Origin of the sequence: Paraburkholderia sp. BR14312, from assembly GCF_040948675.1 — a bacterium.
GTDB classification, from domain to species: domain Bacteria; phylum Pseudomonadota; class Gammaproteobacteria; order Burkholderiales; family Burkholderiaceae; genus Paraburkholderia; species Paraburkholderia nodosa_A.
Genome location: NZ_JBFPKI010000007.1, coordinates 1 through 228,498 on the forward strand (window position 1 = coordinate 1; position 228,498 = coordinate 228,498).

Genomic DNA, 228,498 nt, shown 5'->3' on the forward strand with positions numbered 1-228,498 from the left:
TCACGTGGCCGACGGCCATCGTGCGGCTGCGCTGCATCGACATCAGTTCTTCGCGCTCGGTCTCACTCAGATTCATCTTGCCCATGCACTATTAGATCGGTGCAATTTCAATGGTTCAATGGACTAGTTCACGTTCGTGCTGGTTGGAACCGTCGATCCGGTCCCATTGCACGGCTTACAAGCGACGAAGCCGGCCAAGCCAGGCCATCCGCCAGTTCCGCCACACAAGGCACATTCAGTGCCGGCTTCTGCAAGGCTCTCGGCTTGCTTTAACCTTGCCTGCCATTCGGTTTCGCTGATCTTTGTCACCTGTATTTCCCTCTCTACGTTTCCCTGTGTTAACTAGTCTGCGCTTCGGCGTCGCCCATCAATGCGCGCAAATCGCGCTCAAGCTCCGCCATGGCTGAGGCAACTTCCGTCGAGACGCGCTGCTCGATTTCGATCCACTTTTCGGCCATATTTTGCTGTCGCGATATCACCAAGTTAAACAGGTTTGCGCTACTCACTAGCGACTGCCGAATCTGGTCGATCCGTTCGGATGCGCTCTGCGTGAGGAATATCCTCTGCGGGAGATAGGCAGCCTCGAATGCTTCAAAGGCGTCCGCCACCGCACGAGCGCGATCCTCTTTGCTCGGTCCGCCGGAGAATTCGATGGCCTGAACTAATTGCTGTACAGCCTGATGGAACCGAAGCAATTGTCCGTGTATCGCTGCGATCGCGTCGAAGCGGCGTTGCACCAGCCCCCCGTATTTCGTGCTTTGTATGGCAGCACTGATAGCGAGCGCAGAGCGGAGCTTCTCGAGCTCAACGTCCCCTCGTGCTTTGAGGGTGGCCTTGTGCGATTCAAGCTGAGTGTCAGCCTCGGCTTTCATCTGAACTTTGAGTGTCTCCAGCTTCGCCGCATACTCAGCCTGGATCGCGCTCCGTAGACGCTCGCCGATCCAAGTCCGCGCGAGCCAGACGAGCGCACAGGAAAGAGCTGTACTGACGCCCGCCGACGACAAAATGACAGTTGCGACGTCTACCCAAGATCCCATTTTGCTTTCCGTGATCAATGAACCCGGCGCCATGCGTCATCAATCGCACCGAAAACAATTGGAACAAAATCATGGCCTTCGAACGACACAGGCCGGTCGTCTTTCGGGTAGTCGAGACCAGCAGGCGCAAGAAGCATGTCGAGAATACGCATGCTGTGCTTGCCGGTCGCTGCCACCTCCGCGAGCACTTCCGCCTCAATCTTGTGCAGAAGCGCCCACGTGAGCACGCCCGCGGCGCGGTGACGCTGCACCACCGCCGGCACAACTTCCTGTACCGCCGCATTGGCGGAAAACAGCACATCCATTTTATGTTCCTCGCATTCCCTGATATCGGCTTGAGCCGCGATTACTTGACCAACTGCATTCCTGCGACCTTCGATGCAGTCACATCGAAGGTCGCCGTGTATTCACAGTCGCCCACGTGCCCGGACCGCTCGATCAGGCAATCCGCAAAATCTGCCTTGTCGGACACTGCAAAAGCCCACAGCGCCTTGCGCACCGTATTCCCCCCTTCGACGAGCTTTTCCGCGTCGTCGATTGGCATCACCTAACGGCATCAAATCCGTGCTGTCCCGGCAGCCGGCAACTACCGAAGCGTTGGCCGAACCAAATCTTGTACTAAGGTCTTGCGCTTTCGATAGCTTTCGTTGATTTCGGCGCGAGTCTTGGGCATCCAGTCCACCAGGGTGTTGAAGGCAGGAACAAACATATCAACGAGCAGATTTTCATGCTGGTTACGCACGTTGGGTACATACGCATGTGCATCGCGGTTGCGAATCATCTGAGTCAGGAGAACAAATGCGCCGTACATTAGGTCGGCCTGCGCCTCAAAGCGCTTGGTTTCCGCTGGATTGGTGGACGCGGTCGGCTTGTGCTGATCGATCATCAGCGGCACCCACTTTTGGAGCAGATTTTGAGAGCCCCATAGTCTGCATATTCGGTGGTTTCTAGTTGTTTCGGATCCCCTTTGTACCGGCGCGCCTTACTGCACCACGCCGCCATATCCGAAAACTTTGGCTGCACTGCCATCGGCTTGGTGCCACGAATCTCGATTCCGTTGCCCAGCAAAGCCCCCTTCAGAAGATATTCGGCACCGATTGAAAAAGTCGTCCAGCAAGCCACCCTGCCGAACGCCTTATCGATCTTCAGGCATTCAGCTTCGATTCCGCCCGGCGCGAAAAAGAGGCGCTTCGTACCTCCCCATTTCAGTAATCGAGACCGTGTGACGAACCAGATACCGGCCGTGAACTGAAGCTCGCCGTCAACCACCGCATCGGTTGTAAAGCTCAACATCATTTATTTTCCTTGTCGCAGTGGCGCCAGAAATTGACGAACGAATTCGACGCTCCGGTGCTTCCCATCTACCATCCATGAATAGGTCTTTTTCTCAGGGTCATAAAGCACGTCGATAACGGATCCACCAACCTCCGCAACAGCGCCAGGAATCCTTACTACCTTCCGGTCAGGTTGAATCACCGATACACCACTGCGCGCTGCCGCCTCAAGCGACTCTACTGTAGGGATCGACATTTCACATTGTCCGAGTCATCGCCGCAAGCCCGACAGAACCTTCACCATCTGGTCGGTGCGGCCACGTTCAAGGCTAAAGCCGTTTCTGAGGTACCACCGTACTAGAAACTCTCGACTCGTGCCATCATCGAGCGGGTAGACCTCGAGGCGGAGTTCTGGCAAATTTTTGCGCCTCGCCACCATTTCGGCGTGCACCAGAAGATCTTCGCCGACGCCGCATCGCCTGTGAGCTGGCACCACAAAAATCTCGCGGATCGACGCGCACGGCGGTCAATCGAGGAGGTCAAGAATCAGAAGACCAGCCTCATCGCCTCTGACTCGTGCGAGGAAGAAGTGCGCCCGTCCGCCGTCCGATCGCTTCGCTCGCTCCAGTAACAGGGCACTCGAAAGGTTCCGCCACTCTGGAAGCTCAAGGATTGCAATAGTGGCTGCCACCATGGTTCCCCCTGTGTCTGTCAGCGACCCGGCGTCCGCATTTTTTCGGCCTCGCCAACGATGGCTGTGCAGGCGTACCATGACCTGGTGCAAGGGGCAGCCGGCGCCTGTTGTTTTCCGTGGTCAACTCGCTTGCCCGTGCAGCGCTCGTGCGACGCTCGAGACAAGCTCGCCTAGCGGCGTAGCCCCCAATTGACGGAGCTCAGTCAAGAGGGCCTCAAATTCGCGATAGCTGACTACCGATCGCGCCGCTGTGTTTGCCAATTCATCGATCCGGCTTGCAATCTGCTTGATATGCGATTGCCGTTCGGATGCCTCTTCGCGAGTGAGCATCTTTGGACCGTGCTGGACGAAGACGTGAGAATACGTCCTCACATAGGCTGCAACTGCCCGAAGCGGGCTCTCAGTGTTGCCCCCATAAGCCCGACTGCTTTTCACGTTTTCCATGGTGGTTCAATGTCGCCTGCTAGTATCGCGATCCGTGGTTGAGTGTTGACTTGCGTCATCCTTGGGGATATGCGCGAACACGTTCGCCCATTCTGGCGCTGCCATATCTTCGAACTCTTTGTTTGCCCGCTCTGTCAATTCCTGCCACGCAGCTGTTACCTTAGAGATTGCCTCTTGCGTACAAGGGATCGGACAGTCGTACGTGAGGTAATTGTGTAAAAATTGCAAAGCATCTTTGCGACGATAATATTGGTTGGCCTTCGTCTGCATCTTGAGGCTCGCCGCTATCGCTGCAATGACACCTGGCAGCAAGGCCAGCGCGCCGACAGTTTTACTGCTTGCAAGCTCCAAAACTCCCAGTACGCCACCGAGGAGGCTCACAACAATCGCCGAGCAGAGCAACCCCACATTGAGGGTGTAGTTGCGCTTCGCGAGCGCTCGATAGTGGGCGACTGTAGAAGCGATGTCATCCATGAGCAGTGCCTTTCGCCTCTCAATCTCCACCGAGGTGGCCGACGAACTATTGCTGACGTCTTCCATGGCTTCTCCCGTGCAGTTTTCCTAGCACCTGCCTCAGTACAGAATTTTGATGGCCGCGGTAATTGCGAGGAAGCAAAAAACCCAAAGAACAATCGGACCTGATGCGCCCTTGAATTTGAATCCCAGCCCCTCGAACTCGATTGGTCCGGATGAGCTTTCCAAGAATACTACGATGCAAAGCGAAGCCAATACGGCTGCTGGCAGACCGATCGCAACGGGAAAGTGATCCAGTGCAATCTTGTACAGCGCGGGGTCTCTCATCATCGAAATCGCTGCACCACCGATGAACGTTCCTCCGAACACGACCCCACCCGCCAAGATAAGCCAATGCGCCACCTGACGAATGAACGGCTGTGAACGCTCATGTGAGTTCGATTCGCTCGTGCTGTCCATGGCGTGTTTCCCAGTTCCGCAGCTTCTCAATACCGGAGAAGTGATGGATCAGTAAAAGGCAAAGTTTTCATCCAATAACAGGCTCTGGTCAGTCTGCGCCCTGGAGGTCATTGAATAGTTGCGACCAGCGACCGAGGGTGTTCTCGTCAAACTTTTTAACACCGCCGGCGAGAGCACGCTTTTTTTCCTCGCGAGACACTTCCACTTTCCAGCCATCGGCGAGTGGCACGCCTTGCGCCGCCGCCCAAGCTTCAATTTGAGGTACTACTGGCTTTCCCTCGACGAGCACGTCACTAAATGCAGTCTCCGGGCGTCGCTCCCAACGGTCAATAGCATCGGCGAAGAACGCTGGCGGAAACAGGTCTTCAATCTCCGAGTCTACAAACCCAACATATTTGTCAGTCGTGAAAACGCGGTCCTTAGCCTCCTGATACAGTCCATTCTGCATGTCCTTAGCCATCCGTCGTCCCGCTTCGTCACCATCCAGTAGCATGAAGGGAAGAATTTCATCTCGGCCAGTCAGAATGCTGGCAATGACTTTCGCGTTACGTGCGCCGTGCGAAGGCGGAAACACTAACTCGCGTTTGGGGTTGATCCTGCCTGAGCCAATCAGCAAGCTCTTGATGGTCGCAAGATAGTGCTGGTCGGAAGGACCCTCAACAATGATCGGGCAACATCCGAACAAAAGGCTCTCCGCTACGTTCATGTTAAGTGCCGAATAGATCGCATAAGTCGCACCCGATTTGCGTGGATCGTCATTCCCACGCCGCAAGTCAGATGATGCCTTCGTTGACCCGTCGTCGGCGACATAGACCTTGCGCGCCCGGTCCAGCATGTCAGCGTCGACCAAGAACGGCGAATGAGTTGTATAGATAAGCTGATTAGTCTGCGAAAGCCCCTCGAAAAATGCCGAAAGATCGCGCTGCGCTAACGGATGAAGCGACAAGCCGGGCTCGTCAAGCAGGAGTATGGCATCTCGATGATCTCGGGTGCTTTCAACCAAGAAGACAAGGTAGAAGCTAAGAAACCACTGAAGCCCGCTGCTGCGATCCTCAAGTTCAACCTTTTCGGGGCGTCGCTTGTCACTCACCCAAATACGGAAATGATCGCCGTCTGCTTGGAACTCAAATGTATAGTCACCCTGCTTCCACCAAGCACCAAACTTCTTCGTAAGGTCAGTGCCAGCGGAATTGAGCAGGATCGTACGTTCGCGCTTTTTAGTAGCAATCTGGGAAATTTCACTTTCGCTAGGGGCGCGGTTCGATTGCTCTCTGAAGTCGCGCCCAAGTTCGAGAATTTCCTCCGGCTCGAGCCTCACGAAGCTGAACAACACTCTAAGAGTTCTCGCCTTCGCTGCATCCCTTGCACCGAGGTCAGTTCGCTTTAGATTCTCCACCACATGTGGTAAGTAGATCTCCGAGTCAAGGTTGCCGTAGTTCGAATAGAAGACAAACCGTGGCAGGTTGTTAATGACGAGGTCTTGCACTCCGACGACGTCGACCGGTAACGGAGCCGATAACTTTGCCTCGATATCCGAGAGTGATTCAATCAGACGCAAGTATGGCGGCACAATTGAGCTGGTCGGCGCGGGTGTGTCTGGAAGAACTACGCGAAGCCGACCGATAACCTTCGAAACAGTCGCGACTGATAGCTCAACGATTCCCTCCACCTCCGTCTTCGCTTCTCGCAACGATCCTAGCAGCGCATCCTTAAGTGCGCCCTCTTTGCCAAGCGATACGCTGCTTTCGACTTCAGAAGCGACACGGGAAATCAGATTGACACCCGCCTCTCCCTTTACCGCACGAATCGGCGAGTGCTCAGGAAAATCAATCTTGTAGGAACCGTCAAACGCACGTGACACCTGAACCAGTGCGAGTTCGTGGCGCGCAACGCCAGTCAACTCTTCTAGCTTCGGAGCAATTTCAGAGCAGTCAAATTCCGCCGTGATGAATGCAAATTCTCCCGGACTCTCTCGTATAGCCGCGTAGTTTGCCTTTGGGTAGTCAGACGTGGGTTGGATATCGCCTTCGCGCGCAGGGTTGAGCTTCCACAGAGGCAATAGAAGATTGGTCTTGCCGGACTCGTTCACGCCCACCAAAGCTGTAACCTGTTCTGCGTCGAGCCAGCCACTATCAACCACCGACCTAAAATTGGTCACTTTGAATCGAACAAGCCGCATCCTTACCTCTCTGGTTGGAGCCGAGCGGCGCATTCGCCCGCTGAGCATCGAAAGACTTTCTGGAACAGTAATACCCCGTGCAAACGTATGCCCCCGGAAAGGAGAAGTCGCAAAATACTCCAGTCGACAACCAGTTCCCAGGGCGTAGATCTATGGCTTACGGTCCGCGCCGCGATCAAATCGTGTACCTCGTTCGCCAGTCTGTGCCGCCCCTCAACCGTCCCTTCCCACAGCCCGAGAGCAGGTCGATGGTTGTACGAGCGATCGCTTTGGCCGTGTCAAAAGTGATCGACCGCATCGCTCCCCCCCGCTTTTCCTGACGTTAGTAGCGAATGTTCCGAAGTGCCATCGATTTATATCGCCATTGGGGATGGTCTGGAATGTTTCACTTCTTTTGCCATTTCAAGATTTCGCGTACGTACGACCGCCCCATTTCCGGCATCGTCCGCGCATCCGGAGAGTCACTCGGGAGCAGCCATTTGTCTAGCGTGCGTACGGCAATGCTCAAGCGTGCCGCAAATTCGGCGCGCGTCATACCTAGTCGCTCCATCGCCACGCGCAGGAGATCCTGTTGGGCAAGAGTCGCGAGATCCTCCTTTGGCGTCATCTTTTTTGTTGCCTCGCAGAGTCACTTTGGGATTTATATCCCCATCGGGGATAGGATTCAAGACCTTACCCTATCGTAGTCGGCTATCAGATTACATCCTCACATGCACGACGCATAATCTCCGGAATCGGATCGATGTAGCGCATCGAATCGTCGATCGACTCGTGCCCAAGAAGCAGGCTTACCTCCTCGGCGCTTGCCCCTCGGGCCACGAGCCGTGTTGCAAAGGTCCTTCGGCCCGAGTGGGATGATGCCTGCTTCAGGCCGGCGGATCGGTACAGCTTGGTGACGTAGGCTTGTAGCGAATCTGCTGCCCAGTAATCGACCCGAGAGCCGTTTGCGGCCGTTCGCTTTTTGAGGGTGAGTGCGTAGGGATATCCCTTCCTGCTGAGGATCATGGGAAGCGCGGGATTGAGGCCGCGGAATCGAGTGCGGTCAAGCGTTACACCGTGGCCGTGATCGACGCGATACCTGACTAGCGTTCGAGGGCTTCGAGCAGCGTCCGCCCCGTGAGATAGACGGTACGTTGGCGACAGCCCTTCGTGATCGCTTCGCGAAGTGAACATTCGACGCGCAAACGCCCGTTCGGATACATCACGTCGGAGACAGTCACTTGCGCGATCTCTGAGATGCGCATCCCTACACCGAAGCCGAGCAACAGAATTACAGCATCGCGCTCGGGATAGTGGCTGGTGACCTCGGTGACTCGGAGTAGGTGACGGATCTGCCCGGGCGCCAGTACGGCGGCCCGCTTGATTTTCGAGGACATGCGGCTCTCTGAAAAAGACGGAAATCACGAAAATTCAGAGAGAAAACCCACGTTGGATCTTTTTCTAGCTTAACCCAAGCGGAGACTCCCAACCTCGGAAAATTCATTGCCGCGCCAACCGGCGGACTATTTGCGGAGCGCTCGTGCGGCCAATGATCCAATCGACGCGATCGAACGCTGGCTCACGTATCTTCTTCGATCTTTGGGCTGGACTGTTCGGTAACAAATCGGTAACCAGATGTAACGCTTACGTGTCTCTCTGTGTCGGGAAGATCGACACAATCTCCCTTCGACGCTTTCCACATCACGCTGGCGCCCTAGCGCGTCCGTTGCGGACGAGAAGGTTTTGCGGATAATCGGCTACGGCAAATGCAATCCGGAGTCGTGCAAAATGGACCAGGTAATGCGCATGAAGGAAGTCGTCAAGAAAATCGGCCTATGCCGTGCAACCATTTACGCGATGATCAGTCGGGGAGAATTCCCGCGCCCTATCCGCATCGGTGAGCGCGCGACCGGATGGCGTGAGTCCGAACTGGAAGCTTGGCTTGCCAGGCGGTCAGCGGCGAGAGAGCAGGCTTCGCCCTTTCCCCGAAGTCACTGATCCTGACTTGCGGGAACTACGCCTCGCTCGCTACCAGCATCGTTCCCCTGCACCGGGGAGCGCCGCACCGGCAGACGTAGCACCGCCTGATCTCCTCGTCGACCAGCTCGTCGGTCACTAACTGGTAGTCCAGGAACAGCTCATCGCCAGGCGCGATCGCGACCGACGCATGGATAAACACGCGATGATCGATTTCGATGGCCTCGCAATTTGCATCGCATGAGTGATTGAGCCAACGCGCGCTGTTTCCCCGTTGCCCACCGTCGATCACGCGTCCGTCAGACAGCCCGAAGAAGTAAGTGTGACCAGACACGCCCGACTTCCGGTGTTGCCTGACCGCTGTTTGCCACCCGATCAGATCACCCTTGTATTCGAGAATCCGCTCACCGGGTTCGAGCGCCTGAAGCGCGAATACGCCTCGCCCGTGCACGGGCGAGCGCCGGACGACCACACGTCGGTGCATGACCTGCCTTTCCTCTCTCTCATTGTCGAAGTGAAGTATAGGGGGCCCTTACTGCCTATGTGTATTTCTTGAAGTACTTGGCCATGTTCCATACCGCGAGCAGCATCATCGCCGAGACCGGCCAGAATAGGAGATAGACAGGCAGGCACAGAGGTGCGACAAGCCACACGATGGCCGTCAGCGGTATTACCCCAAATGCAAGCCCGCGCTTTGCATGGTGATAGCGGGTCGCAGATTCGTGGCCGCCCTGCGCCCGCCTGACGTGACGCGCCACCAGTCCATCCGTGAGTGCGATCACGACGGCGAGCACAAACTGCGGGATCGTCATCAGCAACATCGAGACGCGAACGCCGAACAGCTTCATTCCAACCATCGCCACGATCAGCACCTCGCGTGTCGATCCGGTAAATGCGGGCCGCAGCATGGACCCGAGGCCCACAGCCGGTAATGTCCCAGCCTGCCAGGCACGCGCAGAGGCATCGACGCCCGTCCAGCCAAACCAGCTCCAGTACGCGAGATCTGCTGCGCGCCTTGCGAGTTCGCGATCTGATGTCTGTTCCAGGTAATAGCGAAGCAGCGTCTCAATCCCGCCCACGGGATCGTCCCGCCAGAAAAAGTGGGCTGCCGCGATGTCAGTCAGCACCGACAGAAGCGATGCCAGCATTAACCATAGCGTCGCATGGATCGCCAGATCGACGATCCAGAAAAACGACTTCACACCGTCCGCGTTGCCATCCCGGCGCGTCGCGCTCATGCCAGCTCCTCTCAGAATCCCGCACCCTTGCCCTCGACCACCCAGGGTTCGATGGCTGATGGCCGGGGGTGAGTGCCGCCCGGCAGGAAGCTGCCCACCACGCCACCGATAACGTCCGGTGCCACCCCGCCCGCCTCGTCGAACGGCGAGACTGCCTGTACATAGGACGCGTATTTCGCCCGCATATCTGCCACCACTTCATCCAGCCCGGGCAGCATGATTGGATCGTTCTCCTCCAGCAGCGGTAGCCGAACCTTCACGAGTTGGCCGCCCTCAATCAGCGCGAAGGCCTGCCCCTTTGGCAACTGCGTGAGATCGGCGGGCTGCAGCATCGGCACAGGGCGTACCGAAATCTGGTCGTGCGTCTGTGCCGTGAAATGCACCCCCTCCCCGCGTCGCACCGCATCCGTCGCCGACGACGCGAGCGTCAGCGTCTTCACGTCGACCATCGGCAACTGGTCGGTGAGGATCTTCGCGGTCGTCACGTATTTCACACGCAGCATCACGAGCGTGTTGAAGTTGCCGAAGATCTGCTCGGCCTTGGCCCGGGAACCGATCTTCGCTTCCACGTCGGCGCTCGTCTGCGTGTAGGCCGTCACCTGATAACCGGTCCCGCCTGCCTTGTTCACCATCGGCACGAATTCGTCGCCGACCAGTTCGTTAAATTCGTCCGCATGGATCGACACGCGGCGCCTGCCGCCGGCGGTGCTCTGGCCGTAACCATGCCCATACTTGTAGATCCGGCCAGCCGTTGACGTGAGATCCGCAAACATCGCGTTGCCGACCACGCCCGCAACCTCGAAGTCGGACAACGCATCCAGCCCGACGTACACGATCCCGCCGCGGTCCATCACCCGGTTCCAGTCGAATACGGGGCGCGGGTCGTCCGGATCGCTGTAGTCGGGCGACAGCAGTTCCGACGTCCGCCCTGTGGTGAGCTTTTCCAGGAGGGGATAGAGCGATGAGATCAGCTTGTCGAAGTAAGAACGCTCGTTGCTGATCACGGACAGCAGGCCATTGGCGATTGGATCGGTCCAGCCCTGCTGACGGATCAGGTTCGCGACCTGCAGCACTTCCTGGTTGCGCTGCAGGCGCATCGCCTGCTTCGCCTCCTCCTTCTCAAGCGGCTCCAGCCCATCTTCCCAGCCTGCGTGATCGCGATCGAGCCAGAAGCGGAAATACCGCAGCGCCAGGCCGTCGATATTCACCGCATTCTGGTAGATCATCTCGTAGGTCGGACGGATGCCAAGCGCGCTCATCGCGCGGGCCATCACATTCACGAAGCGCCAGACGAAATCGCGGAACGCGGCCGACTGGCCTTCCTTCGGCAGGTTGCCCGCGATGCGGGTCGCGACCTCCGTGATCCGCGAATAGGTGCCGATCGGGCTGTAGCGCGCGGAGCGGTCCGGGTAGCCGAGGTGGAAAAACGTGAACTCGCCCTCGCGACCGCAACGTTTTGCCTCCGCATACATGCGTAGCAGCAGGTCGATGTCGCCCTTCGGATCGAACACGATGACGATATCGCCGCGACGGATGTCCTGGGCGACCAGGACCTCGCACAGCCGGGTCTTGCCGACGCGCGTCGTGCCGAGCACCGCCATGTGACCGACACGCTCGCCGAGGTCAAACCAGACATCGCGCTCCTCCGGCTCGACACCGTGCAGGGCTGGATCGCCGCCAACCGGTGGCAGTGGCGCCACGGGATTCCACCATCCGTACCGCCGCGTGATACGCGCAAGCCGGCCGTCGGGATAGCGCCGCTCGTGATCCCGTGCGTGGTCATAGAGATCGCTTCGGGCGAGCAGTCGCCGGTACTCGGGAAGACGGGCCTGATACAGGCGCTGGGTGTGAATACCGCTCCACCGGAAACCGCGGCCGAGAAATACCTCCCTGCTGGAGCACGGGATGACCGCGGCCGGGATCACGTATTGCGGCAGCCGCCGCAGGTTGCGCTGGAAACGGATCAGCTGCCACGCCTGCCTGGCACGCACCCAGGCGAGGGCGAGTAACCCAAGAGTCGTCACACCGCCGGTCGCTGGGGTGAGCAGAAACAGCGCGGGGTGGGACCAGAGCACGCCCGTTGCGGCAAGCGCGGCCACCGACGACAGCAGTTCAACGGGTCTGCGAAAGCGGTTCTCGACTGGATAGCCCATCGCCTGTCCGCTTCTGCCCGACGCCTACGGCTGCGACGAATGCGGCACGCCGTCGGCGTCCTGAGCCGGCTTCTGCTTCGACTGGATCATCGCGTTCGGCGGCGGAACGGGATTGAAGAACCGCTCGGGCTCGGGCACGAGCATCACGGACAGTTGCCGTCCGCCCGCACCCTTGATCGTGTAATGAAGCAGGTAGGATCGCGCGGCACCGCCCGAATCCGCCGCCACCGGATAGCCCGACTTCTGGAAATCGCGCTGTAGCTGCTTCCACGGCTCGGGTGTTCTGCCGTCCTCAGCCAGCGTCTGCTCGATCGCCCCGGGGTGCGCCTGCGCGAAATCGCGGAAAACTGCGGGTGTCACGAGCAGCATGCCCTCCGGCACGAAGTGCACCCGCGCCATCGACTCGTTGTACGGCAGTGCTCCTGTTGCAATCCCTTCCTGGACCCACGCCATGAAACGCTCGGCATTCGGTCGCGGTTGCCGCCCGCCCTTGCGTGAAGCCACGGACCGGGCCGGCGCCTTCGCTTTCTGCTTCGGGCGCATCGGTGAGGCGACCTGGTCGGGCACAGGCCTGTCTGCGGTATGCGCCTTCCCCTCGCGAACTGCTTCGGCCTGCAACGTCGATGCGCTCTCGACGTCAGGCAGAAAATCTGGCGAGTCGACGCGTGAAGCCGGCAGTGGAGCAGTAGCAGTCGAGACCGGGCTGGGCTCATCGACTGCTGCGCCAGTCAGATCAGGCATGACAAGCAACATGGGCGACGCTGCGTCGATTCCCGCCGTGGGCGCGCCCTCATGAACAGCCGTTGCCTCAGCGGGTCCGGGTTGATCCGGCTCGTCCGCGTCCGGCGAAGCGGACTGGACGTCTACCGTATTGCCAGGCGGCGCCGGTGACGCGTCCCCGACCGGCTGTGACTGCACGTCCATGCCAGCCTCCGCAGCCTCGACCACCCTCACCGCACCGGGCGGGAGCGCACGCGGGTACTGACCTGGATCGGCGTACAGCCGGTCAAGCGGAAAGCGCAGCACCGTAAAGGTCTGCTTCCAGGTTCCCACCGTCACCTCGACGGTCCAGATCGCGCCGCCCTCCGGCGTGGGAACGAGCGCGCCGTACTCCTGCCAGGTGTCGAAGAGCCGGTTGTTGTCAGCCGGGATACCGGCCGCACCAGGCTGCTGCCGTTCGTTTCGGGCCAGCCACGCCCGCACGGCCTCGGCAAGCGTCTTCGCGACGCACCACAGGAATTCGCCGTCGCAGTATCCGGTCGCGCCCGCACGGTTCATCGGCAACTCGCCTTCGGCGAGCAGCCGCCGCAACCCGCCCATCAACCGCTCGATTAACGGAACAGCGCGGGCTGTCGCAAAGCGGGTCCGAGGGCCCGAGAGCAGATTCTGCGCAACCGAGCGCCGGTCCGCCTCCCCAACGATCTTCGCGAGCGCCCCGTCCTTCGCGCCGGCATCGCCGGAGAGATACGCTGCCAGTTCATCGATGACCGGCGGATACTCTGCGAGCCAGGCGAGCGATGCGGAGGGAACGAGGCGCTGGAGCAGCACGATGGATAGCCGCGCATGCTCGGCATAGTCGCGCTGTGCCGGCTCCGGAAAATCCACCCGGTACCACTCGCCACCCTGCCCGTTCATGCTGCCCGCCAGCGGCACCCAGGGCCGCGCAGTCGCGCCAATCACGATTTCAACCTTCAGGTCTGCCAGGGGTTTTCCGACGTCGTGCAGCAGCGCGGCGACCAGCACGGCATAACTGTATCGCGCGCCGTGCTGCATCTGGTCCTCGGGACTGGCGCCGAGTGGCAGCCGGTAGCCTTCGCGGAAATGCAGCGCAGACCGTGCCACCTCGAGCAGATGGATCAGCAGGCCACCGGGCTGTGCATGATGATGGGATTCCGATGCGGGCAATAGCTGCACGAATTCGGCGAGTTGCTGGATCAGCGGCTCGACGTCCCTCCGCTCGCTCTCCGCCGACAGGCCCAGGCTGCTTCCGATACTACGCACTGTGCCCTGCATGCCGGTTCGTACAAGGAGCTCACCGGACGCGAGTACAGGCAGATGCTGCGCAGACGGCTGCGAGCGCCGCAGTGTCGGAGTGGCGGCGGATGCAGCAGGCAACGCTGGCTGGGAGGGCCTCGTGGAGGCCGCTGAAGCGCGTCCCAACCAGGTCAGGGCGGTACTGAGTGCCATTTGGGTTCGCAGACGGTGAGTGCAATCGGCTAGTTCAATCGGCTTACGCGGCGCGCGCAATGCCTCATTCGACTGTCCCCACAGTACGCAGTCGCCCTCACTCCCGGTCCGGAATAACTGCACGGCATGCGGGCGTCGCATGCAGTCATGTCGAACGCGTCGAGACCGGAAGTCGCGGTCAGCCGGGCGGTCCTTTCCCTCGCCTTGTGCGGCGTGCGCCGCGGCGTTTTTCTCCCTTGCCGCAGCAGCCTTTTTTACCCTTCACCCTTTGCGCCTTTCAGCGGGTGAAGCGACTCATCCCAAGCTTCACCCGCGGCCTTTGGATAAGGCCCTTCCCTTTTCGTCGCCCTTTGTTCCCCTTGCCTTTGCAGCCTTCCGCCAACGCCTTTGTATCGCGCTGGACATTCTGTCCTGGCAACGACCTCGCGACTAGGCAGTCCGCAAAAACCTGCCGCCCCGTCCGAACTCACGGGCAGGTATCCGGCCCATCCGCGCGCCATCGCTGCCTACAGTGAACCCGTCGGTCCGCTCCCCCTGGGCCGACGCGCGCTGTTGGCCTGCCGGAATGCTCCCCGCGTCCGGCAGGCTCTTTTTCTGGTTCTCGTGATCATCGGCGCGACGTGGGGATTGGCAACAACGGAGGTCAACGGTGAGGTGCGTGTGGATCGTTCTCGTGGGCGCACTGATATCCGGGCTGGCGTTCAGTTGCCGGGCCGACTGCATCGATGACGCCGCGCGCTTTCATCACGTGAACGTGCAGCTCGTCCGGGCGATTGCCACGGTCGAGTCCGGACAGCACGCGAACGTCGTCCATCTGAATGCTGACGGCAGCACCGATATCGGCCTGATGCAGATCAACAGCCGGTGGCTCGTGACGCTCTCGCGCTTTGGCATCTCGCGTGCCGATCTTCACGACCGCTGCACCAACGCCTATGTCGGCGCATGGATCCTGTCGCAGAACCTTCACCGACTCGGCGTGAACTGGGACGCCGTGGGCGCCTACAACGCCGGGGCGCACGAGAAGCGCATCGCGTACGCGCGCCGCGTGTATCGGGCACTCCACACGGCGGCCTCGCCCCTGCATTCGGCGTCGTCCGATCCCACGGCGGTTCAGCAAGGTGCGCCGGCTTCCGGGCTGATCGCGAAACTGTTCCAGCCTCTCACATGGGGAGGCGATCAATGAGCCGGTTGACGTATGAATACGCGCTTGAGGTACTGAACGACTACCTCGGTCCGCTGCAACCCATGCTCGCGGATCCTGATGTGCAGGAAATCATGGTCAACCGCGCCGACGCGATCTTCGTCGAGCGCAATGGGAGCGTCACATACGTCGCCGGGTGCGAGCTCGACCCCGATGCGCTCGACCGCGCCATCACGATCCTCGCGAACGTCAATGCGAAGGAGCAGACGCCGCTGCTCGACGCGCGCCTGCCTGGCCTGCGCCTCGCTGCCGCCCGTCATCCGGTTGCCGTACACGGCGACATGATGTCGATCAGAAAGCATTCGCGTCGACGTATTGGACTTGCCGACTATGAGCGCAGCGGCGCGTTCGATGTACTTCGGGGTGCGTCGCCGCTCACCGCGCGCCACCGCCATACCGCGCTGCTGGAGCGTCTGGCTGCGGGTGGCGCTGCCCTGCGCGAGTTCTTCGAATGGGTCATGCGCGAGCGCATCAACGTTGCGTTCTCAGGCGGAACCTCTTCCGGCAAGACCACATTACTCAACGCGATGATCGATGCCGTGCCGCAGGAAGATCGCGTCGTCACCATCGAGGACACGGCCGAGCTACAGGTGCATACGCCCAATCACGTCGCGTTCGAGACCAATCTCGGCATTACGATCCGCGACCTCGTGCGCTTCTCGCTGCGGGTACGCCCGGACCGGATCATCGTCGGTGAAGTCCGGGGCGCCGAAGCTTTCGACCTGATGGAAGCGCTGAACACCGGACACCCCGGCTCCATCGTCTCGTTCCATGCCGACTCGTCCGACACCGCGCCCGCCCGGCTGGAATCGCTGATCCGGATGAGCGACGAAGGCCGGCTCCTGTCGATCGACGACCTGCGCCATAAGGTCGCATCCACATTCCGGTTCTTCGTGCATGCCGAACGTCAGGGTGCAATGCGTGGCCCGGTCGAAATCCGCGAAGTGCTCGGCGCGGGGAATGGGCGCTACCAGACCCGTTGTCTCTTCTCCCGTTACGCCTCGCATGAGGAGATGGTCCATGCATGATCAACATCAGCGCACCCGCCTGCTCCGCAGCGCCAGCCGGGTCATCTCCGCATTCCGCCAGCACGGCGCGGATCTGCGCGATGCAGGGCGAACCGTCGTCGTCCGGCACCAGCGGGCGCTGCGCCTGATTTTCACGGCCCTCTGGCTCGGCACGATTCCCGCCATCGCGCATGCCGGCATCTGGAACGGTGGCCTGTGCACCGTCTACCAGGACGTGCTCGATAACGAACTGCTGGAGGTCGTCTCGCTCTCCGCGCTCGTCGGCTCGATCGTGCTGTGGCTGCTCGACGACGGCCGCAGCAACATCAAGACGCATGTGCTGCGCGGCGTGCTCGGCACGCTGGCGATCCTGAACATGCCGCTGCTCTGGGCGCAGGTGTTCAACCATGGTGCAGCATGCACGGGCAGCATCTGAGGCGCTGATATGGAAACGCTTCGTTCCACCGGGCACGACGCATCCGGCGAACCACCCGATCCGCAGGATCCGGCGGACCCGCTTGCGACACGCGTCCGCAAGACCATGCTTGAACCCTTCCTGCTATTCGGGATCGACCGCAAATGGTGCATTGCCGAATGCGCCATCGTCATCACGTTCGCAGCAGGTCTGCGTAACGGCTGGGTGCTGCTCGCGGTACTGGTCACGCATCCGGTGCTATGGCTCGCTGTACGGCGCGACCCTGACCAGATCCGCTGCTATACGAAATACAGCCGTCAGGGCGACTACTACGAGCCCCGCCAGTTGCTGCGCCAGAAGATCAATGCCCGTCCCAAAGGCTTTGCCCGGGGGATGCCGTGCTGAAGCCATCTGTCGCGCGCTCGCCATTACCCCTCTCTCCGTACGATGCGGAATCGCTTGCACAGGTAGCGCTGCGCACCAATGGCGATCGTCGTTCGACCGCCGAGATGGTGCCGTGGCTGTTCCGCTTCAGTGACTCGCTGATCGTCAACAAGGACTCGTCGGTGATGGCGACGTATGAGTTCTCGGGCCCCGATACCGATGCGCTCTCGACCGGCCACGTGCTCGAACTCACGGACAACCTCATCACGTCGCTGCGTGACATCGCCCGGCGGCCCGTGACGATGTGGTGGACGGTGCACCGCCGCCGCAGCGCCCGGTACCTGACTACGCCGATGCCGGACCCGATTTCGCAACGGGTTGACGATGCGCGGCGCGACACGTTCGAGCGTGGCGCGAACTATGCGAACCGTCACTTCGTCACTTTTGCGCTGGCCCCCGAAGTCGGACTCGACCGGTTTGCGGGCAAGGTCACGCACGGCATGACACATGACCGGCTGTCGATCGCGCAGGCGTTGATGCAGGCCGTTCGCGGCACCTTTTCCGACCAGTACCCTTTCGCGTACACAGCTTCGGAACTGGCTGCCGTCGTCGAGACCTTCGAGAATATCCTGTTCGGATTCGTCGCCGGCAATCCGCGACTGGCCTACCGGCGACTCCGCGGTGGCGCGCTGGGAGCATTCATGCACGCGTGCTGCTCGCCGCCCAGCGATCACGTGCACACCGTACCGGTACCGGATATTCCGGCACTGGATCTCGTGATATGCGATACCGAGGTCCGTCCCGGCCACGACTACCTGCACTTCTACTCACACGGACGCCAGCGCTTCGCGATCGCGGCCGGCATCCCGGCGCGGCGTGACTTCTGGCCAGACAGCGTACGACCCACGAGCCTCGACGGCCTGCTGAAGGTGCCCGGGGAGCTGACGGTCAGTCACTGCTTCCGGCTCACCACGCCGACGGCCGCGATGCGCTTCATCGACAGCATCCGCCGCTATCACGAGGGGCGGCGGCTTGACACGCGCTCGCTGCTGGCCGCTACGCTGCGCGGCGGAGACACCTCGGGTGCCCGCCAGAACCAGTCCCGCTCGACTGCCGCGGACGATGCCAACCGGCGTATCGGCAAGGTCGAGATGGCCGAGGAAATGTATGGGTACTACAACCTGTCAGTCCTTTCCTTCTCGCCCGTTTTCGAGACCACGCCGTTCGATGATGACGTCACCGTCGAAACGGCATGGACGCAGGCGGTCGCGACGCACAGGGCCGTCGAGGAAGCGCTGCGCGCGGCGCACTTCACGCCGGTACGCGAAACCCTCCACGCCTTCTCCGCCTTCGCGACGACCATCCCGGGCATGTGGCGCGAATGCGCGCGATGGTCGTTCATCGACACAGCGGCATTGGCACGACTGCTGCCACTGCGCGGCGTGTCGGACGGGCACCGGATCAACGCGCATCTGACGAAAGAGACCGGCACGTTGTGCCCCGCTCTGGCCGCCTTTCCGACCGAGTTCGGCACGCCCTACTGGTTCACTGCGTTCCTCGCCGACGTCGGGCACATGCTGATTTGCGGGCGCACCGGATTTGGCAAGACGATCTTCATGCTGCTGTGCGCGACGCTGTTCCGTAAGTATCCGGGTGCGTGGCTGTACGGGTTCGACAAGGACCTGTCGATGCGGATCCCGACGATACTCCAGGGCGGACGATACCTGCAGTTCGATCATGACGCAGCCGGCGCTTCCGATGACGAACGTGCACAGATGAACCCGCTCGTGCTGCTCGCGGCCCCCCGGCACCGGGAATTCCTCGTCGAATGGATCGTGATGCTCGTCCAGCAGCGCGGCACCTACCGGGTAACGGCGGGAGACCGCCGCGAGCTCGAAACCGCGCTCGCCGCGACGCGCAGCCGCAGCGACCAGCGGCTGTGGCGACTGCGTACGGTCCACGCGTCGCTGCCCGCCGGTCCACTCGCCGACGAACTGGCACTGTGGGTTGGACCAGCCGTCCACGCGCACTATTTCGACAATGTGCACGACAGCTTCGACCATAACTCGAACGCTGGCCGCTGGGTGTCGATGGCGACGGACCGGATTCTCGCCAGTCCGGCCATTGCCCGCCCGTTCCTGTCGTATGTGACCTATCGCATCCAGGATTCGCTCGAGCAACGTCGCGCCTCGGGTGTCATCGGTCCCACGCTCGTGATGCTTCCGGAAATCTGGAACCTGCTGGACGACGATACGTTCGCCGCGCAGATCGGGAACTGGATCGTCACGATGCGCAAGAAGCTCGGCTGCGTGTGGATGGATGCCCAATCGCCCGAGCAGGTCTCGACCTCGAAGATCTGGCCGCAGATCCGCGACAACGTGCTCGTGCGCGTGTTCGTGCCGGTCGAAAATTTCACACCGTCCGCGAAAGCGGCTTGCCAGCGCGATTTCGGCCTGTCCGACGCCCAGATCCGCACCATCCAGCAGCTCGTCGCCAAACGCGACTACTTCGTGACCGAACAGGGCGGTGCGTCACGTCGTATCTCGGTGCCACTGGACCCCACGTCGATCGCCATCCTGCGATCCGAGATGAGCGCCCAGCTCATGTTCGACCGGCACCTGCATTCCGGGCGCCCGGACTGGAAAGATCGCTACATCGAGGAGGCGATGAATCAGTCCAGCGGGAGTGCGATTTCAGCATCGGAACAGGAAGCCCATCATGCGTAAGCCAACGATTCCCGGCGCGGCGCTCGTCGCTGTCCTTTCGATGATGCTGCACGCGGGTGCGGCGCGCGCCGGTGGCGGCCTTGACGGGGGCGCCACCGAAATCACGCAGTTGCTGAACCATGCCGAGCTGGCTTCTTCGGTCGCCCAGCAGGCGCAGATGGTCGAGCAGAACGTCCAGGCGCAGATCACCCGCATTCAGCAGTACGTGACGATGGTCCAGAACCTGAAGCAGGTTCCCACCTCACTGATCGACCAGACCATCGCTCCCTACCGGACGCAGCTTGCGAGCTTCCAGTCGTTGTCCACCGCTATCACGCAACTGCAGCAGGCGGCCACAGCGACGAATGGGCTCTTCGGTCGCAGCCTCTCCGAGATGAACACGACGGGCATGTCGCCCTCACAGTGGCTGTCGGCCTACACGTCGCTCGCCTCGACACGTGGCGGTCTGTATCAGCAACAACTGACACAGGACATGCAGAACCTGGACACGCTCGCGCAGCGTGCGCAGAACCTGCAGCAGATCCAGTCGCAGATTCCCGGTGTCACGGGCAATGTGCAGGGCCTGCAGATGCTCAACCAGCAGTCGAATGTGCTCGCCGGCGAGATGGTCGACCTGCATGCGCTCGTGCAGCGCCAGGTCGCGCAGCAGATGCAGGACAGGATCGCGCAGTCGCAGGCCCAGGGCAATGCGGCACAGCTTGCTGCCGCCCGTGCGGCAGCGCTCGGCCAGACCAACCAGCAGGAGCAGCAGACGACGCAGGGCGCACCCGATTTCGATCTTCTGCAGGACCAGTAGGAGAACCAGGGATGCTGCTTCGCTGGCTGATCCGCCATCTCTGTGCGACGCCCGCCGAGTTGCGCGTGGTGCTGCACGCGCTGCAGCAATACCGTGTGCACAGCCGCGTGCCATTCGAGGAGCGCGATCCGCACTGGTCGTTCGACCGGCGCATCACCCGCAGCGTACGGCTGTCGCTGCTCGTCGGACTGCTGGTTGTGCATATCGAGAGTCCACAGGTTTTTGCGGCAGCCTGGATCGCGCTGCCGCTCGCCCTGCTGCTCGCGTTGCTGCGGCTCGGTGGCGCCCTGCGATAGCGAACCGCTCTCCACGGTGCGAACAGGACACGACCATGAACGACGTCATCTCCGTGCTCAATGCGCTCTTCACTGCGATGCAGGCGAAGGGGACGAGCCTGCAGACGCTCTTCCTGTCGGACGGCATGGATCTGCTCGCTGCGCTCGGCCTCGTCATGGCGACGTGGCATGTGTTCCTGTGGCTGCTCGAAGGCGACTTCCCTAGCTTCTTCGCGAACATGTTCCGGCATCTGATCCGGTGCGCGGTGATTCTCGTGCTGCTCACGGCCTGGTCCAGCACCGTGCACAGCTATTTCGTCGACAACATGCAGACGATGGCGTCGCGTGTGTCCGGTGGCGAGGGCAATCCCGGCGACCTGCTGCGCGCGCTCGTCAATGCCGCTTCGACCATCATGCAGGGTGTGCGCACGGAAGCGGCCCAGGTGTGCGAACAGGTGCCCGACATCACGCCCGATGGCGTGGTGATCCCGAACACCGACCATCAGGTGTGCGGGGCCGCGAATGATGCCGGGGCGAACTCCGCGGGCCTGAACTCCATCTGGACACTGGTCAAAAATCTACCCCTGATCCTGCTCGCGTTTCTGGCAAAAGCGCTCGCGGTCATCGCCATTGCGTTGATGACGATGATCTTCGTGGTGGTCGTGCAGTTCGGCTCGTTCCTGCTCGACATTGCCTTCTGTCTTGGACCGGTGCTGATTCCCTGGTATGTCCTGCCAGCGGGCGAATTTCTTTTCAACGGCTGGCTTCGCTTCACGATTTCCGCAGGACTCTTCAAGGTCGTCGCCTGGCTGATGATGGCGATCGTCAATGGCGGCGTGCTACCTGGCATCGAGAGCCTCGTGCAGCAGGCCGCCGCGCAGAACGGCACGAACAGCGATGCGTACTACGCGACGAACTACCTCGCGATGCTGGCGCTGGCGCTGGTTTGCGGTGTCGGGGCTTTCATGATGTGGCAGGTGCCGGATATCGCACGCGCTCTTGTGTCGGGCAGTGGCGGTGGCGGGTCCGCTGGGTTCGGCAAAGGGTTACTCGGCCGCAACGTTACGCCCAAGCCGTTGAGGTGAATTCAATGACGCTGATGCCTCGAACTTTCCTGAATGACATAGTAGGTTGTCCGCTCATCGTCAAGGCGCCGCTGCCGCTCCATGTCGGCGCGAAGCGACTCCTCTCTCTCCTTCGGTGTGGTGCTGATCCACGCCCAGGCGATGAATGCGATTGCGCCCGCAAGCATCATCGCGACGCCAAAATGCTGTGCGCCGACCTGATACAGGACGAACTCCGCGAACAGCAGGATCGGCAGCACGAAATAAAGCAGGATGATCTTGAGCTTGGCCATGGCTGCACCTTCGCAGCAGGTGAACTGGATCCCAGTGTAGCACCGCGGGCGTGCCCGTGCCGGAGGGACTAGGCGATGGGCAAACGCGTGCAGCCCTCTTCTGGCACCGAGATATCGGGCGCCGATCTCGCGCCACCACCGAATACGGGTGAGGCGGTCTCCGCCTGGTTTGCGGCATTCCAGCGCCCCATCTGGGAAAAGCGGCTCGCGATCAAGGTGGCTGCCGCATTCGCGCTGGTTGCTGCCGGCGAATGTGCCGCGCTGATCGTGCAGAGCATGCACAGCGGCCCCCGCCCCTATTTTGTCGAGCACGACGAGAAAAGCGGCGCAGTGTGGGTTTCGGACCGTTATGCGGAAACCTACTCTGTCACTGCGGCGAACAAGCGTTATTTCCTCGTGAAGTGGGCCTCGCGCGCGTTCACGATCGAGGCGGACAGCCAGGATACCCTCGCCCGTCAGATACCGGCAGCGTTCGGCTGGACGTCGGGTGCCGCTACGCAGGAACTCGAAACGTACATCACCGTAACCGATCCGGTCGCGCAGCGCGTCGTGCAAACGCCGGGGCTCACGCGCGAATTCGTCGAGAACTCGACGTCGTTCTCGCCGGACGGTCAGGTCGCTTACCTGATCTTCACGCTGATCGAGAGCGTCAACGGCAAACCGTCCCGACCCAAACAGATGCTGCTCACGGCCAGCTTCCTGCTCGCGCCCGAAACGCTGAAACCCGGCGAAGAAAAGGACAACCCGATCGGGCTGCGCATCACCCACTTCGGCCTCACGCCCTATGCGGGCGTCAATCCGGGAGCAACGCAATGAATCCCGTCGTTTCCGCCGCGTGCTGCGCGGCATTGTTCACCACAGGCATCTGCTCAGCCGCGGCGCAGGTCGCAGCGTCAGAACCAACGCCCCCTGCACCTCTGCCGGCCAGTGCGGTGACAGCCATCACCTCGCAGCCGACTGTGAATGCGAGGCCCACGCCAGCGCCGCATCTACGAGCCCCGAATCCCTCGACTTCCCGCGCGTCTGCGTCCCGAGCTCATATCAACGGCCCGTACCCTGCACCAGATGATTCGTCGCTGGTGGTCTATGACTTTGATCCGGATTACCGGTATCCGGTCCTCGTGCGCACGAACGAAGAGACCCATCTGGTGTTCGGTCCCGACGAAGAAGTCGTTGGTGTCTACCTGTCCGACACCGGCAAGCGCTGGCTCGAACATACGGCCCTCACGAAGCGCGACGTATTCATCGAGGCGCGCCTGCCCGCACTCGACAATGCAGCGACGGTCATCACGACGCGCCGGCGCTACGAACTGGACCTCCGTTCGTCGGACCATGACGCGGCGTATCAACGCGTCTCCTGGCACTATCTGGATACCGACGCGCAGATGACCGCGGGACAGGTCTCGCCCTTCGGCATCGAATACCCGGGCAACGTTCCAGGCGCCAATTCCGCGGCGCGGGCGGATGGAGGCACACCAGCGGACTCATCCGCCTCAGGCGACGCGCGCGCGGCTGGCCCGCGCATCCCCCTCGATCAAGCAAACTTCGACTATCGGGTCGAAGGTAGCGCACCATTCGCTCCGGTGACCGTGTTCGATGACGGGCGCTTCACGTACCTGCAGTTTCCTCACCATGCCGAGCTGCCTGCGATCCTCGTCATGGATGAAAAAGGCCAGGCCGAGATCGCGAGCTTCATCCCGCTCGGGGACGACTTCTTCGAAGTGCAGCAGATCACGACGTACGGTCTGCTGCTCAGACGCGGCAAGGAGGAAGTCCGGGTCTTCAACGGTCGCGGTCACGGGTGTAGCCTGTTCGGCTGTGACCCGGCCCGCATGAAGAACGTCTACGGGAAGCCGTGACCATGGCCGCTCCCGAAAACAGCGACGCTCCGCTCACGCAGGAACCGGCGAAGCTTACGCGTATTCGCCGCAATCTCGCAAAAACGCTGCTGATTGTCCTGTGCTCGGCGCTGCTCGCAATCGTGCTCGTCCATGCGCTGTCCCATCCCCACGAGACCGCGGCCGAACGGCGCGAGCGTGAACAAATCGAGGCGGACGCCCGGCAGCCCAAGGCTTCGTCCGATGCGATCCGCAAGCGCCTCGAGGACCAGCGCAACCTGGCACTGGCTCGTGCGGGTGACGCAGCATCGGGCGCGAGCGCCCCGCTGGGCGGCACGCCACTCGACGGCATCCCAAAGGGCGCACCCGGAGACGACAGCGGACCACTTCCCCGAAACTACCGGAATGGTGGTGAAGCATCGGGATCGGGCGATGCCGATCGCCTCGCCTTGCAGCGGCAGATCGAAGCCATGCAGAGCCAGTCGCTCGTCGCCTACGAAGACACTGGCAGCGGCACCAGCAACGCGCCCGCCGGCAACGGCTCGCCACTCGATCACATCGCGGACAACCTGTCGCAACACCTGGACCAGCAAACGGCGGCGGGCCACGCCTCTGAGAGCGGCGGCGAATCGCCCCCATCGGGACCGTCCTCCGTGAGCGCATCCAGTGCGACGGATCATCGAAACGCCGACTGGATCCGGCAGCAGGGCGAGGGAAACGACGACAGCGCACCGCTGGTCCCGATTCCTGTCAGTTCGCCGTTCATGGTGATGGGCGGTACACCGATTTCCACCGTGATCCTGCAGGGCGCGAAGAGCGATATGCCCGGTACTTTCCGCGCGATGGTCGATCGCGACATCTACGACAGCATCGACGGAAGCTGCCTGCTGATTCCGAAGGGAACGCGGATCCTGGGTCGCACGAACAACGATGTGGCGATCGGTCAGGACCTGATGCTGATGGCCGCCACGCGGATGATCTTCCGCCACGCCTCGATGCGGCTCGACGGGCTGACCGGCAACGATCCTGACGGTGAAGCGGGTGTCAGCGCGGACGTCAACAACCACTTCTTCAAGATCTTTGGATCGACGTTCCTGATCGCGGGTGTAGCGGCCTGGATCGGTCACAACCAGAGCCAGTCGAACGGCACGACGATCAACATCAACGGCGGCATGTCGACCGATCTGTCGGAGGCAGCGGCGCAATCGCTATCCCAGACCACGCAGACGATCCTTCAACGCAACATGAACATCCAGCCCACGCTGCGGCTGGAGCCGGGTCAGCGCATCACGTTCATCACGCAGCACGACATGCTGCTGCCGCCCGGCACCACTGACGGGAGTTGCCATCGATGAAACCCTTCGCCGCCCTGCTTCCTGCAACCGTGCTGCTCACTGCCTGTCTGCTTCAATCAGCTTGCGCCGAACCACCGACCGCGACGGCACCGGTCTACGATTTTGACTGGCATCTGGGCGGTGACGCCGCAGTCCGGCCCTATCAGGTATTCGACGACGGCCAGCGAATCTACCTGCAGTTTGACGATCCGAAACGCGTGCCCGCCATCTTCGCCGACACCCCGGGAGGCGTCGTGCTTCTCCACTGGCGACCGGACCCGCCCTATGTGGTTGTCGACCGGCTGGATCCCGCTCTTGTCTTCCGCGCTGCTGGCCAGGAAGCACGTGCGGTACGGACAACACCCGGCGGTCCGCCCCGGATGGCACGCTTCGGTCGATAGCCGGGCGCTGGTGGTGAGGCGTCGTCGAGCGTCGGCATCGCGCGCAAGTCCTGTTGGACTCCGGGTTCGAGGCGCCTCGGCTCGATCACAAACGGCGGGTTGATCGGCCAGCGTTTTCGGCGCGAGAGAGGCTGCTCGTGTTCATGCCCCGGGCGGCCGCGCGCCGCAGCGCCTCTTGCTCAATCCGATGGACGCGCGGCGCTCTCCAGTAAGGGTCGTGCTCCCGATGGGCCGACTCCGAAACATCCCGGTAAAAGAAGTCGGCGAAGACGTCGTCTCTCGTGGAGACCAGTGGGGCCTGTTCACCCACTTCGGCCGCGATCTGCGCCGCGCATCGGCCTTCGGTGTCCTTCGCGTCCACGTCGCTGACCAGCGCAAGCAACTCGATGCAGACGTGCGAATGGGCATGGGCCGCGAACATGGACGCCGTGCGCCCTTCGTGATCGCGCTACCTGGGATCGGCGCCGATCGCGAGCATCCACTCCACCAAGGCATCGCTGCCCGTTTATCGCACCATCGCGGCGGCCATCATCAACGGGGTGCGGCCGAAGCCGTCCGCCGTGAGCGGCACGCCGGCGGCCACGAGCCGGCGCCCTCGGCGTCACAACGACGCGCGCAGCGAGTTCGAGTATCGCCAAAAAGCGGCCGGGCTGATGCAACGCCATGGCTAGGGCGAGCTCGTCCCACGCCGCGGGCTCTGTCGCGCACGGGAGCGTGGCCGACACGAAAGGATTGAGCGAATCCAGGCGCCCGACGTAAAGGTCCTTTGCGGCACGCGCCACGCCCGCGCGCCAACCGGTCGAGAAGTGCACGCTGACGCCGGTGGCCAAGTCGATCGCTTCTTTCGCGACCTGCCCGCCGGGTTGCTGGACCATCTCATGGAGGAGTGCGCGCTCATGCGCCCACGTCGAGCCGTCGACGGAGGTCGCGACAAAGCCGGCGACCGGCGGGAAGCACAAGGGCAGCGCGAAGGAAGGCGTGTTGATGATTGGCGGATTGGGGTGGGCGCAAGGCATCGTGGGCCGGCGGACGGATCGACACGGACGGCGTCAAAATCGCCCGACGGCGAGACGGCCCCACGCTATCGCGCGGCGTCGCCGGTGCAATACACGCGCCACCCGCGAGCGACAGTCGGCTGCGGGATGCCGACGGGCGGATGCCGCAGACTCGGCCCGTCGTTCCGCGCGAGCCGCGATACACTGCTCCACTCTGAGACCCCAATCGAGCGCGATGCGCCGACTGAATCGCGCAACTGGATCTGCGCCAAAAGACGACAAGACGCCCCTGACCGCCATGGCCTCCACAGACCCTTTCGAACCCGACGACATCCCTCTGCCTCAGTTCACGGCCGCTCACGTCATCGACCAACAGGTCGAACTCGTATTCAGAGACCTGCTCCATCCCTGGTGGATTCAGCGAAAAATCGAACGGGACTACGGGCTCGACTTCGAGATCGAGTATTCGAGTGAGGGCCGCGTGACGGGCCCGAAGGCTCTGATTCAGGTCAAGGGTCTGCACGCGATTCCCTGGACACAGGACGGGCGAATGACCTATCGGCGGGTCAAGGTTTCGACCGCGCACTACTGGCTCCGCCAAGCCAACGCCGTGATGCTGGTGGTCGTGGACGTCAGCGAGAAAAGCGCGTACTAAGTGCCCGCAAAATCGTATATGCGCGCCCACTATGCGACGCTGTTGGAGGGAAAGCCCATCCCTTTCCACCTCGAGCGGGATCTTCAAGTTCTGGACCGATCCGATCACGCATTCATTTTGGACGTTTCGGCCGAGGAGAATCTCGAACGACGCGATGCTGCGATTGGCGAACTGCTCAACTTCCAAGACACGTTCCATCACTTTCAAGAGCGCAACTATCGGAGAGACCCTCACATGCCGGTCGACGATGCGAATCGGCTCACCGCACTGCGTGATCTCGTTGTGGACTGCCGGCGCCTGTGCAAGGCGCTCGCCCAAACGCTGTTTCTGGGCCATGACTTCTCGTCCCTTGACGATTGGCGGCCAGAAAATGCGGGCAATGTGTCCGAATTCGACCTCACGTTGTGGCTTGGACGAGTGGATCGTGCATTGACGAAAATGGTCAGCTTGGCTCGATATCTCGTCCTTGATCGTGAGCGTGCTTACTGGTCCGCGAAATTGCCTGAAATCGTCGACAAGGTGAAACGCTTGAGCCTGAGAACCCCAGAGTCTTGGACACGCGAGGCGTGGGTGAACGGCGCTTCGCGCCGGTGAGTCGATGAGCGTGCTCCGCCGCGCCTCGACGCCGGCGGAACCGAAGCGAAGGCCAAATGAATCGACGAGTCGAGCAGATGCGCTCCTGCCGAGCTCCGCGTAGAATCGACGCAGCTTCCTCAGATCAACGCCTCGCTCGGCCAATGCGACAACCCACTTCCGCCTGCGCAGCATCCAAAGCGATCGCTCCGACACAAGGGATAGACACGGGCGCGTCGCTCATTCCGGGTGCGCAGCGACTGGCCACAGCACTGGCCGCTCTGCGCCGCGCCGCCAAGATTCAGGGAAGCCGGATCGCCGAGGATCCGCGCCCGTGAGTTCTCCAAGGCCATCACCGACCCATGTCCCCCTGGTGGGCGACGCTGCTCGCCAAGCAATCGCGTCCCTGCGTGGATACGACTACCAGATCTGGCGCTCGGTCGAGGCCTGGATGCGGCTAACCGACGGGCAGACCTTGTATCTCGAATGCGCCGAGGACTTCGACCTGGTTGACGAACGAGGCGCGGAGACCAGCCAAATCAAGAATTCGCCGAAGGACATCTCGGTGGGGTCGTCGGATGTTCGGGAGGCGATCGAGAATTTCTGGCTTCTGCGCGCACGCAATGCGGATCGTTCTGCGCTCTCGATGCGTTTCTTGACGCGCGGGGGCATCCGCTTCGAAAAGTCGAAGCCATTCGGAAAGGAAAAAGGCCTCGAAGTTTGGAGGCGCGCCGCAGCGGGCGACGATGACGCCGCGCTGGCGGTCGGCCGCTTTTTCAAGTCGCCCTTCAAGACGCCCGCGCTCAACGCTTTCCTCGCGACGGCAAGCGGTGCCCAACTGCGTGAGCAGTTGTTAGCGCACATTCATTGGTTCACCGACGAACCCGATACGGATGCTGTTCGGTTGAGCGTCGAACGGCTTGCCGTCCAGTTAGGCGTCGCTCGCGATATCACCGCCACAGCATCCGTTGCGGCGGTGGATGGCCTATTAGCTCGCTGTCGCGAGACGGCTGCCCAACCGACGCCTGCTCTGCGCAGCCTGACGATCGAAGACAAGCTTGTGGCCTTCGAGGCAAAGACCAGCGTGAGCGTCCCCATGACGCACGTTGCGTTGGCGCAGTTCAGCAACGCGCTGTTTTCACCAACCGGTGTCGCGCCCGCAGGCGGCGCCATGACATTCGAGCCCGCAAGTCTCGGAATCGGGCCGCCCCTGCTGCCGGATTCGGCTCTGCCGCGGTCGGCACTCGTCAAAGCCATCGTGCAGTCGTCCCGCGCCGTGTTGATTGTGGGATCTGAAGGCCGGGGGAAAACCACCCTCGCCAACCTTGCGTCCCGAGCTCTGGGCGGAGCCGATTATTGGTTGGATTTGTCATCGCTCGACCGGTCTTCTTTGTCCGCTACGTTGGAGCGACTGCTCGTTCAAATTCGAGGCCTCGCCCCACGGCAGGTCATTGTTCTTGACGACGTCCCGGTCGCGACCGCTATGGACCAAGCGATCTGGACGCGCCTGAACGCAATCGTCGGCGAGTGTTCGGCCCGCGGTCATGCGCTCCTGCTCACCGCCAAGGGTGTTCACCCCGAGGTCGTTGATCCACGGGTGAGGACGGCGTCGATTGCCTTGCATGCCGTGTCCGATTTGTCGCAAGACGAAACTGAGGAGTTTGTGGCGTCGCTCGGATGCCCAGAACCATTGTGCAAGGGTTGGGCCACGATGATCTTGGCGCAAACCGGGGGTGGGCATCCCAAATTGGTTCATCTTCGCGGTCTTGAACTTCGCGACGAGGGTTGGCCGCCTCTCACGGCGTCGGCATTGACCACGCCACCACGAAGTATCGAAGAGGCCAAGCAATACGCGCGACAAGAGGCCGCGAGAACGGTGCCTAAGACCGACCGAGAGTTGCTCTATGCTCTGAGCCTCGCCCTCACCCCACTCGATCGCGACGCCGTGCTCATCGTTGGCTCTGAACTGGCGAATCTCGCCACGCCCGGTGACGCGTTAGATCGCCTTGCTGGCCGGTGGATTGAACGCCAAGGCTCCAGTGGCTACCGCGTGACGGCGCTGTTGGCCGGGCAAGCGGCTTCCGCGTGGCCGCCTGCGAGAGTCGAACAAGCTCACGCCTGTCTTTTCGACGCGATCATCCGCAGGCGCTCGATCAGCGTAGACCAAGCTTTTCCGATGTTCATGCACGCTTTCCAGAGCGCCGACGACCACCGCTTCTCTCACTGTCTGACCGGCCTGGTCATGGAGGACGGCAAGTCGCGCGACATTGTGTATGAACGAATCGCGCCAATTATGTTCGTCGCGCGAGGCAAGGCCGCAGCTGCGGAGTCTCGTTTTAGCGGGAAAAATCTCGTCCTTCTGAAACTGCTGCAATTTCGCGTCGCTCAACATCAAGATCCCAGCCAAGTGGCCGATATCGCGCGCGAGTGGGGCGAAGAAATTGCCCGACTACCGGATGGGCTGATGCGCGATGGCAGCGGGCTACTGAGGGCGTTCGCGATCGCCTCGGCAACCGAGGGCTATTTTCCGGCGTCGATGCTGATTCAGGCGCTCGACGAGCTGGTCCGCGTTGAACACTTGATTCCTCCGGAGGCCCTGCCCCAAGGGCTTCCCGCCGATCTATCCGCGGGCGGCCACGAAGGCGCGGGAGACCTTGTCGCAGCGCTTTTCATGTTCATGCAAGCGCGTTGCGACAGCATCGACTTCCAAGATGAGCTGCTGAGCGCGTTGGAACACGCCGATCCGACGGCACGCAGTCGTATGTTGAAGGCATTCGACATTCCATTTGTCCGCCAGAACCATCTCTTCGCGGATCGGCCATGGCTTGCTGAGGCCAACCGCGACGGACCACGTTGGGATTTCGCTGTGGCGACCTTGCGAAGAATGATCGAGCTCGCCACCGAATGGAATTGTGCGGGCCTTGGCGCTCCCGCCGCTCGTGTGCTCGCGCTCATTTACGATGAGCACCTGGACAACCACGACGAGGCTATCGCTTGCCTTCGTGATGCCGCCATTCGGTTCGGCCAGTCGCCTCTGCTGATCGCGCAGGAGGGGAACGCCCTATTTCAGCGCGAACGCTATAAAGACGCGCTCGAACTCTGGCAGAAATCGCTTGGGCGCCCCAGCGCTCCCATCGAGAACGGCGTCCGAGATCCCTATTCGCTGCGCAAGGCGGGGATTGCTGCCGGCCTCAATGGTGACTATGAGAGCGCGTCCGCATGGTTCCAAGACGCCGGCAACTTGGCCCGCGAAATGAAAATGCCGGCCACGGCGGGCGGTGCCTGGTTCGACGCGGCTTACTGCGCGTTTAAAAACGGCGCGTGGTCCAGGACCGTGGCGTTGGCGTATGCGGGGCTCGACGCTCTGCGGAACGATTTTGACCCGCGCGATGAATTCGCGCTGTTCGCCGCAAAAAAGCTCGGTGGCCACATTTTGTTCTGGATGCTCGGCCAGCTGCGGCCCGACTTCGGCGAAAGCGCAGCCCAGCCGGTGCTCGGTCAGTGCAGCAATCCCGACCGAGACAAGGGGATTGCAGACCTGCCCAGCAACTCGTTCGACGTGTCCGGCGCCATGCTCGCCGAAATCGCCTCCTTGCTCGGCGTGTCCAGCGACAAAACGACCGCCCTGCGCACGCAACTCGAAGCAAGCAAGATTCCGGCTGCTGGATTTCAATATTGGTCGCTCAGGTGCAACGAGGCGGTCACGAGCGGCAGGTTTGAAGAACTCGCCGAGACGCTGATGGGTTTGAGCCGTGCGCATTGGGCCACACTTGCCCAACAGCAAATCGGCGCAAGCGCTCTCGCGCCCTACACCGGCTCGATGGCAGACCTCGACCGGACCGCCACACTAGGCCTCGATGCCGTGCTTGTCGGTGCGCTGTGGCTGCGTGAGCTTGATGGAGGCTCGCCTCAATTGCTCGCCGCGCACTGGGCCGAGACTTTTTCACAGAGCCCGGACGGACGGCACTTGCAAGCGGCGGCTGAGCGCGCCCTCCTCGCGTTCTCGATCGCCGGGTCAAGTGCGAGAGCTGTCTTCTTTGATCGAAATGCAGAGTTCCTGGCCAGGCTTGGCGCCGTGTGCCGACTGCTCACCGTGTCGAGTCGTGAGCCCGGTTTGACGGCGCGCGCTCAGAGCGTCGTGTCGCTATGGCTTTTGAAATCCACAGTGCGGTTGATATTCGACGCGATGCTCACGCCGATCGCTCGACACTTTGCCGCCATGTGGCGCCAACATCTGTCCACGCCTGCTCTGCTGATTTCGCCGCGCATCTCCATATCGTCGCTCCGGGATGCGATAGAGTGCACGGCGACCGCGCCCGAGCAACTGCTCAAACTGTTCGCCGCAGCGGATTTCGCGACCGGCGTCGGCGTCGACAAGGTTGTTCGTGAAGAGCTGCGAAAAGCGGTAACCGCCCATGCGGCGCGTATCCCTCGGTAGCCGACGCAGCGCGCGTGCACTGAGCGGCGGCGCGGTCATCGGGATCGTCAAAGCGGTTCGTAGAGGGTGTCGTCGTTTGCAAGCCTCCGGCTTATCGCTTGCAGAACACCTTGGATCAACGCTTCAAGGATTGGGCTTGAATAACCGTCCGCCCAGCGCTCCGAACGCAACAGCGTGTGCACGTAGTGGCGCAGTTCAAAAAACGACCACGAACCGACCGCGTCTTCAACGCGCACGCCGCGCTCGATGGTAGGGCCGCCGGGCGCGAAGTCTGTGCACACAAACCCGCCCGCGTAAGAACCCTCCACGAACAGTCGGTATTCGGGCAATGCGGTGAATTCCCCGTGTTTTTCCACGGACAGACGCTCGTGGCCTTGCGCTCCGAAATGTTGCAGCGCCGCCCTTTCGAGTGTGTCGATTAGAAGCGCAAGCATCCGCGCCTGAAACTCATTGACCGCGGCCCGTTTGCTCGCCGGCTTCCTGCGGATGGTCTGAGCGGAGATAGATTTTGGGCTTGCGGGCGTCTCTTCAATGGACTCGAACGATGCTTCGCGATCGTTGCTCATGGGGTGCCTTGTGTTTTCCAACAATAAAGTTCGTGCCGCGTCGGGCGCCGTGCTCGCGGGTGTTGGAGTTCAACGTCCACGGACCCGCCATTTGACCGCACCCATGGGCATCCTGTCGACCATTTAACCGAGACGATCGGTGGCTCTGCGCACGTCGCCACCGCAGACGAAAAAAAGCGGTCGACTGGCTGCACCGGCGACCGCTCAACACACGACGAAGATCGGAGTCTTCAGCCGCACCAGGCGCCGTCGATGCCTGATTCTTTGCGCAGCCCTAGCAACCCTCTCGCGCCGCCCCGGTCGACGAGCAGCGCCGGATGAGGCGCGATGGGCGTTCGCTCAGTTCTGGACGCAGTAGTTGCCGTCCGAGTGGTAACCCGAAGGGCAGGAGCCACTCTTGGGCAAGACGTTTTTCGGGTTCGCTGTTGGCCACGCAATAGTTGCCGTCACTGTGCCAACCCGAGGGGCACGAGCCATTTTTCGGGATGACTGGCTTGGCGTTGGCGTTCGGCACGCTCATGTTGCCGTCCGAGTGATAGCCGGACGGACAAGAGCCGTTCTTCGGGATTGGCATGGCCTGCATCGTCATCGGTCGTTTCCTTTATTGTTCGGCGTCAATCGCGACGCCGTGGCGCCTGCATGGGTGTCGGACACGATGAATGCCTGTGCTTCGAGGTGGTGGACAAGTTCATCCGCGAATGGAATGCCAAAAGCGCTGCGGCTGCACCGCCCGCGGTGCCTAGAAGTCGCATAGAGCGCCATCGGGCTTGCGAAGGCAAGCACGCACCATCAACGATTTTGGTTGACGACAATTCCAGCAGAAAGAGTCTTTGTCCAAAAATTTCCCCTGTCCACGTCACGTGGATATGCCTCCTTTTCGGACAAATTTAACCTCATCCAAAATGTCGCGCCGTCCACGTTACGTGTACAATGAAAAAACTTGGACAAACGCGATCTTGCCATGCATCCGGCCGACCACGATCTGCCTCCCCTGCTGGAAGCTGCCGCCACCGCGTTCGGCGATGCGACCGGCGTTCCCGTCCACCTGCGCAAGGCGCCACCCCGATCCGGCGCGGATGCAGTATTGGAGTTCCACGTCGGCGCGCGCCGCTACAAACGCCTCGCGCATGTCAAGCGGACGATCGACCGCTACGGCACCTTGGCCGCTGTCCGCGCACAGGCCGCGCTGGGCGACGATGACAGGCTCCTGCTCGTGACATCGTATCTGTCCCCTAATATGATCAATGCGTGTCGCGACATGCAGGTTGATGCGCTCGACCTTGCCGGCAACGCCAGCCTTCTTCTAGGCGATAGCGTCATTCTCGTGTCTGGGCGCCCGCGCCCGGATAGCAGCCCGCAGGCACGCAGCAAAACCTGGGCTAGATCGACGCTACGCGTCGCGCTCGCCCTGCTCGCGGTCCCCTCACTACTGGAAAAAACCTACCGGGATATCGCACAGGTTGCCGGCGTCAGCCACGGAACGGTCCAGAATGCCATTCACGGCATGCTGGACCGACGCGACCTCATCGAGCAGCCCGGCGGGCACGGTATGCAGTTCACCGACGCAGCCCGGCTCATCGATGAATGGACCATGTTGTACCCGACACTGCTGCGTGGATCCCTTCAGATCGGCCGCTTCCGTACCGACATCCCCGACTGGTGGAAAAGCGTTCCCGAGCTTCCCGACCGGTGCCAGTTCGGTGGAGAGCCAGCAGCAGCCATCCTTACGCAATACCTGAAACCAGCCACATTCACCGTATACTGTGCCAGCGAGGTGCCGAGGGAGTGGATCGCGAAGGCTCGCCTGCGGCCTGATCGCGACGGCAACATTGAATTCCTGAGGTCGCCGATCCAGCTCCAGCCTGCGGCTGGACTTCCGCAAAACATCGCGCCGCCCCTGCTCGTCTACGCTGATCTCGTGGCGAGTGGCGACTCGCGCAATCTCGAAACGGCCCGGTTAGTGCGTGAACAATATCTCCCCGCTTGAGCCTCGCGCCCGTCGCCCTTTTCCGCCCGAAATGGTGGCCCTCTTGCGTGAAGTGGCTGCCACTGCTTCCGAAAAGGGTATCCAGTGGTTTGTCGGTGGGGCGAGCGCACGCGACATCGTGCTGACGCACGTCCACGATATCGACCCGACACGGGCCACGGCAGATGTTGACATCGGCATTTCCATCGAAAGCTGGGCCGGCCATGAAACGCTGAGAACGGCGCTGCTCACGTCGGGCCACTTCGAGCAGCGAGGCACGGCAACCCATCGGTTGCATTACCAGGCCCCTCAGACCGGCGCCAGAACCTGGCTCGATATCGTACCGTTCGGGGGCATCGCAGACGATGGCGGCGAAATCGCCTGGCCGCCCGATCAGGCCGTCCGCATGAACGTCGCCGGCTTCGAACAAGCGCTGCAGGTCGCTGTGCCGGTACGCATGGATGCCGATCTCGTGGTGCCTGTCGCTTCCCTCCCAGCGCAGGCAATGCTCAAGATCATTGCCTGGAAAGATCGTCACGCGGTCGATCGCAAGGACGCAACCGATCTGCTTTTTCTGCTGGCATGGTATGGCGAGGCCGGAAATCTCGAGAGGCTGTATGCCGATGACGCCTTCGACCTGATCGAACGGCATGAACATGATCCCGATATCGGCGGCGCGGCCCTGCTCGGCCGCGACGTGGCAGGTATCGTCACGCCGGACGTGCGCGATCAGATCCTCGCGGTCATTGCGCCGGACGATCCGTCGCCCCTGATACTGACGCACATGATGGCAAGCCGCGCACGGATCTTCGGCGGCGATACGGCTGAACGGATCAGTCAGCTCTTTGACGCGTTTCGCCAGGAATTTGTTGCGTCGGTTCAGCCAGGAAGCGGGACTTGATCGACCCGGGCAGGAAGCCTTCCCCGGGGGTGTCCGACTAACCCGGCACGCCCTGTCCTGCCCGCGCCTGGAGGTCCGTCAACTGAGCAAGCGCATCCCGAGCGCGCTCCACGGGCACAAAAATGTGATCGTGAAATGCGGCAGCAACAACGTTGCAACTGATGCGGGCTCTCGTCAGCGCGTCGGCCACCGCCGCCGTGAGTCCGACAGCCTCCAGGTCGGAATGGACGTTCAGCGTGATCCAGGCTGCCCGGAAAAGAACGGGTAACCCTTCGCGCAGCGCCGTCGGTTCATCGATGATGACAGTCAGCCCCTCGCGCTCACGAAACGTCGCCAGGGGAGCGAGCTGCGACACGTCCCTGTCTGCCTGCACGGACGAAAAAACATAGGCGCCTTCATTCAGCTCTGGCTGCATTGACGCGAGCAGCTGTGCGAGATCCGAGACGGGTTGGCTCACTGCGCTCCCAGTACAAGAAGAGGGTCAATCGGGCAGGTACATCGGCTCGCGGCATCGCGAGCCGTACCCACGTCGAATATCAAAACTATTGCCGCCGACATACAAATTGTCACTCATAGTGCGTGTCATGATAGAGCGTGGCCTCAAACAGGTCAAATACGTACGCTTCGATATCTTTCCGATCGAGATGTCGATGCAGTACGACCCCCTTGCCCTGTTTGGGAAACGCCTGGTCGAGCTTCGCAAGGCGCGCGGCTGGTCACAGGAGCGCCTTGCGCTCGAAAGTGGGCTCGCCCGGTCGTACGTTGGTGGCATCGAACGGGGCCAGCGCAACATCGCCCTCTATAACATCTGCGTGCTGGCTGCCACACTCGGCGTTTCTCCCGCTTCCATGCTCGATTTTGATGAGCTCAAGTGACATGGCGTGATGGGCCTGCTGTGCAATCCCGCCCGCTTTCCACGATCTGAGCGTCGGCATAGCCGTCGACCAGCCAGGTCTTTGCTTGTGAGACATCGTGACGCATCGGGAAATCAAGTTCAATCCTGTCAAATTCATTTGAACCGCGAACAAAAATGAGCCTCTTTCGAAATTTGAGTGGGTGATGCCGGTCGTCGGTAGGGAAAATGAGTGGGTCAATGGCGGACGGGACGTCCGGCGAAGCGAATCATTGACGCGCTCACTTTCCCAATCAAGCTAGAGGGCTTGGGGCTGGCGAAGCCTTGCTGCGCCTGCCCCCGAGCCCGTCCGGCGGCGAGGACTTCCCCGCCTCGGGGCGGGGTTAGGGGTGGGCATTGTCGCCAGAGCGCGGCCTAATGCTCAAAAAATGTGCAGATTCCTACCCACTCCAAATTCAAAAGAGCCCAAAAATGATCGGGCAAACCGCCTTGATTTTTTTGTATCGCCGACTATGATTCGCGATTGAAGTTGCCCGCTGGAGCCCATCCAGCATCCTTCGCAGTACCGTCGCAAGTGCGACACCTTTCGCGGTTCGCTTCGTCCCACTGTCTGGACCACCGCAGGTCTTTTGACCAGAAGCTTCTTTTCTTGCCCGCCTTGGGGAATTGTCATTCCCCGGCACGGGCACTGGCGATTCCCCTTTTTTCGTTCTGGAGAATCGTCATGAATCAGCCTGTCGAACCCCGCAAGTATTTCGATCTTCATCTGCGAGGCCTCGGATATCTGTCGCGCGTGCGCGACGTGACCGCCCGGGGAAATGGTCGCAGCAAGGCCAAACCCTTTCTCGCATGCGCCATCTCCGCGTTTCATGGCGATCCGAACGTCGAGAACGGCGTCGTCTATCTTCCGCTCGACCTGATCGTCTCAGGCGAAAAGGCGAAGGAGGCTGTCCGTGTCGTGATGGACGACGCGAACGATCCGGATGTAAAGGTCCTCGTCTCCTTCCGCGCGGGCGACCACTACATCCGCACCTTCGAGCGTACCGGCAATCGCGCGGGTGAAACCGGCGCTGTCCTCAAGGGGCGTCTGCTCAAGCTCTTCTGGATCAAGGTCGATGGTCAGGAAGTCTACCGTGACGAAGGCGATGACGACGCTGAAGCAGGCGCCGACACTTCCGCGGAGACCATCAACGGGCATGAACCGCTAACGGGCGATCGCGACCAACGCAATACGCCTTCCGCCGAGGAACCGGCCAACGGCCGCGACATCGGAGCCCCAAGCGACGATGCCGCATCGGCTGACCGCACGTCCGACCGCGCCGCCGAACGCACCAACGCGCGTAGCAACCGCTATCCGCCGCTGCGCCGCCATGCGAACGGGAGCGTGCGTCGCCCGTCCTCCAACGCCGAATGATCGGCGCTCTTTGGCCCCGCCTCGTGCGGGGTCTTCCTCTCGCGCATTATCGGACCGCCGGTTTTCCAGGGCGACGCTCCTCGAGCCCGCTCCGGAAAGCCGGTACCGTCCCGCAGATCGTCGACCGGGTCCACGGTGGCCCCACTACGCCGTGCCGTTTGCGCCGGACCGATCGTTCCGGCCCAGACACGCGCCTGGCAGCGGTTAACTGCCAGGCGTTATGCCTCATTCGCCTCACTGCCAGTCAGCGCCGATGAGGACCAATGAGGCATAACGTGTTCACTGCCGACCTGCCAGTTGCAGGTCCGTCTGTCGCCGCGTCAGGCGACACCTTCACAGCCCTCTTCCGGTGCCATTGTCTGCACGGCTGTACCGGCGTCGCCATGATGCCGGGTCCGGAATAGCTCGCTTCCCTGCTCTCAAGTCGTTCGGTTGTTCAACCCTCGCGGGGAATGCGCTTCCCCGCCCGGGCAGCCATCCTCCGCGCCTTTTCCAGAGGATGTCATGAACGAGACCACTGAAACGCACGGCATCGTGGCCACCCTAGTGCCCGAGGACCGTCGGTTGGAAATTCTGCCGCGCTACTTCGGCAAGCACATGATCCGTGCCGAAGTCGCGGTCTACACCGCAATGTCGTCGTTATGCGCGACATACCACGGCGGATTCTGGGACTACGTCGAGCTCTCCAACGACGCCTTTTACATGGCGCCTCGTCTCGAAGGCCCGCTCCCCATTAACTGCGACGGCAACGGATACGATGGCGAAATGAGCAGCGACGCCGCCGGCATCGTGGCCACGCTCTTCGCCCTGAACGCGATGGCGTGGACAACAGAAGACGCCAAGTTCACAGACCTCTATCACAGGCTGCTCGCCTTCGTGCCGTCTCACCCAGAGGCACGCGAGATCTTTGCGGCAATCGATTGATGGGCTGATGGACTGACGCCCAGCCTACTCTTCACGCCTTGCGGAACGCAGCCCGCAGGGCCCGTCTCCGCAACACTCCCGGAGACAACGATGTCAATCTGCACTTCCATCACCCCTTTTCGCCCGGCCATCAGCGGCTTCAATACCAGCATGCGTCACGGGTCACTCGCACGCGCGTACTGCTTCCAGCACGTACCGGCGTCACAGCTTCATGCTACCGAGCAGCCCGATGACGATGACGATCCATCGCAGCAGGTCTTCCAGTGTCGTGACGGGCGCACATTGCGGCGCTATAGCCGCAGAGCATCGACCTTCCCGACGGCCTCTACCTCGGGCTCTTCAACGGACGCGACGATCCCCTCGGGTCCCCGCTCGTTGCAGGATTCGATGGCCCGCTGATCGGCCGGCTGCGTTATTGCCACGCTGTCGAGGCCCGCGACCTCGAGCTCGAATTCCTCGATCCGTTCGAGGGTTATCGGTTCTTCCCTGACATGGAGCGCATCGCCGGACCAGACGGCGAGATGCCCACCGGCAGGACCACAATGCCGATCCAGCTCGCGCTGAACGCGGGCGCGATCGTTTTCGACGGCCGGTACTTCGCCGACTGGACAGTGTTCATCATCAGCCCGGCGCGTCCGGTCATCGGTCGCGACCTTCGTTCACAACGGCGCGTGTGACCAGAGACCTGTCAGCGCATCACCTCATTCTTCGACCTGCACCGGATTAACGGTGCGTTCCCTGCGGGGCATTGAACCCGCTTCGGGAACAATGCCTCGACACACCGTGCGAGGTACACCATGGGTTGGCTCTTTGGTCATGGACAAACGCGTGCGCAACTGATTGCACGCCTCACGCGCAACGACGAGCACGATGGCTGCTCACGCCGCTGCCTGCGCCACTGTTGCAGCGGCAACGTGCTCTGGACGGTTTGGGAAACCGAACGCCCCGGCGAGATGCCGTTGCGTTACATCGGCTGCGATCTGCTCGCATGGGACAAGGGCTGCGCCGGCTGGGGTTACAAGGGCCTCTGCGAGGAAATGGAGCCTTTCTATTACTCGTGCCCGCTCGCGTATCTCGATAGGGTCCCGCCCACTTCCCCTGCATGGCGCGAAAAGGTCCGTGTGTGGCATGCAGCGCGCTCGCGTGTCTTGAGGCCCGGCGACATGCTAACGCTTACAGGGCTGTCGATCACCGAGGCTGTCGTCATCAGCCGGCGTCATCGTACCTGGATCGTCGAAAGTGGCGGCCGGCTGTTTGGCTTTCCGCCCCGGCTCTTTCATCACATCGTCGAGCAACGACGCTCCGGTGAACGTGCCCGGCAACCCGCTTAGCCAGGTTCGTCAACGCCGCATAGGCGCGTGGCCCAGTTGCCGGGGTCATTCCTGAGGTGCCACATCGGTGGCGCTTCAGCCGAGACCCATTCCTCTCGATCTGTTCGGATGTGGATCCGCGCGTCGCAGCTTCACGCGAAAGCTACAGCCGCTTCGGGCGCACTCCTCGGTTACCTGCCCGTCACGCTGGCAGACAGGATCGATCCGTATCTCTTCAACCCAACCGTGGGACGCCATGCCCGCGAGGGTGCGTCCCGCATCACTTTCTGGAGGCATCGTGATCTCTCTTTCCGGCACGCTCGACGTGCGCACCATCAAGGGCAGCAACGGCCCGTTCCAGGTCGGTGAACTGACCACATCCGTCGGCGAGTTCAAGGTCAAGGTGCTCGAGCAGTTCGAGCCCGGCGCCTACACGGGAACGTTCCTCATCGACAAGATCTATCCACACAGCTACGTGTGGTACGGCAAGGTCACCGTCGAAATCCGCGCGAGGCTCGCCGATGCGCAGCTCGACAACGACGAGCCGTTCAGCGAGACGAACCAACCGGCCTCGTCGGCGGAGCCGGATCCGGCCGATGAAGAACGCACAGCCGGTACCACAGCGCTTGCGCGTACCATGAAACGCCACCGACCGCTCCGCAACCCGCAGGCGAATCTGGCGAGCCGTATCTGCCCGATCTGTTCGGCCCCGAACTGGCCGACGCGATGGTAGCGGGCGAGCCGGTCAAGCTCGATCCGACCGTCGATCGCGGCGCGTTCCGTCAGCAGCGCGACCAGCTTCGCGCGTTCGGTTACGCCTTCCAGGCTTCCACCCAGACCTGGCTGAAGGCCTGATTCCTTCCACTCTCGTGTGCCCGGCCTTCGGGCCGGCGACACACCACGCCCCGATGGAGCTCGACATGGCCCTCATCTTTCCTCGTCTTGCCCGAAATTTCATTCGCAACGGGTACTTCCCCACCGATGCGGTCACGCTTGAGCGGATCATTCCGGTCCTCGCGCTGGCCGATTCCGACAGCCCCGTGCGGCTGCTCGATCCCTGCTGCGGTGAAGGCGCCGCGCTGCACGACCTGAAACAGGCACTCGCGCAACAGTGCGCGACGCCCGACGCAATCCGCGCGTTTGGCGTCGAGTATGACCGTGAGCGTGCGTGGCACGCGAAGGACGTGCTGGACACCGCGGCACACACCGACGTCCAGGACATGTTCGTCACGGCACGCAGCATGGGACTGTTGTTCCTGAACCCGCCGTATGGCGACGTCGTATCAGACAAGGCCCAGACTGGCGAGCGTCAGCCCGATCGTCTGGAAAAGCTCTTCTATCTGAAGACGGTCCCGTGGCTCGCGTTTGGTGGCGTGCTCGTGCTGATCGTGCCGTACTACGTGATGGACCGCGAATTCGCCACGATGATCGCCCGTAACTTCACACAGGCCGAAGTGTTTCTCGCGCCCGATCAGACGTTCAAACAGCTTGTCCTCTTCGGCGTCAAGCGTCGGGCCGATGGTGTCGACACGGCACTGGCAGCACGCCTCGTTCGCATCAGCGACGGCGAACTGCCCCCGGAGTTGCCCGAGGACGGGGTAGCAGAGCCGTATCGCATCCCCCCGGCGGCGGGCGAATTTGCCTTCATGTCCACACGGATCGATGCGCCGCAGCTTGAGCACGAGCTGCGGCGCCTGCAGCACGCCACGCTCTGGCCGCAGTTCACCGCGATGTTCTCATCAAAGGCGGTCAAGCCGCGCCGTCCGCTGCGCGACCTTTCTGACTGGCATCTCGCCCTGGCGCTTGCGGCCGGGCAGATCACCGGCGTGGTCACCGGCATTGACGGAACACGTCTGCTCATCCGCGGCGACACCATCAAGCAGAAAGAACAGGAAGTCCAGATCGAGGAAACGGACAAGGGCGACATCCGCACCACGATCCTGATGCGCGACCGGTTTGTTCCAACCATTGCTGGCATTGATTTCACGCCCGGCCCGAACCTCGGCCGGATTGTCTCGATCCGCTAAGTCTTGATCCGCTAACGCGGGTCACGTCTTCAACCCCGCGGGGCTTGCCCCGCAGGGGCGGGTTCCGCCCAGCAAGGACACCCGAATCATGACTGATACAAGCTCCACGAACCAGCCACTGACCGCTTACCTGGTCGGCTATAGCCTCGACTATACCCACCGGGTCGTCGTCGGCATCCGGGCGGCCAGCGCCGAGGCGGCCTGCGCCATCGCGCGTTCGGCATTCGACGCCGGTACGTTGTGGGATGATGCGCCGAACATGCCGCTGCTCTACGACGACTATGAGGAACTCGACGGACAGATCCTCAGTTTCGATGCAACGGGCGTCACCGCATGGCCGGCCGCCGACGTCTCGGTCCGTGCTGTGCGACTGCATGCAGGCGCACACCGGCTCCTGGCGTTCGCGCGACTCGTCGACGAACGATTGACTCGAGCAGAAGCGATCAAGACCAGGCATCCCGAAGCCCTGGTACCGATAATCCTTACTGTTGGACAGGTACGCGAGCTTCGTGCGCTGCCGGAAACACTGTCCCAATGCTGATCTGCCGCTGCTCTACACATCCGCGCGCCCTGCCTTCAGGGCGCTTTCCCTGACCGTTCACCAGAACGCTCAGGGAAAGCGCTTCGCGCGGCACGCTGCACGTTTTCCCGCTGGTCTGCCGGTAGCAGACCCGTTGTCGCCCGTGACGCGACACCTTCAGCCGTACCCCAGCCGCTCTTTCCGGCGCTTTCGTCTGCGCAGCGGCAGCTCCCTTGCAGGAGCCACGGAATGGTCCTTTAACCCGCCCGGGTCAGCGCCCGGTGGGTGCGCCCGGCATTCACGCTGGAGCACCCCATGCTGTATCCCATCAAGGAACTGCAGGACATCTTCATCGACGCCTGCGTGCGTGCACCCGACGGTGATCTCGCCTTCGTATCGGTCTTCGGTCGCGATGGCGCCGTTCAGCAGCTATACGCCTCCCTGCATCTGGGCGTCCAGGAAGGCGGCATCCGTCAGATCACCCTGATTGACCCCGACAGTAGCCAGACGATCGCCGCCGTACCTATCGGCGATCCGCGGCGGCTGGACAAATACAGCGGTCGCCTGCCTAGGGACAACCTCTTCGGCAACCTCGTGCATACGTGGATCTACGACGAGTCGCTGCTGACACCGTCAAAAGCCACCGGCTCGGCATGGCTGCTGGTTGACCACGAAACGCAGGCGCACGACGAGGCGTCGCTGGAAGCCCGCGTGTGGTCGCTGATTGAACAGCTCAGTCCGATACCGCTGCTACCGCACTGGCGCTCGCTGGTCCTCGCCGAACTCGGTGAACGACTGGTCAGCAGGCTCGACGAGACACCCTATGCCCCCGTCGGACGCCTCGATGCATTGCGGATCGCGCTCCCGGATTCGTTCACTGAAGCAATTTCCAGCTTCGTCCGCACCGGCGCGCTCGCAATCGACTAACCCGCCCGCCTTAGCTCGCCGTCTCTGAAGTCATGAGCGGCCTTCCTTCAATTTTCCTAATCCCGCGGGACCTCACCCCGTCCCGGGAGCGCACGTGGCCCGCATCTTTTGGAGACGCATCATGGAAGATCTGCAATCCACCGTCGCCGAGGGCGATGTCACACGTGACGACATCGCGGCCGACGACAATGCCGGCGACGTGATCGCCTTGCCAGACTTCATCTCGAACTTTGGTGCCGGACTGCTCGATGCCGTCCGCCAACAAAACCCGTCGATCTATGATGGACAGCGTTCTTCACGATGGGACGCACTGCTCGACGAACTGTCGCGACAACCGTTCCCGGCGCAACGGGAAGTGATTCATGCGATCACGACACTGTTGACGCAACACGCACCGGGCGGCGTCATCAATGCCGAAATGGGTACCGGCAAGACGCTGATGGGCATCGGTGTGGCTGTCCTGCTCCATCATTGCGGCTTTCCGCGCACGCTGGTCATCGCGCCGCCGCACCTAGTGTACAAGTGGCGACGTGAGATCAAAAGCACGGTGTCCGGTGCCCGTGTCTGGATCCTCAATGGCCCGGACACCCTGCGCAAGCTTCTCCAGCTCCGCGTCATGCGTTCGCGGCCACCAGTACCCGAGTTTTTCATTCTCGGCCGCGTGCGCATGCGCATGGGATTCGACTGGAAGCCTGCCTTCGCGCGCCGTGTTGCCACACTCGATATGGAAACCGACGCGATCACGCGCGTCCTTGCATGCTGCCCTTCATGCGGCGAGTTCGTCTGCGATGAAGACGGCAATCCGCTGACCCCCACCCTTGCGCGTACCGCGCTTAACGAAAAGCGCCGCGCATGCAGTTGCGGCGAGCGACTGTGGACCCTGGCGCCCAAAGGCCAGGGCACGCGGTCAATGCGCGAACTCGTAAAGGGAACGCTGCTACAGATGCCAACCGTCGGCGAGAAGACCGCCGAACGCCTGCTCTCCCGGTTTGGCGAGTCGATGCTCGCGGACATGCTGCAGGATAACCTGTACGAGTTCATCAACCTGATGGACGACAGCGGCGAACTCGTGTTTTCGGACCGGCAGGCGAAGCGCATGGAACGCGCGCTCGCCCACACGGAAATCTCGTTCGGACAAGGCGGTTATCAAGCCTCAGAGTTCGTTAAACGGTATCTGCCGCAGGGCTACTTCGGTCTGCTGATCGCGGACGAAGGCCACGAATACAAGAATGAAAACTCCGCCCAGGGGCAGGCCATGGGCGTACTCGCCCGGAAGGCGTCGAAAACGTTGCTGCTCACGGGGACGCTGATGGGCGGCTACGCCGACGACCTCTATCACCTGCTCTATCGCCTGAATCCGGCCATGCTGATCGAAGACGGATTCAACGATAACAGGAACGGCTCGATGGCGGCAGCAACCATGGCGTTCATGCGCGAGCACGGTGTGCTCATCGATATCCACAAGCAGGTCGACGAAGGCTCTCACCGCACTGCGAAAGGCGATCGCAAGAGCGTCTCGACGGTGAAGGGTCCAGGCTTCGGTCCAAAGGGCATCATGCGGTACGTCGTGCCGTATACGGCCTTCCTCAAGCTCTCGCAGATCGGCCAGAACGTTCTGCCGCCCTATGACGAGTCTCTCCTCCCGGTCGCGTTGACCGAAGAAATGGTGGCCGCTTATCGCACGCTCGAATCGACGCTCACATCGGAACTGCGCGCCGCGTTACGCTGCGGCGACAAGAGTCTGCTCGGCGTGGTGCTCAATGCATTGCTCGCGTGGCCGGAATGCTGTTTCCGTCCTGAAATCGTGCGTCATCCCCGCACGAAGCGGATCCTGGCAAGCGTGCCTGCAATGCTGCACGACGATCAACCCGGTCCCAAGGAAGAGGAGCTGCTGCGACTCGTTCGTGGCGAACTGCTGAACCGCCGGCGCACGCTGGTCTACACGACCTATACCGGCACGCGCGATACGTCGGTACGACTGAAGAACCTTTTCGATGCGGTAGGCGTCAGGGCGTCGGTTCTTCGCGCAAGTGTCTCTGCTGAGAAACGTGAGGACTGGGTCGCCGATCAACTTGAGCGTGGCGCCGACGTCATCATCACGAACCCCGAGCTGGTCAAGACCGGGCTCGATCTCCTTGAGTTTCCGACCATCGCCTTTCTCCAATCTGGCTACAACGTCTATACGCTGCAACAGGCCGCACGCCGAAGCTGGCGCATCGGCCAGACCCTTGACGTCACGGTCCGTTTTCTTGGCTATGAGGGGACCGCACAGATGCGCTGTCTGAAACTCATGGCGCAGAAGATTGCCGTCTCGCAGTCCACCTCTGGCGACATGCCCGAGTCCGGTCTCGACATCCTTAATCAAGGCGGAGAGAGCATCGAAGTTGCGCTCGCGCGGCAACTCGTGAGCCAGGAATAGCCGGAACCGCATCTCCTAACCCATCTCCTCATGGAGGAATTCATCATGATCCACTTCGTCGCAGCGGATCTGCGCCCCGTGATCTGCGAAGCCCGCACACAGCAATGTCGAGTCCTGCTGGTGAAGGATCACGGCGTCTACATGCTCCCGGAGAAAGGTGAAATGAAGAACGGCCGACACAGCATCATCGCGTGGGCCGTCAAGTGCAATCCCGATACGGTGCCATTCGACGACTGGTGGGAGCGCGCCCGGACAGAATTCGGCGGCGATGATTTCGTCGAACATCTCGACCCCTCCGATGCTGTCTTCGACCGCGTCATCGACAAAGGCTTCGATCTCCGGATCCGTGCCGACGCCGGTTACTTCTACATCGACGCCGTCGGGCCGCAGTCCTGAAGGTCTCCCTCCTTTTCTCTATCATTCAAAACGATGCGCCTGATCCCTTTCGGGACCGGGCGCTTTTTGCATCGACGGTAGCGTGCGAGCAAATCCTGTCCTATCCTCGGCAGTGCAGCGCGCGCATCACAGGGGAAAGACCGGCCGGAATCGACCGTTCCATTAAGGACTGTCTCCCTGTGAACCCCATGTTTTCGCTGCCGCCACGTCTTCGGCTCGCGCGTGCAACTGTCCAGCCTGTCCCGCATGCGCTCGCATGCGTGGCTTCGATCGCCACCGGCGCACTTATAGCGCTGGCCACATGGTACCCGGGGAACTGGCAGGTGCTACTGCTGCTCCTGCCGGCCGTATGGTCGCGCGTGCGTGGACGTACCTCGGCATTCGCAGTCTGGATCGGCTATTACCTCGCCGGCGCACGCGACATTCCCGTCGTGAGCATGCGCTTCTTTTCCGGCTATCGAGAGCTGGCGCGACCTGAAGCGCTCGCGCTCGGCGTCGCGTTCTGGATCGCGCAGGCGTGCGTGCTGGCGACACCGTGGGCCATGCTCAAGCCCGAATCGAACGCGAGCGCCGCACGCCACGCCTTGTGCGCCGCCGTCGCGACGATGCTCGTGACCGTACCACCACTCGGGATCATTGGGTGGTTATCGCCGGCATATGTCGCCGGCACCCTGTTTCCCGGGTGGAAGGCGCCAGGCCTGGTGCTCGGCATAACCGCCACCGCGTGCGCGGCCTCCATCACGCACGCTCGCTTCGCCCGACAGGTTGCAACGCTGCTGGTGATCCTCTCCGTCGTCGCGCGCAGCGTGGCGAGCGCGCCAGTTGTACCGCCTCGATGGACAGCACTCGACACGCGCCTCGGCCGGTTCGATCAGTCCAGCTATGCGTCGCTCTATGCACGGACACAACAGGTCCAGGCCATCGCACACCGGGCATTCAGCGAAGGCGCCACCGTTGTTGTCCTTCCGGAGGAAATCGTCGGGCTGTGGCGCCCGGCGATGGGCTATTGGTGGCGTGGCGATATCCAGAGATTCGCCGCTGCGAAGCGCTCGTTAATCGTCGGCATGGACCTGACCGCATCAAGCACGCCATTCAGCTACACCGACAGCGCGGTCATCGTCGGCGCGGACCACGGCCGCCTGGATAGTCGCCAGCCAGTGCCGGCGGCGCTGTGGCGCCCCGGTGCGGCCGTCAGCGCGGTGCGCGGGAGTCTCATCCAGCCATACGTCATGGTCGCAGGTAAAAGCGTAGCCTTCTCGATCTGCTATGAAGACCTACTCTGGTGGCCGCACTGGCGCATCCTGCTGCGATCGCCCGAGGTGCTCGTCAGCCTGTCCAACAGCTGGTTCGATTCCGACCTCGCGCTCGCAAACATCCAACGCCAGAGTGTCGCCGCAATCGCGCGGCTGTCCGGTGCTCCATTGCTGCGGACAGTAAACCGGTAGCCGCCGTCCTCGCGCGCAGGCGTTGGCAATCGATCACGTTCTCAGTCCGCTGACCTAATGCCAAACACTGATATGCCCCGTGTGCCCGTCGATCGGCGCGCTGATTCATCAACATTCGTCGGCGTACCAACGACACAGCCACTATGACAATTGTCGGGTGCCAAAGAATGTGCAAAGTGTGCCAGCTAAGAAAACGGACATAGATATGCCAAAGGCCGGCTGTTACTGAAAATAAACGCACGACATAAGCCGGGCGCTTGTCCTGGTGCTTTGGCCGGAAGCGTCAACACCCCGGCGCAATGTGTTCATCCACGGTGACCGGGGCGTGGGCAAGAGCTCACTCGGGGCGACAGCCGCGTACCGATACCAGAGCGCCGACAACCGCCCGACCGTCGTCGGCGGTACGCCAAACGAGGCGTTCGACTCGATCATTACCCGCATTGCAAACAAGGCAATGAGTTACTCTCGCACGATGAACGTCAAGCAGCAGTCGAGCCCGTCGCTCGAATGCCGCGGGCTAAAATGGCAGCAGGGCCGGGAGGTTAGCGCAAAGGACGTCAAGGAGCAGCTGAAGACGATCGGTGACGCAGTCGACCTGCTCGCGGAGAACGCTTGCCTTCACTCGAATCAGCCCGTAGTCCTGATTGACGAATTCGACGCCCTCGATGAGGAGTAGCGCGCATCCGCCGCAGGAAGGTTTCTCAGCCGCCTCTTCCTCCGCTTTCCGGCGCTGTATACTCGCACAGCCTTACACTTTCAGGCAACCGACGATGCCCGCATAGTCAACCGGCAGGGAGGCAGGAGCGGTAAGGTTAATCGGTGTTCGATGGCGGACCGCGTCCGAAGCCAATGCCGCCGATACCCTCGCCATCCCGGCATGCTGGAGCACGGCCCGCCTAACGAGGCGTTCTATCGGCAAATCGCGCTCACGTTCGCAGCGACGGCTGCACGCGTCTAGCAGGGATACAACGCGCCGTTCCTCAATGCGATCGCGGGCGCACGATTGAAGGCACTGCGGTGCGCAACGAGGACGTACAAGTCATGCACGGATTTGACCGATAGGCCAACGCGCTGGCCCATCGGTCAAGCGGTCTGTTCGAAACGGACTAGGTCGGCGCGCTCAGGCCGCCGCTCGACGCCACGCACGATTTGTGCGTCCGTCAGGTCATGTAACGCAACGGTACCGCAATAAATCGCGTGCCGCATGACGATTCGACATGACCGGACAGTGACCCAAGTGGGGGCTACGTTCGAATTCCAAGTCCGGCAGTATGACGGCTCCAGGTTCCACCAACGGTTCAATGCGGCGAACGAAGGTCAAATCGGTTTGATGTCATGCGCCGCACGTGCGCCTCGTCTACCTCCACGCCCAGCCCCGCTCTTTCCGGAAGATGAACCACTCCATTGCGCACGAACGTAGAAAAATCGGTCGGGTCTTCCGCAAGCCGTAACGTGGACATGAACGCGTGCCCGACGTCGACGAGATTACCGATCGTGACGGCGTGTTGCAGCGAAGCGGCCTGCGTGACCCCGAATTCGATCATCGAGTTCATTTAGCAGCGAATTCCGAATGCCTCCGCCACGGCCGCAATGCGCTGAGCGCGCAACGGGCCTCCGTTCTTGCTGCTTTTGACGCTGAAGACATTCGCGGCGCCCACCCGCGCCAGCTCGGCAGCATGCTCGAGTCCCGCGACGGCTTCGTCAGCCGATATGGGAATGCTGCTGTCTTTGGCGAGCCATGCCGCACCCTCCAGATCGGACTTGATCAGCGGCTGTTCGACGAACGCCAGGCGGGAGCCGCGCACGCCATCAAGGAATTCGCGGGCTTCCGACAGAGTCCAGCCCTCATTGGCGTCGGCGATCAGCGTGATCGCATCCCCGTACCGCGCCTCCAGTTCCGCCACGCGCCGAATCTCGCTTTGTATCGGAGACGTACCCATCTTCAGCATGAAGCTGGAGAATCCCTGTGCGATTCGCTCGTCCATCACACGAATGTCTTCGTCGGCCGTGCCATTGCCAAGCGGCCACAGCACCGGAAGCGAGTTCCTCAGGGCCCCGCCCAACAGGGTCGCCACCGGGACACCCAGCCGTTTTCCCAGAATATCGAGCAGTGCCATGGTCACCGCTCCCTTGGCACTGAGGTGCCCGGCAAGCCGTGCGTCGAGTTCCGCATCGATACCGCCGGGAGCAGGCGCCGACGATGCCATGACGACTGGCAGCAGGGTTTCCTTCAGCGCGCGTGCGGCATCGCTGGCGGTGCCGCCGGTGAAGGCATCGTACGGGTTGGCCTCGCCCCAGCCCTCCACGCCATCGGCGTCCGTCAGCTTCACCAATACAGCGCTCGTCGAAACCAACGTCCCCTCGGTCATCTTGTACGGCGTAACCAGCGCCGCCTCGATCTCGAACACCTCGGCTACGACGATACGCGCCATCGTTTTGATATTCACTTCAAGCATTGAAATTCCCGGAAATTTTGGAACAGCGACCATCTACGATATAAAATGCGGGCATTCTCGATCAGATCCGACGCCCGCAGTGCTTGTGGGTACCATCAGCACCCACTGCATCGCCCGTTATAGCCGAAGCCGTCAACGCGTCAAGGCTAGTGCATCTGGGGCTTCACGGCTCTCATGCTCGCGCTGTCGGTCCCGTGTCCGTCAAGCTCGTGAAATGTCACATTTGCAAGATAGGCCATGAGTCTAGCCGCATCCCCAGCCCGAGCGTCGCCTACGGCGTCGATAAATGCTTTCTGCTGCGAAGGAAGGGCAACGTACGAGGTCGCCATCTTGAACTTCGACTCCAGGTCTTGCCACGTTACCTGGTCACCCTTGCCTTTCGGCACGGTATTTCCGGACGAAAACGTTCCACTGCCGCACGTCAGGCTCACGCGCGATATCGTTTCCGTCGGATACACCGCTTCGATGTCGGGGCTGCAGCACAGCGAAACCCTGCTCGCGAGTGCGGATACCTCGTTCCGGCTCAACGCATCTGCGCGAAGCGGCAGCAATGCCTGCTTCCCATAAAGAGCAACCAGTGCGATGCAATAAGGAATGCTGTACTGGATGTCCGGCAAGTTTTGCGGCTCATATCTGTTTTCAAGACGCATGGCATCTTCGTAAATCTCCACTTTGATTGCCTCGATGTCTTTCGCAAGCACATCGTGCTTCGCCATCAACGCCTGCAATGCATCCAATGGCCCATGAATATGCCGGCAGCATGCGTAGAATTTGTAATAGCTTTCCTCGATCCGCGCTCCGGAACGCAGCACGTCGTCAAGATCGGCGGGGAACTGGTAATGACGGCCGCTATCCAGGATGTTCCGAGGTCCCGTCATACCCTTGCGCGCCGCTTCCAGCGCATTCAGGCCCACCACGACCGACCACGGAATCCCCTCTTTCACATCGCTGCCCTCGGGGGGCGGGTCGTGCGGAGCCCGAGCGCTCAAAAAAGCGCAGTTTGGCGCCGCTTCTCCAGCGATCGCAAGCGCATGCGCCAGTACCGTCTTGTCGACGCGGCGAAGCACCCCCGCAGTGGCCACCACGGCATAGGCCGCCCAAGTTCCCGTCGTGCCGTAGGACGTACGTGCCGAAGCGATCGTCGTGCCCACCTGGTAGCCGATTGCGATGGCTCGGACGATTTCGTCGAATGTCGCTCCCACCTCGTGGGCAACGGCGAATGCCGTGGGAACCACAGCGGCACCAGCGTGCCCCCGCGCGACCGCATCTCCGTCGTCGAGGTCGAGCGCCGATGCAGCAGCGCTGTTGGCCCACGCGGCTCCGAGTGCGGTACTGCTAGTACCCGTGAACCAGATCGGTACGTCCCCGCTGCGAAACTCTTCCAGCGCTATCTCGCGCGTGACGACGGAAATCGGCTCGTGGATGCCCGCGGCCGCCGCGCTCATCAGGTCCAAAATGCGCATCAAGACGACTTCGGAAACGTGTTGGGGAACACGACTTCCGCGAGCCTCGTCAATATAGGACGCGAATCGTTCGGCGAACTTTGCATTTGAGTCATGTTGCACTACTGACGAATTCATTACATGTTCCTCTATACAGTTATATTCGCGTTGCGCGCGGCTCCGTGAGCGCCACCTTCCGACCGGATGCTACCGCCGCAATCGATTCACCACCGGTCCTCAGTCGGAAATATTGTTGTCTATCAGAACAACGTACCGGGATTCCGCTTGGTGTGGCGCATCGCCGAACGTCTTGTGTTCAGCTATCGAATCAAGGCGCGACGATCTGATACTGAAAGTACTTCTTCGCCAGCTTGACAAGCGTTCCGTCCTGCTTTAGTGACGCAATCGCCTGGTTCAGTCGCTCCTTCAACTCCGAATCCTGTTTGCGCACCCCAAAGGCAACGCCACGACCGAATATTTTTTCGTCAGTCAACGGCCCCCCGACGAATGTGAAACCCTTTCCTTCAGGTTTTTTCAGGAAACTGTCTTCCGCGCTTTGCTGCGACTGCAACGCCGCATCGATTCGGCCGGCGGCCAGGTCCGAGAATACTTGTGTCTGACTCGGATACGTAACGACGGCGGCACCCGCCGGAGCCCACTTCTGTTCCGCGTAGTATTGCTGTGTCCCACCCTGCTGAACACCGACACGCTTTCCTTTGAGTGACTCCGCATTCGGCAGGATGTGACTGCCCGAGCGCGCGACCAGGCGAATCGGAGACGCATAAATGACCGATGTAAAGTCAATCGCTTTCTCACGTTGTTCCGTCGCCCACATCGCCGAGTTGATGGCGTCGAACTTTCTGGCCTGCAACGCCGGAATCAATCCATCGAAAGAATTCTCGATCCATTTACATTTGACCTGCATCCTGGCACAAACAGCATTACCGACATCGATATCGAAACCCACCAGTTCACCACTCGGCAGCTTGTATTCGAATGGAGGATAATCTGCCTCAACGCCAAAACGTAGAGTATCCGTAGCCCATGCGGACGACGCAAGCACGCACAGCACGGTGGAAGCAATCAGTTGTCTCATCTCCGCTCCTTTATCCGCCGACACTTTGATCAGCTTAGTAATTCGATTGACCATATGAGTTGCTCGTCAGGAAGAAAACCCCCTGCGTGAGTCGCCTTGAGAACAACAGAGATTCACGAATCCCCGTGCTCCTCGCGCGTGTGGCCGGCCCGTATTCGAAGCCGACACACAAATCGTACGCTTCGTAAAATTGCTTCGTATTGCGAGTAATTTCGCTCGCTATGCAGTTTTGAGATAGGTGCGGCCCTGTTCTGCCCAAACTTGTGCGTGCCGATCCGCGGCCTTCGCCCGTCTGCGCGAGCACGCCCTCTCGCGGTTCCGATCGCGCTGCGCCGTCGCCCGGTTCGGGCCCTCGGAAGCGCAGTCCGTTACGCAACCGCCTGAACCTGAATCTCGACGAGAAGGTCTTCGCCCGCAAGGCGCGATTCGACCGTAGCGCGTGCGGGAGGACAGGTCTTGTCGACCCACGCATCCCATGCTTCGTTCATGCCGTCGAAAGTATCGATGTCCGCCAGCCAGATGTTGGCAACCGTGATGCGCGACTTGTCGGTGCCGGCCGCTTTCAGATGGCTATCGATCTGATCAAGAATGTCTTTCGTTTGTTGACCGACTCCGCCCGTCGTGTCTCGGGCGGTCACACCCGACAGGAAAACAAACCCGTTCACGACCAAAACCCTGCTTAGCCTTCCATTCACTCCCTGACGAACGATCATGCAGTGCCTCCGTAAAGTTCGGATGTGCCGCCATCGAGACCCCGGTTGCCATCATGTGGATTCTTCTCGCCGAACGCTGCTCGTGTTCCGACGTGTCGTCGGTCACTGGACACACTCTCCGGCTCCGGCCAATTGACCGAGCGTGAGCGGCTTGATGGGCGGCCTGATCCTGTAATAGCCCACCACTTCCGGGGAAACCTGCCGTTCTTGCGCGATGATTTCCGAAACGGTGAGCCCGCACAGGCGTCCTTGACAGGGCCCCATACCACATCGATTGAACGCCTTCGCCTGGTTTGGGCCGACACATCCGAGCGCGACCGACTCCCGAATAGCACCGGCGGTGACCTCCTCGCATCTGCAAACCAGTACGTCATCGGCCGGTATTCGCGTGCGGTCACTGGGTCGATACAGCGCGTCGAGAAACGGTCGGATGTGAAGGTGTCCGGCATGCTCCGCGCGCAATCGGCGCACCCTCCGGTCGAATTCGACAATGTCGATCTTGCCGTGACGCCGAACGATTTCCAGCCCGCATATCCGGCCTTGCGTAGTTGCGGCCTTCGCTCCGGCAATGCCGCCTCCATCGCCCACGACGAATACGTCGGGCACGTCCAGTTCGAAAACATTGTTACGGTTCGGTACCCAGCAAAGCTGATCGATGTCCCAACGATGCGATGCCTGAAGCGACCAGGAGATCTGCGTATTCGGCACGACTCCTTGATGCAGGAGCACGAGTTCTGCTTCGACATGCTGGCGCTTGTTGCCCGCAGTGAAGGTCAGCCCGGTTGCAGCCTGCTCACCTTCGATACGCAGATCTGACGCACCTCGGTAGACCGGTACACGCGCGACTCGCAGCGCTCGCAGCAGGTTCACACCTTTCAACAGATCGCGCCATCCGAGCAATGCACTCGTCCAGTGTCTCGCCGCGCGCATCCTGTCGGCCAGAACGGTCGTCTCGACGACAGCGCGAATGGGCACGCCGGCACGCAGGTATTGCCACGCAAGCAGATAGAGCAGCGGCCCGCAACCCGCGAGCACGACAGGGTGTCTCGGCACCGTGCCCGATGCCTTCAGCAGGATTTGCGCCGCGCCGGCTGTCATCACGCCTGGCATAGTCCATCCCGGAATCGGAAATGGCCTTTCCATCGCGCCGGTCGCAAGCACGATGTGGCCGGCCGCCAGCGACTTGCTCTGGCCGCGCTGCGTGTAATGAACCTCACGCTCCCTGTTGACAAACCACACTTGAGCGCCGGCTTCATGCCGAACATTGCTTTCGGACACGGCCGCTGCGATAGCGGCCCCAGCCGCGTAGTCCGGCCCGAGCAATGCGACACGCTCGTCGTCGGCATGGGCGATGGACCGATAGATCTGCCCGCCCAATGTCGTTTGCTCGTCAAGCATCACGACCGACAGTCCCGCATGCGCGGCAGCAGTCGCGGCGGCCATGCCTGCGGGCCCCGCGCCGATAACGACGACATCGACTGATTCGGCAATCATCGTCCGTGCCCCTTTCGATTGCTCGTATCGGATTCGACAGGAGATCCAATCGACATTTGCCTTACGCCTTCCTGAGACCGCACACGCATGCCGTCCCGTGTGCTTTCGAGACAACTCTGGCAGTTCGGCTGGCTGTCGATCTCCACCAGGCACTCGAAGCAGACGCCCATCATGCAATACGGTGCACGCGCGGCTCCGCTCACGGGCGTTCTGCGGAAGCGTCGAATGCCCACGGCAAGGAGAACCGCCGCCAGATTCATCCCGCCTGGAACTTCGTAGGACGAATCGTTGAAGAAAATTCGCACCTTCGGGGCATGCGCGGCGGACAATTGCTCGAAGAGGGGTTCAGTCGACATGGCTAAATGTTTCGTATGGTTTCCGGAAGCGATCAGCGGCGAACGCGTGTAGATCCGGGGCCTCCCGCGCGCGGGTGATCCAGCCCGCAAGGCGCAGCGCATGCGCCGCAGCAAGCGTGACCCCGCTATGGCAGCTAATATTGAACGCGCCAGGACACGCGCCGGACTCCTCGTAGATCGGGAAGCCGTCCGGCGTCATCACACGCAGCGCCCCCCACGCTCGCACGAGGCGAACATCACGAAGCAGTGGAAAGGCTTTCACGCCACGCATCGCAATTGCCGCGAGCACATCCGTCGTGACGCCGTTGTCGAAACCGACGTTTTCGAGTGAGTCGCCCAATTGGACGGTACCTTCGTTCGTCTGACGCACGGTGACGGTCGGGAAATGCAGAAACGGGGCGACTCTCTCGCTGATCAGAACCTGCCCACGTGTCGGCACGACCGGTGCCTGCAGCCCGACCATCGGCGCGAGGTCCTTGTTGCCCAGCCCCGCGGCAAGCACGACCCGGGCGGCGCACCAACGCGCGTCCTGTCCATGGACGACGAATCTGTCGGATTGCGAGTCGATTCGCACGACGCGCTCGGCGGTGGCGAAGTGCGCTTTGCGGTTGACCAGGCCCCTTCGCAAGCCGAGCAGCAGCTTCAGAGGATTGACGTGGCCGTCCATCGGCGTATAGGTTGCGCCGGCAACCGAAGCGCCGATTTCGGGGATGCGGGCCTTCAGGTCCGCCGCGTCGAGCACCTCGAACGGATAGTCGCCATCGGCATCGTCGGACAGCTGCAGCAGTTGCTTTCCACGCTCGTGGAGCTCCTCATCGGAAAAACACAGGTCGAAACCGCCAGGCTGCAGCAGCTGCGCGTCCACGCCCGTTTCATCGCGAAGTGCGTCGGCGAATACGGGCCACAGCCGCGCGGATTCACGAGTCCATGTCGTATAGGCAGGCTGCCCGATTCCCTTGCCTTGCACCCAAACCAGCCCGAAGTTGCCGACCGAGGCGCCGAATGCGTCGTCTCCGTCGTCAACGACCAGCACATGGGCGCCCTGCCGGGCGACGCCATAGGCAACAGCGGATCCGACCAAACCACCACCCACGACGATCACATCGTAGTTGGCCGTCGAACGATGCGTCTTCATACGGTCCTTGCGCAAAATAACAATGTCGCCGTGGCTTGCCTCCCGATTGATTCAAGCACGGAAGGAACAAGCGATTCCGGCCAGCTTTCCCGGAAGCCGATGTCACGGCTCCGGCAACGCGTGCGTACTAATACGGATGTTGAGCGACCAACCTTATGCAGTCAAATATCAATCTGACGCCAACCTATGCCTAAAAGAGATAGCCCAAATGAAACTACGCCAGATCGAGGCGTTCCGCGCGGTGATGCAGGCAGGTTCCACGACAGGCGCCGCCGCGGAACTTCACACGTCGCAGTCCAATGTGAGCAGGCTGATTACACAACTGGAGGCCGATACGCGGCTCGTGCTCTTCGAGCGTTCCGGCGGTCGCCTCAATCCAAAACCCGAAGCCAAGGCGCTCTTTCGCGAGGTCGAGCGTGTCTTCGTCGGGTTGAAAAGTCTTGCCTATGCGGCCGACAGCATTCGGAATCTCGGGAGCGGCCGTCTGCGCATTGCGTCGATCCCGGGCATCGGTATGAGCTTTCTGCCGAGAGTCGTGCAGCGCTTCAGACAGTCTCGACCGGACGTGACTGTGTCGATTCACACGAACACGTCGAATACGGTCGAGCAATGGGTCTCTTCACAGTTCTGCGACGTGGGGATCGTCGCGTTCGTATCTGCGGCCGCTACGTGCCAGGCCGTTGCACTGCCTGACTCGGAGGTCGTGTGCCTCTTGCCGAAGAATCATCGCCTCGCTACGAAAAGCAGAATCGAGGCATCGGATCTTCGCGGCGAGCAATACATTTCGCTCGTGCATGGCGACGGATCGCGGGAGGAGACCGACCGTGTGTTCGAACAGGAGGGAATCGAGCGCACCCTGTCGCTCGAAGCGCAGTACAGTGCGACCTGTTGTGAAATGGTGAAGCTCGGGCTCGGAGTGACACTCGCGCATCCGTTGGTAGCGACGGACTATGTAGGCCACGGGATCAAGGTGTTGCCGTTTTCACCATCGATCAACTACCCCAACTTCCTTCTGTATCCGCCGCACGGAGCGGCGTCTCAGCTGGCTGAGGAGTTCGCTGCGTTGTTGCGAGATCAGTTCGAGCGAGAGATTACTGGATGGCAGCAGTAACGATTCCGGGCCGCCGCATCGCTTCCAGCGTGTGCAGATGAGTCGACATCAGCCGGCACGAAAGCGGCTGCGCCAGCGCAGCCGTGTGGGTCAATCGATGTCGCTTGCTGCTCGTCCGGAGGCTAGAACTTGTGCCGGCTCCCAGCGACTGCGACAAACTGGTTTCCGTTCGACGACGCCGAGGACCCGGTGATGTTTGCGACGGCCGTATTGCCGGTCGAGTCCGTTCCGGTCGCATGCTGATAGATGCCGTCGATATAAACGTCGGTTCGCGGCGACTGAAAATAGTCCACGCCGAGATGCCGCCGCCTCGCGGCCGTTCACCGCGTCATCACGCGAACACGGCCTGGCAATACAACAGAAAGCGGCAGGCAGGACATGACGCCGTACGTTGCCGGCAACGAATCTCGACAGTGACCGTGGAGCCCACTGCCGCGAAACGGCCATTCAGTGCGACCCGTACGAACCATCCACGAAAGCACGCACGAAAAGGCTCTCGCCGCGCGACGGTCAAGCCTTCGAATACAAGCGCGCGTAGCATCCGTTCTTCTTCGATATCCGGCATAACCGTGGCCGCCTCATTCCACGAACACCGGAAATCGCGCCGCCGCACGCCGCATGAACGGGCACGGCAGCGGCAGGAATCAAGGCGCATCATTGCGCTTGCGTCCGCGCCGCCTGGCGTGAACGCCGGCGGGCAGGCTGTGAGGACGTCGCGCCTGGTCCTGGATCGTCCGATGCTGGCGCATCGTCCAGGGTTTGGTCGGCCTGTGGCGTGTCGCCGTCCTCCGGACGAGGGGGCTCGCCTGCACCTTCGTCATGCGACGAATCGCTCGATCCCTCGTCTTCGCGCACCTGGCGTTGGCGGTACACCACCTGTTCGACGCGCACGAGATTCAGGGAGATAGATTCGGCGTCGATATGCGCACCGGCGTCCGCCTCATTGTCGCGGTTGACCCAGGGAGTGACGTAGAAGTCGCCGCGCACAACGACGCTGGCACCCGTGCGGATGTGTTGCATCACCCGCTCGGTCAGACGCTCGTTCCAGACGGTGACATCGACGGGAAAGGTCCGCCCTTCCCGCTGCTCCAGCGTGCCGTCGTCGAGCCGGCGGTAGCTGGCGGACATGACGCGCAGCTCGACAATGCGGCGCGCGCCACTGGCGGTGTTGACCTGTTTCATCGTCGGCGACGCGAGCACGTTGCCAACCAGTTCTGCGTAGATGCCCATTGTGGACTCCGTTCATCAAGGATTGCCCCTGCGAATGAAGCGCGCTGTCCACTGTTTTCCTTGTTATCGACCGCTCTGCGTCAGCCTGATGTCCATCGATCAAACCCGGTCGAAACCGCGCACCTGTCTCAGGAATCGTCGGTCCGTCGAACCTTCACCGTGCCATGTTCCAGATACATTGCGAGCTGGCTGGCCGCATACCGGAAAACCGACTCGAGTGCGTTGAGCTCTTTCGCGCGCGCATTACATTGCAGCAGATACGGGCGCAGCGGCGCGGGGATGCGATTGAAACAGCCCTTCACGCGCGGCCAGGCGAGTGCATGCGGCTCGCCACGAATGAACCAGTCGAGCCGGTGGCGCGTCGCGCCGCTCGCCAGTGCAATGCGCACGCAGCGCAGCGATACATCGAGCCCGGCGGTCGCGGTCTCCAGCGCCAGCGTCTGCATTTCGGTCACCGTCTCCTCGAGCCAGTGCTCATACGAGCGCAGCAGCACACGAAATCCCGGCTGACCTGCGACCCGGGATACCGGCAGTGCCGTCGCGGGCTGAGCCGCACCCGCCCCCTTACCCTTAAAGGCCTTTGGACGTCGATCCAGATCTGAAGTGCGATCCGTCATTGCCGCAGTCCTCCCGTCCCTTCCTTCATTGCACCAACGCCGCTGCCGCAGCCTGCGCGTGTGCGTCGTCCCCGGACAGCGGCACCGTATCGAGCAGGCGCAGTTCCGCGTCCGACAGGCGACTCACGCGCCGCCGGCTATGGCGAGGTTCACGCTCGCCAGTAAACACGTCACGCGGAAGTACGCCGAGCAATGCACGCGCAGCCTCGACGCGTTTGCCTGCGGCAGCATCGGCGTTCGGCAGGAAGTCGACGCGCGACAGCGGCAGCAGCTCGGGGCGCGTGAGTACCCGCTGGCAGTGGACCGCGAAGTGGAACACGGACAGGCACCGGTGCTTCGCCGAGCCGATGCGCCGGAAGCCTTCAGTCGACGACATCAGGTCGCGCAACACGGCGGAGCGTACGAGTCGCACCAGGTAGTCGAGTTCGACCAGCAGCATCACGATCATGTAGCCGTACGGTGAGCCAAAACCGAGCGCCACCTGCGCGGGCTCACGCGATTGCAGCACCGAATAGTCGAGGCCTTTTTCACGCGCGGCATCGAGCAACTGACGGGCATGCTGCTGCTCCAGATCGTGTGCGCGCCGGATGCCGGCAATACGCTCCGCGATCCTGACGAGACTCCAGTCCGCATACGGATTGTCGTTGCCTGAGAGCGACCACAACGCCCGGAGCGCGGCGGCGACACGGCGACCACCCGCCATCGGATGTCCCTGCTCGCCTGGCGCAATCGAGCGCCCAAGGAACAACCGCATCGCATCGCGCGTATGCAGATGCATGCGATCGGCACCGTCGCTGCCCAGTTGCCCGATGCGGCTGATCTGCTGTGCCTCATGCGGGCGCACGAGCTGATCACCGCCCTGTCGCAGCGCATGGGTCTCGTGCATGTGACTCAGCGCGTCCTCACGTTCGAGCAACAGCTGATAGCGGCCAAACAGGGGATCAGCCGGATCGGGGTCGTCCTCGGCAATCAGATGCGCGAGGGCCGCGCGTTCCGCGTCGATGTCGTAACCGTCGGCGAAGGGCGACGTCGTGGAGCGCGCGAAGGCGTCGACAGATGGATCGATGGTGGTAGACGGCGGGGGGGACGATGGCTCCATGACAGGCTCCTTGAAACAGGCATTCGGTACAGAGGAATGGCCGGCGCAGGCGTGTTACCCGGGGTAACACCAGCGCAGGTCGCGGTGACCGCGGGATTGCTGTTACCCCGGGTAACAGCAGCGCATTGACGTAAGCGCCCCGGCAACGGAAAACCCGGTCACGCATGCGTGTCGGCCTGACAGGCCGGTCGATGCGCCATCTGGACGCGCAACGCATGCCGGATCGCCGCGAGATGCTGGCAGGCCGTCTCGCGCGTTGACGGGGGTGAATCGCCGTCCTCACGCCGGTGTCGCGATCCCGCGCTCATCTCCTCGCCCCGGGTCGCCCGCTCGCGTGCTGTGCGTTCGAGATGGGCCCGCGTCGCGATGAACTCGCCGGCGAGATAGCGCCGCACGAGGCCCGCGATATAGGCCACGGGCAACTGCACCGGCTGATGCCGGTGACCAGCCGCCATCTCGTCGAGCAGCTCCTGCCGGTCCGCAACCGGAATCCGTGCGAGATGTGCGGCGACCAGTGCACGATCATCCGCGGCCACCATGACTGGCCAGACGATCGGACCGACGTCAGCCGTGGCGCCCGACTGCATCGGCAAAAGACTGATTCCCGACACCGACTTCGGCATCTCGCGCGGCATGAACGGCATGAGCGCCAGGCCGGTGGTTGTCGTAGTCCGATATGTAGTCTTTCCGTATACGCGCGCGTCTGGAACGCACGTTTGTCGCCAGCGGTAATGAACCAAACCCGCCAACCGGATCCGGGGCGCGAAAGGCACTACGCCGTGTTTCGCCTGCAGTGGGAGACTTCCGGTTGGCGACTTTTCCAGTGCCCCTTTGCCCGCGCATGCGAACGGCAGGTGGATGGTCTCGTCAAGCGGCGCGAGGTTGACCCCGCTGTTACCCGGGGTAACAGCCGCCGGCCGTGCTCCGACCACATCGTTGTGTTCTTCGCTCAGGCTCCGTGCGAGCAGGCGCTTGCGCGTTGCAAGTCGCTCGCGCATATCGCCGCGGGACACAAGGCGCTCAAACTGGCGCTTCAGCTCGTCCGCATTGATCTGGGTGAACACGCGCCGGCCGGTGCACTGGCGCATGAGCTCGCGAATCAGGCCCTGACGCACGAGCCGCGCTCTGGCGTTGTCGAGCTGACGCCGGTTAAGGCCCAGCGTGCGTTGCCATTCGCCGGCCGTCAGCGTAAACCACGTGCATTGCCGGTCGGCCTCACGACGCTGCAGCTGCACCATACGCGATAGCAGCAGCGCGGCGTTCACATTGCCGACCAGGTCAGCGAATATGCGCCGGTATGCGATGGTCGGTCCGAGCAGCGCCTCACTCGCGAATTCATCGGTGCGCATCGCTTCGATCGATCCGGGAAGTTCACTCACCATCCGGCAATTGGCCCGTACCGCATGCGAAATGGCTTCCACCTCCAGCCGGTAATGCATGCGTGCCGGCTGGCCACCGCGCCACTCGATCAGCAGATTCATGTTTCGCAGGCGTCGCCGCGCGTTCTCCTGCTCTTCGCGCGACAGGCCCGTCTCGAGCAGCCAGTGCTCACGGGTCTTGTGAATCCACCCGCCGTTTGCTTCCACATCGCGCCCGCGCCGTGTCCAGTACACCAGTTGTGAGAGCAGCAGCGCATCCTTCGGATGGCCCGTGATCCGGGCAAGGCGAGTTCCAAAGGCAATCGGCCGGTGAGGCCTCAGCATGGTCCACAGCGCGTCGAACCCGGTGATATAGGGATGGCATCCGGGCATCATGATTCGACCTCCATCAGTGGCTCCGTATGGTCCGAACGGTCCGGTTTGGCTGCCCGCACGGGCGGCCACACAATATGGGCGGTGCGATCCTCCGCTTTCTGCTGAAGCAACGCCAGCACGGCCGGCCACAGGATGCGCCATTCCTCCAGCGGCGGCGTCCTTCTCCTGCGGTAAGCGATCAGACCTTTCGACCGGAGGAGTCGCCGGGCGGCCCGCTGCTGGGCTTCCGTGAGCGCCAGTTTTCGTTCGAGCTCTTCGGACGCGACCTGCAGCCAGACATGCTGGCGCCCTGTCTCGCTCTCCAGCGTCGAGAGCTCGGTGAGCATGGCTGCGGCAGCGAGGTCGCCGCATATCTCGACGAAACACCGGTCGATCGTGATCGGCACGTCGAGCATCGAGAGGAGCATGTCGGCCTCGGCAGGCGGCAGTCCGGGCGAATCGTCCCAGGTCTTGCCGGGCAGCAGGTTGCCCTGGGGATCAAGGCGCATGTCGTACATGGTGAGGCTCCTTTAGGGAGGAATTCGGATGGCAATCTCTGGTGTCGGGCTCCAGTGCCGCGAACAGCGTCGCGAGCGACCATTGGCCCTGATATTGCTCATGCAGTGCCAGATACCGTTCGCGCGGATCGCCGATGTCGTTCAGCCTGGCCCAGGCGTCGAACAGCGTGTCCATCGCGCACGGCGCCAGCGCGCGCGGTTTCGTCGGTGCGGCAACACCGATCTCGTCGCGTAGCTGCGAGATCGTTGTGCGCGTCGCCGTGCGAAAGAACCTGCGGATCATCGGAATGCTGGCCTGTCTTTCGACAAACGCGCACAACAGCTCCTGGTCGCGCCATTGCCGTTCGATCAGTTCGCACCGACGCTGCAACATGCCCGCGTCCACATAGAGGCGCAAGGCGCCAGACGCGAGTAGCTCGCGGGTGAAGGCTGATACACGAGCATCGCCCAGCACGTGTCGAACTGCCGCCGGAAGTGCATCCGTCAACGCGTTTGTCGGCGACATCCAGTCGGTCGCACCTGTTTCACATGAAACTTTGCAATCCTCATTGACAGGTTTGCTATCCAGGACGGCTGAGGCCGAACAGGCGATCAGCTCGAGCAGCGTGAAATGTTCGAGCGACGCGCTCCTGACCCGCAGGAAGGCCTGGTCCATCACAGCCCTCCTCGCTGAAGCCGCTCGTCGGCGCCCGGCTCGGGCCAGCGGGCGGACGCAAAGCGTTCCGAATTCGCGACCCGGAAGGCGCGCGCCTGAAGAACAAGCTCGGCCCACCATTGTCCGATCGCGTGATCGGGGTTCAGCATCACGTCGAACATCACGTCCATACGGTCGCCGAGCAACGGTTCGCCGACACTCGTGTCGCACGCGCGGTTCCATACTTCGTCGTCGCCAGCCATCCGTGCAAAGAGGGTATCGCGGGGGATGCGTGCGATGCCCATTGCGGTGTTTTGCCGGGACAGGCTAACGAGCCACCACCAGCCGAGGTACCGGTTCAGTGCGCCTTCGTCGTGCCCCGCATCAGTTTCGGGCGACAGTCGCGGTCGACCCGGCGGTGGCGGCTCGATCATGAAACCGTACGGCAGCGCTGGCGCATCGCGCACACAGCCGTCTAGACCGCAGGTGCGCGCGAAAGCCACCACCGCCTCCCGGAAAAGCTCACCTTCACCTGAAGCGCATGCCGCAGCGTCTTCTCCAGGATCACGGACGTCAGCAGCCACCCGTGTTGATCCGTCATCGGGTGTGCGCCGCGGGCTATCCAGTGCCGTGGTCGATTCGCCTGGCCGTCTCGCACCAGGGGTCGCGTCCGGCACAGTGGCTTCCCTGGCCCGCGCCCGAACGGACAGATCCCCCACGCCCTGCGCCGGCACCATCGGCACGCTCGCCCCGTCGTTCCCTTCTCCAGCCGAAGCAGCCGGTGAAGGTTCGGCTCGCTCAACCTGCATACCGCCCACTTCGCGCAGATCGCCGCTTGTGGCATCCGGCGTGCGCTCGAGCAGATGGCACATCCGGTCCAGCGCATCGCGCGACACACCGAGTTCGTCCACCATGCGTTGTCGCAATCCATCGACCAGGCGTGCCGCGTCGAAAGCGGCGCGCTGTGTCGGCATGCCGGCATCGCCCGGCTCGCAGCCAGCAGCCATGCCGGTCAGGTGCGGATCGATCACCCGCGCCTGCACCCATTGATCATCCAGGCCCCGACGCCTCGCCAGACGCAGGAGCATGCCGATGCCGGGCTGGATGACATCGACGAGCGCACGTCGGCTGAGAAATGCTGTGGCAGGTCCAAGCGCGGACAGACGCTCGATCGCAAACTGAAAAAGCGAAAGCAGTACATGGCTCACCGCTGCACCATCCTGCTCGAGCAGTCGCGAGAATTCGCGCAGCGACAGCGTGGCTCCCCGTTCGGTTTCGAGATCGGCCTTGAGCGCCAGATAACCGTTCGCCTTGTCCCAGAAGCACAGGTCCGCACGTTGATCGTTTTCGCGCAGGTGCGCGGCCAGCAGCCTCGCCTCGCCGGGATACGGCACGTAGACGAAGTCATAATGAAGAAATCGTTCATCGCCGGTTTCGTCGTACAGGGCCGTCGCCGCGGTCACGCGCGAATTCCCGCCCTTCGCGACCACGTAGCGCATCTCACCAGGACGGCGGGTCACCGTCACGATCTGCTCGATGCCGTTTGCGCGGATCGACTCCTTGAGTTCCGCGATACGCTCGTGCGACGCGCGCCGGGGATTGCGCTCGTAGACCATCACGTCGGTGATCCTGAGCCGGATCACCGACGTCAACTGCGGATCGGGCGCCTGTGCACCCGGCGGCGCCACGTCAAGGCGTTGCGCAGCAAGGTCTTCGCGCGTCCTGATGAGCGACTTTCCTGACGCGCTCATGCGACCGCCCCCTGTCCGCCGTCGCCCGTCCCGACGTCAACCAGTGTGCGTCGCGGTGCCCCCGCATAGACATTCGCCAGCGACGGGAACAGCTCCCATGCGAGACGGTGCATCACGTTCCAAGCGGAATTGTCGAACCGCCTGCGTCGATCGAAGTCGTGAACGGGAACGCGTGCCGTCGCAGCCGCACAATAGGCGGCGGCCGACGGGATGACCGTGTCCAGTATTCTCACTTTCGCATGCTCTGCGAACCGTTGCCGCAGCACAGCCGAGAGTGCCCTGGCGTTGGTGGTGCGCTCGTGCGCATTGATCAGCGCGAGCAGATCACCCGAGCGAAACGACTCGCCAAAGTCGGCCAGCCGGTTCAATTCATCGAGCATCGCGATCGTGCCCGTAGCGAACTCCCCGGCACTCAACGCATCCGGCTTGACAGGCGACACCATGACGTTGGCGGCCATCGCCGCGGACTTCTGCAACTCGCCCACCGCGCCCTGCGTATCGATCAGCACGACGTCATAGGCTTCCATCAGCGGACTTTGCATCGCACGACGCAGGATCATCAGCCGATCCTCACGGCGGTTGAGCCAGGCCTGCAGCCCCGCGTCCGGTGTGTCGGAATAAACGAGATCGAGATTCGAGAAGATCGTGCGGCTGATGCAGTCGGCGGCCGGATTGCCGCCTGAGGTCACGACGGCACTCAGACCCCGCGGTGAACGGTAATGGACGGGAAAGAACTTGCTTAGACTCGGCTGGACATCTGCGTCGATCGCGAGGACCTTCAGGCCGAAGGCTGCGAGCAGGCCGCCCAGATTGGCGGCGACGGTCGTCTTACCGACGCCGCCTTTGGTGGAGACGAAGGAAATAACAGCCGGCACGGTGGGATATCCAGTACAGCGTCATTGCTTGAGCGGATAACAGAATCAGAAAGAAACCGATCAGGTTTTGTCGTGAGACGGCCCGCGCTGATCCGGGGCAGCAAAGTCGTCAGCGTCACGCGCGTCAGTGCGGGTCAATTGCGAGGCAATCCACTTTTCATACTCGTCCACGGGGAACAGACGCCGTCGACCTACACGCAGTGACGGCGGCATCGGCAGCCCCAGCGTCAGGCGGTTGCGCGCGGTCGCGGGCGCGATATGCAACTCGCGTGCAATCTCTTCCAGCGTATAGAACCGCCTGCTCGTCACTCGGCCTCCGCGAACATGACGCCCATCGGTCCACAGCCTGCTGCGTTCGTCCAGGTACGTCCAGTCTTGTCCATTACTCGAATGTTCCTATAATCAAGGTACAAAATCATCGTAGGAATGTGAGGCCCACATGTCAAGCAGCGCGGATCACGGGGACTACCACCAGCGCATCGTGCAGGTTCGTGAGCACCTCGAACTGTCTCAGGAAAAAATAGCCCGGCAACTCGGACTCTCCCTGCGCGCGTATGCGAATTACGAGCGTGGCGAACGTGCGGTCCCGGTCGAACTGCTGCGTGCGTTGTACGAACGGTTCTCGATCGATCCCGCGTGGTTGCTGACGGGTGACGGCAACATGATTCTCGATCGTGATGTGCGGTATCGGCTCGACCAGAAAGCGCTTGATAGCGTGCTGGTTGCCGTCGCACGGATCGAGGCTCGCCTTGATGTCCCCCTCGACGCGAAAAGGAAGGCGCGACTCATTGGCCTGCTCTACGAGCAGTGTCAGCTACTGGGCGATAGTGCCGACGATATCCTGAAGGACTCGCGCATCAGTCGCCTGACGCGTTAGTTTCGCTAAAGTCAGCAACCGCAATAATTCCGCAATGGTGTCTGTCGACCATCGGCCGACCATTAATCTTCGGACGTAGCGTTGTTTCAACGCATGGATGATCACGCCTGCGATATCGCAATCGGTAGTGGAGAAATGCAATGGGACGTCGGGAAGAAATCAGCGAGGAACTCAATCAACTGGCGGGTGAAATTGAGAAGGATATGCTGCGTCGGCGCGGTAAGCGCGCCGCGAATCCGCCGTCGATGCCCGAAACGCATGTCCGTCTTGAGCTTTTCATTACGCAGCACCCGCCCTCCGGCTTTCGGATCCATATCTCGATGGAACCGCGCGATGATGGCGAACCATCATAGCGGCGCACGCCCCCCGCCCCGTCAGGAACTGGTCCTGGAAATCATGCCCTTGATCGATTGCTCGGCCCGGGTGGCCGCCATCGGCACGCGATCTTGCTTCGATTTGCTGAATCAACGACAGTGTTCCGTTAACTGCCATCGTCGCGGTTGTGGGTGCGAAGTCCAGGGACCATCGCTGCGGAAAGGCATTGCGTCAGTCCAGGCCACGGTCGGGCGCGACGGGGCAACGCGATAACCGGCACAGCAACAGCGACGATAGCTTGTCCGCAACTTCCTCTTCATCGCATTGCATGACGTTTCTCCGTTCAACCAGGCGTCGAGCGGAGTGTCGATAATCCGGGGCATAACCGTATGGTCCGCCGGATTGCGCGCGCACGACACAACTTCATGATGCTCCGCTAGCAAGGCGATCCATCGCGCATGCCGCTGTCGAAAATGCAACCCGCTGAACATTTGCGCAAGCCCGTTCGACGCTTGCACATGTTTCGTAAGATCAATCTCTGTGGTCGGCGCCCCTGCGCTTCCATTCCTCCTTCGCATTCGCTGCGGGCGACGTGATTGTCTTCGATGCGAGGCCATTCACGCGAGGTAATCCATGAATCATCGCGCCGTGATCCACGATCAGGAACTGATCCGCTCCGCGTTTCCCGAATGGGACACGCTTCATCGGGCCGTGACTTCGCCTGATGTGGTCCCCGTCATTTTTGATATCGCGTTCGACTGGCTGAGCATCGCGCTCGCCATGCTGACCCTGCATCGCTTGGGATGGATGTCGGCGCCTGCGGCGGTTGCATGGATTGGAAACCGGCAACGTGCACTGGGCAACCTGCTTCACGACGCCGCCCACCGCAACTTCGCCCGATCAGCTCGCATCAATGACGCGCTGGCATGCCTCTTGATCGCGCCGGCGCTGTTCAACAGCCTTGCAGTTTATCGGGAGCTGCACGCCCGTCATCACGCGTGGCTGGGTGACCCTACGCGCGATCCCGACTATATCGCCGTTCGTTCGAAACCTGGCGACCGCTGGTGGAAACCGTTTTTTAACGTTTTGTTCGCGCCGGCGGCGTGGTTGAACTCGACGTTCGGAAACCTGCATCTGTCGACGCTTACATGGATGCAGCGCTTCGCCATCGTAGGATGGTGGGGCGCCGTACTGGGTGCCATGACGCTTCTATGGGGCGTGCATGCGGCGGCACTTTTCTTCGGCATCTGGCTGCTGGCGAGAACCACCGTCTGCCACGTGATCACCACGTTCCGGGAGCTGTGCGACCACTTCGGCCGGCAGCCCGGCGGTATCTTCAAATACACACGCGACGTGTCTTCCCGGAGCCTGTGGCGCTGCGTCATCCATCCGCATAACAACGGCTACCATCTGACGCATCACCTGATGCCCGCGATTCCCTACCACCGACTTTCTTCCGTACATCAGCGCCTGCTGGAACTGCCTGCCTTCGCCCGAACAGAGCGGGTGTGTCGTGCGTACTTTCGCGGACCCGACGCAGTCGTCCGTGAATGGGAAGTCGAAGGAGGAGCCAACAATGTTGCAGCGTAACCTTGGCGCGGTGCACGTCGCCGCCCTGCTCGTCTCTGCAAGCTATGGCGTCGCATTCCTGCTCGGTTCCGGTGAGATGGCAGTCCATTCCGGAATGGCGGGCAGCCTGTATGCGATCATCACCGCACTGGGTATGCTCGCGCTTGCGGTTGTCGCGCCGACGCTCTGGCGGGGACGCGAACTCATCTGGGATGTGTTGGGCGAGCACTACGGTCCGGTGGTACGCAAGCTCGTGGCGCTGCTGTCACTCCTCTGGATGGCCGGCGTGCTGGCCGCCCAGATTCACGGCGGTATCGCGGTGCTTGTCGCGGCCGGACTTCCGGCAACACATGCACTGGCTGTAATTGCGGCTGCATTGCTGGTGATGTCTTCCATTGAGCTCGGCATGGCCGCCATGCTCTTCGCGTGCTGCCTGCTGGCAACGAACCTCGCGCTCGTACATGCACTTGTCGCTTCGCATGGACTGACCGTGTACCTCCACGCGTGGCCGTCCTTCATGCAGGAGACACACGCCGCGCCACGCGCCGAGACGATAGTGACCATCGCTGCAGTCGGGTTTCTGGTGATCACAGGATCGGACTATCAACAGTTCGTCATCGCAGCACGCCAACCACGCGATGCTTGGCTGGGCTGCGTACTCGCGAGCCTCTTCCTCATGGTGACTGGATTTCTCCCGGCCGCAACCGTCGTCGCAGCACTTCATGCCGGCAAGCTGTCCGGCCTGACGGACACCGCGAGCGCGATTCCGTGGATCATGCTGCAAACCGGTCGGTCAGTGGGGCCCGTTTGCATCGGCATCATCCTGCTGGCTGCGCTTGGATCAGGGACCGCGATCGCTCGTGCAATGTCATCGGCACTTGAGGGCCTTACTGCCAGTGATGGTCGCTACGGCTACGCGTCGCGCCTGCTGATCATCGCCATCGGTTGCGCAATCGCGACGGATGGTCAGGCGATTGTGTCGACCATCGTTTCGCTGAACGTCGTCTATGTTGCCGCCGTCGGTCTGCTGTTCCTCTTCCGCGAGAGCGGTCGACAGGTCGCACCGCGCTGCGCGTCAGCGATGCTGCTGTCCGGGGCCATCGTCTCCCTGCTCGTGTCGGCAATGAACTGGACCGGTATCGGTCATCTGTCCGCCTGGCTCCCGCTTCCGGCGGGGGTATTCGCCTCCGCCTGCGTGCCGGTCGCATGGCAGTTCGCCCCGCTTCTCAGCCGCGTCCGGTCGTAGCAATCGCCTGGCCGCCCGAACCTGCACAGATCATGCTACACGCGTCGGTGGCACAGCACCCCATACCGATAGTCGTTCGAAAGACCGCTCGCGCACTGAAACCTGCCGCGCCGAGGCTCACATCGTAGCGGGTGATCGCAGTGTCTACAGCGACGCTATGACGGCCTGGATCATCCAATCGCATGCAACGCCGTGACCATCATGGTCACGGCGACTGCATACGTGAAAAATACCGGCGACGACGGGCGGCGTGATCATCACGGCGATCGGAGGCCCCGACGCACGGCCTCACGACCGGCGCGTCGAAACGCTGCGTCAACCGGCGCGCTCTGTCTTCTGGGCGGCCTGAATCAGGCTCCGCCGCGCAGCGTCCGTGACCAGTGCGCTGATGCTCGTGAGCGGCTCGGGCTGCCGCTTCTCAGTGATGCCAGTACAGATCGGTCATAAGGTCGCGTCCAGGAGCGAGCGCAACCAGTCTGCCGCTACCGGTTAGCGGCTCCGCCTGCATGGCAGGGACCAGCCCGTAGCCGAGGTCGTCCAGGATCGCATCGAGCAACGCCGCCGGTGAAGGAAAACGATGCTCGGGGTATCGGCCGACTATCACACCGAAGTGCGACGCGAAAAACTCATGTTGCAGTGTGTCCTTCTGGTCAACCTGGATGGTTGGGGCCTTGAGCACATGCGGCAACGTCAGGCCACCAGCGAAATGTTCGCGGGCGAATCAGGCGTGGCGACAAAGTGATAGCGCATCTCCCCGACCGGCTGGGCCCGGAAACGGTCGACAACGGAATTCTGTTGCGGAACAGAAGGCCCTTGACATCGCCGCGCGCCAGCGCTCACGCGTATCTTACCTCGAACGCCATATTAGGATTTAGCTCGAACGCGGACGGAATCCGCGTCTGGCTCCTACGCCTTCTTGTTTTTCGCCGGGGAAACTCCTGATTCTCTCGACTCCTTCTTGTGAGTCCACCAAGAGCTCAGTTCCAAGCGGCGCGTGTCGCCGTCCGCCCGGAACTCGCCTCGGAAGCTTACATGGCGATCACCTTTATGACGCAGGCTGATTTGTTTCTCGCTTTATATCGCTTGGGATAGCCCGACCGGGAGAACAGAATACTTGCTGTCAAAACTCGATGCACCATATGTTGAGGGATGCAGTCGCGTCAAAACCTGACTGGTCGCGAATAGACACGCCGGATTCCCGACTTCATACGCACATTGTCAATCATTCGGCGAAGAACTAAGGAATGCGATGAGTTCGATCGATTTTAACGCTGTCGGGCAGGTTTCTGCGCCCATTCGCTCCGCCAGCGACGTGGCGCGCCTGATCAATACGGCGGGCGGTTCTGTCGGTCATGCACGGATGATCGTGCTGCTGGCGCTCGGAGGCGTGTTTCTGGATGCATACGATCTGACGACGCTGTCGTATGGCATCGATGACGTGGCGCGCGAGTTCGGTCTGACGCCGGCACTGACGGGGCTGGTCGGCTCGGCGATCATGATCGGCACGATCTTCGGCAGCCTGATCGGCGGATGGCTGACCGACAGGATCGGCCGCTATCAGGTGTTCATGGCCGACATGCTGTTCTTCGTGATCGCGGCGATCGCGTCCGGGCTTGCGCCGAACGTCTGGGTGCTGATCGGCGCGCGCTTCGTGATGGGGCTCGGTGTCGGCATCGACCTGCCCGTTGCGATGGCGTTCCTCGCCGAATTCTCGAAGTTCAGCGGCCGCGGCAACAAGGCGTCGCGGCTCGCCGCGTGGTGCCCGATGTGGTACGTGGCGTCGTCAGTCTGTTTCCTGCTGATCTTCGGCATGTATTTCCTGCTGCCGGCCGAGCATGCGGGCTGGCTGTGGCGCGCATCGCTGATCTTCGGCGCGGTACCCGCGCTCGTCATCATCCTGTTGCGCAACCGCTTCATGAACGAATCGCCGCTGTGGGCCGCGAACCAGGGCGACCTCGCGAATGCGGCGCGCATTCTTCGCGAGTCGTACGGCATTCACGCGCACGAAGCGGAGGATGCGCCGCGTGCGCCGAGCCCATTGCCGGTGCGGATTCGCGTGCTGTTCCAGCGGCCGTATCTCGGCCGCACGATCGTCGCCAGCGTGATGAACCTGTGCATTCCGTTCGAATACACGGCGATCGCGTTCTTCCTGCCGTCGATCCTGTCGCAGTTTCTCGGGGCGGGCGTGTTCGAGACGATCGCGGCGTCGCTCGCGCTGAACGTGCTGTTCGCGTTTACGGGTGGCTTGCTGGGCATGCGGCTCGCGTATCGCTATCCGTCGCGCCATGTCGCGATCGCCGGTTTCGCGCTGCAGTTCGTCGCGCTCGTCGCGCTCGCGCTGGCAGGGCATCCACACGGCGCGCTCGCGGTCGGCCTCGTGCTACTGATGCTCGGCACGTGGCTATTCGCCGAGGGCTTCGGGCCCGGCGCGCAGATGATGATCTATCCGACGCTGTCGTATCCAACCGCGATCCGCGGCACCGGTGTCGGCTTCGGGCGTTCGCTGAGCGGGATCGGCCAGGCACTCGCGCTGTTCGTGCTACCGATCCTCCAAGCCCGTCTCGGCACGGACATGTTCTGGGTCGTCGCGGTCAGTGCGGTCACGCCGATCGTGTTCCTGCTGATCGTGCGTTACGAACCGACGGCGCGCGATATCGACCACGAGGACTTCGTGTGAACACGGCAGAAAGCGCTCATCGTCTGAGAAGCGGCAATATTTCTTCATCCCTCACATCGTCGCTACAGCAAGATCGACGGCGTGCCATTAGCAGCCACAGATCCATCCGGGATTGAGCTGCAGATCCCTCAGCTAATAAATCGGCGGGGGCCAACTGCAACACGATGCGCAAGGGTGCCATCGCGATCAGAGCAGGACGCATGCTGACAGTGGCGGACACCCACCAAACATGGCGACGTCAAGCGCACCAGCGCTCCACGAAAGGAATCGCCGCCTCAGGCGTTCGCCTACCTGCCCCCTGACCAGTGCCTGTCTACATCACATCGCGATACCCGGTTGAGCACCGCGCAGCAAGCGTCCGCAGCGCGTCTTCGAGCGGTGGACCCGCGCCGAAACCAAACACATGTGCTGCCCAAGCAGCCGGCACTGCTAAACCAGGCCGTAACTTGTGCCAGCGGCCGATTCGAAAGCTTGAAACGGTTGACCATCTCGTGGCCTAGACTGGCGCTCGGTTCGCCCCGTATCGAGCGCAACGCTCGGCGCCGTTTGCAAAATGTTCGAGGTAAGCGCACAGGAACACAACTTCGCCGATATCGTTCATGCCGAGCGCAGTCGTGCGAACTGGACGGTAGCGGATAGAAAGTGATCTGGGGACTGAGCGCGACATGCTGCCTGGCGCGCGCCTGCGTCGCAGCCGTACGAGCGACGTTCGGGTACACGACGATTTCAACGCCATGTACTGCACTTGCCCGTGGATCGGCCGCGCAGGCGCCCAATGCCCCGCTCGGCGAGCGCGACAGCGTGCTGCACCACCGGGACTGGAGTCACGATTTCGACGCGCTTGCCGACGAGCTGAACGACGCGGCACGATCGGCCGTGGCGCGTCAGGCGACCGGTGCGGCTATCGCGCGGCCGTTCATCGGGAAAGCTGACCGTTCCCCGTGCGGGCCGGCCAGCGTTGACGGCCATCACGCGAAGTCTGCCACCTGTTCCGCAGCGCGCTTGACCTGCTCGATGTCGCGATACCGCGCGGCCGGATGTGCGTCCGGCAGGCGCGCCGAGCCGCCGAACAGCTTCTCGCACAGCGTGCCCGGCGCATATTCAGTCGGATAGACGCCGCGCCGCTGCAATTCCGGCACGAGGTAGCGCACGATATCCTCGAAGGTTTCGTGTGCAACGGCATACGCGAGATTGAAGCCGTCGACATCGGTCGCGGCGACCCATTCCTGCAGGATGTCCGCGACGGTCTGCGCCGAGCCGACGAACACCGGGCCCATCCCGCCGATGCCGCCCCACGCCGCCAGTTCCTCGATCGTCCATGCGGTGTCGCCGCCCGCCAGATGCTCGACGGCCGACACGATCGCATTCGTCTCGACGCGCCTGACGGGATCGGTCGGCGCATACTGGCCGAAGTCGATGCCGGTCCAGCCCGACATGAACACCAGCGAGCCGTCGTACGACACGTAGCGGCGATACTCGTCGAACTTGGCCCGTGCCTTCTCGTCGGTCTCGTCGACGATCACCGTGACGAGGTTGTAGATCAGCACGTCGTTGGCGTCGCGACCGGCGGCCGCGGCCTGCGCGCGCACGTTGGCCACGTAGCGCGCGAGCTGGTCGCGGGTCGGCGCGGCGACGAACACGCATTCGGCGTGCTGCGCGGCGAACGCCTTGCCGGGGCCCGACGCGCCGGCCTGGAACAGCACCGGCGTGCGCTGCGGCGACGGCTCGCACAGGTGATAGCCGGGCACGTCGAAGAAGCGGCCCTTGTGGCCGATCTCGTGCACTTTCTCGGGATGCGTGAACACGCGGCCGGCGCGATCGCGCACCACCGCGCCATCCTCCCAACTGCCCTCGAACAGCTTGTACAGCACCTCCACGTATTCGGCCGCGACCGCATAGCGGTCGTCATGCGTGCGCAGCCCGTTGTCGCCGACATTCTTCGCGCCGCTTTCCAGATACGACGTGACGATATTCCACGCGAGCCGGCCTTTCGTGTGATGGTCGGCGGTCGACAGCCGGCGCGCGAACGTGTACGGATGCTCGAATGTGGTCGACGCGGTGATGCCGATGCCGAGATGCTCGGTCGCCATTGCGATCGGCGCGGCCAGCTGCAGCGGATCGTTGACGGGGATCTGCGCGGCCTAGTGCAGCGCGTGATAGTTGCTGCCCTTGTACACGTCGTAGTAGCCGATCACGTCTGCGATGAAGATCGCATCGAAGATTCCGCGTTCGAGCACGCGCGCGAGATCGGTCCAGTAGTCGAGATCCTTGTACTGCCACGAACGGTCGCGCGGATGCGCCCACAGGCCGGGCGACTGATGACCGACGCAGTTCATCTCGAACGCGTTGAAGCGGATGGTCTTGCTCATCATGCGGCTCCTGTTTCCTTGCCTGCACCTGCACCCGTGCTTGCACCGTTGCCCACGCGCCAGACAAACGGCGGCGTGCGTCCGTTGATGATCCAGTCGCCGACGATCCGCGCCTTGTAGACGAGCGGATTGTGCGACGACACTGTGCGCGCGTTGCGCCAGTGGCAGTCGAGCGCGGTCGTGCTGCGCGTCGCGGATGCGCCGAGCGCGTCGAACAGGCGCGTCGCCGCGCGCAGCACGCGTTCCGACACGACGAGCTGGCTCTGCGCGGATTCGATTTCGGCCGCGACGTTCGCCGCGTGTTCGGTTTCATCGTTGCCGCCAAAGCGTGCAAGGTAAGCCTGTTGCAGCGGCTGCGCGGCACGCAGCGCGAGCGCTTCCGCCGCGTAGGCCCATGACGCGATTTCGCCGATCACCTGCTGGAACTGCGCATCGTCGCCGGCGCGCGCTGCGTTGCCGTGGCTGTACACGCGCGCGCGGTTGCGCACGAGCTCGCCCGCATCGCGCACGATCGCATGGCCGATGCCGGCGAGTGTAGCGACATGGAACAGCTGGTAGAACGCGGTCTGATACTTGAAGCGGCGCGCGAAATCGATCACGTTGTCGGCATCGACCGCGGCATTCTCTAAGCGCGTCGTGCCACTGCCGGTCGTTGTCTGGCCAAAGCCGTCCCAGTCGTCTTCGAGTATCACGCCGGGCTGCGCGGTCGCGACCACGACGATCACGTCGCTGCCGTCATGCGCGCGCTGCGCGAACACGTCGATCCAGTCGGCGAACAGGCTCCCCGTGCTGTAGAACTTCCGGCCGTTCAGCACCAGCCGGCCGTTCTGCTCCGATACCTTCGTGATGATCTGGCCGAGCGGGACATCGCCGGCTTCCGACCACGCATTGCCGACGAGCTGGCCGCTCGCGAAGCGGTCGAACCACGTCGTGCGCTGCGGCCCGGGCGGGGCGTTCAGCCAGTCCTCGACGAACGCGAAGTGACCGCGCAACGCCTGCGGCAAATTGGAATCGGCGGTGGCGAGTTCAGTCAGCAGCCGGAACAGCTGCGGCAGCGATGCGCCGGCGCCACCGGCGCGTACCGCCAGCCGCACCGTGCCGAAGCCGGCGGCCTTCAGCCAGCCGATCGCTTCGTGCGGCAGTTCGCGGCGGCGTTCGCGCTCGACGGTGCCGGCCGCGATCCGGTCGAAGAGCGGACGAAAACGGCTCGCGAGTACGTCGTAGTGGGTGCCGGTAGAGAGAGCGGTGTCTGCGTGCGATGAAGTCATGCGGTGTTCCTCGAAGGGCGGGGCCGTTTGCACCGGGAGGCCAGTATAGGGAGTGCGACGCACGTGTTCCAATAAGGATTCGCAGATCGTAATCGTCGATGCGCATTACGCGGAACCGCGACGTGAAGCGTCGACGCGCGAGCATCGATCGCCACGCCGGAGCGCGGGATCGGGGACGCTCGCGCGTCGCATCACGTCGTTTATCCGAAGGAATATCGTTACGACAATTGGTCGGTTTGCCGGTCTGCGATGCGCTGCTAGATTGAATGCTTTCATCATTCGAGAGGAGACCACGATGTCAGACACGAGCGCTACGCTTCACGAATGGCTGGTCGACGAAAGACAGCAGGTTGCCCGCGTGATCGCCGACGACGCGCAGGCGATCGCGGTCGCGCATGCGCTTACGCAGCGACTTGCCGAAGGGGCGGCCGAACGCGATCGCGAGCGACGCTTGCCGCGCGACGAGATCGAATGGTTCTCGCAGTCGGGGCTGTGGGCGATCACGGTGCCGAAGGCCTACGGCGGCGCGGGCGTATCGAACGTGACGCTCACCGAGGTGATCAAGATCGTCGCGGCTGCCGACGGGTCGCTCGGACAGTTGCCGCAGAACCACTTCGGACTGGTCGACGTGATCGCGCTGACCGGCACCGAAGCGCAGAAGCGTCATTTCTTCGCGGAAATCCTGAGCGGCCGGCGCTTCGGCAACGGTTTCTCGGAGAAGGGCACGAAGCACGTGCTCGACCTGAAGACGCGCGTGCGGCGCGACGGCGACGATTATGTCGTCGACGGCACGAAGTTCTATTCGACCGGCGCACTGTTTGCACACTACGTGCCGGTGCTCGGCCTCGACGATGCGCAGCAGGCGTGGCTCGCATACATCCCGCACCCGACGCGGGGCCGGACCGTGATCGACGACTGGTCGGGCTTCGGGCAGCGCACGACCGCAAGCGGCACGGTGGTGCTCGACGGCGTGCGCGTGCCGGCTTCGCATGTGCTGCCCGCGCAGCGCGTGTCGGACGAGCCGACGCTCAACGGTCCGCTGTCGCAGATCATCCAGACCGCGATCGATGCCGGCATCGCGAAGGCCGCGATCGCCGATACAGAGACGTTCGTGCGCACCCGCACGCGGCCATGGGTCGACAGCGGCGTGGCGCGCGCGGCCGACGATCCGTTGATCGTCCGCGAGATCGGCCGTCTACATATCCAGCTGCATGCGGCGGAAGCGCTACTTGAACGCGCGGCGCGCACGCTGGACGAGATCGGCGCGCGCGGCGCGGTGACCGACGACGATGTCGCGCGTGCGTCGGTCGCGGTCGGCGAGGCGAAGGTGCTGACGACCGAGATCGCGCTGCTCGCCGGCGAGAAGCTGTTCGAACTGGCCGGCACGCAATCGACACTCGCCGAGCATAATCTCGACCGGCACTGGCGCAATGCGCGCACGCATACGCTGCACGATCCGGTGCGGTGGAAGTATCACCTCGTCGGCAACTACTACCTGAACGGGGTGCGGCCGGCGCGTCATGCGTGGAACTGAAGCGCGCGCGATCCGGTGCCTTCTCGCCGCTGCTCAGCTGAACAAGACGATGCTGGTTGCTGGGAGACCCACACTCCACGCGGGCCACCAATTCGTTTCGATCTCGAATTTCGGCCAGACGTTTACCGGTTTCCAGGAAAACAGCCGAGTTGACCAGCCCGACTGCTGCTTCATAACGTCCGTCGTCTAGCCAGAGAAGCCACACGAGCAGATTATCCAATGACACACGCCTTTGCCGTCCTTCTTGCCGAAACACGTGCACAGGCCGGCAATTCCAATCTTGTGGGGCCTCGATTGCTCTTCGCTCTTCGCTCTTCGGCAGCGATAGTGACAACATCGCGGTATGCCGGGGCCTGCTTGCTGCGCGTGGATCATGGGCCGCGATCGCGCGCGCAATGTCGTCGGCACTTGAGGGCCTGCATGCCAGAGATGGTCGCTACGGCTACGCATCGCACCTGCTGATCATTGCCATCAATTGTGCAATCAGCATTAATGGTCAGGTGATCATGTCGACCATCGTTTCGCTGGGCGTTGTCTATGTTGCCGCCGTCGGCCTGCTGTTCCTCTTCCACGATGGTGGTCGACAGATCGCACCGCTCTGCGCGTCAGCGATGCTACTGTCACGGGCGATGGTCTGCTTGCTCATGTCCGTAACGAACTGGACCGGTATCGGCAATCTGCCTGGCTGGCTTGCGCTTCCGGGCCGGGATGTTCGCCTCCGCCTGCGTGCCGGTCGCATGGCAGTTCGCCCCGCTTCCCGGCCGTGTCCGATCATAGAATCGCCCGGCCACCCGAACGCGCCCGGCTCGGGCGCCTACGTGTTGACCGTGTCGCGAGCGACCGGCGTCAAGAATCACCGCGGGTACGTCGCGACGCGCCGTCAACGGTGCCCTCCGCCCCCGCGGCCGGCTGAACCAGGCTTCGCCGCGCCGCAGCCATGACCAGCGCGCTGATCGTCGCGAGCGGCTCGGGCTCCTGCTCCCAATGATGCCAGTACAGATCGATCAGCAGATCGTGCCCAGGCGCGAGCGCAACCAGTCTGCCGCTGCCGATCAGCGGCTTCGCCTGCATCGCGGGCACCAGCCCGTAACCGAGATCGTCCAGGATCGCATTGAGCAACGCCACCGGCGAAGGAAAATAGTGCCTCGGGTACCGGCCGACCGTTACACCGAAATGCGACGCAAAAAACACGTCGTGCAGGGTGTCCTTCCGGTCAAACAGGATGGCGGTGGCCTCGAGCGCGCCCGGCAAGGTCAGGCCGCCAGCGAAATGTTCGCGCGCAAATCCCGGGGTGGCGACACACTGGTAGCGCATCTGCCCGACCGGCGCCGCCACAAAACGATCGACCACTGGTTCCGGCTGCGTGGACAGAAAGCCCTTGACGTCGCCGCGCGCCAGCGCCTCGAGCGTATGGTCCTGATCGTCCACGACGATCTCGAGCGCCACATGGTGTTGCGCCAGCTCGCGCGTCACCGGCTCGAACCAGGTGGCAAGGGAATCGGCGTTGACGGCAAGCGCAAGCGCTGTCGTCGCGGCTCGCTCGGGCATGACACGTCTGAGCAGCTCATCTTCCTGCAGCCGGACAGTCATGTAATGACGAAAGACTTCTTCGCCAGCTTTCGTCGGCATCACAGCCGGTTCGCGCAACAGGAGCAGCGCCCCGATCGACTGTTCGAGCCGCTTGACCCGCCGTGTCGCTGCTGCAGAGGAGATGTTCAGCGCAACCGCCGCCTGCGCGAAACTACGATGCTCGACCACCGCGGCAAACGTCTCCAGCTCCACCATGTTCAACATCGTACTCACCTTCGCTCTCACCTCGCCCATCAATCGCACATCTCAGACCGGTAGCTCTATGTTACGAAGATCGACACCCCTCGGCGATCCCTCCAGGCGATTACGTTTGGTTGAGGGCGTAGCCATCCTTTTCCTCACTCATCGATTTCCCAATTTAGATACGCAGGCGATGGCGGTCGGCAGGACTGGTTGAGACAGAAGTATCCAGGGAAGACTCGCGTCATCACTGCGATCGGGATTGCAACGGTACAACGGCGCGGCCTCCCCGTTGAAATGGAAGTATTCCCATCCGACTCGGTGCATCCGGCGCAATTCATTCAACAAACCGTTGTCGAAGACTGAGGTCTAGGGCGACGGTCGGAATCAACCAACGTGGTCCTGCATGAGCTTCAGTTCGTCGATCATCCGATCGCGCATTACAAACTTCTGGACCTTACCGGTAATTGTCATCGGCATCTCGTCGACGAAGCGGATGTAGCGCGGGACCTTGAAGTACGCGATCTCTCCGCGGCAGAAATCGCGGATCTCGTCCTCCGTAGCCTGTTCACCCGACTTCAGGATGATCCACGCACAGATCTCCTCGCCGTATTTCGGGTCCGGTACGCCGAACACCTGCACCGACTGCACTTTTGGATGACGAAACAGGAACTCCTCGACCTCACGCGGATATATGTTCTCACCGCCACGGATCATCATGTCCTTGACGCGGCCGACGATGTTGCAATAGCCGTCCGCATCGAGCGTCGCCAGGTCGCCGGTGTACATCCAGCCGTCGCGCACCGCTTCTTGCGTGCGCCCCTCGTCACCCCAATAGCCGCGCATCACCGAGTAGCCTCTGGTGCACAGCTCGCCCTGCTCGCCGACCGGCACGACATTGCCGTCGAGGCCCACGAGCTTTACTTCGAGGTGGGGCAGCACGCGGCCGACCGTGGTCACGCGCTTGTCCAGTGGGTCGTCGGTACTACTCTGGAAAGACACGGGACTCGTTTCCGTCATCCCGTACGCGATCGTCACCTCTCCCATGTGCATCTGCGACATCACGCGCTTCATGGTCTCGATCGGGCACGGTGCTCCGGCCATGATACCGGTGCGCAACGTCGACAGGTCGTACTGTGCGAAATCGGGCGCGTCGAGCTCGGAGATAAACATCGTCGGCACGCCGTGCAACGCGGTGCACTTCTCTTCCGACGCGGCAGCGAGCGTGGCGGAGGGGTCGAACACCTCACTTGGGAACACCATCTTCGCTCCGCTCGCTGTGCACGCGAGCGCCGACATCACCATCCCGAAACAGTGATAGAGCGGCACCGGAATGCAGAGCGCGTCCCGCTCGTCGAAGCGCATCGCCTCCGCGACAAAACGCGCGTTATTGACGATGTTGTGGTGCGTCAGCGTTGCGCCCTTCGGGCTGCCGGTCGTGCCGCTGGTGAACTGAATGTTGATTGGGTCGTGGCAATCGAGCGATGCGGTGATGCGGTCGAGCGCCTGCACGTCGGATGCCGACGCACCGCGCGCGATCGCGTCACTGTAGCGCAACATGCCGGGTGTGTGCCCGTCGCCCATCCGGATCACGAGTCGAAGCGATGGCAGACGTACTGACGCCAGCTTGCCGGGCTCGCAGCTCGTCAGCTCCGGCGCGAGCGCCAGCAGCATCTCCAGATAGTGCGACGTGCGCAGCCGCTCCGCAGAGACGATTGCGCGGCATCCCGATGTATTGAGCGCATACTCGAGCTCATGCAAGCGATATGCTGGATTGATGTTGACGAGGATCACGCCGATGCGCGCGGTCGCGAACTGCGTGACAATCCACTCGACCCGATTGGGCGACCAGATGCCGAGCCGGTCGCCAGGACAGAGGCCGAGGGACACGAGCCGCGCGGCAAAGTGGTCGACTTCGGCACTGAAGCGGGTCCAGGTCCAGCGCACATTCTGCTCGCGAAAGACGACGGCCGGCCGGTCGCCGAAGCGGGAGACGGTGTCAGCCAGCAGCGCGGCGATGGTGGCCGATGAAAACTGGGATTCGGTGGAACCCCGCACATGGGACAGGTTGTCTCGCGGGTCTTTGCAGGGCTGTGCAGCGGACGGCAGGTCCATGGCGTTTTCTCCTGTACATTTGTATATGAGCGATCTGTTGATTCCGACCAACGACTCGCCCGTTCGGGACTGGTAGCGCAATCACCACGCCGTTCTCACTCCATTCGCCGTCAGAGAACAACGGTGCGCGCCGTGCTTCTGCCGATTGACCTGATCCAGAAGGCTACGGTGGCGCAATCGGCATCCGTTCAAGCAACAGCATTGAGGCCGCCTCCGTTACTTCGCCGAACAAGGCCAAAGGACACGGCGATAGGGAGCAATCGGCTAGTGAAATCCGCGCTTCGTGGAACGTCGAGATCGATTTAATCGATATTCGAGCGGCACGGCGCGGCTCAGTGACGCAAACGGCTGCGCGCGTTACGGGCATGCGTTCGGACGCGATTCGAATAGCTCGATGCCGTCGGAGCAATCAGCCGCGAGCGTCGGCGGTGCCCGGTCTGCCGATTACGGGCGGCGGACCGGCCTTCGTTTGAGCAAATCATGACAGGCCTCAAGGTGGACGCATTCCGGTGTTCATGCGATTGCGACGGGTCAGTCCAGTCAGCGATGCCACATCACGCTATGCGAGACTGTCCCACCCTTCTTAAATCATCAATTCGCGCGGGTATTCACCAAACACATCTCTGCAGTTTGCACACGTGCCGCATGCGGCACGAACCAGAACCGTACTGGCGCACGCAACACCGCTACGACCATTGGACGATCGCATCGTGTATGCGCGCGACTACGGATGACTTACCAGAGGTCGTCAGGATTGCCGTCTCGATGCTCAGGCATTGACTCTTCAATACGCATAGCCGGTCTCTTTGGACTTGGCGGGAAGACGCGCCATGACCCATCGTCGTGGCAAAAAAAGAACATGGATACGCGGCCTGTCACCTTATCCGCCTGGACACAAACGCAACGCCCATTTCTGGAACGTTTGAACTGACCAACTCTCACGCTTCCCCCTAGGACCGCTAACCAATTTTCAACCATCGCTCTCAGCGACATCCCGCCACTTGCCATCACCCTTCTCCTATGAAGTCGTTGGATGTGGTTTATCTTTTGCAGACCCGACCGTAGACTGGGTCGCAATAGCGACGATCAGGGATCTCGCCTAGAAGACATGGCGAATGCCAACATTCGCGCCCACCGTCGTGCCCGTGACGCCGTTCAGTGCGCCATTGATCGAGAGTCCGGTGTTCATGGCGCCGTGGTTATTCACGACGCCAACCTGTCCATACAACGTGGTCCTTTTCGACAGAAAATACTGCGCTCCGATCGCGCCCATAGCGGAGTGATTCGTGCTCTGATTGCGATCGCTCGTGAACCAGATGCCACCGTTCAGATCAAGATCCGGCAGCACCAGATAGTCCACGCCGCCACCATAGACGTTATTGCTAAACGAGCCCGCCACCTTGTAGCTGGTAAACGAAGCCTTGACCGTTATCTTGTCGAACTTGTATGCAGCTCCGAGCATGCGACCAAGAAACGCCTGCGTCGTCGGAACTGGGGTTTGATCTGTGCCACCGGCATTGCCGTCGTAAATCGCCGCTTCCACCGTCAGACTTCCGTTCTCGTATTTCAGCCTGGCTGAATATTGCCGCCCAGCCGCGAAATTGCCCGGCTCGCCTCCGAGCGCGAACATCACGCCGCCCTGTAGGCCGGCGATCACAGGGCTCGTATAGGAAAGCGCATTCGCGTTGAAAATTCCAGTGCCCACCACATTGTCAACATAGTTCACGACGCTGCTGCCAAACAGCGGCAAACCCCGTGGATCCAGTTCATACAGCGAAAGAAAGAAGGGAGAGAATTGCAGGCCTGCTTTCAATTCGCCCAGCCCGCTGCTCAGGGCAATCCAGGCCTGGCGGCCGAACATATTACCGTTTGAATCGTTGAATGCACCGTTGACCATACTGAAGCCGCTTTCGAGCTTAAATTGCGCCTTCAGTCCCCCACCGAGATCTTCCACGCCAGAAATCCCGAATTGCGATGCCGAACTGCCGCTGTCAATCATGGAAAATTGCCTGCCGGAGTTTGCACCCGTCGACGCGCCTGGGGACTTGTTGGTAAACAGCAACCCGGCATCGACGACACCATAGAGTGTAATGTTGCTCTGTGCTTGAGCCGCGCCGCCAAGCGCCAGGCCCAGCACCGCTGCAACCGTGCTTTTTCTGGCAAACCATCGTTCGTGAATCGTCACGTTCTCCTCCAATATAATTTTGGGACGATCAGAGCCTTTCAGCTCAAAACATGGCCCTATTTTTGATATAATAGGACTACTAACTGCGCTGATAAAACTGCTCGTTTTTCAGAATCAAAACTTCTACTACCGGCCCTATACCGATTTTTTTTGTTCGGCTTCCACCAGATTCGGACGTTTAGAGTTGACCATGCCGGCTGCATCGATAGATGACAGCCTGCAAGACTGGGGCTAGAAAGGTCGCGGGTCTTTCAGGCGGATGGATCGATCAGAATCTTCATTCTTTGCCCAGCTTGCAAATATTCGAATCCGTGGGTTACGACTTCATCCAAGGGGGGGTACTCTCGACCCACCCGGCGGTGTTGTAGTGTCCTTTGGCCATGAGGTCGATGACGGCTCTGTAGTCGTCGGCGGTGTAACAAACCGTGCCCTGAATGCGCCGCTCCCTGAGTACAAGGTTGAGCAGCGGCGTCGGTATCGGCCGGTCGTAGACCGCCACACTGACGAGCGCGCGATGCTCGCCGATACAATCGAGCGCCGAAGCGATCGCGGCCGGAACGCCAGCAGCGTCAAAGGCCGCGTCCACGCCATTGCCGTTCGTTTGCTCGGCGATTTGGTCCGCAACGTTCACCGTCGTGGGGTCAATCGTTCGCGCACCCAATGCCTCGGCAGCCTGGCGCCGCACTGCAGACGGCTCGACAAGGTCAATCTCGGTGAGCCCCATGCTGCGCAGGGCGAACCACAGGCCAAGGCCGATGGGCCCAGCGCCAAAGACCAGCACCCTGCTCTGGTCATTCACATTTCCGAGTTTGGCCGCGTGGTAGGCCACCGCCATGGGTTCAACGAGTGCCCCCTATCTCCACCGGTACGCTGTCCGGAAGCTTGTGCACCATGTTGCGTTTCACAACCGTATATTCGGCCATCCCGCCGTCTGCCATCAGTCCATGGAACCCGATGCAGTTGCGTACGTTGTAATAGCCGGAGCGGCACGGACGGCAAACCCCGCACCGGTAAATTGGTTCAACGGCGACTTTGTCTCCTTCCGGGACATCCGTGACGCCGGCACCCACTGCGGTCACGACTCCGGAGAACTCGTGACCAAGCACGAGCGGCATCGCTTTTCCTGTCAGGGGATGGGGCGCCGCCGTCGGAACGATGATCGGACCGTCGTAGTATTCGTGAAGGTCACTGCCACAGATGCCGTAGCGGCTGACCTTGATTTTCACCTCGCCAGCCGATACCGATGGCTCAGGAAGGTCTTCGATCCTCAACTGCCTGTTGCCGTAATACATTGCCGCTCGCATTGTTCGCCTCCTCTACGGATTGATGTAGGCTGGCAAAGCCTGAGTCATCGCCCCACTCACGGATCACAGGCTTGCTGACCACGACGAAAAAAACATTTGCAGTACGAAGTTATCGACCAAAACACGCCGGTTCATCGAGGCATTTTCGCCTGTCCCTTCCTCGTTCACCTCCTGAACTACGTGGCCAAACGGGCTAACATATCGATCGTCACGCATTTGGCAGCCGGCAGGCCCCTCCTACGCGTCCTCATCCCTTGCGAGGGACTTCACATTGTTCACCACGGGTGGCCCGCGATTCCTCATGCACAGTCTCCTTTTTCAACACTGGTTTGTTGTCACGAAGTCACGCAGCGTCTCATTAAACGCTTCGGGTGCCTCGCGAAACAGACAATGCCCGGTCCCCTCGAGCATTGAGACCTGAGCCGTCGGCATCAGTGACCCGAGCCGCTGGGCTGCAGCAGGCAGCAAAATGTCATCTGCACTGCCGTGCAACACCATCGTTGGAACCTGTAGCGTGCTCAGCAGGTCGTCGTTGTCCACCTGCCGTGAGAACAGCGCGGCACGCACTTCGGAAGGGACCACGCAGTTGTAGCCCAGCATCTCGTACAGGTCACGCTCGCTCACCTGGCGGGCGTGACACTGCTGGATGAACTGCACAAGTGCCGGCACCACAGTAGCGATGTCCGGGGCGAACAGGCTGCCAACATAGGACAGTACCTGCGGCCCGAGCAGGCTCATGGCCGTTTCATCGCCAAGCCGGGTCAGTGCAGCTGCGAACACCAGTCCGGCGAGACGAGCACTGCCGTGCCGGCGCAGGTAATCGCAAGCCACCAGGCCGCCATACGACCACGCCACCAGCACCACCGGCCGATTGCCCAGTGCTTCGATAGCAGCAGCAACGTCATCCGCCCACAGTGAGCCATCGCTGTAAGCCGCAGGCTCCACAGGCTTGGCCGATCCACCGTGGCCGCGCAGATCCAGCGCCGCCAGCCGATGGTCAGCAGCCAGGCCACCCGCAAATTGGGGACGCCAGATCGCCGCCGACTGGGAGAAGCCGTGCAGAAACAGGATCGTGGGACCGGTAGCCGGACCGGTCTCTAGAAGACGAAGGGCGAGGCCCCCACCGCCAGTTATTTGCCGAATGGACAGAGTCTGTGTCATGGAAGATGGCTCGTAGCGTCGCTGCAGCGTGTTGGTTAGTGGGCGCGGCCCAGAAGGCCCACACCAGTGGGCGCGTTCGCTTCGCCACGCAACTGGCGCAGCACAGTCTCCAGGTCGAAATAGACGCGCTCTGCAAGCAGGCGACCCGCCTCATCCCCGTCACCAAAGATATAGAACGCCGCGAGCTCGAACGTGACGGCCCGGCCGGTGGCCGGGATACCGCAGAACTTGCCGCGGTGGGTGCCGGTCACCGTGACCTCACGGATTGAGCAACCAGGGACGTCGTACTCGGCGCTGGGATGCAGCCGGAAATCGGGGAAGGCAGCGTCGAACGCGGCGTAGAAGTCCTGCACGGCCTTGAAGCCGCTGAATACGGCCGACATCGGAATGACGTCGTAGGACGAGCGCTCATCACGAATGAAGGTATAGTAGACGGCGTCCCAGTCGTGCGCGTTCTCGGCGCGCATATGCTCGACGATGCACTCGCGTTGCAACGTTATGCGCGCGGCGTCACTCAGCTTGTTTGCGGTAATCACGTTTGTCTCCGGTGTAGGTTTGGGTGTGGCCTGATCAACGCATATGGCAGCTTCGGCCACACACTGGATTTTATAAACAATAGAGCATATGTCAACATGATTGACATATGAACTTGTGAGTATAATCCCTATATGAACTCACCAGCCCGCCTCCCCATCCAGTCGACAAGCGAACGCGCTGTCCCCACGGACAGCATCGATGAAGCCATCCTGGCCTTTCATCAGGCCTATCAGGTGACCATTGCGGGTGCAGACGAGCGGCTCGCCGAACTCGGCTTGGGCCGGAGCCACCACAAGGTGCTCTATTTCGCTGCGCGCCACCCACGCTGCCCGGTCAGTGACGTGCGCGAATTCATTGGCGTGTCACGACAGGCCCTGCAGCGGCCCGTGAACGATCTGCACCGCCACGGCCTGATCGAAACCCTCGTGTCGCCCACCAACCGGCGTGTCCACCAGCTGTTGCTGACCGAGGCGGGTGCCGTGCTCGAATCCGAGGTCACTCAGCTCGTGCGCCGGCGCTTCGAACTTGCGTTTGAACGCGTACCAGCAGCTAGCCGCAAGCACTGGATCGCAGTAATGCGCGCGTTTGTGGGTTAAGATGATCCTGGCCACGATTGGCTGCGGCTACCTCCTGGCCAGGCGCAGGGCCGTGCACGCACGGATTCACAAGTCCGGCAGCCGTCATGCCCCTGACGGACTCGGCGTTCCGTTAGACGATCTGCCCCGGCCGCCATGGCAACGCATCGAGTAGTGACTCGGATCTCGGCCAACAAACGTTCGCAAAAACGCCCCCGCTGCACCGGACCATCTGCTCCACAACATCCCCGTGTGCGCGATGGCGCACGTCTAGCTGCAATCCGCGATAGCGTAAACAGCTACAGAGGAATCCGACCGGCGTGCTCGATCAACAAGCGCACAGCTTTGGGTCCGTTTCCGTCTAACCTGCGACAAAGAATCCGCTGGAGGTGAGCACGTTTTCAAGTGCACGGAATCGAGGTCGGGACATTACTCGCCTTGTGCCCTCGCCGGTAACCTCATAGGTCCACCGCACGGGCAACTCAGCGCCCGCAGTGCCCCGACCCTTGTCGGAAACCGTACGACCCACTACGCCGCGTCCGAACCGATGGCGCCGTCATGCCATCTTTGCCACGGGCTGTCCGACATCCGGCTACGATGCGCCTCATTTCAACACGCCCCGATCGACTGTTCGAGCCGCTTGGCCCGCCGTGTCGCTGCTGCAGAGGAGATATTCAGCGCAACCGCCGCCTGCGCGAACTGCGATGTTCGACCACCGCTGCAAACGTCTGCAGCTCCACCATGTTCAACATCGCACTCACTTTCACTCCCCGGTACCCAGCCCCAGCGTACATAACGTCGCTTCTCTGGTAACGCCCCCGGCTTACACAGGCTCGCGGTGCCATCCATGGCCGGGAACACTGCGAGCTCACGCCACGCGTCCAATGCCGGGTCGGACCAGTCTCCACCGATCGTGCGTGGTTACTCGAAAAAGCTGTTTTTGAGTAGCACGAGCGCAGCGCCATTTGCCGCCGCATCACCGTTCGCCTCTGACAGCACCAGCTTTGGCCGCGGTGGTCCAACGCCATATCGATGCACACCCCAGAAGCGCGCGCGCTCAATCAGCATCCGGCCGAGGGCCGCGGGCAACTGCCCGCCGAACACGATCGCCTCCGGGTCGAACAAACCGGCAATGGCGTTGACCGTCCTGTCCAGCACAGGTAAGGTGCGCGTAATCCATGTTTCGACGCCGGGCCAGGCCGGATCAAATCGCATCCTCAGGTCTTCGACAGAATCGATATCGATACCGTTGGCGCGCAACTCGTCGATCAGATAGCGCAAGGCAGGACGGTTTTCGGCTTCCTCGGGTGTACAGAGCGTCATTTCGCCCGCGTTGCCATGCGCACCAAAATAAGGCTTTCCGTTGATGACGACGCCGCCCCCAAAGCCGTAATTGAACGATAGATAAAAAAAGCTCTTCGCCCAGCGTCCCGCCCCGAGCAGACTTTCGCCAATCGCGGCTGTCGTCGCGTTGTTGTCGATCCACACCGGCAGTCCGAACGCGCGCTCAAGGATCGGCGCAAGATCGATAAGCGACCACTCCTGAAGCGGTTCGGGCGCATTCATCTGCCGGTCGTCGGCGACGAAATAGCCGGTCATTGCGAATCCGACGCCGATCAAACGGTCGCGCGACACATGGTTGCGTATGAGAATCCGGTCGATTGCATCATTGATCGCCGCAAGTGACGCATTGCGGCTCGTGGGCGCCGTGCGCAGCTGTACCTCTTCGAGAATATGGCATCCAAGGTCGGCTAGACACACCGACATCGAATCCGTGTTAATCGACACGCCGAGCGAGTACGCCGCCTCACGAACCAGTTCGATGCGCGGGCTCGGCTGGCCGCGCCCGTTCCTAATTATCTCGCCGGCCCGCAGCAGACCGCGTTCAATCAGTTGCTCGATGAGCCGGTGCACCGACTGTTGTGCGAGCTCGGTCTGGGCCGAGATCGCCGCACGCGTGATCGCACCCGAGCGGCGAACGAGGTCGAGAATAAGCCGCTCGCTTGCAATCAACCGGCCGATCCGGCCACGCTCTCGCGTCGAGCCTGTTTCAGGATGTGGTGACACGAACTCTCGCGAAACCGGGGCCATGGGTCACGCTCCGCCTAAATACGAAATCGAAAATGGTAGCAGACAGCTCCGCTACCGAACCACTGTCATAGTGGGCCGCGACGGTCATCGGCTACACCGCAGGTGCCGACCAGAAGGGCAGCACGACGTCCGTCAGCGCTGGCGTCCCGACCGCGATTCGCATGCCGTGTCGCACCCGAGCGGCGTCGAACGCGACCCGAAGACCAGCCTCGCGGCACAGTACCGCGCCCGCAGCCAGATCCCAGAAACTCGTGTGGCACTCGAAATAGCCGTCGACATATCCTAACGCCGCGAACCCCAGACCGATGGTCGCGCAGCGGTAGCCCGTCACCGCCCATTGATGCCGCTTCATCTCTGCTTCGAGGGTCGCCGTTTCGGCCGTGGTCCAGTGCGGGTTGGTGCCAAGCGCCGCGACGCGCACATCGGGAAACGGCACGTTGCGCGTAAAGGGCTGGCCGTTGAGGATCACGCCCTGCCCCGTGGCCGCCGCAAGCGTCATGCGCAGCACCGGGTAATGAATGACGCCGACTTCCGGCACGCCGTCCGCCACGTACGCAAGCGCGATCCCCCACAGTGGCGAGCCGCGCAGGAAATTGGCTGTCCCATCGATGGGATCGACGATCCAGAACCGCGATGCCATCTCGCCGCCCAACTCCTCGCCAACGACAGCTTCAGCAGGCCATATACCGGCGATACGCTCCCTGACCCGCTGCTCGACAGCCATATCGGCCTCGCTAACGAAATCCATCGGCCCCTTGCTGCTGGCGGCGAGCGCTGCGCGCTCCGTGAAAAACGCAAGCGCCCCCGCCCCCGCTTCTTCGACGATCGATGTCGCCGCCTGCAGACGGCTCTCCAGATTGCTCAACACACTGCTCCATAAGATAGATGAGGCGCCATTGCAATCCACAGCGGTCAGAACGTCGCAACTGACGACATCGCCTCACACCGTTGCCTCGGCAATATCAGGCATAGTCAGACGCGTGCCTGTCGCGGCGTCAAACAGTGTCACATGTTCGGGCCGGAAACCGAGAGACAGCCGGTCGCCCGTCCGGTAGTCCGCGGCGTCCCGCTGTGTCGCGATGATCCGCTGGCGGCCACGCCGACAGTACAGCAGCCGATGACTGCCGATGTCCTCAATCGCTTCAAGCGTGCACTCCAGACCGCTCAGGTCGTGCCGCACCACGAATGCTTCGGGCCGGATGCCGACGACGATGCGGGCACCGCCCGCCTCGCTGTGGCCTGGCAACACCCGCTCTGCAAGCGGTAGCTTCATCCCATCGGCCAACACCACGCCACCGTCCGACGCGCGCGTCGCTTCGAGCAGATTCATCGGCGGACTCCCGATAAAGCCTGCGACGAACGGCGTGCGTGGTCGATGATAAATGTCGCCCGGCGGGCCGATCTGTTCGATGCGTCCGCGATTCATCACGACGATGCGATCCGCGAGCGTCATCGCTTCGGTCTGGTCGTGTGTGACGAAGATCGTCGTTCCGCCGATTTCTTTGTGTAACCGCCGTAGTTCCAGACGCATCTCGTGCCGCAGTTTCGCGTCCAGGTTCGACAATGCCTCGTCGAACAACAGGATCGCGGGCTGACGTGCAATCGCTCGCGCTATCGCCACCCGCTGCCGCTGACCGCCGGATAGCTGATCCGGGCGCCGCTTGAGCAGCTCAGTCAGCCTGAGCATGCTGGCCGCATCGGCAATACGCCGTTGGCGCTCCATGCGCGGCAATCCCGCGAGCTTCAGAGCGTAGCCGATGTTCTGCGCGACACTCATGTGCGGATAGAGTGCGTAGTGCTGAAAAACCATCGCGCAGCCGCGCTCGCCTGGCGCGCGCAGCGTGACATCTTCGCCGCCTATCAGGATGCGTCCGTGCGTGACTGACTCGAGCCCCGCCACGATGCGCAGCAACGTCGACTTGCCGCATCCCGATGGACCGAGTACGACCGTCAGCTCGCCCGGCTCAAACACGACGTTCAGCTCAGCCATTACCGTGTGACCATCATACCGCTTCGTTGCCCCCTCGACGGCGATGCCGGCCGCCCGACTGTTTGCACGATCACTCATCATTTCCCGACTCCCGTCACGCCTTTGACAAACCAGCCCTGCATCAGCGCGATCGCGACCAGCGGCGGCACGATGCCGACCAGCGCAGCGGCCATCATCAGACTCCATTCAGGCGCCTGGCTTGCTTCCGTCGGCATGAAGCTCGCGACACCAAGCACGATCGTGCGCATGTCCTGCCGGCTAGTCATCAACAGCGGCCACATATAATCCTTCCATGTCGAGATGAATACGATCGTCCCCAGCGCCGCAAAATTGGTCTTCGAGAGCGGCAACAGGATGTCGAAGAAGAACCGCACGGGCCCGGCACCGTCCAGGCGCGCCGCCTCGGACAGCTCCGCGGGCACTGTCTGATAGAACTGCCTGAAGAGGAACGTCCCCGTGGCCGACGCGACCAACGGCAATGTGAGGCCCGCGTAGGTATCCAGCAGGTTCAGTGATGCCGTGAAGCGCAGCCCCGTCAGCATGGCGAGCACGGTATCGAGGTGAGTGGCTTCGAGGATCGTCTTCAGCGGCTCGAAGAGATCGGAGGCGACCGCGTAAGTCGGCACGATACGAACCTCGACAGGCAGCAGCAGGGTCGCCAGCACACCGAAGAAGATCACGTGCCTGAGCCGCGATCCAAAGTACACGACGGCATACGCAGTAATCGACGACAACGCGAGCTTGCCGATCACGACGACCGACGACACGACGAAGCTGTTGAACAGCATGCGCCCGATGTCCGTACGGCGTGCGACCTCGTGCAGATTGTCGATCAGGCGGCCGCCGGGTACGAGCGCAATCCCCTCACCCACCAGCGATGCATTCGACACGGAGGCGGCGCAGATCGCCAGATAGATTGGCGCGAACGCGAACGCGACGCCGAGCAACAGCACCGCATAGGCAACCAGCCTGAGACCAGGATGACGTTCGACCATGACTAGTTTCCCCCGTCGAGTTTGCGTTTGGATACGCGGAACTGCACGAACGTCATCGCGATGATGAAGAACATAAGGATCACGGAAAGCGTCGACGAACCGGACAGATCGAGCCCGACGAAGCCGTCCGAGTAGATCTTGTAAGCGATAATGTTGGTCGCCCCTGCGGGACCGCCTGCTGTCAGCGTATCGACGATGCCGAAGCTGTTCGTCATCGCCTCGATCATGCTGGCGACAGTCACGAACAGGATGAACGGTTTGAGCATGGGCAGCTTGATATCGAAGAAGCGCCGTACGGGCCCGGCGCCGTCGACGGCGGCAGCAGCCAGATAATCTTGCGGGATCGACCGCAGTGCGGCAACGAAGATCACGAAATTGAACGGCACCTGGGTCCATGCGAACGCGAGTGTGATCATGGCAATCGCTTCGCTGCCATTGGATTGCGGCGTCCACAGTCCAGAGTGAATCGTGTTGAGGTAAGCGAGCGGACCGACGACGGGATTCGCGATGAAGCGCATGATCACGCCCAGCGTTGCGCCTGCAATCGCATACGGCCAGATCAACAGATTGCGGAATACTGCGCTGCCGCGAAGGTTCAGATCCGCGAAGCCAGCGAGAGCGAGTGCGATCAGCACCCCAGAACCGACGCCCGCGACCGCGAAGATCGCCGTGATCCGCAGCGACGCATAGAAGGTGGCGTCCGAGAGGATGCGAACATAGTTGTCGAGACCGACGAATATCGAGCCGTTGCCGAACGGGCGCACGAGATTGAAGGACCACCAGACGGCCTTGCAGGCCGGCCAGTAGAAAAACAGAGCCACCAGCAGAAGCTGCGGCAGCGCGAGCATCAGCGGTATCTGGCGGCCTGGGAACCTGGCGCTTGGTTTCATCTGGAATGGAAAGTTGGCATGTCGGGTAGTCAGCGGCAAGCGCGCTCGCGTTTCGTCAGGGCAGGCGCATGTCCCTGTAGGTTGCCTCAAAGCGGACGAGCAACGCATTGCCGCGTGACTGTGCAGCGCGCAGCGCATCGTCCATCGGTTTGTCACCGTGAAACGCGTGCTGCACCTCTTCGAACCAGATCGAACGGAACTGCGGAAAGAAGCCGAGCCGTTCGCCCACACTGTTTTCGTTTCCCGCCTCGTTCAGCGACATCACGCCTGCCGTGATTGGCAGCAGACCCACGTCCCGCTGATCGGACATTGTGGATAGCATCGCCTGCGCGTCCCGCGTAACGGGCAGATAGCCTGTCTTTAGCGCAAATGCAATCTGGTTTCGCCGCTCACGCACAAAGGCGAGAAACGCTGCGGCGACGCGATAGCTGGCCAGGTCCTGGCCTTTCATCACCCAGATCGAACTGCCGCCAATCAGAGTGTGGTAACGCACCGCACCTGCGTAGACAGGCATCATGCCCACGACCGGATGCACCTTGCCGACGCTCATAATGACGCCCATCGCACCCGTTGAATCGACCGACATCGCACACTCACCATTCGCGAAAGCGATCGCCTGGCTGCCCGTGCGCGTGTCGGCCGCATCGAGCAGCAACCCCGCCTTGCGCCAGCGCAGCACGTCGAGCATCCAGCGGTTCAGCGCCCCGCCAGCGAACACATAGCGCGCGGATAGCCCTTGTCGTCCGTTGGCACCACTCGCAAGCGGCACGCCCTGCACGGCCGCCGGTTGCTCGAACAGCTTCCACGGCGAATAGTCGCTGACAGCCGGACAACTCGCGCCAGCGGCCCGCAGCTTGCGCGCCGTGTCCTCGAACGCTTCCCACGTCGACGGCGTACTGGTCACGCCGACTGCGGCGAGCCGCGCAGCGTTCGCGTACAGCACGAGCGTCGACACGCCAAACGGCTGCGAGTAGAGCCGCCCGTCCGTCGATGCGTAGTACCGTCGCACCACATCGGCATAGCTGGATGCATCAACCGGCTTGCCTATGGTCGCCGTCATCTCGTCCATCGGATAGATGGCGTCGCTCAGCATCATGTCCGCCGTGCCAACGTCGTAAATTTCGACGAGTGCCGGCTGCCTGCCTGCGCGATACGCTGCGACCGTCTTGCGCATCGTTTGCTCGTACGCGCCCTGCGACACGCACTGCACCTTGTCCACCGGCGACGACGCATTGAACCCGTCGCACAGGGTCTGGATCGCGGCCGCCACGGTACCCGTATGGCCATACCAGAACTGGATGGTCGTCGCCATCGACGGCGACGCACCGAGCACGAACAGCACAGCCGCGACAACGCCTGGCAGACGCATCATCGAGCGCCGCCGTTCGATAAGGCGAAGCGATGTGTGACAGTGCCGCTCATTGCGATGCGATCCGGCGCAGGAGGAACTGGTTGTCGAATGCATACATGTCGTTGAACACGCAGAATTCGGGTGCACTCAGTTCGATAATTTCGAACAGCTTGCCCACATGTGCAAAGCAGCCGCTGACGAGATCGAGGCACGCAAGCGTGACGTCGGGCGTCATGGGGCGGACCAGATACGACAGCGTGATATGAAACTCGTAGTGATCGTGCCATGCCGTCCTGAGTGACAGACACTCGGCGAGCCGCGTGCGCAGGTCGCGCAGCTTGCGCTCTTCCACTGCATCAACGGGTACGAGCTTGATGCAGCCAACGTGCGTCTGATTCGCGCGATCGGCCACCCTGAGACGCAGCGGCAAGGCGCATCCCAGATCGAATGATTCGAGCTTCGCCGCGAAGTGACGCGTGCACTCGGCAATGCTCGCGTCATGCGGCAGATCGGTTGGCCACCGGTCATTGCCGCGCTCGAGATCGGCGACGCCCTCGAACACGGTCATGTGATAGCTCTCCGGCGGCAGGAAGCTTAGCGAGGACGCAAACGGACTCGATCTGATCGTGTCGCGCACAGCGACAAGCGCATCGGATAGCGGTGTAAAAAGTGGCACATGACATACCAGCGTATTGCCGGGATAGCGCAACACGTTGCCATTCGAATCGAACTTCTTTCCGATATGGTCCAGCGAGATGAACGGTACTTCAGGGACGTCGATAGTATTCATGCCTGCCGTTTTCATTTGTCTTGCTTGTTGATGTCAGTTCAGTGCGTCATTCGCTCAGCGAAAAACGCAGTTCGACTTCGCCGACCACATCGGCGTCGCCGGGAGAAAACTTCCAGCGCATCAGCGCGTTGATTGCGGCCTGATCAAAGACCTTCGGCGGATCCGATCGCACGATACTCACAGCGCTCACGCTCCCGTCCCGCGTGATCGTGACGTGTGCGACCACCGCCCCTTCGATGTTGCCGGCCATCGCGCGCGGCGGATAATCCGGCTCGACCCGCACAAGCGGCACGATGCCTTTGCGGACCTTTGGCGCCTGCGACGCGGCGGGCGGCGCCTCATGCATCGGCTTCGCGATGTCCGGTGTAACGGCGGGCACCGCCTGCGGCACCGTGGCGGGGGCCTGGGTGGCGACGGGCGTGGGTGTCACGGCTGGCGCAGGCACCGCGCTGTGTGTCGGCGCTGCATGCCGCACCCGCGTCGGGCGGTGCTGCACAGGCGCGGGCTTCGGCGGTTCGGGTGGTGCCTTCTGAGCTGGCTGCGGCGGTGTGGGATCGGCGGGCGCGTCGGCGATCGTCACGACCTTCATCACCTTCGGCGGCGGAGGCGGTTCAGCAACGGGCTGCACCAGAATGCGCCCTAATACAGCAATCAGCCCACCTTCAATGACAAGCGCAATCGCAAACGCAGCGGGCCAACGCATGCCGGACTTCGGTTCGGGCGGCGCGAGCGTTCCCAGAACGGCTGTCTTCATGACTGCACCTCAGCGCACGGCCGCGACGCCGACATCGTCGACACCTGCCGCGTGCGCGAGATCCATCACGTGCAGCAGATCCTGCAGCGCCACGTCCTTGTCGCCCGCGATCAGCACGTCGATCTTCGCATCGTGCGCACGTCCGCGGATCGTCTGCGTCATCACGTCAGCGGACACCGGTTTGCCTTCGAAGAACAGGCCGCCGTCCTTCTTCACCGCAATCGTGAGCGTCGCCATCGGCAGCGGTGCGGCCGATGCAGCGTGCGGCACGTTGATCTTGACGCCGCTCGCGTCGATCATCTTCAACATCGTGACCATGAAGAAAATCAGCAGGAACATCATGATGTCGATCATCGGCACAAGTTCGATGCGCGGCTCGTGCGACTCGAGGTAACGAGTGCGGCTCATGATCACGCTCCCGACGCATCGGAGGCCATCGTGCGCGACATCGCCCGTACGCTCGCGATGTGCTCCTGACGCTCACGCGTGTCGCCGGCACCTGTGATTCCCGCAGTAGTACCCGCCGTGCTCCTGCCGACCAGATGGGTGCGCTTGACGCTTGCGAGCTTGATCAGATCGAGCCGCAGCGTCGCAAGGCGCACCCGCTTGGCGAAGTAGCCGTTCGCCGCGACACCGACAATGGCCACCAGCAAACCGCAGCCTGTTGCGATCAGCGCATGGCCGATGCCGCCCGTCACGGCACCCGCGCCAGGTCCAGCCGTGCCAAGCACGTTAAACGATTCCGTGATGCCAATGATCGTGCCAAGCAGACCGATCAGCGGCCCGAGTGTCACGGCTGTATCGAGCATCCACAGGTGCCTGTCGAGTTGCGGCAACGTGCGTACGATCGCCTCGTCGATATAGCGGTCCATCTCGTCGGGATTCAGCGAGCGTGACTCGACGACGGCCTGCAACGTCGCGCCGTAGACCGTGGGACGGTAGCGCGTCGCGACTTCGCTCACCGAGCGGTCATCGAGAAAATTGAGCGTGTTCAGGCGATGATCGATTTCTGCACTCGAAGGTGCCGCCTTTGCGAAGAATGCGGCGCGCTCGATCGCGACGGCCAGCACCACGAGAAAAAGCAGCGCGAGGATCGGGATGATGCCCGCCGACTGCGTGCTCAGACTGAGAAATTGCTGCAGGATGTTCATGTCATGTCCTTGATGAATTAATCCAGTACACGGCCGCTCCCCCGTTGGGGCAGCGCAGCCGTCCAGGGTCAAAGATGCTTCGGGGTATAGGTCAGGCCGAGCCAGAAGGTCCGGCCGATGGAGAACTTGTCCTTTAGCAGATTACGGTTCTGGCCGGTGACCGAGACCACGGGCGATCCCGTCAGGTTCGCGACTTCGAAGAAAGTCTGGCAGCCGGAGCCGATGTCGTAGCGCGCCTGCAGATCGATTTCCTTGCGCGCCTGCCAGTACACGTCCTGGCGCGGCAGGCTGGCATCAACCGCACGCAGGCTCGTGCCGATCCAGTTGTACGCAACCGTGATACCGAACTTGTGATAGTTGTAGAAGACGCTGAGGTTGCGGATCTGGTCAGGCTGGTTCACGAGGCGGTTGATCGTGCGCGTGCCGCCCGATGACGTGATCGCGTTCAGGCGACCGCGTAGCAATGTGAGGTTGCCACTGAAGCCGAAGCCCTGCAGGTACGGCGTGATCCAGCCGAGCGAGTTCTGCACGAAATTCAGTTCGATGCCGTCGAGCTTCGAGTTCGACGAATTGAGCGGCTGCGTGATCGATGCTGCGCGGGTCAGGCCATCGTAGAACAGCGTCCCCTGGCTCGTGAGGTTGTAGATCTCGTTCTTGATCTGCTTGTGAAATGCTGCGAGCGAGAGGAGGCCCGAGTGCGGCAAATACCATTCTGCCGACAGATCGAGGTTCGTCGATTCGCGCGGCTTGATGTTCGGGTTGCCGGTGACGACCGTCAGCGACCCGTCCGAGCTTTCGGAGATTGACGTGTTGGGCGCGTAGTCGTCATAGGTCGGCCGGCCGATGGTCTTGCTGGCGGCGAATTTCAGGCGCACTGCGGGCGTCGCATCGAAAACCAGCGATGCGGCCGGCAACGTGAAGTTGTACTTCGAATCGTTCGTGACGGACTGCCATGTGGTCGTGCCTCCCACCGTATTGCGCACATTACCTGTCGTCGACAGACGCGTGTTGTCCTGGCGCAGCCCGATCATCGCGCTCAGACGATCCGTGCGCCACGACGCCATCGCATAGCCTGCCGCCGTCTGCTCCGTATGCGAGTAGTTGTTCTGCAGACTGCTCGCGAGGTTGTTGACGTTCGCCGCAACAAGGTTGCCATTGCTCTGCAGCTGCTGCCAGGCCTTGTTCAGGTCGATGGTCATGAACGGCAGACCGTTGGTGTACGGCAACGTCGTGCCCGACGGACCGCCAACGCCTGCCATCGTGAGTCCGCTGCCCGTCGGAAAGTAGGCGTTGAACGCTTCGTTGTAGTTGTGGCCGAGGCTGCGATAATCGAAGCCGATGGCATAGCCCAGTCCGCGCGAATCGGAGCCCATATTCTGGCGAAAATCGAGCTTCAGGTCGCCTACCCTGTCGTCGATCTGGATGTTGTCGGTACGCCAGTAGAGCGCGTGCCAGTTGGCTGGGTTCACAAAGCCGGAGGGATTCAGGACGCTCACGGCGGGATCGAATCCGGACGTGTCATAGGTCGTCGCCATGCCCGGTATGCCGACGATAGATGGCTGCGTGCCAGACGCACCGTACTTCAGGTTGCCGTAGATGTACTTCGCAGCCGTCTGTGGATTCCACTGGCTTGCCTTCGAGAACGAGGAGCGGAGCGACAACATCCGATCATCACCCAGACGCCAATCGAGACCACCCTGGACGTTCTGGACAGTCCGGTCAATCTTGCTTTGCTGTACACCTGCTTCCGCTTCGCCGAGTGCGAACTGGCCAGACGTCGCGGTCTGGTTGATTACGGGGTTGTTAGGGACCCCCGTCGTGCGCCCGACATCGATGATGTTTTCATCGCGTAACTCATGCATATTTTCGGCGTTATAGCCGAGCGACACGAAGCCGTAGACGTCCGGCGTGAACTTCGCTTCGAGCTTGGCATCGACGCCCTGCCGTTCGAGATTCTTGCGGTACTGCCAGTATTTGAACTGTTGGGGTACGGGAATGCCGTTGCCGGGATTTGGACCGCCCGTCGCCGCCGGGTTCGCGAGCGAGCCGTTCGCACCGTAGAAGTTGTAGAAGATATTGTCGGTGGTCATGTGGCCCAGCGAATACGTGTTCTGTTTCTCGTAGTTCGCTGCGATCACGAGCCCGAGCGCCTGGGTTGGACCAAATGTCGCGCTCCACACCATATCCGCCTTGCGCGCGAGGCCCTCGGCCCCCGAGAGAACCTTGCCTGTTCCCTCGGCATGACCGAGTGCTCCCGTCGCGCTGAAATACGGCTTGCCGCCGTTGTCGAACGCGCTCCGCGTGACGATGTTCACCGACCCGCCGACCGCGTTCGGATCCTGATCCGGCTGCCATGTCTTGAAGACCTGCACCTGTTTGACGAGCGACGACGGCAGCATGTCCGTGCGTACGCCGCGGCTCGTCCGGTCGGTCGAGGCCATCGGCGCACCGTCAAACGAGATGTTGTTGTAACTCGCATCGAGACCGCGTATCGCGACGAACTGCGCCTCGTCGCGACCGTTGACGTTGTCCGGGTTAAAGCTCACCGATACGCCGGCGATACGCTTCACGACGTCGGTGACGGTCGCATCCGGCAAGGTTTCAATCTGCTCTTTCGTTAAAACATCCATCACCCGGTCCTGCATCTGCTTGGTAGCGACGGCCGCACTGTTCACGGCGCGCTTGCGCGTGACGTCGACATGACCGAAGCGCTGGACCTGCTGGTTCTTATCCGCGGGCTGCTCGCCCGTCGCGGTACCGCCCGCCTCGTCCGCCAGAGCCTGCGTCGCGGCGCAGGCCAGCGATGACCACGCTGCCGCTGTCGCGAATGCAATCGCAGAAAGGCGCCAGTAACGGCGGCCGACTTGCTGATCGAACATGGTTCTTCCCGAATGTGTCATGTATGTGGTCGGTCGCAAAACTCCGGCGAGCCTCCGCTGCTCCTGCCGGTCAAACACTGCCCGGCGCGACAAAACCAATATTACTACCCATTATGTGTATTATCAGTGACAGTTATAGGAAATAGCACCGCGACTTTCCTCGCGCCAGAAATTAAAGAGCGCGACGGAGGAGGTGTCGAATTTGAATGACTGACCTTGATACATATACTCATCATGTGTACTATCCGGGGGCCAGCCACGCGATCGAGTGATCTATGGACTGGCGTGCGTCGACATTCGCGCCAGACAGCGCGCAACCCGGCACGGCCGACATCGCAACAATCGGCCGTGTCGCCAGAATAGGACAGCAGCAATGGCATTTCGCCTTGAGGACCGTTGGGTGTGGGACTTCTGGTTTGCACAGGAAGGCGGGCTCACGCACATGTTTTTCCTCAATGCCCCCAAGGCGATCGGAGATCCCGAGCAGCGGCACTGGAACGTGTCGATTGGTCATGCAGTTTCCACCGATCTGGTCAACTGGACGGAACGCGGGGTCGCGCTGCATCCAGCGCGCTCGCCCGCATGGGACGACTACACCACGTGGACGGGTTCGGTCGTCCGCACGCCACAGCAGCGCTGGATGATGTTTTATACTGGTACGGACCATGCTGGTCGCGGTCTCGTGCAGCGCATCGGTGCGGCTGTATCCGATGATCTGCAAATATGGGAACGGCTCGCGCACAATCCGATACTGAACATCGATCCCTCGTTGTACGAGCCGCTCGATACGAATGTCTGGCACGACCAGGCTTTCCGCGACCCCTGGGTTTTCGCCGCCCCAAACGGCGATGGCTGGCACATGGTGTTCACCGCGCGAGAGCCCATGGGCCTGGTGATCGGACGCGGCGTGCTTGGGCATGCGGTGTCCCACGATCTCGAACACTGGTCGCTGCGCCCGCCGCTGTTCCGCTCGAAGGTGTTCGGGCAACTGGAAGTACCGCAGGTCTTCGAGCATCAGGGCCGGTGGTACTGCCTGTTCTGCACTGCGAAGAACCATATCGAGCCAGCGTATTGCCGCGAGCGCATGTCTGAGCCAATGACGGGCACCCACTATCTGATCGCCGATCATCCGCTTGGCGAATGGAAGCTGGTCGAGGACGATTTTCTGGTCGGCGATGCAGCGGGCTCGCTCTATTCCGGCCGGATGGTGCATGCGCCGGACGGTACGCTGCACTTCATGGCCTTTCTGAAATCCGGCAAGGACGGCCAGTTCATCGGGGAGATCTCGGACCCGATGCCCGTCGATGTACTCGACCATGGCCGGTTGCAGGTTGACGCGTCGCGCTACGGGGTTGGTGGCCCCGACAGGTTGGCGGGGAAGCGGCAAGACCGGGACTCGCGATGACACTGAAAGATCTTGCCCACCAGCTTGGGATGTCGCGGACCACAGTCAGCCGTGCGCTCAATGGATACCCGGAGGTGAGCGAGCGGACCCGTGAGCGAGTCATTGCAGCCGCGGCTAGCGCCAGCTACCGCCCCAATCCGGTCGCGCGGCAACTGGCAACCGGGCGCGCCCGTGCTATCGGCATCGCCGGAAGAGCCGAGTTTGCTTGTGTCGGTCCGCAGATACGCGCAAGCTAGAATCGCGTCTACATTGTTCATACCCATACGTCTGGGACAAAGCGAGCGATTTGTTGGAAAACCAACGTTCAGACAGTCGGCGTGATATCAGCATGTAGAGAGGTCCCGTCGCGGCTTTCACGCGCGGAAGCCAACATAGGCGCACTGCCTTGCAGCGACTCATGCTGGCACACTGTATGCTTCTCTTCAGAGTAAGACCACATCGCTGCTGCGTCCGGACGGTTTCGTCGCGGCTTTGCAGCCACTGAGATCAACCCTGTTCCATAACGCTTTCCCCAAAAAGGACACCTGTGTCTCGACGTCGGACATTAGCTTGCCGCCATGCGGGCATGGTTGACAGGTTTTCCGGTGCGCCGCAATCGGCCGCGGAGTATCTTGTTCGTGGGCTGAGACCCGAAGGCCGACTCGTGCGGGCTTTTCAAAACAGAACCTCTAGAAGGAAAGCGTCGAGAACCCGACAGAACGTCTGTCCAAATGCAGGATGGGGAACGGGCCCCGGACAACGCGCGGCTCGCGGTGACGGGATAAATAGAGAAATTGCCCCAACGCATGGGTTGCGATGCCTTGAAGCACCTTGCTGAGGTCGTGTCAACGTGAAGATGAAACGTTGGTCCCAGTCCCCCGAGTCCCGCTAATGCCAGATATGGACCTGGACGCGCGCCACAGGTTCGCGTCGTCGACACAGGGACACCAGTTTACGGCAGCAAACGCTTCATAGCTGCAAATACGGCACCTGTGAAGAAATACACGCTCAAGCTACTGTAGGAAAAGCGTCGATAAATGACGTTAGTATAACTAAATTAGTTGTTAGCATGAGAAGTGGGTTTAACTTTCATGAAGGTACTACCCCTCGCTGGAGGAAATCACTTATGCAACACGAAAAAGGCCACGGTCTGAGCGGTGCGAGCGCCGGTCAGCGGGAGCTGGACAACACTTATCACCCTGCGCACGCGGCGTCACTGCGGGCATTGAAAGAGTTCTGCCCTGACTACTTCTCGATTATCGAGGAGTTCGGGCTGGGCAGCCTGTGGCAACGGCCAGGCCTGACGGCGCGCGACAAGGAGCTCGTCACCTTTTCGACATTGATTACACAGGGCGATACCGAAGTCGAGTTGCGCCAACACGTCCATACTGCGTTAAAACGGGGCGTAACGCCGGAAGAGATACTCGAATGCATCATCCTGCTTGCGGTGTACGTCGGCGTTCCGCGCACGTTGAACGCGATCCAGATCGTTCGGTCCGAACTCGCGGAGGTCGCATGAATGTCGCAGACGCGATCATCTGCGCTTTAAACGAAGAGGGTATCCGACACCTCTTCTGCGTGCCCGGACAATCGATCGATCTGCTGCTCGAAAGCCTGACGCGGCAGAAGGATGTGCAACCCATCGTTTGCGCGCACGAGGCTGGCGCAGCGTACATGGCAGATGGTTACGCGCGAGCGAGCGGACGCTTCGGCGTCTGCGCGACGACTAGCGGGCCGGGCTTTACCAACACGTTGACTGCCCTAGCGACGGCCTGGACGGATCGATCGCCGCTGCTGGCTATCTCGGGAGAGGTACAGCAGGACCGGGCGGGGCGGGGCGCTTTACAGGACTCCAGCGCGGCGGGATTGCGTAGTGCCGAGATGGCGGCTCCCGTCACTGCGCTGCAGCTGGACCTGACTTCGCCATCGCTCGCGCGGAATCATCTCAGGCGTCTCTTGCACGGCATGCTGGACCACGCGTCGCGCGGCCCGGTTCATCTGTCGGTTCCCGTCGATGTTCAGGGGGCCGCGACCAACGGCGAGTGGTCAAGGCTTCCCTCGGCGTCATATCAGCCTCGCTTCGTGGATACAGATAGTTGTGACGCGTTCTGGGATCTAGTTGGGACGAAAACCAAGGTTGCGATCCTCGCGGGTTCTGGTTGCGTACAGTCGGAGGCCACCGAAGCGCTCGTGCGGTTCGCCGAATGCTTCGACATACCAGTGGCGACGACCTTGCCCGCCAAGGGGGTGTTCCCCGAAGATCATCGTTTGAGTCTCGGCATGATGGGCTGGTTCGGCAACCGGCCAGCGATTGATGCGCTCGCCACCGGGAAGCTTGAGGTTCTGTTTGTCCTTGGCTCGCGGATGAACATGCTGGACACGCTGATCTGGACATCTGGATTCCAGCCTCGGCATGCGCTGATTGTGAACGACATCAACACGAGCGGCGTGTTTCAGGACTATCGCTCAGACCTTTCGATACTGGGCGACGCCCGCAGTTGCCTGGATGCGCTGACGCGCGCTGCACCGGCATGTTCCGCGCGCCTGCAAGCCAGCCGGGCGGACCGGCGCGACTGGCTCTCTTCGCTGAAGCGCAACGGCACTCTGACCGAGCCGATCGGACCTCTCCCATCGGAACCAGAGCAATTGCACCCCGCCCAAGCCATTGCGGTACTGCGCCGCGTGATGCCCCGCTCAACGATGCTGTTCATCGACAGTGGCGCACATGCCTTTTTCGCGGGCCATTACTGGACCGCATACGAACCACGACGTTTCTTTACTTCGATCAAGTACATGGGATCAATGGGGTGGGCGATTCCGGCGGCGATCGGCGCGAAACTCGCTCGTCCCGAGGATCCGTGCGTGGTGGTGACTGGCGACGGCTGCATGCTGATGCACGGCGTTGAAATGCAAACCGCTGCCCGCTACGGTGTTCCTCTGATCTGTGTGGTGCTCAACAACTCGGCGTACGGGAGTCCAAAACTGCGCGCCGACCGGATCAGCCCGGCGCTGGGACGCTTGCACGACTTGCCGATGCATGACTGGGCGAAATTCGCTGAGTCGATCGGGGTGCGCGGCGTGACCGTGCATGAGGCGTCGGACTTGGCTGATGCATTGGGACTGGCGCTGCGTCACAAAACGGCCGTAGTGATCGATGTGCGCACGCGGAACTTCCCTACGCCGAGCGAGGCGTTCGACACGATTGCGGCGGGCGGCACTCTCGAATGATCGGTCGCCACCGCCGGTACGAACGGTTCCTGGGCACTTCGGCAGCATCGCCCTTTTGCGTTGTTGGTGGCCGGCGGGCGCTTGGGACGTTGCGATCTCAAGCGCCCGTGTGAAGAGGTCATTGTCGAGAGGTTCACCTTTACCATACTCTTGCCGATCACCGGCCCGTGCACGGGCCGACGATGAATGCGCTTTCCGTGTGATTGTGCAGAAATATCCCGCGAGTTTGCGTCACCTGAAGATCGCCATGACAGGCAGGCAACGAGTCTCGACATATGAATCAACTACGTGAACAAGATCAGTCGTATAGCAAGCACGTCGTTCCACTACGGCGGCGCTGGACTGAACATGTGGCCTCACAGACTATGGACCTTTCGGCAGGAGTACGTTGGTTTAAGGTTCGACGACGTTGCACGCGGCAAGGTCGCACAAACAGGTCGCATTCGAGCTGGCTTGACGGGTCTTCTTCGCCGCCTCGTAGTATTCGATTATTCACCAAACACCACCACGACAGGCAACAGCAGTTCATTCAATGAATTTCTAACTCACGACACTGATAACCAAGGAGTGATATCGCTATGAATTCTTTTGCAAGCCAGTGGTTCCGGCTGCTTGGCGCTGTTTTTTTTTCAATCGCCGCGCTTTCTGACGCTGCCATCATAGATGGCCCACATCACTATGATCCCGAGCGTATTCTCGAAGCGTTCAAGAATCCTTATACCGGTCATGCAGAGAAGAGGAACGTAGGCATCGTCGCTCACCGTGGCATCGTCGCTAGTGGTTGTCCCGAGAATTCGCTTTGCTCGATTCAAAACACCTATAACAACGGCATTGAGGCCATCGAACTGGATGTCAAGCAAAGCCGCAATGGGACGCCATACCTCTTCCATGACTATAACGTCGGACGCGTCGCTGCCGGCTCCGGTTTCGATATCTATACAGGCAAAGGGTGGAATGCCGACGTGCGTGCGCTTGACGATGCACATCTCAACAGGATAATTTTGCGTGATAAGCGATTCAGAACAACGGGATACGATGCCCTCTCCCTTGAGGCGGCCTTGGACAGGGTTAAATCTGACTACCCCCACATGTTAGTAATACTCGACATCAAGAGCCTGGATGCACTTTCCCGTGCAGCAGATCTGACTATCAGGCGAGGGATGGAGAATATGGTGGTTCTCAAGTTCTTTGCCACCTTAGTGGCAGCCGAGCCGGGAAATATCGTGAAATACACGAAAGGCGTAGCCTTTGCGCCAATGATTTACGCCAGCGACGAAGACAACATTGCGAACCGGTACAATGATTTGAGCTGTGGACGAGCTGGGGCGTACTATCACCAATGTTTGGTAGAATCCTGGTTGGATGATGCCAGCAAGCAGAGTAACTTTGCGTGGATTGAAGTCGGCAACAAGAACCCCGTAAACGGAGATCCCACCTACGATCTTGTGAAGCATGTCCGTGCCGGGCGCAAAGCCATGGGAGCCTTCAGTCCAGTAAAGGAGTACCGCGAAGACGCAAACGACGGCAAATGGTACATCCGCAGCAATGGTACTTGTTGCGCCAGCCTCGACGACTACCTGACGGATACTATCCATTTCGGTAAGGAAGTAGTGGATAAGCGCCCCATCGTTCAACTACAACTTGAGAACGGTTTCACGTCGATCACTACAGATGATCCATTGGCTGCCGCAGCTGTCGCAAGCCGCTCTGGAATGCGAGACACAAGCCGATATTATTAGTTCACTGTCAGGCTGGTTGCCCGACTCGACGCGTGTCCATGCAGCCGAAGAGCCGTCCCGAATCTTACGGGATGAATCCCGATTCCACTCGATTCTGAATCGGGGCCTTGGGGCCACCACCGTCGGGCGGTTGGGACGATCCGTGCGGACATGATACCGTAAAGCATACCGTCGTACACCTTGCTCTAGCGGCTTACATTATGGAAGCCGTATCGCGCGGAAGAATCTCCTTTGCGCCGATCGTCCGTCTGGGACGGTCTATTGGAGTCCGCACATCCGCCAGAGAATCCGGCGTCGATGCATAACCACCTCCGGCAAAGCATCCCACAGCCCGGCACGACGGTATCGCGGATCGGAAGATGCCCCTGAAACATCGATACCGTCACTCGATACTGTCGAAGCAGCGAATGAAGCTTTACCAGCTGCCTGCTTGTACCGTAAATGACTGCACGAACCCCAGATGGTGCATTATCTCCGCAACCGCGGGCAGCAGGCAGCAGGCAGCAGGCAGCAGGCAAGTGTCGCCGTGCGGTACAGCTTCAACGTTACGCGGTGAGCGACTTCTCGGACATTGATTGCCAAACGCAGAATGGGACACGACTGAGCCATGAACGACAAAGAACAGAGCACGAGCGAGCTGTGGCTGGAAGCGCGCGCGCCCGGCTTTCGGGTAAGCGATCGATTGACCAGAGCTAACGTCAAGAGTGGTGTATAGGCAGCATCGTGACGATCGATATCAAGCGGCGAGTTTCTGCTGAACCGGCCGATCGTCCTGCACCGGTTCGCCGTCCTTGAAGGCAATGCCCTCGAGCAACAGCTTGATCTTTTCCGGGCCGTTGATACGGCGCCAAGTTTTCTCAGCTTCCTCAATCAGCTTGAATGCCAGGCCGAGGAAGGTCGGCCGCGACACGCAGTTACGCGTGCGTGTCGTACGGTGACGCACCGTCGCGAACGTCGATTCAATCGCGTTGGTCGTGCGCAGGTGCTGCCAATGTTCGGCGGGGAACTCGTAGAAGGCCAGCAAGCTGTCTCGGTCCTTCTTCAACGTCTCGGTCGCCTTCGGATATTTCGCCGCGTAGATCGATACGAAACGATCGAACGCAGCGTACGCGTCGGTGCGGGTCGCGGCCATCCAGATCGATTGCATGTCGGCCTTCGCACGCGCTTGTTGCGATTTGGGCAGCGCGTTCAGTACGTTGCCCATCTTGTGAAACCAACAGCGCTGACCCAGCGTGGCCGGAAATACCTCTTCCAGCGCCGCCCAGAAGCCCATAGCGCCGTCACCTACCGCCAGTCGCGGGCCAGCCTGCAGGCCACGCTTTTTCAGGTCAAGCAACAGCTCCAGCCAGGTAAGCGGCTCAGCTGAGCCGTTCGTCCATTCTCGTGCGCGTGAGGCATGATGGTGAACTGGGGCTGCCGGTCAGTTAGAGGGATCTGGCGGACTGGCTGGCGTGTGCAGCTTGTCGGCCACACGCCAAGGCAGGAGCTCGTCGATGCGATTGATTTTGTGACCGGCGATATGGGTTAGCACATAGTCGAGGTAGGCACGCGGATCGATGTCATTCAGTCTGCAAGTGCCAATCAATGCGTACATTGCGGCTGCCCGTTCGCCGCCGCTGTCTGAGCCGGCGAATAAAAAATTTTTCCGGCCCAGGCTTACGCAGCGCAGCGCGTTCTCCGCGATGTTGTTGTCGATCTCGAGCGTACCGTCTTCGCAATACAACGTGAGAGCGCTCCACTGGTTCAGCGTGTAGTTGATCGCCTTGGCCGTATCGGACTTCGACGACAGTGTTTCGAGCTTTGCCCTGAGCCACGCTTCGTAGGTTTGAAGCAGTGGTCTGGCTTTCTCCTGCCGTATTCGCAGCCGTTCGGCGACGGGCCTGCCGCGAATGGCGGCCTCGATGTCGTAGAGCCCGCCGATATATTCAAGTGCCTTTTGTGTTGTGTCAGATGGCGTGCGCACGTGGATGTCGTAGAACTTTCTCCTCGCGTGGGCATGGCATGCCGCCTCGCGTATCGAGCCATCGCGGAACAATTCGTCGAAGCCCGCGTAGGCGTCCGCTTGCAGAATTCCTTTGAAGCTGGCGAGATGGGTTTGAGGATGGATGCCTTGCCGGTTCGGCGAGTACGCGAACCAGACGGAAGCCGGTTGCGTCGAGCCCGAGCGACGATCGGCGCGCACGTAGACCCATAGCCGGCCGGTGCGGGTCTTCCTGTTGCCCGGTGATAGCACCGGGATCGGCGTGTCATCCGCGTGCAGCTTGGTGGCCGACACCGTATAGCGACGCAGCGCCTCTGTTAGCGGTGCGCACAGCGCCTCGCACTGGCCCACCCAGCGACCCATGCTGGCCCGGTCGAGCGTCACGCCGTCGCGCGCCGCGATCGCGGATTGCCGGTACAACGGCTGGTGGTCTGCATACTTCGCGACGAGGATGTCTGCCAGCAAACTCGGATGGGCGATGCTCCGCTCGATCGGCAGCCCAGGCATCGGCGGCTGCGTGATCGTGCTGCAGCACGGGCAAACCAGTTTGCACCGGATCGTGCGAATGACCTTGAACGCCGCTGCAACCCGGGCGAGTTGTTCGGATGAGTCCTCGCCGAGCGCCCGCATTGGTTGACCGCAATCCGGGCAGCTTGATTCAGGCTCGAGCACATAATCCTGGCGCGGCAGATGCGCGGCAAGCGCTTGCCTGGAAGCCGCCTCGTCCGTCGTTCTGTTCGAGGTGGACGCATTTGCACCGAGGGCCTGCGCACGCTGCACATCCACAACGCCGCGCACGGCGGCCAGATCCTCAAGTTGAGTCTCGAGCGTCTCGATTTGCCGCTGTAGCTGCTCGGACTTGCGACCGAACTGCATGCGCCTGAGCTTGTCGATCTGCGCCTTGAGCTGCTCAATCTCGACATCGCGTTCGGCAAGCAGACTACGGGCCTCGACCAGCAAGGCCTTCAGCAGTTCGATATCGTCAGGGAGATCGGCGCCGTTCGACATGCGCCGTAGTTTACGAGTCTGCTGCGCGGTTTACAACATCGATAGTGCGGCGGTGCGACGGGGCTGCCGCCAGTCGATGCCCTCAAGCAGCATCGACAGTTGCGCAGAGCTCAGATGGACCTTCCCACCGTCGGCCTTGGGCCATATAAAACGGCCTCGTTCAAGCCGCTTCGCAAGAAGCCAGATTCCGTCTTCCGTGGCCCAGAGAATCTTTATCAGATCGCCCCGACGGCCGCGGAAGATGTAGACGTTGCCGCCCAGCGGATTCTCCTCAAGCGCAGTTTGCACCTTCGCTGCCAACCCATGAAACCCGCAGCGCATATCAGTGATGCCAGCAGCGATCCAGATGCGCGTGCCTGCCGGTAGGGAGATCATGAGCGCAGACTACCCAGCACGATCCGAAGCATATCGGCATCTACCAGGCCGTCCACCTTAACCACCGCACGACCGATCCGGATCTCGATTGTGCCCACAGGTGGTACAGGCTTCGCGCTCTGCACTTGCACTTCTGCCGGGGCTGACGCGATGACCTCCGTCGGCGTGTCGCTTAGCAATACGACCGGAATGAGCCCGGCAGATCGAGCTTGCTGATCGGCCAGATATCGCCGTCGCCAGGTGAACAGCATGTTCGCGTTGATGCCATTCTCCCGAGCCAGCCTTGCGACTGATACGCCCGGCTCGCAAGCGGCCGCTGCCAGTCGCTCACGAAGCTCCCGGGGGTAATTCGGGCGCCCCGTTCGTGTACCGGCTTCTTCTCTGCAGACTGTGTCAAAGTGATGCCCATGAGATCAGGAATGGTGGGCATCACTTTGATGTCGCCCTCAGCCACCGTCTATAACGGCCGGCACGAGCCGCTTACCCAGCCAGGATGCTTTCGTCTCGCGATATCCATCGCCGATCGCCACGCGCTCTTTGCTTCCGTTCGGCTTCACGCCGATGATCACGAGCAAGCATTGGCCGTCGGAGTTCTCGCTGCGCAGCCCCGTGTGAATGCCGTCGACCCACCAGTAGACGTGGTGCGACTCCGACAGATCACGCCGGCTCCAGGCCACGTGCTCGTCGGCCCATTGCGCCTTCAGCCGGCTCACCACGTTGGCCGACAAGCCCTTGGCGTCATCGCCAAGCAACACGCTCAGGGCTTCGCCCATGTCGCCAGTCGAGATGCCCTTCAGATACAGCCACGGCAGCGCTGCGCTTACACGGGGCGACTTCCTTACGTACGGCGGCACAATCGTTGAATTGAACTTCACGCCCGATCCTGATCGATCGCGTACCTTTGGCACCTTCACCGCTATCGGGCCGGCGGCCGTCAACACCTCGCGTTCTGGCAAGTAGCCGTTGCGTACTACGGCGCGTTGCCCGTGCAATGTCTTGACGTTCGCGAAGCGCTCCATCAACTCAGCCAACTCCGCTTCAATCGCTTGCTGAATCACCTGCCGCGCTCCTTGGCGGACCAATTCGTCCAGCCCGAGGCCGGCGCCCGATAGACCGACGACTGCTTTTTCCGTATCCTTCCTCATGGTGGATGGTTTGTTGTTTGCTGGTTTCCGACTTCGACAATCAGATTCTCAGCTGAAACCTCCACCGCCTTCAATTCCCCACCTCAGATCCCCCGTACACCACTTCCGACTTTAGCTCGATTGACCACGCCCTTGCATGCTGACGCCAATTAGGCCGCGGTGCCGTCCGTATGCTGGCCCAGCTTCCATGGCAACAGCGCCTCGTAATCGTCGGCGCTTCGCGCGTAAGGCAGCGCTTTGAATGATTCGGTCAGATAGCGGTAGGCGTCGACACCGTTGGCCTTGCATGTCTCGACGAGCGAATAGAGGTTGGCACTCGCCTTCGCCCCGCCGGTTGTGTCTGCGAACAGCCACGCACGGCGCCCCACTACGAATGGGCCCAGGATTTAACAGCGAGATTATCGAGTTCTTAGAGACCGATATACGGATCGTCGCACCAAGCTTCGGTGGCCAAATAAATTTCGATTGCGAATTTATCATAATGAGTTTTAATACATTCAGAGGTACCTTTTGAAGTGTTGCGCTTTTCTGGGCTTGGCTCACGGCTCTTCAAGTCTCACAGCCGGATTTCGCGCAACAAAACAGACATGCGTTGGCACGCAACGGTGAACGCCCAATAGTTTTCACTGTAGACAACTCAGGACGCCGACAAACGCTGGCGTCAGGGCTCGCCGCGAACGCGCAACACCAGACCAGAGGTGCCAAGATTCAAACTAAAGTGCTTTCATATGGAGCAGCGTAAGGCTTTCAAATCGCCCGATTCGGTTAAACCAGCCTCACCAAGGTGTCCCCTCTGGCTTAGTTTGACATCCGGCGTCGAAGATGGACCGTCGTGTTACTGAAGATTTTTCATAGCTTCCTCGTAGGCATCCTCGAAAACTTCGGGACGTTCTGAGAAGAAATTAAAGTACCCACAAGGATTTTTTGTCAACACCTCGCGCAGATCTACTATCCGGTATCGCTCGTCAGTCAAGGCACCAAGTTCTACAAGCTTATTGATGCGTTTGATGTCAGCCACTTCGGCATCGTAGCCGGCCGAGAACCACATCTCGCACTGCCAGTCCTGAACATCGAACCAACTAGCCGGTTTTTCACCGTGCCATCCGTGCGCCAACGGACGCACTGCAAATATCTGGTCGAAAGAATGCAATTCGGAAATCACGCACGGACGATGATACGCGCCGTCCATCAACCCATTCGGCAAGCCTTCAAATCCATAGAGCGATAACCACAATGCCGCCTCGACTGCTTTCGGAGTTATAGGTAAAAGTTTAACGTCCGGAAGCATATTCATTGCAGCACAATTTCCGAATAAAAATCCTTTGCCGTTTACGGGGTCGTACGCATTGAACACTACGCCGATGTCCGCTGTTCCCAGTGCTGCTTCGTTTAATATCGTCGAGATTTCAGCGAAGTATTTTTCGCTCCTTGTTGGTATATATACCTGAGCAGGCAACAAATATGCACTTAGACTATTAAGCGAAGTTGGAAGATAATTCCAGCGCAGCCAATATTCGACAGTCGCTGGCGCGAACACTCCCGGAAGGCCCGTTAGCGCCATTTTAAGTGGCCCGAATATAGCGGGTACGCTCGACCGACGTATAAAATTCTTCAGATCGGTACCGCGCAACCATTCAGCCAAAACGATGAGCTGTCCGCTTGAAGCCGTAACCAAGTCTGGTTTCACGTCCAAGTGCGTGGCGGCTGCCAGAAACCCCGCTCCATGTGCATTAAAGCCAGCAAGACCGGAAAGAGCAAATGCAATCATCTTCTTGGCCATTTTTCAATTCCCTGAACTGATAGTCAGTTTCCCAAAATCTCATCACATCGCAGAGTCCCCCCCTGCATGATGAATTACCCAGTGAACCGTTCGAATTCCACCGGAATTTGTCGTATCGTGGTATTCCAGCGTAACGGTTTCCCCTGACGTCGCTTTTCAATACCCTGATATCCGGCGTTAGCGTACACATGCTTTTCTTGGCCACGCAACAACGTTTCTGCCGCATTGATGTCGTGAACACCCGCCGCCGTACCATTGAGGGGACCGGGCCCGATACTGCTGGCTAATTTCCTCGAGTTACTTTCGCCTTCTTACTTTCGGACACGTCGTCAGTAGACTCAAGATTGTTTCTCATTGAGTTCAGAAATTTTTCGCCAATGTTCTGCAGCCGGAATAGCCTGTTCGTTACCCAGATTGCTGGGTTCAGAGAATCAATGGCTGTCGCGCTGACAGCTGGCGCCCTCTCGGCATTGTCCCGGGCCACCGTTTGCAATAGGCCATACCATGCCTCATCCATTATGTGAGCAATCCGTGCAATTTCGGCTTCTGCTTCCAACAAGAGGCCTGCGACGCAGTTGCCGTAGGTCAAAATTCGTTCAACGGGAGGAATAGCGAGACCGTCTTGCAGCACGCGCGGGCTCCAAAGCTCCGTTCCCGACCACACCTTGTGTGCAAATCCCAATGCATCAGCGAGTGACGAACGGGTGAATTGCAAGCTTAACGTCGTTAGTTTTTCAATTGTCTCGAAATAATTGTCGTTAAGGCCGGCGATACATCGTTGAGCCAAGTAGGATTCGAGCGCAAGCGGTGGCTGGCAGGCACGAAGTCAGCCAGCTTTGACATTGTGAACATCTCTTTTGCGCAGCCATCTGATTCACGCATCGCTCCGGTCCCAGTGCTGTCCATTCCTTTGTAAAAATTCATCGCGCCCGCCCCATGAATGTTAAAAAGCGCGCTATTCCATTGGAATACAAGATCAATGCCTGTCGAAATAAGGCCGCGGCCGGCCAAAGTAATCGCCCAACCACGTATCAATTGAACGAATTCCTACAGCCGACGTCATCTAGATGACAAATCGGACAGTCCAGGCTTTCGTTCCGGGATGAGCTTCTATATGAACGCGTCGCCCTTGCTACAGTTTTCGTGTTTTGTGACAGACAGGATGAGCAGTTGCGACCCTATACGTGGCCTCGTCCCGTTTGCCAAATGATCCGTCTGGTCTGCAGCGAGCAGGTGAGTTTCCTATATGAACGCGTCGCCTAGAGAATGAAAGATCCTATGAAGCATGGCTGCCTCGACGGCCTAGTCGGCGCCTAAAATCTGTGCGGTGCCCCTGGCTGATAGGAGAGAATCATGCACGCAGAACCCGCATACACAACGGTTACAGAGCCAATCGTCCTCGCGGTGTCGCTCGAGCTTGCCTCCGCCAAATGGAAGGTCGCGCTACACTGTTACGTCGCGCGCAGAACAAGCAGGAGGGAGAGAGATCGTCGCGAGATCAGCCAGGACGATGTTTTGTCGATTACCGCGCGAAGCGCGAGACATGAGGGGTAGCAGGATGACCGGCGCTGCTCTGATATCGTGCGATGTTTCTCAGGCGTCGTACAAACATCAAGAACAGACCGGCCATGCATCGCATTGTATTTGCCTTTCTCTCCCTGGAACAACATCGTCGCGCAATTGAGTCCTCTCCCGCGACTTACCGGCCCGATCGCTGTCCTCATTGCGGCAGTGGCTGCCTGTGGTGTCACGGCTGTTACGGCCGCAAGGCGGATCGCAGCGCCGACGGCGCGCTCAATCCGGTGCCTGTTCCGCGCTTCCGTTGCCCATCCTGCACGCGCACCTGTTCACGTCTGCCGCTATGCATCTCTGCGCGTCGATGGTACGGCTGGTCATTGCAGCAGAACGTGTTGCAGTCGCTGATCGCGGGCGCCTCGTTACGCCGTACGGCAACCCTCTTCGCGCTGGGCTACCACACCGTGCGGCGCTGGTGGCGATCACTGATAGCGGCGCACAGAATGTTCGCCTTCCATCTGTGCGGCCGTTTTACGGAACTCGGCCGCTGTGTCGGTCGCGACGACTTCTGGCTGACCTGCCTCGATCGCATGCCGCTATGCGAGGCGATGGCCTGGCTGGATCACGACGGCGTCGCTGTCCCATGACCGGCTGACTCCGGTGTGCTGTGCGACGGCGCTGTTCACACCGTAACGGGCACTCCACACAGTCTGCTCACTGCCGTGCGCCGCCGATCGGCGCTTTGATGGCGGTTCCTTCACTTCGACAGGGACCACCATGAACGACATTGACCCGAAGGCGCTGTTCCGCCTGTCGGTGCTCGGCCCGCTGGTCAGCCGTGAGCGGCTCAGCCGGGGCGAACTGCAGCAGACCGTGCGACAGCTCGCGCAGCAGGAGTACGCGATTCCCGGTTCACGCCGACGCCACATCAGCGAGAAGACGCTGCAGGCGTGGTATTACGCGTGGCGCCGCAACGGGCTGGTGGGCCTGTGCGACGCGCCCCGTACCGATACCGGTCGCTCGAAGTTGCCCGAGCCGGTGCAGGTCGCGGTGCTCGCCGCCAAACGCGAGAATCCGCGCCGCTCGATTCGCCAGATCCGCCTGCTGCTGGAAGCCGCCGGCCTCGTGCCCCGCGACACGCTCTCGCGCTGCGCCGTACATCGCCTGCTCAAGGCCCACGGCATCTCACGCATTGCCGGACCGGATGTCGTGCCCCAGGAGAAGCGCAGCTTCGCCGCCGAACACGCAGGCTCGATCTGGTATGGGGACGTGATGCACGGCCCCACACTCTCGCTTGGCGGGCGTCGCACGAAGACGTATCTGGTGCCGCTGATGGACGACGCCTCGCGCCTGACCGCCCATAGTGCGTTCTGTCTGTCGGAGACGGCGCTCGACATCGAGGGCGTGCTCAAACAGGCTTTGCTGCGGCGTGGTGTTAGCGGCGGTGCAGATCCGGCATTAGATGGCGGCGCACGGTTGAGTAAATCCATCAACAATGAAGGGGCCACGCGGGCCCCTTGAGATGTGACGGCGCCGCTAATCAGAACGGCGGGAAGCGCTTGCTGGATGACAGTTCGTGTGGCTGCCGGTCCTCTCGCAGCAGACGTTGTATTTCGGGCTGATACCGCGCGCAGATGACTTCGAGCAGGTCGTCCAGCAACTCGAACACGGCAAGTGCCTGCTCAGGTGTCCAGTCATCGGGCACGACGAACGGCAAACCGCCCCGACGCCCCGAAGGCAACAAGGGTGCACGGCTCATGACTGTGGTCCTTTCTTTGCAGCAGGCTTGCGGGTTTTGCGTTGCCGGGCGCGCTCCTCGGTACGCTCGCGTGCTTCCTTGAGACGGTACGATTCGCCCTCGATCGAGATCACCTCCGAGCGATGCACGAGGCGATCAACGAGCGACACGACGCACGCCGCGTTCGGGAACACCTCCGACCGGTCCTTGAATGCCTTGTTGGTTGTAACAATGGTCGAACGGGCTTCATACCTGCGGCTGATGAGCTCGAACAACAGGTCGGCATGCCGGTTTGTGTACGAGAGATAGCCCACCTCGTCGATCACCAGGATGTCGGGCGCCGCGTAGTGATGCAGGCGCCGCCACAGCGCCGAATCGCTGTCGAGCGCAGCCAGTTCCCCCAGCATCTCGCTTGCGGATCTGAACAGCACCGTGTGGCCCGCGACGAGCGCCTGGTTCGCAAGGTTGCGCGCAAGCGTTGACTTGCCCACGCCGTTCGGACCGTTGAACACGACATAGGTCGCATCAGCAACGAACCCGAGCGACATCAACTCCTCAACGGCGCCCCGGTCGATGCGTTTGGGCCACTCCCACTCGAAGTCTGCGAGCGTCTGAGCGTGAGCACGTAAATCGATGGGGCAATGGGCAAGCTAAATGATGTTCAAAGGACGAAGTAAAACGGGGGCGATGAAGCCCCCGTTGTTGTTTCAGAACGGCTCGTCGACGACCTGATGCGGCGGTTGCGTCGGACCGCGGTACCAAGGCTTGCGGTAGCGCCGGATCTGGGTAGCGTAGGCGCGGCTGAACCAGAGATAGAAGTCTTCAATGAAGAACTGCATCATGTAGGCGGCCTCGTCGGAGAGTTCGGGCAACGGCAGGCGTCGGGCCGCATCGGGTTTGTGAGGTGATGTTTTACGGGACATGTCATCTTGCTCCATTGGGTTGACGTGCGGGCGTTCGGCGCGAGGATGGCGTTGACGGGGCAAAGACCTCGAAGTACAGCTTCTCGTCGAGTTCGGTCAATTCCCGCTGCGCGGCGGTGGCGAGCAGATCGTTGGCAGGCGTGGTGAGCACGCGGTAGTTGCCCAGCGCGTATTCGCACAGTGTGTGGCGCAGCGGCGGCGTCATCAGCTGTGGGGCGCCAGCGCTCGCGAGCAGATGATCGAGGCAGGCCAGCAGGTCATCCACCGTGGCCTTCTCGGTCGCCAGGCGAGATCGGATGCGGCTGCCCAGCGGCAGCAGTTCGTCGCGCCGCAGCTTGTCGGTCAAGCGCGTATCGCCGGCGATCACCACGCACAGCAGCGGCTGCGAATCGAAGCGAGCGCTGGCCATGAGCCCCAGTTCGTTGAGTACGCCCGCGCTCATCTCCTGGGCCTCGTCAATCAACAGGATCGGACGTCGGCGCGTGCTCTGCAGATGTGATAGCCACCGCTCGCGCAGCGACCGGAATCCGCCCCAGCGGTTGTGTGCCTTGAACTCCAGATTGAAGATGTCGCCCATCTCGCGATAGAAGTCGGCGAGACTGCTTTGCGGGTGATTGATCGAGACGACCATCAGCTCGGTGAGCCGCTCGAGCTTCTCGGCCAGCACGCGCATGATGACGCTCTTACCGGTGCCGGGCTCGCCGTGGATCATCGCGAAGCCGCCTTCGCGCACGAGCGCGTTCTCGATGCGCCAGCAGAAGTTCTCGACGCGGGGCGGCACGTACAGCGCTTCGAGCGGCAGCTCCGGCGAGAACGGGTTCCACTTCAGGCCGTAGAGGGCTTGCAGGCGTTGGCTCATGCGCCCTCCTGCCAGTCAGCGGGAATCCAGGCCGGCGGCAGCCCGGTTGCCGCATGTTCGGCCAGCATCAGGCGCAGCAGCGGTGCGATGCCGGGCGCAGTGGCCGGTGGCAGCTCGACAATGACGGCATCAATGCGACGGCGCTGGCCGTCGGCATTGGCGACCTTGTCCAATGGTCACAGCGGGCACAGCACGACGTCGCTGTTGGCGTCGATGAGATCGACGCGACTCAGGTCCCAGCGCGCGTAACGCAGGCGTACGCGCTGCAGGTGCCGGTAAGCCAAGGGGATCTCAAAGCGCGTGCCGGCCAGGCGCACGGTGCCGTCCGAACGCCGCTGGGTTCGTGTCACGTCAATGCGAAACGCGGCCCGTAGTGCATCGCTGGAGGGACACTCGCGCCGCACGTCGGGACCGGCCAGGTAGCGCTTGAGCGGCGTGCCGCCGATCTCGGAATGATGCGCGTTGATGGTACTCGCGCTCGATCCAGGCGTGGATGGCCTGGTTGAGCAGTTCGAGCGTGAGATTGGTCTCGCCTTCGAGCATGGCCATCACGCGCCCCTCGATACGCGCCCAGAACGTCTCCTGCTTCGCGTTCTGATACGGAGAATATGGCAGCGTCGTCTGGTGCAGCACGCCGAGCGCGAGCAGCCCGGCAGTCGTCTCCTCGGCGAGCATTGCCGCACCGTTGTCGGTCATCAGCGCGCGGCAGCCCACGGCGCTGGAACGCCTGGGCGAGTCCGTGGATCAGGCCTGCGCGCAGTCTCATCGAGAAACCATTGCGCGTGACAGACGACGCGCGAGCGGTCATCGATCACGCACAGCAGTATCGGCGTGATCCACTGGCCGTCATGGATGAGCAGCTTGCGCGATCCGTGATGGAAGTCGAGATGCCAGAGCGCGTTGACGTGCTCGACCTCGAAGCTGCGGACCTCGAGCTTCTCGAGGCGATCGCGCGCGAGCATCGCGCCGGCGCTCGTGTGCCGGGGCTGGCGTTCCCGGAACAGGCCCTGCGCACGCATGTAACGGCGCACGGTCGTGTACGACGGCATGTTCGCCGTACCGAGCGTGACCTTGAGGTTGTCGAAGTGCAACTGGCAGGTCCAGCCGGGATGGTCGCGGTACTGCGTGCGGATCGCCTGTACCGTCTGAGGCGACAGGTTTGCGCCGGCGCCACTTGGGCGCTTGCGCTTGCGCAGTCTCGCCACCGGGTCGTGTGGCGCCTTGCGGGCCTGATAGAACCACCGTTCGATGGTCGAGCGGCCGAACTGGATATCGTCGCCAGTGACGGGATGACGCCAGCGCCTGGCGGCCAGCGCGGTGATGAGTTCGCGCAGTTGCCCCGACTCGGGCGGTGCTGCAAGCAAGGGGCCGACGATCGCAAAGCGCAAGCGCTCCCAACGATCCCGCACGGGTAGATCGTGAAGTTCAGTCATGCGTTCTCCAAAGATGCGGCGCGCCGCGCCGCGATTCAGGGGAGAGGCGAGACTACAAGCGCTGTTCGGAGGGGGCGAGCGAGAAGTTCTGCGGGCGGCTACCGTCCCTCATGCACGGTGCTCATGGCGCTGCCGCTGGTGAGCGGCGAGAGCCAGCGCAGCAGGCACAGCAGCGGCTCAGGCTGTAACGCCGCAGCGAAGCGCTCGAGCAGGCTCGCCGGCGCCTGCACGGTCTCGACGGGCGGCACGAACGCCGCCCGCCCAAGCGTCCAGAACGGCGTGCTGACGAAGTCGGTCTGCCACCAGTGCCGCCATTGCGCGATCGTTGCGCGCGGCACGCCCAGCTCGCCGAGCTGACGCATCGCGGCAGCCGTGCCGGCACTGGCGCGCGTGGCACTGACGACGACCATGATTGCGGCAACGTAGACGCGGCGGCCGAGAAAGCGCACGGAGAGCGGCGTGGTGCGACGGCGGCACTCGGCGCAGCAGAAGCTGTAGCGGAAATCTCCGCACTCGGCGCGGGCTTCCCGGGTACTGCCGCCGGCAATGGCCATACCTGAGCCGCTATGTGAACGACGGCAGCTATGCCATTGACAACAACATCGTCGAGCGCGATATAAGGCCATTCTGTACAGGTCGCAAGAGCTGGCTCTTCAGTTCTACTACGGATGGCGCGAAAGCGAGTGCGATGGTCTATAGCTTGATGCTGACGTGCCGGGCCTGCGGCGTTGAACCCCACGCCTGGCTGCTGCACGTGTTGAGAGAGCTGCCTCAGCGTGCACCGGACGCCGACATTAGCGACCTGCTGCCGTTCAACTACGCGAAACGGCAAGCCGAAACGAGCACGAGCTGATCTGCCAACTAGCGCGCCACCCATGAAACGGCGCGCAGCAACCAAGTGCAGTCGTGGACATCGCCGGTCACGCCAGACCGCCGCGATGCGGCCACGCTCGCCTCTCGGTTGTAAACGATTCTCCATCGGGTGTGGTGGATTTAGCGCTTACCGTCATCTATCTGGCCGAGACGGAATTCGGCCGCATTGACCTGTACCGCTCGCTTGCCCGCGCGCTCGGACTGGAGCCTCGCCACCGACGCGCAGACCTGTGGCGCGATCTCAAGCAGCGCATCACCGAACTGGTCGAGGGCAAGCAGATGCTGCCCGTGTGGATCATCGACGAAGCCCAGAACCTGCCGCCGGAATTCTTCCACGACTTCCCGTCGTTTCTGAATTTCGCGTTCGATTCGCGTGATCTGCTTACCGTCTGAGGGCATGTGTCCACGCGGACACTTAGGTTCAGACCTTCAGCCACTCCTTGGAAGGGCGTCGTTTATCGACCGCATACGATCGAGCCAGCCATCGGCCACATGAAGACAGATGGCAAACTCGATCGGAACTGGCTGAAGGGAGCGCTCGGTGACGCGATGCACGCTGTGCTATGCGGCGCCGGTCACAACCTGCGGATGATCCTGAGGAAGCTGCGGTTTTTTTACGCCCTGTTCTCATCGCCCTGTTCTTCGCTGTCGATCAGAGAGCATCCGCCCGCTGACGCCGATGTCGCCGATGACGGCCAAAACGAATTGTTCAGGGGCGACTACTGAACTCAGCCACAACACTTCGCACTATTCCGGGCGTGGCTGCTCGACCAAGCTCGCGCATGGACCAAGGGAGACTTGGAGCTAGATCAGAAGACGACCCGTAAACGGCACCTCAACGGGCCCAGTGAGTAACGTAGTTTCATCTGGCAGCACTTCCACTGCGAGATCGCCGCCGGGCATGTGTACAGTGAACGAAGATGAGGTGGACAACTTCAGTCGACGCACAACCAAGGCGGCAGCACACGCGCCGCTTCCGCAAGCCAGCGTTAGAATGCCCGGCCTTTCCCAAACCGCAAGCTTGATCCGATCGGCCGCTACGAGTTCGGCAACACCGACGTTAGCACCCTCTAGAAGCATTGGATGGTTTTGTACGGCTGGTGCGTACGCCGGAATATCCACGCTATCAAAGTCAGCGACTAGGAAGACCAGGTGCGGGTTCCCCATGCTGACAGCCATCGGTGACCTCAGCGGCCCCGATTCGATAGCCAGGGGACCTCCGTTGCTTGGACTTACCAATGGTATGTCTTGCCATTCCCAACTCGGTGCCGGAACTTTCAACGAGACCTGGCCATCGCTTCGGCTCATTGCTTGAATGATCCCGCCAAGCGTTTCAATCTTCACGGCCCTCAGACCAAGCTCAGTCAGAAGCACCCACGCGGCGCAGCGCGTCGCATTTAAGCATGTCTGGACTTCCATGCCGTCGACATTGAAGATGCGCAACCGTGCGGTAGCGTCCGGCCCACTTGCCGACTCAATAACCAGTAACTGGTCCCCACCTACGCCAATATGTCGGTCACAGATGCGCGTAATCGACGACGCATCTACGTTGAATGGAGTCTGTCGTCCGTCGATCAAGACAAAGTCATTTCCTAGGCCGTGGATCTTTAGGAAAGGCCGTCCCGTTGATACGTCAAAAGGTGACATCGGTTCGTTGTCCATACCTGATGAAAAAAAGTTATCACGCTAGAATAGTTCGCCCATTGAAGCACGACCGATCGATAGGCAGGGCGACGACGTCCTTACGTAGCATCGCCTGCGACAACGTCGATCTGGACGAATGAAACTTTAAAACTTATGAATCATGGCAACGCGAGCCAGCGCTTGGTTCTGGGTGGTTGAAAATCCCAGACCTGCAACCGTTGTACCAAAAATTGTCGCTGCTGCTTGGTTTTGGTGAAGATATGCGCCCTGAACGTAGACACTCGTGCGCTTGCTAAGCGAATAATTCAACATCACCGATCCGAGGTGGAAATTGGCGGCACTGTATGTGTCCGCATTGACGCCTACTGTAGTGAACACATAGGCTGCAGCGATCCAGAACGCCGGCGTGAAATAGTGCTGCACGCTTACGTCAAAATTATCGAATTTCCAGGAGCGTTGATTTTGCAGACTGACTCCCGTGGAATTACTGCCCAGCGTCCCGTCAGGCAACGCATAGACGTCCACATGCGAATACGCGAACGCAACGTTGCCTGAGTTACTGAAGGTCCAGCGTACTCCAGCGCCCAGATTCTGTTGTGAGCTCCCTACGAAGCCAAACGATGTAGTCGAAGAGAGGGCGCCACCGGACGTCGCGCTTGGATTGTTTCCCTTGACATACATGACTGCAGCCGAAAACGGACCCTGTGCGTACGCTACAGCTGCACTGTACTGTCGGTTATTCGCAAAATTCACGTCATTGCTAACGGAGTACGTCGCCTCAGCTTGCAATCCTTTGTACAGCGGAGACAGGTACTTGACGGTGTTCTGACTGCGTGCGAACCAGTCCGAGTTGTCGTTATCCAGTGGATGCCACGCAAAGTCACCGATGGTACTGGTGCCTGTAAAGCCTGACCACAGATCGTCGGACGCGTTATATTGCCGACCCAAGGTCACGGTCCCATATGTTTCGCTCGCAAGTCCCACGTAGGCTTGTCGCCCAAATGCTGCTCCACCTTGCGCAAACCGCCCATTGTTGGGGTTAAATCCGCTTTCTAGCTGGAAAACCGCTTTGAGCCCGCCGCCCAGGTCTTCGCTACCACGCATTCCCCACCGGCTGCCGAGTACATCGGACGCCACTAAACTATAAGAACTCTTACCTGCTGAGTTTGAGATGTAGTTGAAACCTTCGTCTATTACACCATACAGCGTAACGCTACCCTGCGCAGCAGCCAACTCGCACACCCCCAGCATAGACAACCCAACAAGGCTTTTCGCCAGCACCACGTTTCTTCTCACGGTAGGACTCCTTATGACGTTAACTGCTTGCTTTTAATAAGAAATGTATTTTGAAGCACCCTTTACCGATCAGCTAGGAAAGCCGGTCAGTTCAACTGCTCCAACTGCAGTAAGTCTTTGACTGTCTGTCGACGTCTTATTAGGACAGTGCGATCACCGTCAATGAGCACTTCCGCCGCAAGGGGGCGAGTGTTGTAGTTCGATGACATGCTGGCGCCATATGCCCCGGCATCGTGGAAGACGACGAAGTCCCCAATCTTCGGGGTTGTGAGCGAGATACCTTTCACCGAGCCACTCGAGTCCTGTGTAAAAACGTCGCCAGATTCGCACAACGGTCCCGCGACCGCAAAATGCCCCGAAACGCATTCCTCGCGATTTTCTGCGCCGTTCAACACCGTGATCTTGTGATAACTACCATACATGGCGGGCCGCACGAGGTCATTGAAGCCCGCGTTCAGCAAAATGAAGCTCATCTCTGGACGCGCATTGATTCCGTTCACTTGCGCCAGTAGTGCCCCAGCTTCCGCCGTCAGGAATCTACCCGGCTCGATTTCGAGCCGCACCGCATGACCAAGATGCTCTGCAATCCGGGTGCGAGCGTCGTTCCATAAGCCGAAGTAGTGGCTGCAATCCACATGTGGCTCACCCTCTTTGTATGGCACCGACAGGCCACCTCCCGCGGAGATCGCTTCTATGTCTGTGTTCAGGGAAGTCACGACATCGACCATTGCCTGGCAAACTCTGGAAAGGTGATCGTAGTTGACGCCTGAGCCGATATGCATATGAAGTCCCACGAGCTTCACTCCGTGATGCTTCGCCATATCAACAGCGAGAGGCAGGTCATCGATCCATATGCCGTGCTTGCTAAGCGGACCACCTGTATTCGTCTTCTTGCTATGCCCTTCACCAAATCCGGGGTTGACTCTTAGCCAGACGCGATGTCCCTTGGAGGCGCTCCCGATCTGCTCCAGCATGTTCAGCGAGCCAACGTTGACAGTGATGTTGTTCTTAACCACGGCAGACAGAACGTCAGGCTCAAAGAGATCAGCAGTAAAAATGATCTCATCCGTGCTGCCTGTCGAGAAGCCAGCCTCGAGGGCTCGTTCAATCTCCCCATGTGACACGGCATCCACGACGACGCTTTCTTCGCGCATTAACCGCAAGATACTGAGGTTCGAGCAGGCTTTCTGTGCGAAACGGATGGTGTCGAATTGTCGCAATTGCCTAATTCGATCGCGGATGATCTCAGCGCGGTACACCCAAAGCGGTGTCCCGAACTGCTCTGCCAACCTAACGTACTCTTCGTTGCTCATCGGGGGTTAGCTCAAAAATAATGTAGGCTTTTGCTTTTAATGCTCTGCCGTTAGTTCCGCGGCATCTGCACCGTCGCGGTAGCGAATCGCATTTCGATTTGCTTTACAAGAATTCAATCTATTACCGTTCCAGAAAGCGGGCTTCCGTTTCTGGCCAGCTGAGGAATACGTCTTGCCCTGCCTGATACGTCTTCCGGTGCCTATTGGTCGTCTTGACCTTGAATGAAACGTCGCCCACCGAAACGATATGCCGAGTGCCTTCACCCAGGAAAATCGATTCTTGAATCACACCTTTCAAGCTTCCCTCATACGCCGGACGATCGGATGAAATGTCGACGAACTCAGGCCGGATCATGAGCCAACCCTCGCCTTCTTGCACCGAGGTGTTGGCGCAGGGAAGCTTCACCCCACCCCATCGGGCTTCGTTGCGATCGGCAGTACACGGTACAATGTTTGATTCACCAATAAATTCGGCAATGAACCGGTTAGCGGGCAGAGCGTACAGCTCGTGAGGCGTCGCCTTTTGCTCCACTCGCCCGTCTCGCATCACGACCACTTGGTCGGACATCGTCAACGCTTCATCCTGGTCGTGCGTGACGAACAAGACGGTCATGTTGTACTGACGTTGAATCCTTTTGATCTCTACCTTGAGCTGTTCGCGTAGGTGACGATCCAACGCACCAAGCGGTTCGTCCATGAGCATGACCTTTGGGTCGAAAATCATTGCTCGCGCGAGCGCAACTCGTTGCTGTTGTCCCCCGGATAGCTCGCGGGGATAACGGTCGATATACGTGCTCATATGCGTGACGTTGAGAACATCCAAAACCCGGCGCTTGATTTCTTCGCTACCGATCCCACGTACCGTCAAAGGAAACGCGATATTCTCCGCAACCGTCATATGCGGAAAAAGCGCGTAGTTCTGAAACACCATCCCGATGTTGCGCGCATGAGACGGAACATCTATTACTGACCTGCCTCCGATCTGCACGTCCCCACTTGTAGGCTGTTCGAACCCCGCTAGAATCTTCAACAACGTCGATTTGCCGGATCCAGAGGGCCCAAGCAGCGTGACGAATTCACCAGCCTCGACCTTCAGGGATACGTCACGCAATGCGTAGGTGGTGCCGGAATACCGCCGCGTTAAGTTGAAAACGCTGACTGATGTGCTCATTATTTACTCCTTGGGCACGTTCACTTTCGTGGACGAGTTGGACTTGAACTGTGACAGCAAAATCAGAATGGCGACACCGGTCACGATGATGCTTGCCGCGGCACTCATAACCGGGTCGACCTGGATGCGAATGTCGCTCCACATATGTATAGGTAGCGTTTCGGTCTGACGGCCCAGGAGAAACAACGCGATCAGCAGTTCGTCGAGGGAAGTAACGAAGCACATCAGCCATGCGGTACCGAGCGCCGGCGCGAGTAAGGGAAGTACGACCTTCCGCAAGATAATTGGCGTTTTCGCCCCGAGGGTAGCCGCTGCGTGCTCGAGATTGAGGTCAATTGCGCGAACCGCAGCGATCAACACAATAATCGCGTAAGGCACCGTGAGAACCATGTGGCCAGCGACCAAACCTGCGAAGGTTCCTAACATGCCGATTTTCGACATTGCCACGTACAGACTCAGCGCGACGACGATCACAGGAACCAGTAAGGGTGTGATCATGAAAAGCAGGACGGAACGCTTCAACCGAAAATTTCCACGGACGATCCCAAACGCTGCGGCCGTCCCGATGACAACCGATACCGTCGCTCCGGCAGACGCGAGCTTCGCGCTCATCAACAACGCATCTTGCCATTCAGAATCGGTGAAGAAACGTACATACCATTTCATGGAAAATCCGGGCGGCGGAAAAACCAGGAACGGCGACGAGCTGAATGACAAAACGTAGACGACGATCAGCGGGATGATCTGGAAAGCGGCCGCAAGAACGATATACGACTTGAGCAGCGCACTAACCAACCACCGCGGCCTGCCGAGCGCTATGTGGAAAAATCGCTCCAGTACTGTCGTCATCCTCTTTTGAGGAATGCGTCCAGCATTGTCTTTTTTTACGAACGGAAATGGCTTCTTGCTCGTAACCTGTATCGACCACATCTGTTCAAGTGGCACAACTAAGTTGGACGCCGCAACAATCACGAGTGTGGCAATCAGCAATATGACAGACAAGGCATAGCCAAACTGAAGGTTAAGTAAGGTCGTCACCTGAGTTACGATGAGCTGAGCAATCATCGTATCGGCCGGTCCGCCCAACAGAACTGGAGCGATGTAGAACCCCAGCGCCATGATGAAAACAAGAACCCCCGCCGAAATGATTCCGGGTGTGGTCAACGGCAAGTAAACCCGAAAAAACGTCTGAACTGGATTAGCGCCGAGTACTCCTGCTGCCGATACGAGCATACGGTCAGCTTGACGCATGGTGGCATACATGACGAATACGCCGACCGGCAAGAGGACATGAACCATCCCGATATACACTGCGATGCTTGTCCCCGTGATCTTTAGTGGCGTTGAGATGAGTCCAAACGACAGCAAAAGCTTGTTCAAGGCGCCAGCACGCCCCAAGATCGCCATCCAACCGTACGTACGAATAAGAAAAGGAGTGAAAAGAGGCACTAGTACGAAGAAACTGAAGGCACCCAGCGCCCTTTTCGACAACGTCGTCATGAAGTACGCAATCGGGTAACCAAGTAACAGACACAAGGCCGTTACAACGCTAGCAATCTCGATCGTTCTGGTGAAGACCTTGAAATATAGCGGATCAGTAAGAGCGTCTTTGTATCCGGAAAGATCAAAGGCAGCGCCGTGCACGCTACCGATGATCGAACCCGCCAGAGGCGTGACAAAGAACGCCAACAAGACAAGAGCTGCCGGCGTCACCAGTAGTATGTGCCGATTATCTTGACAGAATTGGGCAAACCATCGAATGGCTGAAGGCCGTCTCATCGGGTAGTATTCGGCTTGTGCTTTCATTACAGGTCGTATCGTAGACTTAGTGAAAGACGCAACGTCTCCATGTCGGCGTCCATCTCTGTGTTCGAGCCAGCAACAACTTGGTTCTTACTGCGACAACAAGGCCGCACAACGCTTAATAGCTTTATCCCAGTTAGTCTGGCCGCTTGAGTCGGCCGAATTCCACCAACTATAGTCTTGCACGATCTGCTGACCGGTACTTTTTGGCGAACCGGGCAGGATTTTCGCAAGTTCCGGCTTAATGATGTCGTATGCCTTGGTGTTGGTCGGTCCGTAACCAATCTCGGTCGCAAAGACCGCCTGAGGATTCGGCTTGGAGATGAAAGCCAAAAACTTCATCGCGTTTTCGAAGTTGGGGCTATTTCGCATCGCTACCCAATAGTCGTACTGGATAAGCGACTGATTGTCGGTAAAGTCGATGGGTGCGCCCTCCTTCTTCGCTGCAAAAACTCGGCCATTGAAAGCAGTCGACAACGCCACTTCGTCGCTAGCAAGGCTTTGCGGGGCTTCGCCGCCCGATGTCCACCACTTGCCAACGGAAGGCTTTATCTCTGCAAGTTTCTTAAACGCCTTGTCCATATCGATCGGATACAAGTGTTTCGGATCAGCTCCTGCTGCTAGTGCGGCGAATTCAAGGTCCCCTCCATCAACGATCTTGCCGCAGCTAGCCATGCCTCTAGGACCCGGGTAGGTCTTTGTATCGTAAAATTCGCTCCAGTTTTTTGGACGTTTCTTGGATGCCGGGTATTCGGTCTTGTTGTACGCCATCACGATGGAGTAAAGAACAGCGCCGACGCCGTACTTATTCTTCAGGTTTTCTGGCAGTTCTGCCAGCGTCTGTTTGTCAAAATATTGGTAATCAATCGGGCTCAGCGCGTTCTGACGGACGAACCCGGCCAGCTCTCCGGCATTGATCGACGTGAGATCTGCTTCAGGCTTCCCCATCGAGACTGACGCCAGAAGCTTCGCATGGTCCTCAGGAATGAGAACAACATGAATACCGGTCGCCTTCTCGAACGGGTCGAAGTAGGCCTTTCGCTGTGCCGCCTCCCAAGTGCCTCCGCCGGATGTAATGACCAGTTCCTTGGAGGCAGCGAATGTCGTAACAGCTGACGTCATAAGGCAAACAGAACCGAGGACGCGAAGGGCAAACGTGGTTTTCTTTAGCATAATTGGCACCGGTGAAACAGAGGAGGTTCCTAGTAGGAGCGCTAGCGCGGGGCGTGCCCCGAGTACCGCTCAACGTTTTTTCTCGTTCTCTCGCAAATCCGGTTGGTTTTCGCGATCTTTCAATCTCGGAAATGCGAGCAAACGCCCATCAAAGCGTCCGTCTCTCGTACGATAGGATGTGTTACTCGCCATAGTAAGAAACCAGTTGTTTGCGCCACAAGCTTGTCGATAACGGTCCCATGAAGATCCCGAATCGTCGCTAGGACTTGGCCTTCGCCGACGGCATCGCCCACGGGCACGTGGAACTCGCACCATCCGCTCTTTTTGGCCACGATCCAAGCGTAGCTCTCGGCCACCAACGCTACTCTTGCTTTAGGCGGCGCATCATCGGTCATCGCGTAGAGGTGAGCAACTCGTCTCACCCCATCAACGTGGAAAGCAACGCTTATTTCGTCCACGACGCCATTACCACCCGCCTCTGCAAAAGCCGCATGCCTGCTTTTCAGTGCTCGTCCGGTGCAGCTCCTGCCATGAGCACCAGCGGTAGGCTTGGGGAGTGCCATGACGAACTGTGGGTCAAAGGCCTCCGCTAGTTCTAAATTGAATGCGTCGAACGATGGATCGCCAGTTTCTTGCATGACCGTGAACTGCGAGACTTGCTCTCGGAGGTCTCCACCGTGCAAGTCAATGAGACAGTCCGCATCTGACGCCCACTCGTTCAAAATGGCATCAGCAAGAACTTCGCTGAACGTTCCTTCCTTTGTCCCGGGAAAACAGAAGTTGATGTTCTTCCGGTCGATCGGGCAATTGAATTCTGTGCGTTCGAATACCGCGGGCACGTTGGCGAATGAGAGCACAGAGACCGAACCGCGCTTCAGTTCTTTCGCAAAGATGTCCGTTAGCCGAAACCCTGCTTCGATCGCGGCGACCTCATTGACGTGCACGCCGGTCATGATGCAAAGGCGGGGGCCGGGAGCGTCCGCGACAATCTCCTGGGTAGACCAAACGATGTCTTTCAGCGCGTCAGCGCTGAACCGTAGTGATTTTGTTGACCTACTGACGCTCATCCGTTCCCCCGTCTTCATATCAATCAATGCGACCGACTAGGCGGCCTCGAGGTGCAACTGGGACTGCATCGCATAAGCACTTCCAAAGCGATTCGCCAGGAATGCATCAAGCGAAATGTCTTCTTGGCGGACGAAACCTGCATTCGGCAGTTTTCCGTCGGCAAGCATGTCCAGTACGGCGCAGATCCCGGAGGCCGTCGTAATCTGGATAGCGCTGCGGACCTCCCCGCCCACCGACTTGCTATAAACCTTGTTGGCGTACGTGTCTTGTAGTAGTTTCCCGGACCGCTTGCCCACGACGGTCACGAAAATCACCACGACGTCTTGGAGCGTAGCCGGCACCACGGACTCAAGCAGACTCTTGAAGACGTCGCGGCGATCGCGCAGCCCCAAATCATTGAGCAACGTCTTCATGATTTGTGCGTGACCCGGATAACGAATCGTGCGGTAATTCAGCGTCCGAACTTTGCCCTCGAGCGTTTCGCAGAGGGTGCCGAGGCCACCGGAGGTATTGAAGGCTTCGTACAATACGCCGTCGAGAGAAAACTCTTCTCGCTCCTCGAGCGATGGGACCTTGACCAACTGACCGTTCATGATCGCTTCGCAGGGCTCGATGTACTCGTTGATGACTCCGTCGGTGCTCCACGTAAGGTTGTAGTTCAACGAGTTGGACGGATATTGCGGCAGTGCGCCGACGCGCATCCGCACGCTTTCAAGCGTGTCAAAGCGCTTCGCCATGTCATACGCGACGATTGAGATGAAGCCGGGTGCCAGCCCACATTGTGGAATGAAAGCTGTTTTTGCCCCCTTTGCTAACTCCTTCACCGCCCGCGTGCTTGCCACGTCTTCGGTCAGGTCCAGGTAGTGCACACTCTCTGCGCGAGCGGCCTGCGCAATCCGGGTGGTGAGGTGGAAAGGGGCTGCACTCAAGACTGCGAACTTGCCTTTAAGCTGCTCTTCCAGGGCACCTAACGCCGAGATATCAAGCGCCTTTGTTTCCAGAGCATCAGAACGAGCAAACGAGCTCAACGCTGCGTCAGACTGGTCGATCAACGTTACGTGGTAGTCGCCCGTACCAACCAGCATGGTGGCGATAGTTGCTCCGATCTTACCCGCACCTACAACAGCAATTTGCCTCATGAGCTCTCTCCGTTAGCGTTACAAGCACCAAACTGGAGAGTATGTTAGGGCTAGCTCACGTCGGATCGTAGCTAGCCAATATTCATGTTGCCACTTTATTTTGGCAGATGGACGATAGAACTTCGCGATTCGACGAAAACCAAGGGAATTCCCTGAGGGCCAGGCAACTAAGCTTCTTTTTACAACCATGCTGGATCTCGCTTGGCTATCGCAATCAAACCTGGACACTCGCCATGCAAATGACTGATTCGATCGACGACAAACTGCTCGGCTTGTTGCAGGTGGATGCCCGGGCGGCTATTGCAGACCTTGCTCGACAATTGGGGCTTTCGCGCACCACTGTTCAGAGCAGAATTGACAGGCTTGAACGGAGAGGAGTAATTGCTGGGTACAGCGTCAGATTATCGGACGAGTACGAGCAGGGGCTCGTGAAGGCGCATGTTCTTATCACTGCGCTTCCCAAACTAGCTTCTCAAGTCGAGGGTGAGCTGCGAAAGATAACGGAGGTTCGGACAGTGCACTCTGTCAGTGGCGCTTTCGATTTGATAGCGATCGTGACAGCGCATTCTGTCCAGAAGCTGGACGTGTTAATCGATACGATTGGTCGTTTAGACGGCGTTGAAAGGACCACTTCATCGATCATTTTATCGACCCGGATAGACCGGTGACACACATCCTCCCCTGCAGGCATGGTCGACGATCCACCGGAGCTCCGATTAGCCCTCGCCGCCCGACGACTCGCTCGATGTTGCTGCCACTGCCAGTGGCGTCGACAGAGAAAACATCGCTTCAAGTTTACCTGGCCTTAGCGGCTTGTCGTCGACCGAAGCAAGGCAACTCCTATCAGTGCAATGAATTGCTGCGGGCCCTCTACATGACCTACTACCTGCAAGAGATGGGCTTTGGCGCCCTCGCAATGCAAGTGTATGGAAACGCCGGCTTCGGAATGACCGCCGCGCCAGTCGAGCCTACGCCCAGCGCCACCACGGTCCCCGTTAGGAACTGCGTCGCAAAGGCGTGCCGTTGACGCCGGAGGGAGCCGGCCGAGTTTGCGGACCGGCAGACGACTGTTGATGTCCGCGCAGAACTGACCCACTGGGGATGCGGCTATTTTCTTGGACTGATTTACGTTGTCAATCCGAGGCTTTCACGGTACTCGATGGGACTGAGATAGCCAAGGGAGCCCTTGATCCGTTTCTCGTTGTACCAGCAAACAGGCAAACCTCGTGATGCCTGTCGCAGTAGTTCCAGTCCCGAGTCGGACAGCAGCGTATGCGTGCAGCCGGCACTCTTGAGCGCGTGCGAGATCAGCTGCGCGAAGCGCTCTCGCTCGATGATGGGCTTCAGTTGCACGCGCGCCTGGATGCGGCCGTAGAGGGCGGCGTACGGGGCGCGTTCGAGCGTGGAGGCCAGAGACGGATGGGCCGCGAGCCAGACGGTAAGCAGATCACGCGAATCGAACGCGAAATTCAGAAGCGACAGGAAGTCGTGGAAGAATTCCGGCGGCAGGTTCTGGGCTTCGTCGATGATCCACACGGGCAGCATCTGCTTGCCCTCGACCAGTTCGGTGATGCGCTGCTTGAGATCGCGCCACAGGTCTGCGCGTCGGTGGCGAGGCTCCAGTCCGAGCGCGCGGGCAAGCGAGCGGTACAGGTCAATGCGGCCGAATTCCGTCTCGGCCAGATAGATGACGTGGTAACGGTGCGGGTTCAGGCCGCGGGTGATGTGGCGCAGTGCGGCGGTCTTGCCCACGCCGGGCTCGCCCGTCAGCAGACCGAAGCCGGGGCTCTGGAGCAGCCACTGGAAACGCTCGGCAAGCGCTGCGAGCGCGCCGTCGTCCCACAGGTCCGTGCTGTCCTTGTCCAGCGGCGCGCGGCGCAGGCCGAAGTGCTGTCGGTACATGATCAGCCCTCCTCCCGGTAGTAACGCCGATGCACGAGCTCGAGCAGGTTGGGTCCCGGCACTGCGGCAGCTGTCGCCGGCTCGGACTGCGGCCGGTGTCGGCGTCGCGTGCTGTTGGCTACCATGTCGAGCGCGGTGGCGGCACCCAGCGCTTCGCCAGTCTGGCTTTCGATATGCACCACCGCGCCGGCATGCGGGTCGACGACGAGCATCACGCTCTGTCCGGCGAGTTCATACGGGACCTCGAAACGCCGGTTCTGGTAAGAGACGGTGCCATCGCGGCGCACGTGCCGGGCAACACGATGCCAGAACAGTTCGTCGAGCTGCGCGGCCAGCGGCCCGAGCAGCCGGATGCGCGGCAGATCCTGCTGGTAGCGCGACAGCGGTGTCTGGTTACCCAGCGCGCTGTGGGGCTGACGGTGATAGACCTGTTCGACCCATGCCCACAGCCTCGCGTTGAGGTCCGCGAGTTCGCGGATGTGCGTGGTACCGAGTTCAGCCAGGAACTGGTCGCGTAATGTCCGGTGCCAGCGTTCAAGCTTGCCCTTGCCTTCGGGCGCATATGGCCGGCAATACACGAGCCGCATCGACAGTCGTGCGCAGATGCCCTGCAGCGTCGAAGCGCGGTATCCAGGCAGCGGTGTCGAAGGATATCCGCGATCTGCTTCATGGGAACTCCTGCCTGAACCAGCCGGCTTCCTACGCTGTGTCGCAGAACGTGGGTTCCCCGCCGACGCGGATCATTGCCGCATCGTGCATGAGCAGCACGGACAGTATTGCGAACGACACTCGATCCGACTGGTTTGTTGAGTGGCGCGCGATGCCGCAGAAATACCGCCCGGCTATCGGAAACCGGGCGTCCGTCAGTCAGGTATTGAGCAATTGCGAGGCCGGTCCGGCGCGGCAATGGAAGCACGTCTGTTCGTCGTGCCTTGCCTGCTTGTAACCGCAACGTTCCGTCGCGCCAGTTCAGATCGTCCAGTTGTAGCGAAGCCACTTCGCCGGCACGTAGCCCCAGGTCGGCCATACACCGGGCCATCGCATAGTCTCGGCGGCCGATCGCGGATTTGCGATCAAATGCGTTGAGAAACCGTTCCAGCTCCGCCTCAGATAGCGTGTCTGGTAACGATTCGAATCGCCACTGGGCGATTCGCGGAATCGCGGCAATAAGGCTCAGAACGTGATCTCCGTGCATACCCCGGAAACGCAAGTAGCTCCGTAATGCAATTCCCATGCGTTTGCCGGTGCTCGGCTTGCATCCTTCGAGGTGACTCACGATAAATTGATGAACATGTTCCGGTTTGACTTGTGCCATATTGATTCTCGATGCACCGAATCGATCCGACAGGAATGTCCGTGCGATGCCCGTTTGCAACCTTCTCGTAGAAGCGGCCAGCCCGCAGACCTGGTCAAGGTGTGCGTCAAATTCCCTGATCTCCTCCTGTATCCAATGGGGCGTGTAATCGGGCCGACGGGGAATGTCTTCCCTTTGCCGCAGCACGACAAGCAGAAGTTCTAACGCGCACTCAACATGGTGGCGGCTTCTTGGCGTGCGCAATGGGCAGTCGCACTGAGGCAGGTGTTCATCCAGAAAGCAGCGTATCAACGCTTCATCAATCTGACTAAGTTTGGCGCGTCGCTTGCGCAGCCAATATGCAAAGTGCGCGACGCAGCACGAATACTTACGGACGCTCCACGACGAATATCCTCGCTCAATCAGATACGTCAAATACGCTTGATAGCAGGGTTCGAGCACGCCGTTCGTCAACCATGCCCGGGTCCGCTGCAGTAACACGACATCGTTGTCCATGATGTCCCTCCTCAAAAAGCCGAACTACCTCCTGAGGAAAGCACTTTTATTATGCGCAGTCTACTGTAACCAAAAACCTGCCTGCAGCACAGCAAACGGCGGTTTGAGGGGTAGCGCTGCACATAATCGCGAGATCGTCATAACTCCGACCTTTCCCGATCACCCGCACGTGAGCGCCACCGCCAAGGATCAGGTCCTCACGTTTGAGACCGGTCATCTCGGACAGGCGAAGGCCGGTCTGTACTGCGACCAACATAAAGGCGTGATCGCGCCGGCCAGACCAGGTGCCTTGATCAGGAGCGGCTAGCAAGGCGTCGACTTCAGGGCGCGTCAGGAAGTGGATCAGTGTACGCGTGAAGCGTTTGCTCGGGATAGCAAGCACCCGCTGGATCTGCGCCGAATGAGCCGGAGTTTCGAGGGCTGCGTAGTGAAAGAAAGAATGAATTGCCGCGAGGCGTAGATTGCGAGTGCGAACGCTGACACCCTGGTGCTTCTCGAGTTCATCGAGGAACGCGACAATCAAAGGCGCATCGATGTCTTCGAAGTTAAGCCGGGACGGCGGCTTATGCAAACGCTGCTGCACGAACTTCAGAAGTTGCCGAAAGGTATCGCGATAGGAGGTGATGGTGTAAGGGCTCGCCTGACGCTGCTGCATCAGGCGCTGCGTGAAGAAGAGTTCCAGTAGTGGAGCGAACGTCGCTGAGGTAGTCATTGCACGTCCTCCCAGCGTTGTTCGAGTCGACGCATCGCCTCATGCATCAGTTCGGGCGAGGCGCTTAAATACCACTGCGTATCCTCAACGTGGACATGACCGAGGTAGGCCGACAGGATTGGTAGGCGACGCTCGGGATCCTGATCGGACCGGTACCAGCGTACAAGTGTGTTGGTTGCGAACACGTGGCGCATATCGTGCAGACGCGGCCCGTGACTGTCTGATTCACCGCGCAAGCCGATCTGCCGCGACAACGCATAGAAAGCACGATGAATCTGACCGCTGTCCAACCGGTTGCCCCAGCTCGAAACGAACAGGTACGAAGATACCGGTCGCCCCGCCCAATGACGTTCGCGTTGTGCGATATAGTTTGCGAGCACCTCGCAGGTCGAGGCATGCAAAGGAACCAATCTCGTCTTGCCTAGTTTCGCTCCGTGAACAGTCAGTATCCCTGCTGTCAGATCCACGTCCTGGAGCTCGAGATTGCGCGCTTCGCCCAGACGCATGCCTGATACGCTCAGTAATCCGAACAGGCAATAATAGGTCGACGGCAGAAGTTCTTCGCGTCCGTTTCGGTATGGCATCTCAAGCGCGCCCCGCAATAGTGCGCGGATCTCTCTGGTGGAATATAAATACGGTCGAGCCCGCTTCGGTTGAAACGGTAACAAGCCTGGTGCTGGTATCTCGGTGCGGAGATCGGTGGCACTGCGATGGCGCGCAAACTGTCGTACATAGCTCAGACGTTGCGCCCATTGCGCGGGCTGGACATCCGATGGCTGTTGAGCCCACGCGAGAGCCAACGCCTGGGTAACGTAGGGAGCACGATGCTGTTCCATAAACGCGACGAAATCTGGTAGTGCATTGCCTGCCTCTCTCAGCTTGAATCCCAAGCTGCGCCTCAGATCAAAGTAATCCTGAACGGCCTGTCGAAGTGTGTTCATCGCACACCTCCCGGCCAGGGCAAAGCTAGTGTGCGCAATGCCTTGATGTCTACCGACGTATAGATCCTCGTAGTGTTGGGATCACGATGACCCAACACCTCGCCGATTTCGCTGAGCGAGGCCCCGCGGCTCAACATCTGGGTGGCCAGGCCGTGGCGGAACTGATGGGCACCCATCGTGGGTGCGTCGATGCCAGCGCGCTGAAGCGAATGTCGGACGAGGGAGCCGACGCCACATGGTCCATGAAAGCCGGTGATGGGCGCCTTTGCGCGTAAAAATACGCGACGACTGGCGCTATGAGGACGCCCGCGCAGCAAATAAGCGGCAATTGCCTTGCCGACATCCGCAGGTAGGGGCATCTCGCTGCGTTGCCCACTCTTGCCGTGCACGCTGACCTGGCCGGCGCGCCAGTCGATATCATCCAGCTCGAGAAATGTGATCTCACCAGAGCGTAACCCCAATCGCGCAAGCCTGGTGCACGGAGCTGCACGAAGCTCACGATATCCACGGCACGTAATCGCGATAAGTTGACCTTCCCGTTACCGAAACAATGGTGTAGAAAGTCGCAGACGAATGGCACGTAGTAGTTGATCGTTGCATCGGCGAGAGCCCGAGCATCGCGCAGGTACTCCGCGTATGCCTGTGCACAGATCTCAGCCGGTGGCACCCGACGTGTTGCTGTCTTCTCGACAGGAATCACGCCCTCACTCCGCATAAAATCGATGAGGTGACGGAGTGCTGCCCGATCTCCAAGGTTAGGTTGCACATGTCGGGCGCGAAAGCGCAAATACCGTGTCGCGTGGTCGTAGCAGATGTCCTTTACGCTGACACCTCTCTGCTTAAGCCATCGACTAAAGCATGCGGCGATACGTATCTGCTGCTTCATGGACTGCGCGCTGTATCCCTGGGCGCTGATCGCATCCGCAAACGATACCAAATGGGCTGCAAGCGGCCCTTCTGGCGCATGAGAGAGGTTGACCTGATCATGAATGGCGTACTTCACGATGACCTCCTTCCCCGGCGTGGGGAGCTGTTGGAAGGAGTTCAAGATTATCTCTATCCGGCGTCAGCTGTTTGACTAGGAAAAGCGCGTCCTCATGCAATTACAAGACATAATTCGGAAGGGAAGATAGTGTCGACTATCTCTTGATAGAGATAGGAGGCACACCTCGGCAATGCGGCTTCTGGAAGCGGGAGTAGATCCCACGGTGATTGCTCTATGGCTAGGGCATGAGCGCGTCGACACCACACCGCGATCTATCTTCATGCACATCTGGGTATCAAGGAGCAAGCCCTCGACCGAGCTCGAATGCCCACCGCGAAGGTGGGTCGATATTGTCCCACCGACAAGCTCCTGGCCTTCCTAGAGTCGCTCTGATTATGCCGAAGCCTACTGCGCGTTCACCACCCCCGGTGCCGCCTTCCCGCTCCGCATCGGCGTAATCCGGAAGTCGGCGTAATGAAACTTATTCCGATGTCGGAATAAGTTTCACAAGATCGGCAACATCCTCAACGTCATGCCCAAATCGCAGCACGGCAAGTCCAAGGCGACGCTCGCGGAGATCTGGAATGCCGCGACGAGAGCCGATGCAATCGTCGCGTTCAACCAATTCGTCGACACGTACGCGGCCAAGTACCCAAAGGCCGTCGAGAAGCTCATGAAAGATCGCGACGCGTTGCTCGCGTTCTACGACTTCCCTGCCGAACACTGGCAGCACGTGCGGACCACGAATCCGATCGAATCGACGTTCGCGACGGTGCGCCATCGCACGAGCCGCACGCGTAACTGTCTGTCGCGCGCGACCTTCCTTGCCATGGCATTCAAGCTGATTGAAGCGGCCGAGAAGTCATGGAGAAAGGTCCGCGGCGTAGAGAAGATAGAGCCGCTTCTGAAGGGCATTCCCTTCAAGGATGGAACCCCGGTGATCGAAAGCACACCGGCTCCTCAAGCGCTGGCCGCCTGATCACGCCGACCGACCCGCATACACCACTCTTGACGATTGCTCGCCTCACGTCGATCCTGATGTTGTGTGGCACTGCGTCCATCACCCTCGTGCCGACATACGACAAGATCGGCATGCTCGCGCCAGTGATTCTAGTCGCGGGACGCCTGCTGCAAGGCTTTTCGGCAGGGGGCGAATTCGGAGCGGCCAATTCATTTCTGACCGAGCAGGATGCAAAGCAGAGGGGGTTTTCGGGAGTCTGCAATGGTCGACGTCGGGTCTCGCCGTATTGGCGGCCTCGCTCTTCGCCTACGGCGTGAATCGCTATCTGTCGCCGTAACAGATCGATTCCTGGGGCTGGCATCTGCCGCTCGCCTTTGGCTGTCTGATCGGACCGATTGGCCTCTACATCCGCAGGAATGTGAACGAGACGGCCGCGTTCGAGCAAGCGAGCGACGTGGTGCCACACAAGCCGCTGCGTGAAACGGCGCAATCACATATGTCAAGCGTGCTCATGGGCGCGATCATTTCCGGAACGGGCAGCCTCGCGAGCTTTATGAACATCTACATGCCGACGTTCGCAATTCATAATCTGGGAGTCAGCTAGGACGCAGCCTTTTTATCACCGATCCTGAGCGGCCTCGTATCCGTCGTGTTCCCGATAATCGCTGGTATCGCAGCGGACCGACTCGGCACCGTCAAGGTGATGCGTGCCACACTACTGTGCGGCATGGTGCTGATCCTGCCGCTCTTTTACATGCTCACGCGTGCACTGCCGCGCGTCAAACAAGATGAGAGCTCACATCCAGATTGTCGCGCCACAGTGCACCGAGCACCGCAACATTGATCGCATTCCAGTGCACCCTTTCACTCGTGTTCTACAGCTTCTACTACGCGCCGGCCAGCTCGTTGCTATCACAACTCTTTCCCACATCCTGCCCTACCACCGGCTCGTCGCTCGCCTACGTAATCGCGATGACGCTGTTCGGCGGACTCACGCCTGTCATGACCAACCTTCTCGTAAAATTGACGGGCAGCATCATGTCGCCTGCCTATTACCTGATAGTAATTTCGCCCCTCGCGCTCGTGGCTCTGATCGCCAGCCGCAAGCGAGTCAACTGACATATCTCCAAGCTAACATGCTGCCCATTCAAGAAATCACATTGAAACCCGAATTGCCCAAGCAGGTCTCCGTCGCAATTATTGGCGGCGGAATCATTGGTATCAGTTGCGCGCTCGCGCTGGCGCGCAAAGGTGTCGACGTCGCGGTGTTCGAAAAAGGCACGATCGGTTGCGAACAGTCTTCGCGCAACTGGGGCTGGGTGCGCTCCATCGGACGCGACATTAAAGAACTGCAACTGTCTTTCCTCGCGAACGATTTGTGGCAGTCAATCCAATCGCAAATCGACGTGGGCTACCGGATGACGGGACTCGCATATCTTGCGAAAGACGAGTCGGAGATGGCTTTGCATCAAAAATGGATCGATGCGTCCGGCGCCGGCGGTGCCCGCGTCAGGCTTCTTGGCAGAGCCGAACTCGCTAGGTTTCTCCCGCAGTCGAGCCGCACATGGGACGGGGCGCTCTATAGCGCGATCGACGGTGTCGCAGAACCCACGATGGCCACACGAGGCATCGCCGAACTCGCTCGCGCGAACGGTGCATCGATCTTCGAACACTGTGCGGTGCGGGGCATTGATATATCGGCGGGTCGCGTGTCGGCTATCGTGACCGAGCACGGCGTCGTGAAATGCGCCGACGTGGTTTTGGCAGGCGGTGCGTGGTCGCGGCTGTTCTGCGGCAATCATGCAATTGACTTTCCGCAACTCAAGGTTCATGCGTCCGTGCTGCAAACCACGCCTATCGACGCTAAACTGGACATCGCGATCAACGGGGGGGACTTCACATGCCGCAAGCGCTGCGACGGCGGATACACAGTGTCGAAACTCGGCGCCTCGGTCGCCGATCTCACGCCCGATAGCATTCGCCTGAGCACGAAATTCCTGCGTGCTTGGCTCAAAGAGCGCAAGTATCTGCGACTCCGTTTCGGACGCCCCTTTTTTGATGAACTGAAGATTCCGCGCCGCTTCAGCATCGACGGCCCGACGCCGTTCGAATCGTACCGCGTGCTGGATCCTGAGGCTAACAACGGCATGCTCAACGACGCAATGAATTGCCTGAAGCAGACCTTTCCATCGTTCGCCAATGCGACGATTGCACGTACGTGGGCAGGTATGATTGACGTCACGCCCGATGCGCTGCCGGTTATCTCGAAGGTCGAGCGGATACCGGGTTTCTATCTCGGTTCCGGCTTTTCAGGCCATGGCTTCGGCATTGGACCGGCCGCAGGCGCGGCGCTCGCCGATCTGGTGACAGGGGATCGCACGCAGGTCGGGATCGAAGACTTTGCCCTGAGCCGCTTTTGCTCGTAGGGATGGGGGCTCCTCCTTTGACAGCGGGACCCATAGCTAGCACGACTATATACATCCGCCACCGTGACGCCTTCGAGCCCTATGCGGCTCGGTAGTCGGACCTGAATAATTCGTTTTGCGCGGCGCGACCATCATGCCGTGAAGACGACAGTGGGCGAGCGGTTGCGCAAAGCGATCAGAATGAGGGCGTAAAAAAGCCGCAGCTTTCTGAGGATCATGCGCAGGTTGTGGCCGGCGCCGCACAACACCGCGTGCATCGCATCGCCGAGTGCGCCTTTGAGCCAGTTCCGATCGAGTTTGCCGTCGGCCTTCATGTGACCGATGGCCGGCTCGATCGCGCTTCGCCGTCGGATCATCGCGCGCAGGTTCCGCCTAATTCCTCGTCGCAATCCCGGGTGATAGATCTTCACGCCATCTACGGCGACACCCTTGTAGCCTCGATCAACAACGGCCACTTCCGGCTTCACGTCGCTTAGGATTGCCGCCTGCTCCAGTGCCTCGGCCAGCGTATGGCCGTCATACGGATTGCCCGGCATCGAGCGCGCTCCGATCACAGCCCTTCCTCGTGGGTCGTCGTGATCGACACCTTGACGCCGAATTCGTACGGCGTGCGCGCTTTGCCCTTGGCCAAGCACTCAACTTCCGGCGCATGCAAGGCGTACAGCTTGTTCTTGTCCTTCTGCTTTTGCGACAGGATCCGCCTGGTTCGACCGACCAACTCTGTAAGCGCGCCGCGTCCGGCGTCGCCAACTGAATCGAGCTGACGGTCCACATCACGCATCACCCGCCCAACGCGCGAGCGCAACGTGCGCAGCGCCTTCTTCGTAAGCGATCCATTATCGACGTCTACCCAACAGTACTCTGAGCGGGGAGCATAGGTGTCCACCTACCGTTGAAGGTGGACACCTATGGCCGACAAAGACTCAGAGTTAAAAGTAGTTCGCAAGAGTGCCGACGGCCGTCGGCGCTACGACGAGAAGAGCAAGCGGGTACTGATCGAGGCGGCGTTGCAGCCGGGCGTATCCGTGGCCCGGTTGGCGCAGGAGCACGGAGTCAATGCCAACCTGTTGCGCAAGTGGATCACGAAGTTCTTGATGGAGCGCGAGCAAGGCATCTTGCCAATACAGCACGCCGGTGATGACACCGCCTCGCCGGATGAGGTTGATGGCGTGGCCATCAACCAGTCGGATTCGCGTGAGCTCGTCGCCACCGCTGCTGCACTTGCCGCGTTCGTGCCGGTCGTTTCGATACCGACTGCGCCGGTGCCGACACCGCCGCCTTCGTCCATGGCGCTCGCGCTGCATGTGCGACTGGCCAACGGTGTCGAGCTCGAGATGGGCAAAGCCATCGCGACCATCGACGAACTGACCACCCTGGTCCAGATTCTGGGGAGGATGCCGTGTTCCGGTTCGACGAAAACCTGAAGGTGTACTTGCATCGCGATCCTGTCGATTTCCGCTACGGCATGAACAGCCTCTCGATTCTCGTCGAGCAGGCCATGCATCTGAACCCGATGGATTCCTCTCTTTATATCTTCGGAAACCGCCGTCGTGACAGGGTCAAGATTATCGGCTGGGATGGAAGTGGTTTCTGGTTGATGACAAAACGCCTTGAAACAAGCCGTTTTATCTGGCCCGACAGGAAGACCGAAGTCGTGGCATTAACGTCGGCGTCGCTGCACGCGCTGCTCGATGGCGATGACATCACTGCGATCCGCCGACATCCACGGGAGGAATATCTGCGCGTGAGCTGAACATGGGCAGGGCATGCGTGGTCTAATCTGGCATGCCCGCCCAGATCACGATCTCTGCCGAGGAACTCAATGCGTTACTCGCCATGCGCGAGGCGTATGCCACCCTTGAGCGCGAGCACGAAGAAACCCGCAGCATGCTGCGTCTGGTGAGCGCGGAGCGCGACCTGGCCGAGGAACGGCTGCGTGCCTACCGGCGTGAGCTGTTTGGCGCAAAGAGCGAAGTACGGGACTCGGAACAGTTCGGGCTGTTCAACGAAGCTGAGGCGCTTGGCGCGAATGCGGCACCCGCCCAGGAAGATACACTCGAAACGAAGGTCGGTGCGCATATACGTAAAAAGCGCGGCCACCGCAAGCCGCTTGACCCCAGTCTGCCCCGCGAGATCCGGCGGCACGAGCTCCCGGAAGCCGAGCGTTTCTGCAGCAACGACGGCCATGCACTGGTCGAGTTCGGCGTGGAAATCAGCGAACAACTCGACGTGATTCCCGAGCAGTTGCGCGTGATCCAGCACCAGCGCGTCAAGTATGCCTGCCCGTGCTGTGATCTGGGTATCAAGGTCACGCCGGCGCTGCCGCGCATCATCCCACGAGGACTACTGACCGAATCAGCGCTTGCCTGGATCGCGACGGGAAAATTCCAGTTTGGCATGCCGTTGTATCGCCAGGCTGGCCTGCTTCGCCGCTTCGGAGGCGATATCTCGTCGAACACGATCGCTGCCAGCATGGTCAAGGTCGGCCTCGCAACGCAGCCCGTGATCAACCTGATGCGCGACGCGCTGCTTGAGGCAACGGTGATCCTCACAGTCGAGACGACCTTCCAGGTGCTCAAGGAGAAAGGGCGCAAGCCACAGACGAAGAGTTACCTGTGGTGTCAGATGACAGGCACTGGAATCCCGATCTGTTGCTATGCCTATACGCCGGGTCGTGGGGCAAAGCCGGCCGACAAGCTGTTCGCCGGCGTGCAGGAAGGCGCTGCGCTGATGACCGATGGCTACGAGGCTTATAACGGTATCGCCGAGCGGTACAAGCTCGTGCACCTTGGTTGCCTCGTTCACGCGAGACGTTACTTCGTCAAGGCAGAGGAAAATGTTCCCAAGGCAGCACGTACGCCAGATCTGCTCGCAACACGCTTCATCAAACTGTTTGGCAAGTTGTTTGCCGCCGAGGCACGCAGTAAAACGTGGAATGCAGGGCGGCGTCAGCGCCTGCGGCAACGCTATAGCGCCCGCGTACTCCAGGTCATCAAGGATCTCATGATCGAGCAGTCTCCGGGAGTGCTGCCCCAGAGCCTGCTCGGCAGGGCACTGAGCTATCTACGTGAGCAGTGGCCGAAGCTTGTGCGTTACCTCGAGAACGGCGACTGGCCGGCATCGAACAATTTCTGTGAAAATTCCATTCGCCCGTTTGTCGTTGCACGCAAGGGCTTCCTGTTCGCAGATACGGCTGCCGGGGCACATGCCAGCGCAAATCTCTTTAGTCTCGTTGAAACATGCAAGGCCAACGGTATCGATCCATACCGTTACCTGGCCTGGCTGTTCGAGCGCTTGCCTCTGGCAAAGACCGCCGACGACTACGAGGCGCTCGTGCCTTGGCGGATGCCGTCCCCCCGGAACTGATTCGCAGCATATCCACTCCACAAATCAACGCGCCTGTCCACCACTCAGAGGGACGGCGATAATGGATCGCTTACCCTTCTTCATGCGCTTGTACTGCTTCGCATGCGCGTAGCGGCCAATCTGACGCGCGAGGTGCGGCGCCTCGCGATTGTAGTTCTACCGCAGCTTCAATCCATGCCGTGCCGCAGCCTTCACCAGATGTTCGCGACACCGCTCGAGCAGGCGAGAATCGGTTGGATGGGCGATCGCCTTTTGCATGACCGTCGTGTCGACAATTACACGCTTTGCGCTTGAGGCCTTGATCACGCCCGCGCGCTTTGCCGCTTCGATCGTCTCGGCCAGCAACTCCTCAACTCCGGCTTCACCCAGGCGCTTGCGCCAGCGCGTCAGGCTCGACGGATCGATCGGTGGCTCGGTCTGTAAAAACGGTTCTTTCCTGCAAATTCTGTCGAGGTCTGGATGGGTCCGAAGACAGCGGTGAGCGAAGGCGATTTGTTCCGGCATCCTCTGCGCGAGCAGATCAACGTGAAACATCCGCTGGTGCGTCTGGCCGATCTGATCAACTGGGATGGATTGAATGCGGCGATGAGCGCGAGCTTCGTCTCACGCAAGGGTCGACCGGCCACCTCACCGAGGCTGATTGCTGGCTTGTTGTATCTCCAGCATGCGTTCGATCTGTCGGACGAGGAAGTGGTCTGGCAATGGGTGGAGAACCCGTATTGGCAGGTCTTCACCGGCGAAACACGGTCGTCGAGCACTTCGAGCAGATCGTTGCGTGCGCCCTGGTCGACGTCTTGCAGCCCCCAGTCGTCAAGCAACAAGACGTCCATCTTTGCGAGCTGTGCAAGCCGACGTGTGAAGCTGCCGTCGCCGTGGGCGATCTTCAATTCCTCGAACAGCCGCGCGACGCGCACGTACAGCACGGAGAAGCCTTGTCGGCAGGCCTGCTGGCCGAAGGCGCAGGCGATCCATGTTTTTCCGGCGCCAGTCGAAGCAGTCACATACTGCCCGCGAACAGCTGGTAGAGCTGGTTCGCATCAACTACCCGTTCCATCCTCGTGCGGGCCATGAGGTCGAGGTACTTGGCCGATCCAAGCACGGCACGGAGGACTTCTTTATCGTCCGACAGCCCGACGGCACGAGGACGCATCTTCCACAGTGGATGACGCTGCCGACGGCCGGCGACGTTCCCACGCACTTGCCCCCGCGGTTGCCATTGCGTTGTTTGCGGGCATTGCGGCGCGAACTCGACTCTGTCTTATCTTCATCGACTATTGCCCTACCACACGGAGGCGTCGATGAAGCGAATCCCGCCGCGAGCGCGCCCGCTCGTGCAGACCGACTTGTTCGACGCCGTAGCCGCGTCGATGCCACTGGCGAACCTGCAACAGCATCACGACGAGCTCGTCGAACTGCTGAGCCAGCTTCTATGGCAGGTGGCAAGCCAGGTAGACGTTCCCGAACGACTGGAGGATGACGATGAGCAAGATCAGCCCTGAGCATTTGGCGCGCGGCGCTTATGTATACGTACGACAGTCTACCGCCGACCAACTGCGCAACAACCACGAGAGTCGCCGACGCCAATACGCTTTGGCGGATCGAGCGCGTGCACTCGGTTGGACAGAAGTCGTGGTCATCGACGACGATCTCGGCGTGTCCGCCGGAGGCGTCGCACGGCCAGGTTTCGAGCGACTGCTGGCAGCGATCTGCGGCGGGCACGTAGGCGCAGTGGTCTCCATCGAAGCGTCACGGTTGGCGCGCAACGGCCGCGACTGGCACACGCTTCTGGAATTCTGCGCGCTCGTGGATAGCGTCATCGTGGATGAGGACGGCGTCTACGATCCGCGCAGCGTCAACGACCGGCTGCTGCTAGGCATGAAGGGCACGATGTCGGAGATGGAGTTATCCCTTCTGCGCCAGCGGTCCGTCGAGGCCCTCAAGCTCAAGGCCGCGCGAGGTGACCTTCACACGACGGTTGCTATGGGCTACGTGCGCAGCGAGGGAGACCGGATCGAACTGGACCCCGATCTGCGTATCCGCCAGGCGATCTCGATAGTGTTTAGCCGATTCGCCCTGGGTGGGAGCGTGCGCCAAGCGCTGCTGTGGTTTCGGCAAGAGCACGTCGAACTGCCCGCGGTGGTCTACGAGGAGGGCCGGCGCCGCGTGGTCTGGCGGCTGCCGGTCTATAACACGGTGCTCAAGATCCTCACTAATCCCGTCTATGCCGGTGCTTACGCGTTCGGTCGAACCGAAACGCGAGTGCGGATAGAAGCCGGCCGCAAGTGCATCGTGCGCGGCCATCGTCGTCCTCAGGAGCACTGGCAGGTCTTGATACAGGACCACCACGAAGGCTATATTGACTGGCATACCTACGAGCACAACCAACGCGTGATCGCCGACAACACCAACATGCGCGGCATTATGGCCCGCGGCGCGTGCGTCGCGGCGAGGCCTTGCTGGCAGGGTTGCTTCGATGCGCGCACTGCGGCCGCAAGCTGCACGTGGCCTATAGCGGCCGCGACGGCAACACGGCCCGCTATCACTGCAGGGGCGCTGCGATCAACCACGGAATGGAACATGGCTGCATCTCATTCGGCGCGCTACGCGTGGACGAGTCGGTCTCCCGTGAAGTCCTGAGCGTGCTACGTCCACTCGGGGTACAGGCAGCGTTGCGCGCTATTGAGCAACGGGCCGACGATGAACACGCAAAGCGGCGACAGCTCGAACTCACGTTGGAACAAACCCGCTTCGAGGCAGCTCGCGCGCAGCGACAGTTCGATGCCATTGACCCTGGTAATCGACTGGTAGCCGCCGAGCTCGAGCGGCGCTGGAACGAACGGCTCACCGAGGTCGCCCAGCGCGAGGCAGAAATCGAGGCGCTACAGAGCCAAGCTGATTCGAGCCTGACGCCACGGCAGCGTGAAGAACTGATGGCATTGGGCACGGACTTGCCGCGCGTGTGGTCTCATCCTTCTGCGGGCAACGAAGTGCGCAAGCGCATCTTGCGCTGCGTCCTGAAAGAGATCGTGGCACGCGTGGTCGAACTCCATCGCGTCAATGAGGCCGCCGATCCAGTCGGGTGTCGCTTCCGAACGCGTGGCGCACGCATACGTGTAATTCGATGCGCCGAGCACGGCGACGAAGATGTGCGCCTTGAACGCAATGCCGCCGGTGCGATCGAGAATCGGCACCGTTTGCCCGGCGTAGTCGGCGAACAATTTCTCGCCGGCGTAATGTTGCTGGGGCATCGACCGCTTCAACGTCTGGGCCCAGTCCTTGTATCGCTGACAGAACTGCGTGTAGCGCAAGGTCTTCTGGCCGGGGTTCGCGCCGACGTACTCTTCCCACAGCAGTTGCAACGTCACCCTTTGCGGCGCAACTCCCGATGAATCCAGGCGCAGTCAGGCTCCATGCGCTTGCCTGCGGCCGACGTCGGAACGGCGCCGTTGACGAGCAACTGCTCCAGCTCTGCCTCGGACAGCGGCTCGATCTTCGCCCAGTCCAGGCCGGCCGAAGCGGCAAGCTGCAAATATTGGGTAATGGTACCGAGCCCGACGCCGAGCGCGCCGCTCGCCTGCCGGTGAGACAGATTACAGGTCCATTTGAGGCGAAGCACATCCTTGATTTTGCGCATGGTCGTCCGGTGAGCCGGCATCGTCGGGTTCTCCCAAAAGGAGCCACCTTAACCGCCGGCCGATTGAGCCATCCGCAGTACCGCCAACCGAAACCGCGCCTTTCGTTTCGGTCCACCGAACACGCATTTCGGCGGAGTGAACAGCCGTTTCGGCAAGCTGAACACCGATTTCGGGAAGATGAACACGCGTTTCGGAGCGCCGAACACCGATTCCGGAATTCCCCGGGACTGTTCGACTTCGAGCGAAACGGCTGTTCACCTTCCTCCCGAAACCCTGTTCGACTTCAACCGAAACGCGTGTTCGGCTTCGCCGAAATACGCACGATAGCCCATCAATTCAATGAATTCGGCCAGGATCTGTCGTTTTTCCGTCCGGTCAGAACGGCGATACCGCTCGCCGACTGCTTCGGTCAATTCACTTCTTGTTGTCATGCTGAGCCGCCTCGTCATAAGTCGTCCCCGTCAGCCGTCTGACAGGTAGCAAAATACTTGAGCCAACGAGCCTAGCTCGGTAACAAAAATCTTGAGTCAATGCGCCGGCGGCGGTTGTAGTTGAAGCCAGACAGTCTGCCGTTACTAATTGCTTTGGAAATCTGTGGATCTATTAACACACCCTGTCTCAGTTGTCGCATTTGCGACTTGAAGGTGTTATCGATCGGTTCGACGCCCGACCGGAATACGGGCCTCAGAAGGCGCCATATATGTCCGCGCAAGCTGCAACTGAAAGGAGCCGTATCGCCTTTGAGAGCAGATGTCGTCGAGCGTAATCCGATCCGTTAGCGGAAGCTGGCGTGGAACTTGCGTCGATCTCTGTGTCAATTCGTTACACGAAGGCAGTCTTCGGCATCTGTATCAAGCAATTCCGCCACTCTGGACTGCGCTCGTTCCGTACCAACTGGAGATAGGTCAATGAAAAACATCTGGCTCCGATCGGAATCCAAGCCATTTGAGCGGCGAACGCCACTTACGCCAACCAACGCAGCTTTTTTGATCAAGAGGGGGGTTAGAGTGACCGTTGAACGTTCGAATATGCGGTGTTTCGCAGATGATCAATATGAAAAAGTCGGTTGCGAAATCGTCGCGCCACACTCATGGCAGCACGCGCCGTTGGACGCTTACATCCTAGGATTGAAAGAGCTAAGGAGAGATTTCACTGAAATTCGCCACACGCACATTTATTTCGGTCATGTTTTCAAGAAGCAGACGGGTGCGACTGAGGTGCTTGCCCGGTTCCGAAGAGGCGGAGGTACTCTACTTGATCTCGAGTATCTGCGAGACTTTCGTGGGGTTGAGCTCGTCAGTCGGGGAGTAAGCTTCTGGGCAGGGGTGTGCGGTGCGGCTGTAACGCTTGAGCTTATGGAGAGAAAACTAGATGGCGCAGCAAAAGCGGATCTTGCGAAGCTCTTTTTCAATGATTTCGAAGAACTCGTGGAGAATCTGCGAAAGGGGATAGAGAGCATAAGAAGTATGAGGATTCTCATACTCGGGGCGGGAGGAGCGACTGGTTCAGGAGTCAAGCACTTACTGAATTTTCTCGAAATACGTCACGAGTGTTGGGGAAGAGTCGAGACGGCATCCAAACCTCGAAATGAGTTATTGGACTTTGATTTGCTATTTAACTGCATCCGTTCAGACGAAACCACGTCATTACTACTTGACGAAACAATGCTTGAGTCACCACATCGGCTTTCCATGATCGGCGACGTAAGTTGCGACGCGGCTAGCCCATACAACCCGATACGAATTTATCACGAGTCAACCAATTTTATCGAACCAATTCAAAGATGTGGTAAAGAAATCGGTGGCGTCGACGTCGTTGCTATAGACAACGTTGCGTCGTTATTACCTTTCGAATCCAGTGAGGCTATAAGCAACGAGTTATTTCCCTTCCTGTGCGAACTTGGGGCACCCGGGAGCTATGTGGCCGGATCTGCATGGTCAGTGGCACATCAGCATTTCTCTGCAAGTCTCGTGACGGCATGAATGATACCCAGAAGTCGGCACGCTCATCCTCATTGAGCCGGACCACGCAACACACGCTATGACGCAGAGCGAACCATATCGAGCTTTCCAAATTTTCGCCGATTGCTCACTTGCTTCGAGCGACCCACATTCATCGGTGACGCTTTTGTACGCGCAGCTTGATGGCGGTGCGCGTGAACGAGAGCGGGAATCGAGCACGGACAGCCGGGCGAACTTGTTTCGCAAGAGCCGGCGCACCGGTGCGCTGCTTTGCTACATCGGCCATCTGCTCACGGATACTCGGCATGGTCTGGCGGTGAACGCGCAGCTGACTCATCGAGCAGGTCTTCGGATGGGGCAACACGGTCGGCCGGATTCGTCAGGCGAAGTATCGCGGTCGCGAGCGCGCCGAGCGGTTGTTCCTCCTGACTCAGGCGGCCTACGACCTCACGCGTGCGTACGCTCGCGAGCAGAACGGCGTAGAAGCGAAAATCGAGGAGACGGCTTTGGTTCCACCTTAGTTAAGGACGCCAAGCATATTGATTGCGAGCCAGATAGTCGACTAGGTTCACATCACGTTGAGACGAAGTTCCAACGCTCAACACGTTAGATCCTGAAACTTCGCACCGCATTTCCCAGGAGAGAATGATGGCGCACCTTCGGGACAACATTTATATAAGGCATGCAGATCACAATGAGTTGCATCGAAAAAATGGAACAGCGCAAGCATTTGCACAATTCAGCAAGATGTTTTTTTTCAGACTGGTCGCCGCGACGCCTTCAGGCATCCGTGGCGAATCGCAACCTTTTGAGAGGTACGGTATGTCAAAGCGCGATATTGTAGTCGTCACAGGCGGTATTGGGCCAGAGCGCGAGGGAGCACTCGTCTCTGGCGATACGGTAGCCAGTGCAGTGGCAGAGCTCGGACACAATATTTCAGTCGTAGATTTTCAATCCATAGACGACCTAATTACATTACCAAAAGATGCAATCGTATTCCCTACAACACACGGCTGGTTCGGCGAAGATGGCAGACTGCAAAGCGTGCTTGATTTGCAATCGATCCATTATCTCGGATCAGGCGTAACCGCCAGCGCCATCTGTATGTACAAGCCGGCATGCCTTCGGATTGCGGATGCCCTTCATATCCGCTGCCCACCGTGGACCCACTTGTCGCTCCAAGCCCGCGCAGACGAAGAGGCAGCGCGAATTGTGACGCAGCTTGGCAATCAGCTCTTTGTGAAACCGTCATCAGGCGGCTCAAGCCTTGGTGCTACTTCGATAGATGGTCGTGATGCGTTGGAGGCTCATATCCGAGGATTGCGGTCGACAGACGACTACATCGTCTGTCGACGCATCGTCGGTACCGATGTCTCAGTTGGTCTTCTCACCGTTGAGACGCAGCTAATCTGCCTACCAATGCTTGCGACGTTTCATGAGGCAGAATTCTACGATTACGAGGTGAAGTGTAATAGTGCACTTCATCGGCACGAATGCCCCGCTCCGATACCAAACGCGGCTAAATCATATATGGAGAGCGCGGCGCGGCGTGCGTTCGAGGCAATTCCGTGTTCAGGCTTTGCCCGGGCTGATTTCCTTGTGGATCAATCGGGAGACCCTTGGTTCCTAGAGATCAACACGCTCCCTGGGATGTCACGTCAAGGAATTTTCGCGACGATGGCATCCGCAAGTGGTCTCTCGTACACTGATCTCGTTTCCTCAATGATCCACTCACACATTCCTCGCAATGGATATCGTCCTTAACGCGGCCGAACATCGAGCCAGAACAACTGCGTCGAACCCGACCAGTCAGGCGCAGACAAATCAATTGTCTGGACGTGATATTCAACCAGATTGAGCGCCTGAAGACTGGCATCCGCGCCACGACTGAATATCCGTTCCGCGTGCTCCAGCAATAGTCGGTGGAGTTGTCCCCTGTAACTCAGGACACGCGGAAACCGTTAGGATGATGGCAGTGCAAGGCGCCTGAACTTGAGCGGCGAGCGGTATTTCACGGCTTTATGCGGGCGGCGCTCATTGTAGTGTTCAAATTTTCAAACGCGATAGCCAGACGCGAGAGCGCCGTTGTTGAATCGGGCTTGTCCATATAGGCGACGTAATTATGCTTCATCGTCTTCACGAACGATTCGGCCATGCCATTACTCTGCGGCGAACGGACCGGCGTGGTCAGCGGCTCAAGTCCCAGCTCGCGAGCGAAGCTGCGTGCGCGGTGGTCGATGTAGCCCGAGCCGTTGTCCAAGAGCCATTCGATGGGCCGAGTAGCCTGCGAGGTGCCGAAGCACAGTTGGACGGCGGCCAACGTCGCCTCGCCCATTACATCACCCCTATGGCCGTCGGTGGTCGCCGCCCAGCTGATCGCTTCCCGGTCGCAGCAGTCCAGCGCGAACATGACGCGCAACGGCGTGCCATCGTCGCACGGGAACTTAAGATAGAGTCACGAAATGACTAAAGATCTCTTCACGCTTTTCCATTCCCAAGAAGACAGACGCTTCATCAAAGTGCATGGTCTGGGAAATGACTTCGTTCTGGTGGACGGACGAACCGAATCGTTTAAACCCGATCGCGAATTGATCGCAGGTATTTGCGATCGCCATCGGGGAGTTGGTGCCGATCAGTTACTGGTCGTGGAACAAACATCTTCGACGAGCGCAGATGCGTTCTTGCGCATTTACAATGTGGACGGGATGGAGGCGCAGACATGCCTGAATGCCACACGTTGTGCCGCGCGCTTGCTCTTGGCGGAATCCGGTGCTGCTAGCGTCGTGGTAGAGACACTTGGGGGCATTATAGAAGCCTCGTTCAAAGGCCATAATCAAGTGTCGCTAAAGGTGCCGCGTCCACGCTGGGGCTGGCAGGAAATACCCTTGTCCCGCGCCAATGATGGGTTGCAATTGCCAATCGAATCCGGCCCTTTGAAGGGGCCGGTAGCCGTGAACATGGGTAATCCCCATTTGGTATGCTTCGTCGGCGACTTCGACGAAGTAGACATTCCGCTCTACGCGCCCGCATTGCAGAGGCATGTGATGGTCCCGGAGGGCGCGAACGTCGGCGTCGCTCAACTTCTGTCACGGGAACGTATCAAGCTGGCTGTTTGGGAGCGGCCAGGTATACTCACCCAAGCGTGTGGAAGTGGTGCCTGTGCCGCGGCGTTAGCTGCGCGCCGACTGGGGCTATCGGAGTCGAATTATTTTTCGCTTCAGATGCCTGGCGGCGAACTGGCGGTTGAGGTACTTTCCGACGAGACTACTCTCTTGACCGGGCCTGTGGCTGTGTCGTTCACAGGTCGCCTGCGGGTAAGTTGAAGTGTACTTGGAGATGCCGGCGTCATATGGTGGCAGCTTCATCGAAGTAGCCGCGAATGCGAGCGTAAAGCTCTGGGTGACAGCGGCTAAGCTCACACCAATTTGCGCGCGGTACACATGGCCAATGACGTGACCGGAGCCCACGACCTTCCAACTTGAACGGACCAGGAGGGAAGAGCATGCTGCGGCGTCGCATAAAAGAATTCGCTGCTTCGCAAATCCGCAGCGGCCGAATCTCTGCGTCGAAAGTCCCCAGAACCGTTATATGCCGTGGCGAACGACCCGCTGTGTCAGCCGAGCTTGGGAATCGGAGAGCTCATTTAAGGTATTCGTACCTTTCGTGCAGTGGGGGTTCGGACGAAAACTTGGACTACCTTGGAGGAATTCGGTTTGCCTCCTGCCCTGCTCCGTCCGCCGGTAGGTACAGGCGCGTGCAGAAGCCGAGTGAAAGCCGCCATAGGCGGCTACTTGGCATCCCGGCGTCGGACCTAGCCGTCAGATCGAGTCCCGGCTAATACATCTAAGCGTGAAATGTGAGTCCTCTCGTGGGAATCGAGCGATTGCCCAGATATATACAAAGGAATCCGAACGAAATGATCGAGCAGCAGAACACGCAGAGCGTTTGGTCCGTTACCGTCCATAGTGGAACAAGGCAATCCGGGAGCAAACGAGCACGTTTCCGAGTACATCGAATAGTTCGAGGTCGAGAAATGTACTCGCCCTGCACTCCTCCCAATCATTGCGCGACCGACAATCTTGTCTCCGCTGGTTTCAGCTGAGTCACCGCCAAGCGCGCCTCGACACACACCGACGCCTCTACGCGGTCAGACTCAAACCACGTGAGGCGGATTGTACTTGAGCAGCACTATCCGCCGCTGGATCTGTTCTGATCCATCCCTCAAGCAAATCCGCCCACGCCTGTAGCATCGACCGCCTCTGGTCGGCATATTCGGCCTTGTTGTACACCGCGCGCACGCCACGCTGCTCGTGCGCCAGACATTTTTCTATCCAGTCGCTGTTGAATCCGGCTTCATGCAGATGCGTGCTGGCCGTTCTCCGCAGGTCATGTACCGAGAAAGATTCGAAGTCCTCCGCCCCGCTCTCGCGAATCAGCTTGACGGCGGCGTCGATCACGCGATTCAGGGTGGCGGCACTTATCGGCAGCTCCGTCTCGTAACGACCGGGATGCAGGTACGAGCTTGCGCCGAAGCACGTCTTGAAGGTGATCAGGATGTCCAGAGCCTGCTGGCTCAGATAGACGTTGTGAGCGCGCCCAGCCTTCATCCGCTCTTTCGGAATCGTCCAGACTGCCGTATTGAAGTTCACCTCATCCCATGTGCCAAGGATGAATTCTGACTTTCGTACCATTGTCAGCAGCATGAACTTGACCGCCAGACGCAGCGTAGGCAACGTAGGCGTCCGCTCCAGCGCCTTGAAGAACACGTGGATTTCAGTGGGCGTCAGCGCCCGGTCGCGAGGCTTGAATGTAGCGATGGCAGCAGGCCGAATGGCCTCTGCCGGATTGTCCACCTTCAGCCCCCTCGCCTGCACGAAACGGTAGACCTGCAGCACGATCTCGCGCGCCTGCACGGCGGAGGCGGCGGCTCCACGTTCCTTGATGTTCTCGCACCTGGCCATCAGGCGTGACGGCGTGATCTCTTCGAGCTTCAGCCTACCAAACTCGGTCGCGAGGTTCCTGTCGTAGACGGACTTCCGCATTGCACGGGTCGACTCTGCGAGGCTCGCTTCAGCAAAATACTTCTCGGCCCACTTGCCGAACGTTAGCGCCTCGGCGACTTCAACGCGCTTCTCGACCTTGGCCCGGGATGGACTGATGCCCTGCTCGACTATCCGGCGGGCCCGTTCGAGAAGCAGCCTCGCTTCAGCAAGACTGAGCGACATGCCGAAGCCCAATTCCTGCTCCTCGCGTATGCCCCTTGCGGGGAGCCTGGGATCATAGCGGCCAATGACCAGCGTCTCGCGTCGGCCATTCAGCCGATAGTCGAACCGGAAGCTGGCCACGCCCGACAGCGTAACCGCAACGTACAGGCCGCGCTGGTCGGCCACCTTGTAGATCCTGCCGGCAGGCTTGAGCGCCCGCAATTCGAGGTCGGTAAGCATGCAATACTCCGTGAACTGATACCGTCATCTGATACCGTCACGCGTCGTGACGGTATCGCGTTGGATCGTCCGCAGAGCAAGATGCTATACCGTCAAACATACCGTCGATAGCGCCCAGCTGTTGTCAGTCCCCTTTAGACCGCACTGGGCAATAAACCACTGATTCCATAGGGAAAAGAGAGGAAGTCCAGATGTCTGCAGACTCCTGCAGACCATCCTGAATTACTCCCACTCGTATCCAGCAATACTGCACGATGCAAGGCCTAGAATCCGATTATTAATTAGTTAGTTCTCCATCATTATATCTTTTGATTGATAGCTTCCGTCGCGCCATCAATCATTCGAATTCTATAATTTCGCCCCAGCACAGACGCGTTTGAACGCGATCGTAGGCAACTGATACCGCCGCGAAGGGGCACGCGTTCGATTGAATGCGTCCTCCCGCGAAATGCATCCCTTGAGCCGCTTTTCTGCCTATCTGCGGCAAACTCATTGTGCAGATGAGGATGCCAGTTCTGCACTCGTCGTCGCTCCCTCCACGAACGGCGCCCTTTCCTGAGCCGGAATATGCGCCGAAGCGAGGTCGGCTTCGCTTTTGTCGCTCGCCAGCCGATCAAGGTAGTCGGCCCAGCTCTGGATCATCCGTCGCCGCTGGTCGAAGAACTGCGCCCGGTCGTATGCGTCTCCGAGTTCCTCGTCGCTGCCGTGGGCAAGATGTCGTTCAACGACTTCCCTTTCGTAACCCAAGCGCTCCCGAATCAGAGTACGGCCAGTGGCGCGAAATCCATGCCCGGTCATCTCGTGCCCCGAATAGCCGATAGTCCGCAGAGCCGCGTTGATCGTACCATCCGACATCGGCAGGCCCGCCTTCCGGCTCGGAAACACATAACCTTCCGGGCCAGTCAACGGATACAGATCGCGGAGTATTGCCACGGCCTGGCGCGACAGGGGCACGCGGTGAGGCGGCCCGTCCTTCTTGCGCGCCAGCTTTCCCTTCATCATCGCCGCCGGACAGGTCCAGAGTGCCTTATCGAGGTCGAACTGTTCCCATCGCGCGGTTCTTATCTGGCCCGGCCTCTGAAAGACCAGCGGCACGAACTGCAACGCGGCCCGAACAATCGGTGTTCCCTTGTACGATCTGATCGCCCGCATCAACTGACCCAGCGCCCCGGGGTCCGTGATAGCTGCGTAATGCTGCACCGGCGGCGTTCTCACGCCGCCCACCTTGGGATCGATCGCGGGATTTTCGGATGATTTGATGAGGCCATTCTCGACCGCATGCCGGAAGACGCAATTGCAAGTTTCTCTCACTCTTCTTGCAGTGTCGAGTACGCCACGATCGCGCGCGCGACGAATGACCTGCTCCACATATTCCGGCGTGGTGATCTCGGCGATCGGCCGCTTGCCAAGCCAGGGGTAGACGTTCTTCGCGAGCCGCCGTTCTATCTTGTCGAGATAGTTGGCGGACCAGTGCGCTTTCTGCTCGGCGATCCACGCCTTGGCGACAGCTTCGAAGGTGGCGTTCGCGCTGAATCTTGCACGACGCTTGTCTTCGCGCCGCTTTTGCATGGGATCGATGCCCTGACGCAACTGCTCCCGCGCGGCTGCATGAGCGGCGCGTGCCTCCTTCTCCGAGACTTCCGGCCAGCTACCGAAAGCCATCGTCCTGGTTTTTCCAGCGAAATCATAGTTCCAGCGCCACAGCTTGGCACCTTCGGGCTTGACCAGCACGTAGAGGCGCCCGCCGTCCGACAGGGTGTAGGGTTTGATCGCCGGCCTTGCGTTGACAATTTCTAGCCGGGTGAGCTTATGGAGAGGAGATCGGGCCATCGTTGTATCCCGCGTCTGAATTGGACATCGGATACAACATACACGGGAAAATACAACGATAGAAGTGCGGGTTCTAACAGCCGACCGTGGACGTTTCTGGACTGCGTAGCGGCAACAAAAAACCCGCGAAGCCAATAGCGACGCGGGTTTCAGGGACTGCAGGCAGCTTTTTCAGACTACCTTGGACATCAGCGGATCACGAAACTGGTGGGTGCTGAGAGGCTCGAACTCCCGACCTACGCCTTGTAAGGGCGCCGCTCTACCAACTGAGCTAAGCACCCAGCTTCATGCTTTCCTGCGCTGCTTCCTGTAGTGCGACTTCTGCTGCGCTACCCATCAGGTAGCGAGCCCGCTAGTTTAGCGCATCCTTCAGCGCTTTGCCAGGCCTAAATTTGGGCACCTTCGCCGCCTTGATCTTGATCGCGTCGCCAGTCCGCGGATTGCGGCCCGTGCGCGCCGTACGCTTGCCGACGGCGAACGTGCCGAAGCCGACGAGCGTGACCGAGCCGCCCTTCTTGAGCGTGCCTTTGACGCCGCCGATCACGGCGTCGAGTGCGCGCCCCGCAGCCGCCTTCGAAATGTCGGCTTGTTGCGCAATATGGTCAATCAGTTCCGTTTTATTCATTCCAGCCCCCGAGAATGTGTTTGGGTAAACGTAAGAAAGAAGGTCAACTTATTGGATAGACGTCCCCGGCATAGCGCGGGGCCCGCTCATTTAACGGGGCCGCAAATGCCGTGTCAAGCGGGGTTGAGCCTGATTTGGCGCGGGATTCGAGGGATTTTTCGAGGGAGTCTTCGAACAAGTGGGAAAAGGCCGAAAAAAGCGCTGGTTGTCATCACAACGTCAAGAATCGCGACGCAAGCAAAAAGCCCGCGGACCATGCCGCGGGCTTTTTTGGGGTCCAACGCGCCGCGCAGAGCGCGGCTTGTCGAAGGCGTACTGAAGGTGTACCGAAGGCTTAGTGCTTGACGACTTCCGTCGCGCCGGCGTCCTTCGATTCGGCCACGGGCGCTTTGGCGTCCTCGGCCTTCACTTCTTCTTCCGGCAGCGGCTGCGGCACACGTTCGAGCGCGAGTTCGAGCACCTTGTCGATCCAGCGGACCGGCACGATTTCGATCGAGTTCTTCACGTTGTCCGGAATCTCGGTGAGATCCTTGACGTTCTCTTCCGGGATCAGCACGAGCTTGATGCCACCGCGATGCGCCGCGAGCAGCTTCTCCTTCAGCCCGCCGATCGGCAGCACTTCGCCGCGCAGCGTGATCTCGCCCGTCATCGCCACGTCGGCACGCACCGGAATGCCCGTGAGCACCGACACGAGCGCCGTCGTCATCGCACCGCCTGCGGACGGTCCGTCCTTCGGCGTCGCGCCTTCCGGCACGTGGATGTGGATGTCCTGCTTCTCGAACGCCTCGTCCTTGATACCGAGACGACGCGAACGCGAACGCACCACCGAGCGTGCCGCTTCGACCGATTCCTTCATGACGTCGCCGAGCGAACCCGTGCGGATCACGTTGCCCTTGCCGGGCATGACCGCCGCTTCGATCGTCAGCAGATCGCCGCCGACTTCCGTCCACGCAAGACCCGTGACCTGACCGATCTGGTTTTCCTTCGCGGCCAGACCGAAGTCGTACTTGCGCACGCCGAGGAAGGTGTCGAGATTGGCGCTGTCCACCGTGACGGCCTTGTCGGCCTTCTTCAGCAGCAGCATCTTCACGACCTTGCGGCAGATCTTCGACACTTCGCGCTCGAGCGAACGCACACCCGCTTCACGCGTGTAGTAGCGAATGATGTCGCGGATCGCGCCTTCGGTCACCTCGATCTCGCCCGGCTTCAGCCCGTTGTTCTTCTTCTGCTTCGGCAGGAGATAACGCTGGGCGATGCTGACCTTCTCGTCTTCCGTGTAACCGGACAGACGGATGACTTCCATCCGGTCCAGCAGCGGCGGCGGGATGTTCAGCGAGTTCGACGTGGCGACGAACATCACATCGGAGAGGTCGAAATCGACTTCGATGTAGTGATCGGCGAACGTGTGGTTCTGTTCCGGATCGAGCACTTCAAGCAACGCCGACGACGGATCGCCGCGGAAATCCATGCCCATCTTGTCGACTTCGTCGAGCAGGAAGAGCGGATTGCGCACGCCGACCTTGGTCAGGCTTTGCAGGATCTTGCCCGGCATCGAACCGATGTACGTACGACGGTGACCGCGAATCTCGGCTTCGTCACGCACGCCGCCCAGCGCCATGCGCACGAACTTGCGGTTCGTTGCGCGCGCAATCGACTGCCCGAGCGAGGTCTTGCCGACGCCCGGAGGCCCGACGAGGCACAGGATCGGCGCCTTGACCTTGTCCACGCGCTGTTGCACCGCGAGATACTCGAGAATGCGTTCCTTCACCTTCTCGAGACCGAAGTGGTCTTCGTCGAGCACGGCTTCTGCATTCGAGAGGTCGTTGTTGACCTTGCTCTTCTTGCGCCACGGCAGGCCGATCAGCGTGTCGATGTAGTTGCGCACGACGGTCGCTTCCGCCGACATCGGCGACATCAGCTTGAGCTTCTTGAGCTCGGCGTCGGCCTTCTTCTTGGCTTCCTTGGGCATGCGCGCAGCCGTGATGCGCTTCTCGAGTTCTTCGAGATCCGCACCCTCTTCGCCTTCGCCCAGTTCCTTCTGGATGGCCTTGACCTGCTCGTTCAGGTAGTACTCGCGCTGGCTCTTTTCCATCTGGCGCTTCACGCGGCCGCGAATGCGCTTCTCCACCTGGAGAATGTCGATTTCGGCTTCGAGTTGCGCGAGCAGGTGTTCCAGACGCTCCACGACCGGGAACATCTCGAGGATGTGCTGCTTCTGGTCGAGCTTGAGCGGCAAATGCGCGGCGATGGTGTCAGCAAGACGACCGGCCTCGTCGATGCCCGACAGCGACGTCAGGATCTCCGGCGGGATCTTCTTGTTGAGCTTCACGTACTGGTCGAACTGCGAGACGATCGCGCGGCGCAGCGCTTCGGTTTCTGCGCTGTCGGCGTGGTCCGGTTCGAGCGGCATCACTTCGCACGAGAACTGCGTTTCCTGCTCTTCGATGGAAAGCGTCTTCGCGCGCTGCAGGCCTTCCACGAGCACCTTCACGGTGCCGTCGGGCAGCTTGAGCATTTGCAGGATGTTGGCGACACACCCTACTTCATACATGTCTTTTTCGGTCGGCTCATCCTTCGCGGCGGTCTTCTGCGCGACGAGCATGATGTGCTTGCCGCCTTCCATAGCCGCTTCGAGGGCCTTGATCGATTTCGGTCGGCCCACGAAAAGGGGAATCACCATATGCGGGAAGACGACGACGTCTCGCAGCGGCAGCAGCGGGAGCGTGGTGCGTTCCGGCGGGAGGAGTTGGGTTCCTGACATTTCATTTCCCCATGAGTGGAATCAATTGTTCGGTAATTGAGGCCTGAGATACCGATTGCAAGCCTCGCGCGTGTGGGAAAAGTTCAGTGACTCCAAAATAGTGCGCCATCGACCACAAGATTAAACGAAAAAGCCGTTCATCCCATTGTATGAACGGCCCTTTTCCGGAACTCTTTAGCCGATCACCACCATCAGTTCGACCCTGCAACCTTCGGAGCGTCTTCGTAGATCAGCAGCGGTTTGCCGTCGCCGTCGATCACGTTGTCGTCGATGATGACCTTGCTCACGCCCTTCATGGCCGGCAGCTCGTACATCACGTCGAGCAATGCCTGTTCCAGGATCGAGCGCAGGCCACGAGCCCCCGTCTTGCGGCGGATCGCCTTGCGGGCGACGGCCTGCAGCGCAGCCGGGCGAATTTCCAGCTCCACGCGCTCCATGTTGAAGAGCTTGTGATACTGCTTGACGAGCGCATTCTTCGGCTCGACCAGAATCTTCATGAGCGCGGCTTCGTCGAGCTTGCCGAGCGTGGCGACCACGGGCAGACGGCCGATCAGTTCGGGAATCAGGCCGAACTTGATCAGGTCTTCCGGTTCCGTTTCGCGCAGCACTTCGCCTGTGTCGCGCTCCTGCTTGCTCTTCACGCTCGCGCCGAAGCCAATGCCGGTCTTTTCCGTACGGTCGGTGATGACCTTTTCCAGACCGTCGAACGCGCCGCCGCAAATGAACAGGATATTGGTCGTGTCGACCTGGATGAAATCCTGGTTCGGATGCTTGCGGCCGCCCTGCGGCGGCACCGAAGCCATCGTGCCCTCGACGAGTTTGAGCAGCGCCTGCTGCACGCCCTCGCCGGACACGTCGCGCGTGATCGACGGGTTGTCCGACTTGCGGCTGATCTTGTCGATTTCGTCGATATAGACGATGCCGCGCTGGGCCTTGTCGACCTCGTAATTGCAGTTCTGCAGCAGCTTCTGAATGATGTTCTCGACGTCTTCGCCCACATAACCGGCTTCGGTCAGCGTGGTGGCGTCGGCGATCACGAACGGGACGTTCAGAAGGCGCGCGAGCGTCTGCGCGAGCAGCGTCTTGCCCGAACCCGTGGGCCCGATCAGCAGGATGTTGCTCTTGGAGAGTTCGACGTCGTCTTTCTTGTCGAGATGCTTCAGACGCTTGTAGTGGTTGTACACCGCCACTGCGAGAATCTTCTTCGCGCGCTCCTGCCCGATCACGTACTGGTCGAGGATGTCGCGGATCTCCTGCGGGCTCGGCAGGTCCGAGCGCGACAGCGCCGCGTCGACGCCGGCACCGGCGGCTTCGTCGCGAATGATCTCGTTGCACAAGTCGATGCATTCATCGCAGATGAATACCGACGGACCAGCGATGAGCTTTTTCACCTCATGCTGGCTCTTGCCGCAGAACGAGCAATACAACAGCTTCTCGCTGTTAGAACCTTTCTTGTCCGCCATGGATAAATGAGCCTCCGGACACTCTGTTACATGATACGCCGTTTCCCCCGGCGAGGCCGGAGGGTGCGTGAACCGCTTGCTGTGACGGCGTTGGGGGCCGCAGGCCGCGAAGCGCGTTTGCCGATTATTTCACAAGGTCTGCGCGGCGTCGGCTATCCCCTTTTGTACGGGGGCCGAGCTGTTCCTTTACGTGCCGTTGTCACGGCTTGCGCGCCCTTCGCAGGGTCGGACGCGCAAAACCGCTCGCGCAGATCAAGGACGCTTGTGCAGGACCTGATCGACGAGACCGTAGGCCTGGGCGTCGTCACCCGACATGAAGTTGTCGCGATCCGTGTCGCGCGCAATGCGCTCGACCGGCTGACCGGTATGGTGCGCGAGCAACTGGTTCAGGCGCTCCTTCAGGTACAGGATTTCGCGAGCCTGGATTTCGATGTCCGAAGCCTGGCCGCGCGCGCCGCCGAGCGGCTGGTGAATCATCACGCGCGAGTTCGGCAGCGCGAAACGCTTGCCCTTGGCGCCCGACGCCAGCAGGAACGCGCCCATGCTGGCCGCGAGGCCCATGCAAAGGGTCGAAACGTCCGGCTTGACGAACTGCATCGTGTCGTAGATCGCCATGCCGGCCGACACCGAGCCGCCCGGGCTGTTGATGTACAGGCTGATGTCCTTGTCCGGATTTTCGCTTTCCAGGAACAGCAGCTGGGCGACCACGAGGTTGGCCGTCTGGTCGTTCACTTCGCCGACCATGAACACCACGCGCTCCTTGAGCAGGCGCGAGTAGATGTCGTAGGAACGTTCGCCGCGGCCGCTCGTTTCGACGACGATCGGCACGAGGCCGAGCGCCTGCGGGTCGAAGTCCCGCGACGAGTGGGAGGTCAACGTATCCAGCGATTGAGCGCGAATGGTCATGCGATGCATCCTTGTCTGGAAAAGTTCTTCTATATACCCGTATGGCGACGGACCCCGGCTAAATCAACCACACGGACAGCATGGCTAAAACCTGCGGATGCAAAAACGGCGTGCTGGCCGTCGGTCGCTCCGACAGCCGGCACGCCGTAGCGGGCAGATTTAAGCCTGCGCCGTCGCGCTTGCCAGTTCTTCGAAGCTAACTTGCTTGTCCGTCACCTTGGCCTTGCCGAGCACGAAGTCGACGACGTTCGATTCGACGACATAGGCTTCCATTTCGGCCAGACGCTGCTGGTTGGAATAATACCAGCGCACGACCTCCTTCGGGTCCTCATAGCTTTTCGCGAATTCGTCGACTTCAGCACGGATCTGCTCCGGCTTCGCCTCGAGGCCGTTGGCCTTCACGAGTTCGGCGAGCACGAGGCCGAGCTTCACGCGGCGCTCGGCTTGTTCCTTGAACATTTCGGCCGGGATCGGTGCGTCCTTGGCGTTGGGCACGCCACGCTGCGCGAGGTCGGCGCGCGCCATTTCGACGAGGCGTTCCTGATCCTGCTCGACGAGCGCGTTCGGCACGTCGAGTTCGGCGATCTTCAGGAGCGCGTCCATCACCTGGTTCTTGACGATCGACTGGGTGCGGCGCTTCGCTTCGCGTTCGAGGTTGTCCTTGATTTCGGCGCGCATCTTCACGAGGTCGCCGTCGGCGATGCCGAGCGACCTGGCGAATTCAGCGTCGATTTCCGGCAGGTGCGGCCACTCGATCTGCTGCATCGTGATCGTGAACTTCGCCGTCTTGCCGGCGACGTCCTTACCGTGATAGTCGTCGGGGAACGCGAGGTCGAATTCGCGCGACTCGCCCTTCTTCAGGCCGATTGCCGCCTTTTCGAATTCCGGCAGCATGCGGCCCTCGCCCAGCACGAACGCGAAGCCTTCCGCGGTACCGCCCTGGAACGCGACGTCGTCGATCTTGCCGACGAAGTCGACCGTCACGCGGTCGCCTTCCTTCGCTGCGGTGTCGGCGCCGCCGTCACCGTGCTCGCCAGCTTCGCCGCGAGCGTGGAAGTGCACGCGCTGCTTGCGCAGGATGTCGAGCGTGCGGTCGATTTCCGCTTCGGTGATGGTCGTGGTCGTGCGCTCGATTTCGGCCGTCGCGACGTCGCCGAGCTTCACTTCCGGGTAGACCTCGAAGGTCGCGTCGAACGCGTAGTCGCCTTCAGCGGCTTCCGACTTCGGTGCGAAGCTCGGCTGGCCGGCGACGCGCAGGTTCTCGGCGCGGCTGATGTCGAAGAATTCCTTGCCGACCTTGTCGCTCAGGACTTCGGCTTCGACCTGGCCCGAATACTGCTGCGTGACCATCTTGAGCGGCACCTTGCCCGGGCGGAAACCCGGCATGCGCACGTTTTTCGCGAGTTTACGGATGCGCGAATCGATTTCTTTCTGCACGGCGTCCTTCGGCAGGGAAATCGTCACGCGGCGTTCCAGCTTGCCGAGGTTTTCAACAACGTTAGCCATGGCTTCAATCGTCCTAAAATTGTTCGAGCGAATCAGTAATCTGTGGTCTTTGCGAGCCGCGGTCCGCCTGGATCCGATGTGGTCCAGCAACCCGCTTTGGAGCTGAACGCAGGCGCCTCGTGCGCCGCTCAACAGCGCCGAAACGGGCGGCTTGCGGTGCGGTTGCGTCAAAAGAGCCAAGTATTTTAGCAAACTATTTCCCGGTCCCACTGGAATTGCCGTTTGAGTGTGCTATGTGGCTGTTTTTGACCCGGTTTCGACCTGCTTTTGAGCCGCTGCGAGCCTCAAATGCACTCTGATGCGCGCTATCGCAACGCCGTTATCCAGCCCACGCGGCGAGGCTGTTAAGCTTACGCTCGCGCCGGACGCCCCACCGGCCGCAGCCGCTCCCAACACAATTCTTCCAGCAGAGACACCATGCCGAATTCGTCGACTGACGCTCCCGTTATCGTCATTGCTCCTGATTCTTTCAAAGGCTCGCTCAGCGCGGACGGGGTCGCCGTCGCGATCGCCGAGGGCATCCGCCGCGTGCGCGCCGACGCCGACATCCGCATCCGCCCGATGGCCGACGGCGGCGAAGGCACGCTCGACGCGATGCTGTCGATGGGCGGCGAGCGCCGCGTGCTCACCGTGGAAGGCGCCGCGGGGCCGAAGCGCGACGCCGCGGTGGGCCTGCTGCACGACGGCAGCGCGATCGTCGAAACGGCCGAGATCGTCGGCATCACGGACCCCGTGGGCATGGGCGTGCCGGTCGACGCGCGCAGCACGCGCGGCATGGGCGAGGCGATCCGCGCACTGCTCGACGAAGGCGTGCGGCGCTTTTACGTGGCGCTCGGGGGCAGCAGCACCAACGACGCCGGCGCGGGCCTGCTCGCGGGCCTCGGCCTGCAATTCTTCGATGCCGCCGGCAAGCCCCTCGAACCCACGCCGCAAGCGCTTGTGCACGTAGCGCGCGTGGACGTTTCCGGGCTCGACGCGCGGCTTCGCGAGGCATCGTTCGTCGGTATGTCGGACGTGGACAATCCCCTTACGGGCGAGCATGGCGCAACCGCCGTGTTCGGCCCGCAAAAAGGCGTGACGCCCGAGCAGGTCGCACCGATCGACGCGGCGCTCGGCCGTTTCGCCGATCTGCTCGAAGCGGCGTTGGGCCGTCGCGTGCGCGACGAAGCCGGTTCCGGCGCGGCCGGCGGCCTGGGTTTCGCGCTGCGCATGCTCGGCGCGAGCTTCGAGCCCGGCGCCGAGGTCGTTGCGCGCACCATCGGTCTGGACGAAGCGCTCGATCGCGCGGACTGGCTCATCACCGGCGAAGGCCGCTCCGACGTGCAAACGCTGCACGGCAAGGCGCCGTTCATCGCCTGCCGCCGCGCCGCGGCCGTGGGCGTGCCGGCCACGCTGCTCTCGGGCGCCGTGGATGCAGCCGCCCTGCCGCGGCTCGCGGAACATTTCAGCGGCGGCTGCTTCTCGCCCGCGCCGGGCCCCATCACGCTCGAAACCGCGATTCGCGACGCCGCGCGCCTGCTCGCCAACGAAGCCGAGCAGCTCGCCCGCCTCAAATACGCTGCGCGTACATCCAACTAAGATCCGGGCAGACCGGCCGGGGCCCGCCGCCCCGGCTTCGTCGCCCGCATGCGCGTGGCCAGGTCGCGGCCAGATTCTTGACCCTCGGCGCGACACGCATTCCACAGTAAGCGATTAATAGATTCGTGCACCGCACCGGATGCGCTGGACAAGGGTTAGGATGCGTTGACCGGCGCGCAAGATGGGGCAACAATCATGGAATCGCGACACGTGTCGCGCCCTTCCCAAGCGACCAGACCAGGACTCCCATGAAGGCAAGCAAAGCCGGACTCGAACAATTCCTCACCTATCGGCTGCATGTCCTGAACAAACTCTCCGAACGTGGCGCGAGCGAACGCTACCAGGCGAAGCTCGGCATCACACTTCCGGAGGCTCGGCTCATTGCAGCTGTGGGGGCGTTCGGCCCGTTTTCCGTGATGGAGCTTGCGCGTCACGCAAATCTCGACAAGAGCCAGGCAAGCCGTGCAGCCGAGGCGCTGATGCGCCGCGGCCTCATGCAGCGCGACACGAGCGAGGAGGATGGACGCCTCGTGCTCGTTTCGCTCACAACCGACGGACGCGCGCTGTATCGCAAGGTCATGCCCATCGCGCGCAAGTGGAATGTCGACCTCTTCGCGAGCCTCGACGACAAGGAACGCGACGCACTCGCACGTGCGCTCGACAAGGTGATCGAAGCCATGCAGACCGAACCGTAAGGCAGTCCGAACAAGCAGAGGCAATAAGTCAAACAGATGGCGGCCAGAGTCAAGCCGCCATCGCGAGTGCTTCGCGTAGAACGCGCCCAAGCCGCGCACAAACAAAAAGGCCATGTACCGGAAGGTACATGGCCTTTTTACTTTGGTGCGTGAGGCCGGACTCGAACCGGCACACCCTTGCGGGCGTCAGGACCTAAACCTGGTGCGTCTACCAATTTCGCCACTCACGCGAATTCTTTGCGCTTGTCTTCTTGCGCCCGGCAGGACCGCTGCCAACAACGCGTGCGATACAACCCTGTGCGACATGCCGACTGATCGAGTCCTCGTGAGACGCCGGGCGCGGTGTTGTCCACCTCGCCCGCAATACAGCCTGCTTTCTGACTGCGCCCGCCGGCAGCGATGCTTCATTATGGGCCGGCTGCGCGATTCCAGCTAAGCGTCAGAAAGCGCAAGCGCGAGATTCTAACCGATTGACTGGCGCTTGTCTGCATCCCGAAAACAGTGCACGACGGGGCACGACAGCGCATCGACCCACGCGCCGGGGCGCCCTCCAGGGCCGGCCGAAAGCCGCGCCGATGCTAGAATCGCGGCTCTACCGTCGCGGCGCGCTGGCCGCCGCGCAAGCCGCTTCGCCCCACATCTCCGAACGCCGTGAACTTCGACGACTACTGCCTGCAAAAGGCGGCTCCCCCTGGTTCGAGCACTTACTATGCGCTGCGTCAGGCCCGCGCTGCGCGCCAGCCGCTCCTGACCGCCCTCTTCGCACTGCGCCGCGAACTCGAGGAAACCGCGAAAGAAACGAGCGATCCCACCGTCGGCCGCACGAAGCTCGCCTGGTGGCAAAAGGAACTGGCCGCGCTCGCCGCGGGCAAACCCGCGCATCCGGTCACCCTGGCGCTCGCCGCGCATCTCGGCGATGCGAGCGCCGTCTATCCCGCTCTGCAAGCGCTGCTCGCCGGCTTCGAGATGGACTTCGAGCAGGCGCGTTATCTCGATCTGCCGAACCTGCGCCGCTATATGCAGGGCGTGGGTGGCACGTTCGCCTCCCTCGTCGCGCAACTGAGCGCGCGCACCGACGAGGATCGCGAGAACGCCGCACGCTGGGCCGCCCCGCTCGGCAACGCGCTGATGCTCGCGCAGTTCGTGCCGGAAATCGGCAACGACGCGCGCCATGGCCGCATCTACGTGCCCATCGACGAACTGCAGCGCTACAACGTCACCGCCGCCGATCTCATCAACCGGCGCTATAGCGCGGAGTTCACCGAGCTGATGCAGTTCGAGACCTCGCGTGCGCGCGAATCGGTTCAGGCAGCGCTCGACGCGATTCCCGCTTCGGCACGGCGCGACCAGCGCACCTTGCGTGCGCTCGCTGCGCTCGAACTCGCGTTGCTCGACGAAGTCGAGCGCGAAGGCTACCAGGTGCTGCATCAGCAGATCGTGCTCACGCCAGTGCGCAAGCTCTGGATCGCCTGGCGCGCCGCGCGGCGCGGTTGACGCCCGCGCTACGCGCGCAGCAAGGGCAGCGGCTCGAAGCGCTGCTGCAGCACGGCCTGCGCGTCGAGGCCCCACCACGGGCCTAGCACGGTCGCATAGATCTGCCTGAAATCGACGCCCACCGGCAGATTGCCGTTGCCGTCGAGCCGCGCGAGTTGCGGCGCCTGGCCATAGAGCCCGCCCGCCACCCGCCCGCCCGCGACGAAGTGCGCCGAAGCCGTACCGTGATCGGTGCCGCGGCTTTGATTCTCGCGCACCCGCCGCCCGAATTCCGCATACGTCACGATGAGCGTGCGGTCCCAACGCCCGAGTTCTGCGAGCGCCGAGCGCATCGCCGCCATGCCCGTCGCGAACTGGCGCAGCAAGTCGGCGTGACGCTGCGGCTGGTTCTGATGCGTGTCGAAGCCGTTCAGCGTCAGACGAATCACCGCGACACCGCGCCCCGCCATCGGCGTACCTTGCGGGGTGTCGCTCGAGGCGAGCGCCTGCATGGCCGTTTTGATCGAGGTGCCGAACGCGCCTGGCGGAAACGCAGTCTTCAGCGCGTAATTGCCCGGGCGGGGCCGCAGCGCATCGGCGGCATGCACGATGTCGTTCTCGACGTCGAGGATATGCGCGAGCGCGGGATTGCGTTCCTTGAGCGAGACCGGTGTCACGAGGCGCGAAGCGCGTGCGAACTGTGCCGGATTGACGAGCGCGATGGCGCGCGCGCCGTTCGAGAGCGGCCCCATCTCGGCGCTGCCGAGCACGAGCGCATCGGCGGCGAATCCGGACGGCACCGGCTCGCGTGCAAACGCGCGCGTAAGCCAGCCCTCGCGCAGATATTCGTTGGAGCGCGAAGCCGTGTCCCAGATCTCGATGGACCGAAAGTGCGAAAGATTGGGCTGCGGGTAGCTCACGCCCTGCACGATCGCGAGCTCGTGCGCGCGCCACATCGGCATGAGCGGCGCGAGCGCCGGATGCAGCGCCGTGCGCTCGTCCAGTTGAATCGCCTGTGCGCGCGGCACGCCGATCGTTTGCCGGTAGCTGTAGTAGAGCGGATCGGCAAACGGCACGACGGTGTTGAGGCCGTCGTTGCCGCCCTTCAGCTCGACGAGAATCAGCAGGTTCTCGTAGCCGCTCGCCGTGCCCGCATGCATGGACACCGTGCCTTGCGCGCGCGCAGCGCGAGGCAACCATAGCGTAGTACCCGCCACCGCGGCGGCCGTCGCACCGGCTGCAAGAAAGTCGCGTCGCTTCATGGCTTGCCTCGCTCGTCAGTGCGGCGGCGCACATTGCCGCCAGGGATTCGGCTATTCGTATTCATTGCTTCACTTCAACTGATACACCGGATCCATCAGCAGTGCCTGGAGATACGAACCCGCACGGCTGCCAACTGCAATCGCATCGACGGGCGCCAGCGGCAGGACTGCATGCTGCATTTGCAACTGCGCGGACAAGCCTGGCGTGGCATCGGCGGTGAGACCGTAGCGCGAGAGCCAGCCATCCAGATCGAAGCGCATGCCGCCTTGCAACGCGTCACGCCGCATCGCGTTCGGCGCGTTCTGCATGTTTTGCGGCAGGCTTGCGGCGATCCTGGTCGCTGCGGCCGAAGCATGCGGCCGCCCTGCTTCCGTCGCACGAAACAGCTGCTCGACGAACTGCTTGCGCGCGAGCAGCGTCGAGCTATTGATCCACGATGCCCCGCCGGGCCACCCCTTCACGTTCGGCGGATAGAACAGGTTCTCGCCCAACGCGGCCGAGCGGAGCGCGAACGGCAGCGTATCGCCATAGGCCACATCGAAGCGCCGCAGCGTGCCGACGATGAACTCCACAGGCGAACTGACGAGCACGCCCCGATTGCGCTCATCCCAGAACGCGGGAGTGACGAAGAGCGCGCGAAGCGCGGCGCCGACGTCATAACCGCTTGCGCGAAAACGATCGGCGACGCTTGCAAGCTGCGCATCGTCGGGCGTCGCGGAGATGAACTCGCGCCAAAGCCTCGCCGACACATACCTGGCAGTTTGCGGCTGCATGAGCAGGATGTCGAGCACCTGGTCGCCGTCGAACGGACCGCTGCGTCCCAGCACGGTCTTCTCGCCGTCGTCGTGCAAATCGGCGCGCCAGACGAACGCCTGGGTGTCGGGATCGAGACTCCAACCCGTGTAGGCGCGCGCCGCTTCGGCAACGTCGCGCTGCGCGTACTGTCCTTCGCCCAGCGTGAACAGCTCCATCACTTCACGCGCGAAATTCTCGTTGGGCCGGCCCTTGCGATTGCTCGCGCCGTCGAGGTAAAGCAGCATCGCGGGGTCCTTCGCGACCGCATGCAGCATGCTCGCGAAACTGCCCAGCGCATCGCGCCGCAACAGCGCGTTTTGCGCGGCCATCAACTGCGGCTCGCCGACTTTGTCCTGACCCGAGGTGAAGTGGTTGTGCCAGAAGAGCGTCATGCGCTCGGTCAGCGGCGAAGGCGTGACGAGCATTTCGCGCAGCCACCATGCGCGCAATTCGTCATAGCGCGCACCGCGCTGGCGCTGCGCTTGCTGGCGCTCTTCAGGGGTCCACGCGTTGCGCTGTGCCCGACTCGGCGGGACTTCGGCGGTCCACGCGGGCAGCGGCGTGAGCGCCTCGCGGCGCGCGTTGCCGACGAGCCGCGCGACAGCCTGCTCTCGCGAGAGCCCCACGTAAGGCTCGACTTCGCTCTCGCGCGGCGCGAAGCCCGTGCGCACGAGAAGATGGCGGGCGTCGTCGGCATCGAGCAGTGCATCCGCGCCGTCGTCGGGCGCCGCTGCGCGGGCGGCGGACTGCGCGCTTGCCTTCGACCGTCTGGAGTCGCTCATGATGAATGGGCGCACGACGAAACCGCCGGCGCAATCATTAAAGGTACCGGCTTAACGGCTGCGACGAAACGGATGTTGACAGTGCAATTGCTACGGTATTTTTCAGCGCGTTTCGGCGGTGCAAGTGCGCGAATGCGCGCTTCGAAGCCGGTAAAATCATGAAAGGCGTGAGAAAGGCGTGCATGAGGTGCGAAAAGAAAATCGCGTAAACGTTATTGCGGCACTTTCGCAGCAGAGCGGCATTTACACCGCCTCAGCGGCATTAGCGCTTGTACAGTTCGCGCACGGCGTCTTCGATGTGCTGGCGCAGGAGGCGCCGCTCATCAGGCGTCATATGGCCGTCGCGGCGACGCTGATCGAGATCGGGGGGAACCGCGGGACGCTGGTTGATGTCCGATGCGGGGCGCGGGATCGTGTCGCTGCGTACGCGCCGCATCGACGATTTGCCGAACGGCGAGCGAGCGGAGGACTGCGAGTTCTCGTAGCGGTCTGCGGAGGGCTGGGCCCGGGCCGGCACCGACTCCAGTGCAGCCGCCACGCCACCGGCTAGCGCCAGTGCAAGCATGGTGTGGCGCATTGTCGGCCTGACCCCTCCCATCGTTTTGTTCCCTTCTTGACGCGGCAAACGGCTACCTCGAATACATGTGCGAACCCGGCTCGGCGCGGGCATGAATTTTAAAGTCGAATGAAGTATCTACCGAACTGCCGCTTTCCGTAAAGAAGTCTATCTGTCGGTGCTTGCGGTCGTGGCACAGCACGGGTAAATTTTGTAACTGACTGTAACCTGATAATTGGTGCAAACTCGCACCACTATCCAATCGCGCTAAGATGCCAGGCATGGAAACCAAAAACCCGTCCAAAATTCTCGTTGTCGATGACGATCCCCGACTGCGGGACCTGCTGCGCCGCTACCTCGGCGAGCAAGGCTTCAACGTCTATGTGGCCGAAAACGCCCCCGCCATGAACAAGCTGTGGGTGCGCGAGCGTTTCGACCTGCTGGTGCTCGACCTCATGCTGCCAGGCGAAGACGGCCTGTCGATCTGCCGCCGCCTGCGCGGTAGCAACGACCGCACGCCCATCATCATGCTCACCGCCAAGGGCGAGGACGTGGATCGCATCGTCGGCCTCGAAATGGGTGCCGACGACTATCTGCCCAAGCCTTTCAACCCGCGCGAACTTGTCGCCCGCATTCACGCGGTGCTGCGCCGTCAGGCGCCGTCCGAACTGCCGGGCGCGCCCTCGGAAACCACCGAAGTGTTCGAGTTCGGTGAATTCGCGTTGAACCTCGCCACGCGCACGCTCACCAAGGCCGGCCAGGAAATTCCGCTCACCACGGGCGAATTCTCGGTGCTCAAGGTGTTCGCGCGTCATCCGCGCCAGCCGCTCTCGCGCGAAAAGCTCATGGAACTGGCGCGCGGCCGTGAATACGAAGTGTTCGACCGCAGCCTCGACGTGCAGATCTCGCGCCTGCGCAAGCTCATCGAACCCGATCCGGGCAGCCCGCGTTTCATTCAAACGGTCTGGGGCCTCGGGTATGTGTTCATTCCCGACGGCGCCGCGTGATCCTGAATGGTGTCTCGTTGTCTGCACTGCCTCTGTTGAAACGGGAAGGGCCCATGCGGATTGACCGGCGTTTGCTCACGCTCGCGTTCGGCGATCTGTTCTGGCGCACCTTCCTGCTGATCGCCCTTCTCATCGCGGTCAGTCTCGCCGCGTGGTTCCAGAGCTTTCGCGTGATCGAACGGGAGCCGCGCGCGCAGCGCGTGGCGCTCCAGCTCGTCGCGATCGTGAAGCTCACGCGCACCGCACTCCTCTACTCCGATCCCGATCTGCGCCGCGCACTGCTGCAGGATCTCGAGAGTAACGAGGGCGTGCGCGTGTACCCGCGCGAAACCACCGACAAATACAAGCTCCAGCCCGATGAGTCGCTCAATCGCCTGATCGAGCACGACATCCGCGGCCGTCTTGGCGACGACACCGTGATCGCGCAGTCCGTGAACGACATTCCGGGCGTGTGGATCAGCTTCAAGATCGACGAAGACGACTACTGGGTCGCGCTCGACCGCGACCAGCTCGACAACGTCACCGGTTTGCAGTGGGTCGGATGGGGCGTCTCGGCGCTTGCGCTATCGCTTTTCGGGGCGGCCTTCATCACGAGTCTCGTGAACCGGCCATTCGCGCGGCTCGCCATGTCTGCGCGCATGCTGGGCTCGGGGCAGCCGCCTGCGCCCTTGCCTGAGAGCGGCATGGGCGTCGCGGCCGAAACCAATCGCTCGTTCAACCAGATGGTGCGCGACCTCGAGCAGCTGGAGGCCGACCGCGCGCTGATGCTCGCGGGCATCTCGCACGATTTGCGCACGCCGCTCGCGCGCCTGCGCCTCGAGACGGAGATGAGTCCGTCCGACCAGGCCACCAAGGACGCGATGATCGACGACATCGAGCAGATGGACATGATCATCGGCCGCTTCCTCGATTACGCTCGGCCCACCCAGCGCATGCCCGAGCGCGTCGACCTCTCGGTCATTGCCGGCGAGATGGCCGCGCGCATGGCAAGCGAAGACGGCGTGCGTCTCATCACGCGACTCGCGCCCTCGGCCATGATCGAAGCCGACGACACCGACATGCGCCGCGTCGTGGGCAACCTGATCGAGAACGCGCGCAAGTACGGCGCGAGCGAAACCGACGGCATTCCGCACATCATGCTCGAAACGCGCGTCTCGCATTCGCGCGTCGAGCTCTCGGTGGTCGACGAAGGCCCGGGCATTCCCGAGGATCAGCTCCCGCTCGTCACGCGGCCGTTTTACCGCGTCGATACGGCCCGCACGCAGGCCAACGGCACGGGACTCGGCATGGCCATCGTGCAGCGCCTCGTGGGCCGCTATCGCGGCGCGCTGCGCCTGCGCAACCGGCTGCCGGGCCCGGGCCTCGAAGTGACGATCGAGTTCCCGCTCGCCAAGGGCGCCTGAGGCTCGTCCCCTCCTGATCGAGACCCGGCGGCGGCGCACCGCCGCACCACGCGCCGCCCGCACCTGCGACAATCGTTTTCCTGGGCACGCCACGCAGCGCGTGGCGTCAAAGCGGGCCGCCCGGCCCGTCTCTCGTCTGAGGACCTCCGCCATGAAAACCGTCGGCGACAAACTCGAAGCCTTTACCGTCACGGCCGCGAAGCCCGGCTTTAACCATCCCGAAGAAAACGGCGAGTCGGCGTTCACCGAGATCACCGAGCAGACCTTCGCCAACAAGTGGAAGGTCATCTACTTCTACCCCAAGGATTTCACGCTCGTTTGCCCCACCGAGATCGTCGCGTTCGCACGGCTCATCAAGGAATTCGATGACCGCGAAACGGTCGTGATGGGCGGCAGCTGCGATAACGAATATGTGAAGCTCGCCTGGCGACGCGAGGACAAGACGCTCGATCGCCTCAATCACTATTCGTTCGGCGACGTGAAGGGCGAACTCATCGATCAGCTCGGCATACGCGACAAGGAAGCGGGCGTGGCGCTGCGCGCGACGTTCATCGTCGATCCCGACAACACGATCCAGCATGTCACGGTGAACAACCTGAACGTCGGGCGCAGCGCCGAAGAAGTGCTGCGCGTGCTCGATGGGTTGCAGACCGGCGAGCTGTGTCCGGACGGGCGCGAAGTCGGCGGCGGAACGCTCTAGGTCTCGCGCCGTGGCGCATCACGTCTGGCTCGCGGCGGTGCGGGTGGGCAGGCGGTTGCGTATGGCCGTTTCGAGCGGCCGCTTCCACTCGAGCACGCGCTTTTCCAGCACCTGCCACGACAGATGGGCGAGCAACACGGCCAGCGCGAACTGCAACACGAGCGCGAGGGCCGGCTGAGCAATATCGGGCACATGGAGCCTCGCATAGAGCCCCGGCGCCATGCCAAGGCGCGCCGGCACGAGGTTGTGAAACAGATAGAAGCCGTAGCTGATCGTGCCGAGATATGCGAGCGGCCGCAGTTCCAGCGCTGCGACCAGTACGCTGTCCTGTCGGCGCACGAGCCACAGGAACAGCGCGCCGAGCGAGAGCGCGAGCCCGATGTCGAAGCAGCCCGGCAGCATCGTCACGCTCGTCACGCCTTCGGCGCAGTCAGCACAATCGGCGCGCGCCAGCGCGAAGCCGGCAACCGCCGCACACGCCCCGACGAGCCACAACGCGCTCAACACCCCCGGGCGTAGTGGCACGCGCGCGCCGCCAATCGCCAGTGCGCCACCGAGCGCAAGCATGGCGAAATTCCACGGCGAGAATGCGTAGATGAGCGGCGCGATCGCCCCTGCTTCGTAGAGCGCGAGATGCGCGCACGCCGCCGCCGCGATGACCACCGCGCAGAGCGCGAGATGGCGCGACGCGCGCACGAACAGCAGCGCAAACGGCGCGACGAGATAGAACTGCTGCTCGACCGCGAGGCTCCAGAAATGCGACACGGTGCCGGGCCAACCGTCGTGCACTACGCCGATCCAGTAATTGGAGAGGAATACGAAATGCCAGGCGAGCCCGAGGTCGACATCGCGCTGATAGAAGCTCGCATGCGCGATGGTGAGCGCGACGAGCAGCAGGTAATACACGGGAAAAATGCGCAGCGTGCGCTTCATGAAAAAGACGTACAGCAGCGCGGCCGTGCGCGCGCCGTGCTGCTCGATGCGGACCCGATTGCGATGCAACTCACCGATGATCAGATAGCCGCTGATCAGAAAGAACAGCCAGACGCCGATCTTGCCCGCATCGACCGCGTCGACGTGGGCCTTGTGCGAGAGGAACACGAGCACCACTGCCAGCGCCCGCAGGCCATCGAAGCCTTTCACGCGTCTTTCAACTCCCGCCATCGTCCTCCCCACTTCCGGATACCGGTTCAGTATGGGACGAAAAAAACGGAAATTAATCGGCAAGAAAAGCAACGGCGATGATTGCAGCTGCAATCATCGCCGTCAGGTGCGGAGCAGGCACGGGTCCTGCTCGCGCCGTTCAACCCTTCAAAACGACGGTTGAATAACCGCTCATGCGCGCAGCAGCAGTACCGCCGCCTGCGCTTCGATCCCTTCGCTGCGGCCGAGATAGCCGAGCTTTTCATTCGTCTTCGCTTTCACGTTGACGCGCTCGACCGGCAGGTTCAGGTCTTCGGCGATCGTCTTGCGCATCGATTCGATGTGCGGTGCGAGCTTGGGCGCCTGCGCGATCACCGTGGTATCGACGTTCATGAGCGTGAAGCCCGCCTCCTGCACGCGGCGCAGACATTCGCGCAGCAGCACGCGGCTGTTCGCGCCGTAGAACTGCTTGTCGGTGTCGGGGAAATGGCGGCCGATGTCGCCGAGCGCGGCGGCGCCGAACAGCGCATCGGTGATGGCGTGCAGCAGCACGTCGGCGTCCGAGTGGCCGAGCAGGCCGCGATCGTAGGGGATCGTCACGCCGCCGAGCACGAGCGGGCGGCCCGGCACCAGCGCGTGCACGTCGTAGCCTTGTCCGATTCTGATGTCCATGTTTGGGGTTCCGGGTAAAGGGATTGCGGCGCGCTTACTCCGCGGGCCGGCTGAGGATCGCTTCGGCGAGCGCGAAATCTTCGGGGTACGTCACCTTGAAGTTGCGCAGGCTGCCCTGCACGAGTCGCGGCGCGTGGCCGAGCCACTCGATCGCGCTCGCTTCGTCAGTGAGATCGTGGCCGTCCTGCTGCGCGCGCTCGATGGCCGTGCGCAGCATGCCGATGCGGAACATCTGCGGGGTCTGGGCCTGCCAGAGGCCGTCGCGCGATTCGGTGCGCGCGATATGCGCGCCGGGCGCCGCGGGGTCCTTCGGCGCGACGCGCTTGAGCGTGTCGGCCACCGGCAGCGCCATGATGCCGCCCACGGGGTCGTCCTTGAGCGACTCGACGAGCGCGCGGATCAGCGCCGGCGTGATGCCGGGACGCGCGGCGTCGTGCACGAGCACCCAGTCGTCGTCGGTTGCGCCGAATTCGGCGAGCGCGGCGAGGCCGTTATAGACCGTAGCCTGGCGCGAGGCGCCGCCGCAGCGGCGCACGGCAAAGCGCAGGCCGCCGAAGCGCCGGGCGTCGAAGTGGTTATCGTCGGGAGAAATCACCACGAGCGTCTGCGAGAATTCGTTGCAGGCGTCAAAAGCGGCAAGCGTATAGTGCAGGAGGTCGCGTCCGGCAACGATTCGATATTGTTTCGGCATGGCCGAGCCCGACCGGCTGCCGGTACCGGCGCACGGAATCAGGGCAAAGAGGCGTGAAGTCACGGTGTCGCGAGCCGCATGAGTCAAATTAAAGGACGGATTTTATAATAGGTCCCTTGCCCGCACGCCGGACGCCCGCAAAACGGCCCTGGAATGCCCGCGCAACGTAAGGAAAAGCGCGCCGAATTCACTTGAAGACCGCAAACCGGCCCCCATATCCCGGTGTTGCACCGTGCCCGAACTGAACTGGCCACCATACCGACACAAGCGCCGACACAAACGTCGGCCACCCTGTTGCCCATGTCCGATATCGCCGCTTCCTCGCAATCCCCGTCCCCCGTTGCCGTCGTCAAGCCGGGGCAGCGCTACGCGTTCGATGGCACGCACGGCTCGTCCGACGCGCTCCTGATCGCCCGCTACCGCGAGGCCGCGCGCGCCAGCGCCGCCCGTGCGCCGCTGCTGGCCGTGATCTGCGCGAGCGCCGTGGACGCGCAGCGCCTCGCCCAGGAAATTCCGTTCTTCGCGCCCGAGGCGCGCGTGCGCCTGTTGCCCGACTGGGAAACGCTGCCGTACGACACGTTTTCTCCGCACCAGGACCTCGTTTCCGAGCGCCTCGCGACGCTGCACGATCTCGGCGAAGGCCGCTGCGACATTCTCATCGTGCCGGCCACCACGGCGCTCTACCGCATGCCGCCCGCCTCGTTCCTCGCGGCGTATACGTTCTCGTTCTCGCAGGGCGAACGCCTCGACGAAGCGAAGCTCAAGTCGCAGCTCACGCTCGCGGGCTACGAGCACGTGAGCCAGGTGGTGCGCCCGGGCGAATATTGCGTGCGCGGCTCGCTCATCGACCTCTTTCCGATGGGCTCGCCGCTGCCCTACCGCATCGACCTCTTCGACGACCAGGTCGACTCGATCCGCGCGTTCGATCCGGACAGCCAGCGCAGCCTCTATCCCGTCAAGGACGTGCGCCTGCTGCCGGGTCGCGAGTTCCCGTTCGACGAAGCCGCGCGCACGGCGTTTCGCAGCCGCTGGCGCGAGGTGTTCGAGGGCGACCCGAGCCGCGCGACGATCTACAAGGACATGGGCAACGGCGTGCCGTCAGCGGGCATCGAATACTACCTGCCGCTCTTTTTCGAAGAAACGGCCACGCTCTTCCACTATCTGCCGGCAAACGCCCAGCTGGTGTTCTCGGGCGACCTCGACGCCTCGATCCGCCGCTTCACGAACGACACGAAGCAGCGCCACAACTTCCTCTCGCATGACCGCGAGCGGCCGATCCTGGAGCCGCAGCGACTCTTCCTGACCGACGAGGACTTTTTCACGTTCGCGAAGCCGTTCGCACGTCTCGTGCTGCCCGCCACGAGCGCGGGCGGCTGGGCCACGGCGCTGCCGAACCTGGCGATCGACCGCCACGCCGACGACCCGCTCGCGTCGCTGCGCACGTACCTCGAAACGACGAAGAACCGCGTGCTGTTCGCGGTGGAATCGGCGGGCCGGCGCGAAACCATCGCGCAGCTGCTCGCCGACAACCATCTGCGCCCCGCGGGCGCGGACAGCTTCGAGGACTGGCTCACCGGCGACGAGCGTTTCACGATGGGCGTCGCGCCCCTCTCCACGGGCTTCTCGCTGCCGGGCGAGGAACTCGCGGTCATCACCGAGACCGAGCTTTACGGCCCGCTCGCGCGACGCGCCGGGCGCCGTCGCCAGGAACAGGCGAGCAACGTCGATTCGATGGTGCGCGACCTTTCCGAGCTGAAAGTGGGCGATCCGGTGGTCCACGCGCAGCATGGCATCGGCCGTTATCACGGTCTCGTGACGATGGACCTCGGCGAAGGCGACACCGAGTTCCTGCACCTCGAATATGCGAACGGCAGCAAGCTCTACGTGCCGGTATCGCAACTGCATGTGATTTCGCGCTACAGCGGCGCCGATCCCGATAGCGCGCCGCTGCATGCGCTCGGTTCGGGCCAGTGGGAAAAGGCGCGCCGCAAGGCCGCGCAGCAGATCCGCGACACGGCCGCCGAGCTTTTGAACCTCTACGCACGCCGCGCCGCGCGCGAGGGCCACGCGTTCGCGCTCGAGCCGCGAGACTATGTCAAGTTCGCGGAGAGTTTCGGTTTCGAGGAAACGCCGGACCAGGCCGCCGCGATCGCCGCGGTCATCGGCGACATGACGAGCGGCAAGCCGATGGACCGCCTCGTGTGCGGCGACGTGGGCTTCGGCAAAACGGAAGTGGCATTGCGCGCGGCGTTCATCGCCGTGATGGGCGGCAAGCAGGTGGCAATTCTCTCGCCCACCACGCTGCTCGCCGAGCAGCACACGCAGACCTTCACGGACCGCTTCGCCGACTGGCCCGTGCGCATCGCCGAGCTGTCGCGCTTCAAGTCCGCCAAGGAAGTGAGCGGCTCGATCCAGCAGATCAACGACGGCAGCGTCGATATCGTGATCGGCACGCACAAGCTGCTTTCGTCCGATGTTCAGTTCAAGCGCCTCGGGCTCGTGATCATCGACGAGGAACACCGTTTCGGCGTGCGTCAGAAGGAGGCGCTCAAGGCGCTGCGCGCGGAAGTCGACGTGCTCACGCTCACCGCCACGCCGATTCCACGTACGCTCGGCATGGCGCTCGAAGGCCTGCGCGACTTCTCCGTGATCGCGACCGCGCCGCAAAAGCGCCTCGCCATCAAGACGTTCGTGCGCCGCGAAGAAGACAGCGTGATTCGCGAGGCCATGCTGCGCGAACTCAAGCGCGGCGGTCAGGTGTACTTCCTTCACAACGAGGTCGAGACCATCGAGAACCGCCGTGCGATGCTCGAAGCGCTCGTGCCGGAAGCGCGCATCGCCGTGGCGCACGGCCAGATGCACGAGCGCGAACTCGAAGCCGTGATGCGCGATTTCGTAGCGCAACGCGCGAACGTGCTGCTCTGCACGACGATCATCGAGACCGGCATCGACGTGCCGACGGCGAACACGATCCTCATCCACCGTTCCGACAAGTTCGGCCTCGCGCAGCTGCACCAGTTGCGCGGCCGTGTCGGGCGTTCGCACCACCAGGCGTACGCGTATTTGCTCGTGCACGATCCGCAAGGGCTCACGAAGCAGGCGCAACGCCGGCTCGAAGCCATTCAGCAGATGGAGGAACTCGGTTCGGGCTTCTATCTGGCGATGCACGACCTCGAGATTCGCGGCACGGGCGAGGTGCTCGGCGACAAGCAGTCGGGCGAGATCCAGGAGATCGGCTTCCAGCTGTATACGGACATGCTCAACGACGCCGTGAAGGCGCTGAAAGACGGCCGCGAGCCCGATCTCAACGCGCCGCTCGCGGCGACCACCGAGATCAACCTGCACGCGCCCGCCATCCTGCCCGCCGACTATTGCGGCGACGTGCAGGAGCGCCTGTCGCTCTACAAGCGGCTCGCGAACTGCGAGCACGACGATTCGATCGACGGCATTCAGGAAGAGCTGATCGACCGGTTCGGCAAGATGCCCGCGCAAGCGCATGCGCTGATCGAAACGCACCGTCTGCGTCTGGCGGCCAAGCCCCTCGGCATCACGAAGATCGATGCGGGCGAAGCGGTCATCGGCCTGCAGTTCGTGCCGAATCCGCCCGTGGACGCCATGCGCATCATCGAGATGGTGCAGAAGCACAAGCACATCAAGCTCGCGGGGCAGGACAAGCTGCGCATCGAAACGCGCAGCCCCGATCTCGCGGTACGTGTTGCGACCGTGAAGGAAACGTTGCGCGCGCTCGGTGCGCCCAATCGCGCTGGCGCATCGCGCTGAACGCCTTTTCATCATCTTCGGACGCCCGCGCGGATTGCCCTCTGCGCGGGCGTTTTCACGTCATGCTGCAGCGCGCCATGCGCAGCGCAGTCGCCCGCTGCGTGGGACGCGATACGGCTCGCGGCTTTGGCTTGCCGTATTCTTTTTGGGTAAGATGAAGAATACAAGCAAGCTGGAGTCCAACATGTCCCTCGCCGCTGAAGCAGCGCAGTCGTCCACGCCTTCCGCCTCCCTTCCCGCCTCGCTTGCCTGGGTCACCCGTCTGGTTTCGATGGATACGGTCAGCCGCCATCCGAATCTCGGCCTGATCGAGACCGTGCGCGACGATCTGCGCGCGCGCGGCATCGAATCGACGCTCACCTATGGCCGCGACGGCAAATGGGCCAACCTGTTCGCCACGATCCCCGCGCACAACGGCGAAACGAACGGCGGCATCGTGCTCTCCGGCCACACCGACGTGGTGCCCGTGGACGGCCAGAAATGGGACAGCGACCCATTCAAGCCCGAGATTCGCGACGGGCTGCTCTATGGCCGCGGCACCTGCGACATGAAGGGTTTCATCGGCGCGGCGCTCACGCTCCTGCCTGAGATCCAGCAGACGAAGCTTGCCAAGCCCTTGCACCTCGCGCTCTCGTTCGACGAGGAAGTAGGCTGCGTAGGCGCGCCGCTCATGATCGAAGAACTCGTGAAGCGCGGCGTGAAGCCTGAAGGCTGCATCGTGGGCGAGCCCACGAGCATGCGCCCCATCGTCGCGCACAAGGGCATCAACGCGTACCAGTGCTGCGTGCGCGGGCAGGCCGCTCATTCGTCGCTCACGCCGCGCGGCCTGAACGCGATCGAGTACGCGGCGCGCCTCATCTGCTACATCCGCGACATGGCCGACGAGTTCCGCGCGAACGGTCCGTTCGACGAGCTTTACGACGTGCCGTTCACGACCGCGCAGACGAGCACGATCGAAGGCGGCAACGCGATCAACACGGTGCCCGCCGAATGCCGCTTCGCGTTCGAGTTCCGCAATCTGCCGACGCTCGACCCCGACACGATTTTCGCGCGCATCGAGCAGTACGCACGCGAAACGCTCGTGCCGAAGATGCAGCGCGAGCACGCGGTGGGCGCAATCGAGTTCACGAAGATCGCCGCCGCACCGGGCCTCGACGCCACCGAGCAGGCCGCGATCACGCAGCTCGTACGCGCGCTCACCGCCGATCATGCGCGCCGCAAGGTGGCCTATGGCACCGAGGCGGGCCTGTTCGCACGCGCGGGCACTCCGAGCGTGGTGTGCGGCCCCGGCGACATCCAGCAGGCGCACAAGCCGAACGAATACGTCTCGCTCGAACAGCTCGCGGCCTGCGAAGGTTTCCTGCGCAAGCTCGTGCACGGCATGTCCGTCGAAGCCCTGGCACAGTAACCACGTCGGACGCGCACCATCATGTCCACCGCCGCGCCGCTGCCCACCAGTCACACGATCGACGGTGAGGCGATCCCCACGCTCGACGAGATCGCCTCGCAGCATTTCGCGCTCGCTCCGTGGGTGCTGCGCACGCCGGTGTTCGACCGCCACGATCTGTCCACGCTCGAAGCGACACTCGTGAACTTCAAGTTCGAGCTGCTGCAGTCGAGCGGCACCTTCAAGGTGCGCGGCGCATTCACGCATCTGCTCGCCCTCGACGCCGCGCAACGCAGCGCGGGCGTCACGTGCGTTTCGGGCGGCAATCACGCAATTGCAGTGGCGTACGCGGCGATGCGCCTTGGCATCAGCGCGAAGGTCGTGCTCTTTCGCTCCGCGAGCGCGGCACGCGTCGCGCAGTGCAAGCGCTTTGGCGCAGAAATCGTCGTGGCGGGCAACAGCAGCGAGGCGTTCGAGATCGTGCGCCGTATCGAGACCGACGAGGGACGCTATTTCGTGCATCCCTTCAACGGCTATCGCACGGTGCTCGGCACGGCCACGCTCGGCTACGAATGGGCCACCCAGGCGCCCGATCTCGACGCGGTCGTCGTGCCCATCGGCGGCGGCGGGCTCGCAGCGGGCGTCGCCACCGCGCTGCGGCTCGCGAATCCGCGCGTGCACGTGTATGGCGTCGAGCCCGAGGGCGCGGACGTGATGGCGCGCAGCTTCGCCGCGAACCATACGGTGCGCCTGACCCACATGCACTCGATCGCCGACTCGCTCATGGCGCCGCATGCGGAGCAATACAGCTATACGCTGTGCCGCCGTCATCTGGAGCGCGTCGTTACGGTCTCCGACGACGCCTTGCGCAGCGCGATGCGCGTGCTCTTCGAGCAACTCAAACTCGCCGTCGAGCCTGCTTGCGCCACCGCCACGGCGGGCTTGCTCGGGCCGCTGCGCGACACGCTGCAAGGCAAACGCGTCGGCGTGCTGCTGTGTGGCACCAACACCGATCCAGCGACCTTTCACCAGCAGATCTCGCTTGCGCGCTAACTCAGCGCACGCGCGGTGGGCACGCCGCATGCGTTCGCCGGGACTCCGTCGCCGGTCCCCGTCAAAAGGTCAGGGAATGTCAAATTGCTACCGCGATACGGATGCGTTCGCTATGATTGCGCCAATACGCCGTATTGACCCCAGCCCCGTGCTGCACCATTAGGGAGAGCCCGCTCATGAGCATCGTCCAGGAGTTCAAGGAATTCGCCGTCAAAGGCAACGTGATGGATCTCGCCGTCGGTGTGATTATCGGCGGTGCGTTCTCGAGCATTGTCAACTCGATCGTGAAAGACCTCATCATGCCGGTCATCGGCGTGATCACGGGCGGCCTCGACTTCTCGAACATGTTCGTTCGGCTCGGCCACATTCCGGCCAGCTATAAAGGCAACCCCGAGTCGTACAAGGATCTGCAGACCGCGGGCGTGGCCGTGTTCGGCTATGGCTCGTTCATTACCGCGGTGATCAACTTCGTCATTCTCGCGTTCATCATCTTTCTGATGGTGAAATTCATCAACAAGCTGCGCCAGCCGCAAGCCGCCGCGCCCGCCGAGCCGCCGCCCACGCCGGAAGACGTGCTGCTGCTGCGCGAGATCCGCGATTCGTTGCAGAACAATCCGCGCTAAGCCCGCACGAGCGCCCAGACAAAAGCCCGCGCCGCCGCAAGGTCGCGCGGGCTTTTTTGTGCCCGGATCGAGACAGCGTCAGGGACGAGGCGTGGCGGAATCGGGCTCGGCCGCCGCGCTGCGCGCCGCTGCGGCATCTTCAATGAGCCGTTCGAGCTGCTCGAAGTTGACGGGTTTCGTGAGGTGCGCGGTAAAGCCCGCTTCCACGCTGCGTCGCACGTCGTCGTCGGTGCCGAAGCCGGTGAGCGCTACGGCGGGCGCCGTTGATTGCGCACGAAACGCCCGGATGAAGTCGATGCCCGAGCCATCCGGCAGACCGATATCGCTCACCACGAGGTCAAAGGCCATGCTGGCCGTGAGCGCGAGCGCGCCGGCCACGCTGCTCGCCACCGCCACCTCGTGGCCGCCCGCGCGCATCAGTTGCGACATGACCTCGGCGGTGTCCTCGTGATCTTCGATCAACAGGATGTTCATCGCGACCACCGGGTGCCGCCCGCGCAGCTCGGCGGTCGCGGCCGTCCCTTCGCCTCGCGCCGCAGTCGGCAGCACGATCGTGAAGGTCGCGCCACAATGCGCGCCGGGGCTCTTCGCGCTCACGTTACCGCCGTGCGCCTCGGTCAGCGCCCGCGTCACGGCAAGGCCTAGACCGAGTCCGCCGAACTGGCGCGTGAGATTGTGGCTGCCCTGCTCGAAGGCATGAAAGAGCTTGCCGATCTGCTCGGGCGCAATGCCGATGCCCGTATCCTCGACCTCAATCTCTACCTGCATGCGCTCGTCGCGCGTGCGCACGTAGATGTGGCCCCCGTCTGGCGTGAACTTCGCGGCGTTGCGCACGAGGTTCCAGAGCATCTGCTGCAGGCGCGCACGGTCGCCGCGCACGTAATGCTGCTGCGCGCGCAGATCGACGTGGACGTCCTGCTGTTTGATCTGGATTTCGCTATGGAAGAGCTCGAGCACGGCCTCGATCACCTCGTGGACATCGACGGTCTCGAGCGCAAGGCTCAGCTTGCCGTTGGCCACGCGCGTGAGATCGAGCAGGTCGTCGATCAGACGCGCCTCGAGCTCGATATTGCGGCGGATCATCAGCACGCCCGCGCGCGCCGCATCGGGCAGGCCCGGGATCTGCTCCAGCAGACGCGTGCCCGCGAGCACCGGCGTGAGCGGCGTGCGCAGCTCGTGCGAAAGCATGGCGAGGAAGCGGTCTTTCGCGCGGTTGGCTTCTTCGGCGGTCTGCCGCGCGGCCTGCTCCGAGGCGAGCAGGCGCTCGCGCTCCTGGGTCGCTTCACGCTGTGCGTCGATGTCGGTGCAACTGCCGAACCATTTGTTCACGCCGCCGCGCGGGTCGCGCATCGGAACGATTCGGACATCGAACCATCGATAAGCGCCATCGTGGCGGCGAATCCGCAACTCGTGGCGATAATCGGCGGCGCCGCTGCTCACGGCCTTGAGCCAGGTGTGGCGAATCTCTTCGCGGTCGTCGGCATGCACGGCGTCGAGCCAAGCGAGACCGTGTGACTGGCCCGCGTCGAGACCCGTGTAGTCGAGCCACTGCTTCGAGACGAAGTCGCAATTGCCGTCCGCGCCGCAGGTGAGCACGAGGTGCGGCAAGGCTTCGGAGAGCGTGCGATAGTGCTCTTCTCGGTCGCGCAGGAGCAGCGCTTCGTCGGAGGCGCGCTGCAGCGCGACCTGCGATAGCACGCGCGCGACGGCTTCAGGCAGATAGTCGAGGTAGTCACCCGATTTCGGCACCACGTCCGAGACGCCCGCGCGCAATGCGGCGATCACGCGGGACTCGTCGGTGAAACCGGTCACGAGAATGGCCGGCACGCGCACGTCGTCGGCACGCAGACGGCGGAAGAAGTCAAGGCCCGTTTCCGCGCCGTCGAGCTGATAGTCGAGCACCAGCACGTCGGGCGTTTGCACGGCGAGCAGCGCGCGCGCCTCCCCGACACCTGTGCAGGTGTCCACGCGCGCCCCGGCGCGCAGCAGCGATTTGCGTGCGAGGCGCAGGATGCCTTCGTCGTCGTCGACGACGAGCACGCGCGCGCCGTCCAGCATCGTGGGTTCCTCAGTCATGCGCGAAGCGTCCCTTCGGGCACGGGTCCGGTTTGCCGCCGTTCTTGCCGCCGTTGTTCCATTCGATTGCCAATGCGTGATGAATCCATGCTTGATGCATGCGTAGTGCGTTATCGGGCGCCGCCCTGCCGGGGCTGAACGAAGCGATGTCCCGGCGGCAGCTTGACGACCTGGAGAAAGAAGCCGAGCCGGCGAACGGCCTCGATGAACGCGTCATATTCGACCGGTTTCGTGATGTACACGTTGCAGCCGAGTTCATAGCAGCGTTCGATTTCGCGCGGGTCGTCGGTGGTCGTGAGCACGATCACCGGCACCGACGCCGTGGCGGGCTCCGCTTTCAGGCGCCGCAGCACCTCGAAGCCGTCCACACGCGGCATACGCAGGTCGAGCAGCACGACAAAATTGCCGAGTGTGTCGCGCGACGGCCAGTTCGCGTGCGCAGCCAGGTGATCGCCAGGGGTGCCGAAAAAATAATCGAGCGCCTCCTGGCCGTCGCGAAAGCGCAGAAAACCGTTCGAGATCCCCGAACGCCGCAGGTTACGCTCGACCAGCGTGGCGTGCCCGTCGTCGTCTTCGATCAGCACGATGCTGACCTGTTCCCCGTTCGTCATCTCGACTCTCCTACGACCTGCATGAATTTTTTAAGGCTTGTTGAAAGCTTGCCGCGCAGCGGGCCAGAATACCCGCTATGTGGTACGCAACGGCTGGTCCGGCAGCGCGACGAAGAACGTCGAGCCCGCGCCCTCAGTCGATTCGACCCAGACGCGCCCGCCATGCCGCTCCGCAATCCGCCTGGCCAGCGCGAGGCCGGTGCCCTGCCCGGGCGATTCTCCGCCGTGCAGCCGCTGAAAGGCGCGGAACAGCTTCGGCAGATACGCCTGCGCGATACCGACGCCATTGTCGCGCACAAAATAAGTCCGCGTACGTTCGCCAGGCTCTCCGCCCGCTGATTTTCCGGGGTCCTTTGCCGCGCTTTTGCCGGGTTCGCCGGCGGATTGCGCGCCGGCCTCCAGCGCGCCGATCTCGACCCGGCCCGGGCGCGCGGTATCGAGATGCTGCAGCGCGTTCTCGATGAGGTTGCCGAAGATCTGCTCGAGCGCGGCGGGATCGCCCCACGCGGGCGGCAACTCGCCCACGTCGATGCGCGCGGCCTTCGTGCGTTCCTCGGCGAGGCCACCGAGCACGCGCTCGACGAGCCGCGCGACGTTGACGCGCTGCCAGCGGTATTCGAGGCGTCCGGCGCGCGAGATGCGCAGCAGCGCGTCGATGATGGCCGCCGCGCGCGCCACCGCCTGACGCAGGTATTTCAGCGATTCGTCGACATCGCCGTCGAGCACTTCGGCCATCGCGCGATATTCGTGCTCGGGCAGCCCCGCCGCGACGACCTGCGTGCGCAAGTCGTCGCACGATACCTGCAGCTCCTTCGAAAAACCCTGCAGGTTCACGAGCGGCGAGCGCAAATCGTGCGATACGCTGTAGATGAACATCTCGTTGTCCTGACTCTCCTGGCGCAAATGCTCGTTGGCGCTCGCGAGATCCGCGGCGCGCGCCTGCAGCTGCGCCTTCAGCGCGGTCTGTTCGCGCTCAGCCACGCGCAGACGCGCGCTGGTCTGATGCAGCACCGCATCGAGCGCCGCGATTTCATCGTCGCCGGAGAGCGGCGGCGCGAGCGGCGCCCCATCGCCCAGACGCTCGGCGTTCGCGCCGAGCGCGGCGAGGCGCGCACCCACGTTGCGCGCAAACGCCATGGCCGTGAACGCCCAGATCAGCATCGAGCCCACCACGGCGAAAATCAGCGCGTCCTGCTGGCGCTCGCGCGTCTCGCGCAGCATTGCGGCGCGGGCCTCGTCGAGCCGCGTCTCCTCGGCGATGAACTCGCCCAGCACCTCGCGCACCGTCTCGATCTCGGGCGGCATGCCGTTGGCCGCCGCGCGCGCAAACGGCGCGCTATGCCCCGTGCGCAGCGCATCGGCGATATCACCCGCTTCCTTGCGCCATGCATAGGCGGCGTCGCGCATGCGCTCGACGCGCGCGAGCTGGGGCGGATTGTCGGCGACCATGCGCGCGAGCAGCGTGATGCGATCGGAGAACTCGGTCCAGACGGCGTGACGATCGATGAAGGAAGGGTCTTCGAGCACGATGCCGGTGCGCACGCGCGCGGCTTCGCGCAGCAACGGGTCGACGAGACTGTTGGCTTGCCAAAGGATTTGCTGCGTGTTCTCGGCGCGTTTGGCCGCGAGCGCGGCCTTTCCCTGTGTGTCGAACACGACGCCGAGCAGCGCCAGTTCGACGATGCTCGGAATCGCGATCAGCAAGAGCCCCTTGGCGAAGAGTTTCATGTCGGTCCGGTTCGGTGGCGGGTCCGGGCGGCGCGCCGTGCTTTTCGCCATGCTTTTTGCAATGCGTTTTGCAAGTACTCGCGCCGAGCGCGCCCTCGCGATGCCGGTTGGCTGAGGGCGCCGGGGGCAACCGCGGGCACCAGAACCGCAACATTATCTGCGCGATTTTTCAGGATGACAATGTATGTGACACCCCACACCTCCCGTCGTGGAAAACCCGCTTTTTTGCGGCAATTCGCCACACCGAGCGCACACACAGGTCTATTATTGAGACGGAGACAAGCGAGAGAGCGCCGGGATATCTACATGAGCGCGACGTGCGATCCGGCATGGCGTTTGCGAACGCGATGAGGGTTTTGAAACAGGGGCAGCAAACCGCGCCGCGCAGGCCGGATCGCTTCAGGCGGTCCGCGCGCCGTCAAAGCGGACAGTCCCCATCTCTATCCTCATGAACACTGCAAATCCGTGTGCTATAAAGGATCGACGTGCGGCGCACCAGTCCGGGAGTGGTCGCATGGGAACGCTGCGTGTACTGCAATCCACCTTTTTCAGGCGAATTTTTATGTCCTTCCCGAAAAAGCGCAAACGCGTCAAGGCAGACGGCGATGAGTCATTTCTCGCCGTGCTGAGTCATTTCAAACCGTTCGGCCAACTCGATACCAAGATCGCGCGTGCGCGCGCGCAGGACGAGCCCGTGCTCTATGCGCATATCCTGCCGGGGCTCGACGTGCTCCTGTGCAGCGTGCGCGGTGCGCAGCCGCCCTATCCGGGCACGAGCGAGTTGCGCAAGCGCTGCATCGAATCGATCGCTCACGCGCTCGAGCAGCCGATCGAAGGCCTCGAAAACGGCGGTTACTGGTACGAGGCGGACGGCTTCGGCTTTCTGGTGTTCGCGAGCCGCGCGCGCGGCCGGGTCCTGCCCGAGTTCGGCGCAGCGCGTCCGACCATGACCACACGGCGCGTGACGCGCCGCCAGGACGCCGCCGGCGACACCGCACCGCGCTCGTTGCGCTAGGGCGCGCTTCCAACGAAGTTCACCATGCCACTGCGCCGGTCGATTGACCCGGCGCAGTGGTTTTCCGCCTAAGCCTCCTGAGTCAGCTTCCCTTGTAGAGCGGCTCCTGCCCTTGCGTCGGCTTACCCGCCGAGGCGGGCGACGGCGCGTTGCGCGTGGCCGGCCCCGCTTTCGCGCCCTTGTTACCCTTATCGCCCTTATCAGCAGCGGCGCTCGCGCCCGTGCCGGCGCTGCCGAGGTCGGGCTTCGGCAGCGCGTGCATTTTCTGGCCCGGCGGCGGCGCCACGGGATGCTGATGCATCTGCGCGAACAGCGTGTCGCACGGCAGCGGCTTGTTGTTGCTCGGTGCGATGAGCGGAATCAGTGCAGCGAACGGGTTGATCAGCCCGAGCCCGATCATCGCCCCGCCGCGCAGCGCAAGCGCCGTCGCATCCACGCCCACGTGCGGGTTCTTGAAGGTGCCCTTCACGTAGAGCGGCGAGCGCAGCGTGAAAACGCGAAAGCCCTTGGTATGCGGATGGACCTTCATGTTCATCGACTCGTCGCGCAGATCGATCGGGCCGTCGATGTCGATCACGGCGTCGTCGGTGTCGAGCGCGAACACGCGCGGATCGAGCACGCCGTTGGTGGCGACGAAATCGGCCGCGGCGCAGTTGATTTTCACGTCGCGCGAGCCGAACAGCTTTTCGTAGACCACGTTCGCCACGTTCAGGCCCGCCGCCTCCATGAGCAGCATACTGATCGTGCCCTGCGTGACGAGCAGCTTCACCTCGCCGTTCGAGGTCGCAGCGAGCGCCGCCGGCGAGTTGCCGGTCGCCGTGAGCGAGGCGTCGCCGTTGATCTCGCCGAGCGCCGACTGCATCGTCTTGAAGTTCGGGAAAAGCTGCTTGAGCTTCAGGTGGCGCACCTCCAGCGTGCCGCGCGCCTTGAGCGGCGCGCCGCCGCCGTCCAGGTTCAGCCGCGTGCCGAACGTGCCGCCTGCCACGCCGAACTGCAGCGGGTCGAGCACGAGCACGCCGTTCGTCATCATGACGTGCGTGTAGAGATCCTGAACCGGCAGGCTGCCCTGCTTGATGATGCGCCGGCCCGTGAACTTGACGTCGGCGTCGATGGCGTTCCAGCGGTCGGTGCGGAACGGCTCGACCGGAATCACGCGATCGGCCGGTTGGGTCACGGTGTCGCCGCGCTTTTCCTTGCTCGCTTTGCTGTCGGCGCCGATGATCGGCGCGAGATCCGAGAACTGCAGCAGGTTCGACACCAGTTGACCGGACAAAAACGGCCGTGGCGTGCGTTGTTCGTAGACCACCGTGCCGTTCAGATCGCTGCCGCCGACGCGGCCCGTGAAGTTCTCATAGCGGAACACGCTCGCACCGCGCTTGAAATTGCCGACGAAGCGGCCTTCGGTGGCATACGGCGGCGTTTCGGGCAACGTCACGCCGGTGAGGTTGTAGAGATGCGCCAGGCTTTGCCCCTGCAGCCACAGGCGCAGATCGACGGCGGCCAGATGCATCGGGTCGGTGACCGTGCCGACCAGCGCGATGTGCATGTCGCCCACGCGCACGTCGGCCTGGATCGGGAACGGACGCTTCGCGTCCTGCAGCGCGAGCACGCCGCCGAGTTTGCCATCGCCCGAAAGCGCCGTCTTGCCATACGTGCCCTTGATCGTCCAGCCGATCGCGTAAAACGGCTGTTTCACGGGCGGCTGCGCGGGCGCCGCGCCCGAGCCCACCACAGCGCCGCTGGCGCCGCTCGCGGCGAGCGACTGGGAGCCGGCTGCGGGCGCGCTGGTTGCGCTCGACGTACCCGTGGTTGCGCCGGCAACACTCGCGGCCGCCGGCACGCCCGAAGCCGCCGCTCCGCTCGCCTCGCTGGCCGCGCTGGCGGCGCTGGCGGCCGCCGCCTCCGAAGCCTGCTCCTTGTTGACCTGCTGGGTCAGCCGGTTCGCGCCCGCACGTCCGATGACCTGCTCGGAGCCCCGGCGCGACGCCGCTGCCTGCTCCTCCATCACCTTGCCGATCGGGATGCCGTGGCCGAGCAGGCTCACCCCGATCTTCACGTCGGTTTTCGTCTGCTGGTCGCTCACGGCGATATTGCCGCTCGCGAACGTGATGTCGTGCAGGTCGAGCCGCCACGTCGACGGCCCGCTCGAGGCGGGCAGCTTGAAGGTCCAGTTGTTGCGCCCGTCGACGAGGCGCTCGACGTCGATCGACGGATTCACGAGATTGATCGCCGGAATCACGATGTCGTGCGCGAGCAGCGGCAGCACGGCCACCTCGAAGTCGATCTCGTCGATCGTGGCGAACTGCGGGGACCTGGTCCAGTCGGGATTGGCAATCTGGATCTGCGTGGCGGAAAAACGCGGCCAGGGCACCCACGCGCGCCAGCCCGTTTCGCCGGGCGGCCGCTGCCAGCCTACCTTGAGGTCGCCTTCGATTGCGAACGGCCGCCCAATGGCCTCGGTGACCTTCTCGTTCACGTAGGGTTTGGCGTGGTTCCAGTCGAATGTCAGGATGAAAACGACGAGCACGACAATCAACACGACGACAACCGCGGCGAGCCATGCGATGATCCTGGCGAGCGTGCGGCCAAGGCGGAAAGGCTTGGGCTGCGATGACGTCATGCGTACTCCACGTTATGCGTTGTTGTATGGCCTGCTATGTTGCAATACCGCAAGAGCAGTCAGCGTGCCCGGTTACATCGGCATGTCTGCCTCGCACGACCTGTATGCCGACCCTGTTTGCAATCTTTCGATGCTCAAGTACAACCCGCTTCCCCCGCCCCAAACTGATGGCGCGCCGCTCGTCGAGGCGCACCGGGTCGCCCGGCGCGATGCGCAACGCGGCCAGTGGCTGCTGCATCCCACCGATTTCGCCCTGCAAGCGGGCGAGCGCGCCGTGCTGACGGGACCGTCCGGCTCCGGCAAGAGCGTATTCCTGCGCGCGCTCGCGCTGCTCGACCCGCTCGACGGCGGCGACGTGCGCTGGCATGGCGAACCGGTCACGCGCGGGCGCATTGTCCACTATCGGCGGCATATTGCGTACCTGCGGCAGCGGCCCGCGCTGCTGGACGGCAGCGTCGAGGACAATCTGCGCTACCCCTATACGCTAGCGGTATACCGCGACGCGCGATTCGACCCGGCACGCGTCGGCGCGCTCTTCGCCGCCACCGGCCGTTCCAGCGACTTCCTCGCGCGCGACACCTCCGAGCTTTCGGGCGGCGAAGCGCAGATCGTGGCGCTCGTGCGCGTGCTCCAGCTCGACCCCGAAGCGCTGCTGCTCGACGAGCCGACCGCGTCTCTCGACCCCGAATCGGCGCGCGCCGTCGAAGCACTCGTCGCGGGCTGGTTCGACGAAGCGCGCACGGCGCGCGCCACGGTCTGGGTCTCGCACGATCCCGCCCAGGCACAGCGCGTAGGCGCGCGGCATCTGACGATGCGCGCAGGTGTGCTCGAAGAACCCGCCACGCGCGCGGCATTCACACAGGGAGCCGCACAATGAGCCCGGGCGTGCTGCAGAACCTCGGCATCGGCGACGTCGCCATTGCGGCGCTGCTCGTGTTCGTCAACGGCGCGGTCTCCGTGCTGCTCAAGCTCGATCTCGAACGCAAGCTGGCGTGGGCCGCCGTGCGCACCGTCGTGCAGCTGCTTGCGATCGGCTACGTGCTCGGCTGGGTGTTCGCGTTCAACCGCTGGTACGTCGTGCTGCCGCTCATGGCACTCATGACGCTGATCGCGGGCTTCGCAGGGGCGCAGCGCGGCGCGCGCACCTATGGCGGGCAACGTGCGGACAGCATCGTGTCGATCTGGGTGAGCGCGTGGCTCGTCGCGGCGGTCGGGCTGTTCGTGGTGATCCGCATCCGGCCGTGGTACGAGCCGCAATATGCGATTCCGATCCTAGGCATGATTCTCGGCAACACGCTGACAGGGGTGTCGCTCGGCGTGGAGCGCATGATGCAGGAGCTGACCGCGCGGCGCGATCGTGTGGAGAGCGCGCTCGCACTCGGCGCGACACGCTGGGAAGCCGCGCAGGCGAGCGCCCGCGAGGCCGTGCGCGCCGGCATGATTCCGACGCTCAACCAGATGGCCGTGGTCGGCGTGGTGAGCCTGCCCGGCATGATGACGGGCCAGGTGCTCGCGGGGCAATCGCCGCTACAGGCCGTGCGCTATCAGATCGTGATCATGTTCCTGATCGCGGCTTCGTCGGCACTCGGCACGGTGGGCGCGGTGCTGCTCGCGTACCGGCGCCTCTTCTCGCCCCAGCATCGCTTTCTCGCTGCGCGGCTCATCGAGCGCAAGGCACGCGCTTAACGCCGGGGCGCCGTGCGCGGCCGGCGCGCGTTGTGCGCCTCGCCGGCCATCCCGCGCTCAAGGCGCGCCCTAGCGCTGCGCCGAGATGGTGATCTGCGTGCCGTCGCCGAGCTTGAGCGTCTTCGCGGTGCCATTGGTCGGCATCGTAAGGTGGGCGACTTCGCTATGCGCGACCACGGCGGGGCACGTGATCGAAGCGCCGTTGCTCGACACCGACTGCGTGCCGTGCGGCGCCTGGGCGCGGAAGCTCACCTGCACGGTGGCCGTGCCATTGCTCGCGACGATTGGCGCAAGACGCAACTGGGTCTGCCGGACCATCGCGCCGTTTGCGTCGAGCGGCAACGAAGCGTAGTCCGGGCAGCCTTGCGGCGTCGCGACCGCGCCGCCCGGCGGCGTGGTCCGCCAGGTGAAGTCGTCGGTATCGCCCGAACGCAGCGTGCGGGTCTCCTGGGCGTCGCCGAACGCCTTCGACGCGACCCGAACCGTATAGCGGATCGGCCCGTCGGTTGCGGCCTTCGAGGTGACCGTGATCGGCGTGGCCGCGAGTGCCGGCAGCGCGATCGCGCAGGAAGCGGCGAGGACAAACTGGACGAGCGCCGCGTGGCGGCGGCGAGTATGGCGGGAGCTGCGGCAAGGCATGCGTCACCTCCTGGCGGGAACGGCCGCGCCCGCGAGCGAAAGCGGCGTACGCAACGAACGCGGCGAGCCGCGAAACGCCAGGTACGACGCTCCGCTCCCGTGCGGCGGATGGTCTGTTAGCAGTCTAGCGCGCTGCGCGCCGCCTTGCGCCGAGCACATGCATCGAGCGGACCAGGTTTTATCCTGCTTGTCATCGCGAGCGATTTGCTTGCCGTGAGACGACGCGCGGCTGGCTTGGGGCGGCGTCTGCATGGTCGACGCGCCATGCATACACGGCACGCGCCAACCCTCACCTGGTGCCGCTACTTGCCCGCGGTTTCGAGACCCAGCGTCAGTTCCGCCGTCAACGTCTGGCGCACGCGCCCATAGGCGGCCCAGGGGTCGGCTTGCCCGATCTGCGCGAGGCGCGCGTCGATCGTCGCAAGCGTCCATTGCGCGCCGCCCGTCGTCGCCTCCAGTTCGTCCCAGCCGATCGGCACGGACACACCCAGGCCCGGCCGCGCCCGCACGCCATACGCGAGCGCCGTGCTCGCCCCGCGCGCATTGCGCAGATAGTCGACGAAAATCTTCTTCTTGCGGTGTTCGGGGCCCATGGTGGCCGTGATCTGCGTGGGCCAGACGGAGGCCAGATGCTGCGCAACCGCACGGGCGAACGCCTTCGCGTCGTCCCAGCCCGCCTCCGGCGTGAGCGGCACGACGATATGCAGCCCCTTGCCGCCGCTCGTCTTGCAAAACGATTCCAGCCTCAGCTCCGCAAGCAAGGCGCGCGTGGACTGCGCCGCCTCGATCATGCGGTCCCAGCCCAGTGCCGGATCGGGGTCGAGATCGAACACGACCCGATCCGGCCGTTCGATGTCGTGGACGCAGGCGTTCCACGTGTGCAGCTCGATGACATCCATCTGCGCGGCGCTGATCAGCGCTCGCGCCGTATCGATCGTGAGCAGCGGCGGATGGCCCGGGTCGAGCCCTTCGTGTTCGCTGAGTTCGGGCAGCGGGGCGCGAGCGCGATGGCGCTGAAAGAACGTCTCGCCGCTCAAGCCGCGTGGTGCACGCACGAGCGACACGGGGCGATCGCGCAGATGCGGCAGGATCCAGCGCGCGGCGCGCTCGTAGTAGCGGACGAGTTCGAGCTTGTGCGTGCCGCTGTCCGCATCGATGACGCGCCTTGCGCTCGTGATGCGTATGCCGTCGATTTCGCTGTCGGCCGAGTCGTCGCGCCGGGGCCGTGCGCTACGAGGCAAGCGGTGCACGGACGCGCCAGGCGTGGCCGGTGCGGCGGCGTCCGATGTCGGGGCCCGCTCGCCGCGCGGCGTTCGGGCAGATGTCGTGGTTGGGGCCTTGCGAGCGTCCTGCATACCGGTTCCCCTGGCGCCTTGGCGCACATGACGCATCGCGCGACGCGAGTCGCGACACGTTCGGTTGACGGCACGCGGCGGCCGCCCCCGTCGGATCGCCGCATGAACTTTCATTGTGCCTCGAATGGGCGCTTTCGTCGCTGTAAGGTGTTCGCAAACGCACGCCAAAAACGGGGAAGCATCCGCCAGACGCACTAACGCGACGGGCGGCGCAGGCGACCGCAGCGGTCGGCGGGACGTTACAATGACGGGCTTTACCGCGCACTGCAGGGAGCACTGCGAGGTCTTGCACGCACACGCGCGACTGCGCCCTTATTCATCCGATCGATCCGACGACGCCGCGCGTCGGCTTTGCCCGTCCTGCCATGAACCTCGTCATCCAGAGTCCCGCCCCGCTCGACACCGTCCATCACAAGCCGCTCCTCGGGCTCGCCCGCGGCAGCCGCCTCGCGCCGATCGACGCCCACGCGCTGCGCATCGAGAACGCCGAGCCCGCCCAGCGCGCCGACCTCGAGGTCTACTGCGGCACGCATCAGCTCGACTATGCGTTCGTCGACGCCGGCCGCACGCTCGCCGATTTCGGCCTGCTGGCAATGGACATGGACTCGACGCTCATTACGATCGAATGCATCGACGAAATCGCCGACTTCTGCGGTCTGAAGGCCGAGGTCGCGGCGATCACCGAAGCGTCGATGCGCGGCGAGATCAAGGACTTCAACGAAAGCCTCACGCGCCGCGTGGCGCTTCTCGAGGGGCTCGACGCGAGCGCGCTGGAGCGTGTGTACGAGGAACGCCTGAAGCTCTCGCCGGGCGCCGAGCCGATGCTCGCGGGCGCGAAGGCCGCGGGGCTGAAGACGCTACTGGTCTCCGGCGGCTTCACGTTCTTCACCGAGCGCCTGAAAGCGCGTCTCGGGCTCGACTACACGCGCGCGAATACGCTAGAGATCGTCGACGGCAAGCTCACGGGCCGCGTGACGGGCGAGATCGTCAACGCCGACGTGAAGGCGCGTACGCTCGTCGAGGCCTGTGCCGAAATCGGCATCGACCCGCGCCGCGCAATCGCGATGGGTGACGGCTCGAACGACCTCAAGATGATGGGCGTGACCGGTTTGTCGGTCGCGTTCCGCGCGAAGCCGGTGGTACGCGAGGCGGCGAGCGTCGCGTTCAACTTCGTCGGGCTCGACGGCTTGCTGCGTCTGTTCTGATTCGGGTTTCGCGGCAGGCAGATACGCCAACGGCCGCTCGTGTCCGTGTGGACGCAAGTGGCCGTTGTGGCTTTATGCAGGTTATTCAGGCGTGCTTGTTTTTTCCGCGAGCCTGGCCAGCGAGCGCTCGATATCGGCGCGCAGATCGGCTTCGTCTTCGAGGCCGATGTAGAAACGCACCAGCGTGCCGCGATGCGGCCAGCTCTCGGCCGTGCGCATCGAACCGACGTCGTACGGCATTGCCAGGCTATGCGCCCCGCCCCAGCTCCAGCCCAACGCGAAGAGTTCGAGCGACTCACAGAACGTGTCGATCTGCGCCGCGCTATAGCGCTCGTCGAACACCACGGAAAAGAGACCGCCCGCGCCCGTGAAGTCGCGCTTGTAGAACTCGTGACCCGGGCAGTCTTCGAACGCCGGATGCAGCATCACCGCGATTTCGGGGCGCGTCTTGAGCCAGCTCGCGAGTCCGAGCGCGGTGCGGTCGTGCGCCTCGAAGCGCGCCTTCATGCTCGGCAGCGCGCGCAGCACGAGCGAGCAGTCGTCGACCGAGACGCCGATGCCAAGCCGCATGCGCGCGGCCTTCAGCTTGAGATAGAGATCGCGGTCGGCCGTGATGGTCGCGCCCATCAGCACGTCGCTGCCACCCGATTGGTACTTCGTGAGCGCCTGCACCGAGATGTCGATGCCGTGCTCGAACGGCCTGAAGGCGAGGCCCGCCGACCACGTATTGTCGATGGCCGTCACGACGTTGCGTGCGCGCGCCGCCGCGGTGATCGCGCGCACGTCGGGCACTTCCATCGTCACCGAGCCGGGCGCTTCCAGCCAGATCAGCTTCGTGTTCGGCTGGATCAGCTCGGCGATGCCCGCGCCGATCATCGGATCGTAATAGCGTGCCGTAAGGCCGAAGTCTCGCGCGAGCCAATCGCCGTGGTCGCGGTTCGGCGAATAGACGTTATCGGGAATCAGCACATCGTCGCCCGACTTCAGCAGTCCGAAGTAGACGTTCGAGATGGCCGAGAGGCCCGAGGGTTGCAGCAGCGCATGCTCGCCGCCTTCGATCTCGGCGATGCGCTTTTGCAGCATGGCCGAGGTGGGCGTGGCGTGCAGGCCGTAACGCCATTGCGCGTCGTTGCGCCAGTCGAGCGCGCGAACCGAAGCGAGGTCGGGAAACACCACGGTCGAAGCCCGCGTGACTGGCGCGGCGAACGACTCGAAGCCGGGCGTGAGGTCGTCTTGCGGATGAACGATGCGCGTCTGCAATGCGCGGCTGGAGTCGGATTTGGTCATGTCGGAGCGTATTCGGTTGAGGCGCGATGACGTTGCGGCGCGCGGCTTGCGCGATGGCGCGCGCAACGCCGCATACCGAAGAGTAACACCCGCAGCGGCGCTTACTGCCCGAGGATGAGATTGCTCACGCCGTTCACGGCATGTGCGCCGTTCGACGTCGACGCGCTCGCGCTCGCCGCGCCGGTCGACACGGCCGGAGCCGCGGCGCCCGCCGCGAGCGGCTTCAGATCGAACGGCACCGGATGGGAATCGTCCGGGTCCATGCGGTCGCCCGAAAGCGAGCCGTCCTCGGCGAACGTGCCGACCCAGTTGCCGGTGATATGCGTGCCGTCGTCCGAGTCCTCGGCTTCGAGCGTCGCGTCGGCGCGATCGCCGGCGATCAGGATCACCTCGCCGGTGTCCGTGAACTGGTATTCGCCATGCACGCCGGTCGGGTCGTCGTCGCCGGCCTTGGCGCCGAGACGCATGACGATCTGGCGCTTGCCGAGCGTGCCGACGTATTGCGGCAGCTTCGCGAACTCGGGGTTCGGCTTGAGCGTGGATTTGACCGGCGGCTGCGCGCCTGCGTCCTGCGCGTGCGCCGCGATCGGCAGCGCGAGGACCATGGCCGCTGCGGCCACGGCCACGATCCAGCCGCGCGCCTTGCTGGCGCTGCGCTGTCGGGCGGCCGCGCGCGGCGGCCGCTGTGCTTGCGTCAATCCTTCCATCTGCATCCTTCCCTCACTTGCGCAGCGGCCTTGCGCGAGCCGCGAGCCGCGAGCCGCGCGTCACGAGTCGGCGTCAAATCCGTTCGAAGATGGCCGCAATACCCTGGCCGCCGCCGATGCACATCGTCACGAGCGCGTAGCGGCCGCCGATACGCTGCAGTTCATAAAGCGCCTTCACGGTGATGAGCGCACCGGTCGCACCGATCGGATGGCCGAGCGAGATGCCCGAGCCGTTCGGATTGACCTTGGCCGGGTCGAGCCCGAGCTCCTGCGACACCGCACAGGCCTGCGCCGCAAAGGCTTCGTTGGCTTCGATCACGTCGAGGTCGCTGACCTCGAGACCCGCGCGCTCCAGCGCCTTCTGCGTGGCCGGCACGGGGCCGATGCCCATGTACGCCGGATCGACGCCCGCGTGCGCGTACGAGACGAGGCGCGCGAGCGGCTTCACGCCGCGCGCGCGGGCAGCGTCCGCGCTCATCAGCAGCACCGCGGCGGCCGCGTCGTTGATGCCCGACGCGTTGCCCGCCGTCACCGTGCCGCTCTCCTTCGCGAACACGGGCTTGAGCTTCGAGAAGTCCTCGAGCGTCGCGCCATGGCGCACGTGCTCGTCGGCATCGAACAGCACTTCGCCCTTCTTCGACTTGATCGAGATGGGCAGGATCTGATCCTTGAAGCGGCCTTCGACGACCGCACGCTCGGCGCGGCGATGCGATTCGAGCGCGAGCGCGTCCTGCGCCTCGCGCGTGATGCCGAACTTCTTCGCGACGTTTTCCGCCGTCACGCCCATGTGGATCGTCTGGAACGGGTCGTGCAGCGCGCCGGTCATCATGTCGACGAGCTGCGTGTCGCCCATGCGCTGGCCGAAACGGGCGGCCGGCATCGAGTACGGCGCGCGGCTCATGTTTTCCGCGCCGCCGCCGATCGCGATATCGGCGTCGCCGAGCAGAATGGTTTGCGCCGCCGAAACGATCGCCTGCAGGCCGGAGCCGCACAGGCGGTTCACGGTCAAGGCCGGCGCGTGCTGCGCAACGCCGCCGTCGATGGCGGCCACGCGCGCGAGGTACATGTCCTTGGGCTCCGTGTGCACGACATTGCCGAACACCACGTGACCCACCGCGTCGCCTTCCACGTTCGCGCGCGAGAGCACTTCGCGCACCACGCGCGCGCCGAGATCCGTCGGCGAGAAGTCCTTCAGGCTGCCGCCGAAGTCGCCGATTGCCGTGCGCACGCCACTTGCCACCACTACTTCGCGTTCCATAGTCTTGCTCCTCGTCTTCCTGGATGGATGAATCTTGTTATTCGTGTGCTGCGCTTTCAGGCAGATTTGCCAGCAAACGCTCGACATCCTGGCGATACGGGATTGGCGCAACCGCGCCGAAGCCGAGCGTCGAAAGCGCGGCGGCCGCGTTCGCATAGCGCGCCGCCGCGAACGGATCGTCGCCGGCTGCGAGCCGCGCGACGAATGCGCCGCCGAAGCAGTCGCCAGCGCCCGTGGCATCCACAGCCGCAACCACGTGGACCGGCACGACGCGCCGTTCGTCGGGCGTCGCCACATAGGCGCCGTCCTTGCCCAGCTTCAACGCGACCACTCGGGCGCCGCGCGCGAGCAGGTAATCGAGGATCGCGTCGCGATCGTCGAGGCCTGTGAGCACCGCCACGTCGTCCCAGCTGGGCAGGCAGATATCGGTGAGGCGCAGCACCTCGTTCATCACGGCGCGGGCGCGCGCGAGCGGCCACAGCTTCAGGCGCAGGTTGGTGTCGAAGCTCACGCGCACGCCGTTGGCGCGGGCATGCTCGACGGCGGCGAGTGCCGCGTCGCAGGCGCTATCGCTGATCGCCACGCTGATGCCGGAAAGATGCAGCACACGCGCAGCCGCGATGATGTCGAGCGGCAAATCGCGCGGTGTGTAACGGCTCGCGGCCGAACCCTTGCGCAGATAGTCGAAGGCATGGCCGGCCGGGCCGTGCGAGACGAAGTAGACGCCCGTAGGCGCCGTGGCGTCCACCCGCACCGTCGAGGTGTCGACGCCTTCCCGCGTCCACAGGTCGATCAGGAGGCGTCCGAAATGATCGTCGCCGACGGCCGAGACGAAACCCGTGCGTGCGCCCTGGCGAGCCGCCGCGATGGCGAAGTTCGACGTGTCGCCGCCAAAGCCCTGCAAATACTCGGGGCGGTCTTTCGACGCCTGGTTGAACTCGACCATGGCCTCGCCATAAGCGAGGACTTGCGGAGCGACGCTCGTCATGCCCCTCAGACCTCGCCCCAGAGATCGTGGCCATCCGCGCCGGTGATCTTCACCGAAACGAAGTCGCCGACCTTGTAGCGCTTCGATGCCTTGGTCGCCGGCGCGACATACACCACGCCGTCGATCTCGGGCGCATCCGCGGCAGTGCGGCCAATGCCGCCGTCGACGTTGATCTCGTCGATCAGCACCTTGAGGGTCTTGCCCACCTTGCGCTGGATGCGCTTGGCCGAGACCTGCTCCGCCACTTCCATGAAGCGCGCGCGGCGTTCCTCGCGCACGTCGTCGGGCAGCGCGCCGTCGAGTTCGTTCGCCGTTGCGCCTTCGACCGGCGAATAGGCGAAGCAGCCCACGCGGTCGAGTTCGGCCTCGCGGATGAAGTCGAGCAGCGTTTCGAACTGCGCTTCGGTCTCGCCGGGGAAGCCGGCGATGAACGTGCTGCGGATCGTGAGATCGGGGCACATTTCGCGCCAGGCCTTCACGCGCTCCATGACCTTCTCCGCGTTCGCGGGACGCTTCATGCGCTTGAGCACCTCGGGATGCGCGTGCTGGAACGGCACATCGAGATACGGCAGCACGTGGCCCTTGAACGGGCCTTCGGCCATCATCGGAATCACTTCGTCCACGCTCGGATACGGGTAGACGTAGTGCAGGCGCACCCAGGCGCCATATTGCGCAGCCAGCTCGCCCAATGCCGCGACGAGGTCGGTCATGCGCGTCTTGATCGGTTTGCCGTTCCAGAAGCCGGTGCGGTACTTCACGTCCACGCCGTAAGCGCTCGTGTCCTGCGAAATGACGAGCAGCTCCTTCACACCGGACTTGAAGAGGTTTTCCGCTTCGAGCATGACCTCGGCGACCGGGCGCGACACGAGGTCGCCGCGCATCGACGGGATGATGCAGAACGTGCAGCGGTGGTTGCAGCCTTCGGAGATCTTCAGGTACGCGTAATGGCGCGGCGTGAGCTTGATGCCCGCCGCCGGCACGAGGTCGACGAACGGATCGTGCGGTTTGGGCAGGTGGCTGTGCACGGCCTGCATGACTTCGCCCACGGCGTGCGGGCCGGTCACGGCAAGCACCTTCGGATGCACTTCCTCGATCAGGTTCGAGCCGCTCGCGCTCGCCTTCTTGCCGAGACACCCGGTGACGATCACCTTGCCGTTCTCGGAAAGCGCTTCGCCGATGGCGTCGAGACTCTCCTGCACCGCTTCGTCGATGAAGCCGCAGGTATTGACGACCACGAGATCCGCGCCGTCGTAGGACCCCGAGATTTCGTACCCCTCGGCGCGCAGCTGGGTAATGATCTGCTCGGAGTCGACAAGCGCCTTCGGGCAGCCGAGGGAAACCATCCCGACGCGCGGAGCAGGATTGCGGGAGGTCATTGATTCAACAGGGTTTTTCACGTGTACGTCCGGATGTGGGGCGCAGAGCGAAGGTAGCGCCGCGCGGGGTCAAGCCAATCCGCCATTTTACCCGTTTGGCGTATCGTGCGGCGCAGCATGGTGGATGCGCGCGTTGTGGCGCCGGGGTCGGATTGAATATGGACGGAATCAAACTTCGTTCAGCTATCGCTCGCCTGTGAACTGCGCATCCGGATAATTTTCGCCGAGTGCGCCTCGAGCACGGACAACGCAACCTGGACCGTTGCGCGGAGAGAACGAAAACATGAACGAGAAAATGGAACTGTTTCAGCCTGAACTGCTAAAGCCGGCGCGCGAGTTGAAAGCATGCCGCCGTGCCTCGAGTGGCGCATTGCGCGTCACGGGCCACAAGCCCACCGCCGCCGCGCTCGCGCGTGCGGGGGCCGGCCTCTCGCAAAGCGCGTTCGCGGCACTGCTGGGCGTTTCCACGCGCACGCTGCAGGACTGGGAGCAAGGCCGCCGCAAGCCGACCGGCGCCGCGCAAACCCTCTTGCGGGTGGCCGTGGCGCACCCTGAAGCGTTGCGCGACCTGCAAAGCGCTTGATGGAAAATGAGGGCGGCGGCATTGCACCCGCGCCAGCCGCCTCGCAAAGCGAAGCACAGCGCTCGCGCGGCAACGCGCCGCCACGGCGCGCCGGGTAAGCGACAGCGCACCGCGACCTGGCGGCGCGCGCCACCCGCCGTGTGCGCCGCGCCGCTTACTTCTTCTCTTCTTCGCCACCTTCAGGCGCGCCCTGTACCGGCGCCGCCGCGCCGCCCGGCGTCACGGGCTTGAACGGGAAGCTGCTGAACATGTTCTTCGCCTGGTTCTGCATCTGCTCCTGCATCTGCACGAACATGTTCTTCGACTGCTCGATGTAGCTCGTCATCATGCCTTGCATCATCGGCGCCTGCATGTTCATGAACTGCGACCAGACTTCGGGATTCATCGCGTTGCCTTCGTAAAGGCTCTTCGACTGGTCCGCGAGCTTGTTCTGGATGTCGATGAACGCCTGGATGTTCTTTTCCAGGTAAGTGCCCATCATGCCCTGCATCGCATGTCCATAGAAACGGATGATCTGCGACAGCATCGATGACGAGAACATCGGCAGACCGCCGCTTTCCTCTTCGAGAATGATCTGCAGCAGGATGCTGCGCGTCAGATCCTCGTTGGTCTTCGCGTCGATGACCTTGAACTCCTCCTGCTCCAGCACGAGTTGCTTCACGTCCGTCAACGTGATGTACGTGCTCGTCTCCGTGTCGTACAGCCGACGATTCGGATATTTCTTGATGAGACGTTCGGCGGTTTTCTTTGTAGTCGTCATGTGTCGCCCTTGTTAGCGCCAACGCGCGGCGGCCATTGCCGTCGCGCGTTGGTCTAGCCCGGAAACGGCCTGCCCCGGTGAGCAAACAGGCCCGCTGCCGTCCTCGATCCCAGCTTCGCGCGTCCCCTGCAGGCGCGCTGCGCTCGGGATCAGCCCATGTGCAACCCGCCATTCAGCGAGAAGTCAGCACCGGTTGCGAAGCCTGACTCGTCGGACGCGAGCCACGCCACGATCGACGCGATTTCCTCCGGCGCGCCGAGACGGCGCACGGGAATCGTCGCGACGATCTTTTCCAGCACGTCGGGACGGATGGACTTCACCATGTCCGTGCCGATATAGCCCGGCGAAACGGTGTTGACCGTCACGCCCTTGGTCGCCACTTCCTGGGCCAGCGCCATCGTGAAGCCGTGAATGCCGGCCTTGGCCGTGGAATAGTTGGTCTGCCCGAACTGGCCCTTCTGGCCGTTCACCGACGAAATGTTGATGATGCGGCCCCAGCCGCGCTCGACCATGCCGTCGATCACCTGCTTCGTGACGTTGAAGAGGCTCGTGAGATTGGTGTCGATCACGGCCGTCCAGTCTTCACGCGTCATCTTGCGGAAGACGACGTCGCGCGTAATACCGGCGTTGTTCACGAGCACGTCGATTTCACCGACCTCGGCCTTGACCTTGTCGAACGCCTGGCGCGTCGAATCCCAGTCGCCCACGTTGCCTTCCGAGGCCACGAAGTCGAAACCGAGCGCCTTCTGGTCTTCCAGCCACTTCGCGCGGCGCGGCGAATGCGGGCCGCAGCCTGCGACCACCTTGAAACCCTGCTTGGCGAGGCGCTGGCAAATGCCCGTGCCGATGCCGCCCATCCCGCCCGTTACATACGCAATACGCTCTGACATAAACCACACTCCATTATCGTTTTCCGGCTGCGCCGTTCGCGGTTATTGGTCACCCCGCTGGTCACAAGCGCCGCAGCGGACCACTCGCGGTCCGCTCCGGCAGTGACATCAAGCGCGCTCGAGCGCGAGCGCCACGCCCATGCCGCCGCCGATGCACAGCGAGGCCAGGCCGCGCTTCGCGTCGCGGCGCTGCATTTCGTGCAGCAGCGTCACGAGAATCCGGCAGCCCGACGCGCCGATCGGGTGACCGATTGCAATCGCCCCGCCGTTCACGTTGATCTTCGACGTGTCCCAGCCCATCTGCTTGTTCACGGCCAGCGCCTGCGCCGCGAACGCCTCGTTGATCTCCATGAGATCGAGATCGTTCACCGACCAGCCCGCGCGCTCCAGCGCCCGCTTCGACGCCGGCACCGGGCCCATGCCCATCACCTTCGGATCGACGCCGCCGCTGGCGTACGCCTTGATGCGCGCGAGCGGCGTGAGGCCCAGCGCCTCGGCCTTCTTCGCCGACATCACCACGACCGCGGCTGCGCCGTCGTTGATGCCCGACGCGTTCGCCGCCGTCACCGTGCCTTCCTTGTTGAACGCCGGCTTCAGGCCCGCGAGCGATTCGGCCGTCACGCCGTGGCGCACGAACTCGTCGGTCCTGAACTGCAGCGGCTCACCCTTGCGCTGCGGAATTTCCACCGAGACGATCTCTTCGTCGAAACGGCCCGCCTTCTGCGCGGCTTCCGCCTTGTTCTGCGAGAGCGCCGCAAACGCGTCCTGTTCTTCGCGCGTGATGCCGTATTCCTTCGCGACGTTCTCCGCCGTCACGCCCATGTGGTACTGGTTGTACACGTCCCACAGGCCGTCGACGATCATGCTGTCGATGAGCTTCGCGTCGCCCATGCGGAAGCCGTCGCGCGAGCCCGGCAGCACGTGCGGCGCGGCGCTCATGTTCTCCTGGCCGCCGGCCACGACGATGTCCGAATCGCCCGCGATGATCGCGTTGGCCGCGAGCATCACCGCCTTCAGGCCCGAGCCGCACACCTTGTTGATCGTCATGGCGGGAACGGCCGCGGGCAGGCCCGCCTTGATCGACGCCTGACGCGCCACGTTCTGGCCCGAACCGGCCGTCAGCACCTGACCCATGATCACGTCGCTCACCTGCTCGGGCTTCACACCCGCGCGCTCGAGCGCCGCCTTGATGACGATCGCGCCCAGGTCGGGCGCCGCCACCTTCGCGAGCGAGCCGCCGAATTTGCCTACTGCCGTACGTGCGGCCGAAACGATCACAATGTCAGTCATTTCCAGATCCTCCGGGCGACTTGGTGGCGCGCCATGCGCCCCGCCCGTCAAGTTGTTAATCCGAATTCCGCAGCAAGCGTTTCAATTGCCTCAATCGCGCTGCTGCACATAGCGCCCCGGCGCCGGCTCGATCTCGGGGAATTCCGCCGAGCCGGCTTGCGCACGCGGCTTCACCTTCTTGCCGCCGTACTGATCGAGCCATTCGGCCCAGGTCGGCCACCAGCTGCCGGGTTTTTCCTCGGCAGCCGCGAACCAGTCGTCGGCTTCTTCCGGCAGATGCTTCGCGTCGGCCTCGACGCTCCAGAAGCTGCGCTTGTTCTTCGACGCCGGGTTGATCACGCCGGCGATATGGCCCGACGCGCCAAGCACGAATTTCAGCGGCCCGGACAGCAACGGCACCGACGCATACGCCGTGCGCCAGGGCACGATGTGATCCTCGCGCGAACCGTAGATGAAGGTCGGCACGTCGATGCGCGACAGATCCACTTCCTCGCCGCACACCGTGAGCGCGCCCGGCTCACGCAGCTTGTTTTCAAGGTACGTATTGCGCAGGTACCACGCGTACATCGGCCCCGGCAGGCTCGTCGAGTCGCTGTTCCAGAACAGCAGGTCGAACGGCGCGGGCGTACGGCCCTTCAGATAATTGTCGACGACGTAGTTCCAGACCAGATCGTTGGGCCGCAGGAACGAGAACGTGTTCGCGAACTCGACGCCGCGCATGAGCCCCGGCGTGCCGCCGTTCTTGCCGCCGATGGTCTGCTCACGCATCTGCACGTGGGCTTCGTCGACGAACACATCGAGCACGCCCGTGTCGCCGAAGTCGAGCATCGCGGTGAGCAGCGTCATCGATGCAGCGGGATGTTCGCCGCGCGCCGCGGCGACGGCCAGCGCCGTGGCGAGGAGCGTGCCGCCCACGCAAAAACCGAGCGTGTTGATCTGCTCGCGCTCGCTGATGCTGCGCGTCGTCTCGATCGCCGTGAGCACGCCCTCTTCGATGTAGTCGTCCCAGGACCGGTCCGCGATCGACGCGTCGCCGTTGTGCCACGAGACGAGGAACACCTGCTGCCCCTGCTCCAGCGCATACGCGACGAGCGAGTTCTCGGGCTGCAGGTCGAGGATGTAGTACTTGTTGATGCACGGCGGCACGATCAGAAGCGGCCGCTCGCGCACGGTGGCCGTGCGCGGCTTGTACTGGATCAGCTGGAATAGCGCGTTTTCGAATACGACCGAACCTTCGGTGGTCGCGAGGTTGCGGCCCACCACAAAGCGCGACTCGTCGGTTTGCGAAATCTTGCCGCGCGACATGTCGCCGATCAGGTTCATCACACCCTGGCGCAGGCTCTCGCCATGGGTTTCGAGCAAGGCGCTCTGCGCGTCGGGATTGAGCGCGAGGAAGTTGCTGGGCGAAGCTGCCGCGGTCCACTGCTGAACGGCGAAGCGAATGCGCTCGCGCGTCTTCGCATCGGTATCGAGCGCGTCGACGAGTTCGTGCAGGTAGCGCGCGTTGAGCAGATACCACGCCGCCGTGAATGCATACGCGGGCGTGGCCTTCCAGGCGTCGGAACTGAAGCGCCGGTCCTTGAGTTCGGGCGCCTTGGGCGTGGTGTCGGTGGCCTGACGCAGCAAGTCGAGCGCGTCGCGCGAATATTCCGCCTGCAGATGCTGAAGGCGCGTGGGTTCGATCGATGCCGTGGGAAGCTTGAAACCTTCGAACGGGTTCGCGCCACCGAACGGATTGGCTGCGCCGAAAGGACTGCCGGCAGCGAACGGATTGCCCGCGGCGAAGGGATTGCCGGCTGCAAATGGATTGCCCGCAGCGAAAGGATTGGACGCAGCGAAAGGGTTGCCTGCAGCAAAGGGATTACCCGCAGCGAAAGGATTGACCGGCGCGCCGTTGCCCGCCGGCGGCCACCAGTTGGCCGCGAGTCCCGCGAAGGGCGCTTGCTGCGCCGCGCCGCCGGTTTGCTGCGCAGCATTCAGGGCGCTCTTCCAGGCGTTCGTCCACGCGTCGAGATACTGCTGCATGCCGGCTGCGTCGGGAGCAAAAGGCGGGTTGCCGCGCGTTGCACCATCAGTTGAGGCGCCCGTGCCCGGGGCAGTCTTGGAACGTTGAGATGCCGTCATGCCTGCTTTTGACCGATGTGTCCCGAAGGACTGGTTGAGAGGCAGGTGGTACGCATACGGGCGCCGTTGCGGCGCTCGTCACGACCTGTCCCGTGGGTGAAGGACATTCTTGCTCCCCATTGCAAAGCGTGTCAATGCTTGTGCCCGATTTTGCCGCGCTGCGATATTTTTTTAATTATCGTTTTCCCGATGTAATCAATTGTTTAACTGCCGCGACACATTGCTGTGCGGTCTGGCGCACAAAAATCCGCCGTGGCGGCAAGCGTTTGCAGTGCAATGCGGCAATCGGGGAGCTAATGCACCGTGAGAGGAGCACAGTGCGTTGCGGGAATAGCTGCAGCGCAACAAAAATCGTCTGACTCGCCACGCGCCGCCTCGCCGTTTCACGACGGCGGCGCGTCGCGGCGAGGTCAGGGATTGAGCCAGATCAGCGCAGCCATGCGGCCGGTGACGCGATCGCGCCGGTACGAATAGAAGCGCTCGCGCAGCGTAACCGTGCACAGGTCGCCGCCGCTCACGTGGCGCACGCCGAGCGTATCGAGCCGCAGCCGCGCCAGCGCGGGAAGATCGGCGAGGTATTTGCCGCTCGCCTCGGGGCGCGCCACGAAGGCCGCCGCGGTGGCGGCGCGATGGGCATCGCGTCGCACCGCGTCGACCTGCTCCGCATGGGTCATGAACGCGTCGCGCACGTCGGCGCCGACCTCGAAGGCCGTGGGCCCGATCGCGGGGCCGAGGTACGCATGCAGGTCGGCCGTCGCACAGCCCGCGAGCGCCGCGACGCGCTCGGCCGTGCGCTCGATGACGCCCGCGGCCAGCCCGCGCCAGCCCGCGTGCGCGGCGCCCACGGCGCGGCCCTCGGCATCGCAGAGCAAGACGGGCATGCAGTCGGCCACCATCACCGTGCAGGCGATGCCGGGCTCGGCGCTCACGCTCGCATCGGCTTCGAGCGGGGCGCCCGCGCGCGCGGCCGCAAGCGCCTGCGCGGCGTCGACCACGATCGGACCGTGGATCTGCTTGAGCCACGCGGCCGGCACACCCGCATGCGCGAGCAGCCGCTCGCGGTTCGCCTCGACGTGCGCAAGATCGTCGCCGGAGCCGCGGCCGAGATTCAGGCCGCCGGGGAGATCCACGCCTTCACCGCCCTGCGCCGCCTGCCAACGCCCGAATGGCGGCTCGCTCACGCCGCCGTCGCGCGTCGTCACCAGGGCGCGTACGCGCGGCGAAACCTGCCAGTCGGGATGCAGCAAAGCGTCGGATGTCAGTTCCGGGCAGGTCGTCATGCGTGCTTATCCTCGGTTTGCTCGTCGTCTTCGTCGTCTTCGTCATCTTCTTCGTCGCTGCCGATCACGTAGCCTTCGTCGGTGTACGCGCTGTCGAACATGTCCTCATCGAAGCCGGCTTCGTCCTCGTCTTCCTCGCCGCCGAAGCCGAGCGCCTCGATCAGCGCGTCCAGGTCGTCGGGCACTTCGGCGCGCCATTGCATCGAGCGGCCCGTGACCGGATGAACGAGGCCGAGACGCCACGCATGCAGCGCCTGGCGCGCGAAGCCATCGGGCAGCGCCGCGACCGAGCGCTTGCCGCGCGCGTGGCCGTACACCGGATCGCCCAGCAGCGGATGACCGATGTGCGCGCAGTGAACACGAATCTGATGTGTGCGCCCCGTTTCCAGGTCGCAATGAATGGCGCTCACGGGCTGGTTGTGCCAGAGCGTCTTGTCGATGCGCCGGAAGTGCGTGCGCGCGGGCTTGCCCGACGCGCCCTTCACCACCGCCATGCGCGTGCGCTCGCGCGGGTCGCGGCCGATGGGTGCGTCGATGGTGCCTTCCTCGGCCATGTTGCCCCACACGAGCGCGAGATAGCGGCGCTTGACCGTGCGCGCCTGCAGCTGGCGCACGAGGTCCGTCTGCGCCTCTAGCGTGCGCGCGACGACCATCAACCCGGACGTTTCCTTGTCGAGCCGATGCACGATTCCCGCGCGCGGCAGACCCGCCGCGGCTTCGCCATAGCGATGCAGGAGACCGTTGAGGAGCGTGCCGCTCCAGTTGCCCGCGGCCGGATGCACGACGAGCCCGGCGGGCTTGTTGATGACGACAATGGCGTCGTCCTCGTAGACGATGTCGAGCGGCACCGGCTCGGGCGCGAACGCGAGCTGCTCGGGCAGGAGGTCCGGCACGAGCTCGATGGTCGCGCCGAGCGGCACCGGCTGGCGCACCTTCGCCGGCTTGCCGTCCACGCGCACGCGCTGCTCTTCGATCCAGCCCTGCAAACGGCTGCGTGAAAATTCCGGAAATACCTTGGCGAGCACCTTGTCGAGGCGCTCGCCTGCGAGCTCATCTGGCACCTGAACCGAGCGCGGGGCTTCGTCGCCGCGCGCACGCGGGACGCCGCCGACGCCCTCGCCTGCGAGTTCGTCGTCGAGCCCCTCACTGGAGGCTGCGTCATCGGGCGCATCGCCCAGGCTATAATCTCTGATGCTGTTTTGGGCGCCGGGAGCGCCGGCCCCCGGAATAACTGTACGGGTCATTGAGTCTGGGTCACCTGTAGACCTGAAGCTGGACTGGATAAATGCGAGCCTTGAACACGATTACGAAACTGGCCCAACACGCGGTGGCCCGAAACGCAATGCGCGCGACGCGAGCAAACACGCTCGGCAAGATTGGCAACATCATTCGGCTTGCTGCTTGCGGCGCGGCGTTCGCCGTGGTCGCGGCCTGCCACGGCCTGCCGGAAAAGACCGACGAAACGGCAGCGTGGAACAACAACAAATTATATACGGAGGCCCAGGACGCGCTCTCCGGCGGCGACTGGGGCAAGTGCGCAAAATATTTTGAAGCACTCCAGGGCCGCGACCCGTTCGGCCACTTCGCCCAGCAGGCGCAGATCAACGTGGCCTACTGCAACTGGAAGGACAACGAGAACGACGCCGCCGACCAGGCGATCAACCGCTTCATCCAGTTGCACCCGGATCACCCGGACATCGCCTACGCGTACTATCTCAAGGGCATGATCCACTTCAACGACGACCTGGGTCTGTTCGGCCGCTTCTCGGGCCAGGACATGAGCGAGCGCGACCCGAAGTCGCTGCGCGAGTCGTATGACGCGTTCAAGGTGGTGGTCGACAAGTATCCGCAGAGCAAGTACGCGCCGGACGCCGCCCAGCGCATGCGCTACATCGTGAACGCGCTCGCTTCGCACGAAGTGCACGCGGCCGACTACTACTATCGCCGCGGCGCCTATGTGGCGGCCATCAACCGCGCGCAGCTCGCGATTCAGGACTACAAGAGCGCGCCGGCAATCGAAGACGCGCTGCACATCATGATCCTGTCGTACCAGAAGCTCGATCAGCCGCAGCTCGCCGAAGACACGCGCCGCGTGCTCGCCGGCACCTTCCCGGACAGCCCGTACATCACCGGTCACGCGCGTCCCGGCAAGGAAAACAAGTCCTGGTGGCAGATCTGGTGATCGCCGCGCCTCTAGCCTGAGGCCCGCAGCAAAGCAAAACGCCACGGTTTCCCGTGGCGTTTTTTTTGGCTTCGGCGGCCGCAGCGCAGGCTACGCGCCTGCGCTGTCGCGGCGTTTGCTCAGTCGCGCTCGAACAGCGCGATCGATTCCACGTGCGACGTGTGCGGGAACATGTTGACCACGCCCGCGCCCTTGAGCCGATAGCCGGCCTCGTTGACGAGCACGCCCGCGTCGCGGGCTAGCGTCCCGGGACTGCACGACACATAGACGATGCGTTTGGGCAGCGGGCCATTGCCGCTCTGCGCGATTTCCGCGAGCGCCTGGGAAACGGCGAACGCGCCTTCGCGCGGCGGGTCGACGAGGAACTTGTCGAAGTGACCGAGCGCGCGGATGTCGTCGGCGGTGACTTCGAACAGGTTGCGGCACGCAAACGACGTGTGGCCGTCCACGCCGTTGGCGCGGGCATTTTCGAGCGCGCGCGCCGTCAGCGTATCGCTGCCTTCGATCCCCACCACTTCGCGCGCGAGACGCGCGAGCGGCAGCGTGAAGTTGCCGATACCGCAGAACAGATCGAGCACGCGGTCGCCGGCCTCGGGCGCGAGCAGGCGCAGCGCGCGGCCCACCAGCACGCGGTTGATCTGGTGATTGACCTGGGTGAAGTCCGTCGGCTTGAACGGCATGCGAATGCCGTATTCGGGCAGCGTGTAGTCCAGCTCCTTGTCGAGCGGATAGAACGGGAACACCGTGTCCGGGCCCTTCGGCTGCAGCCAGAACTGGACGTTGTGCGCGTCCGCGAACGCGCGCAGCAGGTCTTCGTCGGCGGCCGTGAGCGGCTCGAGAATACGCAGCACGAGCGCCGTCACGCTTGAACCCACCGCGAGTTCGATCTGCGGCATGCGATCGCGAATCGACAGCGCGGCCACCAGATGGCGCAGCGGCACGAGCATCGCCGAGACGTTCGGCGGCAGCACTTCGCAGCTCGTCATGTCGGCCACGTAGCTGCTCTTCTTCTCGTGGAAGCCGACCAGCACACCGCCCTTCTTCGGCACATTGCGCACCGTGAGGCGCGCACGATAGCGGTAGCCCCACGACGGCCCGTGAATCGGCCGGAACATCGTCTCCGAGCGCACCTTCGAGAGGTGCATGAGGTTATCTTCGAGCACGCGCTGCTTGACGGCGATCTGCGCTCGCACGTCGAGGTGCTGCATCGAGCAGCCGCCGCAGGTGCCGAAGAACGCGCATTGCGGCTTCGTGCGGATCGCGCTCTCGCGCAGCACGTCGACCACCTGCGCCTGTTCGAACGTGGGCTTCTTGCGGTAGCTCAGGTAGGTCACGCGCTCGCCCGGCAACGCGCCCTCGACGAAGATCACCTTGCCGGGCTCGCCCGTCTCGGTCACGGTGCGGCCAACGCCGCGGGCCTCCATGTCGAGCGACTCGATCTCGAGAATGGGGGCATGAGCGACCGAAGCTTCGATGGCGGCGCGCTTTTCGGCGCGGCGCTCGCGCTTGCTGCGCTTTTTCGGGGGCGTGGACGGCATGGGCTCGGCCTGGGCAGGCTCGGCTTGAGGGTCGGGGGCAGCTTGAGACACCAGCGGATTCCTGACTGACGATGAGTGAATTGTGGGCGAAGGCGAGATTGTAGTCGAAGTCGGCGCCCGCGCTGCGGCGCTGCTGTTTTCGAGGTGGTCCGGTCGTGCTCGCTGCGCCCCGCAGTCACCGCGGCCATCGCATTCGTCATACGACACGTCGGGAGAAACCAGGCTAGGGTTAAGCGTGCGTGCGGGAATCCCCGCCGCACCATACGAGGAGCGTGCCGATGAAACTGGTGAGCTGGAATGTGCAGTGGGGCCGCGACGCTTCTGGCGTCGTCGATCTCGCGCGCACGGTGCGCGAGGCGCAGCGCCTCGCCGACTTCGACGTGCTGTGCCTGCAGGAGATCACGCGCGGCTTCCGGGCGCTGCCGGGTGGTCCCGGCGACGATCAGTTCGCCGAACTGCGCGCGCTGCTGCCCGGCTATACGGTCATCGAGGCGATTGGCGCCGACTTGCCTGCGCCGCGTGGCGCGCAAGCCTCTAGTCAAGGCACGGCGCAAATGCCGCGCCGCCAGTTCGGCAACGCGCTCGCCACGCGCTTGCCGCTCGCGCAGGTTTTTCGCCATGCTCTGCCGTGGCCCGCCGACTCCACCGCACCCTCGATGCAACGCGTGGCGCTCGAAGCCGTGCTCGACGTGCCGGGCGGCGCGCTGCGCGTGCTGGTCACGCATCTGGAGTTTTATTCGCTGCGCCAGCGGCTCGCGCAAGTCGACGAGCTGCGGCGCCTGCAGCAGGAAGCCGCCGATCACGCGGCGCATCCCGCGCCCGCCGAAAACGATGTGGGCCCGTTCGCCCGCACCGCGCGCCCGCTATCCGCGATCGTCTGCGGCGACTTCAACAGCGCGTGGGGCAGCGAGGCGTACACGCGCATGCTCGAACCGCTCGCGGGCAGCCCAGCCTTCATCGACGCGTGGACCGCGCTGCATGCGGGCGCGACGCCGCCGCCAACGGCCGGCGTGTATGACACGAAGCAATGGTCGGACGGTCCGCTCGCGTGCGACTTCGTCTTCATCACGGAGGATTTGCGCCCACGCTTGCGAAACTGTGAGATAGACGGCGCGACCCAGGCTTCGGATCATCAGCCGATCGTGCTCGAACTCGGCTGAGGGACGACGCCGTGCCTAGCTCGCGAAGGCCTCGAGATACTCGCCCCAATGCGGTGCGGATTCCGCGGCGAGAGACTGCTTCACGAACTCGATCTCATCCGCATATTCGCGCTCTGTGAAACCGCCGCGCATCATCTGAAACCGGCAATAGAGCAGATACGTGTTGACCACGTCGGTTTCGCAGTAGTTGCGGATCTCCTCGATGCGGCCTTCCTGAAACGCGGTCCACACCTGGCCGCCGTCCATGCCGAGCTTGCCTGGAAAACCGCAGAGCTTCGCGAGCGCGTCGAGCGGTGCGTTAGCGCGCGGCTGATACATCGCGAGGACATCCATCAGGTCAGTGTGACGCGTGTGGTAGCGGCTAAGGTAGTTGTTCCACTTGAACTCGCGGTCCTCTTCACCCGTTTCCCAGTAGCGCACCGCGCGAATGCCGTGCACGAGCGCACGATAGTGCAGCACCGGCAAGTCGAAGCCGCCGCCGTTCCACGACACGAGCTGCGGCGAGTACTTCTCGATCGTGCGGTAGAACGAATCGATCAGGCGCGCCTCGCCGTCTTCGGGCGTGCCGAGCGAGCGCACGCGAAAGCCCTGGCCGTCGCGAAATACGCACGAGATAGCAGCGACACGCTGCAGGTGATGCGGCAGGAAATCGCTGCCGGTTTTCTCGCGGCGCGCGGCGAAGGCGTGCTCGGCGACTTCGGTGTCGGTGAGCGCGGCGGGCAGATCGTCGAGACGGCGAATGCCGTCGACATCGGGAATCGTCTCGATGTCGAATACGAGTACAGGAACTGTCATTCAGATGGACTGCGAGGGTTTAGAGTACGGCGTCCTTGCGCACGCCGTTCGAAGCGAAAAAGCGCTTGAGGCGCACCAGCGCTTCCTGCTGGATCTGCCGCACGCGCTCGCGGGTGAGGCCCATTTCGTCGGCCAGCTCTTCGAGCGTGGCGGGCTCGATATGGTTCAGCCCGAAGCGCCGTTCGATGACGTGGCGATGCTTATCGGATAACCGGCCGAGCCACGCGCGTGTAAGCGTTTCCAGTTCGCGATGCTGCACCTCGGCATCGGGCGACTGGCTCTGGTCGTCCGAGAGCAGGTCGAGCAGGCTGCTGGCCGGGTCGAGGTCGAGCGGAGCGTCGAGCGAGGCCGTGTGTTCGTTGAGCGCGAGAATGTCGGTGACTTCCTCGGTGGTCTTGCCCGTGAGATACGCGATGTCGTCGATGCTCGCGTCGCGCCGCTCCGAGGCCGAATCGGCGTTGAGCGAGTTCTTCTCCAGATGTCGCTTCGCGCGCAGCACCTGGTTGAGCTCACGGATCACGTGCACCGGCAAACGCACGGTGCGCGCCTGGTTCATGATCGCGCGCTCGATGCTCTGGCGGATCCACCAGGTCGCATACGTCGAGAAACGGAAGCCGCGCGTGGGATCGAACTTTTCGATCGCGTGCATGAGGCCGAGGTTGCCCTCCTCGATCAGGTCGAGCAGCGGCACGCCGCGATTGAGGTAACCCTTGGCAATGCTGACGACGAGGCGCAGATTGCGCTCGATCATGACCTGACGCGCTTCGAACTCGCCGGCTTTGGCGAGCCGCGAGTAGCGCTGCTCCTCCTCGACAGTGAGCAGCGGCTTCACGCTGATCCGGTTCAGATAATGCTGGATAGTGTCGGCCGTGAGTTCGGCCTGCAGCATGGCGCGGAAATCGTCGGCGTCGGGTGCGGCATCGGCGGTTTCGGTGCCCTCGCCCGAGCCGCCTTCGTCGGACTGCGAATCGCGCTCTTCACGCTCCTCGCGCTCTTCGTAGTCGCGGCCGCCGTCGAGTTCGGGCGACGCGTCGTCGTCGCCCGCCTGCGCGCCGTCCTCCACCGAAACCTGGGCGGCTTGGCTGTCAGACTCGGATTGCTGCAGACGGCGCTTCGATTTCGGCATGGTCGGCTCGCTTTTATTGCGGCGGCAAGTACTTCAGTGGGTCGACGGGCTTACCCTGACGGCGTACTTCGAAATGCAGCATCACCCGGTCCGAGTCGGTATTGCCCATTTCGGCGATCTTCTGACCTTTGGTGACCGCATCCCCTTCTTTTACCATCAAAGTCCGGTTGTGTGCATACGCGGTCAAAAACGTCGCGTCATGCTTGATGATAATGAGATTGCCGTAACCGCGCAGCCCATTTCCGGCATAAACCACGCGTCCATCGCCGGCTGCCTTGACAGGATCGCCCGACGCACCGCCAATATTGATGCCCTTGTTCTTCGTATCGTCGAAGCCGTTGAGCACCGGACCACGCACCGGCCACGTGAGCGCGATGTTGCCGCCCGGCGCCGCGGCGACATCGCCGCCGCTCGCACCCGGCTGCGGCGGCACGGCGGCAGTCGGCGGGGCTGCATTCGCACCCGAACCGTAGATCGGCGGCTGCGCCGGCGTCCCCGCTGCCGGAGCGCCCGGTGCAGCGCCCACGCCCGGCACCGGCGCGGTCACGACACCCGGCGTATACGCCGACGGATTCGCACCCGGCGGCACGACGCGCAACAACTGGTCCACCTCAATCTGGTTCGGATTGGTGAGATTGTTCCACGTCGCGATGTCGCGATAATTCTGGCCGTTTTCGAGCGCAATCCTATAGAGAGTGTCGCCCGGCTTCACCCGGTAATATCCCGGAGGCGGCGGCCCGAGCGGCACCGGAGGCTGTGCAGCCGCCGTGCCGAGCGGCGCGGTGCGGTCGACCACGGGTGCCTGATCGAGTCGCGTGGCGCAGGCGGCCAGAAGACAGAGCGCGGCGACCGCGGCGCCGCGCTGGGCTGCGATCAGCGTGGCTTCGGGCAGGTCGACATTCAGGCGGTTTCTTTTGATCGCGCGCAACATACTCATCGGATTCAGATCACTCCAGATTTTAAGGGGACAAAGAAAACGCGATCCAGGCGTGACTCCCGCCACTGCGCCGGCCCCGTACGCTCGACGAGCGTGAGGACCTGCGTCGCTTCGCCGGCGGCACTCTGGGTGCCGGACACCGCGACCGGCGCCACGAGCCGCCCGCCAATGGCGAGCTGCTCGAGCAGCGCCTGCGGCACGTCGAAGCCCGCAGCAGCGATCACGATCGCGTCGAACGGCGCCGCCGACGGCAAACCGAGCCGTCCGTCGCCGTAGTGCAAGCGGATATTCGGGATACGCAGCGGACGAAGATTCGTCTTCGCGCGCTCGTATAACGGCTTGATGCGCTCAATGGAATACACGTCGCGTGCGATCTGGCTCAACACCGCTGCCTGATAGCCGCAGCCGGTGCCGATTTCGAGCACGCGCTCCAGCACGCGGCCCGCGCCCGCGAGCTCGAGCATGCGCGCGACCACGGAAGGCTTTGAGATGGTCTGGTGATGACCGATCGGCAACGCCGCATCTTCGTAGGCCTGGGTCGCGAGACCCGGATCGATGAACATGTGGCGCGGCACGGCCGCGAGCGCCTGGAGCACGCGCGCATCGGCGATGCCGTTCGCACGCAGGCGTTCGACCATGCGTTCGCGTATGCGTTCCGAAGTCAGCGCATGCGCGCCGTTGAGCGCAACGGCGGGCGCGCCCGTGACGGCCACAGCAGCACGCGGCACACTCACGCCGCCCGGCATGGCGGCCCGCGGCGCGGCAGCGTTGCCGGCAGGATGCGCAGGCTTGATCGAACCCGCCGGCTTTGCGCTCACCGGCTTCGCATTGACCGGCTTCGCAGGCGGCGCCTTGAACGGTGTGCTCACGGAGGACTTCGCGACGGCCGGATTACCTACCTTCGCGCCGGGCTTCGCGAGTGTGCCGACGCCCGGTTTCGACGGACTGCTGTTGCCCGCGTTCGCGAGCGAGGGGCGTGCTTCGCCCGGACGCGCGTCGCGCCGGCGCGGCTCGCGTACGAGATCCGCAAGCCCGAGCGGAAAACGCTTCGTGCGCTCGCCCGTCATGAAGCACTGCCGCCCTTGCGCGCCCAGTCGTGCGTCGCGGACAGCATTTGCGTATGGGTGAGATCGAGTTGCAGCGGCGTGATCGACACATGGCCGTTCGCCACCGCGTGGAAGTCCGTGCCCTCGCTCGCATCGCGTGCGCTGCCCGACGGCCCGATCCAGTAAATCGGCTCGCCGCGCGGGTTGGTCTCGCGGATCACGGGCTGCGAAGGATGACGCTTGCCGAGGCGTGTGACGCGCCAGTCGCCAAGCTCTTCGTACGGCAGGTTCGGAATGTTGACGTTCAGCAGCGGATGACCCGGCAGCGGGTTCGCGAGGTAATGCGCAACGATCTCGGCCGCGACGCGCGCGGCGGAATCGAGATGCACCCAGTCCTTATCGACGAGCGAGAACGCGATGGCCGGCAAGCCGAACATAATGCCTTCGGTCGCCGCGGCCACCGTGCCCGAGTACAGCGTGTCCTCGCCCATGTTCTGGCCGTTGTTGATGCCGGAGACCACGAGGTCGGGTTGCTGGTCGAGCATGCCCGTGAGTGCGATGTGCACCGAGTCGGTGGGCGTGCCGTTCACGTAATAGAAGCCGGTGCTCGCCGATCGCAAAACCGACAGCGGGCGCCACAGCGTAAGCGAGTTCGATGCGGCGCTGCAGTTCTGCTCGGGCGCCATGACCGTGACTTCGCCGAGCGGCTTGAGCGCTTCATACAGCGCCGCAAGGCCGGGGGCGAGGTAACCGTCGTCGTTGCTGAGTAGTATTCGCATCGAGCGATTGTAACCGAGGAAAGAAGGCACGCGAACGACAGCCCGGCCCATACGCCAGGGCGTGTCTGCCACTGGGCTGCACGTCGAAATCATGCGCCGGTGCGGGGCGCATTTGCATCCACGGCAACGGCTCGAAAGACACCCGGTCATCGACGCGAAATAAATCGCACGATCGTTCGCATTGCGGCGGATTGCCGTACACTGTCCCGCGGTAGCGAATGCATGACCGACGCAACTGCAAGCAACCGAACCGGAAAAGACAGGAGACACGATGCGCGCAATCCGCTGCAACCAGTACGGACCACCCGACTCGCTCACGCTCGAAGACTCGCCCGACCTCGTGCCGGGCCCCGGTCAGGTCGTGATCGACGTGAAGGCCGCGGCCGTGAACTTTCCCGATGTACTCATCATCGAGAACAAGTATCAGATGAAGCCGCCGCTGCCCTTCACGCCCGGCGCCGAACTCGCGGGCGTCGTGCGCGCGGCGGGCGAAGGCGTGAAGCTCGCGCCCGATACGCGCGTAGTGGCCTATGTGGGCACTGGCGCGTTCGCCGAGCAGGCGCTTGCGGACGCATCGGCGTGCGTGGCGCTGCCCGAAGGCGCCGATTTCGCGACGGCCGCCGCTTTCACGCTCGCGTATGGCACGTCGCATCACGCGGTGGTCGATCGCGCGGCCCTGCGCGCAGGCGAAACGATGCTCGTGCTCGGCGCGGCGGGCGGCGTGGGCCTCGCGGCTGTCGAAATCGGCAAGGTGCTCGGCGCGCGCGTGATCGCAGCCGCCTCGAGCGAAGAGAAGCTCGAAGTCTGCCGCCGCTTCGGTGCGGACGCCACCATCAACTACAGCACCGAGGACTTGCGCGAGCGCATCAAGGCACTCACCGACGGCAAAGGCCCCGACGTGATCTACGACCCGGTGGGCGGCGAGTATGCGGAACCGGCGTTCCGCAGCATCGGCTGGCGCGGCCGCTATCTCGTGGTCGGCTTCGCGAATGGAGAGATTCCGAGGCTGCCGCTCAATCTCGCGCTGCTCAAGGGCGCGAGCCTCGTCGGCGTGTTCTGGGGCGATTTCGCGCGTCGCGAACCGCAGCACAATGCGGCAGCGTTCACGCAGATGATGGGCTGGATCGGTGAAGGCAAGCTCAAGCCCTACGTCTCGAAGCGCTACAAGCTCGCCGACACCGCGCAGGCGCTCAAGGACATGGCCTCGCGCAAGGTGACGGGCAAGATCGTGATCGAGCCCTGAACGTTTCCTGCCACGCAGGACGCAAAGCGAAAACGGCTCGCCGGTGGTTCACCGGCGAGCCGTCTTGCATAAGGCACTCGCCTTAGACGATGTGTTGCTCGCGCAACCGTGCGATGTGGTCCGCGTCGTAGCCCAGCGTCCTCAGGACTTCATCCGTATGCTCGCCCAACGCGGGACCAAGCCAGCGCGTGTCGCCGGGCGTCGCCGAAAGCTTGGGCGTGACCGCGGGGAGCGCGATGTCCACGCCCTCGCCTTCTTGCTGCCCCGGCGCTTGCCAGCGGAACTGCTGGATCATCTGGCGCGCCGCGAACTGCGGATCGGCGAACATGTCGGCCACGCTGTAGATGCGGCCCACGGGCACGTCGGCGGCATTGAGCACGTCGAGCGCTTCGTTGATGGTGCGCGTGGAAAGCCACGCCGCGATTGCGCCGTCGATCTCCGCCGTGCGCGGCACGCGGCCGTCGTTGTGGGCGAGTTGCGGATCGTTCGCGAGGTCCGCGCGGTCGATGGCCATCATCAGGCGCTTGAAGATCGGATCGCTGTTGCCGCCGATCACGATGCTACCGTCCCGGCACGGGTACGTATTCGACGGCACGATGCCCGGCAGCGACGCGCCGGTGCGCTCACGCACCATGCCGTACATGCCGTACTCGGGCACCACGCTCTCCATCATGTTGAACACGGCCTCATAGAGCGCGACATCGACGATCTGGCCGCTGCCGCCGTTCATGTTGCGATGATGGAGCGCCATCATCGCGCCGATCACGCCGTGCAGCGCAGCGATCGAGTCGCCAATCGAAATGCCGATGCGCGGCGGCGGCAGATCGGGATAGCCGGTGATGTGGCGCAGGCCGCCCATCGATTCGGCGATCGCGCCGAAGCCCGGACGGTCGCGATACGGGCCGCTCTGGCCGTAGCCCGAGAGCCGCACCATCACGAGGCCGGGATTCTGCTTCGAGAGCACGTCGTAGCCGAGCCCGAGCTTTTCGAGCAGGCCGGGCCGGAAATTCTCGATGACGATATCGGCTTCCTTCGCGAGCCGCCGCACGATCTCCTTGCCCTCTTCGGCTTTGAGATTCACCGTGACGGACTTCTTGTTGCGCGCCTGCACGGCCCACCAGAGCGACGTGCCGCCCGCTTCCGGGTAGAGCTTGCGCCATTTGCGCAGCGGATCGCCGCCCTTGGGGTCTTCGATCTTGATGACCTCGGCGCCGAATTCGCCGAGAAAGCGAGCGGCGAACGGACCGGCGATCAGCGTGCCGAGTTCGAGGACTTTGACGCCCGCGAGCGGGCCCGCGCCTTTCGCTGCGGATGCGTTCGACCGGGAATGGGGGGAATCGTGGGAAGGGGCGGCTGCACTCATGGGGTCTCCTTTCATTCTGTTCGGCGAGCGGCACCACATCGAGTGCGCCGCGATCGAAGCCTGGCGGGACGCTACATCGAGCGCCGGTCGAGCATGGCCCGCGCGATGGTGCCCGCGTCGACATATTCGAGCTCGCCACCCACCGGCACGCCGCGTGCGAGACGCGTGACGGCGAGTCCGCGCGCCTTGAGCGTCTGACCGAGATAGTGGGCCGTCGCCTCGCCCTCATTCGTGAAATTGGTGGCGAGCACCACTTCCTTGACGACGCCATCCGACGCGCGCTTCACGAGCCGGTCGAAATGGATCTCTTTCGGACCGATGCCGTCGAGCGGACTCAGATGCCCCATCAGCACGAAATACAAACCGCGGTATGTCATGGTCTGTTCGAGCATGATCTGGTCGGCCGGCGTTTCGACGACGCACAGCAGCGTAGGGTCACGCTCCTCGTCGAGGCACGTTTCGCATACCTGAGCTTCGGTGAAGGTATTGCACTTCTCGCAGTGCTTCAGATTCCCGGTCGCGAACAGGAGCGCGTTGCCGAGCTTTTCGGCGCCGTCGCGGTCGTGCTGCATCAGGTGATAGGCCATGCGTTGCGCCGACTTCGGCCCGACACCGGGCAACACGCGCAGCGCCTCGACGAGAGCGGCGAGAGCGGAAGGTTGTTTCATGCGGATTCAGCGCGAGATGCGCGACGGGGGTTTGAAGCGGAACCTGCTTCGGGGTGCTTCCTGCTGCCTGGTGTTGCTTGCTACCTACTGCTTGCTACTGCTTGCTACTTTCGACGCCGCGACGCCGCGCAGCCCTGCCGGGTCGCGACGAGGCACGCGGGACACGCGGGCGCCGGTCTGCCTCACGCAGACGCGGCGCTCGCCACGTTCCTTAGAACGGCATCTTGAAGCCCGGCGGCAGCGGCAGGCCGGCGGTCATGCCGCCCATCTTTTCCTGCGACGTGGCTTCGGCCTTGCGCACCGCGTCGTTGAACGCCGCGGCCACGAGGTCTTCGAGCATGTCCTTGTCGTCCGTGAGCAGGCTCGGATCGATCGACACGCGGCGAACGTCGTTGCGGCAGGTCATCGTGACCTTGACGAGACCGGCGCCAGCCTGACCCTCGACTTCGATCTGGGCAAGCTGCTCCTGCATCTTCTTCATGTTTTCCTGCATCTGCTGGGCTTGCTTCATGAGCCCTGCGAGTTGGCCTTTCAACATAGTCACTGCTCCTTCTGGATCGTAGTCGTTCGAATCGATGCGCTCAAAAGCGCGCGACGCTCTGCGCGCCGCGCGGCGCAAATCAGTGGGCGGCCTGAGTGCCGCCCGATGCGGCTTCCGGCGCGACCGGCCGGATCGAGCCCGGCACGATGCTCGCGCCGAAGTCGCGAATCAGTTGCTGCACGAAGGGGTCGGCGCCGATCTCGCGCTCAGCTTCGCGTTGACGCTGGGCGCGATCGGCGGCGTCGAGCGCGGCCGCCGTGCGGCGCGCGGGGCCGACTTCCACGCTCACTTCAACGGTCTTGCCAAGCCGCTCGGCAAGCGCCGTCTTGAGCTTCGCGACCTGCGAGGCTTCGGCGTACTGCGGCACCGGCACGCTCAATTTGAGAAGCGTGCCTTCGAGCGCCGTCAGCTCGCTGTTGAACGCGAGCTGGTACGAGATGCCCTTGAGCGAAAGCGTGGCGGCGAGCGCAGGCCAGTCGCCCTTGAAACCGATCGGATCGAGCGCAATGCCCGGCGGCAGCTTGCTCACATCGACCACGGCCGGCGACGGCGTCGGCATCGCAGCGGCGGCGCGCGGCGCGGACGGCTCGCTGTCGTAGGGGGGCACGAAGCCGTCGTCGGGCGGCGCAAAGTACGCGTCATCGGCGCCGAGCGGCACATAGTCGTCGGGTGGAATATCGTCCCACGGCGGCGCGCCCGAAGCGTCTTGCTGCGCGTTTGCGTTGCGCGGCGTCTGTCGTGCCTGCGCTTCGTGCGCGGCGGCGCGGCGAGCCGGATCGGGCGTCGGCACCTTCACTTCCTTGCGCGGTGCGGCCTTCGGCGCGGGCGCCGGGGCGCTCGCGCCGGCAGCGGCAGCGGGACGGCCCGTGGCAACGCGCATGCCCTTGCTGCGCAGCACGTGGAGCGCAGCGCTTGCACCACCACGCGCGGATGCCGCAGCGGCGGGTTCCTCACGAGACTCGAATTGCGGCGCGGGCGCAGCGGCCACGCTCTGCACAGGTTGTGTCTCTTCTGGCGCGGGAGCGGCCGCAGCCGGCTCGACCGGTGCCACAGGCGCAGCTTGTGGCGCTGCGCCCGGGTTCGGCGCGGACTCGCCCTCGTCCTCCCAGGGCGGGACGACGCGCGCTTCGTCCGCGGGCCTCGCGAGCGGCGCAGGCGCAGGCGCGGACGCGCTCGCTTGCGGCTCGGCATCGGGCATCTTCGCCGGTGCGGCTTCGGTCGGCCGCGGCAGCGGGGCGGCGGGCTTCGGCACGACTGGCTGCGCAGCGGCAGGCGCCGCACTGCGCGCCGACGCCGCTACCGGAGCCGCCGCACGCGCGCCCGCGCCGGCCGCAGCGGGCTTCGACACAGGCGCACTGCCCACGCTGCCCGCGCTCGCGGAAGGCTCGAACGCCAGCATGCGCAGGAGCGTCATCGTGAAGCCAGCGTATTCGTCGGGTGCCAGGCCGAGTTCGCTGCGCCCGAGGGTCGCGATCTGATAGAAAAGCTGGACCTGCTCCGGGCTCAACGCTTCCGCGAAACGGCGAATGTCGTCGGCTTCGGGCCACTCGTCGAGCACCGATGAAGGCGCGAATTGCGCCCAGCCAATGCGATGGAACAGACTCGCGAGGTCCTGCAGCGCGGCGGAAAACGACAGGCTGCGCAGCGCCATTTCGTCGGCGATGGCGAGCACGTTCGCGCCGTCGCCGGCCACGAGCGCGTCGATCATGCGGATCAGATAGCTTTGATCGAGCGCGCCGAGCATGCCGCGCACCGCTTCTTCGGTGACCTGGTTGGCCGAATACGCGATGGCCTGGTCGGTAAGCGAAAGCGCGTCGCGCATCGAGCCGTCTGCGGCGCGCGCGAGCAGGCGCAGCGCCTGCGCCTCGAACTCGACCTTCTCTTCTCCGAGAATATGCGTGAGATGCTCCACGATGTTGCCCGCCGGCATCTGCTTCAAATTGAATTGCAGGCAGCGCGAGAGCACCGTGACCGGAATCTTCTGCGGGTCCGTCGTCGCGAGGATGAACTTCACATGCGGCGGCGGCTCTTCCAGCGTCTTCAGCATTGCGTTGAAGGCGTGGTTCGTGAGCATGTGCACTTCGTCGATCATGTAGACCTTGAAGCGCGCATCGACCGGCGCGTAGACCGCACGCTCGAGCAGCGCGGCCATTTCGTCCACGCCGCGATTGCTCGCCGCATCCATCTCGACGTAATCGACGAAACGCCCTTCGTCGATTTCCCGGCACGCGCGGCACACGCCGCAGGGCTTCGACGTCACGCCGGTCTCACAGTTGAGCGCCTTGGCGAAGATACGCGACAGCGTCGTCTTGCCCACGCCGCGCGTGCCTGTGAAGAGGTACGCGTGATGCAGGCGGCCGCCGTCGAGTGCATGCGTGAGCGCGCGCACCACGTGCTCCTGTCCGACGAGCGAAGCGAAATCCTTCGGTCGCCACTTGCGTGCGAGAACTTGATAGGTCATGCGGAAATTGTATCAGCAACGCCGGCGCGTCCAGATGAATCGAAAGGCGGCCAATGCCCGGTTCGCGGCCGCCGCGCAATGGCGCGAGCCGGCGATTGCGGACGACGAAAACAGTGGCGATGCAGGCGTGACAAACACGACGAACGAAGAACCGCGTCGCGCAGTCGATTGCGCGGCGTCAATCTCGTATCTGGGAAGAAAAACGGAAGAAAAAAGAGGAAGGTGACGAGCCTGACCCTCGGCACTGGCGGAAAACGGCTGTGGCTGCTTCGTTCCCGACCTGACCAGGTTGACCGCCCCTCCATGCGAGGAGGCCCGTCACGGCGCATTCTAACATCGGTCGCGCGCCAATGCGACTGCTGCAGTGCGAAAAAACGCGCCGAGCCGCGCCGGGCATCGTTGCGCGCCCCGGGTAGCTACCCTCTTGCAACGGCTCGCACCGCCTCCAGATAGCGTGCAGGAGCACGAGGTACCACGCGAAATGGCCCCGCGAAAAGGCTCGCGCCGCCGCCAGAATATGCCGCCGAATGTGGCCTGCAGGACGGAAACCCTGCTTGCGGCATGAGTACTATCACCGTCGGCAACGCATAGGGATTTAGGCTACACTGGCGTCGGCAATCGGCTGGGCCACGCGGTTTGCGTGCGAAGGGCGTGTGATTCGGACGTATGACTTGGGTTCGGTCTGGCCGCCCAGGCGGCCCCGGAAGAATTTTCAGTTTTGGTGTATCGTGGCGAGCAATTTACTCAGCCTCGAATCGAAAGAGGTATTCATACAATGAGCGAACAAATCAAGCATATCAGCGACGCATCGTTCGAACAGGACGTCGTGAAATCCGACAAGCCCGTGCTGCTGGACTTCTGGGCAGAGTGGTGTGGCCCGTGCAAGATGATCGCGCCGATTCTCGATGAAGTCGCGAAGGACTATGGCGAGCGCCTTCAGGTCGCGAAGATCAACGTCGACGAGCACCAGTCGACGCCGGTGAAGTTCGGCGTGCGCGGCATCCCCACGCTGATCCTCTTCAAGAACGGCGCCGTGGCGGCGCAGAAAGTCGGCGCGCTCTCGAAGTCGCAGCTCACCGCGTTCCTGGACAGCCACCTGTAACTTCCTCGCTGGCCGCCCCTCCCCGCCCGGGCGCATCGCCCGGCCAGCAAGGGATGAGCCACCAACGGTGCGTGTTGTCACGCGACAACACGCACCATAAAAACACGCCGAAACTTGCTGTCGGTCTTCACTGACGGTTTCTGGCGTGTGCTATGCTAGAATTCATAAAGCGTCTACCGGCGCCCTTATAAAAGTTTCAAGCAAGCTTGAAGCGAAGTTTCAACCAAAAGTCCTTGAGCGGTTCCGCTCGCTTCTTTTCCCCCATTCTTTTCGTCGCACTCCTCCCCGACGGGTTCTCCGTATGCATCTTTCCGAGCTCAAGTCTCTGCACGTGTCTGAATTGATCGAGATGGCCAATGGCCTCGAGATCGAAAATGCGAACCGCCTGCGCAAGCAGGAACTCATGTTCGCGATTCTCAAAAAGCGCGCCAAGACGGGCGAAACGATCTTCGGTGACGGCACGCTCGAAGTGCTCCCCGACGGCTTCGGCTTCCTGCGCTCGCCGGAAACCTCGTATCTCGCCAGCACGGACGATATCTATATCAGCCCGTCGCAGATCCGCCGCTTCAACCTGCACACCGGCGACACGATCGAAGGTGAAGTGCGCACGCCGAAGGACGGCGAACGCTATTTCGCGCTCGTGAAGGTGGACAAGGTCAACGGCCAGCCGCCGGAAGCCTCGAAGCACAAGATCATGTTCGAGAACCTCACGCCGCTGCACCCGAACAAGGTGCTGCTGCTCGAGCGCGAGATGCGCGGCGAGGAGAACGTGACGGGCCGCATCATCGACATGATCGCGCCTATCGGCAAGGGTCAGCGCGGCCTGCTGGTCGCTTCGCCCAAGTCCGGCAAGACCGTGATGCTCCAGCACATCGCGCACGCCATCAAGCAGAACCACCCCGACGTGGTCCTGTTCGTGCTGCTGATCGACGAGCGCCCGGAAGAAGTGACCGAAATGCAGCGCTCAGTGGCGGGCGAAGTGATCGCCTCGACCTTCGACGAACCGGCTGCGCGGCACGTGCAGGTCGCCGAAATGGTGATCGAGAAGGCCAAGCGCCTCGTCGAAATGAAGCACGACGTCGTGATCCTGCTCGACTCGATCACGCGTCTCGCGCGCGCCTACAACACCGTTGTGCCCGCATCGGGCAAGGTGCTCACGGGCGGTGTGGATGCCAACGCGCTCCAGCGTCCGAAGCGCTTCTTCGGCGCGGCACGTAACATCGAAGAAGGCGGCTCGCTCACCATCATCGGCACGGCGCTGATCGAAACCGGCAGCCGCATGGACGACGTGATCTACGAAGAGTTCAAGGGCACCGGCAACATGGAAGTGCACCTCGAGCGCCGTCTCGCGGAAAAGCGCGTCTACCCGTCGATCAACCTGAACAAGTCGGGCACGCGCCGCGAGGAACTGCTGATCAAGCCGGACATCCTCCAGAAGATCTGGGTGCTGCGCAAGTTCATCCACGACATGGACGAAGTCGAGGCCATGGAATTCCTGCTCGACAAGATTCGCCAGACGAAGAACAATTCCGAGTTCTTCGACATGATGCGCCGCGGCGGCTAAAGGCCCTCGCCCGCTCGAATCACCGCAAAACGCCCGCGACTTCGCGGGCGTTTTTCTTTTCCGGCAGCGGATCGCTGCACCTCTCAACCTGTACGTGCACGTTCACGTTGAAGTATAATGCGCAGTGTGTCTTGATCGCGTCCCGGCGAAAAAAGAGTTCCCCATGCCCAAGGATGCCCCCGCGCTGCTCACGGTGCGCGACGCCGCCGAGCGCCTGAACGTCACGCCGCGCACGCTCAAGTATTACGAAGAGCGAGGGCTCGTCAGCCCCTCGCGCAGCG

General features: G+C 62.1%; 195 protein-coding genes, 2 tRNA genes, 1 other RNA gene and 32 pseudogenes (1 of these 230 only partly in view). 89 read left to right on the plus strand and 141 right to left on the minus strand.

Annotated elements, in window-relative coordinates:
• Nucleotides 1-338: 338 nt before the first annotated feature.
• The 12 genes from AB3X98_RS20000 to AB3X98_RS20055 all read right to left on the minus strand — a co-directional run bounded on the left by AB3X98_RS20000 (nt 339) and on the right by AB3X98_RS20055 (nt 7,937).
• A complete protein-coding gene (locus AB3X98_RS20000; protein ID WP_368610302.1) occupies nt 339-1,037 on the minus strand; it encodes a hypothetical protein in 699 nt (232 codons plus the stop codon).
• A gap of 14 nt (nt 1,038-1,051) precedes the next feature.
• Nucleotides 1,052-1,342 carry a DUF2471 family protein gene (locus tag AB3X98_RS20005; RefSeq protein ID WP_368604362.1) on the minus strand — a complete coding sequence of 97 codons (291 nt, stop codon included), beginning with the start codon at nt 1,340-1,342 and terminating at the stop codon, nt 1,052-1,054.
• A 41-nt stretch (nt 1,343-1,383) separates the two neighbouring features.
• Nucleotides 1,384-1,581, minus strand: coding sequence for a hypothetical protein (locus AB3X98_RS20010; protein WP_368604361.1), 198 nt, complete (start codon nt 1,579-1,581; stop codon nt 1,384-1,386).
• Nucleotides 1,582-1,623: 42 nt separating this feature from the next.
• Complete coding sequence (locus AB3X98_RS20015; RefSeq protein WP_368604360.1) at nt 1,624-1,923, minus strand: hypothetical protein; 300 nt, start codon at nt 1,921-1,923, stop codon at nt 1,624-1,626.
• Complete coding sequence (locus AB3X98_RS20020) at nt 1,923-2,333, minus strand: hypothetical protein (protein ID WP_368604359.1); 411 nt, start codon at nt 2,331-2,333, stop codon at nt 1,923-1,925. Before AB3X98_RS20020 ends, AB3X98_RS20015 begins: the two co-directional genes overlap by 1 nt.
• A 249-nt stretch (nt 2,334-2,582) precedes the next feature.
• Nucleotides 2,583-2,822 carry a GNAT family N-acetyltransferase gene (locus AB3X98_RS20025; protein WP_368604372.1) on the minus strand — a complete coding sequence of 80 codons (240 nt, stop codon included), beginning with the start codon at nt 2,820-2,822 and terminating at the stop codon, nt 2,583-2,585.
• Nucleotides 2,823-3,455: 633 nt separating this feature from the next.
• Nucleotides 3,456-3,989: a hypothetical protein gene (locus AB3X98_RS20030; RefSeq protein ID WP_368604358.1), complete on the minus strand. Its 534-nt coding sequence runs from the start codon at nt 3,987-3,989 to the stop codon at nt 3,456-3,458.
• 33 nt (nt 3,990-4,022) lie between these two features.
• Nucleotides 4,023-4,382 carry a hypothetical protein gene (locus tag AB3X98_RS20035; RefSeq protein ID WP_368604357.1) on the minus strand — a complete coding sequence of 120 codons (360 nt, stop codon included), beginning with the start codon at nt 4,380-4,382 and terminating at the stop codon, nt 4,023-4,025.
• Between the two features lie 88 nt (nt 4,383-4,470).
• A complete protein-coding gene (locus AB3X98_RS20040) occupies nt 4,471-6,561 on the minus strand; it encodes an AAA family ATPase (protein WP_368604356.1) in 2,091 nt (696 codons plus the stop codon).
• 385 nt (nt 6,562-6,946) lie between these two features.
• Nucleotides 6,947-7,168 carry a transcriptional regulator gene (locus tag AB3X98_RS20045; RefSeq protein WP_368610303.1) on the minus strand — a complete coding sequence of 74 codons (222 nt, stop codon included), beginning with the start codon at nt 7,166-7,168 and terminating at the stop codon, nt 6,947-6,949.
• Between the two features lie 86 nt (nt 7,169-7,254).
• Nucleotides 7,255-7,734, minus strand: coding sequence for a tyrosine-type recombinase/integrase (locus AB3X98_RS20050; RefSeq protein ID WP_368610304.1), 480 nt, complete (start codon nt 7,732-7,734; stop codon nt 7,255-7,257).
• On the minus strand, nt 7,644-7,937 hold the full coding sequence (locus tag AB3X98_RS20055; RefSeq protein ID WP_368604354.1) for a tyrosine-type recombinase/integrase: 294 nt from the start codon (nt 7,935-7,937) through the stop codon (nt 7,644-7,646). The genes AB3X98_RS20050 and AB3X98_RS20055 overlap by 91 nt, the downstream gene beginning before the upstream one ends.
• Before the next feature lie 409 nt (nt 7,938-8,346).
• Between AB3X98_RS20055 and AB3X98_RS20060 the strand changes: the two genes are divergently transcribed.
• Nucleotides 8,347-8,538 carry a helix-turn-helix transcriptional regulator gene (locus AB3X98_RS20060; protein ID WP_368610318.1) on the plus strand — a complete coding sequence of 64 codons (192 nt, stop codon included), beginning with the start codon at nt 8,347-8,349 and terminating at the stop codon, nt 8,536-8,538.
• 16 nt (nt 8,539-8,554) lie between these two features.
• Here AB3X98_RS20060 and AB3X98_RS20065 read toward each other — a convergent pair whose 3' ends face one another.
• The 4 genes from AB3X98_RS20065 to mobH are packed head-to-tail and all read right to left on the minus strand — an operon-like array spanning nt 8,555 to nt 14,095.
• Complete coding sequence (locus AB3X98_RS20065) at nt 8,555-9,001, minus strand: SET domain-containing protein (RefSeq protein WP_368604352.1); 447 nt, start codon at nt 8,999-9,001, stop codon at nt 8,555-8,557.
• Between the two features lie 55 nt (nt 9,002-9,056).
• A complete protein-coding gene (locus AB3X98_RS20070) occupies nt 9,057-9,755 on the minus strand; it encodes a DUF4400 domain-containing protein (RefSeq protein WP_368604351.1) in 699 nt (232 codons plus the stop codon).
• 11 nt (nt 9,756-9,766) lie between these two features.
• Nucleotides 9,767-11,908: a type IV conjugative transfer system coupling protein TraD gene (traD, locus tag AB3X98_RS20075; RefSeq protein WP_368604350.1), complete on the minus strand. Its 2,142-nt coding sequence runs from the start codon at nt 11,906-11,908 to the stop codon at nt 9,767-9,769.
• A gap of 24 nt (nt 11,909-11,932) precedes the next feature.
• A complete protein-coding gene (gene mobH / locus AB3X98_RS20080; RefSeq protein WP_368604371.1) occupies nt 11,933-14,095 on the minus strand; it encodes a MobH family relaxase in 2,163 nt (720 codons plus the stop codon).
• Between the two features lie 649 nt (nt 14,096-14,744).
• On the opposite strand from mobH, the gene AB3X98_RS20085 reads away from it, so the two are divergent.
• The 8 genes from AB3X98_RS20085 (at nt 14,745) to AB3X98_RS20120 (ending at nt 21,984) form a co-directional block, all read left to right on the plus strand.
• On the plus strand, nt 14,745-15,278 hold the full coding sequence (locus AB3X98_RS20085) for a lytic transglycosylase domain-containing protein (protein WP_368604349.1): 534 nt from the start codon (nt 14,745-14,747) through the stop codon (nt 15,276-15,278).
• Complete coding sequence (locus AB3X98_RS20090) at nt 15,275-16,324, plus strand: CpaF family protein (protein ID WP_368604348.1); 1,050 nt, start codon at nt 15,275-15,277, stop codon at nt 16,322-16,324. Before AB3X98_RS20085 ends, AB3X98_RS20090 begins: the two co-directional genes overlap by 4 nt.
• The gene (locus tag AB3X98_RS20095; RefSeq protein ID WP_368604347.1) at nt 16,317-16,739 is read left to right on the plus strand and encodes a hypothetical protein; all 423 of its coding nucleotides are present in this window, start codon (nt 16,317-16,319) and stop codon (nt 16,737-16,739) included. The genes AB3X98_RS20090 and AB3X98_RS20095 overlap by 8 nt, the downstream gene beginning before the upstream one ends.
• A 9-nt stretch (nt 16,740-16,748) precedes the next feature.
• Nucleotides 16,749-17,123, plus strand: a complete 375-nt coding sequence (locus AB3X98_RS20100; RefSeq protein ID WP_368604346.1) for a VirB3 family type IV secretion system protein — start codon at nt 16,749-16,751, stop codon at nt 17,121-17,123.
• Nucleotides 17,124-17,227: 104 nt separating this feature from the next.
• Complete coding sequence (locus AB3X98_RS20105) at nt 17,228-19,828, plus strand: VirB4 family type IV secretion system protein (protein WP_368604370.1); 2,601 nt, start codon at nt 17,228-17,230, stop codon at nt 19,826-19,828.
• On the plus strand, nt 19,821-20,624 hold the full coding sequence (locus AB3X98_RS20110) for a conjugal transfer protein TrbJ (RefSeq protein ID WP_368604345.1): 804 nt from the start codon (nt 19,821-19,823) through the stop codon (nt 20,622-20,624). The genes AB3X98_RS20105 and AB3X98_RS20110 overlap by 8 nt, the downstream gene beginning before the upstream one ends.
• A gap of 11 nt (nt 20,625-20,635) precedes the next feature.
• Nucleotides 20,636-20,920, plus strand: coding sequence for a hypothetical protein (locus AB3X98_RS20115; RefSeq protein ID WP_368604344.1), 285 nt, complete (start codon nt 20,636-20,638; stop codon nt 20,918-20,920).
• A 35-nt stretch (nt 20,921-20,955) separates the two neighbouring features.
• Nucleotides 20,956-21,984, plus strand: a complete 1,029-nt coding sequence (locus AB3X98_RS20120; RefSeq protein ID WP_368604343.1) for a type IV secretion system protein — start codon at nt 20,956-20,958, stop codon at nt 21,982-21,984.
• Between the two features lie 2 nt (nt 21,985-21,986).
• Here the strand turns inward: AB3X98_RS20120 and AB3X98_RS20125 are convergent, their stop codons facing one another.
• Complete coding sequence (locus AB3X98_RS20125) at nt 21,987-22,256, minus strand: hypothetical protein (protein ID WP_368604342.1); 270 nt, start codon at nt 22,254-22,256, stop codon at nt 21,987-21,989.
• A gap of 75 nt (nt 22,257-22,331) precedes the next feature.
• On the opposite strand from AB3X98_RS20125, the gene AB3X98_RS20130 reads away from it, so the two are divergent.
• From AB3X98_RS20130 to AB3X98_RS20145, 4 genes are all read left to right on the plus strand, one after another.
• The gene (locus AB3X98_RS20130) at nt 22,332-23,072 is read left to right on the plus strand and encodes a VirB8/TrbF family protein (protein ID WP_368604341.1); all 741 of its coding nucleotides are present in this window, start codon (nt 22,332-22,334) and stop codon (nt 23,070-23,072) included.
• Nucleotides 23,069-24,115, plus strand: coding sequence for a TrbG/VirB9 family P-type conjugative transfer protein (locus AB3X98_RS20135; protein ID WP_368604340.1), 1,047 nt, complete (start codon nt 23,069-23,071; stop codon nt 24,113-24,115). The genes AB3X98_RS20130 and AB3X98_RS20135 overlap by 4 nt, the downstream gene beginning before the upstream one ends.
• Nucleotides 24,116-24,237: 122 nt before the next feature.
• A complete protein-coding gene (locus AB3X98_RS20140) occupies nt 24,238-25,449 on the plus strand; it encodes a TrbI/VirB10 family protein (protein ID WP_368604339.1) in 1,212 nt (403 codons plus the stop codon).
• Nucleotides 25,446-25,829, plus strand: a complete 384-nt coding sequence (locus AB3X98_RS20145; protein ID WP_368604338.1) for a TrbG/VirB9 family P-type conjugative transfer protein — start codon at nt 25,446-25,448, stop codon at nt 25,827-25,829. The genes AB3X98_RS20140 and AB3X98_RS20145 overlap by 4 nt, the downstream gene beginning before the upstream one ends.
• A gap of 85 nt (nt 25,830-25,914) precedes the next feature.
• Here AB3X98_RS20145 and AB3X98_RS20150 read toward each other — a convergent pair whose 3' ends face one another.
• Nucleotides 25,915-26,250 carry a hypothetical protein gene (locus AB3X98_RS20150; RefSeq protein ID WP_368604337.1) on the minus strand — a complete coding sequence of 112 codons (336 nt, stop codon included), beginning with the start codon at nt 26,248-26,250 and terminating at the stop codon, nt 25,915-25,917.
• A gap of 809 nt (nt 26,251-27,059) precedes the next feature.
• Between AB3X98_RS20150 and AB3X98_RS20155 the strand changes: the two genes are divergently transcribed.
• The 3 genes from AB3X98_RS20155 to AB3X98_RS20165 all read left to right on the plus strand — a co-directional run bounded on the left by AB3X98_RS20155 (nt 27,060) and on the right by AB3X98_RS20165 (nt 32,490).
• Entirely contained in the window at nt 27,060-27,479 is a 420-nt protein-coding gene (locus AB3X98_RS20155; protein WP_368604336.1) for a DUF4365 domain-containing protein, read from the plus strand.
• 18 nt (nt 27,480-27,497) lie between these two features.
• Nucleotides 27,498-28,073, plus strand: a complete 576-nt coding sequence (locus AB3X98_RS20160; protein WP_368604335.1) for a hypothetical protein — start codon at nt 27,498-27,500, stop codon at nt 28,071-28,073.
• Between the two features lie 313 nt (nt 28,074-28,386).
• Nucleotides 28,387-32,490, plus strand: coding sequence for a hypothetical protein (locus AB3X98_RS20165; protein ID WP_368604334.1), 4,104 nt, complete (start codon nt 28,387-28,389; stop codon nt 32,488-32,490).
• 47 nt (nt 32,491-32,537) lie between these two features.
• Here the strand turns inward: AB3X98_RS20165 and AB3X98_RS20170 are convergent, their stop codons facing one another.
• Complete coding sequence (locus AB3X98_RS20170) at nt 32,538-33,056, minus strand: hypothetical protein (RefSeq protein WP_368604333.1); 519 nt, start codon at nt 33,054-33,056, stop codon at nt 32,538-32,540.
• Between the two features lie 274 nt (nt 33,057-33,330).
• The gene (locus AB3X98_RS20175) at nt 33,331-33,645 is read right to left on the minus strand and encodes a hypothetical protein (RefSeq protein ID WP_368604332.1); all 315 of its coding nucleotides are present in this window, start codon (nt 33,643-33,645) and stop codon (nt 33,331-33,333) included.
• A 372-nt stretch (nt 33,646-34,017) separates the two neighbouring features.
• On the opposite strand from AB3X98_RS20175, the gene AB3X98_RS20180 reads away from it, so the two are divergent.
• Nucleotides 34,018-35,043 (plus strand): type IV toxin-antitoxin system AbiEi family antitoxin, encoded by a 1,026-nt coding sequence (locus AB3X98_RS20180; protein WP_368604369.1) that lies wholly within the window; start codon nt 34,018-34,020, stop codon nt 35,041-35,043.
• Nucleotides 35,044-35,074: 31 nt separating this feature from the next.
• The gene (locus AB3X98_RS20185; protein ID WP_368604368.1) at nt 35,075-35,923 is read left to right on the plus strand and encodes a nucleotidyl transferase AbiEii/AbiGii toxin family protein; all 849 of its coding nucleotides are present in this window, start codon (nt 35,075-35,077) and stop codon (nt 35,921-35,923) included.
• Between the two features lie 37 nt (nt 35,924-35,960).
• On the opposite strand, the gene AB3X98_RS20190 is transcribed toward AB3X98_RS20185, so the two are convergent.
• Nucleotides 35,961-36,380 carry an ACT domain-containing protein gene (locus tag AB3X98_RS20190; protein WP_107153642.1) on the minus strand — a complete coding sequence of 140 codons (420 nt, stop codon included), beginning with the start codon at nt 36,378-36,380 and terminating at the stop codon, nt 35,961-35,963.
• 127 nt (nt 36,381-36,507) lie between these two features.
• Here AB3X98_RS20190 and AB3X98_RS20195 point away from each other — a divergent pair, with 127 nt between their 5' ends.
• The 13 genes and pseudogenes from AB3X98_RS20195 (at nt 36,508) to AB3X98_RS20255 (ending at nt 48,834) form a co-directional block, all read left to right on the plus strand.
• Complete coding sequence (locus AB3X98_RS20195; protein ID WP_238558633.1) at nt 36,508-36,798, plus strand: helix-turn-helix domain-containing protein; 291 nt, start codon at nt 36,508-36,510, stop codon at nt 36,796-36,798.
• 702 nt (nt 36,799-37,500) lie between these two features.
• Nucleotides 37,501-38,190 (plus strand): DUF3577 domain-containing protein, encoded by a 690-nt coding sequence (locus AB3X98_RS20200; protein ID WP_368604331.1) that lies wholly within the window; start codon nt 37,501-37,503, stop codon nt 38,188-38,190.
• A 504-nt stretch (nt 38,191-38,694) separates the two neighbouring features.
• Nucleotides 38,695-39,114 (plus strand): antirestriction protein, encoded by a 420-nt coding sequence (locus AB3X98_RS20205; RefSeq protein WP_368604330.1) that lies wholly within the window; start codon nt 38,695-38,697, stop codon nt 39,112-39,114.
• A 491-nt stretch (nt 39,115-39,605) separates the two neighbouring features.
• A complete protein-coding gene (locus tag AB3X98_RS20210; protein WP_368604329.1) occupies nt 39,606-39,791 on the plus strand; it encodes a hypothetical protein in 186 nt (61 codons plus the stop codon).
• A 120-nt stretch (nt 39,792-39,911) separates the two neighbouring features.
• The gene (locus AB3X98_RS20215; RefSeq protein WP_368604328.1) at nt 39,912-40,445 is read left to right on the plus strand and encodes a hypothetical protein; all 534 of its coding nucleotides are present in this window, start codon (nt 39,912-39,914) and stop codon (nt 40,443-40,445) included.
• A gap of 235 nt (nt 40,446-40,680) precedes the next feature.
• Nucleotides 40,681-41,279 (plus strand): annotated as a pseudogene (locus AB3X98_RS20220) (DUF3275 family protein).
• Between the two features lie 65 nt (nt 41,280-41,344).
• Nucleotides 41,345-42,451: a DUF6094 domain-containing protein gene (locus AB3X98_RS20225; protein WP_368604326.1), complete on the plus strand. Its 1,107-nt coding sequence runs from the start codon at nt 41,345-41,347 to the stop codon at nt 42,449-42,451.
• A gap of 88 nt (nt 42,452-42,539) precedes the next feature.
• Nucleotides 42,540-42,992 carry a hypothetical protein gene (locus AB3X98_RS20230; RefSeq protein ID WP_368604325.1) on the plus strand — a complete coding sequence of 151 codons (453 nt, stop codon included), beginning with the start codon at nt 42,540-42,542 and terminating at the stop codon, nt 42,990-42,992.
• A 294-nt stretch (nt 42,993-43,286) separates the two neighbouring features.
• On the plus strand, nt 43,287-43,898 hold the full coding sequence (locus tag AB3X98_RS20235; protein WP_368604324.1) for a hypothetical protein: 612 nt from the start codon (nt 43,287-43,289) through the stop codon (nt 43,896-43,898).
• 121 nt (nt 43,899-44,019) lie between these two features.
• Nucleotides 44,020-46,317, plus strand: coding sequence for an SNF2-related protein (locus AB3X98_RS20240; protein ID WP_368604322.1), 2,298 nt, complete (start codon nt 44,020-44,022; stop codon nt 46,315-46,317).
• A 45-nt stretch (nt 46,318-46,362) separates the two neighbouring features.
• Nucleotides 46,363-46,713, plus strand: a complete 351-nt coding sequence (locus tag AB3X98_RS20245) for a DUF3085 domain-containing protein (RefSeq protein WP_368604321.1) — start codon at nt 46,363-46,365, stop codon at nt 46,711-46,713.
• A gap of 323 nt (nt 46,714-47,036) precedes the next feature.
• Nucleotides 47,037-48,158, plus strand: coding sequence for a conjugal transfer protein TraB (locus AB3X98_RS20250; protein WP_368604320.1), 1,122 nt, complete (start codon nt 47,037-47,039; stop codon nt 48,156-48,158).
• 325 nt (nt 48,159-48,483) lie between these two features.
• Nucleotides 48,484-48,834, plus strand: a complete 351-nt coding sequence (locus AB3X98_RS20255) for a hypothetical protein (protein ID WP_368604319.1) — start codon at nt 48,484-48,486, stop codon at nt 48,832-48,834.
• 622 nt (nt 48,835-49,456) lie between these two features.
• Here the strand turns inward: AB3X98_RS20255 and AB3X98_RS20260 are convergent.
• The 7 genes and pseudogenes from AB3X98_RS20260 to AB3X98_RS20290 all read right to left on the minus strand — a co-directional run bounded on the left by AB3X98_RS20260 (nt 49,457) and on the right by AB3X98_RS20290 (nt 56,850).
• Nucleotides 49,457-50,647, minus strand: a pseudogene (locus AB3X98_RS20260) (enolase C-terminal domain-like protein).
• Between the two features lie 113 nt (nt 50,648-50,760).
• Nucleotides 50,761-52,194: an MmgE/PrpD family protein gene (locus tag AB3X98_RS20265; protein WP_368604318.1), complete on the minus strand. Its 1,434-nt coding sequence runs from the start codon at nt 52,192-52,194 to the stop codon at nt 50,761-50,763.
• A gap of 190 nt (nt 52,195-52,384) precedes the next feature.
• The gene (locus tag AB3X98_RS20270) at nt 52,385-53,152 is read right to left on the minus strand and encodes an ABC transporter substrate-binding protein (protein ID WP_368604316.1); all 768 of its coding nucleotides are present in this window, start codon (nt 53,150-53,152) and stop codon (nt 52,385-52,387) included.
• A 368-nt stretch (nt 53,153-53,520) separates the two neighbouring features.
• The gene (locus tag AB3X98_RS20275; RefSeq protein ID WP_368604315.1) at nt 53,521-53,865 is read right to left on the minus strand and encodes a RidA family protein; all 345 of its coding nucleotides are present in this window, start codon (nt 53,863-53,865) and stop codon (nt 53,521-53,523) included.
• 102 nt (nt 53,866-53,967) lie between these two features.
• Nucleotides 53,968-55,359, minus strand: coding sequence for an NAD(P)/FAD-dependent oxidoreductase (locus AB3X98_RS20280; RefSeq protein ID WP_368604367.1), 1,392 nt, complete (start codon nt 55,357-55,359; stop codon nt 53,968-53,970).
• Complete coding sequence (locus AB3X98_RS20285) at nt 55,356-55,817, minus strand: (2Fe-2S)-binding protein (RefSeq protein WP_368610305.1); 462 nt, start codon at nt 55,815-55,817, stop codon at nt 55,356-55,358. The genes AB3X98_RS20280 and AB3X98_RS20285 overlap by 4 nt, the downstream gene beginning before the upstream one ends.
• Nucleotides 55,705-56,850, minus strand: coding sequence for an NAD(P)/FAD-dependent oxidoreductase (locus AB3X98_RS20290; RefSeq protein WP_368604313.1), 1,146 nt, complete (start codon nt 56,848-56,850; stop codon nt 55,705-55,707). Before AB3X98_RS20290 ends, AB3X98_RS20285 begins: the two co-directional genes overlap by 113 nt.
• 22 nt (nt 56,851-56,872) lie before the next feature.
• On the opposite strand from AB3X98_RS20290, the gene AB3X98_RS20295 reads away from it, so the two are divergent.
• Nucleotides 56,873-57,961 (plus strand): LysR substrate-binding domain-containing protein, encoded by a 1,089-nt coding sequence (locus tag AB3X98_RS20295; protein ID WP_368610306.1) that lies wholly within the window; start codon nt 56,873-56,875, stop codon nt 57,959-57,961.
• A gap of 122 nt (nt 57,962-58,083) precedes the next feature.
• Here the strand turns inward: AB3X98_RS20295 and AB3X98_RS20300 are convergent.
• From AB3X98_RS20300 to AB3X98_RS20345, 10 genes and pseudogenes are all read right to left on the minus strand, one after another.
• Nucleotides 58,084-58,260, minus strand: a pseudogene (locus AB3X98_RS20300) (porin); the annotation flags it as partial.
• A gap of 355 nt (nt 58,261-58,615) precedes the next feature.
• On the minus strand, nt 58,616-59,191 hold the full coding sequence (locus tag AB3X98_RS20305; RefSeq protein WP_368604311.1) for a single-stranded DNA-binding protein: 576 nt from the start codon (nt 59,189-59,191) through the stop codon (nt 58,616-58,618).
• A 128-nt stretch (nt 59,192-59,319) separates the two neighbouring features.
• Nucleotides 59,320-59,685, minus strand: a complete 366-nt coding sequence (locus AB3X98_RS20310) for a hypothetical protein (protein WP_368604310.1) — start codon at nt 59,683-59,685, stop codon at nt 59,320-59,322.
• A 148-nt stretch (nt 59,686-59,833) separates the two neighbouring features.
• The gene (locus tag AB3X98_RS20315) at nt 59,834-60,907 is read right to left on the minus strand and encodes a PFL_4669 family integrating conjugative element protein (protein WP_368604309.1); all 1,074 of its coding nucleotides are present in this window, start codon (nt 60,905-60,907) and stop codon (nt 59,834-59,836) included.
• Between the two features lie 158 nt (nt 60,908-61,065).
• Nucleotides 61,066-62,661: a hypothetical protein gene (locus AB3X98_RS20320; RefSeq protein WP_368604308.1), complete on the minus strand. Its 1,596-nt coding sequence runs from the start codon at nt 62,659-62,661 to the stop codon at nt 61,066-61,068.
• The gene (locus AB3X98_RS20325; protein WP_368604307.1) at nt 62,658-63,158 is read right to left on the minus strand and encodes a hypothetical protein; all 501 of its coding nucleotides are present in this window, start codon (nt 63,156-63,158) and stop codon (nt 62,658-62,660) included. The genes AB3X98_RS20320 and AB3X98_RS20325 overlap by 4 nt, the downstream gene beginning before the upstream one ends.
• Nucleotides 63,139-63,813, minus strand: coding sequence for a hypothetical protein (locus AB3X98_RS20330; RefSeq protein ID WP_368604306.1), 675 nt, complete (start codon nt 63,811-63,813; stop codon nt 63,139-63,141). Before AB3X98_RS20330 ends, AB3X98_RS20325 begins: the two co-directional genes overlap by 20 nt.
• Nucleotides 63,813-65,435 carry a ParB N-terminal domain-containing protein gene (locus AB3X98_RS20335; RefSeq protein WP_368604366.1) on the minus strand — a complete coding sequence of 541 codons (1,623 nt, stop codon included), beginning with the start codon at nt 65,433-65,435 and terminating at the stop codon, nt 63,813-63,815. Before AB3X98_RS20335 ends, AB3X98_RS20330 begins: the two co-directional genes overlap by 1 nt.
• Nucleotides 65,436-65,539: 104 nt before the next feature.
• Nucleotides 65,540-66,418 carry a ParA family protein gene (locus tag AB3X98_RS20340; protein ID WP_368604305.1) on the minus strand — a complete coding sequence of 293 codons (879 nt, stop codon included), beginning with the start codon at nt 66,416-66,418 and terminating at the stop codon, nt 65,540-65,542.
• Between the two features lie 60 nt (nt 66,419-66,478).
• On the minus strand, nt 66,479-66,727 hold the full coding sequence (locus AB3X98_RS20345) for a DNA-binding protein (RefSeq protein ID WP_368604304.1): 249 nt from the start codon (nt 66,725-66,727) through the stop codon (nt 66,479-66,481).
• A gap of 130 nt (nt 66,728-66,857) precedes the next feature.
• On the opposite strand from AB3X98_RS20345, the gene AB3X98_RS20350 reads away from it, so the two are divergent.
• The 4 genes from AB3X98_RS20350 (at nt 66,858) to AB3X98_RS20365 (ending at nt 70,425) form a co-directional block, all read left to right on the plus strand.
• Nucleotides 66,858-67,295 carry a helix-turn-helix domain-containing protein gene (locus AB3X98_RS20350; protein WP_368604302.1) on the plus strand — a complete coding sequence of 146 codons (438 nt, stop codon included), beginning with the start codon at nt 66,858-66,860 and terminating at the stop codon, nt 67,293-67,295.
• Nucleotides 67,296-67,435: 140 nt separating this feature from the next.
• Nucleotides 67,436-67,648, plus strand: a complete 213-nt coding sequence (locus tag AB3X98_RS20355; RefSeq protein ID WP_368610307.1) for a hypothetical protein — start codon at nt 67,436-67,438, stop codon at nt 67,646-67,648.
• Between the two features lie 595 nt (nt 67,649-68,243).
• Nucleotides 68,244-69,200, plus strand: a complete 957-nt coding sequence (locus AB3X98_RS20360) for a fatty acid desaturase (RefSeq protein WP_368604299.1) — start codon at nt 68,244-68,246, stop codon at nt 69,198-69,200.
• Nucleotides 69,187-70,425, plus strand: coding sequence for a sodium:solute symporter (locus AB3X98_RS20365; RefSeq protein WP_368604298.1), 1,239 nt, complete (start codon nt 69,187-69,189; stop codon nt 70,423-70,425). Before AB3X98_RS20360 ends, AB3X98_RS20365 begins: the two co-directional genes overlap by 14 nt.
• 315 nt (nt 70,426-70,740) lie before the next feature.
• On the opposite strand, the pseudogene AB3X98_RS20370 reads toward AB3X98_RS20365, so the two are convergent.
• Nucleotides 70,741-71,211: pseudogene (locus tag AB3X98_RS20370) on the minus strand (LysR substrate-binding domain-containing protein); the annotation flags it as partial.
• Nucleotides 71,212-71,674: 463 nt separating this feature from the next.
• Between AB3X98_RS20370 and AB3X98_RS20375 the strand changes: the two are divergent.
• Both AB3X98_RS20375 and AB3X98_RS20380 read left to right on the plus strand, forming a co-directional pair.
• On the plus strand, nt 71,675-73,102 hold the full coding sequence (locus tag AB3X98_RS20375) for an MFS transporter (protein WP_368604297.1): 1,428 nt from the start codon (nt 71,675-71,677) through the stop codon (nt 73,100-73,102).
• 673 nt (nt 73,103-73,775) lie between these two features.
• A pseudogene (locus AB3X98_RS20380) lies at nt 73,776-73,963 on the plus strand (monooxygenase); the annotation flags it as partial.
• A gap of 107 nt (nt 73,964-74,070) precedes the next feature.
• Here AB3X98_RS20380 and AB3X98_RS20385 read toward each other — a convergent pair.
• Together AB3X98_RS20385 and AB3X98_RS20390 are read right to left on the minus strand one after the other, a co-directional pair.
• A pseudogene (locus tag AB3X98_RS20385) lies at nt 74,071-75,471 on the minus strand (LLM class flavin-dependent oxidoreductase).
• Nucleotides 75,471-76,739 (minus strand): monooxygenase, encoded by a 1,269-nt coding sequence (locus AB3X98_RS20390; RefSeq protein ID WP_368604296.1) that lies wholly within the window; start codon nt 76,737-76,739, stop codon nt 75,471-75,473. The pseudogene AB3X98_RS20385 and the gene AB3X98_RS20390 overlap by 1 nt, the downstream one beginning before the upstream one ends.
• A gap of 295 nt (nt 76,740-77,034) precedes the next feature.
• On the opposite strand from AB3X98_RS20390, the gene AB3X98_RS20395 reads away from it, so the two are divergent.
• Nucleotides 77,035-78,273 (plus strand): SfnB family sulfur acquisition oxidoreductase, encoded by a 1,239-nt coding sequence (locus AB3X98_RS20395; protein ID WP_368604295.1) that lies wholly within the window; start codon nt 77,035-77,037, stop codon nt 78,271-78,273.
• A gap of 846 nt (nt 78,274-79,119) precedes the next feature.
• Here AB3X98_RS20395 and AB3X98_RS20400 read toward each other — a convergent pair.
• From AB3X98_RS20400 to AB3X98_RS20430, 7 genes are all read right to left on the minus strand, one after another.
• A complete protein-coding gene (locus AB3X98_RS20400) occupies nt 79,120-80,067 on the minus strand; it encodes an HTH-type transcriptional regulator ArgP (protein ID WP_368604294.1) in 948 nt (315 codons plus the stop codon).
• 363 nt (nt 80,068-80,430) lie between these two features.
• Entirely contained in the window at nt 80,431-82,158 is a 1,728-nt protein-coding gene (locus AB3X98_RS20405; RefSeq protein ID WP_368604293.1) for an AMP-binding protein, read from the minus strand.
• Nucleotides 82,159-83,257: 1,099 nt separating this feature from the next.
• Entirely contained in the window at nt 83,258-84,286 is a 1,029-nt protein-coding gene (locus AB3X98_RS20410; RefSeq protein WP_368604365.1) for a porin, read from the minus strand.
• 373 nt (nt 84,287-84,659) lie between these two features.
• Nucleotides 84,660-85,178, minus strand: a complete 519-nt coding sequence (locus AB3X98_RS20415) for a zinc-binding dehydrogenase (protein ID WP_368604292.1) — start codon at nt 85,176-85,178, stop codon at nt 84,660-84,662.
• A 4-nt stretch (nt 85,179-85,182) separates the two neighbouring features.
• The gene (locus tag AB3X98_RS20420; protein ID WP_368604291.1) at nt 85,183-85,635 is read right to left on the minus strand and encodes an alcohol dehydrogenase catalytic domain-containing protein; all 453 of its coding nucleotides are present in this window, start codon (nt 85,633-85,635) and stop codon (nt 85,183-85,185) included.
• Nucleotides 85,636-85,965: 330 nt separating this feature from the next.
• Nucleotides 85,966-86,808 (minus strand): alpha/beta fold hydrolase, encoded by an 843-nt coding sequence (locus tag AB3X98_RS20425; RefSeq protein ID WP_368604290.1) that lies wholly within the window; start codon nt 86,806-86,808, stop codon nt 85,966-85,968.
• Nucleotides 86,809-86,843: 35 nt separating this feature from the next.
• Nucleotides 86,844-87,344 carry an ester cyclase gene (locus AB3X98_RS20430; protein ID WP_368604289.1) on the minus strand — a complete coding sequence of 167 codons (501 nt, stop codon included), beginning with the start codon at nt 87,342-87,344 and terminating at the stop codon, nt 86,844-86,846.
• Between the two features lie 132 nt (nt 87,345-87,476).
• Here AB3X98_RS20430 and AB3X98_RS20435 point away from each other — a divergent pair, with 132 nt between their 5' ends.
• Nucleotides 87,477-87,941: a MarR family winged helix-turn-helix transcriptional regulator gene (locus AB3X98_RS20435; protein ID WP_368604288.1), complete on the plus strand. Its 465-nt coding sequence runs from the start codon at nt 87,477-87,479 to the stop codon at nt 87,939-87,941.
• Nucleotides 87,942-88,535: 594 nt separating this feature from the next.
• Here the strand turns inward: AB3X98_RS20435 and AB3X98_RS20440 are convergent.
• The 12 genes and pseudogenes from AB3X98_RS20440 to AB3X98_RS20495 form a co-directional block, all read right to left on the minus strand.
• Nucleotides 88,536-88,672, minus strand: a pseudogene (locus tag AB3X98_RS20440) (LysR family transcriptional regulator); the annotation flags it as partial.
• 169 nt (nt 88,673-88,841) lie between these two features.
• Nucleotides 88,842-90,011, minus strand: a complete 1,170-nt coding sequence (locus AB3X98_RS20445) for an ROK family transcriptional regulator (protein ID WP_368604287.1) — start codon at nt 90,009-90,011, stop codon at nt 88,842-88,844.
• A 91-nt stretch (nt 90,012-90,102) separates the two neighbouring features.
• A complete protein-coding gene (locus AB3X98_RS20450) occupies nt 90,103-90,879 on the minus strand; it encodes an inositol monophosphatase family protein (RefSeq protein WP_368604286.1) in 777 nt (258 codons plus the stop codon).
• Nucleotides 90,880-90,951: 72 nt separating this feature from the next.
• Nucleotides 90,952-92,082: an ABC transporter ATP-binding protein gene (locus tag AB3X98_RS20455; protein WP_368604285.1), complete on the minus strand. Its 1,131-nt coding sequence runs from the start codon at nt 92,080-92,082 to the stop codon at nt 90,952-90,954.
• Entirely contained in the window at nt 92,079-92,996 is a 918-nt protein-coding gene (locus tag AB3X98_RS20460) for an ABC transporter permease subunit (protein ID WP_368604284.1), read from the minus strand. Before AB3X98_RS20460 ends, AB3X98_RS20455 begins: the two co-directional genes overlap by 4 nt.
• Before the next feature lie 2 nt (nt 92,997-92,998).
• Nucleotides 92,999-93,886, minus strand: coding sequence for a carbohydrate ABC transporter permease (locus AB3X98_RS20465; protein ID WP_368604283.1), 888 nt, complete (start codon nt 93,884-93,886; stop codon nt 92,999-93,001).
• Nucleotides 93,887-93,941: 55 nt separating this feature from the next.
• Nucleotides 93,942-95,258, minus strand: coding sequence for an extracellular solute-binding protein (locus AB3X98_RS20470; protein WP_368604282.1), 1,317 nt, complete (start codon nt 95,256-95,258; stop codon nt 93,942-93,944).
• Between the two features lie 46 nt (nt 95,259-95,304).
• Nucleotides 95,305-96,027 (minus strand): DUF1868 domain-containing protein, encoded by a 723-nt coding sequence (locus AB3X98_RS20475; protein ID WP_368604281.1) that lies wholly within the window; start codon nt 96,025-96,027, stop codon nt 95,305-95,307.
• A gap of 46 nt (nt 96,028-96,073) precedes the next feature.
• On the minus strand, nt 96,074-96,607 hold the full coding sequence (locus AB3X98_RS20480) for a TonB family protein (RefSeq protein ID WP_368604280.1): 534 nt from the start codon (nt 96,605-96,607) through the stop codon (nt 96,074-96,076).
• Between the two features lie 183 nt (nt 96,608-96,790).
• Nucleotides 96,791-97,189, minus strand: a complete 399-nt coding sequence (locus tag AB3X98_RS20485) for an ExbD/TolR family protein (protein WP_368604279.1) — start codon at nt 97,187-97,189, stop codon at nt 96,791-96,793.
• A 2-nt stretch (nt 97,190-97,191) separates the two neighbouring features.
• A complete protein-coding gene (locus AB3X98_RS20490) occupies nt 97,192-97,932 on the minus strand; it encodes a MotA/TolQ/ExbB proton channel family protein (RefSeq protein ID WP_368604278.1) in 741 nt (246 codons plus the stop codon).
• Between the two features lie 68 nt (nt 97,933-98,000).
• The gene (locus tag AB3X98_RS20495; RefSeq protein WP_368604277.1) at nt 98,001-100,811 is read right to left on the minus strand and encodes a TonB-dependent receptor; all 2,811 of its coding nucleotides are present in this window, start codon (nt 100,809-100,811) and stop codon (nt 98,001-98,003) included.
• Nucleotides 100,812-101,184: 373 nt separating this feature from the next.
• On the opposite strand from AB3X98_RS20495, the gene AB3X98_RS20500 reads away from it, so the two are divergent.
• From AB3X98_RS20500 to AB3X98_RS20520, 5 genes and pseudogenes are all read left to right on the plus strand, one after another.
• Nucleotides 101,185-102,216 carry a hypothetical protein gene (locus AB3X98_RS20500; RefSeq protein WP_368604276.1) on the plus strand — a complete coding sequence of 344 codons (1,032 nt, stop codon included), beginning with the start codon at nt 101,185-101,187 and terminating at the stop codon, nt 102,214-102,216.
• A pseudogene (locus AB3X98_RS20505) lies at nt 102,213-102,401 on the plus strand (LacI family DNA-binding transcriptional regulator); the annotation flags it as partial. The gene AB3X98_RS20500 and the pseudogene AB3X98_RS20505, both read left to right, overlap by 4 nt.
• Nucleotides 102,402-103,321: 920 nt before the next feature.
• Entirely contained in the window at nt 103,322-103,714 is a 393-nt protein-coding gene (locus AB3X98_RS20510) for a carboxymuconolactone decarboxylase family protein (RefSeq protein ID WP_368604275.1), read from the plus strand.
• Nucleotides 103,711-105,423, plus strand: a complete 1,713-nt coding sequence (locus tag AB3X98_RS20515) for a thiamine pyrophosphate-binding protein (protein ID WP_368604273.1) — start codon at nt 103,711-103,713, stop codon at nt 105,421-105,423. Before AB3X98_RS20510 ends, AB3X98_RS20515 begins: the two co-directional genes overlap by 4 nt.
• A gap of 578 nt (nt 105,424-106,001) precedes the next feature.
• Nucleotides 106,002-107,162, plus strand: a complete 1,161-nt coding sequence (locus AB3X98_RS20520; protein WP_368604272.1) for a glycerophosphodiester phosphodiesterase family protein — start codon at nt 106,002-106,004, stop codon at nt 107,160-107,162.
• 736 nt (nt 107,163-107,898) lie between these two features.
• On the opposite strand, the pseudogene AB3X98_RS20525 reads toward AB3X98_RS20520, so the two are convergent.
• The 11 genes and pseudogenes from AB3X98_RS20525 to AB3X98_RS20575 form a co-directional block, all read right to left on the minus strand.
• Nucleotides 107,899-108,513: pseudogene (locus tag AB3X98_RS20525) on the minus strand (IS256 family transposase); the annotation flags it as partial.
• Between the two features lie 69 nt (nt 108,514-108,582).
• Entirely contained in the window at nt 108,583-110,151 is a 1,569-nt protein-coding gene (locus tag AB3X98_RS20530) for an IS66 family transposase (protein ID WP_368604271.1), read from the minus strand.
• 30 nt (nt 110,152-110,181) lie between these two features.
• Complete coding sequence (tnpB, locus tag AB3X98_RS20535; protein ID WP_368604270.1) at nt 110,182-110,526, minus strand: IS66 family insertion sequence element accessory protein TnpB; 345 nt, start codon at nt 110,524-110,526, stop codon at nt 110,182-110,184.
• On the minus strand, nt 110,523-110,777 hold the full coding sequence (locus tag AB3X98_RS20540; protein WP_368604269.1) for an IS66 family insertion sequence element accessory protein TnpB: 255 nt from the start codon (nt 110,775-110,777) through the stop codon (nt 110,523-110,525). The genes tnpB (AB3X98_RS20535) and AB3X98_RS20540 overlap by 4 nt, the downstream gene beginning before the upstream one ends.
• Before the next feature lie 6 nt (nt 110,778-110,783).
• Nucleotides 110,784-110,849, minus strand: a pseudogene (locus AB3X98_RS20545) (IS66 family insertion sequence element accessory protein TnpB); the annotation flags it as partial.
• A 162-nt stretch (nt 110,850-111,011) separates the two neighbouring features.
• Nucleotides 111,012-111,671, minus strand: a pseudogene (locus AB3X98_RS20550) (transposase); the annotation flags it as partial.
• Nucleotides 111,672-111,820: 149 nt separating this feature from the next.
• Nucleotides 111,821-112,048, minus strand: a pseudogene (locus tag AB3X98_RS20555) (transposase domain-containing protein); the annotation flags it as partial.
• A 458-nt stretch (nt 112,049-112,506) separates the two neighbouring features.
• Nucleotides 112,507-113,451 carry a hypothetical protein gene (locus tag AB3X98_RS20560; protein WP_368604268.1) on the minus strand — a complete coding sequence of 315 codons (945 nt, stop codon included), beginning with the start codon at nt 113,449-113,451 and terminating at the stop codon, nt 112,507-112,509.
• Between the two features lie 152 nt (nt 113,452-113,603).
• A pseudogene (locus AB3X98_RS20565) lies at nt 113,604-113,705 on the minus strand (IS5/IS1182 family transposase); the annotation flags it as partial.
• A 29-nt stretch (nt 113,706-113,734) separates the two neighbouring features.
• Nucleotides 113,735-114,166 carry a hypothetical protein gene (locus AB3X98_RS20570; RefSeq protein WP_368604267.1) on the minus strand — a complete coding sequence of 144 codons (432 nt, stop codon included), beginning with the start codon at nt 114,164-114,166 and terminating at the stop codon, nt 113,735-113,737.
• 11 nt (nt 114,167-114,177) lie between these two features.
• The gene (locus AB3X98_RS20575) at nt 114,178-114,486 is read right to left on the minus strand and encodes a hypothetical protein (RefSeq protein ID WP_368604266.1); all 309 of its coding nucleotides are present in this window, start codon (nt 114,484-114,486) and stop codon (nt 114,178-114,180) included.
• A 593-nt stretch (nt 114,487-115,079) separates the two neighbouring features.
• Here AB3X98_RS20575 and AB3X98_RS20580 point away from each other — a divergent pair.
• Nucleotides 115,080-115,613: a DUF6431 domain-containing protein gene (locus AB3X98_RS20580; RefSeq protein WP_368604265.1), complete on the plus strand. Its 534-nt coding sequence runs from the start codon at nt 115,080-115,082 to the stop codon at nt 115,611-115,613.
• Between the two features lie 130 nt (nt 115,614-115,743).
• Complete coding sequence (locus AB3X98_RS20585; RefSeq protein ID WP_368604264.1) at nt 115,744-116,487, plus strand: helix-turn-helix domain-containing protein; 744 nt, start codon at nt 115,744-115,746, stop codon at nt 116,485-116,487.
• A gap of 19 nt (nt 116,488-116,506) precedes the next feature.
• Here the strand turns inward: AB3X98_RS20585 and AB3X98_RS20590 are convergent, their stop codons facing one another.
• The 6 genes and pseudogenes from AB3X98_RS20590 to AB3X98_RS20615 all read right to left on the minus strand — a co-directional run bounded on the left by AB3X98_RS20590 (nt 116,507) and on the right by AB3X98_RS20615 (nt 120,473).
• Nucleotides 116,507-116,725 carry a hypothetical protein gene (locus AB3X98_RS20590; protein ID WP_368604263.1) on the minus strand — a complete coding sequence of 73 codons (219 nt, stop codon included), beginning with the start codon at nt 116,723-116,725 and terminating at the stop codon, nt 116,507-116,509.
• Nucleotides 116,722-117,318: pseudogene (locus tag AB3X98_RS20595) on the minus strand (ATP-binding protein); the annotation flags it as partial. The pseudogene AB3X98_RS20595 and the gene AB3X98_RS20590, both read right to left, overlap by 4 nt.
• A 93-nt stretch (nt 117,319-117,411) precedes the next feature.
• Entirely contained in the window at nt 117,412-117,627 is a 216-nt protein-coding gene (locus AB3X98_RS20600) for a hypothetical protein (RefSeq protein WP_069269390.1), read from the minus strand.
• A 1-nt stretch (nt 117,628) separates the two neighbouring features.
• Nucleotides 117,629-118,486 (minus strand): ATP-binding protein, encoded by an 858-nt coding sequence (locus tag AB3X98_RS20605; RefSeq protein ID WP_342922775.1) that lies wholly within the window; start codon nt 118,484-118,486, stop codon nt 117,629-117,631.
• Nucleotides 118,483-119,919, minus strand: a pseudogene (locus AB3X98_RS20610) (DDE-type integrase/transposase/recombinase). Before AB3X98_RS20610 ends, AB3X98_RS20605 begins: the two are co-directional and overlap by 4 nt.
• Before the next feature lie 98 nt (nt 119,920-120,017).
• Complete coding sequence (locus tag AB3X98_RS20615) at nt 120,018-120,473, minus strand: hypothetical protein (protein WP_368604262.1); 456 nt, start codon at nt 120,471-120,473, stop codon at nt 120,018-120,020.
• Between AB3X98_RS20615 and AB3X98_RS20620 the strand changes: the two are divergent.
• The 3 genes and pseudogenes from AB3X98_RS20620 to AB3X98_RS20630 all read left to right on the plus strand — a co-directional run.
• Nucleotides 120,452-120,772 (plus strand): annotated as a pseudogene (locus AB3X98_RS20620) (transposase); the annotation flags it as partial. The gene AB3X98_RS20615 and the pseudogene AB3X98_RS20620 overlap by 22 nt on opposite strands.
• Before the next feature lie 53 nt (nt 120,773-120,825).
• Nucleotides 120,826-121,185, plus strand: coding sequence for an AAA family ATPase (locus AB3X98_RS20625; RefSeq protein ID WP_368604261.1), 360 nt, complete (start codon nt 120,826-120,828; stop codon nt 121,183-121,185).
• Between the two features lie 78 nt (nt 121,186-121,263).
• Nucleotides 121,264-121,518: pseudogene (locus AB3X98_RS20630) on the plus strand (hypothetical protein); the annotation flags it as partial.
• A 78-nt stretch (nt 121,519-121,596) separates the two neighbouring features.
• Here AB3X98_RS20630 and dapF (AB3X98_RS20635) read toward each other — a convergent pair.
• From dapF (AB3X98_RS20635) to AB3X98_RS20670, 8 genes are all read right to left on the minus strand, one after another.
• Nucleotides 121,597-122,454: a diaminopimelate epimerase gene (gene dapF / locus AB3X98_RS20635; RefSeq protein WP_368604260.1), complete on the minus strand. Its 858-nt coding sequence runs from the start codon at nt 122,452-122,454 to the stop codon at nt 121,597-121,599.
• Nucleotides 122,455-122,580: 126 nt separating this feature from the next.
• Nucleotides 122,581-123,732 carry a porin gene (locus AB3X98_RS20640; protein ID WP_368604259.1) on the minus strand — a complete coding sequence of 384 codons (1,152 nt, stop codon included), beginning with the start codon at nt 123,730-123,732 and terminating at the stop codon, nt 122,581-122,583.
• 86 nt (nt 123,733-123,818) lie between these two features.
• Nucleotides 123,819-125,045, minus strand: coding sequence for a diaminopimelate decarboxylase (gene lysA, locus AB3X98_RS20645; protein ID WP_368604258.1), 1,227 nt, complete (start codon nt 125,043-125,045; stop codon nt 123,819-123,821).
• A 121-nt stretch (nt 125,046-125,166) separates the two neighbouring features.
• Nucleotides 125,167-126,216 (minus strand): ABC transporter ATP-binding protein, encoded by a 1,050-nt coding sequence (locus AB3X98_RS20650; RefSeq protein WP_368604257.1) that lies wholly within the window; start codon nt 126,214-126,216, stop codon nt 125,167-125,169.
• Nucleotides 126,217-126,219: 3 nt separating this feature from the next.
• Nucleotides 126,220-128,022, minus strand: coding sequence for an ABC transporter permease subunit (locus AB3X98_RS20655; protein ID WP_368604256.1), 1,803 nt, complete (start codon nt 128,020-128,022; stop codon nt 126,220-126,222).
• Nucleotides 128,023-128,109: 87 nt separating this feature from the next.
• The gene (locus AB3X98_RS20660) at nt 128,110-129,192 is read right to left on the minus strand and encodes an ABC transporter substrate-binding protein (protein WP_368604255.1); all 1,083 of its coding nucleotides are present in this window, start codon (nt 129,190-129,192) and stop codon (nt 128,110-128,112) included.
• A gap of 119 nt (nt 129,193-129,311) precedes the next feature.
• A complete protein-coding gene (locus tag AB3X98_RS20665; RefSeq protein ID WP_368604254.1) occupies nt 129,312-130,259 on the minus strand; it encodes a succinylglutamate desuccinylase/aspartoacylase family protein in 948 nt (315 codons plus the stop codon).
• A 36-nt stretch (nt 130,260-130,295) separates the two neighbouring features.
• A complete protein-coding gene (locus tag AB3X98_RS20670) occupies nt 130,296-131,399 on the minus strand; it encodes a saccharopine dehydrogenase C-terminal domain-containing protein (protein WP_368604253.1) in 1,104 nt (367 codons plus the stop codon).
• Between the two features lie 233 nt (nt 131,400-131,632).
• Here AB3X98_RS20670 and AB3X98_RS20675 point away from each other — a divergent pair, with 233 nt between their 5' ends.
• Entirely contained in the window at nt 131,633-132,067 is a 435-nt protein-coding gene (locus AB3X98_RS20675; protein WP_368604252.1) for an Lrp/AsnC family transcriptional regulator, read from the plus strand.
• A 457-nt stretch (nt 132,068-132,524) separates the two neighbouring features.
• Here AB3X98_RS20675 and AB3X98_RS20680 read toward each other — a convergent pair.
• From AB3X98_RS20680 to AB3X98_RS20710, 7 genes and pseudogenes are all read right to left on the minus strand, one after another.
• Nucleotides 132,525-132,608: pseudogene (locus AB3X98_RS20680) on the minus strand (IS3 family transposase); the annotation flags it as partial.
• A gap of 75 nt (nt 132,609-132,683) precedes the next feature.
• Nucleotides 132,684-133,301, minus strand: a pseudogene (locus AB3X98_RS20685) (ExeA family protein); the annotation flags it as partial.
• A 2-nt stretch (nt 133,302-133,303) separates the two neighbouring features.
• Nucleotides 133,304-133,888: an integrase core domain-containing protein gene (locus tag AB3X98_RS20690; protein WP_368604251.1), complete on the minus strand. Its 585-nt coding sequence runs from the start codon at nt 133,886-133,888 to the stop codon at nt 133,304-133,306.
• A 98-nt stretch (nt 133,889-133,986) separates the two neighbouring features.
• Nucleotides 133,987-135,111: pseudogene (locus tag AB3X98_RS20695) on the minus strand (tyrosine-type recombinase/integrase); the annotation flags it as partial.
• Nucleotides 135,112-135,160: 49 nt separating this feature from the next.
• Nucleotides 135,161-135,823 (minus strand): tyrosine-type recombinase/integrase, encoded by a 663-nt coding sequence (locus tag AB3X98_RS20700; RefSeq protein WP_368604250.1) that lies wholly within the window; start codon nt 135,821-135,823, stop codon nt 135,161-135,163.
• Entirely contained in the window at nt 135,820-136,764 is a 945-nt protein-coding gene (locus AB3X98_RS20705; RefSeq protein WP_368604249.1) for a tyrosine-type recombinase/integrase, read from the minus strand. The genes AB3X98_RS20700 and AB3X98_RS20705 overlap by 4 nt, the downstream gene beginning before the upstream one ends.
• Nucleotides 136,761-137,225: a tyrosine-type recombinase/integrase gene (locus AB3X98_RS20710; RefSeq protein WP_368604248.1), complete on the minus strand. Its 465-nt coding sequence runs from the start codon at nt 137,223-137,225 to the stop codon at nt 136,761-136,763. The genes AB3X98_RS20705 and AB3X98_RS20710 overlap by 4 nt, the downstream gene beginning before the upstream one ends.
• Nucleotides 137,226-138,260: 1,035 nt before the next feature.
• Between AB3X98_RS20710 and AB3X98_RS20715 the strand changes: the two are divergent.
• The 4 genes and pseudogenes from AB3X98_RS20715 to AB3X98_RS20730 form a co-directional block, all read left to right on the plus strand.
• A pseudogene (locus tag AB3X98_RS20715) lies at nt 138,261-138,728 on the plus strand (transposase); the annotation flags it as partial.
• A 400-nt stretch (nt 138,729-139,128) separates the two neighbouring features.
• Entirely contained in the window at nt 139,129-139,314 is a 186-nt protein-coding gene (locus AB3X98_RS20720) for a hypothetical protein (protein ID WP_368604247.1), read from the plus strand.
• Nucleotides 139,315-139,550: 236 nt separating this feature from the next.
• Nucleotides 139,551-139,829 (plus strand): hypothetical protein, encoded by a 279-nt coding sequence (locus tag AB3X98_RS20725; RefSeq protein WP_368604246.1) that lies wholly within the window; start codon nt 139,551-139,553, stop codon nt 139,827-139,829.
• Between the two features lie 17 nt (nt 139,830-139,846).
• Complete coding sequence (locus AB3X98_RS20730; RefSeq protein ID WP_368604245.1) at nt 139,847-141,136, plus strand: NAD(P)/FAD-dependent oxidoreductase; 1,290 nt, start codon at nt 139,847-139,849, stop codon at nt 141,134-141,136.
• Nucleotides 141,137-141,267: 131 nt separating this feature from the next.
• On the opposite strand, the pseudogene AB3X98_RS20735 reads toward AB3X98_RS20730, so the two are convergent.
• A pseudogene (locus AB3X98_RS20735) lies at nt 141,268-142,043 on the minus strand (transposase); the annotation flags it as partial.
• A gap of 1 nt (nt 142,044) precedes the next feature.
• On the opposite strand from AB3X98_RS20735, the gene AB3X98_RS20740 reads away from it, so the two are divergent.
• The 3 genes from AB3X98_RS20740 to AB3X98_RS20750 are packed head-to-tail and all read left to right on the plus strand — an operon-like array spanning nt 142,045 to nt 144,502.
• Nucleotides 142,045-142,560: a transposase gene (locus AB3X98_RS20740; RefSeq protein ID WP_368604244.1), complete on the plus strand. Its 516-nt coding sequence runs from the start codon at nt 142,045-142,047 to the stop codon at nt 142,558-142,560.
• On the plus strand, nt 142,536-142,889 hold the full coding sequence (tnpB, locus tag AB3X98_RS20745; protein ID WP_011876295.1) for an IS66 family insertion sequence element accessory protein TnpB: 354 nt from the start codon (nt 142,536-142,538) through the stop codon (nt 142,887-142,889). The genes AB3X98_RS20740 and tnpB (AB3X98_RS20745) overlap by 25 nt, the downstream gene beginning before the upstream one ends.
• A 32-nt stretch (nt 142,890-142,921) precedes the next feature.
• Entirely contained in the window at nt 142,922-144,502 is a 1,581-nt protein-coding gene (locus AB3X98_RS20750; RefSeq protein ID WP_368604243.1) for an IS66 family transposase, read from the plus strand.
• A 60-nt stretch (nt 144,503-144,562) separates the two neighbouring features.
• Here the strand turns inward: AB3X98_RS20750 and AB3X98_RS20755 are convergent.
• Nucleotides 144,563-144,928: pseudogene (locus AB3X98_RS20755) on the minus strand (IS5/IS1182 family transposase); the annotation flags it as partial.
• Between the two features lie 33 nt (nt 144,929-144,961).
• Here AB3X98_RS20755 and AB3X98_RS20760 point away from each other — a divergent pair.
• Nucleotides 144,962-145,246 (plus strand): annotated as a pseudogene (locus tag AB3X98_RS20760) (transposase); the annotation flags it as partial.
• Here AB3X98_RS20760 and istB read toward each other — a convergent pair.
• Nucleotides 145,243-145,491: pseudogene (gene istB, locus AB3X98_RS20765) on the minus strand (IS21-like element ISBmu3 family helper ATPase IstB); the annotation flags it as partial. The pseudogenes AB3X98_RS20760 and istB overlap by 4 nt on opposite strands.
• 309 nt (nt 145,492-145,800) lie before the next feature.
• Between istB and AB3X98_RS20770 the strand changes: the two are divergent.
• From AB3X98_RS20770 to AB3X98_RS20780, 3 genes and pseudogenes are all read left to right on the plus strand, one after another.
• Entirely contained in the window at nt 145,801-146,001 is a 201-nt protein-coding gene (locus AB3X98_RS20770; RefSeq protein WP_368604242.1) for a hypothetical protein, read from the plus strand.
• Nucleotides 145,982-146,842, plus strand: a pseudogene (locus AB3X98_RS20775) (recombinase family protein); the annotation flags it as partial. The gene AB3X98_RS20770 and the pseudogene AB3X98_RS20775, both read left to right, overlap by 20 nt.
• Nucleotides 146,843-147,003: 161 nt before the next feature.
• A pseudogene (locus tag AB3X98_RS20780) lies at nt 147,004-147,066 on the plus strand (hypothetical protein); the annotation flags it as partial.
• A gap of 477 nt (nt 147,067-147,543) precedes the next feature.
• Here AB3X98_RS20780 and AB3X98_RS20785 read toward each other — a convergent pair.
• Both AB3X98_RS20785 and AB3X98_RS20790 read right to left on the minus strand, forming a co-directional pair.
• A pseudogene (locus tag AB3X98_RS20785) lies at nt 147,544-148,157 on the minus strand (IS21 family transposase); the annotation flags it as partial.
• 234 nt (nt 148,158-148,391) lie between these two features.
• Nucleotides 148,392-148,568 (minus strand): hypothetical protein, encoded by a 177-nt coding sequence (locus tag AB3X98_RS20790; RefSeq protein WP_368604241.1) that lies wholly within the window; start codon nt 148,566-148,568, stop codon nt 148,392-148,394.
• A 477-nt stretch (nt 148,569-149,045) separates the two neighbouring features.
• Between AB3X98_RS20790 and AB3X98_RS20795 the strand changes: the two genes are divergently transcribed.
• The 4 genes and pseudogenes from AB3X98_RS20795 to AB3X98_RS20810 form a co-directional block, all read left to right on the plus strand.
• Entirely contained in the window at nt 149,046-150,119 is a 1,074-nt protein-coding gene (locus AB3X98_RS20795; protein WP_368604240.1) for a saccharopine dehydrogenase, read from the plus strand.
• A 187-nt stretch (nt 150,120-150,306) separates the two neighbouring features.
• Nucleotides 150,307-150,581, plus strand: a pseudogene (locus AB3X98_RS20800) (IS5/IS1182 family transposase); the annotation flags it as partial.
• A gap of 162 nt (nt 150,582-150,743) precedes the next feature.
• A complete protein-coding gene (locus AB3X98_RS20805) occupies nt 150,744-151,862 on the plus strand; it encodes an ATP-grasp domain-containing protein (protein WP_368604239.1) in 1,119 nt (372 codons plus the stop codon).
• Between the two features lie 38 nt (nt 151,863-151,900).
• Nucleotides 151,901-152,014: pseudogene (locus tag AB3X98_RS20810) on the plus strand (IS5/IS1182 family transposase); the annotation flags it as partial.
• Nucleotides 152,015-152,059: 45 nt separating this feature from the next.
• Here AB3X98_RS20810 and AB3X98_RS20815 read toward each other — a convergent pair.
• Nucleotides 152,060-152,544 (minus strand): annotated as a pseudogene (locus AB3X98_RS20815) (integrase core domain-containing protein); the annotation flags it as partial.
• Nucleotides 152,545-152,560: 16 nt separating this feature from the next.
• Here AB3X98_RS20815 and dapF (AB3X98_RS20820) point away from each other — a divergent pair.
• A complete protein-coding gene (gene dapF / locus AB3X98_RS20820) occupies nt 152,561-153,421 on the plus strand; it encodes a diaminopimelate epimerase (RefSeq protein ID WP_368604238.1) in 861 nt (286 codons plus the stop codon).
• Nucleotides 153,422-154,237: 816 nt separating this feature from the next.
• On the opposite strand, the gene AB3X98_RS20825 is transcribed toward dapF (AB3X98_RS20820), so the two are convergent.
• From AB3X98_RS20825 to tig, 8 genes and pseudogenes are all read right to left on the minus strand, one after another.
• Nucleotides 154,238-155,542 carry a tyrosine-type recombinase/integrase gene (locus tag AB3X98_RS20825; protein ID WP_368604237.1) on the minus strand — a complete coding sequence of 435 codons (1,305 nt, stop codon included), beginning with the start codon at nt 155,540-155,542 and terminating at the stop codon, nt 154,238-154,240.
• Nucleotides 155,543-156,031: 489 nt separating this feature from the next.
• On the minus strand, nt 156,032-157,372 hold the full coding sequence (locus AB3X98_RS20830) for a tyrosine-type recombinase/integrase (RefSeq protein WP_368604236.1): 1,341 nt from the start codon (nt 157,370-157,372) through the stop codon (nt 156,032-156,034).
• Nucleotides 157,373-157,577: 205 nt separating this feature from the next.
• A tRNA-Val gene (locus tag AB3X98_RS20835) sits at nt 157,578-157,653 on the minus strand.
• Nucleotides 157,654-157,724: 71 nt separating this feature from the next.
• Nucleotides 157,725-158,015 (minus strand): annotated as a pseudogene (locus tag AB3X98_RS20840) (HU family DNA-binding protein); the annotation flags it as partial.
• Between the two features lie 316 nt (nt 158,016-158,331).
• On the minus strand, nt 158,332-160,758 hold the full coding sequence (gene lon, locus AB3X98_RS20845; RefSeq protein WP_069268095.1) for an endopeptidase La: 2,427 nt from the start codon (nt 160,756-160,758) through the stop codon (nt 158,332-158,334).
• 191 nt (nt 160,759-160,949) lie between these two features.
• On the minus strand, nt 160,950-162,221 hold the full coding sequence (clpX, locus tag AB3X98_RS20850; protein ID WP_028216418.1) for an ATP-dependent Clp protease ATP-binding subunit ClpX: 1,272 nt from the start codon (nt 162,219-162,221) through the stop codon (nt 160,950-160,952).
• Nucleotides 162,222-162,473: 252 nt separating this feature from the next.
• On the minus strand, nt 162,474-163,127 hold the full coding sequence (gene clpP / locus AB3X98_RS20855) for an ATP-dependent Clp endopeptidase proteolytic subunit ClpP (RefSeq protein ID WP_069268096.1): 654 nt from the start codon (nt 163,125-163,127) through the stop codon (nt 162,474-162,476).
• A gap of 159 nt (nt 163,128-163,286) precedes the next feature.
• A complete protein-coding gene (tig, locus tag AB3X98_RS20860; protein ID WP_368604235.1) occupies nt 163,287-164,633 on the minus strand; it encodes a trigger factor in 1,347 nt (448 codons plus the stop codon).
• A 417-nt stretch (nt 164,634-165,050) separates the two neighbouring features.
• Between tig and AB3X98_RS20865 the strand changes: the two genes are divergently transcribed.
• Together AB3X98_RS20865 and AB3X98_RS20870 are read left to right on the plus strand one after the other, a co-directional pair.
• Nucleotides 165,051-166,211: a glycerate kinase gene (locus tag AB3X98_RS20865; protein ID WP_368604234.1), complete on the plus strand. Its 1,161-nt coding sequence runs from the start codon at nt 165,051-165,053 to the stop codon at nt 166,209-166,211.
• A gap of 248 nt (nt 166,212-166,459) precedes the next feature.
• Nucleotides 166,460-166,906, plus strand: a complete 447-nt coding sequence (locus AB3X98_RS20870) for a MarR family winged helix-turn-helix transcriptional regulator (protein ID WP_069268099.1) — start codon at nt 166,460-166,462, stop codon at nt 166,904-166,906.
• Between the two features lie 143 nt (nt 166,907-167,049).
• On the opposite strand, the gene AB3X98_RS20875 is transcribed toward AB3X98_RS20870, so the two are convergent.
• Nucleotides 167,050-167,136 (minus strand) — tRNA-Leu (locus AB3X98_RS20875).
• A gap of 421 nt (nt 167,137-167,557) precedes the next feature.
• Here AB3X98_RS20875 and AB3X98_RS20880 point away from each other — a divergent pair.
• Entirely contained in the window at nt 167,558-168,400 is an 843-nt protein-coding gene (locus tag AB3X98_RS20880) for a squalene/phytoene synthase family protein (RefSeq protein ID WP_368604233.1), read from the plus strand.
• Between the two features lie 8 nt (nt 168,401-168,408).
• On the opposite strand, the gene AB3X98_RS20885 is transcribed toward AB3X98_RS20880, so the two are convergent.
• The 3 genes from AB3X98_RS20885 to AB3X98_RS20895 all read right to left on the minus strand — a co-directional run bounded on the left by AB3X98_RS20885 (nt 168,409) and on the right by AB3X98_RS20895 (nt 171,796).
• Nucleotides 168,409-169,641 (minus strand): DUF1501 domain-containing protein, encoded by a 1,233-nt coding sequence (locus AB3X98_RS20885; RefSeq protein ID WP_368604232.1) that lies wholly within the window; start codon nt 169,639-169,641, stop codon nt 168,409-168,411.
• Nucleotides 169,642-169,710: 69 nt separating this feature from the next.
• A complete protein-coding gene (locus AB3X98_RS20890) occupies nt 169,711-171,219 on the minus strand; it encodes a DUF1800 family protein (RefSeq protein ID WP_368604231.1) in 1,509 nt (502 codons plus the stop codon).
• A 262-nt stretch (nt 171,220-171,481) separates the two neighbouring features.
• Complete coding sequence (locus AB3X98_RS20895) at nt 171,482-171,796, minus strand: hypothetical protein (RefSeq protein ID WP_069268101.1); 315 nt, start codon at nt 171,794-171,796, stop codon at nt 171,482-171,484.
• A gap of 260 nt (nt 171,797-172,056) precedes the next feature.
• On the opposite strand from AB3X98_RS20895, the gene ompR reads away from it, so the two are divergent.
• The 3 genes from ompR (at nt 172,057) to AB3X98_RS20910 (ending at nt 174,885) form a co-directional block, all read left to right on the plus strand.
• A complete protein-coding gene (gene ompR / locus AB3X98_RS20900; protein ID WP_035514479.1) occupies nt 172,057-172,782 on the plus strand; it encodes a two-component system response regulator OmpR in 726 nt (241 codons plus the stop codon).
• A gap of 53 nt (nt 172,783-172,835) precedes the next feature.
• A complete protein-coding gene (locus tag AB3X98_RS20905) occupies nt 172,836-174,185 on the plus strand; it encodes an ATP-binding protein (protein ID WP_069268102.1) in 1,350 nt (449 codons plus the stop codon).
• 151 nt (nt 174,186-174,336) lie between these two features.
• Nucleotides 174,337-174,885 carry a peroxiredoxin gene (locus tag AB3X98_RS20910; RefSeq protein WP_069268103.1) on the plus strand — a complete coding sequence of 183 codons (549 nt, stop codon included), beginning with the start codon at nt 174,337-174,339 and terminating at the stop codon, nt 174,883-174,885.
• Between the two features lie 18 nt (nt 174,886-174,903).
• On the opposite strand, the gene AB3X98_RS20915 is transcribed toward AB3X98_RS20910, so the two are convergent.
• The 3 genes from AB3X98_RS20915 to ispD form a co-directional block, all read right to left on the minus strand.
• Nucleotides 174,904-176,049 (minus strand): acyltransferase family protein, encoded by a 1,146-nt coding sequence (locus tag AB3X98_RS20915; protein WP_368604230.1) that lies wholly within the window; start codon nt 176,047-176,049, stop codon nt 174,904-174,906.
• Between the two features lie 171 nt (nt 176,050-176,220).
• Nucleotides 176,221-176,700, minus strand: coding sequence for a 2-C-methyl-D-erythritol 2,4-cyclodiphosphate synthase (gene ispF, locus AB3X98_RS20920; protein WP_069268105.1), 480 nt, complete (start codon nt 176,698-176,700; stop codon nt 176,221-176,223).
• Nucleotides 176,701-176,734: 34 nt separating this feature from the next.
• A complete protein-coding gene (gene ispD / locus AB3X98_RS20925) occupies nt 176,735-177,454 on the minus strand; it encodes a 2-C-methyl-D-erythritol 4-phosphate cytidylyltransferase (RefSeq protein ID WP_069268106.1) in 720 nt (239 codons plus the stop codon).
• 237 nt (nt 177,455-177,691) lie between these two features.
• Between ispD and mfd the strand changes: the two genes are divergently transcribed.
• The 4 genes from mfd to mscL all read left to right on the plus strand — a co-directional run bounded on the left by mfd (nt 177,692) and on the right by mscL (nt 184,234).
• Nucleotides 177,692-181,171: a transcription-repair coupling factor gene (gene mfd / locus AB3X98_RS20930; RefSeq protein WP_368604229.1), complete on the plus strand. Its 3,480-nt coding sequence runs from the start codon at nt 177,692-177,694 to the stop codon at nt 181,169-181,171.
• Nucleotides 181,172-181,355: 184 nt separating this feature from the next.
• Complete coding sequence (gene argE / locus AB3X98_RS20935; protein ID WP_368604228.1) at nt 181,356-182,579, plus strand: acetylornithine deacetylase; 1,224 nt, start codon at nt 181,356-181,358, stop codon at nt 182,577-182,579.
• A 21-nt stretch (nt 182,580-182,600) separates the two neighbouring features.
• A complete protein-coding gene (locus AB3X98_RS20940; protein ID WP_069268108.1) occupies nt 182,601-183,611 on the plus strand; it encodes a threonine/serine dehydratase in 1,011 nt (336 codons plus the stop codon).
• A 176-nt stretch (nt 183,612-183,787) separates the two neighbouring features.
• On the plus strand, nt 183,788-184,234 hold the full coding sequence (mscL, locus tag AB3X98_RS20945) for a large conductance mechanosensitive channel protein MscL (protein WP_069268109.1): 447 nt from the start codon (nt 183,788-183,790) through the stop codon (nt 184,232-184,234).
• 78 nt (nt 184,235-184,312) lie between these two features.
• Here the strand turns inward: mscL and AB3X98_RS20950 are convergent, their stop codons facing one another.
• From AB3X98_RS20950 to AB3X98_RS20960, 3 genes are all read right to left on the minus strand, one after another.
• Entirely contained in the window at nt 184,313-186,310 is a 1,998-nt protein-coding gene (locus AB3X98_RS20950) for a response regulator (protein ID WP_368604227.1), read from the minus strand.
• Nucleotides 186,311-186,420: 110 nt separating this feature from the next.
• Nucleotides 186,421-186,921: a response regulator gene (locus AB3X98_RS20955; RefSeq protein ID WP_368604226.1), complete on the minus strand. Its 501-nt coding sequence runs from the start codon at nt 186,919-186,921 to the stop codon at nt 186,421-186,423.
• Between the two features lie 75 nt (nt 186,922-186,996).
• Nucleotides 186,997-188,649, minus strand: coding sequence for an ATP-binding protein (locus AB3X98_RS20960; RefSeq protein ID WP_368604225.1), 1,653 nt, complete (start codon nt 188,647-188,649; stop codon nt 186,997-186,999).
• 514 nt (nt 188,650-189,163) lie between these two features.
• Here AB3X98_RS20960 and AB3X98_RS20965 point away from each other — a divergent pair.
• Complete coding sequence (locus AB3X98_RS20965; RefSeq protein WP_028206958.1) at nt 189,164-189,664, plus strand: hypothetical protein; 501 nt, start codon at nt 189,164-189,166, stop codon at nt 189,662-189,664.
• 82 nt (nt 189,665-189,746) lie between these two features.
• On the opposite strand, the gene AB3X98_RS20970 is transcribed toward AB3X98_RS20965, so the two are convergent.
• A complete protein-coding gene (locus AB3X98_RS20970; RefSeq protein ID WP_368604224.1) occupies nt 189,747-192,284 on the minus strand; it encodes an AsmA family protein in 2,538 nt (845 codons plus the stop codon).
• 130 nt (nt 192,285-192,414) lie between these two features.
• Between AB3X98_RS20970 and AB3X98_RS20975 the strand changes: the two genes are divergently transcribed.
• Nucleotides 192,415-193,161, plus strand: a complete 747-nt coding sequence (locus tag AB3X98_RS20975) for an ATP-binding cassette domain-containing protein (RefSeq protein ID WP_368604364.1) — start codon at nt 192,415-192,417, stop codon at nt 193,159-193,161.
• Nucleotides 193,158-193,970 (plus strand): iron export ABC transporter permease subunit FetB, encoded by an 813-nt coding sequence (gene fetB / locus AB3X98_RS20980; RefSeq protein WP_069268113.1) that lies wholly within the window; start codon nt 193,158-193,160, stop codon nt 193,968-193,970. Before AB3X98_RS20975 ends, fetB begins: the two co-directional genes overlap by 4 nt.
• 69 nt (nt 193,971-194,039) lie before the next feature.
• On the opposite strand, the gene AB3X98_RS20985 is transcribed toward fetB, so the two are convergent.
• Both AB3X98_RS20985 and ligD read right to left on the minus strand, forming a co-directional pair.
• Nucleotides 194,040-194,609 carry a DUF6013 family protein gene (locus tag AB3X98_RS20985; protein ID WP_069268114.1) on the minus strand — a complete coding sequence of 190 codons (570 nt, stop codon included), beginning with the start codon at nt 194,607-194,609 and terminating at the stop codon, nt 194,040-194,042.
• 302 nt (nt 194,610-194,911) lie between these two features.
• On the minus strand, nt 194,912-195,964 hold the full coding sequence (gene ligD, locus AB3X98_RS20990; RefSeq protein ID WP_368610308.1) for a non-homologous end-joining DNA ligase: 1,053 nt from the start codon (nt 195,962-195,964) through the stop codon (nt 194,912-194,914).
• Nucleotides 195,965-196,329: 365 nt separating this feature from the next.
• Between ligD and serB the strand changes: the two genes are divergently transcribed.
• Nucleotides 196,330-197,169, plus strand: coding sequence for a phosphoserine phosphatase SerB (gene serB, locus AB3X98_RS20995; RefSeq protein ID WP_368604222.1), 840 nt, complete (start codon nt 196,330-196,332; stop codon nt 197,167-197,169).
• An 81-nt stretch (nt 197,170-197,250) separates the two neighbouring features.
• On the opposite strand, the gene AB3X98_RS21000 is transcribed toward serB, so the two are convergent.
• From AB3X98_RS21000 to rimO, 5 genes are all read right to left on the minus strand, one after another.
• The gene (locus tag AB3X98_RS21000) at nt 197,251-198,456 is read right to left on the minus strand and encodes a cystathionine beta-lyase (protein ID WP_069268117.1); all 1,206 of its coding nucleotides are present in this window, start codon (nt 198,454-198,456) and stop codon (nt 197,251-197,253) included.
• 101 nt (nt 198,457-198,557) lie between these two features.
• On the minus strand, nt 198,558-199,163 hold the full coding sequence (locus AB3X98_RS21005) for a hypothetical protein (protein WP_368604221.1): 606 nt from the start codon (nt 199,161-199,163) through the stop codon (nt 198,558-198,560).
• Nucleotides 199,164-199,236: 73 nt separating this feature from the next.
• Nucleotides 199,237-200,421 (minus strand): beta-ketothiolase BktB, encoded by a 1,185-nt coding sequence (gene bktB, locus AB3X98_RS21010; protein WP_368604220.1) that lies wholly within the window; start codon nt 200,419-200,421, stop codon nt 199,237-199,239.
• A gap of 37 nt (nt 200,422-200,458) precedes the next feature.
• The gene (locus tag AB3X98_RS21015) at nt 200,459-201,409 is read right to left on the minus strand and encodes a sugar kinase (RefSeq protein WP_368604219.1); all 951 of its coding nucleotides are present in this window, start codon (nt 201,407-201,409) and stop codon (nt 200,459-200,461) included.
• 5 nt (nt 201,410-201,414) lie between these two features.
• Complete coding sequence (gene rimO / locus AB3X98_RS21020; protein ID WP_368604218.1) at nt 201,415-202,785, minus strand: 30S ribosomal protein S12 methylthiotransferase RimO; 1,371 nt, start codon at nt 202,783-202,785, stop codon at nt 201,415-201,417.
• Between the two features lie 283 nt (nt 202,786-203,068).
• On the opposite strand from rimO, the gene AB3X98_RS21025 reads away from it, so the two are divergent.
• On the plus strand, nt 203,069-203,368 hold the full coding sequence (locus AB3X98_RS21025; protein ID WP_069268122.1) for a DNA-binding transcriptional regulator: 300 nt from the start codon (nt 203,069-203,071) through the stop codon (nt 203,366-203,368).
• Nucleotides 203,369-203,522: 154 nt separating this feature from the next.
• Here AB3X98_RS21025 and phaR read toward each other — a convergent pair whose 3' ends face one another.
• The 6 genes from phaR to AB3X98_RS21055 form a co-directional block, all read right to left on the minus strand.
• Nucleotides 203,523-204,128 carry a polyhydroxyalkanoate synthesis repressor PhaR gene (gene phaR, locus AB3X98_RS21030; protein WP_368604217.1) on the minus strand — a complete coding sequence of 202 codons (606 nt, stop codon included), beginning with the start codon at nt 204,126-204,128 and terminating at the stop codon, nt 203,523-203,525.
• Nucleotides 204,129-204,277: 149 nt separating this feature from the next.
• Nucleotides 204,278-205,018, minus strand: coding sequence for a 3-ketoacyl-ACP reductase (locus tag AB3X98_RS21035; protein ID WP_069268124.1), 741 nt, complete (start codon nt 205,016-205,018; stop codon nt 204,278-204,280).
• Nucleotides 205,019-205,126: 108 nt separating this feature from the next.
• Nucleotides 205,127-206,308, minus strand: a complete 1,182-nt coding sequence (locus AB3X98_RS21040; protein WP_342945703.1) for an acetyl-CoA C-acetyltransferase — start codon at nt 206,306-206,308, stop codon at nt 205,127-205,129.
• 90 nt (nt 206,309-206,398) lie between these two features.
• Nucleotides 206,399-208,333: a class I poly(R)-hydroxyalkanoic acid synthase gene (phaC, locus tag AB3X98_RS21045; protein ID WP_368606699.1), complete on the minus strand. Its 1,935-nt coding sequence runs from the start codon at nt 208,331-208,333 to the stop codon at nt 206,399-206,401.
• A 509-nt stretch (nt 208,334-208,842) separates the two neighbouring features.
• Nucleotides 208,843-209,712 (minus strand): peptidoglycan editing factor PgeF, encoded by an 870-nt coding sequence (pgeF, locus tag AB3X98_RS21050; protein WP_368606700.1) that lies wholly within the window; start codon nt 209,710-209,712, stop codon nt 208,843-208,845.
• Entirely contained in the window at nt 209,709-210,956 is a 1,248-nt protein-coding gene (locus AB3X98_RS21055) for an RluA family pseudouridine synthase (protein ID WP_368606701.1), read from the minus strand. The genes pgeF and AB3X98_RS21055 overlap by 4 nt, the downstream gene beginning before the upstream one ends.
• A gap of 41 nt (nt 210,957-210,997) precedes the next feature.
• On the opposite strand from AB3X98_RS21055, the gene AB3X98_RS21060 reads away from it, so the two are divergent.
• Complete coding sequence (locus tag AB3X98_RS21060; RefSeq protein ID WP_083245503.1) at nt 210,998-211,894, plus strand: outer membrane protein assembly factor BamD; 897 nt, start codon at nt 210,998-211,000, stop codon at nt 211,892-211,894.
• 119 nt (nt 211,895-212,013) lie between these two features.
• Here AB3X98_RS21060 and rlmD read toward each other — a convergent pair whose 3' ends face one another.
• Nucleotides 212,014-213,432, minus strand: a complete 1,419-nt coding sequence (rlmD, locus tag AB3X98_RS21065; protein WP_368606720.1) for a 23S rRNA (uracil(1939)-C(5))-methyltransferase RlmD — start codon at nt 213,430-213,432, stop codon at nt 212,014-212,016.
• Nucleotides 213,433-213,710: 278 nt separating this feature from the next.
• Between rlmD and AB3X98_RS21070 the strand changes: the two genes are divergently transcribed.
• On the plus strand, nt 213,711-214,592 hold the full coding sequence (locus tag AB3X98_RS21070; RefSeq protein ID WP_368606702.1) for an endonuclease/exonuclease/phosphatase family protein: 882 nt from the start codon (nt 213,711-213,713) through the stop codon (nt 214,590-214,592).
• Between the two features lie 15 nt (nt 214,593-214,607).
• Here the strand turns inward: AB3X98_RS21070 and AB3X98_RS21075 are convergent, their stop codons facing one another.
• From AB3X98_RS21075 to surE, 5 genes are read right to left on the minus strand one after another with little or no spacing between them, the layout of a single operon-like run.
• A complete protein-coding gene (locus tag AB3X98_RS21075) occupies nt 214,608-215,387 on the minus strand; it encodes a 3'-5' exonuclease (RefSeq protein WP_368606703.1) in 780 nt (259 codons plus the stop codon).
• 19 nt (nt 215,388-215,406) lie between these two features.
• Nucleotides 215,407-216,513 carry an RNA polymerase sigma factor RpoS gene (rpoS, locus tag AB3X98_RS21080; RefSeq protein WP_069267496.1) on the minus strand — a complete coding sequence of 369 codons (1,107 nt, stop codon included), beginning with the start codon at nt 216,511-216,513 and terminating at the stop codon, nt 215,407-215,409.
• A gap of 13 nt (nt 216,514-216,526) precedes the next feature.
• Entirely contained in the window at nt 216,527-217,450 is a 924-nt protein-coding gene (locus AB3X98_RS21085; protein ID WP_069267497.1) for a peptidoglycan DD-metalloendopeptidase family protein, read from the minus strand.
• Nucleotides 217,451-217,455: 5 nt separating this feature from the next.
• Nucleotides 217,456-218,517, minus strand: a complete 1,062-nt coding sequence (locus AB3X98_RS21090) for a protein-L-isoaspartate(D-aspartate) O-methyltransferase (protein ID WP_069267498.1) — start codon at nt 218,515-218,517, stop codon at nt 217,456-217,458.
• Nucleotides 218,514-219,275: a 5'/3'-nucleotidase SurE gene (gene surE / locus AB3X98_RS21095; RefSeq protein WP_069267606.1), complete on the minus strand. Its 762-nt coding sequence runs from the start codon at nt 219,273-219,275 to the stop codon at nt 218,514-218,516. The genes AB3X98_RS21090 and surE overlap by 4 nt, the downstream gene beginning before the upstream one ends.
• A 271-nt stretch (nt 219,276-219,546) precedes the next feature.
• On the opposite strand from surE, the gene AB3X98_RS21100 reads away from it, so the two are divergent.
• A complete protein-coding gene (locus tag AB3X98_RS21100) occupies nt 219,547-220,518 on the plus strand; it encodes an NADPH:quinone oxidoreductase family protein (RefSeq protein ID WP_368606704.1) in 972 nt (323 codons plus the stop codon).
• An 82-nt stretch (nt 220,519-220,600) separates the two neighbouring features.
• Here AB3X98_RS21100 and AB3X98_RS21105 read toward each other — a convergent pair whose 3' ends face one another.
• The 4 genes from AB3X98_RS21105 to dnaX form a co-directional block, all read right to left on the minus strand.
• A complete protein-coding gene (locus tag AB3X98_RS21105; RefSeq protein WP_368606705.1) occupies nt 220,601-221,881 on the minus strand; it encodes a CaiB/BaiF CoA transferase family protein in 1,281 nt (426 codons plus the stop codon).
• A gap of 71 nt (nt 221,882-221,952) precedes the next feature.
• Complete coding sequence (gene recR / locus AB3X98_RS21110; protein WP_028204939.1) at nt 221,953-222,549, minus strand: recombination mediator RecR; 597 nt, start codon at nt 222,547-222,549, stop codon at nt 221,953-221,955.
• A gap of 211 nt (nt 222,550-222,760) precedes the next feature.
• Nucleotides 222,761-223,087, minus strand: coding sequence for a YbaB/EbfC family nucleoid-associated protein (locus tag AB3X98_RS21115; RefSeq protein ID WP_069267501.1), 327 nt, complete (start codon nt 223,085-223,087; stop codon nt 222,761-222,763).
• 82 nt (nt 223,088-223,169) lie between these two features.
• Nucleotides 223,170-225,551 carry a DNA polymerase III subunit gamma/tau gene (gene dnaX / locus AB3X98_RS21120; protein ID WP_368606706.1) on the minus strand — a complete coding sequence of 794 codons (2,382 nt, stop codon included), beginning with the start codon at nt 225,549-225,551 and terminating at the stop codon, nt 223,170-223,172.
• 7 nt (nt 225,552-225,558) lie between these two features.
• On the opposite strand from dnaX, the gene AB3X98_RS21125 reads away from it, so the two are divergent.
• Nucleotides 225,559-225,777, plus strand: a complete 219-nt coding sequence (locus AB3X98_RS21125; RefSeq protein ID WP_368606707.1) for a hypothetical protein — start codon at nt 225,559-225,561, stop codon at nt 225,775-225,777.
• Here AB3X98_RS21125 and ffs read toward each other — a convergent pair.
• Nucleotides 225,773-225,871: signal recognition particle sRNA small type (gene ffs / locus AB3X98_RS21130), an RNA gene on the minus strand. The genes AB3X98_RS21125 and ffs overlap by 5 nt on opposite strands.
• 455 nt (nt 225,872-226,326) lie before the next feature.
• On the opposite strand from ffs, the gene trxA reads away from it, so the two are divergent.
• From trxA to AB3X98_RS21145, 3 genes are all read left to right on the plus strand, one after another.
• Nucleotides 226,327-226,653, plus strand: a complete 327-nt coding sequence (gene trxA, locus AB3X98_RS21135) for a thioredoxin TrxA (RefSeq protein WP_069267503.1) — start codon at nt 226,327-226,329, stop codon at nt 226,651-226,653.
• A gap of 301 nt (nt 226,654-226,954) precedes the next feature.
• Nucleotides 226,955-228,217 carry a transcription termination factor Rho gene (gene rho, locus AB3X98_RS21140; protein ID WP_027818379.1) on the plus strand — a complete coding sequence of 421 codons (1,263 nt, stop codon included), beginning with the start codon at nt 226,955-226,957 and terminating at the stop codon, nt 228,215-228,217.
• A gap of 163 nt (nt 228,218-228,380) precedes the next feature.
• Nucleotides 228,381-228,498: the beginning of a MerR family transcriptional regulator gene (locus AB3X98_RS21145; protein ID WP_368606708.1), read on the plus strand. Its footprint extends 428 nt past the window's final position; 118 of the gene's 546 nt are visible here — the first part of the coding sequence; it begins with the start codon at nt 228,381-228,383; its stop codon lies beyond the right edge, outside the window.

Excerpts from the sequence above, each read along its gene's own strand:
- AB3X98_RS20055 (WP_368604354.1), bottom strand. The coding sequence starts at position 7,937 with ATGTCCTCGAAAATCAAGCGGGCCGCCGTACTGGCGCCCGGGCAGATC.
- AB3X98_RS20580 (WP_368604265.1), top strand. The coding sequence starts at position 115,080 with ATGCATCGCATTGTATTTGCCTTTCTCTCCCTGGAACAACATCGTCGC.
- AB3X98_RS20095 (WP_368604347.1), top strand. The coding sequence starts at position 16,317 with ATGCATGATCAACATCAGCGCACCCGCCTGCTCCGCAGCGCCAGCCGG.
- AB3X98_RS20915 (WP_368604230.1), bottom strand. The coding sequence starts at position 176,049 with ATGGCGGGAGTTGAAAGACGCGTGAAAGGCTTCGATGGCCTGCGGGCG.
- AB3X98_RS20530 (WP_368604271.1), bottom strand. The coding sequence starts at position 110,151 with ATGTCGAACGGCGCCGATCTCCCTGACGATATCGAACTGCTGAAGGCC.
- AB3X98_RS20660 (WP_368604255.1), bottom strand. The coding sequence starts at position 129,192 with ATGCTAAAGAAAACCACGTTTGCCCTTCGCGTCCTCGGTTCTGTTTGC.
- phaR (WP_368604217.1), bottom strand. The coding sequence starts at position 204,128 with ATGACGACTACAAAGAAAACCGCCGAACGTCTCATCAAGAAATATCCG.
- AB3X98_RS20240 (WP_368604322.1), top strand. The coding sequence starts at position 44,020 with ATGGAAGATCTGCAATCCACCGTCGCCGAGGGCGATGTCACACGTGAC.
- AB3X98_RS20445 (WP_368604287.1), bottom strand. The coding sequence starts at position 90,011 with ATGGCCCCGGTTTCGCGAGAGTTCGTGTCACCACATCCTGAAACAGGC.
- AB3X98_RS20830 (WP_368604236.1), bottom strand. The coding sequence starts at position 157,372 with ATGGCCCGATCTCCTCTCCATAAGCTCACCCGGCTAGAAATTGTCAAC.
- AB3X98_RS20605 (WP_342922775.1), bottom strand. The coding sequence starts at position 118,486 with ATGAGCCAACGCCTGCAAGCCCTCTACGGCCTGAAGTGGAACCCGTTC.
- AB3X98_RS20650 (WP_368604257.1), bottom strand. The coding sequence starts at position 126,216 with ATGAGCACATCAGTCAGCGTTTTCAACTTAACGCGGCGGTATTCCGGC.
- AB3X98_RS20490 (WP_368604278.1), bottom strand. The coding sequence starts at position 97,932 with ATGAACATCCTGCAGCAATTTCTCAGTCTGAGCACGCAGTCGGCGGGC.
- AB3X98_RS20110 (WP_368604345.1), top strand. The coding sequence starts at position 19,821 with ATGCGTAAGCCAACGATTCCCGGCGCGGCGCTCGTCGCTGTCCTTTCG.
- AB3X98_RS20105 (WP_368604370.1), top strand. The coding sequence starts at position 17,228 with ATGGTGCCGTGGCTGTTCCGCTTCAGTGACTCGCTGATCGTCAACAAG.
- AB3X98_RS20940 (WP_069268108.1), top strand. The coding sequence starts at position 182,601 with ATGTCCACCGCCGCGCCGCTGCCCACCAGTCACACGATCGACGGTGAG.
- AB3X98_RS20015 (WP_368604360.1), bottom strand. The coding sequence starts at position 1,923 with ATGATCGATCAGCACAAGCCGACCGCGTCCACCAATCCAGCGGAAACC.
- AB3X98_RS20895 (WP_069268101.1), bottom strand. The coding sequence starts at position 171,796 with ATGCGCCACACCATGCTTGCACTGGCGCTAGCCGGTGGCGTGGCGGCT.
- tig (WP_368604235.1), bottom strand. The coding sequence starts at position 164,633 with ATGGCTAACGTTGTTGAAAACCTCGGCAAGCTGGAACGCCGCGTGACG.
- surE (WP_069267606.1), bottom strand. The coding sequence starts at position 219,275 with ATGCGAATACTACTCAGCAACGACGACGGTTACCTCGCCCCCGGCCTT.
- AB3X98_RS20330 (WP_368604306.1), bottom strand. The coding sequence starts at position 63,813 with ATGGACCAGGCCTTCCTGCGGGTCAGGAGCGCGTCGCTCGAACATTTC.
- AB3X98_RS20050 (WP_368610304.1), bottom strand. The coding sequence starts at position 7,734 with ATGTTCACTTCGCGAAGCGATCACGAAGGGCTGTCGCCAACGTACCGT.
- AB3X98_RS21060 (WP_083245503.1), top strand. The coding sequence starts at position 210,998 with ATGCGAGCCTTGAACACGATTACGAAACTGGCCCAACACGCGGTGGCC.
- AB3X98_RS20425 (WP_368604290.1), bottom strand. The coding sequence starts at position 86,808 with ATGACACAGACTCTGTCCATTCGGCAAATAACTGGCGGTGGGGGCCTC.
- AB3X98_RS20185 (WP_368604368.1), top strand. The coding sequence starts at position 35,075 with ATGGTGGCCCTCTTGCGTGAAGTGGCTGCCACTGCTTCCGAAAAGGGT.
- AB3X98_RS20150 (WP_368604337.1), bottom strand. The coding sequence starts at position 26,250 with ATGTTCGCGGCCCATGCCCATTCGCACGTCTGCATCGAGTTGCTTGCG.
- AB3X98_RS20320 (WP_368604308.1), bottom strand. The coding sequence starts at position 62,661 with ATGATGCCCGGATGCCATCCCTATATCACCGGGTTCGACGCGCTGTGG.
- bktB (WP_368604220.1), bottom strand. The coding sequence starts at position 200,421 with ATGGAACGCGAAGTAGTGGTGGCAAGTGGCGTGCGCACGGCAATCGGC.
- AB3X98_RS20700 (WP_368604250.1), bottom strand. The coding sequence starts at position 135,823 with ATGACTACCTCAGCGACGTTCGCTCCACTACTGGAACTCTTCTTCACG.
- lon (WP_069268095.1), bottom strand. The coding sequence starts at position 160,758 with ATGTCAGGAACCCAACTCCTCCCGCCGGAACGCACCACGCTCCCGCTG.
- AB3X98_RS20615 (WP_368604262.1), bottom strand. The coding sequence starts at position 120,473 with ATGGCCATTGCCGGCGGCAGTACCCGGGAAGCCCGCGCCGAGTGCGGA.
- AB3X98_RS20825 (WP_368604237.1), bottom strand. The coding sequence starts at position 155,542 with ATGCTTACCGACCTCGAATTGCGGGCGCTCAAGCCTGCCGGCAGGATC.
- AB3X98_RS20395 (WP_368604295.1), top strand. The coding sequence starts at position 77,035 with ATGTCAGACACGAGCGCTACGCTTCACGAATGGCTGGTCGACGAAAGA.
- AB3X98_RS20960 (WP_368604225.1), bottom strand. The coding sequence starts at position 188,649 with ATGAAACTCTTCGCCAAGGGGCTCTTGCTGATCGCGATTCCGAGCATC.
- AB3X98_RS20090 (WP_368604348.1), top strand. The coding sequence starts at position 15,275 with ATGAGCCGGTTGACGTATGAATACGCGCTTGAGGTACTGAACGACTAC.
- serB (WP_368604222.1), top strand. The coding sequence starts at position 196,330 with ATGAACCTCGTCATCCAGAGTCCCGCCCCGCTCGACACCGTCCATCAC.
- AB3X98_RS21090 (WP_069267498.1), bottom strand. The coding sequence starts at position 218,517 with ATGACGGGCGAGCGCACGAAGCGTTTTCCGCTCGGGCTTGCGGATCTC.
- AB3X98_RS20305 (WP_368604311.1), bottom strand. The coding sequence starts at position 59,191 with ATGGGCATCTACGCAGAACTGGTTGGCAACGTGCTCGCGTCGCCGACG.
- AB3X98_RS20805 (WP_368604239.1), top strand. The coding sequence starts at position 150,744 with ATGATGGCGCACCTTCGGGACAACATTTATATAAGGCATGCAGATCAC.
- ligD (WP_368610308.1), bottom strand. The coding sequence starts at position 195,964 with ATGCAGGACGCTCGCAAGGCCCCAACCACGACATCTGCCCGAACGCCG.
- AB3X98_RS20965 (WP_028206958.1), top strand. The coding sequence starts at position 189,164 with ATGGGAACGCTGCGTGTACTGCAATCCACCTTTTTCAGGCGAATTTTT.
- AB3X98_RS20910 (WP_069268103.1), top strand. The coding sequence starts at position 174,337 with ATGAAAACCGTCGGCGACAAACTCGAAGCCTTTACCGTCACGGCCGCG.
- AB3X98_RS20180 (WP_368604369.1), top strand. The coding sequence starts at position 34,018 with ATGCATCCGGCCGACCACGATCTGCCTCCCCTGCTGGAAGCTGCCGCC.
- AB3X98_RS20455 (WP_368604285.1), bottom strand. The coding sequence starts at position 92,082 with ATGATGAGTGATCGTGCAAACAGTCGGGCGGCCGGCATCGCCGTCGAG.
- tnpB (WP_368604270.1), bottom strand. The coding sequence starts at position 110,526 with ATGATCTCCCTACCGGCAGGCACGCGCATCTGGATCGCTGCTGGCATC.
- AB3X98_RS20600 (WP_069269390.1), bottom strand. The coding sequence starts at position 117,627 with ATGTCCCGTAAAACATCACCTCACAAACCCGATGCGGCCCGACGCCTG.
- AB3X98_RS20225 (WP_368604326.1), top strand. The coding sequence starts at position 41,345 with ATGGCCCTCATCTTTCCTCGTCTTGCCCGAAATTTCATTCGCAACGGG.
- AB3X98_RS20870 (WP_069268099.1), top strand. The coding sequence starts at position 166,460 with ATGAAGGCAAGCAAAGCCGGACTCGAACAATTCCTCACCTATCGGCTG.
- AB3X98_RS20030 (WP_368604358.1), bottom strand. The coding sequence starts at position 3,989 with ATGGAAGACGTCAGCAATAGTTCGTCGGCCACCTCGGTGGAGATTGAG.
- AB3X98_RS20670 (WP_368604253.1), bottom strand. The coding sequence starts at position 131,399 with ATGAGGCAAATTGCTGTTGTAGGTGCGGGTAAGATCGGAGCAACTATC.
- AB3X98_RS20295 (WP_368610306.1), top strand. The coding sequence starts at position 56,873 with ATGTCGCCGTGGCTTGCCTCCCGATTGATTCAAGCACGGAAGGAACAA.
- AB3X98_RS20730 (WP_368604245.1), top strand. The coding sequence starts at position 139,847 with ATGCTGCCCATTCAAGAAATCACATTGAAACCCGAATTGCCCAAGCAG.
- AB3X98_RS20675 (WP_368604252.1), top strand. The coding sequence starts at position 131,633 with ATGCAAATGACTGATTCGATCGACGACAAACTGCTCGGCTTGTTGCAG.
- AB3X98_RS20010 (WP_368604361.1), bottom strand. The coding sequence starts at position 1,581 with ATGCCAATCGACGACGCGGAAAAGCTCGTCGAAGGGGGGAATACGGTG.
- AB3X98_RS21105 (WP_368606705.1), bottom strand. The coding sequence starts at position 221,881 with ATGAGTGCAGCCGCCCCTTCCCACGATTCCCCCCATTCCCGGTCGAAC.
- AB3X98_RS21015 (WP_368604219.1), bottom strand. The coding sequence starts at position 201,409 with ATGACGAGCGTCGCTCCGCAAGTCCTCGCTTATGGCGAGGCCATGGTC.
- AB3X98_RS20275 (WP_368604315.1), bottom strand. The coding sequence starts at position 53,865 with ATGATCGTTCGTCAGGGAGTGAATGGAAGGCTAAGCAGGGTTTTGGTC.
- AB3X98_RS21035 (WP_069268124.1), bottom strand. The coding sequence starts at position 205,018 with ATGTCAGAGCGTATTGCGTATGTAACGGGCGGGATGGGCGGCATCGGC.
- dnaX (WP_368606706.1), bottom strand. The coding sequence starts at position 225,551 with ATGACCTATCAAGTTCTCGCACGCAAGTGGCGACCGAAGGATTTCGCT.
- AB3X98_RS20125 (WP_368604342.1), bottom strand. The coding sequence starts at position 22,256 with ATGGCCAAGCTCAAGATCATCCTGCTTTATTTCGTGCTGCCGATCCTG.
- AB3X98_RS20175 (WP_368604332.1), bottom strand. The coding sequence starts at position 33,645 with ATGACGATGCAGGCCATGCCAATCCCGAAGAACGGCTCTTGTCCGTCC.
- AB3X98_RS20705 (WP_368604249.1), bottom strand. The coding sequence starts at position 136,764 with ATGAACACACTTCGACAGGCCGTTCAGGATTACTTTGATCTGAGGCGC.
- AB3X98_RS20655 (WP_368604256.1), bottom strand. The coding sequence starts at position 128,022 with ATGAAAGCACAAGCCGAATACTACCCGATGAGACGGCCTTCAGCCATT.
- AB3X98_RS20365 (WP_368604298.1), top strand. The coding sequence starts at position 69,187 with ATGTTGCAGCGTAACCTTGGCGCGGTGCACGTCGCCGCCCTGCTCGTC.
- AB3X98_RS20280 (WP_368604367.1), bottom strand. The coding sequence starts at position 55,359 with ATGATTGCCGAATCAGTCGATGTCGTCGTTATCGGCGCGGGGCCCGCA.
- dapF (WP_368604238.1), top strand. The coding sequence starts at position 152,561 with ATGACTAAAGATCTCTTCACGCTTTTCCATTCCCAAGAAGACAGACGC.
- AB3X98_RS20005 (WP_368604362.1), bottom strand. The coding sequence starts at position 1,342 with ATGGATGTGCTGTTTTCCGCCAATGCGGCGGTACAGGAAGTTGTGCCG.
- AB3X98_RS20460 (WP_368604284.1), bottom strand. The coding sequence starts at position 92,996 with ATGGTCGAACGTCATCCTGGTCTCAGGCTGGTTGCCTATGCGGTGCTG.
- AB3X98_RS20950 (WP_368604227.1), bottom strand. The coding sequence starts at position 186,310 with ATGACTGAGGAACCCACGATGCTGGACGGCGCGCGCGTGCTCGTCGTC.
- ompR (WP_035514479.1), top strand. The coding sequence starts at position 172,057 with ATGGAAACCAAAAACCCGTCCAAAATTCTCGTTGTCGATGACGATCCC.
- AB3X98_RS20195 (WP_238558633.1), top strand. The coding sequence starts at position 36,508 with ATGATAGAGCGTGGCCTCAAACAGGTCAAATACGTACGCTTCGATATC.
- AB3X98_RS20210 (WP_368604329.1), top strand. The coding sequence starts at position 39,606 with ATGGAGCGCATCGCCGGACCAGACGGCGAGATGCCCACCGGCAGGACC.
- AB3X98_RS20155 (WP_368604336.1), top strand. The coding sequence starts at position 27,060 with ATGCGCCGACTGAATCGCGCAACTGGATCTGCGCCAAAAGACGACAAG.
- AB3X98_RS20540 (WP_368604269.1), bottom strand. The coding sequence starts at position 110,777 with ATGCTGTTCACCTGGCGACGGCGATATCTGGCCGATCAGCAAGCTCGA.
- AB3X98_RS20905 (WP_069268102.1), top strand. The coding sequence starts at position 172,836 with ATGCGGATTGACCGGCGTTTGCTCACGCTCGCGTTCGGCGATCTGTTC.
- AB3X98_RS20420 (WP_368604291.1), bottom strand. The coding sequence starts at position 85,635 with ATGTATTACGGCAACAGGCAGTTGAGGATCGAAGACCTTCCTGAGCCA.
- AB3X98_RS21055 (WP_368606701.1), bottom strand. The coding sequence starts at position 210,956 with ATGACCCGTACAGTTATTCCGGGGGCCGGCGCTCCCGGCGCCCAAAAC.
- AB3X98_RS20865 (WP_368604234.1), top strand. The coding sequence starts at position 165,051 with ATGCCGAATTCGTCGACTGACGCTCCCGTTATCGTCATTGCTCCTGAT.
- AB3X98_RS21085 (WP_069267497.1), bottom strand. The coding sequence starts at position 217,450 with ATGAGTATGTTGCGCGCGATCAAAAGAAACCGCCTGAATGTCGACCTG.
- AB3X98_RS20265 (WP_368604318.1), bottom strand. The coding sequence starts at position 52,194 with ATGAATTCGTCAGTAGTGCAACATGACTCAAATGCAAAGTTCGCCGAA.
- trxA (WP_069267503.1), top strand. The coding sequence starts at position 226,327 with ATGAGCGAACAAATCAAGCATATCAGCGACGCATCGTTCGAACAGGAC.
- phaC (WP_368606699.1), bottom strand. The coding sequence starts at position 208,333 with ATGCAGCAGTATCTCGACGCGTGGACGAACGCCTGGAAGAGCGCCCTG.
- AB3X98_RS20515 (WP_368604273.1), top strand. The coding sequence starts at position 103,711 with ATGAATGTCGCAGACGCGATCATCTGCGCTTTAAACGAAGAGGGTATC.
- fetB (WP_069268113.1), top strand. The coding sequence starts at position 193,158 with ATGAGCCCGGGCGTGCTGCAGAACCTCGGCATCGGCGACGTCGCCATT.
- recR (WP_028204939.1), bottom strand. The coding sequence starts at position 222,549 with ATGAAACAACCTTCCGCTCTCGCCGCTCTCGTCGAGGCGCTGCGCGTG.
- AB3X98_RS20070 (WP_368604351.1), bottom strand. The coding sequence starts at position 9,755 with ATGAGCGCGACGCGCCGGGATGGCAACGCGGACGGTGTGAAGTCGTTT.
- AB3X98_RS20135 (WP_368604340.1), top strand. The coding sequence starts at position 23,069 with ATGAATCCCGTCGTTTCCGCCGCGTGCTGCGCGGCATTGTTCACCACA.
- AB3X98_RS20890 (WP_368604231.1), bottom strand. The coding sequence starts at position 171,219 with ATGAGCGACTCCAGACGGTCGAAGGCAAGCGCGCAGTCCGCCGCCCGC.
- AB3X98_RS20975 (WP_368604364.1), top strand. The coding sequence starts at position 192,415 with ATGCTCAAGTACAACCCGCTTCCCCCGCCCCAAACTGATGGCGCGCCG.
- rpoS (WP_069267496.1), bottom strand. The coding sequence starts at position 216,513 with ATGCCGAAATCGAAGCGCCGTCTGCAGCAATCCGAGTCTGACAGCCAA.
- AB3X98_RS20360 (WP_368604299.1), top strand. The coding sequence starts at position 68,244 with ATGAATCATCGCGCCGTGATCCACGATCAGGAACTGATCCGCTCCGCG.
- traD (WP_368604350.1), bottom strand. The coding sequence starts at position 11,908 with ATGGGCTATCCAGTCGAGAACCGCTTTCGCAGACCCGTTGAACTGCTG.
- AB3X98_RS20205 (WP_368604330.1), top strand. The coding sequence starts at position 38,695 with ATGAACGAGACCACTGAAACGCACGGCATCGTGGCCACCCTAGTGCCC.
- AB3X98_RS20230 (WP_368604325.1), top strand. The coding sequence starts at position 42,540 with ATGACTGATACAAGCTCCACGAACCAGCCACTGACCGCTTACCTGGTC.
- AB3X98_RS20270 (WP_368604316.1), bottom strand. The coding sequence starts at position 53,152 with ATGAGACAACTGATTGCTTCCACCGTGCTGTGCGTGCTTGCGTCGTCC.
- AB3X98_RS21005 (WP_368604221.1), bottom strand. The coding sequence starts at position 199,163 with ATGGAAGGATTGACGCAAGCACAGCGGCCGCCGCGCGCGGCCGCCCGA.
- AB3X98_RS20040 (WP_368604356.1), bottom strand. The coding sequence starts at position 6,561 with ATGCGGCTTGTTCGATTCAAAGTGACCAATTTTAGGTCGGTGGTTGAT.
- AB3X98_RS20560 (WP_368604268.1), bottom strand. The coding sequence starts at position 113,451 with ATGGCCAAGAAGATGATTGCATTTGCTCTTTCCGGTCTTGCTGGCTTT.
- AB3X98_RS20770 (WP_368604242.1), top strand. The coding sequence starts at position 145,801 with ATGAAGCGAATCCCGCCGCGAGCGCGCCCGCTCGTGCAGACCGACTTG.
- AB3X98_RS20285 (WP_368610305.1), bottom strand. The coding sequence starts at position 55,817 with ATGCGCTGCGCCTTGCGGGCTGGATCACCCGCGCGCGGGAGGCCCCGG.
- lysA (WP_368604258.1), bottom strand. The coding sequence starts at position 125,045 with ATGAGCAACGAAGAGTACGTTAGGTTGGCAGAGCAGTTCGGGACACCG.
- pgeF (WP_368606700.1), bottom strand. The coding sequence starts at position 209,712 with ATGACGACCTGCCCGGAACTGACATCCGACGCTTTGCTGCATCCCGAC.
- dapF (WP_368604260.1), bottom strand. The coding sequence starts at position 122,454 with ATGGACAACGAACCGATGTCACCTTTTGACGTATCAACGGGACGGCCT.
- AB3X98_RS20415 (WP_368604292.1), bottom strand. The coding sequence starts at position 85,178 with ATGGCGGTGGCCTACCACGCGGCCAAACTCGGAAATGTGAATGACCAG.
- mscL (WP_069268109.1), top strand. The coding sequence starts at position 183,788 with ATGAGCATCGTCCAGGAGTTCAAGGAATTCGCCGTCAAAGGCAACGTG.
- AB3X98_RS20690 (WP_368604251.1), bottom strand. The coding sequence starts at position 133,888 with ATGCGGCTCGTGTATTGCCGGCCATATGCGCCCGAAGGCAAGGGCAAG.
- ispF (WP_069268105.1), bottom strand. The coding sequence starts at position 176,700 with ATGGACATCAGAATCGGACAAGGCTACGACGTGCACGCGCTGGTGCCG.
- AB3X98_RS20200 (WP_368604331.1), top strand. The coding sequence starts at position 37,501 with ATGAATCAGCCTGTCGAACCCCGCAAGTATTTCGATCTTCATCTGCGA.
- AB3X98_RS21100 (WP_368606704.1), top strand. The coding sequence starts at position 219,547 with ATGCGCGCAATCCGCTGCAACCAGTACGGACCACCCGACTCGCTCACG.
- AB3X98_RS20290 (WP_368604313.1), bottom strand. The coding sequence starts at position 56,850 with ATGAAGACGCATCGTTCGACGGCCAACTACGATGTGATCGTCGTGGGT.
- AB3X98_RS20390 (WP_368604296.1), bottom strand. The coding sequence starts at position 76,739 with ATGACTTCATCGCACGCAGACACCGCTCTCTCTACCGGCACCCACTAC.
- argE (WP_368604228.1), top strand. The coding sequence starts at position 181,356 with ATGTCCCTCGCCGCTGAAGCAGCGCAGTCGTCCACGCCTTCCGCCTCC.
- AB3X98_RS21040 (WP_342945703.1), bottom strand. The coding sequence starts at position 206,308 with ATGACTGACATTGTGATCGTTTCGGCCGCACGTACGGCAGTAGGCAAA.
- mobH (WP_368604371.1), bottom strand. The coding sequence starts at position 14,095 with ATGGCACTCAGTACCGCCCTGACCTGGTTGGGACGCGCTTCAGCGGCC.
- AB3X98_RS20475 (WP_368604281.1), bottom strand. The coding sequence starts at position 96,027 with ATGAATACTATCGACGTCCCTGAAGTACCGTTCATCTCGCTGGACCAT.
- AB3X98_RS20740 (WP_368604244.1), top strand. The coding sequence starts at position 142,045 with ATGGCCGACAAAGACTCAGAGTTAAAAGTAGTTCGCAAGAGTGCCGAC.
- AB3X98_RS20000 (WP_368610302.1), bottom strand. The coding sequence starts at position 1,037 with ATGGGATCTTGGGTAGACGTCGCAACTGTCATTTTGTCGTCGGCGGGC.
- AB3X98_RS20795 (WP_368604240.1), top strand. The coding sequence starts at position 149,046 with ATGAAAAACATCTGGCTCCGATCGGAATCCAAGCCATTTGAGCGGCGA.
- AB3X98_RS20790 (WP_368604241.1), bottom strand. The coding sequence starts at position 148,568 with ATGACAACAAGAAGTGAATTGACCGAAGCAGTCGGCGAGCGGTATCGC.
- AB3X98_RS20585 (WP_368604264.1), top strand. The coding sequence starts at position 115,744 with ATGAACGACATTGACCCGAAGGCGCTGTTCCGCCTGTCGGTGCTCGGC.
- AB3X98_RS20060 (WP_368610318.1), top strand. The coding sequence starts at position 8,347 with ATGAAGGAAGTCGTCAAGAAAATCGGCCTATGCCGTGCAACCATTTAC.
- AB3X98_RS20325 (WP_368604307.1), bottom strand. The coding sequence starts at position 63,158 with ATGTACGACATGCGCCTTGATCCCCAGGGCAACCTGCTGCCCGGCAAG.
- clpP (WP_069268096.1), bottom strand. The coding sequence starts at position 163,127 with ATGACCATTCGCGCTCAATCGCTGGATACGTTGACCTCCCACTCGTCG.
- AB3X98_RS20750 (WP_368604243.1), top strand. The coding sequence starts at position 142,922 with ATGCCCGCCCAGATCACGATCTCTGCCGAGGAACTCAATGCGTTACTC.
- AB3X98_RS20245 (WP_368604321.1), top strand. The coding sequence starts at position 46,363 with ATGATCCACTTCGTCGCAGCGGATCTGCGCCCCGTGATCTGCGAAGCC.
- AB3X98_RS20500 (WP_368604276.1), top strand. The coding sequence starts at position 101,185 with ATGGCATTTCGCCTTGAGGACCGTTGGGTGTGGGACTTCTGGTTTGCA.
- AB3X98_RS20590 (WP_368604263.1), bottom strand. The coding sequence starts at position 116,725 with ATGAGCCGTGCACCCTTGTTGCCTTCGGGGCGTCGGGGCGGTTTGCCG.
- rimO (WP_368604218.1), bottom strand. The coding sequence starts at position 202,785 with ATGACCTCCCGCAATCCTGCTCCGCGCGTCGGGATGGTTTCCCTCGGC.
- AB3X98_RS20215 (WP_368604328.1), top strand. The coding sequence starts at position 39,912 with ATGGGTTGGCTCTTTGGTCATGGACAAACGCGTGCGCAACTGATTGCA.
- AB3X98_RS20435 (WP_368604288.1), top strand. The coding sequence starts at position 87,477 with ATGAACTCACCAGCCCGCCTCCCCATCCAGTCGACAAGCGAACGCGCT.
- AB3X98_RS20495 (WP_368604277.1), bottom strand. The coding sequence starts at position 100,811 with ATGTTCGATCAGCAAGTCGGCCGCCGTTACTGGCGCCTTTCTGCGATT.
- AB3X98_RS20120 (WP_368604343.1), top strand. The coding sequence starts at position 20,956 with ATGAACGACGTCATCTCCGTGCTCAATGCGCTCTTCACTGCGATGCAG.
- AB3X98_RS20115 (WP_368604344.1), top strand. The coding sequence starts at position 20,636 with ATGCTGCTTCGCTGGCTGATCCGCCATCTCTGTGCGACGCCCGCCGAG.
- AB3X98_RS20465 (WP_368604283.1), bottom strand. The coding sequence starts at position 93,886 with ATGAAACCAAGCGCCAGGTTCCCAGGCCGCCAGATACCGCTGATGCTC.
- mfd (WP_368604229.1), top strand. The coding sequence starts at position 177,692 with ATGTCCGATATCGCCGCTTCCTCGCAATCCCCGTCCCCCGTTGCCGTC.
- AB3X98_RS20520 (WP_368604272.1), top strand. The coding sequence starts at position 106,002 with ATGAATTCTTTTGCAAGCCAGTGGTTCCGGCTGCTTGGCGCTGTTTTT.
- AB3X98_RS20350 (WP_368604302.1), top strand. The coding sequence starts at position 66,858 with ATGTCAAGCAGCGCGGATCACGGGGACTACCACCAGCGCATCGTGCAG.
- AB3X98_RS20035 (WP_368604357.1), bottom strand. The coding sequence starts at position 4,382 with ATGGACAGCACGAGCGAATCGAACTCACATGAGCGTTCACAGCCGTTC.
- AB3X98_RS21000 (WP_069268117.1), bottom strand. The coding sequence starts at position 198,456 with ATGACCAAATCCGACTCCAGCCGCGCATTGCAGACGCGCATCGTTCAT.
- AB3X98_RS20955 (WP_368604226.1), bottom strand. The coding sequence starts at position 186,921 with ATGACGAACGGGGAACAGGTCAGCATCGTGCTGATCGAAGACGACGAC.
- AB3X98_RS20315 (WP_368604309.1), bottom strand. The coding sequence starts at position 60,907 with ATGGAGCCATCGTCCCCCCCGCCGTCTACCACCATCGATCCATCTGTC.
- AB3X98_RS20400 (WP_368604294.1), bottom strand. The coding sequence starts at position 80,067 with ATGTTGAACATGGTGGAGCTGGAGACGTTTGCCGCGGTGGTCGAGCAT.
- AB3X98_RS20160 (WP_368604335.1), top strand. The coding sequence starts at position 27,498 with ATGCGCGCCCACTATGCGACGCTGTTGGAGGGAAAGCCCATCCCTTTC.
- AB3X98_RS20045 (WP_368610303.1), bottom strand. The coding sequence starts at position 7,168 with ATGACGCCAAAGGAGGATCTCGCGACTCTTGCCCAACAGGATCTCCTG.
- AB3X98_RS21070 (WP_368606702.1), top strand. The coding sequence starts at position 213,711 with ATGAAACTGGTGAGCTGGAATGTGCAGTGGGGCCGCGACGCTTCTGGC.
- AB3X98_RS20375 (WP_368604297.1), top strand. The coding sequence starts at position 71,675 with ATGAGTTCGATCGATTTTAACGCTGTCGGGCAGGTTTCTGCGCCCATT.
- AB3X98_RS20510 (WP_368604275.1), top strand. The coding sequence starts at position 103,322 with ATGCAACACGAAAAAGGCCACGGTCTGAGCGGTGCGAGCGCCGGTCAG.
- AB3X98_RS20405 (WP_368604293.1), bottom strand. The coding sequence starts at position 82,158 with ATGGACCTGCCGTCCGCTGCACAGCCCTGCAAAGACCCGCGAGACAAC.
- AB3X98_RS21115 (WP_069267501.1), bottom strand. The coding sequence starts at position 223,087 with ATGTTGAAAGGCCAACTCGCAGGGCTCATGAAGCAAGCCCAGCAGATG.
- AB3X98_RS20065 (WP_368604352.1), bottom strand. The coding sequence starts at position 9,001 with ATGCACCGACGTGTGGTCGTCCGGCGCTCGCCCGTGCACGGGCGAGGC.
- AB3X98_RS20020 (WP_368604359.1), bottom strand. The coding sequence starts at position 2,333 with ATGATGTTGAGCTTTACAACCGATGCGGTGGTTGACGGCGAGCTTCAG.
- AB3X98_RS20100 (WP_368604346.1), top strand. The coding sequence starts at position 16,749 with ATGGAAACGCTTCGTTCCACCGGGCACGACGCATCCGGCGAACCACCC.
- rho (WP_027818379.1), top strand. The coding sequence starts at position 226,955 with ATGCATCTTTCCGAGCTCAAGTCTCTGCACGTGTCTGAATTGATCGAG.
- AB3X98_RS20355 (WP_368610307.1), top strand. The coding sequence starts at position 67,436 with ATGGGACGTCGGGAAGAAATCAGCGAGGAACTCAATCAACTGGCGGGT.
- AB3X98_RS21075 (WP_368606703.1), bottom strand. The coding sequence starts at position 215,387 with ATGACAGTTCCTGTACTCGTATTCGACATCGAGACGATTCCCGATGTC.
- AB3X98_RS20985 (WP_069268114.1), bottom strand. The coding sequence starts at position 194,609 with ATGCCTTGCCGCAGCTCCCGCCATACTCGCCGCCGCCACGCGGCGCTC.
- AB3X98_RS20170 (WP_368604333.1), bottom strand. The coding sequence starts at position 33,056 with ATGAGCAACGATCGCGAAGCATCGTTCGAGTCCATTGAAGAGACGCCC.
- AB3X98_RS20130 (WP_368604341.1), top strand. The coding sequence starts at position 22,332 with ATGGGCAAACGCGTGCAGCCCTCTTCTGGCACCGAGATATCGGGCGCC.
- clpX (WP_028216418.1), bottom strand. The coding sequence starts at position 162,221 with ATGGCGGACAAGAAAGGTTCTAACAGCGAGAAGCTGTTGTATTGCTCG.
- AB3X98_RS20145 (WP_368604338.1), top strand. The coding sequence starts at position 25,446 with ATGAAACCCTTCGCCGCCCTGCTTCCTGCAACCGTGCTGCTCACTGCC.
- AB3X98_RS20885 (WP_368604232.1), bottom strand. The coding sequence starts at position 169,641 with ATGAAGCGACGCGACTTTCTTGCAGCCGGTGCGACGGCCGCCGCGGTG.
- AB3X98_RS20665 (WP_368604254.1), bottom strand. The coding sequence starts at position 130,259 with ATGAGCGTCAGTAGGTCAACAAAATCACTACGGTTCAGCGCTGACGCG.
- AB3X98_RS21025 (WP_069268122.1), top strand. The coding sequence starts at position 203,069 with ATGAACGAGAAAATGGAACTGTTTCAGCCTGAACTGCTAAAGCCGGCG.
- AB3X98_RS20470 (WP_368604282.1), bottom strand. The coding sequence starts at position 95,258 with ATGATGCGTCTGCCAGGCGTTGTCGCGGCTGTGCTGTTCGTGCTCGGT.
- AB3X98_RS20485 (WP_368604279.1), bottom strand. The coding sequence starts at position 97,189 with ATGAGCCGCACTCGTTACCTCGAGTCGCACGAGCCGCGCATCGAACTT.
- AB3X98_RS20235 (WP_368604324.1), top strand. The coding sequence starts at position 43,287 with ATGCTGTATCCCATCAAGGAACTGCAGGACATCTTCATCGACGCCTGC.
- rlmD (WP_368606720.1), bottom strand. The coding sequence starts at position 213,432 with ATGCCGTCCACGCCCCCGAAAAAGCGCAGCAAGCGCGAGCGCCGCGCC.
- AB3X98_RS20970 (WP_368604224.1), bottom strand. The coding sequence starts at position 192,284 with ATGACGTCATCGCAGCCCAAGCCTTTCCGCCTTGGCCGCACGCTCGCC.